The organism is Streptomyces sp. NPDC005878 (assembly GCF_040629815.1).
GTDB lineage: Bacteria > Actinomycetota > Actinomycetes > Streptomycetales > Streptomycetaceae > Streptomyces.
Genome location: NZ_JBEXWK010000001.1, coordinates 334307 through 561984 on the forward strand (window position 1 = coordinate 334307; position 227678 = coordinate 561984).

The 227678-nt window shown below is 72.8% G+C and carries 207 protein-coding genes and 3 pseudogenes (2 of these 210 running past the window's edge); 95 read left to right on the forward strand and 115 right to left on the reverse strand.

Annotation, left to right across the window (positions count from 1 at the left end):
- The 4 genes from ABZ404_RS01590 to ABZ404_RS01605 form a co-directional block, all read right to left on the reverse strand.
- Positions 1-317: the 5' portion of a hypothetical protein gene (locus ABZ404_RS01590; protein ID WP_358835599.1), read on the reverse strand. The gene continues 412 nt to the left of window position 1, outside the view; the window shows 317 of its 729 coding nt (coding positions 1-317); the start codon lies at positions 315-317; its stop codon lies beyond the left edge, outside the window.
- A 152-nt stretch (positions 318-469) separates the two neighbouring features.
- Positions 470-955: a luciferase family protein gene (locus ABZ404_RS01595; RefSeq protein WP_358835600.1), complete on the reverse strand. Its 486-nt coding sequence runs from the start codon at positions 953-955 to the stop codon at positions 470-472.
- A 99-nt stretch (positions 956-1054) separates the two neighbouring features.
- Positions 1055-2290: an SPFH domain-containing protein gene (locus tag ABZ404_RS01600; protein WP_358835601.1), complete on the reverse strand. Its 1236-nt coding sequence runs from the start codon at positions 2288-2290 to the stop codon at positions 1055-1057.
- A 61-nt stretch (positions 2291-2351) separates the two neighbouring features.
- Positions 2352-2594, reverse strand: a complete 243-nt coding sequence (locus tag ABZ404_RS01605; RefSeq protein ID WP_358835602.1) for a hypothetical protein — start codon at positions 2592-2594, stop codon at positions 2352-2354.
- 509 nt (positions 2595-3103) lie between these two features.
- Here ABZ404_RS01605 and ABZ404_RS01610 point away from each other — a divergent pair.
- The gene (locus ABZ404_RS01610; RefSeq protein WP_358835603.1) at positions 3104-4558 is read left to right on the forward strand and encodes a multicopper oxidase family protein; all 1455 of its coding nucleotides are present in this window, start codon (positions 3104-3106) and stop codon (positions 4556-4558) included.
- Positions 4559-4829: 271 nt separating this feature from the next.
- On the opposite strand, the gene ABZ404_RS01615 is transcribed toward ABZ404_RS01610, so the two are convergent.
- Both ABZ404_RS01615 and ABZ404_RS01620 read right to left on the reverse strand, forming a co-directional pair.
- Positions 4830-5891 carry a hypothetical protein gene (locus tag ABZ404_RS01615; RefSeq protein WP_358837227.1) on the reverse strand — a complete coding sequence of 354 codons (1062 nt, stop codon included), beginning with the start codon at positions 5889-5891 and terminating at the stop codon, positions 4830-4832.
- Positions 5892-5933: 42 nt separating this feature from the next.
- Positions 5934-7892, reverse strand: a complete 1959-nt coding sequence (locus ABZ404_RS01620; protein WP_358837228.1) for an adenosine deaminase — start codon at positions 7890-7892, stop codon at positions 5934-5936.
- A gap of 261 nt (positions 7893-8153) precedes the next feature.
- On the opposite strand from ABZ404_RS01620, the gene dhaK reads away from it, so the two are divergent.
- From dhaK to ABZ404_RS01650, 6 genes are all read left to right on the forward strand, one after another.
- Positions 8154-9146 carry a dihydroxyacetone kinase subunit DhaK gene (dhaK, locus tag ABZ404_RS01625; RefSeq protein ID WP_358837229.1) on the forward strand — a complete coding sequence of 331 codons (993 nt, stop codon included), beginning with the start codon at positions 8154-8156 and terminating at the stop codon, positions 9144-9146.
- Between the two features lie 55 nt (positions 9147-9201).
- Positions 9202-9798 carry a dihydroxyacetone kinase subunit DhaL gene (gene dhaL, locus ABZ404_RS01630; RefSeq protein WP_358837230.1) on the forward strand — a complete coding sequence of 199 codons (597 nt, stop codon included), beginning with the start codon at positions 9202-9204 and terminating at the stop codon, positions 9796-9798.
- Between the two features lie 80 nt (positions 9799-9878).
- Positions 9879-10262 carry a PTS fructose transporter subunit IIA gene (locus tag ABZ404_RS01635; RefSeq protein ID WP_358837231.1) on the forward strand — a complete coding sequence of 128 codons (384 nt, stop codon included), beginning with the start codon at positions 9879-9881 and terminating at the stop codon, positions 10260-10262.
- Between the two features lie 170 nt (positions 10263-10432).
- Positions 10433-12454 (forward strand): NADPH-dependent 2,4-dienoyl-CoA reductase, encoded by a 2022-nt coding sequence (locus ABZ404_RS01640; protein ID WP_358836436.1) that lies wholly within the window; start codon positions 10433-10435, stop codon positions 12452-12454.
- A 46-nt stretch (positions 12455-12500) separates the two neighbouring features.
- Positions 12501-13037, forward strand: a complete 537-nt coding sequence (locus tag ABZ404_RS01645) for a PadR family transcriptional regulator (RefSeq protein ID WP_358836437.1) — start codon at positions 12501-12503, stop codon at positions 13035-13037.
- Positions 13038-13258: 221 nt separating this feature from the next.
- Positions 13259-13693: a MarR family transcriptional regulator gene (locus tag ABZ404_RS01650; protein ID WP_358836438.1), complete on the forward strand. Its 435-nt coding sequence runs from the start codon at positions 13259-13261 to the stop codon at positions 13691-13693.
- 10 nt (positions 13694-13703) lie between these two features.
- On the opposite strand, the gene ABZ404_RS01655 is transcribed toward ABZ404_RS01650, so the two are convergent.
- Complete coding sequence (locus ABZ404_RS01655; protein WP_358836439.1) at positions 13704-14372, reverse strand: response regulator transcription factor; 669 nt, start codon at positions 14370-14372, stop codon at positions 13704-13706.
- 36 nt (positions 14373-14408) lie between these two features.
- A complete protein-coding gene (locus ABZ404_RS01660; RefSeq protein WP_358836440.1) occupies positions 14409-15542 on the reverse strand; it encodes a sensor histidine kinase in 1134 nt (377 codons plus the stop codon).
- 146 nt (positions 15543-15688) lie between these two features.
- Here ABZ404_RS01660 and ABZ404_RS01665 point away from each other — a divergent pair, with 146 nt between their 5' ends.
- Positions 15689-16465: a GNAT family N-acetyltransferase gene (locus ABZ404_RS01665; RefSeq protein ID WP_358836441.1), complete on the forward strand. Its 777-nt coding sequence runs from the start codon at positions 15689-15691 to the stop codon at positions 16463-16465.
- 47 nt (positions 16466-16512) lie between these two features.
- Positions 16513-16992 carry an NUDIX domain-containing protein gene (locus ABZ404_RS01670; RefSeq protein WP_358836442.1) on the forward strand — a complete coding sequence of 160 codons (480 nt, stop codon included), beginning with the start codon at positions 16513-16515 and terminating at the stop codon, positions 16990-16992.
- 5 nt (positions 16993-16997) lie between these two features.
- Here ABZ404_RS01670 and ABZ404_RS01675 read toward each other — a convergent pair whose 3' ends face one another.
- The 4 genes from ABZ404_RS01675 to ABZ404_RS01690 are packed head-to-tail and all read right to left on the reverse strand — an operon-like array spanning position 16998 to position 21586.
- A complete protein-coding gene (locus ABZ404_RS01675) occupies positions 16998-18362 on the reverse strand; it encodes a GH1 family beta-glucosidase (RefSeq protein ID WP_358836443.1) in 1365 nt (454 codons plus the stop codon).
- Between the two features lie 35 nt (positions 18363-18397).
- Positions 18398-19255, reverse strand: coding sequence for a carbohydrate ABC transporter permease (locus ABZ404_RS01680; RefSeq protein ID WP_358836444.1), 858 nt, complete (start codon positions 19253-19255; stop codon positions 18398-18400).
- Positions 19242-20264, reverse strand: coding sequence for a sugar ABC transporter permease (locus tag ABZ404_RS01685; RefSeq protein ID WP_358990000.1), 1023 nt, complete (start codon positions 20262-20264; stop codon positions 19242-19244). Before ABZ404_RS01685 ends, ABZ404_RS01680 begins: the two co-directional genes overlap by 14 nt.
- Positions 20265-20272: 8 nt before the next feature.
- On the reverse strand, positions 20273-21586 hold the full coding sequence (locus ABZ404_RS01690) for a sugar ABC transporter substrate-binding protein (RefSeq protein WP_358837068.1): 1314 nt from the start codon (positions 21584-21586) through the stop codon (positions 20273-20275).
- A gap of 150 nt (positions 21587-21736) precedes the next feature.
- Between ABZ404_RS01690 and ABZ404_RS01695 the strand changes: the two genes are divergently transcribed.
- Positions 21737-23098, forward strand: a complete 1362-nt coding sequence (locus ABZ404_RS01695; protein WP_358837067.1) for an ROK family transcriptional regulator — start codon at positions 21737-21739, stop codon at positions 23096-23098.
- A gap of 45 nt (positions 23099-23143) precedes the next feature.
- Here ABZ404_RS01695 and ABZ404_RS01700 read toward each other — a convergent pair whose 3' ends face one another.
- Positions 23144-24208 carry a LacI family DNA-binding transcriptional regulator gene (locus ABZ404_RS01700; protein WP_358837066.1) on the reverse strand — a complete coding sequence of 355 codons (1065 nt, stop codon included), beginning with the start codon at positions 24206-24208 and terminating at the stop codon, positions 23144-23146.
- 252 nt (positions 24209-24460) lie between these two features.
- Here ABZ404_RS01700 and ABZ404_RS01705 point away from each other — a divergent pair, with 252 nt between their 5' ends.
- Positions 24461-26638, forward strand: a complete 2178-nt coding sequence (locus ABZ404_RS01705; RefSeq protein WP_358837065.1) for a discoidin domain-containing protein — start codon at positions 24461-24463, stop codon at positions 26636-26638.
- Positions 26639-26729: 91 nt separating this feature from the next.
- Here ABZ404_RS01705 and ABZ404_RS01710 read toward each other — a convergent pair whose 3' ends face one another.
- Positions 26730-27365: an LAETG motif-containing sortase-dependent surface protein gene (locus ABZ404_RS01710; protein ID WP_358990003.1), complete on the reverse strand. Its 636-nt coding sequence runs from the start codon at positions 27363-27365 to the stop codon at positions 26730-26732.
- A gap of 474 nt (positions 27366-27839) precedes the next feature.
- Between ABZ404_RS01710 and ABZ404_RS01715 the strand changes: the two genes are divergently transcribed.
- Entirely contained in the window at positions 27840-29213 is a 1374-nt protein-coding gene (locus tag ABZ404_RS01715; RefSeq protein WP_358837125.1) for a family 2B encapsulin nanocompartment shell protein, read from the forward strand.
- Positions 29200-30516, forward strand: a complete 1317-nt coding sequence (locus ABZ404_RS01720; RefSeq protein WP_358837123.1) for a cysteine desulfurase — start codon at positions 29200-29202, stop codon at positions 30514-30516. The genes ABZ404_RS01715 and ABZ404_RS01720 overlap by 14 nt, the downstream gene beginning before the upstream one ends.
- 125 nt (positions 30517-30641) lie before the next feature.
- Here the strand turns inward: ABZ404_RS01720 and ABZ404_RS01725 are convergent, their stop codons facing one another.
- Positions 30642-31169: a response regulator gene (locus tag ABZ404_RS01725; protein ID WP_358837122.1), complete on the reverse strand. Its 528-nt coding sequence runs from the start codon at positions 31167-31169 to the stop codon at positions 30642-30644.
- Positions 31170-31466: 297 nt separating this feature from the next.
- Between ABZ404_RS01725 and ABZ404_RS01730 the strand changes: the two genes are divergently transcribed.
- The 5 genes from ABZ404_RS01730 to ABZ404_RS01750 all read left to right on the forward strand — a co-directional run bounded on the left by ABZ404_RS01730 (position 31467) and on the right by ABZ404_RS01750 (position 34524).
- Positions 31467-32267 carry a uracil-DNA glycosylase gene (locus tag ABZ404_RS01730; RefSeq protein WP_358837121.1) on the forward strand — a complete coding sequence of 267 codons (801 nt, stop codon included), beginning with the start codon at positions 31467-31469 and terminating at the stop codon, positions 32265-32267.
- 185 nt (positions 32268-32452) lie between these two features.
- Positions 32453-32941, forward strand: coding sequence for a hypothetical protein (locus ABZ404_RS01735; RefSeq protein WP_358837120.1), 489 nt, complete (start codon positions 32453-32455; stop codon positions 32939-32941).
- Positions 32942-33046: 105 nt separating this feature from the next.
- Positions 33047-33247 (forward strand): hypothetical protein, encoded by a 201-nt coding sequence (locus ABZ404_RS01740; protein WP_358990006.1) that lies wholly within the window; start codon positions 33047-33049, stop codon positions 33245-33247.
- The gene (locus tag ABZ404_RS01745) at positions 33244-33969 is read left to right on the forward strand and encodes a GNAT family N-acetyltransferase (RefSeq protein ID WP_358833602.1); all 726 of its coding nucleotides are present in this window, start codon (positions 33244-33246) and stop codon (positions 33967-33969) included. Before ABZ404_RS01740 ends, ABZ404_RS01745 begins: the two co-directional genes overlap by 4 nt.
- Before the next feature lie 117 nt (positions 33970-34086).
- Entirely contained in the window at positions 34087-34524 is a 438-nt protein-coding gene (locus tag ABZ404_RS01750) for an STAS domain-containing protein (protein ID WP_358833598.1), read from the forward strand.
- On the opposite strand, the gene ABZ404_RS01755 is transcribed toward ABZ404_RS01750, so the two are convergent.
- From ABZ404_RS01755 to ABZ404_RS01780, 6 genes are all read right to left on the reverse strand, one after another.
- A complete protein-coding gene (locus ABZ404_RS01755) occupies positions 34487-37534 on the reverse strand; it encodes a glycoside hydrolase family 38 C-terminal domain-containing protein (RefSeq protein WP_358833597.1) in 3048 nt (1015 codons plus the stop codon). The two genes, ABZ404_RS01750 and ABZ404_RS01755, sit on opposite strands and share 38 nt — an antisense overlap.
- A gap of 60 nt (positions 37535-37594) precedes the next feature.
- Positions 37595-39673 (reverse strand): endo-beta-N-acetylglucosaminidase, encoded by a 2079-nt coding sequence (locus ABZ404_RS01760; protein ID WP_358833596.1) that lies wholly within the window; start codon positions 39671-39673, stop codon positions 37595-37597.
- A gap of 123 nt (positions 39674-39796) precedes the next feature.
- Positions 39797-41068 (reverse strand): glycosyl hydrolase, encoded by a 1272-nt coding sequence (locus ABZ404_RS01765; protein WP_358833595.1) that lies wholly within the window; start codon positions 41066-41068, stop codon positions 39797-39799.
- Between the two features lie 51 nt (positions 41069-41119).
- A complete protein-coding gene (locus tag ABZ404_RS01770) occupies positions 41120-41965 on the reverse strand; it encodes a carbohydrate ABC transporter permease (protein WP_358833601.1) in 846 nt (281 codons plus the stop codon).
- Positions 41966-42027: 62 nt separating this feature from the next.
- Positions 42028-42999 carry a sugar ABC transporter permease gene (locus ABZ404_RS01775; RefSeq protein ID WP_358833594.1) on the reverse strand — a complete coding sequence of 324 codons (972 nt, stop codon included), beginning with the start codon at positions 42997-42999 and terminating at the stop codon, positions 42028-42030.
- 8 nt (positions 43000-43007) lie between these two features.
- Positions 43008-44300: a sugar ABC transporter substrate-binding protein gene (locus ABZ404_RS01780; protein WP_358833593.1), complete on the reverse strand. Its 1293-nt coding sequence runs from the start codon at positions 44298-44300 to the stop codon at positions 43008-43010.
- Between the two features lie 371 nt (positions 44301-44671).
- On the opposite strand from ABZ404_RS01780, the gene ABZ404_RS01785 reads away from it, so the two are divergent.
- Complete coding sequence (locus tag ABZ404_RS01785; RefSeq protein ID WP_358833600.1) at positions 44672-45685, forward strand: LacI family DNA-binding transcriptional regulator; 1014 nt, start codon at positions 44672-44674, stop codon at positions 45683-45685.
- On the opposite strand, the gene ABZ404_RS01790 is transcribed toward ABZ404_RS01785, so the two are convergent.
- On the reverse strand, positions 45672-47792 hold the full coding sequence (locus ABZ404_RS01790; protein ID WP_358833592.1) for a SpoIIE family protein phosphatase: 2121 nt from the start codon (positions 47790-47792) through the stop codon (positions 45672-45674). The two genes, ABZ404_RS01785 and ABZ404_RS01790, sit on opposite strands and share 14 nt — an antisense overlap.
- A 431-nt stretch (positions 47793-48223) precedes the next feature.
- Between ABZ404_RS01790 and ABZ404_RS01795 the strand changes: the two genes are divergently transcribed.
- Complete coding sequence (locus ABZ404_RS01795) at positions 48224-49831, forward strand: phosphodiester glycosidase family protein (RefSeq protein WP_358833591.1); 1608 nt, start codon at positions 48224-48226, stop codon at positions 49829-49831.
- 124 nt (positions 49832-49955) lie between these two features.
- On the opposite strand, the gene ABZ404_RS01800 is transcribed toward ABZ404_RS01795, so the two are convergent.
- Both ABZ404_RS01800 and ABZ404_RS01805 read right to left on the reverse strand, forming a co-directional pair.
- A complete protein-coding gene (locus tag ABZ404_RS01800; RefSeq protein ID WP_358833599.1) occupies positions 49956-52010 on the reverse strand; it encodes a SpoIIE family protein phosphatase in 2055 nt (684 codons plus the stop codon).
- 140 nt (positions 52011-52150) lie between these two features.
- Entirely contained in the window at positions 52151-53056 is a 906-nt protein-coding gene (locus tag ABZ404_RS01805; protein WP_358833590.1) for a phosphatidylinositol-specific phospholipase C, read from the reverse strand.
- 185 nt (positions 53057-53241) lie between these two features.
- Here ABZ404_RS01805 and ABZ404_RS01810 point away from each other — a divergent pair, with 185 nt between their 5' ends.
- Positions 53242-53775 (forward strand): GNAT family N-acetyltransferase, encoded by a 534-nt coding sequence (locus ABZ404_RS01810; protein ID WP_358833589.1) that lies wholly within the window; start codon positions 53242-53244, stop codon positions 53773-53775.
- Positions 53776-53828: 53 nt separating this feature from the next.
- On the opposite strand, the gene ABZ404_RS01815 is transcribed toward ABZ404_RS01810, so the two are convergent.
- Genes ABZ404_RS01815 through ABZ404_RS01825 form a run of 3 tightly spaced genes read right to left on the reverse strand, consistent with a single transcriptional unit; the run spans position 53829 to position 57161 of the window.
- Positions 53829-55028, reverse strand: a complete 1200-nt coding sequence (locus ABZ404_RS01815; protein ID WP_358833588.1) for a histidine kinase — start codon at positions 55026-55028, stop codon at positions 53829-53831.
- Positions 55025-56770, reverse strand: a complete 1746-nt coding sequence (locus tag ABZ404_RS01820) for a cation acetate symporter (protein ID WP_358833587.1) — start codon at positions 56768-56770, stop codon at positions 55025-55027. Before ABZ404_RS01820 ends, ABZ404_RS01815 begins: the two co-directional genes overlap by 4 nt.
- Positions 56771-56804: 34 nt before the next feature.
- Positions 56805-57161 (reverse strand): hypothetical protein, encoded by a 357-nt coding sequence (locus ABZ404_RS01825; RefSeq protein ID WP_358833586.1) that lies wholly within the window; start codon positions 57159-57161, stop codon positions 56805-56807.
- Positions 57162-57383: 222 nt separating this feature from the next.
- On the opposite strand from ABZ404_RS01825, the gene ABZ404_RS01830 reads away from it, so the two are divergent.
- The 3 genes from ABZ404_RS01830 (at position 57384) to ABZ404_RS01840 (ending at position 61371) form a co-directional block, all read left to right on the forward strand.
- On the forward strand, positions 57384-57977 hold the full coding sequence (locus ABZ404_RS01830; RefSeq protein WP_358833585.1) for a WHG domain-containing protein: 594 nt from the start codon (positions 57384-57386) through the stop codon (positions 57975-57977).
- On the forward strand, positions 57970-58827 hold the full coding sequence (locus ABZ404_RS01835; protein ID WP_358833584.1) for an alpha/beta hydrolase: 858 nt from the start codon (positions 57970-57972) through the stop codon (positions 58825-58827). The genes ABZ404_RS01830 and ABZ404_RS01835 overlap by 8 nt, the downstream gene beginning before the upstream one ends.
- Positions 58828-59058: 231 nt before the next feature.
- Positions 59059-61371: a glycosyl hydrolase family 18 protein gene (locus tag ABZ404_RS01840; RefSeq protein ID WP_358833583.1), complete on the forward strand. Its 2313-nt coding sequence runs from the start codon at positions 59059-59061 to the stop codon at positions 61369-61371.
- Between the two features lie 28 nt (positions 61372-61399).
- On the opposite strand, the gene ABZ404_RS01845 is transcribed toward ABZ404_RS01840, so the two are convergent.
- The 4 genes from ABZ404_RS01845 to ABZ404_RS01860 form a co-directional block, all read right to left on the reverse strand.
- Positions 61400-62923, reverse strand: coding sequence for a beta-ketoacyl-[acyl-carrier-protein] synthase family protein (locus ABZ404_RS01845; RefSeq protein ID WP_358990009.1), 1524 nt, complete (start codon positions 62921-62923; stop codon positions 61400-61402).
- Between the two features lie 151 nt (positions 62924-63074).
- Positions 63075-64124, reverse strand: a complete 1050-nt coding sequence (locus ABZ404_RS01850; RefSeq protein WP_358990012.1) for a glutathione S-transferase C-terminal domain-containing protein — start codon at positions 64122-64124, stop codon at positions 63075-63077.
- Positions 64125-64267: 143 nt separating this feature from the next.
- The gene (locus ABZ404_RS01855) at positions 64268-65464 is read right to left on the reverse strand and encodes a glycoside hydrolase family 64 protein (protein WP_358836833.1); all 1197 of its coding nucleotides are present in this window, start codon (positions 65462-65464) and stop codon (positions 64268-64270) included.
- A 229-nt stretch (positions 65465-65693) separates the two neighbouring features.
- Entirely contained in the window at positions 65694-67244 is a 1551-nt protein-coding gene (locus ABZ404_RS01860; protein ID WP_358836832.1) for an FG-GAP-like repeat-containing protein, read from the reverse strand.
- Positions 67245-67529: 285 nt separating this feature from the next.
- On the opposite strand from ABZ404_RS01860, the gene ABZ404_RS01865 reads away from it, so the two are divergent.
- Positions 67530-68039: an Asp23/Gls24 family envelope stress response protein gene (locus ABZ404_RS01865; RefSeq protein WP_358836831.1), complete on the forward strand. Its 510-nt coding sequence runs from the start codon at positions 67530-67532 to the stop codon at positions 68037-68039.
- Between the two features lie 281 nt (positions 68040-68320).
- Here the strand turns inward: ABZ404_RS01865 and ABZ404_RS01870 are convergent, their stop codons facing one another.
- The 7 genes from ABZ404_RS01870 to ABZ404_RS01900 all read right to left on the reverse strand — a co-directional run bounded on the left by ABZ404_RS01870 (position 68321) and on the right by ABZ404_RS01900 (position 74533).
- A complete protein-coding gene (locus tag ABZ404_RS01870; protein WP_358836830.1) occupies positions 68321-69550 on the reverse strand; it encodes a cytochrome P450 in 1230 nt (409 codons plus the stop codon).
- Positions 69547-70794 carry a cytochrome P450 gene (locus ABZ404_RS01875; protein ID WP_358836829.1) on the reverse strand — a complete coding sequence of 416 codons (1248 nt, stop codon included), beginning with the start codon at positions 70792-70794 and terminating at the stop codon, positions 69547-69549. The genes ABZ404_RS01870 and ABZ404_RS01875 overlap by 4 nt, the downstream gene beginning before the upstream one ends.
- Entirely contained in the window at positions 70791-71423 is a 633-nt protein-coding gene (locus ABZ404_RS01880) for an ATP/GTP-binding protein (protein WP_358836828.1), read from the reverse strand. The genes ABZ404_RS01875 and ABZ404_RS01880 overlap by 4 nt, the downstream gene beginning before the upstream one ends.
- On the reverse strand, positions 71398-71757 hold the full coding sequence (locus ABZ404_RS01885; protein ID WP_358990015.1) for a DUF742 domain-containing protein: 360 nt from the start codon (positions 71755-71757) through the stop codon (positions 71398-71400). The genes ABZ404_RS01880 and ABZ404_RS01885 overlap by 26 nt, the downstream gene beginning before the upstream one ends.
- Positions 71754-72176, reverse strand: coding sequence for a roadblock/LC7 domain-containing protein (locus ABZ404_RS01890; protein ID WP_358990018.1), 423 nt, complete (start codon positions 72174-72176; stop codon positions 71754-71756). Before ABZ404_RS01890 ends, ABZ404_RS01885 begins: the two co-directional genes overlap by 4 nt.
- A complete protein-coding gene (locus ABZ404_RS01895; RefSeq protein WP_358990021.1) occupies positions 72173-73558 on the reverse strand; it encodes an ATP-binding protein in 1386 nt (461 codons plus the stop codon). Before ABZ404_RS01895 ends, ABZ404_RS01890 begins: the two co-directional genes overlap by 4 nt.
- A 180-nt stretch (positions 73559-73738) precedes the next feature.
- A complete protein-coding gene (locus tag ABZ404_RS01900) occupies positions 73739-74533 on the reverse strand; it encodes an MgtC/SapB family protein (RefSeq protein WP_358837435.1) in 795 nt (264 codons plus the stop codon).
- A gap of 139 nt (positions 74534-74672) precedes the next feature.
- On the opposite strand from ABZ404_RS01900, the gene ABZ404_RS01905 reads away from it, so the two are divergent.
- Positions 74673-74978 (forward strand): MazG-like family protein, encoded by a 306-nt coding sequence (locus ABZ404_RS01905; protein ID WP_358837434.1) that lies wholly within the window; start codon positions 74673-74675, stop codon positions 74976-74978.
- 16 nt (positions 74979-74994) lie between these two features.
- Here ABZ404_RS01905 and ABZ404_RS01910 read toward each other — a convergent pair whose 3' ends face one another.
- The 3 genes and pseudogenes from ABZ404_RS01910 to ABZ404_RS01920 form a co-directional block, all read right to left on the reverse strand.
- Positions 74995-76854 (reverse strand): cellulase family glycosylhydrolase, encoded by a 1860-nt coding sequence (locus tag ABZ404_RS01910; protein ID WP_358837433.1) that lies wholly within the window; start codon positions 76852-76854, stop codon positions 74995-74997.
- Between the two features lie 116 nt (positions 76855-76970).
- Positions 76971-82325, reverse strand: a complete 5355-nt coding sequence (pulA, locus tag ABZ404_RS01915; protein ID WP_358990097.1) for a pullulanase-type alpha-1,6-glucosidase — start codon at positions 82323-82325, stop codon at positions 76971-76973.
- A 155-nt stretch (positions 82326-82480) separates the two neighbouring features.
- Positions 82481-83893, reverse strand: a pseudogene (locus ABZ404_RS01920) (alpha-amylase family protein); the annotation flags it as partial.
- A 396-nt stretch (positions 83894-84289) separates the two neighbouring features.
- Between ABZ404_RS01920 and ABZ404_RS01925 the strand changes: the two are divergent.
- Positions 84290-85561 carry an ROK family transcriptional regulator gene (locus ABZ404_RS01925; RefSeq protein ID WP_358836139.1) on the forward strand — a complete coding sequence of 424 codons (1272 nt, stop codon included), beginning with the start codon at positions 84290-84292 and terminating at the stop codon, positions 85559-85561.
- 97 nt (positions 85562-85658) lie between these two features.
- Here the strand turns inward: ABZ404_RS01925 and xylA are convergent, their stop codons facing one another.
- Positions 85659-86828 (reverse strand): xylose isomerase, encoded by a 1170-nt coding sequence (gene xylA / locus ABZ404_RS01930; RefSeq protein ID WP_358836140.1) that lies wholly within the window; start codon positions 86826-86828, stop codon positions 85659-85661.
- Between the two features lie 182 nt (positions 86829-87010).
- Between xylA and xylB the strand changes: the two genes are divergently transcribed.
- A complete protein-coding gene (gene xylB / locus ABZ404_RS01935) occupies positions 87011-88483 on the forward strand; it encodes a xylulokinase (RefSeq protein WP_358990024.1) in 1473 nt (490 codons plus the stop codon).
- A 26-nt stretch (positions 88484-88509) separates the two neighbouring features.
- On the opposite strand, the gene ABZ404_RS01940 is transcribed toward xylB, so the two are convergent.
- On the reverse strand, positions 88510-88926 hold the full coding sequence (locus tag ABZ404_RS01940; RefSeq protein ID WP_358990027.1) for an SsgA family sporulation/cell division regulator: 417 nt from the start codon (positions 88924-88926) through the stop codon (positions 88510-88512).
- Positions 88927-89156: 230 nt separating this feature from the next.
- On the opposite strand from ABZ404_RS01940, the gene ABZ404_RS01945 reads away from it, so the two are divergent.
- Positions 89157-90695: a carotenoid oxygenase family protein gene (locus ABZ404_RS01945; protein ID WP_358990030.1), complete on the forward strand. Its 1539-nt coding sequence runs from the start codon at positions 89157-89159 to the stop codon at positions 90693-90695.
- A gap of 19 nt (positions 90696-90714) precedes the next feature.
- Here ABZ404_RS01945 and ABZ404_RS01950 read toward each other — a convergent pair whose 3' ends face one another.
- The 3 genes from ABZ404_RS01950 to ABZ404_RS01960 form a co-directional block, all read right to left on the reverse strand.
- Positions 90715-90903 (reverse strand): hypothetical protein, encoded by a 189-nt coding sequence (locus ABZ404_RS01950; RefSeq protein WP_358836732.1) that lies wholly within the window; start codon positions 90901-90903, stop codon positions 90715-90717.
- 166 nt (positions 90904-91069) lie between these two features.
- Positions 91070-91783 (reverse strand): class I SAM-dependent methyltransferase, encoded by a 714-nt coding sequence (locus ABZ404_RS01955; RefSeq protein WP_358836733.1) that lies wholly within the window; start codon positions 91781-91783, stop codon positions 91070-91072.
- 73 nt (positions 91784-91856) lie between these two features.
- The gene (locus ABZ404_RS01960; protein WP_358836734.1) at positions 91857-92180 is read right to left on the reverse strand and encodes a putative quinol monooxygenase; all 324 of its coding nucleotides are present in this window, start codon (positions 92178-92180) and stop codon (positions 91857-91859) included.
- Between the two features lie 128 nt (positions 92181-92308).
- Between ABZ404_RS01960 and ABZ404_RS01965 the strand changes: the two genes are divergently transcribed.
- Entirely contained in the window at positions 92309-93112 is an 804-nt protein-coding gene (locus tag ABZ404_RS01965) for a putative protein N(5)-glutamine methyltransferase (RefSeq protein WP_358836741.1), read from the forward strand.
- A gap of 17 nt (positions 93113-93129) precedes the next feature.
- On the opposite strand, the gene ABZ404_RS01970 is transcribed toward ABZ404_RS01965, so the two are convergent.
- A complete protein-coding gene (locus ABZ404_RS01970) occupies positions 93130-93801 on the reverse strand; it encodes a DUF6445 family protein (protein WP_358836735.1) in 672 nt (223 codons plus the stop codon).
- 178 nt (positions 93802-93979) lie between these two features.
- Positions 93980-94807, reverse strand: coding sequence for an SAM-dependent methyltransferase (locus tag ABZ404_RS01975; protein ID WP_358836736.1), 828 nt, complete (start codon positions 94805-94807; stop codon positions 93980-93982).
- 224 nt (positions 94808-95031) lie between these two features.
- Between ABZ404_RS01975 and ABZ404_RS01980 the strand changes: the two genes are divergently transcribed.
- The 3 genes from ABZ404_RS01980 to ABZ404_RS01990 are packed head-to-tail and all read left to right on the forward strand — an operon-like array spanning position 95032 to position 97488.
- Entirely contained in the window at positions 95032-95862 is an 831-nt protein-coding gene (locus ABZ404_RS01980; RefSeq protein ID WP_358836737.1) for a transporter substrate-binding domain-containing protein, read from the forward strand.
- Positions 95859-96659: an amino acid ABC transporter permease gene (locus tag ABZ404_RS01985; RefSeq protein WP_358836738.1), complete on the forward strand. Its 801-nt coding sequence runs from the start codon at positions 95859-95861 to the stop codon at positions 96657-96659. The genes ABZ404_RS01980 and ABZ404_RS01985 overlap by 4 nt, the downstream gene beginning before the upstream one ends.
- Positions 96660-96696: 37 nt before the next feature.
- Positions 96697-97488 (forward strand): amino acid ABC transporter ATP-binding protein, encoded by a 792-nt coding sequence (locus tag ABZ404_RS01990; protein WP_358836739.1) that lies wholly within the window; start codon positions 96697-96699, stop codon positions 97486-97488.
- Positions 97489-97539: 51 nt separating this feature from the next.
- Here the strand turns inward: ABZ404_RS01990 and ABZ404_RS01995 are convergent, their stop codons facing one another.
- Positions 97540-98922 carry a vanadium-dependent haloperoxidase gene (locus tag ABZ404_RS01995; RefSeq protein WP_358836233.1) on the reverse strand — a complete coding sequence of 461 codons (1383 nt, stop codon included), beginning with the start codon at positions 98920-98922 and terminating at the stop codon, positions 97540-97542.
- Positions 98923-99222: 300 nt separating this feature from the next.
- Between ABZ404_RS01995 and ABZ404_RS02000 the strand changes: the two genes are divergently transcribed.
- From ABZ404_RS02000 to ABZ404_RS02010, 3 genes are read left to right on the forward strand one after another with little or no spacing between them, the layout of a single operon-like run.
- Positions 99223-101574: an FHA domain-containing protein gene (locus tag ABZ404_RS02000; RefSeq protein WP_358836232.1), complete on the forward strand. Its 2352-nt coding sequence runs from the start codon at positions 99223-99225 to the stop codon at positions 101572-101574.
- A 9-nt stretch (positions 101575-101583) separates the two neighbouring features.
- Positions 101584-102222 carry a hypothetical protein gene (locus ABZ404_RS02005; protein ID WP_358836231.1) on the forward strand — a complete coding sequence of 213 codons (639 nt, stop codon included), beginning with the start codon at positions 101584-101586 and terminating at the stop codon, positions 102220-102222.
- Positions 102222-103220 carry a serine/threonine-protein kinase gene (locus tag ABZ404_RS02010; protein ID WP_358836230.1) on the forward strand — a complete coding sequence of 333 codons (999 nt, stop codon included), beginning with the start codon at positions 102222-102224 and terminating at the stop codon, positions 103218-103220. The genes ABZ404_RS02005 and ABZ404_RS02010 overlap by 1 nt, the downstream gene beginning before the upstream one ends.
- 3 nt (positions 103221-103223) lie before the next feature.
- Here the strand turns inward: ABZ404_RS02010 and ABZ404_RS02015 are convergent, their stop codons facing one another.
- Positions 103224-104444 (reverse strand): streptophobe family protein, encoded by a 1221-nt coding sequence (locus tag ABZ404_RS02015; RefSeq protein WP_358836234.1) that lies wholly within the window; start codon positions 104442-104444, stop codon positions 103224-103226.
- Positions 104445-104821: 377 nt separating this feature from the next.
- Between ABZ404_RS02015 and ABZ404_RS02020 the strand changes: the two genes are divergently transcribed.
- Entirely contained in the window at positions 104822-106165 is a 1344-nt protein-coding gene (locus ABZ404_RS02020; protein WP_358990033.1) for a DUF6777 domain-containing protein, read from the forward strand.
- Positions 106166-106390: 225 nt separating this feature from the next.
- Entirely contained in the window at positions 106391-108274 is a 1884-nt protein-coding gene (locus ABZ404_RS02025) for an ATP-binding cassette domain-containing protein (protein ID WP_358836228.1), read from the forward strand.
- Positions 108275-108565: 291 nt separating this feature from the next.
- On the opposite strand, the gene ABZ404_RS02030 is transcribed toward ABZ404_RS02025, so the two are convergent.
- The gene (locus ABZ404_RS02030) at positions 108566-108901 is read right to left on the reverse strand and encodes a hypothetical protein (RefSeq protein ID WP_358837437.1); all 336 of its coding nucleotides are present in this window, start codon (positions 108899-108901) and stop codon (positions 108566-108568) included.
- 93 nt (positions 108902-108994) lie between these two features.
- On the opposite strand from ABZ404_RS02030, the gene ABZ404_RS02035 reads away from it, so the two are divergent.
- The 3 genes from ABZ404_RS02035 to ABZ404_RS02045 all read left to right on the forward strand — a co-directional run bounded on the left by ABZ404_RS02035 (position 108995) and on the right by ABZ404_RS02045 (position 112717).
- On the forward strand, positions 108995-110635 hold the full coding sequence (locus tag ABZ404_RS02035) for a restriction endonuclease fold toxin-2 domain-containing protein (protein WP_358837438.1): 1641 nt from the start codon (positions 108995-108997) through the stop codon (positions 110633-110635).
- Positions 110636-110650: 15 nt separating this feature from the next.
- Positions 110651-111118 carry a hypothetical protein gene (locus tag ABZ404_RS02040; protein WP_358837439.1) on the forward strand — a complete coding sequence of 156 codons (468 nt, stop codon included), beginning with the start codon at positions 110651-110653 and terminating at the stop codon, positions 111116-111118.
- 231 nt (positions 111119-111349) lie between these two features.
- The gene (locus ABZ404_RS02045; RefSeq protein ID WP_358837440.1) at positions 111350-112717 is read left to right on the forward strand and encodes an MFS transporter; all 1368 of its coding nucleotides are present in this window, start codon (positions 111350-111352) and stop codon (positions 112715-112717) included.
- Here the strand turns inward: ABZ404_RS02045 and ABZ404_RS02050 are convergent.
- The 4 genes from ABZ404_RS02050 to lnt form a co-directional block, all read right to left on the reverse strand.
- Entirely contained in the window at positions 112707-114623 is a 1917-nt protein-coding gene (locus tag ABZ404_RS02050) for a GAF domain-containing protein (protein ID WP_358990036.1), read from the reverse strand. The two genes, ABZ404_RS02045 and ABZ404_RS02050, sit on opposite strands and share 11 nt — an antisense overlap.
- A gap of 130 nt (positions 114624-114753) precedes the next feature.
- The gene (locus ABZ404_RS02055) at positions 114754-115557 is read right to left on the reverse strand and encodes a 3-hydroxybutyrate dehydrogenase (protein WP_358837379.1); all 804 of its coding nucleotides are present in this window, start codon (positions 115555-115557) and stop codon (positions 114754-114756) included.
- Positions 115558-115612: 55 nt separating this feature from the next.
- Entirely contained in the window at positions 115613-116092 is a 480-nt protein-coding gene (locus ABZ404_RS02060; protein WP_358837378.1) for an NUDIX domain-containing protein, read from the reverse strand.
- Between the two features lie 10 nt (positions 116093-116102).
- Positions 116103-117737, reverse strand: coding sequence for an apolipoprotein N-acyltransferase (gene lnt / locus ABZ404_RS02065; protein WP_358837377.1), 1635 nt, complete (start codon positions 117735-117737; stop codon positions 116103-116105).
- 222 nt (positions 117738-117959) lie between these two features.
- Between lnt and ABZ404_RS02070 the strand changes: the two genes are divergently transcribed.
- The gene (locus ABZ404_RS02070; RefSeq protein WP_358990039.1) at positions 117960-119021 is read left to right on the forward strand and encodes an O-antigen ligase family protein; all 1062 of its coding nucleotides are present in this window, start codon (positions 117960-117962) and stop codon (positions 119019-119021) included.
- 256 nt (positions 119022-119277) lie between these two features.
- Here the strand turns inward: ABZ404_RS02070 and ABZ404_RS02075 are convergent, their stop codons facing one another.
- On the reverse strand, positions 119278-119856 hold the full coding sequence (locus ABZ404_RS02075) for a hypothetical protein (protein WP_358832444.1): 579 nt from the start codon (positions 119854-119856) through the stop codon (positions 119278-119280).
- A gap of 66 nt (positions 119857-119922) precedes the next feature.
- Positions 119923-120708, reverse strand: coding sequence for an aspartate/glutamate racemase family protein (locus tag ABZ404_RS02080; protein ID WP_358832443.1), 786 nt, complete (start codon positions 120706-120708; stop codon positions 119923-119925).
- A gap of 58 nt (positions 120709-120766) precedes the next feature.
- Here ABZ404_RS02080 and ABZ404_RS02085 point away from each other — a divergent pair, with 58 nt between their 5' ends.
- On the forward strand, positions 120767-121942 hold the full coding sequence (locus tag ABZ404_RS02085; protein WP_358832442.1) for a glycosyltransferase: 1176 nt from the start codon (positions 120767-120769) through the stop codon (positions 121940-121942).
- A 78-nt stretch (positions 121943-122020) separates the two neighbouring features.
- On the opposite strand, the gene ABZ404_RS02090 is transcribed toward ABZ404_RS02085, so the two are convergent.
- Complete coding sequence (locus tag ABZ404_RS02090; protein ID WP_358832441.1) at positions 122021-123358, reverse strand: TerD family protein; 1338 nt, start codon at positions 123356-123358, stop codon at positions 122021-122023.
- Positions 123359-123601: 243 nt separating this feature from the next.
- Between ABZ404_RS02090 and ABZ404_RS02095 the strand changes: the two genes are divergently transcribed.
- The 4 genes from ABZ404_RS02095 (at position 123602) to ABZ404_RS02110 (ending at position 128212) form a co-directional block, all read left to right on the forward strand.
- Entirely contained in the window at positions 123602-124054 is a 453-nt protein-coding gene (locus tag ABZ404_RS02095; RefSeq protein ID WP_358832440.1) for a DUF6643 family protein, read from the forward strand.
- A gap of 79 nt (positions 124055-124133) precedes the next feature.
- Positions 124134-124967: an MOSC N-terminal beta barrel domain-containing protein gene (locus tag ABZ404_RS02100; protein ID WP_358832439.1), complete on the forward strand. Its 834-nt coding sequence runs from the start codon at positions 124134-124136 to the stop codon at positions 124965-124967.
- A 142-nt stretch (positions 124968-125109) separates the two neighbouring features.
- Positions 125110-125715: a hypothetical protein gene (locus ABZ404_RS02105; RefSeq protein WP_358832438.1), complete on the forward strand. Its 606-nt coding sequence runs from the start codon at positions 125110-125112 to the stop codon at positions 125713-125715.
- 91 nt (positions 125716-125806) lie between these two features.
- Positions 125807-128212, forward strand: a complete 2406-nt coding sequence (locus ABZ404_RS02110; protein ID WP_358832437.1) for a right-handed parallel beta-helix repeat-containing protein — start codon at positions 125807-125809, stop codon at positions 128210-128212.
- Positions 128213-128234: 22 nt separating this feature from the next.
- Here ABZ404_RS02110 and ABZ404_RS02115 read toward each other — a convergent pair whose 3' ends face one another.
- On the reverse strand, positions 128235-130511 hold the full coding sequence (locus ABZ404_RS02115) for a hypothetical protein (protein ID WP_358832436.1): 2277 nt from the start codon (positions 130509-130511) through the stop codon (positions 128235-128237).
- A 248-nt stretch (positions 130512-130759) separates the two neighbouring features.
- On the opposite strand from ABZ404_RS02115, the gene ABZ404_RS02120 reads away from it, so the two are divergent.
- Together ABZ404_RS02120 and ABZ404_RS02125 are read left to right on the forward strand one after the other, a co-directional pair.
- Positions 130760-131620, forward strand: coding sequence for a DeoR/GlpR family DNA-binding transcription regulator (locus ABZ404_RS02120; RefSeq protein WP_358832435.1), 861 nt, complete (start codon positions 130760-130762; stop codon positions 131618-131620).
- A gap of 72 nt (positions 131621-131692) precedes the next feature.
- A complete protein-coding gene (locus ABZ404_RS02125; RefSeq protein ID WP_358832434.1) occupies positions 131693-132187 on the forward strand; it encodes an SRPBCC family protein in 495 nt (164 codons plus the stop codon).
- A 113-nt stretch (positions 132188-132300) separates the two neighbouring features.
- Here ABZ404_RS02125 and ABZ404_RS02130 read toward each other — a convergent pair whose 3' ends face one another.
- Positions 132301-133398, reverse strand: coding sequence for a PLP-dependent cysteine synthase family protein (locus tag ABZ404_RS02130; protein WP_358832433.1), 1098 nt, complete (start codon positions 133396-133398; stop codon positions 132301-132303).
- Between the two features lie 288 nt (positions 133399-133686).
- On the opposite strand from ABZ404_RS02130, the gene ABZ404_RS02135 reads away from it, so the two are divergent.
- Positions 133687-134013 (forward strand): hypothetical protein, encoded by a 327-nt coding sequence (locus tag ABZ404_RS02135; RefSeq protein WP_358832432.1) that lies wholly within the window; start codon positions 133687-133689, stop codon positions 134011-134013.
- A 145-nt stretch (positions 134014-134158) separates the two neighbouring features.
- Positions 134159-134695, forward strand: coding sequence for an ATP-binding protein (locus tag ABZ404_RS02140; RefSeq protein ID WP_358832431.1), 537 nt, complete (start codon positions 134159-134161; stop codon positions 134693-134695).
- A 92-nt stretch (positions 134696-134787) separates the two neighbouring features.
- Here the strand turns inward: ABZ404_RS02140 and ABZ404_RS02145 are convergent, their stop codons facing one another.
- Entirely contained in the window at positions 134788-135093 is a 306-nt protein-coding gene (locus tag ABZ404_RS02145) for an SHOCT domain-containing protein (protein ID WP_358837261.1), read from the reverse strand.
- Between the two features lie 218 nt (positions 135094-135311).
- Between ABZ404_RS02145 and ABZ404_RS02150 the strand changes: the two genes are divergently transcribed.
- From ABZ404_RS02150 to ABZ404_RS02165, 4 genes are read left to right on the forward strand one after another with little or no spacing between them, the layout of a single operon-like run.
- A complete protein-coding gene (locus ABZ404_RS02150) occupies positions 135312-135890 on the forward strand; it encodes a TetR/AcrR family transcriptional regulator (RefSeq protein WP_358837262.1) in 579 nt (192 codons plus the stop codon).
- A gap of 34 nt (positions 135891-135924) precedes the next feature.
- Positions 135925-136350, forward strand: a complete 426-nt coding sequence (locus ABZ404_RS02155) for a cupin domain-containing protein (RefSeq protein ID WP_358837263.1) — start codon at positions 135925-135927, stop codon at positions 136348-136350.
- 10 nt (positions 136351-136360) lie between these two features.
- A complete protein-coding gene (locus ABZ404_RS02160; RefSeq protein WP_358837264.1) occupies positions 136361-136930 on the forward strand; it encodes a DUF4865 family protein in 570 nt (189 codons plus the stop codon).
- Positions 136927-137823, forward strand: a complete 897-nt coding sequence (locus ABZ404_RS02165) for a phosphotriesterase (protein WP_358837265.1) — start codon at positions 136927-136929, stop codon at positions 137821-137823. The genes ABZ404_RS02160 and ABZ404_RS02165 overlap by 4 nt, the downstream gene beginning before the upstream one ends.
- 31 nt (positions 137824-137854) lie before the next feature.
- On the opposite strand, the gene ABZ404_RS02170 is transcribed toward ABZ404_RS02165, so the two are convergent.
- Positions 137855-139069, reverse strand: a complete 1215-nt coding sequence (locus tag ABZ404_RS02170) for an ROK family protein (protein ID WP_358837266.1) — start codon at positions 139067-139069, stop codon at positions 137855-137857.
- A gap of 149 nt (positions 139070-139218) precedes the next feature.
- Between ABZ404_RS02170 and ABZ404_RS02175 the strand changes: the two genes are divergently transcribed.
- Together ABZ404_RS02175 and ABZ404_RS02180 are read left to right on the forward strand one after the other, a co-directional pair.
- On the forward strand, positions 139219-140424 hold the full coding sequence (locus ABZ404_RS02175) for an MFS transporter (RefSeq protein WP_358990042.1): 1206 nt from the start codon (positions 139219-139221) through the stop codon (positions 140422-140424).
- A 177-nt stretch (positions 140425-140601) separates the two neighbouring features.
- Positions 140602-141351 carry a maleylpyruvate isomerase family mycothiol-dependent enzyme gene (locus tag ABZ404_RS02180; protein ID WP_358834826.1) on the forward strand — a complete coding sequence of 250 codons (750 nt, stop codon included), beginning with the start codon at positions 140602-140604 and terminating at the stop codon, positions 141349-141351.
- Between the two features lie 59 nt (positions 141352-141410).
- On the opposite strand, the gene ABZ404_RS02185 is transcribed toward ABZ404_RS02180, so the two are convergent.
- Positions 141411-141812, reverse strand: coding sequence for a MarR family transcriptional regulator (locus tag ABZ404_RS02185; RefSeq protein WP_358834825.1), 402 nt, complete (start codon positions 141810-141812; stop codon positions 141411-141413).
- 87 nt (positions 141813-141899) lie between these two features.
- On the opposite strand from ABZ404_RS02185, the gene ABZ404_RS02190 reads away from it, so the two are divergent.
- Positions 141900-143387 (forward strand): MFS transporter, encoded by a 1488-nt coding sequence (locus ABZ404_RS02190; RefSeq protein WP_358834824.1) that lies wholly within the window; start codon positions 141900-141902, stop codon positions 143385-143387.
- A 72-nt stretch (positions 143388-143459) separates the two neighbouring features.
- Positions 143460-143747 (forward strand): DUF6332 family protein, encoded by a 288-nt coding sequence (locus ABZ404_RS02195; protein ID WP_358834823.1) that lies wholly within the window; start codon positions 143460-143462, stop codon positions 143745-143747.
- Here ABZ404_RS02195 and ABZ404_RS02200 read toward each other — a convergent pair.
- Genes ABZ404_RS02200 through ABZ404_RS02210 form a run of 3 tightly spaced genes read right to left on the reverse strand, consistent with a single transcriptional unit; the run spans position 143708 to position 146429 of the window.
- Complete coding sequence (locus ABZ404_RS02200; RefSeq protein ID WP_358834822.1) at positions 143708-144373, reverse strand: response regulator transcription factor; 666 nt, start codon at positions 144371-144373, stop codon at positions 143708-143710. The genes ABZ404_RS02195 and ABZ404_RS02200 overlap by 40 nt on opposite strands.
- Positions 144370-145668, reverse strand: a complete 1299-nt coding sequence (locus ABZ404_RS02205; RefSeq protein WP_358834821.1) for a sensor histidine kinase — start codon at positions 145666-145668, stop codon at positions 144370-144372. The genes ABZ404_RS02200 and ABZ404_RS02205 overlap by 4 nt, the downstream gene beginning before the upstream one ends.
- Before the next feature lie 59 nt (positions 145669-145727).
- The gene (locus ABZ404_RS02210) at positions 145728-146429 is read right to left on the reverse strand and encodes a TetR/AcrR family transcriptional regulator (RefSeq protein WP_358834820.1); all 702 of its coding nucleotides are present in this window, start codon (positions 146427-146429) and stop codon (positions 145728-145730) included.
- A gap of 258 nt (positions 146430-146687) precedes the next feature.
- Between ABZ404_RS02210 and ABZ404_RS02215 the strand changes: the two genes are divergently transcribed.
- Entirely contained in the window at positions 146688-147143 is a 456-nt protein-coding gene (locus ABZ404_RS02215; protein WP_358834828.1) for a nitroreductase family deazaflavin-dependent oxidoreductase, read from the forward strand.
- Positions 147144-147285: 142 nt separating this feature from the next.
- On the opposite strand, the gene ABZ404_RS02220 is transcribed toward ABZ404_RS02215, so the two are convergent.
- Positions 147286-148593 carry a geranylgeranyl reductase family protein gene (locus ABZ404_RS02220; RefSeq protein ID WP_358834819.1) on the reverse strand — a complete coding sequence of 436 codons (1308 nt, stop codon included), beginning with the start codon at positions 148591-148593 and terminating at the stop codon, positions 147286-147288.
- Positions 148594-148757: 164 nt separating this feature from the next.
- Here ABZ404_RS02220 and ABZ404_RS02225 point away from each other — a divergent pair, with 164 nt between their 5' ends.
- Both ABZ404_RS02225 and ABZ404_RS02230 read left to right on the forward strand, forming a co-directional pair.
- Positions 148758-150122 carry a dipeptidase gene (locus tag ABZ404_RS02225; protein ID WP_358834818.1) on the forward strand — a complete coding sequence of 455 codons (1365 nt, stop codon included), beginning with the start codon at positions 148758-148760 and terminating at the stop codon, positions 150120-150122.
- Positions 150123-150228: 106 nt separating this feature from the next.
- Positions 150229-150915, forward strand: a complete 687-nt coding sequence (locus ABZ404_RS02230) for an MBL fold metallo-hydrolase (RefSeq protein WP_358834817.1) — start codon at positions 150229-150231, stop codon at positions 150913-150915.
- Positions 150916-150939: 24 nt separating this feature from the next.
- Here ABZ404_RS02230 and ABZ404_RS02235 read toward each other — a convergent pair whose 3' ends face one another.
- Entirely contained in the window at positions 150940-151977 is a 1038-nt protein-coding gene (locus ABZ404_RS02235) for an NUDIX domain-containing protein (RefSeq protein WP_358834827.1), read from the reverse strand.
- A gap of 243 nt (positions 151978-152220) precedes the next feature.
- Here ABZ404_RS02235 and ABZ404_RS02240 point away from each other — a divergent pair, with 243 nt between their 5' ends.
- Positions 152221-152397: a hypothetical protein gene (locus tag ABZ404_RS02240; RefSeq protein ID WP_358834816.1), complete on the forward strand. Its 177-nt coding sequence runs from the start codon at positions 152221-152223 to the stop codon at positions 152395-152397.
- Positions 152398-152416: 19 nt separating this feature from the next.
- Here the strand turns inward: ABZ404_RS02240 and ABZ404_RS02245 are convergent, their stop codons facing one another.
- From ABZ404_RS02245 to ABZ404_RS02265, 5 genes are all read right to left on the reverse strand, one after another.
- A complete protein-coding gene (locus ABZ404_RS02245) occupies positions 152417-152917 on the reverse strand; it encodes a DUF3761 domain-containing protein (protein ID WP_358834815.1) in 501 nt (166 codons plus the stop codon).
- Positions 152918-153049: 132 nt separating this feature from the next.
- A complete protein-coding gene (locus tag ABZ404_RS02250) occupies positions 153050-153973 on the reverse strand; it encodes a carbohydrate ABC transporter permease (RefSeq protein WP_358834814.1) in 924 nt (307 codons plus the stop codon).
- Positions 153970-154884, reverse strand: coding sequence for a sugar ABC transporter permease (locus tag ABZ404_RS02255; protein WP_358834813.1), 915 nt, complete (start codon positions 154882-154884; stop codon positions 153970-153972). Before ABZ404_RS02255 ends, ABZ404_RS02250 begins: the two co-directional genes overlap by 4 nt.
- A gap of 86 nt (positions 154885-154970) precedes the next feature.
- Positions 154971-156263, reverse strand: coding sequence for an ABC transporter substrate-binding protein (locus tag ABZ404_RS02260; RefSeq protein WP_358834812.1), 1293 nt, complete (start codon positions 156261-156263; stop codon positions 154971-154973).
- A gap of 284 nt (positions 156264-156547) precedes the next feature.
- The gene (locus ABZ404_RS02265) at positions 156548-157531 is read right to left on the reverse strand and encodes an ROK family protein (RefSeq protein WP_358834811.1); all 984 of its coding nucleotides are present in this window, start codon (positions 157529-157531) and stop codon (positions 156548-156550) included.
- 183 nt (positions 157532-157714) lie between these two features.
- Between ABZ404_RS02265 and ABZ404_RS02270 the strand changes: the two genes are divergently transcribed.
- A complete protein-coding gene (locus ABZ404_RS02270; protein ID WP_358834810.1) occupies positions 157715-158752 on the forward strand; it encodes a LacI family DNA-binding transcriptional regulator in 1038 nt (345 codons plus the stop codon).
- A 7-nt stretch (positions 158753-158759) separates the two neighbouring features.
- Here ABZ404_RS02270 and ABZ404_RS02275 read toward each other — a convergent pair whose 3' ends face one another.
- From ABZ404_RS02275 to ABZ404_RS02300, 6 genes are all read right to left on the reverse strand, one after another.
- The gene (locus ABZ404_RS02275) at positions 158760-160463 is read right to left on the reverse strand and encodes a serine/threonine-protein kinase (protein WP_358990045.1); all 1704 of its coding nucleotides are present in this window, start codon (positions 160461-160463) and stop codon (positions 158760-158762) included.
- Positions 160464-160531: 68 nt separating this feature from the next.
- Positions 160532-161830, reverse strand: a complete 1299-nt coding sequence (locus tag ABZ404_RS02280; protein ID WP_358832553.1) for an aldolase/citrate lyase family protein — start codon at positions 161828-161830, stop codon at positions 160532-160534.
- 161 nt (positions 161831-161991) lie between these two features.
- Complete coding sequence (locus ABZ404_RS02285) at positions 161992-162954, reverse strand: electron transfer flavoprotein subunit alpha/FixB family protein (protein ID WP_358832554.1); 963 nt, start codon at positions 162952-162954, stop codon at positions 161992-161994.
- A gap of 57 nt (positions 162955-163011) precedes the next feature.
- On the reverse strand, positions 163012-163797 hold the full coding sequence (locus ABZ404_RS02290) for an electron transfer flavoprotein subunit beta/FixA family protein (protein ID WP_358832555.1): 786 nt from the start codon (positions 163795-163797) through the stop codon (positions 163012-163014).
- Between the two features lie 200 nt (positions 163798-163997).
- Entirely contained in the window at positions 163998-164507 is a 510-nt protein-coding gene (locus ABZ404_RS02295) for a flavin reductase family protein (RefSeq protein ID WP_358832556.1), read from the reverse strand.
- Between the two features lie 243 nt (positions 164508-164750).
- Entirely contained in the window at positions 164751-165071 is a 321-nt protein-coding gene (locus tag ABZ404_RS02300; RefSeq protein WP_358832557.1) for a thioredoxin family protein, read from the reverse strand.
- A gap of 234 nt (positions 165072-165305) precedes the next feature.
- Between ABZ404_RS02300 and ABZ404_RS02305 the strand changes: the two genes are divergently transcribed.
- Positions 165306-166037 (forward strand): lysophospholipid acyltransferase family protein, encoded by a 732-nt coding sequence (locus ABZ404_RS02305; protein WP_358832558.1) that lies wholly within the window; start codon positions 165306-165308, stop codon positions 166035-166037.
- A 21-nt stretch (positions 166038-166058) separates the two neighbouring features.
- Here the strand turns inward: ABZ404_RS02305 and ABZ404_RS02310 are convergent, their stop codons facing one another.
- From ABZ404_RS02310 to ABZ404_RS02330, 5 genes are all read right to left on the reverse strand, one after another.
- A complete protein-coding gene (locus ABZ404_RS02310; RefSeq protein WP_358832559.1) occupies positions 166059-166757 on the reverse strand; it encodes a phenylalanine--tRNA ligase beta subunit-related protein in 699 nt (232 codons plus the stop codon).
- A 13-nt stretch (positions 166758-166770) separates the two neighbouring features.
- Positions 166771-167370, reverse strand: coding sequence for a transglutaminase family protein (locus ABZ404_RS02315; protein WP_358832560.1), 600 nt, complete (start codon positions 167368-167370; stop codon positions 166771-166773).
- Between the two features lie 100 nt (positions 167371-167470).
- On the reverse strand, positions 167471-168532 hold the full coding sequence (locus tag ABZ404_RS02320; protein WP_358832589.1) for a low specificity L-threonine aldolase: 1062 nt from the start codon (positions 168530-168532) through the stop codon (positions 167471-167473).
- Positions 168529-169290, reverse strand: a complete 762-nt coding sequence (locus tag ABZ404_RS02325) for an SDR family oxidoreductase (protein ID WP_358832590.1) — start codon at positions 169288-169290, stop codon at positions 168529-168531. The genes ABZ404_RS02320 and ABZ404_RS02325 overlap by 4 nt, the downstream gene beginning before the upstream one ends.
- 23 nt (positions 169291-169313) lie before the next feature.
- The gene (locus ABZ404_RS02330; protein ID WP_358832561.1) at positions 169314-170711 is read right to left on the reverse strand and encodes a DUF6421 family protein; all 1398 of its coding nucleotides are present in this window, start codon (positions 170709-170711) and stop codon (positions 169314-169316) included.
- A gap of 372 nt (positions 170712-171083) precedes the next feature.
- Here ABZ404_RS02330 and ABZ404_RS02335 point away from each other — a divergent pair, with 372 nt between their 5' ends.
- Entirely contained in the window at positions 171084-171767 is a 684-nt protein-coding gene (locus ABZ404_RS02335; protein WP_358832562.1) for a glycerophosphodiester phosphodiesterase family protein, read from the forward strand.
- A 49-nt stretch (positions 171768-171816) separates the two neighbouring features.
- On the opposite strand, the gene ABZ404_RS02340 is transcribed toward ABZ404_RS02335, so the two are convergent.
- Positions 171817-172362, reverse strand: coding sequence for a GNAT family N-acetyltransferase (locus ABZ404_RS02340; protein WP_358832563.1), 546 nt, complete (start codon positions 172360-172362; stop codon positions 171817-171819).
- 88 nt (positions 172363-172450) lie between these two features.
- Between ABZ404_RS02340 and ABZ404_RS02345 the strand changes: the two genes are divergently transcribed.
- The 6 genes from ABZ404_RS02345 (at position 172451) to ABZ404_RS02370 (ending at position 177874) form a co-directional block, all read left to right on the forward strand.
- Positions 172451-172837 carry a VOC family protein gene (locus ABZ404_RS02345; RefSeq protein WP_358832564.1) on the forward strand — a complete coding sequence of 129 codons (387 nt, stop codon included), beginning with the start codon at positions 172451-172453 and terminating at the stop codon, positions 172835-172837.
- Between the two features lie 159 nt (positions 172838-172996).
- On the forward strand, positions 172997-173569 hold the full coding sequence (locus tag ABZ404_RS02350) for a DUF5134 domain-containing protein (protein WP_358832565.1): 573 nt from the start codon (positions 172997-172999) through the stop codon (positions 173567-173569).
- A gap of 118 nt (positions 173570-173687) precedes the next feature.
- The gene (locus ABZ404_RS02355; protein ID WP_358832566.1) at positions 173688-174623 is read left to right on the forward strand and encodes a M56 family metallopeptidase; all 936 of its coding nucleotides are present in this window, start codon (positions 173688-173690) and stop codon (positions 174621-174623) included.
- Between the two features lie 106 nt (positions 174624-174729).
- Positions 174730-175422: a phosphatase PAP2 family protein gene (locus tag ABZ404_RS02360; protein ID WP_358832567.1), complete on the forward strand. Its 693-nt coding sequence runs from the start codon at positions 174730-174732 to the stop codon at positions 175420-175422.
- A gap of 398 nt (positions 175423-175820) precedes the next feature.
- Positions 175821-176438: a helix-turn-helix domain-containing protein gene (locus tag ABZ404_RS02365; RefSeq protein ID WP_358832568.1), complete on the forward strand. Its 618-nt coding sequence runs from the start codon at positions 175821-175823 to the stop codon at positions 176436-176438.
- 68 nt (positions 176439-176506) lie between these two features.
- A complete protein-coding gene (locus ABZ404_RS02370) occupies positions 176507-177874 on the forward strand; it encodes an FAD-dependent oxidoreductase (RefSeq protein ID WP_358832569.1) in 1368 nt (455 codons plus the stop codon).
- Between the two features lie 39 nt (positions 177875-177913).
- Here the strand turns inward: ABZ404_RS02370 and ABZ404_RS02375 are convergent, their stop codons facing one another.
- The gene (locus tag ABZ404_RS02375) at positions 177914-178261 is read right to left on the reverse strand and encodes a helix-turn-helix domain-containing protein (protein ID WP_358832570.1); all 348 of its coding nucleotides are present in this window, start codon (positions 178259-178261) and stop codon (positions 177914-177916) included.
- Between the two features lie 105 nt (positions 178262-178366).
- Here ABZ404_RS02375 and ABZ404_RS02380 point away from each other — a divergent pair, with 105 nt between their 5' ends.
- A complete protein-coding gene (locus tag ABZ404_RS02380; protein WP_358832571.1) occupies positions 178367-179470 on the forward strand; it encodes an NADH:flavin oxidoreductase/NADH oxidase in 1104 nt (367 codons plus the stop codon).
- A gap of 18 nt (positions 179471-179488) precedes the next feature.
- On the opposite strand, the gene ABZ404_RS02385 is transcribed toward ABZ404_RS02380, so the two are convergent.
- Positions 179489-181408 (reverse strand): neutral/alkaline non-lysosomal ceramidase N-terminal domain-containing protein, encoded by a 1920-nt coding sequence (locus tag ABZ404_RS02385; RefSeq protein WP_358832572.1) that lies wholly within the window; start codon positions 181406-181408, stop codon positions 179489-179491.
- A gap of 166 nt (positions 181409-181574) precedes the next feature.
- Here ABZ404_RS02385 and ABZ404_RS02390 point away from each other — a divergent pair.
- From ABZ404_RS02390 to ABZ404_RS02405, 4 genes and pseudogenes are all read left to right on the forward strand, one after another.
- Positions 181575-182662, forward strand: a pseudogene (locus tag ABZ404_RS02390) (exo-alpha-sialidase).
- A gap of 10 nt (positions 182663-182672) precedes the next feature.
- On the forward strand, positions 182673-183350 hold the full coding sequence (locus ABZ404_RS02395; RefSeq protein ID WP_358832573.1) for a uracil-DNA glycosylase: 678 nt from the start codon (positions 182673-182675) through the stop codon (positions 183348-183350).
- Positions 183347-184444 (forward strand): BadF/BadG/BcrA/BcrD ATPase family protein, encoded by a 1098-nt coding sequence (locus ABZ404_RS02400; protein ID WP_358832574.1) that lies wholly within the window; start codon positions 183347-183349, stop codon positions 184442-184444. Before ABZ404_RS02395 ends, ABZ404_RS02400 begins: the two co-directional genes overlap by 4 nt.
- A gap of 95 nt (positions 184445-184539) precedes the next feature.
- A complete protein-coding gene (locus tag ABZ404_RS02405) occupies positions 184540-185469 on the forward strand; it encodes a hypothetical protein (RefSeq protein WP_358832575.1) in 930 nt (309 codons plus the stop codon).
- Between the two features lie 67 nt (positions 185470-185536).
- On the opposite strand, the gene ABZ404_RS02410 is transcribed toward ABZ404_RS02405, so the two are convergent.
- From ABZ404_RS02410 to ABZ404_RS02420, 3 genes are all read right to left on the reverse strand, one after another.
- Entirely contained in the window at positions 185537-186580 is a 1044-nt protein-coding gene (locus ABZ404_RS02410; RefSeq protein ID WP_358832576.1) for a lactonase family protein, read from the reverse strand.
- 129 nt (positions 186581-186709) lie between these two features.
- Complete coding sequence (locus tag ABZ404_RS02415; protein ID WP_358832577.1) at positions 186710-188224, reverse strand: FUSC family protein; 1515 nt, start codon at positions 188222-188224, stop codon at positions 186710-186712.
- A gap of 182 nt (positions 188225-188406) precedes the next feature.
- Positions 188407-188778, reverse strand: coding sequence for a VOC family protein (locus tag ABZ404_RS02420; RefSeq protein ID WP_358832578.1), 372 nt, complete (start codon positions 188776-188778; stop codon positions 188407-188409).
- 158 nt (positions 188779-188936) lie between these two features.
- Here ABZ404_RS02420 and ABZ404_RS02425 point away from each other — a divergent pair, with 158 nt between their 5' ends.
- Together ABZ404_RS02425 and ABZ404_RS02430 are read left to right on the forward strand one after the other, a co-directional pair.
- Positions 188937-189416 carry an Lrp/AsnC family transcriptional regulator gene (locus ABZ404_RS02425; RefSeq protein ID WP_358832579.1) on the forward strand — a complete coding sequence of 160 codons (480 nt, stop codon included), beginning with the start codon at positions 188937-188939 and terminating at the stop codon, positions 189414-189416.
- Between the two features lie 205 nt (positions 189417-189621).
- A complete protein-coding gene (locus ABZ404_RS02430) occupies positions 189622-189945 on the forward strand; it encodes a cupin (protein WP_358832580.1) in 324 nt (107 codons plus the stop codon).
- Here ABZ404_RS02430 and ABZ404_RS02435 read toward each other — a convergent pair.
- Positions 189929-190933: a tellurite resistance/C4-dicarboxylate transporter family protein gene (locus ABZ404_RS02435; RefSeq protein WP_358832581.1), complete on the reverse strand. Its 1005-nt coding sequence runs from the start codon at positions 190931-190933 to the stop codon at positions 189929-189931. The two genes, ABZ404_RS02430 and ABZ404_RS02435, sit on opposite strands and share 17 nt — an antisense overlap.
- Before the next feature lie 195 nt (positions 190934-191128).
- On the opposite strand from ABZ404_RS02435, the gene ABZ404_RS02440 reads away from it, so the two are divergent.
- From ABZ404_RS02440 to ABZ404_RS02460, 5 genes are all read left to right on the forward strand, one after another.
- The gene (locus ABZ404_RS02440; protein WP_358832582.1) at positions 191129-192181 is read left to right on the forward strand and encodes a chitinase; all 1053 of its coding nucleotides are present in this window, start codon (positions 191129-191131) and stop codon (positions 192179-192181) included.
- A gap of 382 nt (positions 192182-192563) precedes the next feature.
- Positions 192564-192791 (forward strand): type A2 lantipeptide, encoded by a 228-nt coding sequence (locus ABZ404_RS02445; RefSeq protein ID WP_358832583.1) that lies wholly within the window; start codon positions 192564-192566, stop codon positions 192789-192791.
- A gap of 76 nt (positions 192792-192867) precedes the next feature.
- Positions 192868-193674, forward strand: a complete 807-nt coding sequence (locus tag ABZ404_RS02450; protein ID WP_358832584.1) for an HlyD family efflux transporter periplasmic adaptor subunit — start codon at positions 192868-192870, stop codon at positions 193672-193674.
- Entirely contained in the window at positions 193671-195944 is a 2274-nt protein-coding gene (locus tag ABZ404_RS02455) for an NHLP family bacteriocin export ABC transporter peptidase/permease/ATPase subunit (RefSeq protein ID WP_358832585.1), read from the forward strand. The genes ABZ404_RS02450 and ABZ404_RS02455 overlap by 4 nt, the downstream gene beginning before the upstream one ends.
- A gap of 1 nt (position 195945) precedes the next feature.
- On the forward strand, positions 195946-198795 hold the full coding sequence (locus ABZ404_RS02460) for an NHLP bacteriocin export ABC transporter permease/ATPase subunit (RefSeq protein ID WP_358832586.1): 2850 nt from the start codon (positions 195946-195948) through the stop codon (positions 198793-198795).
- Positions 198796-198813: 18 nt separating this feature from the next.
- Here the strand turns inward: ABZ404_RS02460 and ABZ404_RS02465 are convergent, their stop codons facing one another.
- The 7 genes from ABZ404_RS02465 to ABZ404_RS02495 form a co-directional block, all read right to left on the reverse strand.
- Positions 198814-199290 carry a DUF3574 domain-containing protein gene (locus ABZ404_RS02465; RefSeq protein WP_358832587.1) on the reverse strand — a complete coding sequence of 159 codons (477 nt, stop codon included), beginning with the start codon at positions 199288-199290 and terminating at the stop codon, positions 198814-198816.
- Positions 199291-199376: 86 nt separating this feature from the next.
- On the reverse strand, positions 199377-200399 hold the full coding sequence (locus tag ABZ404_RS02470) for a DNA-binding protein (protein ID WP_358990048.1): 1023 nt from the start codon (positions 200397-200399) through the stop codon (positions 199377-199379).
- Positions 200396-201610 (reverse strand): MAB_1171c family putative transporter, encoded by a 1215-nt coding sequence (locus ABZ404_RS02475; protein WP_358835280.1) that lies wholly within the window; start codon positions 201608-201610, stop codon positions 200396-200398. Before ABZ404_RS02475 ends, ABZ404_RS02470 begins: the two co-directional genes overlap by 4 nt.
- A gap of 38 nt (positions 201611-201648) precedes the next feature.
- Positions 201649-202221, reverse strand: coding sequence for a toxin (locus tag ABZ404_RS02480; RefSeq protein WP_358835279.1), 573 nt, complete (start codon positions 202219-202221; stop codon positions 201649-201651).
- 229 nt (positions 202222-202450) lie between these two features.
- Positions 202451-204592, reverse strand: a complete 2142-nt coding sequence (locus ABZ404_RS02485) for a xanthine dehydrogenase family protein molybdopterin-binding subunit (RefSeq protein ID WP_358835278.1) — start codon at positions 204590-204592, stop codon at positions 202451-202453.
- Positions 204589-205581 (reverse strand): xanthine dehydrogenase family protein subunit M, encoded by a 993-nt coding sequence (locus ABZ404_RS02490; protein WP_358835277.1) that lies wholly within the window; start codon positions 205579-205581, stop codon positions 204589-204591. The genes ABZ404_RS02485 and ABZ404_RS02490 overlap by 4 nt, the downstream gene beginning before the upstream one ends.
- On the reverse strand, positions 205578-206141 hold the full coding sequence (locus ABZ404_RS02495) for a 2Fe-2S iron-sulfur cluster-binding protein (protein WP_358835276.1): 564 nt from the start codon (positions 206139-206141) through the stop codon (positions 205578-205580). The genes ABZ404_RS02490 and ABZ404_RS02495 overlap by 4 nt, the downstream gene beginning before the upstream one ends.
- 250 nt (positions 206142-206391) lie before the next feature.
- Here ABZ404_RS02495 and ABZ404_RS02500 point away from each other — a divergent pair, with 250 nt between their 5' ends.
- On the forward strand, positions 206392-206997 hold the full coding sequence (locus tag ABZ404_RS02500) for a TetR/AcrR family transcriptional regulator (RefSeq protein ID WP_358835275.1): 606 nt from the start codon (positions 206392-206394) through the stop codon (positions 206995-206997).
- On the opposite strand, the gene ABZ404_RS02505 is transcribed toward ABZ404_RS02500, so the two are convergent.
- Positions 206994-207413, reverse strand: coding sequence for a YjbQ family protein (locus ABZ404_RS02505; protein ID WP_358835274.1), 420 nt, complete (start codon positions 207411-207413; stop codon positions 206994-206996). The genes ABZ404_RS02500 and ABZ404_RS02505 overlap by 4 nt on opposite strands.
- Before the next feature lie 98 nt (positions 207414-207511).
- Between ABZ404_RS02505 and ABZ404_RS02510 the strand changes: the two genes are divergently transcribed.
- Positions 207512-208594 (forward strand): NAD(P)-binding domain-containing protein, encoded by a 1083-nt coding sequence (locus tag ABZ404_RS02510; protein WP_358835273.1) that lies wholly within the window; start codon positions 207512-207514, stop codon positions 208592-208594.
- Positions 208595-208761: 167 nt separating this feature from the next.
- Here ABZ404_RS02510 and mltG read toward each other — a convergent pair whose 3' ends face one another.
- Together mltG and ABZ404_RS02520 are read right to left on the reverse strand one after the other, a co-directional pair.
- Positions 208762-209592, reverse strand: coding sequence for an endolytic transglycosylase MltG (gene mltG / locus ABZ404_RS02515; protein ID WP_358835272.1), 831 nt, complete (start codon positions 209590-209592; stop codon positions 208762-208764).
- A 36-nt stretch (positions 209593-209628) separates the two neighbouring features.
- Positions 209629-211434 (reverse strand): ABC transporter ATP-binding protein, encoded by a 1806-nt coding sequence (locus ABZ404_RS02520; RefSeq protein WP_358835271.1) that lies wholly within the window; start codon positions 211432-211434, stop codon positions 209629-209631.
- A 154-nt stretch (positions 211435-211588) separates the two neighbouring features.
- On the opposite strand from ABZ404_RS02520, the gene ABZ404_RS02525 reads away from it, so the two are divergent.
- Positions 211589-212032 (forward strand): MarR family transcriptional regulator, encoded by a 444-nt coding sequence (locus ABZ404_RS02525; protein WP_358835270.1) that lies wholly within the window; start codon positions 211589-211591, stop codon positions 212030-212032.
- A gap of 251 nt (positions 212033-212283) precedes the next feature.
- A complete protein-coding gene (locus ABZ404_RS02530; protein ID WP_358835269.1) occupies positions 212284-213717 on the forward strand; it encodes a Gfo/Idh/MocA family oxidoreductase in 1434 nt (477 codons plus the stop codon).
- Between the two features lie 51 nt (positions 213718-213768).
- Here the strand turns inward: ABZ404_RS02530 and ABZ404_RS02535 are convergent, their stop codons facing one another.
- Complete coding sequence (locus tag ABZ404_RS02535) at positions 213769-215379, reverse strand: peptide-N4-asparagine amidase (RefSeq protein WP_358835268.1); 1611 nt, start codon at positions 215377-215379, stop codon at positions 213769-213771.
- Between the two features lie 158 nt (positions 215380-215537).
- Here ABZ404_RS02535 and ABZ404_RS02540 point away from each other — a divergent pair.
- Positions 215538-215825, forward strand: a pseudogene (locus ABZ404_RS02540) (ABC transporter ATP-binding protein); the annotation flags it as partial.
- A gap of 147 nt (positions 215826-215972) precedes the next feature.
- Here ABZ404_RS02540 and ABZ404_RS02545 read toward each other — a convergent pair.
- Positions 215973-216194: a DUF397 domain-containing protein gene (locus ABZ404_RS02545; RefSeq protein ID WP_358829523.1), complete on the reverse strand. Its 222-nt coding sequence runs from the start codon at positions 216192-216194 to the stop codon at positions 215973-215975.
- Positions 216175-216993, reverse strand: a complete 819-nt coding sequence (locus ABZ404_RS02550) for a helix-turn-helix transcriptional regulator (RefSeq protein ID WP_358829522.1) — start codon at positions 216991-216993, stop codon at positions 216175-216177. The genes ABZ404_RS02545 and ABZ404_RS02550 overlap by 20 nt, the downstream gene beginning before the upstream one ends.
- Before the next feature lie 142 nt (positions 216994-217135).
- Here ABZ404_RS02550 and ABZ404_RS02555 point away from each other — a divergent pair, with 142 nt between their 5' ends.
- The 6 genes from ABZ404_RS02555 (at position 217136) to ABZ404_RS02580 (ending at position 220964) form a co-directional block, all read left to right on the forward strand.
- Positions 217136-217372, forward strand: coding sequence for a hypothetical protein (locus ABZ404_RS02555; protein WP_358829521.1), 237 nt, complete (start codon positions 217136-217138; stop codon positions 217370-217372).
- A complete protein-coding gene (locus ABZ404_RS02560) occupies positions 217369-217584 on the forward strand; it encodes a hypothetical protein (protein WP_358829520.1) in 216 nt (71 codons plus the stop codon). The genes ABZ404_RS02555 and ABZ404_RS02560 overlap by 4 nt, the downstream gene beginning before the upstream one ends.
- 314 nt (positions 217585-217898) lie before the next feature.
- Entirely contained in the window at positions 217899-218048 is a 150-nt protein-coding gene (locus ABZ404_RS02565; protein WP_358829519.1) for a hypothetical protein, read from the forward strand.
- 15 nt (positions 218049-218063) lie between these two features.
- Positions 218064-219251 (forward strand): cupin domain-containing protein, encoded by a 1188-nt coding sequence (locus ABZ404_RS02570; RefSeq protein ID WP_358831769.1) that lies wholly within the window; start codon positions 218064-218066, stop codon positions 219249-219251.
- Positions 219251-220159 (forward strand): aldo/keto reductase, encoded by a 909-nt coding sequence (locus ABZ404_RS02575; protein ID WP_358831770.1) that lies wholly within the window; start codon positions 219251-219253, stop codon positions 220157-220159. The genes ABZ404_RS02570 and ABZ404_RS02575 overlap by 1 nt, the downstream gene beginning before the upstream one ends.
- A 115-nt stretch (positions 220160-220274) precedes the next feature.
- Positions 220275-220964, forward strand: coding sequence for a phosphotransferase (locus tag ABZ404_RS02580; RefSeq protein ID WP_358829516.1), 690 nt, complete (start codon positions 220275-220277; stop codon positions 220962-220964).
- Positions 220965-221017: 53 nt separating this feature from the next.
- Here the strand turns inward: ABZ404_RS02580 and ABZ404_RS02585 are convergent, their stop codons facing one another.
- The 11 genes from ABZ404_RS02585 to nrdJ all read right to left on the reverse strand — a co-directional run.
- Entirely contained in the window at positions 221018-221461 is a 444-nt protein-coding gene (locus ABZ404_RS02585) for a hypothetical protein (protein ID WP_358829515.1), read from the reverse strand.
- A gap of 67 nt (positions 221462-221528) precedes the next feature.
- Positions 221529-221945: a deaminase gene (locus ABZ404_RS02590; RefSeq protein WP_358831771.1), complete on the reverse strand. Its 417-nt coding sequence runs from the start codon at positions 221943-221945 to the stop codon at positions 221529-221531.
- On the reverse strand, positions 221942-222109 hold the full coding sequence (locus tag ABZ404_RS02595; protein ID WP_358990050.1) for a hypothetical protein: 168 nt from the start codon (positions 222107-222109) through the stop codon (positions 221942-221944). The genes ABZ404_RS02590 and ABZ404_RS02595 overlap by 4 nt, the downstream gene beginning before the upstream one ends.
- 17 nt (positions 222110-222126) lie before the next feature.
- The gene (locus tag ABZ404_RS02600; protein WP_358829512.1) at positions 222127-222372 is read right to left on the reverse strand and encodes a hypothetical protein; all 246 of its coding nucleotides are present in this window, start codon (positions 222370-222372) and stop codon (positions 222127-222129) included.
- Entirely contained in the window at positions 222369-224192 is a 1824-nt protein-coding gene (locus tag ABZ404_RS02605; RefSeq protein WP_358831772.1) for a DNA polymerase, read from the reverse strand. The genes ABZ404_RS02600 and ABZ404_RS02605 overlap by 4 nt, the downstream gene beginning before the upstream one ends.
- Before the next feature lie 38 nt (positions 224193-224230).
- Positions 224231-224464: a hypothetical protein gene (locus tag ABZ404_RS02610; RefSeq protein WP_358829510.1), complete on the reverse strand. Its 234-nt coding sequence runs from the start codon at positions 224462-224464 to the stop codon at positions 224231-224233.
- A complete protein-coding gene (locus ABZ404_RS02615) occupies positions 224457-224813 on the reverse strand; it encodes a hypothetical protein (protein WP_358829509.1) in 357 nt (118 codons plus the stop codon). Before ABZ404_RS02615 ends, ABZ404_RS02610 begins: the two co-directional genes overlap by 8 nt.
- Positions 224814-224929: 116 nt before the next feature.
- Positions 224930-225394 (reverse strand): hypothetical protein, encoded by a 465-nt coding sequence (locus ABZ404_RS02620; protein ID WP_358829508.1) that lies wholly within the window; start codon positions 225392-225394, stop codon positions 224930-224932.
- Positions 225395-225473: 79 nt separating this feature from the next.
- A complete protein-coding gene (thyX, locus tag ABZ404_RS02625; RefSeq protein WP_358829507.1) occupies positions 225474-226169 on the reverse strand; it encodes an FAD-dependent thymidylate synthase in 696 nt (231 codons plus the stop codon).
- A 231-nt stretch (positions 226170-226400) separates the two neighbouring features.
- Positions 226401-226949 carry a hypothetical protein gene (locus tag ABZ404_RS02630; protein ID WP_358831773.1) on the reverse strand — a complete coding sequence of 183 codons (549 nt, stop codon included), beginning with the start codon at positions 226947-226949 and terminating at the stop codon, positions 226401-226403.
- 59 nt (positions 226950-227008) lie between these two features.
- A protein-coding gene (nrdJ, locus tag ABZ404_RS02635) for a ribonucleoside-triphosphate reductase, adenosylcobalamin-dependent (protein ID WP_358831774.1) crosses the window boundary here: on the reverse strand, positions 227009-227678 show its 3' end. Its footprint extends 1337 nt past the window's final position; only the last 670 of its 2007 coding nucleotides appear in the window; its start codon lies off the right edge, out of view; the stop codon is at positions 227009-227011.

Sequence of the window (227678 nt, forward strand, 5' to 3'; positions counted from 1 at the left end):
GGCATCCCGGACACCCGCATCCCGGGCATCCGTGCGTCCATGGGCGGTGCGGCGGGGCGCACGGTGTTCTGGGCCCACGAGAACAGCTCGTGCAGCACCACCTGCGCGCCGACGGCGACCGCCACCACGGAGGCGAAGCCGCGCTCGCGTCCGGCCAGGGCCCACGCCGTGGCGCCGGTGGCGGCGAAGCCGCACCCCAGGGCCCACCAGGGCACCGGCGTTCGCGACATGAGGGCGTGTCCGAGCGCGGTGAGCAGCACGCAGAGGGCCGCGAACATCGCGGCCCGCACGGCGCGGCAGGCGTCGGTGGCAGTCATGGCGGGCTCATCCTCGCATCCGGCCCGGTCGTCCCACCGGCGGGTTCGCACAATGATCCACCGATTCCGCCCCTGGGGCGGGCGTGATCCGGGCCACGCCGAAACGCCGGAACCAGGCGCCCCCTCGCTCCGACTACTGGGGCGCCGGGGCGTCAGCCCGGCCGGTGGGCGTGCGGGATGAAACGGCCCATCGCCCGCCGGGCGGCGGGCATCAGACCCTGCGGAGCGGGAGTGGGAGCGGCGACCGCCACCGCCTCGACCGCGGCGCGCGGCGAGACCACGGGCGGCCCGTACCACTCGCAGGGCGCGCCCGGGTGGCGCTGGCGGACGTCGCCGTGCGCCTTCAGCGCCACACTGATCAGGCTGAGCAGCAGTTCGACGTCCGCGTCGCAGTCCAGGAGCACGGTCAGCCAGGCGGATCCGGGCATCACCCGGATCGCGCTGCTGCGCCGCAGCTCCGGCAGCAGCCGCTCGATCGCGGGGTGGGTGAGGTGCAGATCGGCGGCGTGATCGGAGTGGAAGTGCACCACCTCGTACTCCGTCGTGCTGAAAGCCTGCCCAACGGCGCACCGGGGCGCGCCACTTACCAGATTCGGCCATGTCTCCAACTGAGCCATGGCGCGATGGGCCGCGGTCATGGCCCCATCCTCGCGCACCATTCACCCGGAGGACACCCCTCTGTCACGCTGATCGCGAGCCCCCCGGGCGATCCGTGCCCGAGGGGCCCGGGAGCCGGATCAGTCCAGGGTGACCGGGCCTTCGCCGGTCCTGGGCCGCGGGGCGCGCTCCCCGGCCGACGCGTCCTCGGCCGGCTTTCCGGAGTTGCCGGGATAGCTCGGCAGCTCGGGCAGCGCGCTCTTCGCGGAACCCTCGCGCCGGTCCTGGCCCTGGCCGGATCCGCTCAGGTTCTGGCGTACCGAGTCGAGGATCGTCAGGCCCTGGCCGACCAGACCCGCGGCGATCTCGCCCAGTCCGTCCGCCCCGTTGAGCACGTTGACGTTGGCGCCCGCGAGGCCGCCCGCCGCCTCCTTGACGATCTGCGGCAGCTGGTCGATCAGCATCCGGTCGAGGGCGACCCGGTCGTACGAGGCCGCCGCCTCGGCCTGGATCTTCATCCGCTCGGCGTCGGCCACGGCCAGCACCCGGATGCGCTCGGCCTCGGCCTCGGCGGGCTTGACGATCTCGGCGACGAGCTGCTGCTGGCGCAGCTCGGCCTGGCGCAGCGCCAGTTCGGTCTGGGCCGCCAGGACCTCCTGCTGGGCGTGGGCCTGGGCGAGCGGCCCGGCCTGGGCGGCCTGGGCCTGGGCGCGGTCGACCTCGGCCGAGTACTCGGCCTTGACGACGGCGGTCTGGCGGGCGTACTCGGCCTGGTTGCGCGCGGCCACCTGCTCGGCCTCCACCGACGCCTGGGTGGCCTGCGCCTGGGCGATCTGGGCCTGGCGCTGGATGGCCGCCTTGTGCGGCGCCGACATCGCCTCGATGTAGCCGGTGTCGCCGTCGTCGATCGACTGGATCTGGAGCGAGTCGACGATCAGGCCGATCTTCGCCATCTCCGACTTGGAGGTGTCCAGGACCTCGGCGGCCAGTTTCTGGCGCTCGGTGACGATCTCCTCGACGGTCATCGAGCCGATGATGGCCCGCAGATGACCGGCGAAGATCCGGCCGGTGAGTACCGACATCTGGTCCTGGTCGGAGAGGAAGCGCTGGCCGGCGTTGACGATGGACTCGGTGTCGTTGCCCACCTTGAAGGCGATGACCGCCCGTACGCTGAGCGCGATGCCCTGCTTGGTCACACAGGTCTCGGTGACCTCGGACTCGCACATGGCGAGGGTGAGGAAGCGGGTCTTGCGGAAGATGGGAAGCACGAACTTGCCGTGCCCGGTCACCACCCGGAACGGCGCCCCTCCCAGGCCTCGTCTGCCGCCCGAGATGAGCATCGCCTCGTCGGGGGCGGGCACGCGGTAACCGAACATCGGGGTCTCCCTTTGACTGCTGCTTGGTGTGCTGCTGAGCGGACCCGAGGACCGGGCGGTGTCAGCCGGTGCCGAGGCCCAGCTCGTCCAGCGGGTCGGACCACTCGATGACGTCGACCTGACGGGTGCCGCGCGACTCCACGACGAGGACCCGCGCCCCGCGCGGCAGGGGCTCGTCGGACCAGGCGAGGAAGGTCTCCGAGCCACCGCGGACCCGTACCAGGACCTCACCGGGGCCGCCGGGGCCACGGGTGCCGATCAGTACCTCACCGGTACAGCCGATCACGGCCTCGTCCTGCTCCATCGCCCGACCGCCCCCCTCGTCGACGCGGAACCGGCCCTTCACGGACGGGGCCGCCCCCACTTTCCGGACGCGCGACCGATCCGGACTTCCGACGATAGCTCGCCGCCTCCGCGCGGCCCATCCTCGGGTGCCTGACGGAGTCTGACGTTCGGGTGCCAGAGCCCCTACACAACGGGCAAGTAATCTGCGAAATCTGACACAACCCTGAAACCAGAGTGTCTTGTTCGGCCAGAGCACCCCCACGAGACTGTGGGGACAAGATCTGCCGCGTCACGCCGGGCCCCACCCCGGAAGGGCGCCGGAGCACCATGTGACACCCCGAGGCCGAGCTTCATGAACCAGGTGGGGCTGTTCCCCGGGACTGCCGGTCGGGCGGCGGCGAGCCGATGCGCTCGCCGGACCGCCTGACGGGCCGGCGGCGTCAGCGGGAGTGCCCGTACGCCGCCCGCACGATCACTGCCAGGACGCCGCGGGGGCGTCCTCAGCATGTCTCGCTGGGAGAGTTCTTGATGATCACACGCAGGAATGCGATGAAGGCCGGTGTCGCGCTGACCGGCGCCGTGGGGGGCGCGGGTCTGCTGCTTCCGGCCCTGGGCGGCGAGGCGCAGGCGCGGACGACGACGGACATCGACCCCACCACCATCCCCAAGTTCGCCCAGGAGATGACGGTTCCGCAGGTCCTGCGTCCGGACCGGATATCGGGCACCACCTCGTACTACAGCTTTGAGATGCAGGAGGTGCAGACGGAGATCATCCCGGGCAAGCAGACGACCGTCCGCACCTTCGACGGCCACTGGCCGGGACCGTGGATCAAGGCGTGCTCGGGCCACCGCGTGGTGGTCACGCAGAAGAACAACCTGCCCACGCCGACCTCGATCCATCTGCACGGCGGCCACGTCCCGGAGTCCAGCGACGGCACCCCGATGGACCTCATCCAGCCGGGCGGCGAGAAGACGTACACGTACCCCAACAGCCAGCCCAACGCGAACCTCTGGTTCCACGACCACGCGCACCACATCGAGTCGGAGAACGTCTTCCGGGGTCTGACCGGCATCTACACGCTGATGGACCTGCCGGAGAAGGCCCTGGGCCTTCCGTCGGGCGCCTACGACGTGCCGATCTCCATCCGGGACGCCCGCTTCGACGAGAACGGCCAGTTCATCTACCAGATGAACGACTTCCGGGGCCGCAACGTCATCCTCGCCAACGGCAAGGCGTGGCCGTACTTCGAGGTGGCGGCGCGCAAGTACCGCTTCCGGCTGTACAACACGGCCAACATGCGGTTCTTCACGCTGAAGCTCTCCGACGGCTCGACCGTCCAGCAGATCGGCACCGACGGCGGTCTGCTGGAGGCGCCGGTGACCACCGACACCATCTCGCTGACGTCCGGCGAGCGCGCCGACGTCGTCATCGACTTCTCCAAGTACCCGGTGGGCACCACCCTCCAGATCGTCAACACGGAGAACGTGCCGGCGGGTGTCCCGCCGACGCCGGTCCTGCAGTTCCGGGTGACCCGCAAGGCCGCGGACTACAGCCGGGTGCCGGCCAAGCTGCGCACCCTGCCCGCGCTGGCGGTGCCGACCGTCAACCGCGACATCGTGCTGCGCGTGGACGAGAACATCGCGGACGGCATGGGCTACATCGACGACAAGGTGTACGACCACAACCGCGTCGACACCACCATCAAGTACGGCGACACCGAGGTCTGGACCGTCTCCAACGTCAACCAGCGCGTGCCGCACAACTTCCACATCCACCTGGTGCAGTTCCGGGTGCTGGAGCGCAACGGCGTACCGGTGACGTCCGGGCCCGAGGCCGGGCTCAAGGACACGGTCCGGCTGATGCCCGGCGAGAAGGTGAAGGTGCAGGCCACCTTCACCGGCTACCGAGGCAAGTATGTCTACCACTGCCACATGTTCGACCACGCGTCGATGGGCATGATGGCGACGATGGAAGTCGTCTGAGGCCCGTGCCGCAGGGGCGCGGGCGCTCCGGGAATCCTCCCGGGGCGCCCGCGCCCACCCCCGGTACGGCCGTGTCGTGATCCCGCCCCCTGCTGGCTCCTGCGCCCCCGCCAGGCAGCCCGGAGGGTACCCATGGCAGCGGGCCGCGGTGCGGTCAGGGCGGCGGGTGGACCCGGTGTACCGGTTCCACCCGCCGTCCGCCCAACTCCCGCAACGCCCGACGCCCGCAGCGCCAGACTCCCGCTCGCCCGACGCCCGTTCGCCCGGCGGGTCAGCGGTACGAGCGGTACGCGCCGTAGTGCGGGTGGCGCCCGCTGCGGGCGTCGGCGTAGAGCCGGAAGAAGCGGTCGCCGTAGACCGGGCTGTAGGTGATTCGGTGGTAGCGCGGGTCGGACTCCGGCACGTCCATGCCGCCGCCGTTGTAGCCGCCGACGTTCCCGATGATCTCGCCGGTCCCGTCGTCCCAGTCGACGTCGGAGAACCACGGTCCGCCCGAGACCCCGCCCCACATCCCGGCGCACTCGACCCGCATCTGCCGGAAGCCGGCCAGCCGCCCCGACCGCGCCGAGCAGCGCACCGGGGTGTCCGCCGGATTGCGGCCCACCCGGGGATAGCCGAGCATCGTCACGTCATGGCGGTAGCCGGTCGCCCGGACCACCCGGTTGGCGCCCACCACGTCCTCGGCGTCCTTGCCCGCGGGCGAGGGGGCGAGCCCGCCGAAGGAGTAGTCCAGGTCGGAGACGGCCTCCTTGCTGTTGCGGACATAACTGTCGTCCACGTACCAGTCGGTGACCCGGTAGAAGCCGTACGGCTGGTCGCCGAGGCCGGTGCGCGGCCGGTATCCCGGGACGAACACGGCCCGCCGCCCGGCGCAGTGACCCGCCGTCAGGACGAGACTGCGCCCCGCGCTCTCCACCACACTCGCCGAGCACCTGTGCGCGCGCAGCTCGCCGGTCGTCGGGTCGGAGCCCGCGGAGGTGAACAGGACGCCGACGGAGGCGATCCCGGGGAAGTGCTCGGCGCTCGGCATCCCGGGCACGGCGGCCGGGGGTCCGGGCGTCCCGGCGGGGCCGCCGTCCGGGCGGGGGCGCCCGGGGTCGGTGGCGGAGGCGATGCGCCCCGGGGTCCAGAAGCCGAGGGCGTCGGCGTCCGACCACCGCTCGGCGTCGAGGACCGCCTCCTCCCCCGTACGGTCCGTGCCGGGCGCGTGCGCCGCGTCGGCGGGCGCCCCGCCGGTCAGCAGGAGCGCCCCCGAAGCGGCGGCGGCGAGTCCCAGCCGCAGCACCGGCCGGCACGCGGTTCGCCGCGGCGGTCGCCGATCGAAGAGAGTCATGGGTGGCATTCTGCCCGAATCATCCCAGTATTCCGGCGAGGCTCAACGGCGGGCGCCGCGGCGCTCGAACGCCCGCCAGTCCGTCTCCAGCCGCCACTGGAGCGCGGCCTTGGGGCTGGCGGCCAGGAACGCGCGGCAGCCGGAGCCGGGCGGGCGGTCCGGGTCGGGGGTGTCGTGGCGGCAGGGCGTGGCGAAGGTGTCGTACCGGTCCTGCTCCCTCCACAGGTTCGCCCCCTCGACGAAGGCGTGGTCCAGCGAGGCGCGTGCGGAGGTGCGCAACTCCCCCATGTCCAGGCCCTGGTCGGTGACGCCGAGCCGGTACACGTCGGTGAGGCCGCTGCCGCTGACACCCGGGTCGTCGGTGGCCAGGGCGAGGGGCACACCGGCGTCGAGATAGGTGTGCAGGGGGTGGCGGTCGCCGGTGACCCGCAGGATCTGGGCATGGCTGATGAGCGGGGCCTCGACGAGGACGTGCCGCCGGCGCATCCGGGCGGCCAGGGCCCGGTGGCCGCGCTCGTGGAGGAGGTCGACACCGTGCCCGACCCGTTCGGCGCCCGCCAGGTCGACCGCCTGGGCGATGTGGAAGGCGAGGTCGCGGTCGCGCACGCCGTCCAGGCCCGCGACCAGCTCGCCCGCGTGCAGGCTGACGTGGACGGACGGGGAGCGGGACTTCAGGAAGCCGGTCATCCTCATGTGCAGGGTGTAGTCCCGCAGGGCGACGGGGTCGTCCTCGGGCTGGACCAGGTTGACGCCGACCACCCGGCCGAGCCGGCGCTGGGCGAGGGCGAAGCCGAGGATCTCCTGGGCGAACACCTGGCGGGCGGGCTGGGCGCGGCCGACCTGGTAGTCGAAGCGGACGACGACGGCGCAGGCGGACGGCGCGGGCGTCCGGCCGCAGCCGAGGAGGCGGCGGTAGCGGGTGAAGGCCCGGTCGTACGCGGCCCCGGCCTGCCGGACGATCTCCTCGAAGCGGGGGTCGCGGGTGAGGACGCGATGGAACCCGGCGAGCCCGGAGGGGCCGGGGTCCGCCGGGTGCACCCGGTCGACCAGGCGGCGCAGCGGCTCGGCTGCCACCGTCACCAGCGTCTCCACGTACGTGGTCCGCTCGCGTGCGGCGGCCCGGGCCACCTCCGCCAGCATGTCCGCGTCGTGGCCCGCCTCGGCCTCGGCGAACTTGCCGAAGGTGGCGAAGAAGTGGTCGTGGCCGGGCCGCGGGTCGCCGTCGGGCGGCAGGACGAAACCGCGCATCGACCAGGCCCGGACGACCTCGCCGCGAAACGGCCCGGGGCGGGCGGCGTCCCGTGCGGGCCGCTGGCCGGGGACGCACGGTTCGCGCCTCGGGACCACGACGTACGTGGTGGTGTCGACGCACTTGCGGTCCCGGGCGGCGTAGGCGATGAGCGACTCCGGGGGGACGGCTCCACCGAGGTGATGATGGAGGTCGCCCCCCTTGGGCAGTTCACGGAGGAGGAGGCCGAGGTCACCGGGACGGCGAACGGCACGCGCCAACCGGCTCTCGGCGGCGTGCTGTTCGCGTACGCCCGCGATGCCTTCGGCAGCACGCTGTTCGGCCACGCCCAGGATCCCCTCGGCAGCACGCTGTTCGGCCACGCCCGGGGTGTCCTCGGCAGCGCGCTCTCCGTCCCCGCCAGGGATCTCATCGACCGCGGGAGGTACGTCCCTGCCGGGGATCTCCCTGGGCGCATGCTGTACGTCCCCGCTGGGGAACGCCCCGGCCGCGCCCAATCCGTCCCCGACAGGGAACGCCCCGGCAGAGCGGCCGGGCTCCGCGCGGCCGGCGGCGGCCTCCCGGGGCATCCCGACCGCACCGGCGGCGACCGACGGGGGCGAACCGAACGTGCCGATGGCTGCCACCGCGGGCGACCCGAGCGCGCCGGCGGCGGCCACCCGGGGCGACCCGAGCGCGCATACGGCCAGGCCCAGTGCGGCCGTCGAGGCCGCCGCCCTCCACCGCCGCCGCGTACCGCGTCTCCTCGTCATGCCCTGTCCCTCTCCTGGCTCCGCCCCCCATACTCACGGGCACGGCACCACAACCGTCCGACCCGCGCGCGACCGGCCCCCCGAGTGGCCGACACGCGGGGGTCGTCCGGGGCCGGGGGGCCCGGCAGTGACTACCGTGATCCGCAGCCGCGGGCCCGCCGAACGCCCGGAGGGAGTACGCCCGTACACGCGACCCGTCCGGTTCCGGACGGCTCCGGCCGCACCCTCCCCGAACCCATCCACGCCCACCCGGAGGCACCCATGAAGATGCTGATCAACGTGGCCGAGACGGTCGTGGCGGACGCGCTGCGCGGGATGGCGGCCGCGCATCCCGAGCTGACCGTCGACGTGGAGAACCGCGTGATCGTGCGGCGCGACGCGCCGTTCGCCGGGAAGGTGGGGCTGGTGTCCGGGGGCGGGTCGGGGCACGAGCCGCTGCACGGCGGGTTCGTGGGGCGCGGGATGCTCTCCGCCGCGTGTCCCGGCGAGGTGTTCACCTCGCCGGTGCCGGACCAGATGGTGCGGGCCGCGGCCGCCGTGGACAGCGGGGCCGGGGTGCTGTTCGTCGTCAAGAACTACACCGGTGACGTGCTCAACTTCGACATGGCCGTGGAGCTCGCCGAGGACGAGGGCGTCACGATCGCCAGGGTGCTCGTCGACGACGACGTCGCCGTGACCGACAGCCTGTACACCGCCGGGCGGCGCGGCACCGGCGCCACCCTCTTCGTGGAGAAGATCGCGGGCGCCGCCGCCGACGAGGGCGCCCCGCTGGAGCGGGTCGAGGCGATCGCCCGCCGGGTGAACGCGAGTTCGCGCAGCTTCGGCGTCGCGCTCAGCGCCTGCACCACCCCCGCCAAGGGCGGCCCGACGTTCGACCTGCCGCCCGGCGAGCTGGAGCTCGGCGTCGGCATCCACGGCGAGCCGGGGCGTGAGCGGCGGCCCATGATGACCTCCGGGGAGATCGCGGACTTCGCCGTGGACGCGGTCCTGGAGGACCTGAAACCGTCGAGTCCCGTCCTGCTGCTCGTCAACGGCATGGGGGCGACACCGCTCCTGGAGCTGTACGGGTTCACCGCCGAGGTGCACCGGGTACTGGCCGAGCGGCGCGTCCCGGTGGCGCGCACGCTCGTGGGCGACTACGTCACCTCGCTCGACATGGCGGGCGCCTCGGTGACGCTGTGCCAGGCCGACGAGGAGCTGCTGCGGCTGTGGGACGCGCCCGTGAACACGCCTGCGCTGCGGTGGGGCTGCTGAACGCACCGCTCGCCGTCCCCCGTCCGCACCTTCCCGCACCTTCGAGGAGTCGCTCGTGCTCGACGCCGCTTTCTTCCGCCGCTGGATGACCGTGACGGCCTCGGCCGTGGACCGGGAGGCGCCCCGGCTGACCGAACTGGACTCGGCCATCGGCGACGCCGACCACGGCGCCAACCTCCAGCGCGGGTTCACCGCCGTGGCCGCCGCCCTGGACAAGGAGGCCCCGGACACCCCCGGGGCCGTACTCGCCCTCGCCGGGCGGCAGTTGATCTCGACCGTGGGCGGCGCCTCCGGACCGCTGTACGGGACGCTGCTGCGCCGCACGGGCAAGGCGCTCGGCGACCGGGCGGAGGTGAGCCGGGAGGAGTTCGCGGCGGCGCTGGACGAGGGGGTCGCGGCCGTCGCCGCGCTGGGCGGGGCCGCGGCCGGGGACAAGACGATGCTGGACGCGCTGCTCCCGGCCGTCGAGGCGCTCGGGGAGTCCTTCGCGGCGGCGGGGGCGGCGGCGCGGGACGGGGCGCTGGCGACCGTACCGCTCCGGGCCCGCAAGGGCAGGGCCAGTTATCTGGGTGAGCGGTCCATCGGGCATCAGGACCCCGGCGCGACCTCGGCCGCGCTGCTGGTCGGGGCGCTTGAGGAGGCCGCCGCGTGAGCGCGGGCGGAGCGGGCGGGGAGGGCAGCCGGGACGGCGGGCAGGACGACCGGGGCGGCGGGGCCGCGGGGCTCGTCGGGGTGGTGCTCGTCTCGCACAGCGCGGAGGTCGCCGCGGCCGTCGCGGCACTGGCGACCGGGCTCGCGGGCGGCGGTACGACCGCTCCCGTCGCGGCGGCGGGCGGCACCCCCGACGGGGGCCTCGGCACCAGCTCGGAGCTGATCGCCGGGGCGGCGGCGGCCGTCGACGGGGGTGCGGGCGTGGCGGTCCTGGTGGACCTGGGCAGCGCGGTGCTCACGGTGAAGGCACTGCTGGCCGAGGACGAGCTGCCGCCCGGGACGCGGCTGATCGACGCGCCCTTCGTCGAGGGCGCGGTGGCGGCCGTCGTGAGCGCCTCGGCGGGGGCGCCGCTGGACGCGGTGGAGGCGGCGGCCTCGGAGGCGTACGGCTACCGGAAGGTGTGAGCCGCGCCACGTGGGCGAGGGTCCGGCGGGAGTCTCCCGCCGGACCCTCGCCCGTCGGGCGCCCGGTCCGGCCGGCGGCCGCACAGAACCTTTATGCAACTTGTTGCACAACACGCTCCCCGTGCTCTACAACTGGAGGCGACGACACCGCCGTATCTGGAGGCGCCCCGATGAGCGACTACCCCCACCTGCTGAGCCCCCTCGACCTGGGCTTCACCACCCTCCCCAACCGGGTGCTGATGGGGTCCATGCACATCGGGCTCGAAGAGGCCGAGAACGGCTTCGAGCGGATGGCGGCGTTCTACGCCGAGCGGGCGCGCGGCGGGGTCGGCCTCATGGTCACCGGCGGCATCTCCCCCAACGACGCGGGCCGCCCCTACGAGGGCGGCGCCAAGCTCACCACCGAGGCGGAGGCCGCCCAGCACCGCACGGTCACCGACGCGGTGCACGCGGCGGGCGGGCGGATCGCGATGCAGATCCTGCACTTCGGCCGGTACGCCTACCACCAGGACCTGGTGGCGCCGAGCGCGCTCCAGGCCCCCATCAGCCCGTTCGTGCCGCACGCCCTCACCGACGAGGAGGTCGAGCGGACCGTCGAGGACTTCGTGCGGGCGGCCGAGCTGGCGAAGTCCGCCGGGTACGACGGCGTCGAGATCATGGGCTCCGAGGGCTATCTGATCAACGAGTTCGTCGCGGGCGCCGTGAACCGGCGCACCGACCGCTGGGGCGGCTCGTACGAGAACCGGATGCGCTTCCCCGTGGAGATCGTCCGCCGCACCCGCGAGCGCGTCGGCACGGACTTCATCATCGTCTACCGGCTCTCCATGCTGGACCTGGTGCCGGGCGGCTCCACCCTGGAGGAGGTCGTCACGCTGGCGCGGGCCATCGAGGCGGCCGGGGCGACCCTGATCAACACCGGCATCGGCTGGCACGAGGCCCGTATCCCGACCATCGCCACCTCGGTGCCGCGCGGCGCGTACACCTGGGTGACCAAGAAGCTGATGGGATCCGTCTCCATCCCGCTGATCACCAGCAACCGCATCAACACCCCCGAGGTGGCCGAGCGGCTGCTCGCCGAGGGCCGGGCGGACATGGTGTCGATGGCGCGGCCGTTCCTCGCCGACCCCGAGTTCGTCGCCAAGGCCGCCGCGGGGGTCCCGGAGACCATCAACACCTGCATCGGCTGCAATCAGGCCTGCCTGGACCACACCTTCAGCGGGAAGATCACCTCCTGTCTGGTCAACCCGCGCGCCTGCCACGAGACCGAGCTGGTCCTCTCCCCCACCCGGCGCCGCAAGAGCATCGCCGTGGTCGGCGCGGGCCCGGCCGGGCTTGCCTGCGCGGTCTCGGCGGCCGAGCGCGGCCACGCGGTCACGCTCTTCGACTCCGCGGCGGAGATCGGCGGCCAGCTGAACATCGCCAAGCGCGTCCCCGGCAAGGAGGAGTTCCACGAGACGCTGCGCTACTACCGCACGCAGCTCGAACTGCGCGGCGTGGACGTCCGGTTGAACACCACCGCGACCGTGGCGGAGCTCACCGCGGGCGGCTACGACGAGGTCGTCGTCGCCACCGGCGTGACGCCCCGCACCCCGGAGATCCCCGGCTCCGACCACCCCAGCGTGGTCACCTACCTCGACGTGCTGCGCGACGGCGCGCCGGTCGGCGAGCGGGTGGCGATCGTCGGCGCGGGCGGCATCGGCTTCGACGTCGCCGAGTACCTCACCGACGGCGGCGACGCGGCGAGCCTGGACCCCGAGACGTACTTCCGGCAGTGGGGCGTCGACACCTCGTACGGCGAGCGCGGCGGACTGCGCGCGCCCGAGCGTCCCAAGCCCCCGCGCGCGGTGCACCTGCTCCAGCGCAAGACCTCCAAGGTCGGCGCGGGGCTCGGCAAGACCACGGGGTGGATCCACCGCACCGAGCTCAAGCACCGGGGCGTGACGATGGTGCCGGGCGTCGGCTACGACCGGATCGACGACGCCGGGCTGCACATCACCGTCGACGGCGCCTCCACCGTGCTGCCGGTGGACACCGTGGTCCTGTGCGCGGGGCAGGAGCCGCGCCGCGATCTGTACGAGGAGCTGACGGCGGCGGGCGCCACCGCGCACCTGATCGGCGGCGCGGACGTGGCCGCCGAGCTGGACGCCAAGCGCGCCATCGACCAGGGCACCAGGCTGGCGGCGGCCCTGTGAGGACCGCGGTCGGCGCGGCCGGTCCCGGGGAACCTACGATGCGCTCATGTCCCTCCCGCACGCGATCCTGACCGCCCTGCTCGAAAAGACCTCGTCGGGGCTTGAGCTGACCCGCCGGTTCGACAAGTCGTTCGGCTTCTTCTGGTCCGCGACGCACCAGCAGATCTACCGCGAGCTGGGCAAGCTGGAGCAGTCCGGGTTCATCCGCGCGCTGCCGTCCGAGACCCCGGCGCGCGGCCAGAAGAAGGAGTACGAGGTGCTGCCGGCGGGCCGCGCGGAACTCGCCGCGTGGGCCGCCGCCGGGCAGGACCCGCGCGCCATGCGGGACCCGCTGCTGCTGCGGGTGCGGGCGGCGGCGGTGGTCGGCACGGCGGGTCTGCCCGCCGAGCTGCGCCGCCATCTCGGCCTGCACGAGCGGCAGTTGGAGCTGTACGAGTCGATCGAGCGGCGGGACTTCCCGCCGGAGCGCGACAGCGAGCAGGACCGGCTGCGCCACCTCGTGCTGCGCGGCGGCATCGAGCTGGAGACGTTCTGGATCCGCTGGCTGACGCAGGCGCTGGAGACGGTGGACGAGGAGGAGTGAGGGCGTTCTCCTCACGCGGGCGCGGGCGCGGGCAGGACCGCCCGACGGCTGCCGGATCCGGCCAGTTCCACCACGCGGGCGCGCGGGCGCGGGGAGGACGGCTCATCCGGCTCGCCTCCGCGGCCGTGGTGCCACCCGGGCGCGGGGAGGACGCGGCCGTGTGACGCGGGGCATCACCCGCTGGCGTTGTATTATGCAACTAGCCAGTGAGAGGACCAGCCGTGCCCAGCCGAGACCAGTCGGTCACCACCATCCAGCGGGAGCTGACCGCGTTCGCCCGCCGTGCGCGGGCCGCCGCCGCGCGGATGCACCCGGAGCTGTCGCTGGTCTCCTTCACGCTGCTGTCCCATCTGGAGGACCAGCAGGGGTGCCGCGCGACCGACCTCGCCGCGTACTACATGCTCGACAAGTCGACGATCAGTCGGCAGATCGCGGCCCTGGAGAAGCTGGGGTTCATCGAGCGCCGCAGCGACCCCGCCGACCACCGCATCCAGCTGCTGCATCTGACCGCCGCGGGCACCGAGAAGCTCGCCGAGGCGGCGGTGCTGCGCCGGCACGCCTTCCACGAACGCCTCGCCGACTGGGACGAGGCCGACCTCGACAGGTTCGCCGCCTACCTCCTGCGCTACAACGGCACGGCGCCGGACGGCAGTTGACGGCCCCGGGCTAACGGGCGCCGCCGCCCGGGGTGACGAGCCCCGACTCGTACGCCAGCACCACCGCCTGCGCCCGGCTGGCCAGGTCCAGTTTGCTCATGGCCCGGTTCAGATGGGTTTTCACCGTCGCCTCGCTGATGAAGAGGTGACCGGAGATCTCCTGGTTCGACAGCCCGCGCGCGGTGAGGGTGAGGACCTCGGTCTCCCGGGCGGTGAGCGCCGCCAGGTCCGCCGAGAGCCGCGGGGCCCGTTCGGCGGGCCGCGCGAAGGCCTCCACCAGGCGCCGGGTGACGGTCGGCGCGAAGAGCATGTCGCCGCCGCCGACCACCGCGACCGCGTTGAGCAGCCGCTCCGGTCCCGCGTCCTTGAGCAGGAACCCCGAGGCACCGGCCCGCAGCGCGGAGTACACGTACTCGTCGAGGTCGAAGGTGGTGAGGATCAGGATGCGCGGCGCCGGGTCCTCGGCGTCCGCGAGGATCCGCTCGGTGGCGGTGATGCCGTTCGTCCCCGGCATCCGGATGTCCATCAGGATCACGTCCGGGCGCGTCCGCGCCGCCTGGGCGACCGCCTCCTCGCCGTCGCACGCCTCGCCGACGACGTCGATGCCCGCCGCCCGCAGCAGCGCGACCAGGCCGGCCCGTACGAGGAACTGGTCGTCGACCACGAGTGCCCTGGTCATGGAGTCGCGTCTTCCCCCTGTGTCGTACGGCCCCGGTCAGACGGTCGGCCGGGCCGAGGTCGGCAGCAGCAGCCGGACCTCGAAGCCCCCCTCGCGCCCCGGGCCGGTGGTGATCGTGCCGCCGTAGAGCTTGGCCCGTTCCCGCATTCCGATCAACCCGTGTCCCGCGCCCGACCGGTTTCCGGCCGGATCCGCTTCCGTACCGTCGTTCACGACGGCGAGGGCGACATGGTTCCGTTCATAGGAGACTTCCACGGTCGTGGCGGCGCCCGGCGCGTGTTTCAGGACGTTCGTCAGCGCTTCCTGCGCCACCCGGTACGCGCACAGGTCGACGCCGGGCGCGAGCGTCCGCTCCGGCCCCCGCACCCGCAGCTCGACGGGCAGACCCCCGGCCCGCAGCCGCTCCACCATGTCCGGCAGCCGCGCGAGACCGGGCATCGGGGCCGACGGCTCGTCGTCGAGGTCCTCGGCGCGCAGCACGTGCAGCATGCGCCGCAGCTCCTCCAGCGCCTCCTGGCTGGTGGCCGAGATGGTGCCCAGCGCGCCCTGCGCGGTGGCCGGGTCGGAGGTGAAGACGAACCGCGCCAGGCCCGACTGGACCGAGATCACCGACATGTGGTGGGCGATGATGTCGTGCAACTCCCGGGCCATGCGGCCGCGTTCCTCCGCGACCTCGCGTCTGGCCCGGGCCTCCTGCTCCCGGGCTAGCTGTTCGGCGAGCCGGGACGAGCGGCGCGCGACCCGGCCGAACCGCCGGATCACGGCCGGTACGGCGATCGCCTGGACGGCGACGGAGGGCAGCGAGCCGCCGCCGACGCGGAACCCGGCGAACAGCCAGACGGCGCCGAGGAGCGCGGCGCAGCCCGCGGAGATCCGGGCGGGACGGGTGGCGGCCACCGTGTAGCAGGCGATCATGCCGCCGTAGCTGCCCACGACGGGCCAGTTCCCCAGGGCGATGTAGAGCGTCCAGGTGGCGATGACGAAGAGGCAGACCCCCATGGGCGCCTTGGAACGGAAGGCGCACGCCATGTTGATGACGATGGCGAGCCCGTATCCGGCCAGGTCGAGCGGGGGCTGCCCCTGGCTGGAGGCCTCGCGTCCCAGCAGCACGGCGACACAGGTCTGTGCCAGCGCGACGAGCACGTCGGCGGCACCGGGGCGGATCCGCATGACCGCAGCCTAGGCACAGGTCAGACGCGTGGCGTCAACCGTTCGTGGTGCGGGCCACTACCGCGGGAGTTGTACACGGACCCGCTCCCTCCGCGAGGGTCCACAAGTCGTTTGCCACCGGACTGCGGTGATGTTGGAGTGAGCGCATGGACAACGAAGCGGTACTGGCCCTGTTCGACCGGCAGATGCGCGAGAACCCCCCGGCCGAGGGCCCCGGAGCCGAGGTGGAACGCGTGGGCCGGGTGGTGCGTCACGTGGGGCCGGATCCCGCCTGGAACGGGATCCTCTGGTCCGGCCTCGACGAGGAGTGCGCGGAGCGCGAGATCGCCGCGCAGGTGGAGCACTTCGCCTCGCTGGGCCGCGAGTTCGAGTGGAAGCTGTACTCCCATGACACCCCGGGCGACCTCGGTGGACGCCTCCTCGCCGCCGGGTTCACGGCCGAGCCCGCCGAGGCCCTGATGGTGGCCGAGGCCGCGGACCAGCTCCACGACGTGGCCCTGCCCGAGGGGGTGGAGCTGGTGCCGGTGACCGACGCGGCCGGGGTCGCGATGATGAGCGCGGTGCACGAGCAGGCGTTCGGAGGGGATGCCTCCAGGCTCGCCCGGCGCCTGGAACTCCAGCTCGCCGAGGCGCCCGAAACGCTGGTCGCGGTGGTGGCGGTGGCGGACGGGGTGCCGGTGTGCGCGGCCCGGATGGAGCTGGTCCCGGGGACAAAGTTCGCGGGGCTGTGGGGCGGCGGCACCGCCGAGGCGTGGCGCGGCAGGGGCATCTACCGGGCGCTGGTCGCCCACCGCGCCCGCGTCGCCGTCGAGCGCGGCTACCGCTTCCTCCAGGTCGACGCCTCCGACCGGAGCGAGCCGATCCTGCGCCGGCTGGGCTTCACCCGGCTGAGCACCACCACCCCGTACGTCCGCCGGCCGTAGGGCGCGCCCTCTCGCCGCGGGCCCGGCCGCCGAGCACACTGGTGGCCATGGCCGTGAAACGCAGCGCGGGGCTCCTTCTGTACCGGACCGGACCGGGCGGCGTCGAAGTGCTGATCGGGCACATGGGCGGCCCGTTCTGGGCGGGCCGGGACGAGGCCGCGTGGTCGATTCCCAAGGGCGAGTACGGCCCCGAGGAGCTGCCGCAGGCGGCGGCCCGGCGCGAGTTCGCGGAGGAGCTGGGCCTGCCCGCCCCCGAGGGCACCCCGGTGCCGCTCGGAGAGGCGCGGCAGGCAAACGGCAAGGTGGTGACGGTCTGGGCGGTCGAGGGCGACCTCGACCCGGCGGGCGCCGTGCCCGGGACCTTCACCATGGAGTGGCCCCGGGGCTCGGGCGTCCAGCGGGAGTTCCCCGAGATGGACCGGTTCGCCTGGCTCGCGCCCGAGGAGGCGTCCGCCCGGCTGGTGGCGGGACAGCGGGTCTTCCTCGACCGGCTGGCCGCGCACCTGGACGGGGCCGGGCGGAGCTGACGGGGTCAGGCGGCGCGCGGGGCGCGGCCCCGGTGGTCCGCGATGATCTGCGCGTAGTGGCGTCCGCTGCCCTTGATGGTGCGCTGCTGCGTCGCGTAGTCGACGTGCACCAGGCCGAACCGCTTGTCGTAGCCGTACGCCCACTCGAAGTTGTCCAGGAGCGACCAGGCGTAGTACCCGGCGAGCGGGGCGCCCCTGCGGGCGGCGCGGGCGCACGCGGCCAGGTGCTCGCGCAGGTACCGCACGCGCTCGGGGTCGTGGACGGTGCCGTCGGGCAGGACCGCGTCGGGGAAGGCCGAGCCGTTCTCGGTGACGTGCAGGCGGCGGGCCCCGTAGTCGTCGGTCAGCCGCATCAGCAGGGCCTCGATGCCGCTCGCGTCGATCTCCCAGCCCATGCCGGTGCGCGGCAGGCGCGGGCGCGGGACCTGACGGGCGAAGGGGAAGGGGCCGTGCGGGTCGTCGGCGACACGCACCCCGAAGTAGTAGTTCAGGCCCAGCCAGTCGAGCGGCTCGGCGATGGTGTCGAGGTCGCCGGGGCGCTCGGGCAGGTCGACGCCGTACACCTCCCTCATGTCGGCGGGGAAGCCCCGGCCGTGCACCGGGTCCAGCCACCAGCGGTTGACGTGGCCGTCCATGCGGCGGGCCGCGGCGAGGTCGGCCTCGGATGCGGAGTCGGGTTCGACGGTGGAGAGGTTGTTGACGATGCCGACCTGGGCGCCGGGGGCGGCGGCGCGCAGCGCCCGGGTGGCCAGGCCGTGGCCGAGCAGCAGGTGGTAGGAGGCGTGGACGGCGGCCTTGATGTCGGTCAGGCCCGGTGCCATGCGCCCTTCGAGGTGGCCGATCCAGGCCGAGCACAGCGGTTCGTTGAGGGTGGACCACAGCGGGACGCGGTCGCCGAGCTCACGGGCCGCGACGGACGCGTACGCGGCGAAGTGCTCGGCGGTCTCCCGGGCGGGCCAGCCGCCGCGGTCCTGGAGTGCCTGGGGCAGGTCCCAGTGGTAGAGCGTGGCGTTGGGGGTGATCCCGGCCTCCAGGAGCGCGTCGACCAGGCGGGAGTAGAAGTCCAGCCCCGCCCGGTTGACCGGTCCGTCGCCGCCGGGGAGGATGCGCGGCCAGGCGAGCGAGAAGCGGTACGAGGTGACGCCGAGCTCCTTCATCAGCGCGATGTCCTCCCGCCACCGGTGGTAGTGGTCGCAGGCGGTGTCGCCGTGGTCGCCGCCGTCGGTCTTCCCGGGGGTGTGGGAGAAGGTGTCCCAGATCGAGGGGCCCCGGCCGTCCTCGGCCACCGCCCCCTCGATCTGGTACGCGGAGGTGGCCACGCCCCAGGCGAAGTCCTCCGGGAGGGCGGCGAGGTCGATGGGCTCGGTCACGAAGGGCCTTTCGGTCAGGTGGGGTCGGCGGTTCGTCACTTCACGGCTCCGGCGGTGAGCCCGGCCACGAGATAGCGCTGGAGCAGCAGGAACCCGGCGACCACCGGCACGCTGACGACCAGCGAGGCGGCCATGACCTGGTTCCAGTACACGTCGTTCTGGGTGGCGTAGCCCTGGAGGCCCACGGCGAGGGTCCGGGTGGTGTCGTTCGTCATCACGGAGGCGAACAGGACCTCGCCCCACGCCGTCATGAACGCGTACACCGCGACCGCCACGATGCCGGGGACCGCCGCCGGGACCACCACCCGCAGCAGCGCGCCCAACGGCCCGCAGCCGTCGACCATCGCCGCCTCGTCGAGGTCGCGCGGGACCGAGTCGAGGTAGCCGATGAGCATCCAGATGGAGAAGGGCAGGGAGAAGGTGAGATAGGTGAGGATCAGTCCGCCGCGCGAGCCGTAGAGGGCGACGCCGGTGGTGTTGCCGACGTTGACGAAGATCAGGAACAGCGGCAGCAGGAAGAGGATGCCGGGGAACATCTGGGTGGACAGCACGGTCACGGTGAACACCCGCTTGCCGCGGAAGCGGTAGCGGCTCACCGCGTACGCCGCGAGGACCGCGACGGCCACGGACAGGACGGTCGCCGCGCCCGCCACGATCAGGGAGTTCACGAAGTACTTCGCCAGCGGGACGGTCTTCCAGATGTCGAGGTAGGGGCGGACGGTGAGTCCGCTGGGCAGCCAGCGGAACCGTCCCGACACGTCCTTCAGCGGCTTGAGGGAGCTGCTGGCCATCACGTAGACGGGCAGCAGCACGAAGCCGGTGAGCAGGGTGAGGAAGACCCGGCGGGCCAGGACGAAGGAGCGGGGCGGGGCGGTGGGGCTAGCGCCGGCCATCTGCGGTCTTCCTTCCCCGGGAGGTCAGCAGGAGGTAGAGGGCCGTCACCACGAGCAGGAAGAGCAGCAGCAGGACCGACATGGCGGCGCCGGTGCCGAAGTTCCAGGTGACGAACGAGGACTGGTAGATGTGGATGGAGATGAGGTCGGCGGCCTTCGGCGCCGAGCGCCCGAACAGCACGTACGGCGTGTTGAAGTCGTTGAACGTCCACAGGAACAGCACCAGGACGAGGACCTGGTTGACGGGGCGCAGCGAGGGCAGGGTGATGCGGCGGATCCGCTGCCACGTCCCGGCGCCGTCGATGGCGGCGGCCTCGTACAGCTCCCGTGGGATGTTCTGGAGTCCGGCCGTGACGATGAGGAAGGCGAACGGCCAGCCCTTCCAGACCGAGACGGTCAGCAGGGCGACGAAGCTGTTGTCGCCGATCAGCCAGAAGGAGCGCTCGCCGCCGAGTCCGAGCTGGTCGTACAGGACGTGGTTGACCAGCCCGTTGTCCCGTTGGAACATGAACGCCCAGGTGATGACGGCCGCGTAGACCGGCAGCGCGTACGGGACGAGGAAGAGCGCGCGCAGCAGGCCCCGGCCGCGGAAGCCGTCCTGCGTGAAGACGGCGGCGGCCGTGCCGAGCAGCCAGCACAGCGCCACCGAGGCCACCGTGAACAGGCAGGTGGTGACGAAGGAGTCGAGCAGGTCCCGGCCGACGGGCGCGGAGAAGTCGACCGAGATCCGGTAGTTGTCGAATCCGGTCCAGGGCGCGGTGGACCAGTCGCGGATGTAGAACTGGGTGAGCGTCTTGAAGCTCATCACCGCGCCGATGACCATCGGTACCAGATGGACGAGGAGTTCGAGGGCGAGGGCCGGGAGCAGCAGCAGATACGGCAGGCTCGCCCGGCGGACGCGGCCGGGGGCGCGGGAGCCGCGGCGGCCCCGGGAGGGCGCCGGCCGTTCGCCGCGCTCCGGCCGCGCCCGCGTGTCGACGGCGAGGGGCGCGGGGGTGGGCGGGGTCACGGGGGCGCTCACTTCGGCATCTGCTGCTGGGCCTTGGCCAGGGCCGCCTTCACGGACTCGGTGGTGACGGCGCGGCCGGCCGCCGCGTCGGCCCACAGGCCCTTGACGGCGGTGCCCACGGCCGTCTCGAACTGGGACTCCTCGGGGACCTGCGGCAGCGGGGCGGCGCTCTTGAGCAGGGTGTCCTTGAGGACCGAGGTGTCGGGGGCGCCGAAGGCGGGGTCCTGCTGGGCGGCCTTGACCGGCGGGATCGAGCCGTACGTCTTGTTGAGGATCCTCTGTTCCTCGTCGCTGGTCATGAACTTCACGAACTTCAGGGCGCCGTCGCGGTTGCGGGTGTTCTTGAAGACCGAGATGTTGATGCCCGCGACCATCGAGTTGATGTTCCTGGCGCTGTCCGGGGTCCCGGCCGGGACCGGCACCGGCGCCACGCCCCACTCCTCGGGCTTCATGCCCTGGGCGGCGAAGGTGGAGGCGGCGGCCTGCCACAGCACCATGGCGGTCCTGCCGGTGGAGAAGTCGCGCAGCGACTGGTTCTGGGCGTACTCCGCGTTGCCCGGCGCGACGATCCTGTCCTTGGCCATGAAGTCGACGTACTGCTTGACCGCGGCGACCGCGCCGTCCGAGGTGAAGGTGGGCCTGCCGGCCGCGTCGAAGAAGTCGGCGCCGTGCTGCTTGCCCAGGACGAACACCTGGTGGATGTTGTTGGCGAGGTTGGCGCCCTCGGCGCCCAGGCCCCAGGTGCCGTTCCTGGAGAGCCGCTTGCCGTCCGCGACGAGTTCGTCCCAGGTCGCGGGCGGCTTGGCTATGCCCGCGTCGGCGAACATCTTCTTGTTGTAGTAGAGCGCGTACGACAGCGAGTACAGCGGGACGGCCGCCGGGTCCTTGCCCGGGGCCCCGGCCGCGGCGACCGCGGAGTCCGCGAACCGGGCCCGGCCTCCGATCGCGTCGAACGCGGCCCGGTCCCACGGCAGGAGGGCGCCGGTGGCCTGGAGGGAGGCGGACCAGGTGTTGCCGATGTTGAGCACATCGGGGCCCTGGCCGGAGGTGGTGGCGGCGAGGATGCGGTTGAGCAGGTCGGACCAGGGGACGACCTCCAGCTTGACCTTGATCCCGCTCTGCTGCTCGAACTTCTTCAGCTCGGCGGTCAGGAGCTTCTTGTCGGCCTCGATGTTCGGCCCCTGGTTGGACGCCCAGTACGTCAGGGACTTCGGGGAGTCGTTGCCGCCCCCTCCCGTGGCGGAACCGCCACCGCATCCACTCGCGGTGGCGGCGAGAGCGGTGACGGTCGCGAAGGCAGCCGCGGCTCGGAGTCTGCGCATGACGGGATCGCCCCTTTCCGGGGTTCCAGAGGTGGCCGGGTTCAGGTCCTGAACGGACTCACGCCTTAATTTAGGACGTGAGTTAAGACCCGAGAGAAGGTCGCGTCAAGGCCCCGCGCGACGGTATGTTGCACGCAGGGAGGGAGCCATATGGCCATGCCGAACAGACGAACCGTCCGTGACCTGCGGCGCGACAACCGGACCGCGGTATTGCAACGGTTGTATTTCGACGGCCCCACGAGCCGTCAAGCACTCGGCCCCGCCACGGGGTTGAGTTCAGGCTCCATCAGCAACGTGGTCACCGAGCTCGCAGCCGAGGGGCTCCTGGAGGACGCGGGCGTCGTCGACTCCGACGGCGGCCGCCCGCGCACCCTGCTCCGCGTCACCCCCGACAGCGGCCACCTCATCGGCGTCGACGTCGGCGAGACCCGGGTCCGCATCGAGCTCTTCGACCTGGTGATGAGCGAACTGGCGCGCGCGGAGCTGACCTTGGCGCCGGGCGGCTACGACGTGGACCACATCGTCGGGCTCATCCGCGACGGGGTGGCCGCCGTGCTGCGGGAAGCGGCCCTCGCGCCGGAGCGGCTGCTCGGCATCGGCGTCGGAGTCCCGGGCATCGTCGACCGCAGCGGCGCCGAAGGAGCGGTGGTGCACGGGCAGACCGTCGGCTGGGACGCGGTCCCACTGGAGGCCTTGCTGCGTACCGCGCTCGCGGACGAACTCCCGGCCGGTTTCCGGCTCTTCGTGGAGAACGGCGCCAAGACGCTCGGCCAGGCCGAGATGTGGTTCGGCGGCGGACGCGGCGCGAGGGACGCGGTGATCGTGCTGTTCGGCTCGGGCGTGGGCGCGTGCATCGTCTCCGACGGGCAGATCTACGGAGGCGCGCACAGCAGCGCCGCCGAGTGGGGCCACACCACCGTCCACGTCCGGGGAAGGCGCTGCCGGTGCGGGGCTCCGGGGTGCCTGGAGGCGTACGCGGGCGCGGAGGCGCTGGTCGCCCGCTGGCGCGAGGCGGGCGCCGCCCTGCCGGACGGCATCGAGGAGGAGGCCGCGGTGTCGGCGCTGGTGGCGGCGGCCTACCCGGAGGGCGCCGGGACGGACGCGAACCCCGGCGGGGAGCCCGCGAACGGCGCCCGCCACTCCCCCGACCCCGTGGCGCGGGCGGTCCTGGACGAGACCGCCGAGTACCTCGGCGCCGGGCTCTCCGACCTCATCAACCTCTACAACCCCGAGCGCATCCTCGTCGGCGGCTGGGCGGGCCTCCAGCTCGGCCCGTACATCCTGGAGTCGGTGCGCGCGCACGCCACCGCGTACGCCCTGCGCCACCCCGCCGAGCGCGTCACCATCGAGCTGGGGCGGCTCGGTCCGGACGCGGTCACCGTGGGGGCCGCCACCCTGCCCCTGGCCGACTTCTTCGCGCGCGGCGGCCACCGCGCGCCGGGCGAGGAGGCGCCGGCCCTCTCCCCGCAGCCCGGCTGGCGGGCCTCGGTCGAGGAGCGTGCCGTACGCTGACCCCGCATCGGCCGGGGCCCTCGGAGACCGGCTTCGCACAGCCGCTCAGGCGGACTCCCGCACCACCAGCTCCGGCGCGAAGACGACGGAGGTCACCGGGCGCCCGGGGGTGTCGATGTGCTCCTGGAGCAGCCTCGCCATCTCCGCCGCCATGTCCTCCACCGGCTGGCGCACGGTGGTGAGGCCGAGCCGCCCGGAGGTCGCCGCCGCGCTGTCGTCGAAGCCGACCACGGCCACGTCGTGGGGGATCCTCCTGCCGTGCTCCCCCAGCACCTGGCAGGCGCCCCGCGCCATCACGTCGTTGCCCACGAACACCCCGTCCAGGTCCGGGTGTTCGGCCAGCAGCCGCGCCATCGCCTCCTCGCCGCTGCGCTGGGTGAACAGCCCCTCGACGATCGGTACGTACGGCTGGCCCCGCAGCGCCATCGCGTCCCGGAACCCGGTCAGCCGGTCCTGGCCCGCCGGTACGTCCAGCGGCCCCGTGATCGTGGCGACCCGCCGGCAGCCCCGGGCCAGCAGATGCTCGGCGGCCAGCCGGCCCCCGTCCACGTGATCGAGGTCTACGTAGGTGAGCGGCACCGGCCGGGCCGGGCGCGCGAAGAGCACGGCGGGCAGCCCCGCGGCGGCGATCAGCGCGGGCAGCGGGTCCTCGCCGTGCGCCGACACGACCAGGGCGCCGTCGGCGCTGCCCTGGCGCAGATACCCCACGATCTGCTCCCGGTCGGCGGGCGTCTCGGCGAACATCAGCACCGGGTGCGTGGAGCGCGGCCGCAGGAAGCCGACGACCCCGGCGACCACCCGGCCGAAGAACGGGTCGGCGAAGACCCGGGCGGCGAACGCGTCCGGCCCGTCGTGCGCGTCGGCCCCGCCGTCCACACCCGACACCACCAGGGCGATCGTCCCGGCCCGCCGGGTGACGAGCGAGCGGGCGGCGCGGTTGGGCGCGTACCCGGTGGCGGCGACCGCCCTGCGCACGGCCTCCTGGATGCCGGGGTCGACGTTGCGGACGCCGTTGACGACACGGGACACCGTCGCCCGCGACACCCCGGCGACCCGCGCCACGTCCTCCAGGGTGGGCGCCCCGGCGTACTCCCGCAGATCTCCGCTCATGACGGAACTGTACGGGGAGAGCGCTCCACGGGCACGGGCGGAGAACCCGACGCACGAAACCGTGAACGGACCTGTGGGCGACCCCGTGGGTGAACGCTCGGGCAACCCCCCACGCAACCCTGTGAAAGCTCCCAACAACCGTTCTGCGTACAACTCTTGACGTGTCCGCATCGCCGGAGAACCATCTGGGGGCAACCGGAGAGCGCTCTCCCGTATCCCCTTGTTCACCCCCACGACCTGGATCGAGGCTCGATGCACGCTCCCCCCGCCGGTTCGCCGGTGTCCCCCGGACCCGGCGCGCCGCCCCGCCGGCTCGCCGCCGCCGTGGCCGCCGCCCTGGTGGCCGCGCTGCTCCTGTTCGTCCCCGCGCCCGCCGCCCACGCCGACCCGCCACCGCTCTCCCAGGGCCGGCCCGTCACCGCCTCCAGCCAGGAGAACGGCTCCACGCCGGCCGCCGCGGCCGTCGACGGGGACGCGGGAACGCGCTGGTCGAGCGCGTTCTTTGATCCGCAGTGGATCCAGGTCGACCTCGGCGCCCCGGCCGCGCTCGGCACGGTGGTCCTGAAGTGGGAGGCGGCGTACGCCAAGGCGTACCGCGTCGAGCTCTCCACCGACGGCACCACCTGGACCACGGCGTACTCCACGGCCAACGGCACCGGCGGCACCGAGACCCTGCCGGTCTCCGGCACCGCCCGCTACGTACGGGTGTACGGGACGGCCCGCGCCACCGGATACGGGTACTCCCTCTGGGAGTTCCAGGTGTTCGGCACCGGCGGGGGCACCCTGCCCGGCGGCGGGGACCTCGGGCCCAACGTGCTGGTCTTCGACCCCTCCACCCCCGACATCCAGGGGAAGCTCGACCAGGTGTTCCGCCAGCAGGAGTCGGCGCAGTTCGGCACCGGCCGCTACGCCCTTCTGTTCAAGCCCGGAACGTACAACGGCCTCAACGCCAACCTCGGTTTCTACACCTCGATCGCGGGTCTCGGGCGCAACCCCGACGACACGACCATCAATGGGGACGTGACCGTGGACGCGGGCTGGTTCAACGGCAACGCCACCCAGAACTTCTGGCGCTCCGCCGAGAACCTGGCGCTCAGCCCCGTCAGCGGCACCGACCGCTGGGCGGTCGCCCAGGCGGCGCCCTTCCGGCGGATGCACGTCAAGGGCGGCCTCAACCTGGCGCCCAACGGCTACGGCTGGGCCAGCGGTGGCTACATCGCGGACAGCAGGATCGACGGCACGGTCGGGCCGTACTCCCAGCAGCAGTGGTACACCCGGGACAGCTCGGTGGGCGGCTGGACCAACGGGGTGTGGAACATGACCTTCTCCGGGGTCCGGGGCGCGCCCGCGCAGAGCTTCCCCAACCCGCCGTACACCACGCTCGACACCACTCCGGTCTCCCGTGAGAAGCCGTTCCTCTACCTCGACGGCAACGACTACAAGGTGTTCGTCCCGGCGAAGCGCACCGACGCGCGCGACGTCTCCTGGGCGTCGGGCAGCACACCGGGCAGTTCGCTCCCGCTCGACCGGTTCTACGTGGTGAAGCCCGGCGCGAGCGCGGCGACGATCAACCAGGCGCTCGCCCAGGGCCTCAACCTGCTCTTCACGCCCGGGATCTACCACGTCGACCGGCCCATCGAGGTGACCCGGCCCGACACGGTGGTCCTCGGTCTGGGGCTGGCCACGATCGTGCCGGACAACGGTGTCACCGCGCTGCGGGTCGCCGACGTCGACGGTGTGCGGCTGGCCGGGTTCCTCATCGACGCGGGTCCGGTCAACTCCCCGGTCCTGCTCCAGGTCGGGCCGCCCGGGGCGAGCGCGAACCACGCGGCCGACCCGACGACCGTGCAGGACGTGTTCGTGCGGATCGGCGGGGCCGGCGCGGGCCGGGCGACCTCCAGCATGGAGATCAACAGCAACCACACCATCGTGGACCACACCTGGCTGTGGCGCGCCGACCATGGCACCGGCGTCGGCTGGGACACCAACCGGGCCGACTACGGCCTGACGGTCAACGGCAACGACGTGCTGGCCACCGGCCTGTTCGTCGAGCACTTCAACAAGTACGACGTGCGGTGGAACGGCGAGCGCGGCCGGACGGTCTTCTTCCAGAACGAGAAGTCGTACGACGCGCCCAACCAGGCCGCCGTGCAGAACGGCGGCGTGCGCGGGTTCGCCGCGTACAAGGTGGCCGATTCCGTCACCACCCACGAGGGCTGGGGACTGGGCAGCTACTGCTACTACAACGTGGATCCGACGATCGTCCAGGACCACGGCTTCGAGGTGCCGGACCGGCCGGGCGTGCGGCTGCACGACCTGCTGGTGGTCTCCCTCGGCGGGCAGGGGCAGTACGCGCACGTCGTCAACAGCACCGGGGCGCCGACCTCGGGCACCTCGACGACGCCGTCGACGGTGGTCTCGTATCCCTGACGCCGCTGATGCCGCACGGGAGTGAGATGTGACGCGCGACTGCGCCGGTGGCCCCGGGGGTCACCGGCGCAGTCGCCACGGGGTGAGCGGGTCAGTGCCGGGCCGGGCGCCGGCGGCGCGCGGCCCAGACGATCCCGCCGCCCGCGACGAGCACGGCGCCGCCCATGCCGGCGACGAGCGGGGTCGAGCTCGACGAGCCGGTCTCGGCGAGGTTGGGGCTCGGCTGCGGCGCGGGAGCCGCCGGCGCGGACGTGCTCGGCGCCGGTGCGGGCTTGCCCGGCTTGCTGGGCTCGGCCGACGGGGTCGGGGTCGGCTTCGACGGCTTGGACGGCTTGCCCGACGGGGTGGGTTTGGTCGGGGGCACCGTGTCGCAGACGGGAGACGTCTTCGTCTCGTCGCGCGAGTACTGGTCGCCGTCGCCCGCCTTCACGATGAGCCGGAGGGTGAGCTCCTTGTCGTGGGCGGGGAGCTTGAGGTCCTTGTGGAACGCGCCCTTGAACTCCTCGGTCGGGAGCAGGTCCTTGCCGTCCGAGGTCTTGATGGTCACCGTGTTGGTGGCCGAGCGGGAGTAGCTGGTCAGATCGACCGTCACGGCCGAGCAGGTCACCTTCCAGACGGGGGTGTGCGCCTGTGCGGGCAGCGCGCTCAGGCCGACGCCGAGGAGCCCCGCGGCGGCTGCCCCTATCAGCGCTCCACGACGACGCCCCGTTCCTCTGTTTACGGTCACAGAATCCTCCACTGTTCCGTACCGCCCCATTGGCGGTGCGCGCACAGTACCGCTCCCGCCCCACGGCCGAGCACCGGTCCCCCTCTTCACTCCTCTCACCTGTCCGGTTCCCGATGGAGCCGCTGGCGCATCCGGCCGGGATAAGGGGGGCTTTCAGGAGCTCAAAGCGTCTCCATCGGGTCATATCCCGCCTTTTCCGAGGGAGTTGACTATATTTCAACGAATCCGGAAAAGGCCCTCCGTTTCGCCCCCGGCCGGAGCCACCAGGAAACCCCCCGGGGGAATCCGCTCTTCCTTTTCCGCCATTCGTTGACCAGGTGAACCGTTTCCGGCCGGGGCGCTCTTCGCGCCCTCGCGTGACGCCTTGTCGGCCCGCCCGCGGCGAGCGGACGATCGGTGCCCGTTCCCGTGCGGCGGCCCCTCCCGGCCGTCGCCGCACCTGTCTTCGAGGAGGCTCCCGTGGTCGACGACCGGATGGCCCTCAGCACCGACGCGGCACGGCAACTCGCGACCGCCACCAAGACCGTGCCGCAGATGCGCGGCATCACCCCGCGCTATCTGCTGCGCGCGCTGCCCTGGGTGGACGTCGAGTCCGGGGTCTACCGCGTCAACCGCCGCCGCACCTTCGTCCTGGGCGACGACCGGATCACCACCTACGCGGACGACGACGGCGCCCACCGGGTCGTCCCCGGCGATCTGCGCGAGGTGGCGTACTTACGCGACGCCGACGAGGCACTGCTGACCGAGCTGGCCGGTGCGTTCACCGAGGTCTCCTTCGAGGCCGGCCAGGTCCTGGTGCAGAGCGGCGACCCGGCCGACCGGCTGTGGGTGATCGTGCGCGGCCGCGCCGAGAAGCGGATGACGGGCCGGTACGGGGAGGAGGCGCTCCTGGAGGTCATCGGCGACGGCCAGTTCTTCGACCTCGGCAGCTGGACCCGGTCGGAGCCGATGCCGTACCGCGTGCAGGCGCTCACCCCCGGCGTGGCGCTGGTCGCGGAGCGCGGCGCGCTCGCGGCCCTGACCGACCGGGACGCGGGGGTCCGGTCCGCGCTGGACGACTACTGCGCCGGGAACCATCTGGTGCCGGGCGCCGAGGTGCCGGTGGACCTGTCCTCGGGCCATGTGGGCGAGCCCGATCTGCCGGGCACGTACGTCGACTACGAGGACTCGCCGCGCGAGTACCACATGACGCTCGCGCAGACCGTGCTGCGCGTCCACACCCGCGTCGCGGACCTCTACAACGGGCCCATCGACCAGACCCGGGCGCAGTCCAACCTCACCGTCCAGGCGCTGCGCGAGCGGCAGGAGGCGGCGCTGCTCAACCACCCGGAGTTCGGGCTCTTCCACAACGTCCCGGCGGGCCAGCGCGTCCAGTCCCGCACCGGCTCGCCCACTCCGGACGACCTCGACGAGCTGCTCGCCAAGGTGTGGAAGCAGCCGGGGTACTTCCTGGCGCACCCGCGGGCGATCGCCGCGTTCGGCCGTGAGTGCACCCGGCGGGGCGTGCCGCCGGTCACCGACACCCGGTTCGGCAGCCCGCTGCTCACCTGGCGCGGGGTGCCCCTGCTCCCCTCCGACAAGGTGCGCTTCCACGGCGGGACCGGTTCCGGGACGACCGAGATCCTGCTGATGCGGATGGGCGAGGCGGAGCAGGGCGTGGTCGGGCTGCGCCCCTCCCACGTCCAGGACGAGATCGAACCGGGGCTGGGCATGCGGAACATGGGCACCGATCAGAAGGGCATCACCTCGTACCTGATGACCGCCTACTTCAACACGGCCGTGCTGGTGGAGGACGCCATCGCCGTGCTCCGAAACGTCGAGGTGTCCAACTACCATGACTATTCCTGACCTCACCCGGCATCTGCCGGACGTGCCGGACCCGGGCCTGTCGGCGCTGCCCCGGCAGCCGCCCACCCCGCCCCGGCCGCGCGGTGCCTACGCCGCCGAGACCGCCCGCCAGGACATCCCCGTCCTGCACCGCACGGTCAACGGCCACCCCCTGGTCTGGCTGGACAACGGGGCGACGACGCAGAAGCCCCGCCAGGTCATCGAGGCGCTCGCCGCCTACTACGGCGCCGCCAACTCCAACATCCACCGCGGCGCCCACACCATGGCCCGCGAGGCCACCGAGGCGTACGAGGCGGGGCGGGCGGCGGTCGCCCGGTTCCTGGGGGCGCCGGACCCCGAGAGCATCGTGTTCGTGCGCGGCACCACGGAGGCGGTCAACCTGGTCGCGCAGAGCTGGGGCCGCGACAACCTCGGGCCCGGCGACGACATCCTCGTACCGGTCCTGGAACACCACTCCAACATCGTCCCCTGGCAGATGGTCGCCAAGGAGACACGGGCCCGGGTGGTGCCGGTCCCGCTGACGCCCGAGGGGGAGATCGACCAATTCGCCTACGAGGACCTGCTCTCCTCGCGGACCCGGCTGGTGGCGCTCAGCCACGCCTCCAACGTCCTGGGGACCGTCCCGCCGGTGCGCGAGATGACCGCGCTCGCCCATCGGTACGACGCGAAGGTGCTGGTGGACGGGGCCCAGGCGGTGGCCCATTTCCCGGTCGACGTGACGGAGCTGGACGCGGACTTCTACGCCTTCTCCGGTCACAAGCTGTTCGCCCCGACCGGTATCGGCGCCCTCTACGCCAAACCGGAGGTACTGGCGGACATGCGGCCGTGGCAGGGCGGCGGCAACATGATCGACTCGGTGGACTTCGGCCTCACCACCTTCGCCCCCGTCCCGCACCGCATGGAGGCGGGCACCGGGAACATCGGCGGGGTGATGGGGCTGCTGGCCGCGCTGGACTGGCTCGGATCCTTCGACCGCGACGCCGTCACGGCGTACGAGGAGGGGCTGATGGCCCACGCCCAGCAGGCCATGGCCACCGTGCCCGGTCTGGAGCCGGTGGGCGCCGCGTCCGAGCGGATCGCGGTGCTGACGTTCACGCTGGCGGGCCACGATCCGGCGGACGTCGCCGAGTGGCTGGACCGTGAGGGCATCGCGATCCGCGCGGGCCACCACTGTGCCCAGCCGGCGCTCGCCCACTACGGGCTGGAGTCGGCGGCCCGTGCCTCGTTGGCGCTCTACAACACGCCGGAGGAGGTGGACCAGCTGGTGGCGTCGCTGCACCGGCTCCAACAGGCGTCCGGCTGACGCCTTTCGGAGACGGGCTCCGGTCGGGCGGCAGCCTGCCGCCCGGCCACCGGGCGACGGCGGGCAGCGGGCGGTGGCGGGCGACGAGCAGCGGGCGGCAGCCAGTGGGCGACGGGCGGCCGACGTCAACACCTGTCGTCCGTCACGCCTTTGATGCCGTCGCCCCGCAGCCGCACCGCCCGCCACGGCGGCCGGTGCTGCGGCGGCACGGTCGGCAGCGGTGGCGCCGGTGCGCCCAGCGTGTCGAGGCGGCGCCGCAGCAGCTGGTTCTCCACGTACAGGTCGGCCAGGACACGGACCTTGGAGCGCACCGCCCACGGCTCCACCGGCTTGACCAGGAAGTCCGCGACCCCGAGGTGGTAGGCGCGGGCCGCGAGGTCGTCGTCGCGGCCGATACCGGTGACCAGGATGACCGGCAGGCTCCGGGTGTGGTCCAGGCGTTTGAGGTACTCGACGACTTCGAGGCCGTCCATCCGCGGCATCAGCACATCGAGCAGGATCACCGCTATGCCGCCGCGCAGCACGGTCTTCAGTGCCTCGTCCCCGCTGCGGGCGCACACTATCGGGCGACCCACGGGACGCAGCACACTCTCCATGGCGAAGAGGTTGTCCTCACGGTCGTCCACCACGAGGATCTTCCACGAACCGTCCACGTCCCAACCACACTCCCCTGCAGCCGGACCTTCACAGTAGTGCGCGCCGGGGCCGGGCGCAGGAGGCCCCCGGTACCTGCCAACGGCATCTGCGCCCGTGCCCGGGGACCCCGGGGCGGGGGCCGCGGACGTCTACGGGCGTCCGCCAGCGCAAACGGAATCCGGGCCCGTGCCCCCGCGCGTACGGGAGTTCACCGCGGGCGAAAAAGTCGGCCGGTTGTGGCTCCTTCGTCCGGCGGACGCGGGTCGCCGCCCGGCGGATCGGCGGCTGGTGGCCGGGTCCCCTAGCGTGGAGTCATGGACAAGACGCGCGGGACGACGGGGCCGGGTGGGGCGAGGGCGGCGGCGGTGGGACCGGACGATCCGGCGTTCCCCGCGTACCGGGCACCGCGCAGCCGCAGTCTCGACGCGCTGGACGCCCAGGTGATCCGCTGCCGGGCCTGTCCCCGGCTGGTCGCCTGGCGCGAGGAGGTCGCCGCGACCCGGCGGGCGGCGTTCCGGGAGTGGGAGTACTGGGGGCGGCCGGTGCCCGGCTTCGGGCCGCCCGACGCGGCGATCGCCGTCGTGGGGCTCGCCCCGGCCGCGCACGGCGGCAACCGGACCGGCCGGATGTTCACGGGCGACGCCTCCGGCGACTACCTCTTCGCCGCGCTGCACGAGGTGGGCCTGGCCTCCCGGGCCGAGGCCACCCACGCCGGGGACGGCCTCGAACTGCGCGGTGTACGGCTGGCCGCGCCCGTGCACTGCGCGCCGCCGGACAACAAGCCGACGCCCCAGGAGCGCGACAACTGCCGCCCCTGGCTGGCGGCCGAACTGGAGCTGCTGGGCCCGGGGCTGCGTACGGTCGTGGTGCTCGGCGCGTTCGGCTGGCAGGCGCTGCTGCCGGTGCTGGACGCGGCGGGCTGGCAAGTGCCGCGCCCCCGGCCCCGGTTCGGGCACGGCGTCCAGGTGGTGCTGGAGGCCGCCGAGGAGGGGCGGTCGCCGCTGCGGCTGCTCGGCTGCTACCACCCGAGCCAACGCAACACCTCCACCGGACGGCTCACCCTTCCCATGCTGGTCGACGTGTTCCGCGAGGCGGCGCGTCTGTCGGGCCTCTGAGAACGGTGCCCCGGACAACGGTCCCGTACGGTCTCCTACGTACGCGCAAAGGTTGAACGTTGACCCGAAAATGCGGGTCGCAGCGGCCTTTCAGGGCTCCCACCTGCCCCTATCGCGTCCCTGGCGACCGGGGTGTGTCATGGAAGAGTTGGTCACGAGGGGCGGGAGCGACGAAAGGAGCCGGTATGCACACCGGACGGATACGTCGAGCGGCCGCCGCGACCCTGCTGTCCTGCGGTCTCGCCATGGGCGGCTTCGCCGCCGCCGCGGCGGCGGCCCCGGCCCATGACCCGGGCGACGGCCACGACCGCGGGCAGGGCAACGGCTGGTCGTGGGACACCCGCATCAGCGGCTGGATCCGTGAGGACCGCGGCGGCGGATGGCGCTGGGACGACCACGGTGACGACCACCACGGCGACCACCACGGGGACCACCACGACGGCGGCCGCGTCTGGGGCACGGTCACCTCGCGCATCGAGTTGAACGTCCGCGACAACCCGAGCCTGAAGGCCGGCGTCGTCGTCGCCCTCAGCCCGGGCAGCAAGGACCGCATCGAGTGCAGGACCCACGGCTCGACCGTCGAGGGGACCTCCACCTGGTACTGGCTGAGCCACGCCCACGGCTGGGCGAGCGCGGCCTACGTACGGGCCGGCGGTGACGTGCCGTCCTGCTAGTGGTGCCCGCGCTCCCCGCGCCGGCGACGGGAACCGCGCGCGGCTCCCGGGAATAGCGGCACCGGGAGCGGCCTTGGAGCTGCTGAGAGATCGAGGAGTCAGCAGATGTCCAAGGCGTACGCGTCCACCCGCCCCGGCGGCCCCGGGGCGGAGGCGTTCATCGAGCGGGACCGGCGGCGCCCGGACCCCGGCCGGGTACTGGCCGGGGCCCGGGCGGCCGGCGTGGACGCGGTCGGCCGGAAGCCGGGCGGCGCACCGCGCCGCACCGCGTCCCGCGGGGCGGCCGTGGTCGGGGTGACGGCGTGAGCGCACCGCATCCCCTCGACAACCCCGCCCGCTCCTCCCTCACCGGACCGCACGCCCACTTCGCCGAGCGGCGGGGACGGGTGCTGCGGTATCCGCCCGAGGTGACGCCGTGGCTGGCGCTCCCGGACGATCCCGGGCCCGAGGACTGGGCCGATGTCGCCGCGCTCGCCGGTCCGGACGGCGAGGTGCCGCTGCTCGGGACGAGCCATCTGCCGCCCCGGGGCTGGGAGCTGACGTTCGACGCCGAGGGTGTGCAGCTCGTGGACGACGGGGTGGCCGGGATGCCGTTCCCCGAAGCGGTCACGCTGACCGCCGCCGACGTGCCCGAGATGATGGACCTGGTGGAGCGGACCCGGCCGGGTCCGTTCCTGCCGCGCACCATCGAGCTGGGCACCTATCTGGGCGTGCGCAGGAACGGCGCCCTGGTGGCGATGGCGGGCGAGCGGCTGCGTCCGCCCGGCTGGACGGAGATCAGCGCGGTCTGCACCGACGACGCCTTCCGCGGCCAGGGCCTGGGCACCCGGCTGATCCTGGCGGTCGCGGCGGCCGCCGGGGAGCGCGGCGAGCGGCCCTTCCTGCACACCGGCGCGCGCAACACCGGCGCCATCCGCCTCTACGAGGCCCTGGGCTTCCGGCTGCGCCGCACCACCCGGTTCATGTCCGCCCGGGTCCCGGACGGCCAACTGGCAAGCGCGAACACCCCACTTCACTCGATCGAGTGATGAAACGGTCGTGTGAATTGTTTCTGCACTTCCGCCGCTCCGGCTAGCGTCTAACGTTCCCCCCGGCGGCCCCAGCCCCCGGTCGTCACGCCCACCGCTGCCTTGGGGGGAGGGACAGTGCGCCACACCGAAGACGTCGACGAGAGCCCGCGAGAACTGGTGCCGGCCTCCCGCCACCACCACGAGCGACCGCTGCTCCGGGTCCGTACCGAAGCCGGGGTGACCATCGCCGAACTGCACGGCGAGATCGACATCCACGCCGTCCAGGCGCTGCGGCCGCGCCTGGACACCCTCACCGGGGACGGGGTGGGCGCGCTGGCCGTGGATCTGCGCCCCATCGGGTTCCTGGACTGCTCCGGCCTCGCCCTGCTGGTCCGCGCCCACCGCCGGGTGACCGAGCGGGGCGGCTCCTGGGCGCTGGTCTGCGACCACCCGCTGACCCTGCGGATCCTGCGGATCACCGCCCTCGCCCCCGTCCTGGGGCCCGCTCCCACGCTGGAGCAGGCCCTGGAATCCGTCAGGCTTCCGGACGGCTCCGGCTCAGCCGAAGAGTGACCAGCTCGAAGGGGCGCAGCTCCAGCCGCACCGCCCCGTCGGCCAGTTCAGGGCGGTGCCCCTCGGCCGACGGGCGCTCCAGCAGGTCCGTCGCCACCACCGCGTCCGCCGCGAACCCCGGGGTGAGCCGGGCCCTCGCCCGGCCACCCCGCGACTCGTAGAGCCGTACGACCACGTCGCCGCTCCCGTCGTCCGCCAGCTTCACGGCGCTCACCACCACCGCGTCCTCGTCGACCGACACCAGCGGCGCCACCTCCGCGCCGCCCGCGACCCGCCGCTCCGGCAGATTGACGCGGTAGCCCTCGCGCACCGCGTCGCCGATTCCGGCCCCCGGCACCAGCGCGTGCCGGAAGCGGTGCAGCCCTTGGTCGGTCTCGGGGTCGGGGAAGCGCGGGGCGCGCAGCAGCGAGACCCGGACCGTGGTGGTCGTGCCCGGGCCCTCGGCGGCGTCGCGCACGGTCCGGGTCACGTCGTGCCCGTACGTGGAGTCGTTGACGAGGGCGACGCCCCAGCCGGGCTCCTCCAGGTGGACGAAACGGTGGTTGCACGCCTCGAACTTCGCCGCCTCCCAGCTGGTGTTGGTGTGGGTCGGGCGGTGGACGTGGCCGAACTGGGTCTCCGAGGCGTACCGCTCGGCGTGGATGTCCAGGGGGAAGGCGGCCTTGAGGAACTTCTCGGTCTCGTGCCAGTCGACCTCGGTGTCGATGTCCAGGCGCTTGGCGCCGGGGGCGAGGCTGAGGAGCTGGGTGACCCGGGAGGCGCCGAAGGTACGGACGACCCTGACGGTGGCCGTGTCGGCGTCCTCGACCGCCACCAGCTCGTCGAGGTCCGTCAGGTCCGTCACCGTGTTGCGGTAGAACGCGTCCACGTCCCACGCGTCCCACATGTTCGGGAAGTCGGGATGGATCTGCAGGAGGTTGGCCGCACTGCCGGGGGCGATCGCCTCGCGCCCGGCGCCGATGTCGTACGCGGACACCACGAGCCCTCGGGCGTCGATCTCCACCGACAGCAGCCCGTTGTCCAGGACGAAGCCGCCGCCCTCGCGCGCGGCGACGCGGCCCGCGCCGGTGCGCGCCGCGGGCGCGGCGGCGCCCGCGGCGACACCGTTACGCGCGTGCGGCGCGGAGTTGAAGACCAGCGTGGTGCCCGGGGCGCCGTCACCGGCGAGTGCCCGCTGCGCGCCCTCGATGATCCCGTTCAGCTCCTCCGCGACCGCCGCGTAGGTCCTCTCCGCCTCCCGGTGCACCCAGGCGATGGAGGAGCCGGGCAGGATGTCGTGGAACTGGTGCAGCAGGACGGTCTTCCAGACGCGGTCCAACTGCTCGTACGGGTAAGGGAACCCGCACCGCACGGCAGCCGTCGCGGCCCACAGCTCGGCCTCGCGCAGCAGGTGCTCGCTGCGCCGGTTGCCCTGCTTGGTCTTCGCCTGGCTGGTCAGGGTGGCGCGGTGCAGCTCCAGATAGAGCTCGCCCACCCATACCGGCGCGTTCGGGTACTCCGCCTGCGCCTTGGTGAAGAACTCCGCCGGGCTCTCCCACTCGACGATCGCCGAGCCCTCCAGGCTCCGCAGCCGGGCCGCCTTGGCGACCATCTCCCGGGTGGTGCCGCCGCCGCCGTCGCCCCAGCCGGTGGGGGCCAGCGAGTGCCTCGCCGCGCCCTTGTCCTTGAAGTTGCGGGCGGCGTGGGCGATCTCGCTGCCCTTCATCGAGCAGTTGTAGGTGTCGACGGGCGGGAAGTGGGTGAAGATCCGGGTGCCGTCGATCCCCTCCCACTGGAAGGTGTGGTGGGGGAACGTATTCGTTTGGCTCCAGGAGATCTTCTGGGTGAGCAGCCACTTGGCGCCCGCCGCCTTGATGATCTGCGGCAGCCCGGCGGCGAAGCCGAAGGTGTCCGGCAGCCACGCCTCGTCGTTCTCGACGCCGAACTCCTCCAGGAAGAACCGCTTGCCGTGCACGAACTGACGGGCCATCGCCTCCGACCCCGGCATGTTGGTGTCCGACTCCACCCACATGCCGCCCGCGGGCACGAACCGGCCGTCGGACACGGCCTTCTTCACGCGCGCGTAGACCTCCGGCCGGTGCTCCTTGATCCAGGCGAACTGCTGGGCCTGGGACATGGTGAAGACGAAGTCCGGCTCGTCCTCCAGGAGCGCCGTCATGTTGGACGTCGTCCTGGCCACCTTGCGCACGGTCTCGCGCAGCGGCCACAGCCACGCCGAGTCGATGTGCGCGTGCCCCACGGCGCTGATGCGGTGGGCGGTCGGCCCGGCGGGCACGGCGAGGACGTCCGCCAACTCGGCGCGGGCGGCGGCGGCGCTGCCGCCCACGTCCTGGAGGTCCACGACGTCCAGCGCGCGCCCGACGGCCCGCAGGATGTCCCAGCGCCGGGCGCCCTCCACGGGCAGCTCGTGCATCAGCTCGCCCAGCACCTCCAGGTCGAGGACCAGCTCCCACACGGTCTCGTCGAAGACGGCGAGGTCCATCCGGGCCAGCCGGTACTGCGGTTCGGTGCCCGCCGTCTCCTTGGCGCCGAGGGCGGTGGGCACGAAGGGGTGGTAGTCGAGGATGACCGGGTTGGAGGCGGCCTCGACGTGCAGCCGCACCTCCTCGCCGCCCGCGACGGGCGCGCCGATCCGCACCCACTGGTTGCGGGGGTTGAGGCCCTTCACCGGGGTGCCGTCGGGGCGGTAGACCAGGCCCTCGCACTGGAAGCCCGGCATGTTCTCGTCGAAGCCGAGGTCGAGGAGCGCCTCGACGGTCTTCCCGCCCCACGCGGCCGGTACGGTCCCGGTCACCCGGAACCAGCTGGTGCCCCAGGGAGCGCCCCAGGCGTCCCCCACCGCGATCGGCTCGGGGTCCCGGGCGAGCCCCTCGGCGACCGGGACGGGCTCGCCCGGCGCATGCCACACCGCCACTTCCAGCGGGACGGATTCGGGGTACACGGCGGGGCGGATGCGCTCGTCGAGGACGCGCCTGAGGCGGGCCTCGATCAGGCTGCGGTCGTCATGCATGAGGGTCTGCTCCGTGGGTCGGGGTCGAGCGGGACGCGGGCGAGGCGGGTGGTGCGGGTGTCACCAGGAGTGGACGGTGGTGGCCGGGGCGGAGGCGGTGTAGAGCTCGTCGACGGCGCGGATCTCGAACCGTGCCGACCGCTCGCCTCCTTCCGGCCTCAGTGCGGGAACGAAGAAGGCATTCCCGCACGTTCCCCCGAGGAAGCGGCGGCTTCCTCCCGGGAGCACCCGGTGCAGCTCGTAGTGGCGCACCGTGCCCGGCGCCCGGCGCCACATGAAGCGCAGCGAGGTGCCTTCGGCGCCGGTCGCCGAGCCGGTGACGCGCAGCCGGGCCGGGGCGGGCACGGGCGGGGCGGCCCGGTCGCGTACCGCCAGCGCTCCCAGGCGCCAGGTGGCGCGGCCGTGCGCGGTGAGCCGGACGCCGAGGTGACGGAGGGTGCCGGGGCGGCCGTCCGGTCCCGGGGCGTGCGGGTGCCGGGGGTTCAGGTGCGGGACGCCCAGGCGCAGGGTCGTGGTGGTCCAGCCGGCCCCGCCCGCCGTCAGCCGCCCCGCCGGGATGTAGGTGTACGGGACCGGCTCGCCCGGTCCGGCGGGCTCGCGCAGGGCGACCGCGAGCTCGACGGTCACCGTGCCCGCGTCGGCCCGGTGGGTGAGCTCGACGACCGTGGAGCGGGACAGCGGCAGCCGGGTCGCGTGGAGTCCGACGGTGGCGGGGGCGTCGAAGTCGCCGTCCACCAGCAGGCTGGAGCCGCCCCGCCAGGCGTCGTCGAAGTCGAGCGCGACGGCCGGCCGGCGTCCGGCCGAGCGGACCGCCCAGCGGCGGCCCGGCAGCCGGTCCTGGAGGCCGAGGTGGTTCCACTCGGCGGCCGAGACCACCTCGCCGTCCTCGTACCAGCGCAGCCCGTGCCCGGTGTTGAAGGAGGTCGCAAACGGCAGCCGGTCGACCGTCGAGCGGTCCGCGACGACCGTCGCCGGGGCGCGCCAGCCGTCCGTGTCGGGCCGGGAGGGGTCGAGCGAACGGCCGGTCCAGAAGCGGTCGTCGGCCGCGTGGAACTGCCCGGGCGTGCGGTCCGGGGGCAGGTGGTGGCGGGTCCACTCGGGCCGGTAGAGGCCGTAGGAGACGACATGGGCCCGGTCCCGGGGGACGATGGCATCCCAGTCCACCGGGGAGTTCCAGCCGCGGGCCTCGACGTCGACGCCCGCCCACAGTTCGTAGCGGTCGCGGCCGAGGCGCCGCGCCAGCCCGGCCGAGTCCGCGAGGCTCCGCGGCGACCAGCGGAAGTCGACGAACATCGCGTCGGCGTCGCGGAAGAAGTCCTGGTTGCGGCCGTCGAGCGCGCCCTGCCAGCCCACCGAGCCGTCGACGGTCATCGCGTCGTACCAGGTGATCCGCAGCCCCGCGGCCTCACTGCGCCGCTTCAGGTCGCCGACGAAGGCGAGCATCGCGGCGCCGAGTGCCGCATCGCCGCCGTCGGTCTCGGCGTTGACGAACCAGCCGTCGAAGCCGTACGCGGTGGCGACCTCCACCAGCTTCGCGGCCAGCGGGAAGCGGCCCAGCGCGTCGCGGCGCACCAGATCGCGGGTCCACCTCAGATCGCCGCCCCAGGCGGTCGGGGGCAGGAAGACGGTGCCGAGCACGGGCACGCCGTTGCGGTGGGCCGCGTCCACGATCGGCGCGTTGGGCGCCAGGATCAGCCCCTCCCCCGCCGAGCCGCCCCAGAAGACCAGCTCGTCGAGGTAGGCCCAGTGGGTCGGCGCGTAGTAGTCGGCCGTGGGCGCGCCCTGGGAGGGGTTGCCCGCGGTGTGGTCGAAGGAGACGAGCGCCTGGATACGGGCCTGTCCGGCGCGGGCGGTCCGGTTCACCGGCACCGGGGTGAACCGCGCGGCGAGCGGCACGGAGGCGGTGTTGAAGGCGAGGTCCTCGTCGTCCTCGGCCCGCCAGTCCTTCAGGCTCCGCCAGGTGATCCCGGGCCCGGGCGTACCGGAGGGGAGGGAGTCGGGGTACCAGTAGGAGGCGTGGGGCTGGAGGTCGCGGCCCGCACTCTGCGCGGCGCGGGCGGCGACGGACGGGAGGGCGAGGGCGGCGGCGGTTCCGACGCCGGTGAGGACGACGGAGCGACGGGTGGGAGGCTGACGCATGGGTGATCTCCGTTTCAGGTCGAGGGAAAAGGGGAGGGGCACGCCGGTCGGCCCGAGGGGGCGCGGGGGACTCCGCGACCGTCACCTGACCGGCCCGCGGCCGGACGACCGCGCACGCCGCCCCTACCGAACCGCGTCAGGCCACACCACCTCCTTGATCCCCCGCTGCGCCAGGTGCTCCTCGTCCTCCGCGCGCCCGGCCAGCACGGCGGCCGGCCGCACCCCGTCCGCGACGAGCCGGGCGTACGCCTCGAAGACCGGTCCCCGGGGCGCGCACACGGAACGGCTCGGTGCCAGGACCTCGTCCCCCACGTCCACGACGAGCGCCGTGGTGCGGGGCGCGGGCGCGTGTACCCGGTCCCGCCGCTCCTGGGCGAGCAGGGCCACCATGGAGCCCGCCGGTTTGACGCGCCCGTCACTGGTCAACAGGCCCAGGCTGTACTCCAGTTCGGGGAAGTCCGCCAGCGACCGGTCCACGTCGTGGGAGCACCACCAGGTGATCCCCCACAGATCCGCGCAGTCCAGCGCGTTCTCCACGGTCGCCTCGGTGAACGCGGCCGCGTGCGCGGCGGGGATCAGCGGGGCGGGCGCCCCGACCTCCTGGAGCCACACCGGCCGGTGCGGGTCGTCGGCCCAGGCCTTCGACAGCTCGACCAGGTACGCGGCGTGGTGCTCGGTGGCCGTGCCGGTGCGCCCGTGCGCCTGGGCCGTGCCGTTGAACACCCAGGAGTGCACGGCGGTCATGGCGCCGAGCCGGGCGGCGTGCGCGGGCGTGAAGGGCTGGTCGTCCTGGTACCAGGACGCGTCGTACTCGGCGTGCACATGGGGCTTGCCGGGGGCGCCCTCCTCGCACGCGGCGAGCATCCGCCCCAGCCACGCCCCGGCCTGCGCGGGGGTGACGCGGTCGGGATCGGGGTGCGGCCGGGCCGCGAACTGGTTGATCTCGTTGCCGACCGTCATCCCGATGAAGTTGGGCCGGTCCGCGAGCGCCCCGGCGAGGGTGCGCAGCAGCGCCGCCTGCCCGTCGAGCACGTCGGGGTCGGTGAAGAGGTTGCGCCGGTGCCAGGTCTGCGTCCAGGCGGGCAGGAAGTCGAAGCTCGACAGATGGCCCTGGAGGCCGTCGACGTTGACGTCGAGGCCGCGTTCGCCCGCCGCGTCGGCGAGCTGGACCAGCTGCTCGACCGCGCGCGGCCGTATCAGGGTGCGGTTGGGCTGGAAGTAGGGCCACACCGGGAAGACCCGGATGTGGTCGAGGCCGAGCGCCGCGATCGCGTCGAGGTCGGCGCGTACGGCGTCGAGGTCGAAGTCGAGCCAGTGGTGGAACCACCCCTGGCCGGGCGTGTAGTTGGCGCCGAAGCGTACGGCAGCGTGCGTACGGGCCTGTGCTGAGGGCATGCGGGTCCGTTCTGTGGGCGTACCGCGGGTGGGGGGACCGGGGGCCGGGGCTCAGCCCTTGACGGCTCCCTCGCCGACGCCGCGGAAGAAGTAGCGCTGCAGACAGGCGAAGAGCACGATGAGCGGGGCGACGGCGATGACCGTGCCCGCGGCGACGAGCCGTTCGTCGTTGGCGAAGGTGCCGTGCAGATAGTTCAGGCCGATGGTGAGGGTGAAGCGGTCCGGGTCGCTGAGGACGATCAGCGGCCACAGGAAGTCGTCCCAGGCGCCCATGAAGGCGAAGATGGCGACCACGGCGAGGGTGCCCTTGACGGCCGGCAGGGCGATCCGCAGATAGCGCTGCCAGGCGCTGGCCCCGTCGACGTACGCCGCCTCCTCGATCTCGTACGGGAGGTTGAGGAAGGCGTTGCGCATCAGCAGGACGTTCATCGCGCCGATGGAGCCGGGCAGCAGCACCGCGACGAGGGTGTTGTTGAGGCCGAGGTCCCGCATGGTGGTGAACTGGGCGATGATGATGCCCTCGACGGGGACCAGCATGGCGAGGATGAACGCGAGGGTGGCGGCCCGGCGGCCCGAAAAGCGCATCCGGGCCAGCGCGTACCCGGCGAGCGAGGCGCCGACGCAGTTGGTGACGACGTTGGCGGCGGCGACCTTCAGCGAGTTCAGGGCGTAGTCCCAGACGGGGATGGTGTCGGCCACGCGCGTGTAGTTGCCGAGGGTCGGCTCCGCGGGCAGGAACGTGGGCGGGGAGCTGAAGATGTCCTCGTGCGGGCCCTTGAGCGAGGTGGAGAGCTGCCACAGGAATGGGCCGATGGTGAGCGCCAGCACCGCCAGGAGCAGGGTGTAGCGCAGCAGGAGCTGCCAGAGGGGGACGCGCCGCCCCTCCGCGTCGGTGATCCCGCGCGCGCGGCGCGCGGCGGGCGCCTTCCGGGTCCGGGGCTCGGCCGGGGTCTCGGTGCTCACGCGTCCTCCTTCCGGTCCGCCCGCAGGACGAGCAGCATCAGGGCGACGGTGACGACGAAGACCACGACGGAGATCGCCGAGGCGTAGCCGACGCGTCCGGTCAGGCCGGTGCCGACGCGCTGGACGAGCATCACCAGCGTGGTGTCCTCGCCCGCGGGGCCGCCGCCCGGGCCCGCCATGAGGTAGACCTCGGAGAAGACCTTGAAGGCGGAGACCGAGGAGAGCGCGGCGACCAGGACCATGGTGGAGCGCAGGGCGGGCACGGTGACGGTGAAGAAGCGGCGCACCGCGCCGGCCCCGTCGACCGCGGCGGCCTCGTGGAGTTCGCGCGGCACGTCGGCCAGCGCCGCCAAATAAATGATCATGTAGTAGCCGAGGCCCTTCCAGACCGTGACGGCCATCGCACTGCCCAGCAGCAGCCACTGGTCGCTGAGGAAGCCGACCTTGCCCGCGCCCACCGCCTCCAGCACCGAGTTGACCAGCCCCCGGTCGTCGAGCATCCACACCCAGATGAGGCCGACCACGACGACGGAGGCGACCACGGGGGTGTAGAACGCCGCCCGGAAGAAGGCGATGCCGGGGATGTGCCGCTGGACGAGCATCGCCAGGAGCAGCGGCAGGACGACGAGGGCGGGGACGACGCCGAGGACGTACACGGTGCTGTTGCGCAGCCCGGTCCAGAACATGTCGTCGTGCCACAGTTCGCGGAAGTTGGCGAGGCCGACGTAGTGGCCGGGCACCAGGGTGCGGCGGTCGGTGAAGGAGTTCAGCACGGTGCTGAGGAACGGGTACAGGCTGAACACGCCGACGACGAGCAGTCCGGGCGCGGCGAACAGCCAGGGGCTGGTGGGCAGCTGGCGCCGGATGCGGCGGCCGGCCCGCGGCGGCCCGGAGCGGGGGCTCGGGGCCGCCGGGGTGGCGGCGAGGGTGGTGGGCGGGTGTGCCGGGGAGGTGGCGGGGGCGTCCATCGGACGGCTCAGCTCTGCTTCAGCAGCTGGTCACAGGCCTTGACAGCGTTGTCAAGCGCTTCCTTGGGGCTCTCCTTGCCCTGGAGCGCCTTAGCCACCTCGTTGCGCAGCGCGACCTTCATCTGCTCGCTGAAGAGCACCGGCGTGTAGTTGACGGCCGTCTTCAGGGACTTCGCGGCGGCGACCCGCACCCGGGTCTCGTCGGTGCCGTCCTCCTTGGTGAAGTACGGGTCGTCGAGGGAGCCGGCGGTGCTGGGGAAGATGGCGACCTTCTTGGCGAACTCCATCTGGCGGGTGGCGTCGGTGACGAAGTGCGCGAAGGCGACGGCCGCGGGCTTCTGCTTGCTCCTGGAGTTGACCATGACGCCCATGACGTACATGTTCGCCTTGCCGGTGCTGCTGATCTGGTCGGTGATCCCGATGTTCCGGTAGAGCGTCGGGGCCTGCTTCTTGAAGGTGGCGAGGTCGAGGGCGCTGCCCGGGTTCATGGCCACCGACTCGGTGAGGAACTTGTGGCCGGTGGACTCGGGGGTGGCGGTCAGCGCCTGCGGATCGAGCGCCTTGGCGTCGTACAACTCCTTGTACTTCGTGAGCAGTTCGACCCCCTTGGCGTCGTTGAAGGCGAAGCCGTCGCCGTTCTTGTTCATCTGCCCGACGCCGTAGCGGCCGAAGTCCTCGATGGTGGGGATGTTCCCGAAGGTGGCGATCTTCCCGTTGCTCTGCCTCGCCATCCGCAGCCCGGCCGCGAAGAGCTCGTCGTATGTCTTCGGCGGCTTGAGCGGGTCGAGGCCGGCGTCGGTGAACAGCCGCTTGTTGTAGAAGAGCGGGCCGGTGTTGAGGTACCAGGGGAAGGCGTACGTGCCCGTCGTGCCCGGTATCCGGTGGCTCTCCCAGGCGCCCGGCAGGTACTCCGCGCGGTAGTCGGCGGCCGCCTTGTCGAGGTCCAGCGCGAGTCCCGCCTTGGCGAGCGGGGCGACCAGGTCCGGCGAGACGTTGACGACGTCGGGGAGGGTGCCGCCGGCCGCGTCGGCGCTGATCTTGTCGGCGTAGCCCTCGGCGGGGCGGTCGACCCACTTCACCTCGGTGCCGGGGTACTTCTTCCGGAAGTCCGCGATCACTCCGTTGAAGTAGTCCTTGAAGTTGGCCTGGAGGTTCCAGGTCTGGAAGGTGATCTTCCCTTCGACCTTGCCGGAGGCGTCGGAGGAGCCCGAGCCCGAGTCGGAGTCGCCGGAGCAGGCGCTCAGCGGCAGGACGGTGGCGAGGACGGCGGCAGCGGCGAGTGCCCTGCGGGAGATGCGCACGGTGTACGGCTCCTTTGCTCGGACCAGACGTGCGGACGGCGGAACCCGGCCGCTCGGGGGGCCCGGAGGCCGCCCCGGGAAGGACGCGGTGCCGGGCGCTCACTTCGGCAGACTGTGCGGTGCGATTCTTCAAAAAGTCAATAGGCGGCCCCAGTTGGATGACGTAGGCGCAGGTCACCGGTGTGTGCACGGCAGTTGCGGTGATCTACTAATGCGCTTTAGAGTCATGGAGCTCAAGCGCATTAGTACGCTGGGGCATTCACCGGCCGCGACCGGCCGGAACCAGCGGGAAAGGGGCAGGGGTGACGGACAGCCCGCCGTCCGGCAGGGACACGCGGCCGGCCCGGCGCACACCGGCGCGCCGCCCGACGATGAAGGACATCGCCCAGCGGGCCGGGGTGTCGGAGAGCGCGGTGTCGTTCGCGCTCAACGACCGCCCCGGCGTCTCCGAGGTCACCCGGGACCGGGTCCGCCGGGTCGCCGAGCAGCTGGGCTGGCGGCCGAGCACGGCGGCCCGGGCGCTCTCCGGCGAGGGCGCGGCCACCGTCGGCCTGGTGGTGGCGCGTCCGGCCGCGACCCTGGGCGTGGACTCGTTCTTCCTCCAGCTGATCTCCGGCATCCAGGAGGTCCTGGCGGAGCGTCAGCTCGGGCTGCTCTTCCAGGTGGTGGAGGACGTGGACGCCGAGTGCGCGGTCTACCGGCGGTGGTGGGCCGAGCACCGGGTGGACGGCGTCCTGGTGGTGGACCCGCGCACCGACGACCCCCGCCCGGAGCTGCTCGACGAGCTGGGGCTGCCGGGTGTCGTCATCGGCGGGCTCGCGGGCAGTCATTCCAACCTGTCGCAGGTGCGGGCCGACGACGCCGCGGCGATGGCCGCGGTCGTCGGCAGGCTCCACGAGCTGGGCCACCGCGGCATCGTGCACATCGCGGGCCTCGGCGCGCTCGCCCACACCGACCGCCGTATCCGCTCCCTGCGCGCCGAGGCCGGGCGGCGGGGACTGGCCGGGGTGCGCTCGGTGACCACGGACTACTCCGACACCGAGGGCGCGGCGGTGACCCGCCGGGTCCTCACCGGCCAGGCGCCGCCGACCGCGCTGGTCTACGACAACGACGTGATGGCGGCGGCCGGCGCGGCCGTGGTGGCCGGGCTCGGCCTCTCCGTACCGGGGGACGTCTCGATCGTGTCGTGGGAGGACTCGGTGCTGTGCCGGATGGTCCACCCGTGGCTCACCGCGCTCTCCCGGGACACCCTCGCGTTCGGGCGGCTCGCCGCGCGCGAGCTGACGGCGCTGCTCGACGGCGCCGCCGCCCGCTCGGTCCCGATGCCGCTGCCCCGGCTGATCGAGCGCGAGAGCACCGCTCCCCCGCCGCTCACCGGGGCCTGAGCAGCAGGAGCGCCACGTCGTCGCTGCGCCCCTGGGTCTCCTGCACATGGCGTACGAGGGCGTCGGCGACCTCCTCCAGGGGGCGCCCGCCCACCTCGGCGAGCCGGTCGGCGACGGCCCCCACCGACTCGTCGAGGTCCACGCCCGAGACCTCGACCAGGCCGTCGGTGTACAGGGCGAGGACCGACCCGGGCGGCAGCGGCACCTCCGTGGTCGGGTAGACCGCCTCGGCCTCGATGCCGAGGAGCGGGCCGCCCGCCAGGTCCAGCGTGCGCACCCGGCCGTCCGGGTCCCTCAGCAGCGGCTGGGGGTGTCCCGCGCGGGCCAGCAGCGCACGGCCGCGCGCGGTGTCCAGGTGCAGGTAGATGCAGCTGGCGAAGCGTTCGGCGGCGAGGTCGACCAGGAGCCGGTTGGTGGACTCCATGACCCGGCCCGGGGTCTGCCCGACCGCGGTGTAGGCACGTACGGCCGTGCGGACCTGGCCCATCAGGCCCGCCGCGGTGACGTTGTGGCCCTGGACGTCCCCGATGACGGCGGCGGCCGCGGTCCCGACCGGCAGCAGGTCGTAGAAGTCGCCGCCGATGTCCATGCCCTGGGTGGCCGGCAGATAGCGGGCGGCCACCTCCAGTCCGGGCAGGTCCGGCAGGGTGCGCGGCAGCAGGGCCTCCTGGAGGCCGTGGGCGAGGCGGTGCTTGGCGTCGTAGAGGCTCGCCCGTTCCAGGGCCTGGGCGATCAGACCGCCCACGCTGGTCAGCACCGCGCGCTCCTCGGCCGTGAACGGGCGCTCCTCGGCGTAGCCGAGCACACAGGTGCCCACGGCCCGGCCGGAGGCGATCAGGGGCAGATAGGCCCAGGCGGCCATGCCGTCGGGGGTCGCGTTCCGTAGCGGATAGAGCCGCTCCAGTTGCGCGCGCGACTCGTAGAACCCCGGTACACCGGTGAGCAGGGCGCGCACGCCCGGCGTGTGCGCGGTGAGCGGCATCCCGTCGAAGCGGTCCACCAGCGAGGGATCCTCGTACCCGCGCTGGCCCAGGACGTTGAGCCGCCCGCCGGAGGCGCCGAGCATGACCAGCGTCCGGCTGCCCACCGCCGGCATGATCTCGTCGGCCACCAGGTCGACCACGTCCCGTACGCCCACGGCCTCGGTCAGCGCGCTGGCCAGGCTCAGCACGTGCGAGATGGTCACCAGCCGCCCGGGCCCCTCCCCGTCGTCGCGCTGCGGGCGGCCTCCCCGGGGCGTGGCCCGGGCCCGCGTGATGCGCACGCTGAGGCCGGTGGTGCTCGGGTAGAGCCGGAAGGAGAGCCAGTCGCCGGGCGGGCGCAGCGCCACAAACGAGGTGATCTGCTGGCTGAGCAGCGCCGCCCGGTAGCGGTCCTCGTACATCGGGTCGTTCAGCCACGGCAGGGTCACCCACGGCGGGGTGCCGAGCAGGCGCTCCACGGGGACGCCGAGCAGGTCGGCCGCGGCCTGGTTGGCGTACTCGACCCGGCCGTCGAGGTCGAGCGCGCACAGCCCGTACGGCAGACGGGCGGCCATCCGGGCGGCCTCGGCCGCGCCGGTGTCCCCCGACGGCTGCTCCACCGGGCGCACGCCCGACTCGGGCAGCACCGGTCTGCCCTGGCGGGCGGCCCACTCCATGTACTCGGCGAGCCGGTCGCAGGCCGCGGTGAGGAGCCGGCGCTCGGTGCGGGAGAGGTCCGCCGGGTGGGAGCCGGGCCAGGTCGTGTAGACGGCTCCGTAGACGGTGTCGGCGGTGGCGACGGGGAGCGCGGCCAGGGCGAAGGGGTAGGGCAGCACGACCGCGATCCGGGGGTAGCGGCCCGCCATCTCCTCCTCGCCGCCGACCCAGACCAGGCGCCGCTCGCGGGCCGCGTCGGCGACCGGGATGGGGGCGGCAAGCCCGACCCGCTCCCAGGGCGCGGCGAAGACCCGGGGCAGCCCGGCGATGGCCGCCATGACCAGGACGTTCTCCTCGGGGTCGAGCACGTAGACGGCACCGGAGTGCGCCTGGACGTCGTCCAGCAGCCCGGTCAGCACCCGGGACAGCACCGCCCGGTGCGGGGGCGTCCGGTCGGGCGGAGGGCCGGGCGCATCCCGGTCGGGCACGGCGGACCACCTCCTCCCAGCCGCGCGGGGACACCTCTGGAAGATCCAGGCTGCCCGCCCGCGGCCGTTCCCGCACGGCGAGGGGGCCCGGGCGGTGGGGGGCGCGGCGGGAGCCGACCGGGGGACAGCGCGCGCGGGCGTCGGCGATTCGCGTGGAAGATCCGTTCGCCTCCGTTATAAATCGGACGAAATATCTGACGGATCATCAACTGGGGGGAGGACGCCGAGTGGGACACATGCCCCGGTGGGGGGCGCGGCAGCCGTTGTCCGAACGGCGGTTGAAGTTCGGCCGGGCCAACTACTTCCGGCCGCCTGCCTCGTTCACTCATCAGTGAGAGTCACTTCATGTGGGCAGCGTGTCACGTATCAGCGCAAGTCATGTCCACACCATCTACTTTTCGACGCACCTTCCCACCCACGAAGGAAGCCTCATGCGCCGAACCACCCTCGCCACCGCGCTGTCAGCCGCCGTCGCCCTGACCGCCGCGGTCGTCGTCCCGACCGCCGAGGCCGCCCCCCACGGTGCCCTCCGGCCCTCCCTCGCCTCGTCCGCCAGACCGTTCCGGCCGCCCCTGCCGACCACCGCGCCGACGGTGACCCGGGTCCTGAGCCCCGGCGTCACCCTCACGACGTACACCCTCGGCAAGAAGAACGCGGACGACTTCTGGACCGCACACGTGTTCCTGCCGGCCACCCCCGGCGGCCGGCTCAGCCGGGCCACCACCGAGCTCGGCCCGAAGGACACGGCGGACCGGGTCGCCGAGGCCCTGCGCGAGCAGGGCTTCACGCCGCGGGTCGAAGAGGTCCGCTCGCCCGCGTACGCCGACCTCCCGGCCGGCACGCTGGGCTGGACCGTCCGGGTGGGCGCCTTCGCCGAGCGCTCCGGGGCGAGCGCGGAGCTGGCCCGGGTGAAGGCCGCCGGGTTCAGCGGCGACACCCGCTACACCGCGCAGGACGGCACCGACCCCGGGGCCCCGCAGAAGGTCAACGTCATCCGGGTCGACTTCCGCGAGTTCCGGGGCAAGGTCGACACGGAGTTCGGGCCCACCCTGTACGGCACCGAACCGGCCACCGACCTGGTCGCCCGGGCGCACGCGGTCGCGGGCATCAACGGCCAGTGGTTCTACAACGACGCCCCCGGGGGGTTCTACGTCAAGGACGGCAAGGTGCTCGCCTCGGCGACCCAGGGCCGGGGCGCGATCCTGATCACCAAGGGCGGCCGCAACGTCCGCGTCGACACCATCAGGGCGCACATCTCGCTGCGCACGCCGGACGGCGCCACCCAGGAGATCGACGGGGTCAACCGCTTCCCCGGCGACGTCTGGAACTGCGGCGGGGTCGGCGGCGACACCCCCACCGAGAAGCCGCAGCACGACTTCGAGTGCACCGACCCCAGTGAGCTGGTCCGGTTCACCCCCGAGTGGGGCACCCCGCCGTCCGGCGCGGGCGCCGAGGCGGTCCTGGACGCCGACGACCGGGTGGTCGAGGTGAACTCCTCGCGCGGGGCCGCCGTCCCGGCCGGGGGCTCCACCCTCCAGGCCATCGGGGACAGCGCCCAGTGGCTGCTCGGCCATGTGCGCGAGGGCGACCGGCTCGGCATCCGCACCCGCGTCACCGACGGCTACGGCCGCCCGGTCCCGCTCACCCGGGACACCACGATCATGCAGGTCGGCCCGACCCTGGTGCGCCACGGCCAGGTGTCGGTGAACGCGCTGGGGGACGGCATCATCCGCGCCGGCTCCGACCAGTCCTTCACGTACGACTGGACCAACCGCGCCAACCCCCGCTCGATGATGGGCGTGGACGGCGACGGCCGGCTGATGCTGGCCGTCGTCGACGGCCGCCAGGCGGGTTACAGCGAGGGGCTGAGCATCGCGTGGACCGCGGAGCTGATGCGCCGGCTCGGCGCCCGTGAGGCGCTCAACCTCGACGGCGGCGGCTCCAGCGTGATGGCCACGGCGGCCGACGGCGTCATCAACCACCCGTCGGACTCCTCGGGCGAGCGCTCGCTCGGCGACGCCTGGGTCATCAAGCCCTGAGAGCCTGTCTTTGAACGCCGCTGCGCCCGCCCTCCGGGCGGAGGACGGGGGTTCAACGACAGGCTCTGAGCCCGTCCGTCGTGTACCGGCGCGGGTGACCGGTCCGTGCTGCGGGGCGGGCCGGTCAGTCCTCCGGGGGCTCCTCCGGCGGCACCACCGGCCGCCCGGCCGGCAGATCCGCGGCCGCGCCCCCGGCGCCCTCCGGCACGAACTCGCACCACACCGCCTTGCCGTCGCCCCGGGGCTCCACACCCCAGCGGGCCGACACCGCCTCGATGAGCAGCAGCCCGCGCCCGGAGGTGGCCGCCTCCCCCGGCGTCCTGCGGCGCGGGCGGACGCTGGAGCGGTCCTTGACCCACAGCCGGACGCGCCGCACCGGCTCCGGCAGCACCTCCAGGGTGAGGACGGCGCCGCCCTCGGTGTGCAGCAGGACGTTGCCGAGGAGCTCGCCCGCGGCCAGCTCCACGTCGTCCACGAGCTCCGCGAAGCCCCAGTCCTCCAGGGCCCGGCGCAGGGCCACCCGGGACTCCGCCAGGCCCTCGGGATCGGCCTGGTGGATGTACTGGTGGATGCGCGGGGCCTGCGGGGTGCCCGGGTCGGGGGCGCGGCGCAGCACCAGCAGGGCCACGTCGTCACCGGTGCCCCAGCGCTCCCAGAGGCTGGCGGAGAGGTGGTCGGCGAGCGCGTCCGCCCCCTCGGGGCCGGTCCGTACGGCCGCCGCGAGGGAGTCCATCCCGGCGGTGATGTCCAGGCCCGGCTCCTCCACCAGGCCGTCGGTGCACATCACCATCGTCTCGCCGGGCACCAGGTCGAGGCGGGTCTCGGGGAAGTCCTCGTCGTCGAACTCGCTGGCCAGCCCGAGCGGCAGGCCACCGCGCAGGTTGGGGCGGCCCACCCGGCCGTCGGTGTGCCGGATGAACGGCCCCAGATGGCCCGCGCGCACGGCCCGGACACCACCGGAGACCAGGTCCACCTGGGCGTACGTACAGGTGGCGAAGCGCTCGGTGTCGAGCTCGGCCAGGAAGCGGGAGGCGCGGGCGAGGACCGTAGCGGGCGCGTGGCCCTCGCCCGCGTAGGCCCGGATCGCGATCCTGAGCTGCCCCATGATCGCGGCGGCGTGCGTGTCGTGGCCCTGGACGTCACCGACCACGACGCCGACCCGGCCGCGCGGCAGCGGGATCACGTCGTACCAGTCGCCGCCGACCTCCCGGCCGCCCCAGGCGGCGTGGTAGCGCACGGCGATCTCGGCGCCGGTGACCTCCGGCACGTGCCGGGGCAGCATCGACGCCTGGAGGCCGGTCGCGAACTCGCGCTCCTGGTCGAAGAGGATGGCCCGCTGGAGCGACTGGGCGACGATGCCCGCGAGGCCCAGGCAGAGGTTGCGGTCCTCGGCGGAGAAGTCGCTGCGGCCCCGGAAGAAGAGCGCGAGGCCGCCGACCGGCCGGGCCTGGGCGATCAGCGGCAGGAAGGCCGCCGCGTCCAGTTCCAGGCGCTGGATGTACGGGGCGAGCCGGGGGAAGGTGTGGCCCAGTTCGCCGAGCGAGGTGACGAACCGGGGCCGGCCGGTCAGCACGGCCTCGGCCAGCGGCAGCGAGTCGTCCAGGCGGTGCAGCTTCAGCTCGTCGAGCGCCTCCATCGAGTCGCCGGACATGGCGATGACCTTGAGCGCGCCGGCCTCGACGAGCCCGAGCAGCAGCCCGTCGGCGCCGAACCGCTCGCGGCCGCCGCTGCCGGTGAGGACCTCGGCGACGTCGTCGACGGTCACCGCCTTGGAGAGGGCCTCGGTGGTGCCCTGCACCATGCCGGTGATCCGCCGCCGGCCCGCCTCCAGCGGGCTGATCACGGTGAACTCGGTGAGCTCGGTGGAGGCGTTGCGGACGATCCCGAGGACGCGGTAGGCGTTGCCCCGGTCGTCGCGCAGGATGCGCCCGCGCACATGGGTCCACTGCCGGTGCCCGTTGCGCCGCCTCACCTGGAAGTAGGCGCCGTAGGAGGAGCGGCCGGTCTGCATGGCCTCGGCGACGACGCCGTCGACCCGGGCGCCCTCCTCGGGCGGCACCCGGGAGGCCAGCGAGTCGGGGTTCCCGTCGTACTCGCCGGGTCTCAGGTCGAAGACGGCGAGACCGGCGTCATCGAACGCGAGGGTGTTGTTCTCCAGGTCCCAGTCGAAGCTGCCCATGCGGTTGAGGGCCAGCCTCTCGCCCGGCCCGATCCGCCGTCGGTCGCGTCCAGCCACTGCGTCAGCTTAACTTCGGGGGTTTTTCCTCCGCATCAGCAGACCGCGCCCGCTGGGCCCCTCGTGGCACATCGGGCCCTCGGTCACCCGTTCGGCCGCGCGGGGATGGCGGCGGGGGCGGGATTGTGCCGCAGTACCGCGTCGACGAGTCCCGAGGTCGCTTCGGGGAAGTCCAGGGGGACGATCCCGAGCCCGGTCCGGCCCGCCAGGGCGGAGCCGTTCAGGAACGAGCGCACCCGCGGGTTGAGCCGGGCGGCGTTCCACTCGGGCGGCAGCCCGGCCGCCGTGCTCACATAGTTGACGTAGAGCTTGCCGGGCTGGTCGGCGGCCTTGCGGAACTGGGCCTCGATCTTGGGGTACTTGCCGAAGGGCTCGGCGTTGTAGTCGTCCTGGATGTCGAAGAGCGCCGGGTCGCCGTAGCGGACGCCGGGCAGACCGCCGTTGTCGGCGAGCAGGACCACCCTGCCCCGGGCCTCGCCCAGCGCGGGCAGCGTGGCGTCGAGGCGGAACAGCGGGCGCCAGCCCTTCTGGTCGAGGTAGAGGTCGAAGATCCGGCGGAACTCGGCGTCGCTCACCGCCGAGTACTCCTGCTTCACCCGCATCAGCACCGTCTCGCCCGGGTGGGCGGCGAGGAAGTCCCGGCAGGCGATCAGCACGTCGCCGAACATCAGGTTCTGGTAGAAGGCGGCGTGGTGGATGGCGAAGGCGTCGCCGGTGGCCCGGCAGCGTACGTCCAGGAAGCGGACGCCGGCGTTCAGCTGCGCGGCGACGACGGCGTTCTGGCACTCGACCCACGGGCCGCCGAAGCGGGCGCCGGTGTCGTGGGTGCCGGGGATCGTCAGCTGCCGCAGGTCGGTCGGGCCGCCCAGGCCCGCCATCCAGTCGGCGGTGCCCAGGGTGCGGGCCGCGGCGGGCGCCGCGCCCGTGTACGCCAGGAGTCCGGCGGCCGGAAGCACGGCCGCGCCTCTGAGAAATCCCCGCCGGTCCATACCCACGCTCCCCCTGCCGCTCGGCGGCCCCGACGGGCCCCACGTCGTCGCTGTGGCATGGAAGCACAGCGGACCGCGGGAGAACAGGCGTCGGACACCACCGATGACCGTCCGGCGGTTCCCGGGCGGCGTCCGCGCGCGGGCGCTGATTACCGGTTCGGCCCCGTATTCGACAGGATGGGCGCATGACCGAGATCCACACCCCCCGTCTGCTCCTGCGCCGCTGGGACGAGGACGACCTGCCCGCCCTGGCCGACATCAACGCCGATCCGGACGTCATGCGCTGGACCGGGGACGGCTCGGTCCTCGATCTGGAGCGGACGGCCGACGACATCGAGCGCTGGGAGGAGGAGTGGGACGAGGAGGGCTTCGGCCTCTTCGCCGTCGAGCTCCTCGGCTCCGGCGAGCTGGCCGGGTTCACCGGACTGACCGTGCCCGAGTACCTGCCCGAGGTACTGCCCGCGGTGGCGGTCGAGTGGCGTCTGGGACGGCAGTTCTGGGGCCAGGGGTACGCCTCGGAGGCCGCGCAGGCGTCGCTGGAGTTCGCCCTCCAGGACCGCGGCCTCGACCGGGTCCTCGCCATCGCGCGCGTGGGCGACAGCGCGTCCGAGAACATCATCCGCAAGCTGGGCATGATCCCCGAGAAGGTCACGACCGACCCCCGCACCGGCAACCAGCTGGCGGTGCACTCCATCGACCTCACCGAGTACGCCGGATAGGGCGGGGCGCGGCAGGCCCCGGCCTGCCCGGAGACGGCCTTCCGCGACACGCTTCAGGGCCGCTCCGGCGTCGTGTGGACGCCCGGCTGGTACTTGGGCAGCCGGACCGTGATCTTCATTCCGGCGCCGGCCGCCGTCTCGATGACCAGGCCGTGCCCGTCCCCGTACACCTGGCGCAGCCGGTCGTCCACGTTGGACAGGCCGATGCCGGTGGACGGGCCGGCCTCGCCCGCCAGGATGCGGCGCAGCCGGTCGGGCTCCATGCCGACGCCGTTGTCCTCGATGACCACCAGCGCCTCCGACCCGGCGTCGCGCGCGGTGATGCTGATGTGGCTCTTGTCGGTCTTGCCCTCAAGGCCGTGTTTGACGGCGTTCTCCACGAGCGGTTGCAGGCACAGGAACGGCAGGGCCACCGGCAGCACCTCCGGGGCTATCTGGAGGGTCACCGAGAGCCGTTCCCCGAAGCGGGCGCGGACCAGGGCCAGGTACTGGTCGATGGCGTGCAGTTCGTCGGCCAGGGTGGTGAAGTCGCCGTGCCGGCGGAAGGAGTAACGGGTGAAGTCCGCGAACTCCAGGAGCAGTTCGCGGGCCCGGTCGGGGTCGGTGCGGACGAACGAGGCGATGACGGCGAGGGAGTTGAAGACGAAGTGCGGGGAGATCTGCGCCCGCAGCGCCTTGATCTCGGCCTCGATGAGCCGGGTACGGGAGCGGTCGAGGTCGGCGAGCTCCAACTGCACCGAGACCCAGCGGGCGACCTCGCCCGCCGCCCGCACCAGCACCGCCGACTCGCGCGGCGCGCAGGTGACCAGGGCGCCGTGCACCCGGTCGTCGACGGTGAGCGGGGCCACGACCGCCCAGCGCAGGGCGCAGCCGTCGTCGTCGCACCGGATGCGGAACGCCTCGCCCCGGCCGGTCTCGCGGATGCGGCCGAGCCGTTCCAGGATCTCCGCGGCGTGGTGCTCGCCCGCCCCGTCCCAGGTCAGCACCGATGACCCGTCGGTCAGGCACAGGGCGTCGGTGCCGAGCAGGGTGCGCAGGCCCCGGGCGGCGCGGCGCGCGGTGTCGGGGGTGAGCCCGGCCCGCAGCGGGGGCGCGGCGAGGGAGGCGGTGTGCAGGGTCTGGAACGTGGCGTGCTCGACGGGCGTGCCCAGATCGCCCAGGCCCTGCGGGCGCGCGGTGCGCCGCCCGGCCCAGAAGCCGGCCGCGACCAGGGGCAGGGCGGCCGCGAACATCCCGGCGAGGAACCCGTTCACGCCCGCTCCTGACGGGCCGCGGGGTGGGCCGGTCCGCCGCGCCGACCGGTGTACAGCGCCTCCGGGAGGTGGAAGCGGGCCAGGGTGGCGGCCGTGCCCTCGGGGACGCGGGCGGGGGTCGCCAGGGACACCAGGATCATCGTCAGGAAGCCGAGCGGCACCGACCACAGGGCGGGCCAGGCGAGCAGCGCGTGCAGCGGGCCGCCGCCGGGCAGCCCCGCCATGGTGGCGGTGACCGCGAGCAGCGCCGAGCCGCCGCCCGCCACCATCCCGGCGACCGCGCCCGGCGGGGTGAGCCCGCGCCACCAGATGCCGAGCACCAGCAGCGGGCAGAACGAGGAGGCGGAGACCGCGAAGGCCAGGCCCACCGCGTCGGCCACCGGCAGCCCGCCCACCAGGGCGCTGGCCGCCAGCGGCACGGCGACCGCGAGCAGGGTGGCGAGGCGGAAGTGCCGCACGCCCCGGGTGGGCAGCACGTCCTGGGTGAGGACGCCCGCGACCGCCAGGGTCAGCCCCGACGCCGTGGACAGGAACGCCGCGAACGCGCCGCCCGCGAGCAGCGCCCCCAGCAGGTTCCCGCCGACGCCGCCGATGACCAGGTGCGGCAGGACGAGCACGGCCGCGTCGGCCTGTCCGGTGAGGGCGAGTTCGGGCGCGTACAACCTGCCCAGCGCCCCGTAGACGGGCGGCAGCAGATAGAAGGCGCCGATCAGGCCGAGGACGACGACCGTGGTGCGGCGGGCGGCGACGCCGTGCGGGGAGGTGTAGAAGCGCACCACGACGTGCGGCAGGCCCATGGTGCCGAGGAAGGTGGCGACGATCAGCCCGTACGTGGCGTACAGCGGGCGCTCCTTGCGGGCGTGGGCGAGCGGGGTGGACATGCCCGCGCTGCCCGCGTCGCTGCCGGGCACCCGGCCGCCGGGGGCGAAGACGAGCCGGGTGCCGCGTTCGACGCGGTGGGTGCCGCCGGTCAGGAGCAGGCGTTCGTCCTGGTGGCGGGTGCCGTCGACGGTGCCGGTCGCGGTGACGGTGAGCGGGGCGGCGAGGGTGAGGTCGAGGGTGTCGTCGACGCGTACCGACCGCTGCTCGCGGAAGGCGGCGGGCTCGTCGAAGGCGACGCGCGGGGCGCCGTCGCCGTGCCAGGCGAGGACCAGGAACAGGGCGGGCACCAGGAGGGCGGTGAGTTTCAGCCAGTACTGGAAGGCCTGGACGAAGGTGATGCTGCGCATGCCGCCCGCGGCGACGGTGGCGACGACGACCACCGCGACCAGCACGCCCCCGAACCAGCGCGGCGCCCCGGTCAGCACGTTCAGGGTGAGCCCGGCGCCCTGGAGCTGCGGCAGCAGGTAGAGCCAGCCCACGCCGACGACCAGGGCGGCGGCGAACCGGCGCACCGAGCGCGATTCGAGGCGGGCCTCGGCGAAGTCGGGCAGGGTGTAGGCGCCGGAGCGGCGCAGCGGGGCCGCGACGAACACCAGCAGGACCAGGTAGCCCGCGGTGTAGCCCACCGGGTACCAGAGCATGTCGGGGCCCTGGACGAGGACGAGGCCCGCGATGCCAAGGAAGGAGGCGGCGGAGAGGTACTCGCCGCTGATCGCGGCGGCGTTGAGCCGGGGGCCGACGGTGCGCGAGGCCACGTAGAAGTCGGAGGTGGTCCGGGATATGCGCAGGCCGAGCGCGCCGACGAGGACCGTGGCGAGGACCACGAGGGCCACCGCCAGTACGGCGTAGTTCTGGTTCACGTGTCCACGTTCCTGGGCGGCGCCGGGCGGGCGCTCAGCGGTCCTCGACGAGGCGGGCGAAGTCCTGTTCGTTGCGCTCGGCCCGCCTCACGTACCAGCGGGCGAGCAGCACGAGCGGCGGGTAGACGCCGAAGCCGAGCACGCCCCAGACGAGCCCGGGGTTCTGCGGTCGCACCGCGAACACCAGCGGCAGCGGCCCGACCAGCAGCACGAGCACGGCGAACACGGTCAGTCCGGCGAGCAGTTGGCTGCGCATGAGGGAGCGCACATAGGTGTGGCCGAGCGTGGTCTGCTCGTCGATCTCGGTCCGGGGCCGGTATCCGGCGGGCCCGCGGGTGCGCCGGGGCACCCCGGTGACGACGACACGGCGTTCCGTCGGATCCTGCGGCACGGCTGCCTCCCCAAGGCTGTGTGTCGCCAGAGACTAGTCCCGGTGGCGCGGCGGGAGCAGGGCCGTGTCGCCGGGGAGCGGTTCCGCCGGTGTGGCGCGGCCCCCGCACGCCGTCCGGGTGGCCGCCGGAAGCTAAACCTATGTATCCTAGGTTTCAGGCTAGGGAGCCTAGGTTCGAACAGGTCCGGGGTGTCGGGCACCGATGACGGAGGTACGGGGCGCATGGCGCGTGCGGGACTGACAGCGGACCGGATCACGGCCGCCGCCGCCGAGCTGGCGGACGAGGTGGGCTTCGACCACGTCACCCTCTCGGCGCTGGCCCGGCACTTCGGGGTCAAGGACGCGAGCCTGTACTCGCACGTCAAGAACGTGCGGGACCTGCGCACCCGGGTCGCGCTGCTGGCCGGCGGGGAGCTGATCGACCGCATCGCCGTCGCGGTGGCGGGCCGCTCGGGGCGGGAGGCCCTGATGGCGTACGCCGACGCCTACCGGGCGTACGCGCGGGCCCACCCCGGCCGGTACGCCGCGACCCAGATCAGCGTCGACCCGGCGCTCGTCGCCGACGCGCCCGCGATGCGCCGGACCGTGGAGATCACCTACGGGATGCTGCGCGGCTACGGGCTCGCCGAGCCGGACCTGACCGACGCGGTACGGCTGCTGCGCGCCACCTTCCACGGCTACCTCAGCCTCGAAGCCCAGGGCGGCTTCAACCACGTACGCGACGTGGACACCTCGTGGCGGCGGGCCGTGGCGGCCCTGCACGTCGCCCTCACCCACTGGCCGGCCCCGACCCCGGAGGAAGCGACCCATGCCTGAACTGCCCGTACCCGGCGCGACCCTGTACTACGAGAAGTACGGCACCGGCCCGGTGCTGCTGATGATCCCGGGCGGGGGCGGGGACGCCGCCTCCTTCGACCTGGTGGGAGCGGACCTGGCCGACCGGTTCACCGTCGTCGCCGTCGACCCGCGCGGCAAGTCCCGCAGCGCGGCCGGTGAGCGCGGCCGCGACCAGGGGGTGCGGACGCACAGCGACGACATGCGGCACCTGCTCGACGAGGTCTCGCCGGACGCGCCCGCGTTCGTCTTCGGCAGCAGTTCGGGCGCGATCATCGCGCTCGACCTGCTCGCCCGCCATCCGGAGCGGTTGCGCCTGGTGGTGGCCCACGAGCCGCCGACGCTGGGCCTGCTGCCCGACGCGGACCGGTGCCGGGCGGCCTTCGCGGGCGTCGTCGAGGCGTACGGACGCGGCGGCCTGGAGGCGGCGATGGCCGCGCTGGGCGCGGCGGCGGGCCAGGAGGGCACCGACGAGCCGGACGACGAGCGGCAGTTGGGCGCCGGACCGGCCGCCATCCCGGACGACACCGAGCGCTTGCGGCGGATGCGAGAGAACATGCCGCAGTTCCTGGAGCGCGAACTGCGGCAGTTCAGCGGCCATGTGCCGGACCTGGACGCGCTGGCGGCGAACGGCGGACGGCTGGTCCCGGCGTGCGGGCGCGCCTCGCGGGGGCTGCTGCTCGCCCGTCCGGCGGCGGTGCTGGCCGAACGGTTCGGCACCGGCCTTGTCGAGTTCCCGGGCGGCCACGTGGGTCTGAGCACCCATCCGGTGCGGTTCGCGGCGGTGCTGCGGCGGACGCTGGTGGCGGCCCTGGCCGGGGAGACGGTGTAGCGGGGCGGCCGGGGGTGCGGTGAGCCACCGGGGTGCGGTCGAAACGCGCGGACGGGGCGTCGCCGAGGTGCGTGGCATCGCCCGGAAGGGGCCGCGAGGGTGCGGTCAGGTCGCCCGGACGACGGCGGGCGAAAAAGGTCTGGACCAGACGGTTGACCGATTGGTCCAGACCTTCTACGTTGCCCAGCGATCCGCCCTGTCCCATCCCCCACGGCACCACAGGGAGGAACGATGCCGTCCTCGCCGTCCACGCCCTCAGCGGGCCCCTCACCGCACCGGAGACTGCTCGCCCTGCTCGGCGCGCTGCTGCTCCCCGTCGCCCTCCTCACCGGCCTCGCCGCCACGCCCGCGCACGCGGCCAGCGGTCTGACCGCCTCCTTCGCCGGCCAGGACAACGGCTCCTGGTGGAAGGGGACGTACGTCATCCGCAACACCACCTCCTCCCCGGTCACCGGCTGGACCCTGGAGTTCGACCTCCCGCCCGGCGTCTCGCTCAGCGGCCACTACAACGGCGAGGCCACCGTCAGCGGGCGCCATGTGACGGTGCGGAACGCCTACTACAACGCGACCGTCAAGGCCGGCTCCACCACCGAGCCGTACAGCTACTGGTTCGTGGCGAGTGGCCCGGTCGGTACGCCCGGCGCGTGCACGGTCAACGGCGACAAGTGCGACGGCACCCCGGACGTCCCGCCCTCCGCGCCCGGCGCCCCCTCGGTCACCTCGGTCACCGCGCACACCGTCTCACTCGCCTGGGCGGCGGCGAACGGGGGCGATCACCCGGTGGCCTCGTACGACGTGCTGAGCGGCGGCACGGTCGTGGCCACCGCGACCGCCCCCTCCGCCACGGTCACCGGTCTCACCCCGGCCACCGCCTACAGCTTCGCGGTCCGGGCCCGGGACACCCGGGGCAACGCCGGTCCGCAGAGCGCGGCGGTCACGGCGACGACCACCGACCCGGCCTCCGACCCGGACCCGCCCACCGCGCCCACCGCACTGCGCCCCACCGGCCGGACGTCGACGGGCGTGAGCCTGGCCTGGAACGCGTCGAACGACAACGTCGGCGTGGCCGCGTACGACGTGTACCGCGACGGGGAGCTCTCCCAGACGCTTCCCGCCACCGCGCTCACCGCGACTGTCGCCGGGCTGACCCCGGCCACCACGTACACGTTCACGGTCCGGGCGCGCGACGCGGCCGACAACGCCTCGCCCGCCTCCGCGGCGCTGGCCGTCACCACGGACGACCAGGCGGGGGCCGGCAAGTACCTGAAGGTGGGCTACTTCGCCCAGTGGGGCATCTACGGCCGCCAGTACTTCGTCAAGAACCTCGACACCTCCGGCTCGGCGGCCCGCCTCGACGTCGTCAACTACGCCTTCGAGAACATCGATCCCGTCAACCTGACGTGTCTGGCCGGTGTCACCAAGGGCGTGGGCGGCAACCCCCAGGACCCCGACCAGGGCACCGGCGCGGGTGACGCGGACGCCGACTACGCCAGGCCGTTCGCCGCGGCCCAGTCCGTCGACGGCGTCGCCGACGACGGCTACGCCAAGCTCCGCGGCAACTTCAACCAGATCAAGAAGCTCAAGGCCAAGTACCCCCACCTGAAGGCCGTCGTCTCGCTCGGCGGCTGGACGTACTCGAAGTTCTTCACGGACGCCGCCGCCACCGACGCCTCGCGCAAGAAGTTCGTCTCCTCCTGCGTCGACGTGTGGATCAAGGGCAATCTTCCCGCCTACAACGGCGCGGGCGGTCCGGGCACCGGCGCCGGGGTCTTCGACGGCATCGACCTGGACTGGGAGTGGCCCGGCTCGCCCGACGGCCACGCGGGCAACCACCACTCCGCGGCCGACAGGGCCAACCTGACGCTGCTGCTGGCCGAGTTCCGCAAGCAGCTCGACGCGCTGAGCGGTCCGCACCGGCTGCTCACCGCGTTCACACCCGCCGACCCGGCCAAGATCCAGCAGGGCTGGGACCTGAGCCGCATCTTCTCCTCCCTCGACTTCGCCAATGTGCAGGGGTACGACTTCCACGGCGCGGGCAGCGACAACTCCTGGGAGCCCGATCGCACCGGCCACCAGGCGAACCTGTACACCGACGCCCAGGATCCCTACGCCACCCACTTCAGCGTCGAGGCGGCCGTCCAGGCCTATCTGGACGCCGGGGTGAACCCGCGCAAGCTCACCGTCGGCTTCCCGTTCTACGGGCGGGGCTGGCAGAGCGTCACGGACGGCGGTGCGCACGGCGAGTGGCAGGCGGCCAAGGGGGCGGCGCCCGGCCAGTTCCCGGAGGAGGCAGGGGTGCGCGGCTACGGCAACATGATCGCCGGAGTGCCGGGGCTGACCGTCTTCCACGACGAGCAGTCGGTCTCCACGTACGGCTACACGGGCGCCGACGGGCAGTGGTGGAGCTTCGACGACGCCTGGTCGATCGGCAGGAAGACGGCCTACCTCAAGACGAAGGGTCTGCTCGGCGCGATGATCTGGGAGATGTCCGGCGACACGCCGGGCGGCACGCTGATGAGCGCGCTGGCCGGCGGGCTCGGCTGAGCCGTGCTTCTCCGGCGGGCCGGGCGGACTAGCCGGTGCTCCGGAAGGCGAGCACCGCGTTGTGCCCGCCGAAGCCGAACGAGTCGCTGAGCGCGATGTCCCCGTCCAGCGGCAGGGAGCGCGGGCTGCCGTGTACGACGTCGAGGTCGATCCCGTCCTCGACGTCGTCGCACCCGGCGGTCGGCGGGATCAGCCCGTCCCGCAGGGTCAGGACGGCGGCGATGGCCTCGACGCCTCCGGCGCCGCCCTGGAGGTGGCCGAGCGCGCCCTTGTTGGCGGTGACGGGGACGTCCGGGGTGTGGGCGCCCAGGACCCGGCCGAGGGCCCGCGCCTCGGCCCGGTCGCCCTCCAGGGTGGCGGTGGCGTGGGCGTTGACGTGCACCACGTCCGCCGCGCCGGCGCCCGCGTCCGCGAGGGCCGCCCGCAGCGCGGCCTCGATACCGCGCCCGCCGGGTTCGGGGGCCGCCATGTGGAAGCCGTCGGCGGAAAGCCCCCAGCCGGCGGCCTCGCAGTAGACGCGCGCTCCGCGGGCCCGGGCGTGCTCCTCGGCCTCCAGGACGAGGACGCCCGCGCCCTCGCCGAGGACGAACCCGTCCCGCTTCGCGTCGAACGGGCGGCAGGCGGAGGCCGGTTCGTCGTTGCGGGTGGAAACGGCCCGCATCGCGGCGAAGGCGGCCAGGACGGCCGGGATGATCACGGCTTCGGTGCCGCCCGCCACCACCAGGTCGGCATGGCCGTCGCGGATGCGGTCCACGGCACGCCCGATGGCCTCGGTGCCGGAGGCGCAGGCCGACACCAGGGTGCTCGCCTCGCCCAGGATCCCGAGGTCGATGGAGATCTGGGCGGCGGCCGAGGACGGCACCAGCATCGGCGCGGTGTGCGGCGAGACCGCGCGCGGGCCGCGCTCCTCCAGCCGCCGCTGGGCGTCGACGAGCACCGGCGCGCCGCCGAGGATCGAGCCCATCGACACCCCGGCACGGGTGGGCAGCAGCCCGCTGGGACGGGCGCCCTCCGGGTCCAGGCCCGCGTCCCGCCAGGCCTCCCGGGCGGCGAGCACGGCCAGTTGCGCGGAGCGGTTCATCCGCCGCGCCTGGGGCCTGGGCAGCAGCTCGGCCGGGTCCACCGCGGCCCGCGCGGCGAGCCGTACCGGGAGCGCGGCGAACTCCTCGCCGTCGAGCAGGCCGACCGCCGAGCGCCCCGAGAGCAGCCCCTGCCAGAGTCCGGGCACATCGGGGCCGAGCGGGGTGAGCGCGCCGAGCCCGGTCACCACGACCCGCCGACGGCCCGTCCCCGTACTCTCGGGGCGTCCGGCGTCGGCGGGGTCGACGCGGCTCACCCGCACCACCTGGCGCTCGCGCCGGTCGAGCAGGCGCTCGTGGTCGGGGCCGCCGCCCAGCGGGCGCAGCACGAGCCGGGTCCGCGCCTCGCTGGCGGGGGCGGTGCGCAGGACGACGTGCCAGCTGTCCACGCCGGTCGCGACGACGTCGCCCGGCATCAGCTCTCCGGTGGTCAGGAGCCGGCACTGCCCACCCATGACCGACTCTTCGCTCATCGCCGCTTCCCAGTTCGCACAGGTGAACGACTTCAGGGCCTCGGAGTGAACCCCATAAAGTCGATAAAGCGATCTGGGAACATCTTGCCCGTGCCTCGGGTCCACGGCCACGCGAGCCGGTTCCGGCACCCTGCGCGGCGCGCGGGAAAGGTCAGGGGCGGCCCGCCTCGGGGATCGCCTCCCCGCGCCGCACCGGCTCGGGCGGGGTGCCGTCCCCGAACGGGCGGCCGCCCAGCTCCTCCCGGTGGTGCGGGGTCAGCCAGCCGGACAGATCGGGGCCGGCGGGCACGATGCCGGTCGGGTTGATGCCGGAGTGCACGAGGTAGTAGTGGCGTTTGATGTGGTCGAAGTCGACCGTGTCGCCGAAGCCCGGGGTCTGGAAGAGGTCCCGGGCGTAGGCCCAGAGCACCGGGTCCTCGGTCAGCTTGTTCCGGTTGCACTTGAAGTGTCCGTGGTAGACGGCGTCGAAGCGCACCAGCGTGGTGAACAGCCGGATGTCCGCCTCGGTGATGGTGTCCCCGACCAGGTAGCGGCGGTCCGCGAGGCGCCCGGAGAGCAGGTCGAGCCGGCGGAACACATCGCGGTGGGCCGCCTCGTACTCCCCCTGGTCGGTGGCGAAGCCGGCCCGGTAGACCCCGTTGTTGAGGTCGCGGTAGACCCCGTCCATGACCGCGTCGATCTCGTCGCGCGACTGCTCGGGGTAGAGGTCGGGCGCCCCCGGCCGGTGCAGCTCGCGCCACTCGGTGGCGAGGTCGAGGGTGATCTGCTGGAAGTCGTTGGTGACCAGCTTCCCGCTGGGTACGTCCACGATCGCCGGGACGCTGACGCCGCCCGAGTAACCGCGCTCGCGCGCCTCGTAGGCCTCACCGAGGTAGCGGATGCCGAGCACGGGGTCGCGGCCGTCGGGCTGGAGGGTGAAGCGCCAGCTGCGGTCGTCCTGGATCGGGTCGGCCACCGCGAGCGAGAGCGCGTCGTCGAGGCCGAGGAGGCGCCGGGAGACCAGGGCGCGGCTCGCCCAGGGGCAGGCCCGGCTGACGACCAGCCGGTAGCGGCCGTACTCGACGGGCCAGCCGTCGCGCCCGTCGCGGGTGACGCGGTCCACGAAGTGGCTGCGCGAGCGCTTGAAGGGCTTGCTCCCGTACCCCGCGTTGCCCCCGCTGCCCTCCATTCCCGCCGTGTCGCTCTGCTCGGAGCGGCTCATCCCGGTCTCCTTCCGGCTGGACTCGCGTGACTGGCGTGCTGCCTGCGAGCCTTCCCCCGGAGCGGGAGGTCTCCCACGGGATGAGCCGCCCGGTCGAACGTCCGTCCCCCGTCGGGGGCGGGCGGGGGCCTCGTCGGACGGGCCTAGCTCAACGGGTCCAGGGTCAGGTACGCCTGCCGGGGGTCGCCGTCGTTCACCAGTGACTCATGGTGGCCGACGTCGTCGAAGGCGAAGGCGTACGCCCGCCCGTCGGCCATCCGGGCGTGGAGCTCACGCGCGTACTGGTTGGTCACCGCGTCCTGGTAGAAGGCGGCGGACCCGGTGTCCGGCTGGTTGGGGTTGACCAGCAGCGTGGAGCGGTTGTACCCGGCGCACAGCGTGCGCGAGATCGGGCCGCGCACCAGGTCGTTCGGGGCGTCGAGCAGCTTGTAGCAGCCGAACACGCTGTCCGCGTCGGGCTTCTGGAAGCGGGTGACGACCGTGCCCGCGCTGTTGGTGAAGTCCATGGTGGAGCTGGAGACCCGGCCGTAGTACCTGGTGTCGGGCTGGTCCGCAAAGGGGGTGACGGTCAGCGTGGAGGTGCTGTACTTCTGCCACACCCGGTTGATGTAGTCGTCGAGCACGGTCCTGGGCAGCGCCCCGGTCTCGATGCCGTGGCCGGGGGCGAGCGCCCGCAGAATCGATCCGTCTGGGCGGGTCTGGACGAGGCCCGCCCAGCCGCCCGGCTTGCCCCTCAGCGCGCTGAAGAAGCCGTTGTAGCCGCCCGGCTTCAGGTGCCCGGTCGACCGGACGGTGCCGTCGGCGGCCTTGACGCCGACCGCGTACGGGGCCGAGACCATGTCCACCTGGGTGCTGTTGAGCCACAGCCCGGAGTCGTTGAGCGTGTACTCGGACCAGTTGAAGAGGATGTTCCGGTTGGGGTCGCTCGGGTTCTGCACCGCGGGCTGCACCAGACCGCCGGTGGTGAGCTTGAAGACGAGCTTCTGACCGTACGAGAAGTAGACACGTCCGGAGAACTTGGGTATCCGGATGGTCTTCGACTGCCCGTTCGCCGGACCCGGGATCGAGGCGTCGGGCGCCGGGGTGGGCGGGTTGCCTCCGGCCGGCCAGGGGTGGAAGGTGCCGTCGGCGTCGGCCCAGCCCTGCCGGCCGGTCGAGAGCAGCGTTCCGAGGTTGTAGAGGTAGAGGGGTTCGGCGCGGCCGGAGTTGTTGGTCACGGTGAACGGAAGGGTCGAGGGCACGGCGGCGGTGGCGGGGGTGGCCGCGCCGGTGGCGGTGAGCCCCGTTGCCAGCAGCAACGCGGCGACCAGGGGCGCCAGCAGCTTTCGTTGGACGGACAACTTTCCTTGGACGGACAACGCTCCAACTCCTCATCGGATTCGGCGGTTCACGTGGGGGGCGCCGCGAGGGGGAATCGTTCCTTCCTCCTCGTGAGAGCGCTCTCAGAATCGTGGTCCGGACCAGAGGTGTCAATGCGTCGCGCGTCGAATTCCTGGACAGGAAAAGGGAGTTGGCGGGCCCACACCGTTCACTTGGTGTGGGCCCGCCGGAGTGTGCGGACCGGCGCGGTCACGGCTTCGGCGCCGCCGAGACCACCGGCCCCCGGTCGGTCCAGCCGCCGTGGCCGTCCCCGCCCGCCCACACGCGTACGGACGCCTCCGTGGCGGAGGGGCCGGCCAGGATGTAGTCCGCGTTGCCGTCGCCGCTGAAGTCGGCCAGCGAGACGCGGTCCGCGTCGGGGGTGGAGCCGGTCGTGGTGGTGCCCAGGTCGACCCAGCCGCCCCGGGCGTCGCCGCCCCGGTTGAGGAAGCTGCGGACCGCGCCGTCCTGCCCCAGCACGCTGTAGTCGGGGCGGCCGTCGTCGTCGAGGTCGGCGAACCGCACCCGGCTCGCGTCGGCGGTCACGCCGGTGGCGACCCGGCCCCGGTCGCTCCAGCCGCCGTTGCCGTCGCCGCCCCGGTTGAGCCGGACCCGTACCTCACCGGTGGAGCCGAGGGTGACGTAGTCGGTGCGGCCGTCGCCGTCGAAGTCCGCGAACAGCACCTGGCCCGCATCCGCCGTGGTTCCGTCGGTGACGCGCTCCGGCGGCAGCCAGCCGCCGTGGCCCTCGCCGCCCCGGTGCAGCCGTACGGAGACGGCGCCCTCGGCGTCCAGGGTGAGGCAGTCGGCGCGGCCGTCGCCGTCGAAGTCCGCGAAGCGCACCCGGGCCGGGTCGTCGGGCAGACCGTCGAGGACCCGGCCGAGCGGCCGCCAGCCGCCGCGCCCGTCACCGCCCCGGTTGAGCCGGACGAGGACGCCTCCGTTCCCGTCGAGCGTGAAGTGGTCCATGCGGCGGTCGCCGTCGAGGTCGGCCCAGCGCACCGGGTTCGCGCCGCCCGCCTCGGTGCCGGCGCCCAGCGCGGGGCCGCCGGACTCCCAGCCCCGGCGCCACACCTCCTCCAGGGGCTTGAAGAAGGACCAGGCCATCCGCCGGAACCCGGCGTCGTTGGGGTGGAGCTGGTCCAGGAACTCGCCCGAGGTCAGCGCGGGCGGCTCCACATAGCGGAACTTCCGCCCGGCCGCGCGCTCGGTGTCCTCCAGCTCCCTGGCCCGTACGTTGAACTCCTCGGCGGGCTTCTCCAGACCGCTCGTCGTGGGGATGAGCCCCATCACGAGGACCGTGACGTCCGGCTTGTCCGCGTAGACGCGGTCGACGAGGGCGGCGAGGCGGTCGGGGGCGTGCGGCAGGTCGATGCCCCGGGCGATGTCGTTGATCCCGATGTGCAGCAGCACGACGTCGGGGCGGGCCCCGGCCATCCAGCCGTCGATGCCGGCGGTGAGCTGGTCGATGACGTAGCCGCTGTGGCCCTCGTTGGAGAAGTCGGCGAAGCTGCCGGAGGCCTTGGAGCCCACGAACCGTACGGTGTACCGCCTTTCCAGCCGCATGAGCTGCCACAGCGGGCGGCGGTAGGAGGAGAGGGTGGGGCTGCCGCCGCCCCAGGTGATCGAGTCGCCCAGCGGCATCACCCGCAGGACCGGGGTGCCCCGGTGGTTGGCGGCCGAGGGGGTCGCGGGCAGGGTCGCCAGAGAGAGCGCGCCCGTGAGAGCGAGGAGACAGCGGGTCAACCGGATACGTCTCATGATCTTCCTCCAGCCGAAAAGGCGCCGGTGACGCCTTGTCTTGACGGGGCATCAGTTGCCACGGCAGTCATGGGATCACTCCCGACCACCGTCTCGCGCGTTCTTGTACAGCAGGAGAACCCGGCCGGAGCAGCGGACGGCGCCCGTGTTGACGCGCGCCGGACAAATAACGAGGGGCGGGAAACGCCCCCTTGCCCGCATGACGCGCCGCGCGCACGGTACTCGCAGAACGAGAGCGCGCGGACCCCGCGCACCCGACTACCGACCCCCAGGAGGTGGCTTCGGATGACGGAGCCGATCAGCCCGGCCGTGGAGAAGCCCGAGAGCCCCGACATCGACGAATACCGCAGCGGCACTTCGGGCACCACCCTGCAGACCGCGCGCAGCGGCGCGGGTCAGCCACCCGCGACCCGGGGCCGCACGACGATCGCCGGGGGCGTGGTGGAGAAGATCGCCGGTCTCGCCGCGCGCGAGGTGCCGGGCATCCACGCGCTGGGCGGCGGGTTCGCCCGTACCATCGGCGCGATGCGCGACCGGGTGCCGCGGGCGCGCGGCGCGTCGGTGAGCCGCGGTGTGAAGGTCGAGGTCGGTGAGCGGCAGACCGCGATCGACCTGGACGTGGTGGTGGAGTACGGCGTGAGCATCACGGCGGTCGCGGCCGAGGTGCGCGAGAACGTCATCGCGGCGGTGGAGCGGATGACGGGCCTGGAGGTGGTGGAGGTCAACATCTCCGTCGACGACGTCCATCTGCCGGACGAGGGGGGCTCGGAGGGATCCGAGGTCCGCGTGCAGTAGTCGGCTGGGCCGCCGGGGCGGTGCCGCTTCGTTCGGCCGCCGGGGCACGGTGCTGCTGCGTTCGGGGCCGCCCACGCTGCCCGGCGGCCCCGTCCTGGGCTGCCGGGCAGCACTCCCCCCTCGCCCGGCGCCGAGTTCCCCGGCCCCGGCGCGGGCACCGGCGAGGCGGGGCGTGCACCCGGCGGCGTGCCCGCTCGGATCGTCCGAAACGCAGCGGTACGTCGCCGCCGGCCGACCCCGAAGGGGCCACCGGCCCGGCCGGGTTCGGCCGTCTGCCCGGTTCAGCCCAGGCGGACCGGGATCTCCTGGTAGCCGAAGGCGATGAACGACGGCACCTGGCTCAGCTCGTCCGGCTTCGCGGCGAGGCTCAGGTCGGGGAAGCGGTCGAAGAGGGCGGGCAGCGCGGTGAGCGCCTCCATCCGGGCCAGGGGCGCGCCGATGCAGCGGTGGACGCCGATGCCGAAGGCCAGGTGGTCGTCGGCTGCGCGGGTGGCGTCGAAGGAGCCGGCGTCCTCGCCGTAGTGGGCCGGGTCGTGGCCGGCCGCGGCGTAGGTGGTGACGATGGCGTCGCCCGCCGGGATGGTCACCCCGTCGACGGTGATGTCGCTGACGGCGAACCGCAGGGGCAGGGTGGCGATGGACGGGTGGACGCGCAGCACCTCGTCGATCACGTTGTCCCAGCCGATCTCGCCGGAGCGGACCGCGGCGAGCTGGTCGGGGTGGTGGAGCAGGTCAACGACGGCGTTGCCGATGAGGTTGACGGTCGTCTCGAAGCCGGCGCCTATGACGAGCAGCAGGGTGTAGACGAGCTCCTCGTTGCTGAGCCGGTCGCCGTCCTCGTCACGGACCTTGATCAGCTCGGTGGTCATGTCGTCGCCGGGCACCTCGCTCTTGAACGCGATGAGCGCGGGCAGCACATAGGCGATCTGCTTCTGGACGGACTCGGCGTGCTCGGGGCTCGGGTCCGAGGTGTCCATGATGGCCGCGATCAGCCGGGCCATGTCCTTGACCAAGTAGTCGGGGACACCGAAGAGTTCGCAGATCAGCCGCATCGGCAGGGGGTGCGCGTAGGCGGCCTTCAGATCGGCCGTCTCACCGGAGGCGCCCGCCTCGGCGAGCGAGTCGAGCAGCTCGGCCGTGATCTGCTCCACCCGGGCGCGCATCGCCTCGGTGCGCCGGGCGGTGAAGCTGGGGGCGACCAGCCTGCGCAGCCGGGTGTGGTCGGCCCCGTAGGTGGAGAGCATGTTGATCACGCCGACCCAGCCCAGGATCCAGCCCCAGTCGGGGTGCTCCCCCAGCTCCGGCCACAGCCTCCAGTGCTGTCGCGGGTCCTTGCTGACCCGGGGGTCCAGGATGAGGGACTTGAGGGTGTCGTAACGGGTGGGCGCCCAGGCGGGGATTCCCCCCGGCAGCTCGACGGGCACCACCGCGCCGAGCGCGCGCAGCCTGGCGCTCTCGGCGGGGATGTCGGCGCCGAACGGGTCGAGGGGCACTCGCGTGGACGAGGTCATGCTCGTTCTCCTGGCTGGTCGGGGGTGCGGGGGGTGAAGCGGACGGGCAGCGACGTGAGCGAACGGTGGAACGGGCCGGGGCGCCAGGTCAGGCGCCCGCGCTCGGTGGTGGGGGTGAGGTCGGGCAGCCACTGGGTGAGCCGCTCGATGGCCTCGGTGGCGATGAGCAGGGTGTGCTGCTTGACGGGGCAGCCGTGGTCGCCCGCCGACCAGGAGAGGTGGGAGGCGTCGTGCGGGTGGTGCGACCCGGCGTGGTCGTGCTCCGCGAAGTGGCCGATGGCGCCGTAGGAGACGACGACCGGCACGGCGGCCTGGATCCACACGCCGTGGAAGCTCAGCGACCGGCGGGCGAAGTGGATGCCGTAGTTGGACAGCGGTGTCTCGTACCGCAGCACCTCGGCCACCGCGTCCGCGACCGGGCGCGAGCCGCTGGTCAGGGTGGAGTAGTAGGCGGGGTTGCCGAGGATGCGCGACAGCGCGTTGGAGACGAGGTTGGCGGTGGGCTCGTGGCCCGCGCCGAGGGTGAGGAACACCTGCCAGGTGACCTCCTCGGGGGTGAGTCCCGCCGGGTGGTCCAGGAGGCGGCTGGTGAGGTCGTCGCCGCGCCGCTCGCTCTTGGCGGCGATGAGTTCCAGGACGTAGCGGCCGTACTCGGCCTCGCCCCGCGCTGCCTGCTCGCCGCCCTCCATCATTTGGCCCAGGGCGTCGTTGAGGCGGCCGCTCTCGCTGTCGGGCAGGCCGAAGAGGTTGTTGAAGACCAGCGCCATCAGGGGCCGGGCGAACTCGGTCACGAGGTCGGCCCGCCCGGCCGGCCCGAACCGGCCCACCAGGATGTCCACCGCCCGGTGCACCCGCTCGCGCAGGTCGTGCGGCTCGACCAGGTCGAAGGCGTCGAGGAGGGTGCGGCGGTAGCGGATGTGGGCGTCGCCGTCGGCGAAGAGGGCGTTGGGCCGCCACCGCATCATGCCGAGGATCGGCGAGTCCGCGGCGACCGTGGCCTCCCAGGGCCTCGGGTCGTGGGACCAGGTGTCGCTGTCGTGCAGCAGGTCCAGCGCGGCCCGCCGGTCGGTGACGACGTACGCGGGGACGCCCGGGGCGAGTTCGGCCCAGCCGACGGGGCCCTGGGCGCGCAGCGCCGCGTAGTAGGCGTGCGGGTCGGCGGCGAAGCCGTCCTCCCACAGCCGCACCGGCGCGGAGAGCGAGAAGGCGGCTGCGGGGGCGGGATAGGCGGGGTGGGCGTTCACCGGGTCTCCGGGCGGTTGCGGGCGATCAGGTGCTGGACGAGCGCGAGGAGGGCGTCGATGGAGGAGTTGGTGTCGCGGGCGTCGCACGTCACCATCGGGGTGCCGGCCTCCAGGTCGAGGGCGCGGCGCAGCTGCTCCTCGGTGTACGGGCGGGAGTCGGGGAAGGTGTTGAGCGCGACCGCGTACGGCAGTCCGGTCTCCTCCACCAGGCCGAGCACGTCGAAGGAGTCGTCGATGCGGCGGGTGTCCACCAGGACGAGCGCGCCGAGCGCCCCGTAGGCGATGTCGGCCCACAGCGAGCGGAAACGTTCCTGTCCGGGGGTGCCGAAGAGGTAGAGCACCACTCCCCCGCCCAGGCTGATCCGCCCGAAGTCGATGGCGACCGTGGTGGTGGTCTTGTCCCGGACGCCGGCGAGGTCGTCCACCGTGGCGGACGCCTCGCTCAGGTGCTCCTCGGTGTGCAGCGGGCGGATCTCCGAGACCGAGTCGATCAGGGTGGTCTTGCCCACCCCGAACGGCCCCGCGACCAGGATCTTCACCAGCTCGCGCGCGGTGTCGGGCAGATGGATCCCCCGGGCCCCGGCGGCGCCGGTGGAGCCGGGGCTACTGCTTGAGGGCGCGGAGGCCATCGGCCACTCTCTTCAACAGATCGGGTGCGGGCAGGGTGGCGACGGGAATCGGCGGGCGGGCGCTCACCAGCCCCTGGTCGACGAGGGCGGCGGCGAGCACCCGCACGGCCGAGACCGGCAGTTCGAGCAGCGCGGCCGTCTCGACGACGGTGAGCGAGCCGCCGTCCAGCACGTCCAGCAGGGCGTGCTGGGCGGCGGGCAGTCCGGCGGGCTCCGGGCCGCCCCCTCCGGTCAGCACCGACAGCCGCTCCAGGCTGTTGCGGCTGGGCCGGGCGACCCCGCCGGTGGACAGATAGGCGGGGACCAGCGGGCGGCCGCCGCGGCGGCCCGTCATACGTGGGTGGCGCCGTCGGCCGTGCGCGGCGCCGCCGCCATGGTCTTCTCACCGAGCCGGGCCACCTGGGAGTGGACGCGGTGGGCGAGCAGGTCGAGCCGGACCTCCGGGTCGCCGAAGGCGGCCACACAGGTGCCGTGGGCGGTCGGCGCGACCAGGATGTACCCGTGGTCGGACTCGATGACCACCTGGCGGATCCGGGCGTCCTCCTGGTCCGCGAAGGCCGCCGCCGCGGTGCGGCAGGCGCCCTGCACGGTGCTCATGATGGCGGCCGTGCGCTCGGCGGACGCCTGGGACAGGGCCTGGGTGTAGCCGGAGACGAGACCGTCCCGGGTGAGCAGGACGGCGGCCTGGACGTGCGGGATCTCCAGGATCGCGTCCAGTACCCACGCCGTCTCGCCGGTGGTGCCGCTGGTCATCGCGGTTCGTTCCCTTCGGTGGGGGCGGCGGAGCGGGCCGCGGCGGTGCCGGACTGCAGTGCGCCGAGCGCGGCGGCCGACTCCTCGGGGGTACGGGCGGGCGCCGCGGCCGTCTCGGCGGGCAGCGCGGCCCGGGTGCGGCGGCGCCGCTGGGGCAGCGCGTCGCCGTCGGGCGCGGGTTCGGAGGCGGGCGCTCCGGGGACGTACACGGCGGCGGGCCGGGGCACAGGGGGCACGGCGGGCGCGGCGGGCTCAAGGGCGTGTTCCGGCACCGGCCGCACCTCGGGGGTGCGGGTGGAGCGGGGGGCCGCCGCGGCGGGCGGCCGCCGCGCGGGGTCGATCCGGCTCAGCAGGTGGTTCTTGACCAGGAGTACCGCGCGGACGCCACCGTAGGGCGACGGCGAGGACAGGTCCACCGAGAGGTCGAACTGCCGGGTCAGCTGGCCGATCGCGGCCAGGCCCATCCGGGGCGGGTCGCCGAGTTCGGAGAGCAGGATCGCCTCGGTTCCGGCCACCATCCGCTGCGCGTAGGCGCGTTCGTCGCGGCTCATGCCGACCCCGGCGTCGTCGATGGTGACCGAGACGCCGTGGTGGGCGCGTTCGAGGTTGACCACGACCTCGGTGTCCGGGGCGGAGTGGCGCAGCGCGTTGTCGAGCAGCTCGGCCACGATGATCGCGACGGGCTCGACGGCGTGCGAGACGAGCGCGGTGCCCGGCTCCAGATGGTTGTGGATGCGCACCCGGTGGTAGCCCACCAGCCGGGACTGACCACCCGTCACCGCGTCCACCAGGTGCGACTCCTCGCGGGCCAGGCCGACCCAGGCGCCGCAGACCACGGCGGTGACCTGGGCGCGCCGCAGCGACTGCTCGTTCTCGTGGTCGAGGGCGAAGAGCGTCTGGGCGAGCTCCGGGTCGTCGTAGCGCTGCTGGAGTCCGCGCAGGTGGTCCTGGAGGCGGTAGAGCCCGGCCTGGATCTCCCGGGTGGCGCCGCGCATGCCCGCGCGGGCGGCGGCGTCGACCCGCTTGCGCTCCTGCGCCACGGCGGTCGCGACGCCTTCGAGGACGCCGTCCAGGCCCGCGCCGAGCTCGGTGCCGGCGAGGTCCGGGTGGAGCGGGCCGGGCACCTGCACGTGCGGATGCGCGGTCCGGGTCGCCTCGGCCGGGACTCGGCGCTGGGCGAGGTGGGCGACCTCCGCGGCGTACGCCCGGGAGAGGCGGGCCGCTTCGGCGCGGGCGCCCTCCCCCTGGGAGCGCAGCTCGGCGATCTCCTCCCGCTGCCGGGCCGTCCGGCGCCGGGAGCGCAGCAGCCCGCCCCCCAGCACGAACGCGGACAGGGTCCCGGCCGCCAGGCCTCCGGCGGCCAGGTCCGGTATCTCAATCATCTGATGGGCCTTCGGGGGAGATCGGGAGAAGGGCATGTGGACGACCGCCCCGGAAGGCGAACGTGGCCAGTACACACTGTCATTGACCGGTCCCGCACTGTTTTACACGAAGATCCTTTCGAACCTGAACGCGGGAGTCCGAAACTTGACGAAACGTCGGGTGCCGACGGGGGCGCGTCCTCACGGGTTGTTGAAGAAATCACGGACCCGGTAGCGGCGGCGCCGCCCGCGCCCGCCGTACTCGTCGTCGTCCTCGTCGTCGTCCGGATGGTGCAGCACCGTCCAGCTCACCGCCGAGACGGCCGGCTCCAACGACAGCCTGCTCACCGCCTCTTCGAGGAGGCTGTCGTCGCGGCGCTCGGTGGTGAGCTCGGCGGTCACCGTCACCCTGCCGGGGGCGTCGGCGTCCTGGCTGTGCACCGAACGCAGCCGGAACCCCGGCCCGGTCAGGGCCTGGACGGAGAGGATGCGCACATGCGCCTCCTCCGGCTCGGCGCACACCACCTCGAACAGGTAGTCGGTACCGACCTCGACACCTCCGTGCGGCTCGCGGTCCAGGCGCCGCCCCAGCGGCCGCAGCAGCAGATTGGCGCCGACCACCCCGGCGGTGCCGAGCGCGGCCACCGCGTAGAGCCCGGCCCCGGCGAGGGCCCCGACCGCCGCCGAACACCACAGGGTGGCGGCCGTGTTCAGCCCCCGTACGCTCAGACCGTCCCGCATGATGACACCGGCGCCCAGGAAGCCGATGCCCGAGACGATCTGCGCGGCCACCCGGGAGCCGTCGTAGCCGCTGGTGCTGGTGGCGTCGACGAAGCCGTACGTCGAGAGCAGCACGAACAGCGCGGAGCCGGCCGCCACCAGCGCGTTGGTCCGCAGCCCCGCCATCCGGGCCCGCCACTGGCGCTCCAGGCCGATGATCCCGCCATAGCCCAGGCCCGCCCCGATGTTGGCGGCCGTGTGCCACTCATTGAGCATGTTCCGTACTCCTCGCCGTCCGTCCGTCCCCCTCCTATCGGCCACCGGAGCCCCGGTGTTGAACCGGATCGGCGGGCGGGGCCCGTTCGGCACTCGTTAGGCTGGGTGGACACCGCCGCACGCACCGCTCGGAGGAGTCGTGGACATCCGGACCGCACAGGAGCAGGCCTGGGCGAACAAGATCGAGAAGGGGTTCAACGTCACCGACGTGCCGCTGGAGTTCGGTCTGCTCAGCGCCGAGGTGGGCGAGGCGTTCACGGCCTGGCGCAAGCGGCTTCCGGATTTCGGCGAGGAGCTGGCCGACGTCTTCCTCTATCTGGTGGCGCTGGCCGAGATGAACGGCGTGGACCTGGACGAGGAGGTCGCCCGCAAACTGGAGAAGAACCGCCGCCGCGCCTACGCGCGCGACGAGCACGGCGTTCTGGTGCGGGTCACCGAGGGCTGAGTGCCCCGGCGCGGTGTCACGTGTGGGTCGCCGCCCAGGCCGTGAGTTCGGCGCGGGCCGTGTTCAGCAGGTCGGCGGACGGGTCGGTGGCGCCGTCGGTGACCAGCGCGAAGTGGACACCGCCCCGGTCGGGTGCGGTGAGCAGCAGCCGGCGGCTGCCGGTGCCGCCGGGCTCGGGCGCCACGGCGACGGGGGTCTGCGGCGTGTAGAGGGGCGGCCGGTGGACCGCGCCGAGGTCGGAGACGACCGTGGTGGCGGCGAAGGAGGCCGGCAGGTGCAGCTCGGTGGGCGCGGCCAGGCCGCCCGAGCGCCACAGGAGCAGACCGTAGCGGCCGGTGCCGACGAGCCGGGCCACCTGCGGCAGCGATGCCGGGACGGGGTTCCACGTCTGGGTGGTGGAGCCGTCGCGGGAACGGTCCTCGTAGGTGAAGGCGAGCACGCGGCCGGCCGTGGCCGAGGGGTAGAGCCGGTCGAGGAGGCGGGCGTCCTGGCGCAGGACGGGGGCGCCCGAGTCGTCGCGGCGCACGGCCGAGAGGTCCTCGTCGTTCCAGGCGTCACCGGCCGTCAGGACCTTGCCGGGGTTGCCGTTCATCAGCTCGTGGTGGCGTCCGCTGTACAGGTCCCACTGCCACTGGGTGCCCGACAGGACGGGGCCGGACGCCGACGGGTCCGACCACCAGGCGGCTCCCGCGAGGCGGGAGTCCAGCCCCTGGTACATCGCCTTGAGGACACTGGGCGCCTTGTCGGCGACGGTCCCGGAGAGCGGATGGCCGAACTCGCCGACGACCGCGGCCGTGCTCGCGGCGGCGGCCCGGTCGCGCACGGCGCCGAGGTCGCGCGCGTACTGGCCGTCGCCCGCCTTGCCCCACATGAAGACGCCGGAGATCGCCTTCTGGTCGTAGAAGTGGGTGTTGAACACATAGCGCGGCCCGAGGGCGCCCGCGTCGAGCAGACCGCCCTCCTGGCGCTGGAAGTCGATGTTGGCGTTCCAGAAGAGGTTGGGCTCCACATAGGCGGGTTTGGCCTGCCAGCCCGCCGCGTCCATCGCGGTCCGGAAGCGGGTGTAGAAGGGCCAGAGCACCTCACGCTCCCAGGCGCGGCTGGTCTGCCCGCTGTCGTAGCTGCCCGCGTGCGGTTCGTTGTACGGGTCAAAACCGGCGACGGCCGCGAACTCCTCCGCGGTGAGGTGCTGGGCCAGATACCCCAGGGTGGTCCGGGCGGTATTGAGGAAGGCGTCCTGGATGCCGCGCGCGTTGTGCCAGAAGTCGTGGGTGGCGCGCTTGACGGCCTCGTTCTGGGTGATGTTCTGGCCCCAGAACAGGCAGATCCCGCAGGACTCGCGCGGATAACCGGCGTCCGCGACGGCCCAGGCGGGGGCCCCGTCGCCGGTGTACCAGCTGCCCGCGTCGAAGAGGTGGCGGGAGAACAGGTCCTGGTGGAAGTCGGGCAGCACCCGGACCCCGGCGTCCAGGAAGGCCCGCATCTGCTCGGTGACGGCCGCGAGGTACCCCTGGTCCACCTGGCCGCGTACGGGCTCCGCGGACGCCCAGGAGAGCAGGAACCGGACGGTGTTGGCGCCGCCCAGGGCGCGTACGGCGGTCGCGGCGGCGCGGGCGTCGGCGACCGAGGCGAACGGCAGTCCCCCGTGCTCGGCCAGCTTGGTCTCACCGGAGACGTTGTAGCCGCGCAGCACCACCTCGCGGCCGAGCCCGTCGACCAGCCGCCCGTCCTCGACGGTGAGCGCGGAGGCGGTGGCGCCGTCGAACCACTGGGCGTCGGGGAGTCCCTCCGCCCCGGAGGCCGGGGTGCCCCCGGCCCCGAGGAGCGCGGCGAGCAGGACGAGGACCCCGAACGGACGCGCCCACGACTTTGGCATGCCCATCACCATCGCGGCGGCCCGGAGCACAGTCAACACTCCGGGCCGCCGCGCCCGACGGGCGCCGCGCCGTGACCTGGCGGCTTCGCCACCGGCCGCGGCGGACCCGCGGCCCGCTAGCGGCCGGTGAACACGGCGACCGTCCGGCCGGGGACGCCGAACGTACCCGAACCCGCTTCGTACGAGGCCGACTTGACCGTTGCGTCGCCGCCCCTCGCCTGCGCCGGGTGCAGCGCGTATGCGTGGCCCGCGAGGTCCGCGACGCGCTGCGTCCGCCGGTCCGGCGTCGCGTTGAACACCACGACCAGGGAGCCGAGCCGCATGGTGATCACACCCGGCGTCTCGTCCTTGCCGGAGAGCGGGAAGGAGAGTGCCGACTGCACCTGGGCCGCGGTGCTCAGCCGGAAGGCCGGATCGGTCGAACGGATCTTCAGGAGGTCACGGTAGGCCGCCGAGGCGCCGGTGATCTCCGCGCATCCCGGGGTGAGCGAGTCGGCCGCCAACAGGGGCTTGGCGTACGGCCACTTGGGCTGGTTGTCGGCCGCCGGCGGCAGCCCGCGCCCGAATCCGTTGCCGTCCCGGCAGTCCCAGTGGATCGCGTTGAACCAGTCACCGCTGTCGTAGGAGTTGCGGTCCAGCGACTTGGAGCGCAGCAGGTCCGTACCGGCCTGGGAGAGCGCCGGGCCCTGCGACAGCGCGGCCGTCGCCAGCGCGAGCACCTGCATCCTCGCCCGGTCGGCGGCCGGCGTGGAGCGCGGCAGCTTGAAGGCGAGCGCGTCGTAGAGCGACTCGTTGTCGTGCGCGTCGGTGTACGCGAGCGCGTCACCGGGAGCCCGCGCGTACCCGGCCGGGGCGCCGTTGTAGTCGACGTCGGCGCCCGTGACCGTACGGCCGGAGGTGTCGGTGAAGGTGTACGCGGCGAGGTTGCCGGAGAGGCCGACCTTGATCAGGTCCTGGTAGTGCAGCAGCCGGGCCCGCTGCTGGGCCGGGGTGCCGTTGGCGGCCGAGGAGTTGGGGTCGGTGTACAGGCCCGAGGCGAAGCCCTGCACGCCCGGGTCCTCGTCGAAGGGCCCGCCGCCGCGCACCGCGTCGCGCGCCCGGTCCGAGAAGGTCGCGACGCCGGTGCCCGCCATGTTCTTCTGGGTCGCCTGGACGAACCGGGCGTCGTCGGCGACCTCGCCGAAGTTCCAGCCCTCCCCGTACAGGACGATCTTCTTCCCGTCGACGCCGTCCCTGGCGGGCGTCAGCGCGTCGAGCGCCCTGCGGACCGCGAGGATGTTGGCCTTGGGGTGGTGGCCCATGAGGTCGAAGCGGAAGCCGTCGACCTTGTACTGCCGGGCCCAGGTGACCACCGAGTCCACCACGAGCTTGCCCATCATGGCGTTCTCGGGCGCGGTGTTGGCGCAGCAGGTGGAGGTGGCCACCGTGCCGTCGTCGAGGAGGCGCTGGTAGTAGCCGGGCACGATGCGGTCGAGGACCGACGTGCCGGCCTGGCCGCTCGCCACGGTGTGGTTGTAGACCACGTCCATCACCGTGCGCAGGCCCGCCCCGTTGAGGCCCTGGACCATCTGCCGGAACTCGACCGTGCGCCGGGTCCCCTCCGGGTCACTGGCGTAGGAGCCCTCGGGCACGGTGTAGTGCAGCGGGTCGTACCCCCAGTTGTAGGCGTCCTTGGCGGCGGTCTTCGCCACGCACGCCTGCTGCTCGGACGAGTCGGGCGCGTACACCTTGAGGTCGCAGCCCGGGACGGCCCGGTCGGACTTCTTCTCCGGGATGGTGCCGATGTCGAAGGCGGGGAGGAGGTGGACGTAGGAGGTCCCGGAGCGGGCGAGTTCGCTCAGGTGCTTCATGCCGTCCGAGGCGGTGTCCGTGAACGCCAGGTACTGGCCGGGGTGGCGGGAGGTGGGGTCGGCGACCGAGAAGTCGCGGACGTGCAGCTCCTGGATCTGCGCGGCGCGCAGCGGTACGGCGGCGGGCTTGCGCAGCGACGACCAGCCCCTGGGCGCGAGCTTCGGGTCGGCGAGGTCGACGACGAGGCTGCGGGCCGAGTCGGTGGTCAGGGCGGTGGAGTACGGGTCGGTGACCAGGTTGGTGACGATTTTCTGGACGCCGGGCGCCCACACCGTCACGGCGTACCGGTACGGCTTGCCCGACCAGTCGCGGGGGCCCGTCACCGACCAGACGCCGGTGGCGTCGTCGCGGCGCATGGCGACGGTGCGGCCGTCGAGTTCGAGGGCGACCCGCCGGGCGGTGGGTGCCCAGAGCGACAGGGTGGGGCGACCTCCGGAGAAGACCGGGCCGAGCGCCGCCCGGCCGGCGCGGGCGGCGTACAGGTCGTCGAGGACGCCCTGGGTCTGGACTCCGGTGGCGGCGAGCAGGGCGCCGTTGGCGAGCCGCTGGGTGGCGACGACCTGTCCGGTGAGGGCCCGGCCGATCCGGTCGCGGTCGCGCGGATCGACGGTGAACGCCGCGTACTTCGCGAGGTGCGGGAAGCGGGCCTTCTGCGCGTCGGTGAGACCGCCGGGCACGGGGGTGAGCCGCAGCCAGTGGCCCTCGCCGGTGAGGACGCCGTCCTTGACGGCGAGGCCGCCCTCCGGCGCGTACACCAACTGCCGGCTCGCGGCCGTACCGCCCGACTCCCAGGCGACGGTGTACCGGTCGATCCACTGCGCCCGCGACTTCGTCAGGTCGAGGTCGGCGGCGGAGCCCGACCCCATGGGCAGCAGGTACTTCTCCACCCCGCCCAGGAGCCACACCTCGTGCCCGTACGCGGTGAGGTCCAGCGAGCGGTCGGAGCCGAACTCTTTGGTATCGCCCTTGTGCAGGATGTAGCTCAGGCTGGACGCGCCCTCCTTCAGCGGCACCTCGAAGACCGCCCCGAAGGCGTCGGTGCGCACCGGCGGAAGCGGCGTGGACCAGTCGGTCGGCGTCGCGGCGCCCGTCCAGGTGTGGATGCCCCAGCCGCTGTAGTCGCCGTCGGCGCGCTGGTAGTGGATGACGGCCTTGGTGGTGTCCTGCGGCGGATAGGCGCCGGGGGGCGGCGAGGTGAGGAGCGCGTCCTTGCCCTGCTCGACCCAGACCTCCCCGGTGCGGCCCACGTCGATGGTGCGGTCGGCGGTGACGTCCTTGGTGCCGTCCTTGTCGATGACGAGGAACCCGACACCGGAGGCGCCCGGCTTCAGCTTGACGTACGCGAACGCGCCGTAGGCGTCGCGGCCGGTGAAGGCGTGGCCGGCGGGCCAGGTGGTGGACTCGCCGTCGGCGAGGTCGCCCCAGGCGTAGAGCCGCCAGTCGGTGTAGTCACCGGCGGGGCGCTTGTAGTGGACCACGGCGTAGTCGCGCCGGGAGGCGGTGGGCGCCGGTTCGGCGGCGGGCGTGCCGCTCGTGGTCCGGGCGGTCGCGCTCGCGGTGTGCCCGGCCGAGTCGACGACGACGGCCTTGTACCGCAGGGGCGTTCCGGCCGCGAGGGTCGCGGGCAGGTGCTGGACGACCTTGTACGGGGCGTGGTCGGCGGAGCCGAGGACCTGCCAGGAGCCGGTGCCGGTCTGGGCGGCGAACACCACCCGGTTCAGCTGACCGCCGTCGGCGTCGGCCGTGATCTCGACGTCGCCGGTGGCGCCCGCGGCCGGGGCCGTCAGGGTGAGCGAGGGCCGTGCGGCGGGGGTGCCCAGCGGCTCCGCCGCCCTGTATACGACGGCGGAGAGGGCGGGTACCCGGACCGTGACGCGGCGGTCGGCGCCGCTGGTGAGCGTGCCGGTGGCGCCGTAGATGCCGGTGAACGCGGTGTTCGCGGAGCCGGTCGCGAACTCGGCGGTCCGCTCCTCGGTCGCGTTGTTGACCGCGACGACGTACTCGGTGCCGGTCCTGGCGTCGGTGCGGGAGAAGGCGTAGACGCCCTTGCCCCGCGCCGCGTACCGCTCGGTCTGCACACCGTCGGCGAGCGCCGGATGCCGCTTGCGCAGCGTGGAGAGAGCGGCGATCGCCTTGTAGAGCGGGTGCTCCGGATCGAAAGCACTGCTCGCGTGCGTACGGGTGGTACCGATCTGGGGGTCGTCGAGATAGTCGGCGACCTTCGACGGGAACATCGTCTGCCGGGCGTCCTTGTCGCCGCCCGCGCCCGTGAAGCCCTGCTCGTCGCCGTAGTAGACGACGGGGTTGCCCCGGCTGAGGAACATCAGCTCATGGGCGAGCCGGTCGCGCCGCAGCAGTTCGGCGGCGTCGGCCTTCGGGTTGTCCTGGACCAGGAAGCTCCCGATCCGGCCCATGTCGTGGTTGCCGAGGAAGGTCACCTGCTCGTAGGCGTTGGCCTTGTCGGTGGTGTAGCGGTAGTCCTGGCCGAGGGCCGCGCCCAGGTCCGCCGCCGGGCCGCCCTGCGAGACGTAGCCGCGCATCGCCTGCTGGTAGGGGAAGTCCAGGGTCGCGTCCAGCCGGCCCCGCCTCACGTACGGGGAGGTCACCGACGGGTCGGCCGAGTACACCTCGCCGTAGATGAAGAAGTCGGGGCGCCCGCGTTTGGCCGCGTAGGCGTCGAGGGCGGTCGCCCACTGGGTCCAGAAGTCCAGGTCGACGTGTTTGACCGTGTCGACGCGGAAGCCGTCCACGTCGAAGTCCTCCACCCACTTCTCGTAGATCTTCTCCATGCCCCGCACGACCTCGGGCCGCTCGGTCCACAGGTCGTCGAGGCCGGAGAAGTCGCCGTACTCCGCGCTCTCCCCGGCGAAGGTCGAATCGCCCCGGTTGTGGTAGAGCGAGGGGTCGTTGAGCCAGGCCGGGACCTTGGCGGCCTTCTCGGCGGCGGGCACGACCGGGGTGTACGGGAAGGAGCCGGGGCCGACGGCGGGGAAGCCCTTGCCGCCGGCCGCGTAGGCGCTGTCGTCGAACGGCACGCCGTCCTTCGTCAGATACGGGAACGCGCCCTTGGACAGATACGCCGAGCTCTGCTCGCGGTGGCCTATGACGTCCGCGGTGTGGTTGGTGATGACGTCGAAGAAGACCTTCATGCCCTTGGCGTGGGCCTTGTCGATCAGCCGGGCCAGGTCGGCGTTGGTGCCGAAGTGCGGGTCGACCTGGGTGAAGTCGGTGATCCAGTAACCGTGGTACCCGGCGCTCTGGTCGGCGCCGGTGCCCTGGACCGGCTTGTTCTTGAAGATCGGTGCCAGCCAGATCGCGGTGCTGCCGAGCCCCTTGATGTAGTCCAGCTTCCCGGTCAGGCCCTTGAGGTCGCCGCCCTGGTAGAAGCCCTTGTCGGCCGGGTCGTAGCCGGTCACCGAGCGGCCGCCGGTCAGACCGCCCCGGTTGTTGCCGCTGTCGCCGTCCGCGAACCGGTCCGGCAGCACGAAGTAGGGCTGCTCCCGGGTGAGTTCGTGCCGGGCGGGCTCGGCGGCGAGCCGGGCGTCGGACGGGGGCGCCGGGGGCGCGGTGGGCGCCGGATGCGCCGCGGGCGCGGCCGACGCCAGCAGCGCGAGGGCCACGGCGGCGGTGACGGCGGTTCGGCGCGGAGAGCCGATCACGGACCTACTCCTTCTTCGGGGGACTACGGGCTTCGGGGGACTACGGGTACGGGCGTGGGCACGGAGGGAGCGTCGGACCGGCCGGCCGGTCGCGCCAGGGGGCGTTCAGGTCAGTTGCCGCCGCACGTACGGGCGCCGGTGTGCAGGGCGAGGGCGGTGTCGGCGCCCAGGGTCGCGGTGAACCGCCCGGAGCCGTCGACCGTGACCGCCCTGCCGCTCTGCACGTCGCAGTAGCCGCCCGCCGGCAGCGAGGTCTGGAAGGTGCGGGTGAGCGGCGAGCCCTCGTGGTTGACGGCCACGAACGCCTTGGTGCCGCGTCCGAAGGCGATGGCGTTGCCGCCGTTGTCCCACCAGTCGGTGACCGGCGCCGTGCCGGCCGTGGCGCGGAACTTCACCATCGAGCGGATCTCCGGCCAGGCGTGCTGGCACTTCCATCCGTCGCTGTAACAGGCGTTCACCCGGCCACCGTTGGGCGCTCCCGCGTCCTTGTCGCTGAACACGTAGCCGGAGTGGACGTCCGGGGAGCCGTAGGGCCAGGCCAGCATGAAGACATGGGCCAGGGTGTAGCGGGCTCCGTCGTTGTACGTGAGCGTCTGCCCGCCGCGCTCGGTGTCGTGGTTGTCGACGAAGACCGAGGCCTTGCCGCCGCTCAGGTAGCCCCAGCCCTCCCCGAAGTTCTTCAGGTACGCGAGCTTCTCGTTGGTGAACACCCGCTTGAGGTCCCAGGCGTAGCGGAACTCCTGGACGTCACCGGTATTGAGGTACTCGGTGGGCTGTACGGCCTCGCCCGCGCCATAGATCGTCTCCTGCTTCCAGTAGACACCGGGGTTGCTCAGCCGGGACTTGATGGCGGCGAGGTCGTCCTCGGGGATGTGCTTGGCGGCGTCGATCCGGAAGCCGTCGACGCCGAGCGAGAGCAGGTCGTTCAGGTATCCGGCGATGGTCCGGCGGACGTACTCCTCGCCGGTGTCGAGGTCGGCCAGGCCGACGAGCTCGCAGTGCTGGACGTTCCAGCGGTCCTGGTAGTTGCCGATCTCGGCCCTGCAGTCGTCCAGGTCGGCGGCGGAGTAGGTGCCGGGGTAGTCGTACTTGCCATAGGCCGAGCCCGCGGAGCCGGTGCCCGAGCCGCTGGTCATGTGGTTGACCACCGCGTCGGCGACGACCTTGACGCCCGCCGCGTGGCAGGTGTCCACCATGGAGCGGAAGGCGGCGCGGTCGCCGAGCCGGCTGCCGATCCGGTAGCTGACGGGCTGGTAGGCGGTCCACCAGGCATCGCCCTGTACGCGTTCCTGGGGCGGGGAGACCTGGACGTAGCCATAGCCGTCGGGGCCGAGTTCGCCGGTGCAGGCCCTGGCCACCGACGCGAAGTCCCACTCGAACAGCACGGCGGTCACGTCCTTGGGCCCCGGCGCGGCGGCCCCCGCCTGCGGGGCGCCGAGGACGGCGCTGCTCGCGGCCCCGGCGACGAGCGCGAGGGCGGCGGCCAGGGTTCTGCGCGTACGGCGGGTGCGGGGGGTGCTGGTGTCCATGGGGGGGGACCTCCGTGGCGGGAAAGAGGGGACGCGGCGGCCTCGCGGAGCGGCGCGGCCTGCCGCTCCGAAGGGCTCTGAATGTTCTTGCTGAAATAACCGGAAAGCTATTGCGGTCGAGACCGTAGGCGGCCTGGACCAGCCGGTCAACCCTTTGGACACACCCGCGCCACACCGCGGAAATCTCCGGGTTCTCTCCCCGCATTTCCTCCGCAAGGCCTTCCGCAAGGGATTGCAGCGGTGTTACGTTCAACCACGCCCGGCCCGGGGTATGGCGTGAACTCGCCCCTGAGCGCCGAAGCCTCCGCATCCGTGTCGCCGGGCCGCGCGTCCCGTCCGAGCGGCGCCGGCCGGGCAACCGCGGCGCCCCGGGCATCGCATAGGCTCGGCCACGACATGAAGAGCAACCTCGCCCCGCTGGCCCCCAAGGCCGACAAGGACACCGTGCGCCGGCACAACCTCAGCCTGGTGCTGCGGGCGGTCCACGACGAGGGCGAGACCACCCGGGCGGCCGTCGCGGCACGCGTGGGACTGACCAGGGCGGCCGTGTCCTCACTGGTGGAGCAGTTGCTGGAGGGCGGGTTCCTCACCGAGTCCGGCAAGACCTTCAGCGGGCAGGCGGGGCGGCCCGGCACCGTCCTCAAGCCGGCCAGGACCGGTGCCGCCGGGGTGGGCGTCGAGATCAACGTCGACTACACGTCCGTGTGCGTGGTGGACCTGGCGGGAACCGACCGGGTCCGGCTCACCGAGCACCTGGACAACCGGGGCGGGCCGCCCGCCGAGGTGCTGGCCCGGGCCGCGCGGCTCACCGCGCGGGCACTGGACTCCGCCCGGCGGCAGGAGCTGCGGCCCGCCGGGGTGACGCTCGCCCTGCCGGGCCTGGTCGCCGGCGGCACCGTCCGCCAGGCGCCGAACCTGGGCTGGAACGGCGTACCGGCCGACGACCTGTTCGCGCGGGCCCTCGCCCAGTGCCCCGACGCCCCGGCCCTCGCGGTGCGTTCGGAGAACGAGGCCAACCTCGCGGCGCTGGCCGAGCTGTGGTTCGGCGGACCGGACGAGGCCCGCACGTTCCTCTACCTCTCCGGTGAGATCGGCGTGGGCGGCGCCCTCGTCCTCGACGGTGAACTCCTGCGCGGCGCGCACGGTTTCGCCGGGGAGATCGGCCACGTCCCGGTGGACCCGTCCGGCCCCGAGTGCCGCTGCGGGGCCCGGGGCTGCCTGGAGCAGTACGCGGGCCAGTGGGCGCTGCTGCGCGGCGCGGGCATCGAGGAGGGCGCCGGAGCGGCGGGCGTGGCCGAGCTGGAGCGCCGGGCCCGGGCGGGCGAGGAGCGGGCGCTGGCGGCCCTGGACACGGCAGGGCAAATGCTGGGCCGGGTACTGGCGGGCGCGGTGAACCTGCTGGACCCGCAGAGCGTGGTCCTCGGCGGCGTCTACCGCACGCTGTCCCCGTGGCTCGCTCCCCCGGCCGGGGCCGAGCTGGCCGCCCGGGTGGTCTCGGGCCTGTGGCCCCGCGACAGCGGCCGCCTACGGGCCTCGTCCCTGGCGGGCGACGCGGCCCGGGGCGCGGCGGCGCTGGTGGTGGAGGCGGTGCTGGACGACCCGGGGGAGTGGGCGGCGGGCTGGAGGCAAGCCGAGCGGGACGCCGGGCCGAGCAGGGCCCCGGGCTGAGCAGAGCCGGGCTGAGCAGAGCCCCCGGCCAACGAGGGCCCGGGTCGAGCGGGACGCCGGGGCGTCCCGCCCTTCGGACGTGGCGGACGCCCGCCCCTCAGCGCACCCCCATCAGATGCTCCAGTGCCAGCTGGTCCAGCCGCTCGAAGGCCATCCCCCTCACGCCCGCCGCCTCCGCGTCGAAGTCCTCGAAGGCCGCGCGGTCCCCGAGCAGTCCGGTCAGGCCGTCGTCCGCGGTCGGCCGGGCGAGGTCGTCCAGGCGGGACGCCCGCAGCGCCTCGCGTACCGCCGGGTCGGCGCGGAACGCCGCCGCGCGCTCGCGCAGGATCAGATAGGTGCGCATGTTCCCGGCGGCCGAGGCCCACACCCCGTCGGCGTCCTCCGTGCGCGGCGGCTTGAAGTCGAAGTGGCGCGGGCCCTCGTAGCCCGCCGACTCCAACAGGTCGACCAGCCAGAACGCGTCCCGCAGGTTCCCCGAGCCGAACCGCAGGTCCTGGTCGTACTTGATGCCGGACTGGCCGTTGAGGTCGATGTGGAAGAGCTTCCCGGCCCACAGCGCCTGCGCGACGCCGTGGGTGAAGTTGAGCCCGGCCATCTGCTCGTGCCCCGTCTCCGGGTTGACGCCGACCAGCTCCGGGTGCTCCAGCCGCTCGATGAACGCCAGCGCGTGCCCGACGGTGGGCAGCAGGATGTCCCCGCGCGGCTCGTTCGGCTTGGGCTCGACGGCGAACCGCAGGTCGTAGCCCTGGCTCACGACGTACTCGCCCAGCAGGTCGAAGGCCTCCTTCAGCCGGTCGAGCGCCACCCGGACGTCCTTGGCGGCGCCCGACTCCGCGCCCTCGCGCCCGCCCCACGCCACGTACACCCGGGCGCCGAGCTCCACGGCGAGGTCGATGTTGCGGATCGTCTTGCGCAGCGCGTACCGGCGGATGTCCCGGTCGTTGGCGGTGAAGGCGCCGTCCTTGAAGACGGGGTGGGTGAAGAGGTTGGTGGTGGCCATGGGGACCGCGAGGCCGGTGGCGTCCAGGGCCGCGCGGAAGCGCTTGACGTGGGCGTCGCGGTCGGCGTCGGACGCGCCGAACGGGATCAGGTCGTCGTCGTGGAAGGTCACCCCGTACGCCCCGAGCTCGGCGAGCCGGTGGACGGTCGCGACCGGGTCGAGGGCGGGCCGGGTCGCGTCGCCGAACGGGTCGCGCCCCTGCCAGCCCACGGTCCACAGACCGAAGGTGAACTTGTCCTCGGGGGTGGGTGTGAAGCGTTCCGTCATCGTCGTGTCCACCTCGGTGCGGGGCGCCCGGAGGGCCCCATGCTATTTGTTTACTGACCTGACGAATATGACATGATCGCCACGCCTTCCGAAACCCTGGGCCGTCACCTAATTTGTTTCGCATACGCGCAAATCAATCCGGCGCGTCCGTACGCGCGAGTTCCGCAGGAGAGGGGTGCCGCATGCCGCAGGCCCCGGTCGTCATCGGGGTGGACAGCTCCACCCAGTCCACCAAGGCCCTGCTCGCCGACGCCGAGACCGGGCGGACGCTCGCCGTGGGCCGCGCCCCGCACCGCGTCGACGGCTCCGGCGGGGCGCGCGAGAGCGACCCCGAGCAGTGGTGGCGGGCGCTGGGCGAGGCGGTCGCGGCCGGACTGAACGGGGCGGGGGTGCCCGCCTCCGCCGTCACCGGCATCGCGGTCGCCGGGCAGCAGCACGGACTGGTCGTCCTGGACAGCGCCGGGCGGCCGCTGCGCCCGGCACTGCTCTGGAACGACACCCGCTCCGCCCCGCAGGCCGCCGCCCTCACCGAGGCGCTCGGCGGCCCGGACGCGTGGACCGCGCGCACCGGCTCGGTGCCCGTCGCCGCCGTGACCGCCGCCAAGTGGCGCTGGCTGTACGAGAACGAGCCCGCGCACGCCTCGGCCGCCGCCCGGGTCCGCCTCCCCCACGACTTCCTCACCGAGCGCCTCGCCGGAACCGCCGCGACCGACCCCGGGGACGCCTCCGGCACCGGCTGGTACGCGACGGCGACCGGCGCCTACGACCCCGTGCTGCTCGACCTCCTCGGCCTGGACGCCTCCCTGCTGCCCGAGGTCGCCGCCACCGGCGCCACCCGGGTGGGATCCCTGACCGCGCGGGCCGCCGAGGCGCTCGGGCTGCCCGCGGGGACCGCGGTCGCCGCTGGGACCGGGGACAACATGGCCGCAGCCGTGGGGCTGGGGCTCGGCGGCGCGGGCCTGCTCGACCACCCCGTCCTCAGCCTGGGGACCTCGGGCACCGTCTTCGCCGCCACCCGCACCCGGCCCGCCTCCCGCGAGCTGTCCGGGTTCGCCGCGACCGACGGCACCTTCCTGCCGCTCGCCTGCACCCTCAACTGCACGCTCGCCGTGGACCGGATCGCCTCCCTGCTCGGCCTCGGCCGCGACGACGCGGAACCCGGCGGCGAGGCGGTCCTCCTGCCCTATCTCGACGGCGAGCGCACCCCCGACCTGCCGGCCGCGGCCGGGCTGCTCACAGGGCTGCGCCACGCCACGACGGGCCCCCAACTGCTGGGCGCGGCCTACGAAGGCGCGGTCTTCACCGCCCTGCGCGCCCTGGACGACCTGCTGCGCGCGTGCGGGCTCGACCCGGCGGACCCGGGCACCGCCGGCCGGCCGCTGCGGCTGATCGGCGGGGGCGCCCGGGGCCGCACCTGGGTCGAGACCGTACGAAGGCTGTCGGGCCGGCCGCTCCTCGTGCCCCGGGCGACGGAACTGGTCGCGCTGGGCGCCGCGGCCCTCGCCGCGGCGGCCGTCTCCGGGGCGGACCCGGTGGCGACCGCGGCCTCCTGGGGCACCGGCGAGGGGGCCGCGCTGGAGCCGGTCGCCCGTGACACGGCCACCTGGGAGCGCGTCGGCGCCGTCCTCGACCGGGCGGCGCCGGTGCTCGGCTGACGCTCGGCCTCAGCGGGGCCGGGCGCTCACCGGCTCTCGCGCAGCAGCGCGGCGAGGGCGCCGTCCATGTCGAGGTCCTGGTTCTCGGCCTCGGCGGAGACCTCCGCGTAGGTGAGGACGAGGAAGCGGCGCAGCGCCGCCGTGCCGAATTCGAGGAGCGCCAGACCGTCCGGGGAGCGCAGCTCCACCAGTGTCCGGGCCGGATCGAGCGGCCGTACGCGCACATCGCCGTCGCCGGCCGGGGCGCGCAGTCCCCGGTCGATGAGGTTGCGGGCGAAGACCCAGGTCACGCCGGTGTCGTCCAGGGAGACCTGGGCGGGGAACAGCATCCGGACGGCCAGCGGGTCGGCGCCGTCGTAGGTGAGGGTGACGGGGACGGGGACGCCGTGGGGTGCGTCGGTGACGAGGCGGGCCAGGACGGACTGTTCGACGGTGGTGGACATCGACTCGCTCCTTGCTGCCACTCCCGATCTGTGACCCGCATCACATCATCTCATTAGTCGCACATTCAACACCTTGCCTGGGATTTCGTGCGAAAACCCCGAAAGGGCCTCGCGGACCGGGGGCCTGGCACCACCCCCGTGCGGGGCCCAGCCCTCCTGACCGCCGCCCCCTGCGCGGTGGACGATCGGGGTCCACGGATCGTACGGACAGGACAGCGGGGGGCTCGGACATGAATGACCGGACACGGCGGAACGTACTGCGCGGCGCGGCGGGCATGGCGGCCGGAGGAGTGCTGGCGGCACACGGCGGGACGGCCGCGTCCGCCGCCCCGCAGGGGACGCGGGGTACGCGGGGCACGCGGCGGGCGGCGGCGCCCCCGGCCGCGGGCCAACCGTTCCTGCACGGGGCCTTCGCGCCCGTCACCGAGGAGCTCACCGCCTTCGACCTGCCCGTCACCGGCCGCATCCCCCGTTCGCTGAACGGGCGTTATCTGCGCACCGGCCCCAACGTCCTCGGCCTGGAGGACCCGCGCGCCCACCACTGGATGCTCGGGGACGGCATGGTCCACGGGGTGCGGCTGCGCGACGGGCGGGCGGAGTGGTACCGCAACCGCTGGGTGCGCTCGGCCGCCGTCAGCCGCAAGCTCGGCGAGCCGTACCCCGGCCCCGTCCCCGAGGACGACTTCGCCTGCAACACGCACGTCATCCCGTACAAGGGCCGCATCCTCGCCCTCCAGGAGAGCGGGCCGCTGCCGTACGAACTGGACGGCGAGCTCAACACCCTGCGCCCCTACGACTTCCGCTCCTCGCTGAGCGGCGCGTTCACCGCGCACACCAAGTACGACGTCCAGGCGGACGAGCTGCACGCCATCACCTACTACCCGACCTGGGACCACGTCCGCCACCTGGTCGTCGACCGGACCGGGCGGGTGGCTCGCACGACCCGGATCCCGGTGGCGGACAGCCCGATGATGCACGACTTCGCGCTCACCGAGCGCCATGTGGTCCTCTTCGACATCCCCGTCACCTTCGACGCGGCGGCGGCCGGGGCGGGCGTGCCCGTGCCGTACGGGTGGAACGACCGGCACCCGGCGCGGGTGGGCGTGATGCCGCGCGCCGGAGGGAGCGTGCGCTGGTTCGAGATCGACCCCGTCTTCGTCTCGCACACGCTCAACGCCTACGACGAAGGGGCCTCGGTGGTCGTCGAACTCACCACCTTCCCGGCGCCCTTCCAGGTCGCGGGGCGCGGCAGCGACGGCCCCACAGCCCTGGGAACGCCCGCGCTCGACCGCTGGACCATCGACCTGGCGCACGGCCGGGTGCGCACCCGGCGGCTCGACGACCGGCCGCAGGAGTTCCCCCGGGTCAACGAGTCACTGGTCTCCCGGCGCCACCGGTACGGGTACACCGCCGCCTGCGCCGAGATGTCCACCGCGTATCTGACCGCCGACGGCGTGCCGCCGGACGGCACCTTCGGCAACGCCCTGATCAAGCACGACTTCCTGCGCGGCACCTCGCAGTCGCACCGGCTGCCCCGGGGCGCGGCGGTGGGCGAGGCGGTGTTCGTGCCCGCGCACGGACCGGACCCGGCCCCGGGGGCGGCGGAGGACGACGGGTACGCGCTGGCGTACGTCCATGACCCGCGGCGGGGCGCCGCCGACCTGCTGATCCTGGCGGCGCAGGACTTCACCGGGCGTCCGCTGGCCCGCGTCCATCTGCCCGGACGGGTTCCGCTGGGATTCCACGGCAGCTGGGTCGCGGACGCCTGATCCGGCGCGGGGGGCGTGCTCAGCCGGCGAGCTGGCCGAGCATGCCCATCACCGAGTTGACCGCGCTGTGCAGCGAGGGGGCCGCCGCGGTGTCGGCGAAGTAGAAGCCGAAGCCTGCGCAGGTCAGCGCGTGGGACAGCTTGGTGCCGCCCTTGCGCCAGAGGAAGAACGAAGCCGCGGCGAGCGCGAGCATCAGAGGAAAGTGCACGGAGGGCAAGGTCCTCACCTCGTGACCCCGAGAGTGTCGGATACCGTCCGGCCGCCCGGGGGCGGCGTTCCGGTGGAAACCACCTCCGCCACCGTACGACTCCCGCTCACCCCACGCCACACGAGCATCACAGGGTGTTATGCCCGCAGGTGAGCGGGAACGAGGTTCAGCGGGCGGTGGCGACCACCAGACGGCAGCGGGGGCTCCCGTCCGGGCGCCGGCCCAGCTCCTCCAGCGCGTAGTGGTCCACGTGGAAACCGGCCCCGGCGAGTTCCGCGCGGAGGCCGGCGAGCCGGAAGTCCCGGTAGTACATGACGAACGGGGGCCGCCACAGCGCGTTGCGCAGCCGCATCGCCGCGTCGAAGCCGAGCAGGGCCCAGTACCCCGCCGTGCCGGGGCGGGCGGGGGCCGCGACCGGGAACGCGAACCGGCCGCCGGGCGCGAGCACCGAGCGGACCTGGGCGAAGAGGCCGGGCCGCTCAGCGGGCAGGAAGTGCCCGAACGCCCCGAAGCTCACCACCAGGTCGAAGGCGTCCCGGAACGGCAGCGCGCGGGCGTCGGCGCGGATCCAGTCGGCGTCCCCGGCGCCCCGCGCCCGGCCCACCGCGAGCATCCCGGCGCTGAAGTCGACCCCGGTGATCCGCTCCCGGCACACCGCGCGCAGGACGTCCAGCCCCGCGCCCGTGCCGCAGCACAGGTCGAGGCCGCGGCCGAAGGGGCCGAGGGCGGTGAGGACGCCTGTGACGGCCTGGAGGACCGCATCCGCAGTGCGGTACGGCGTGAGGTCGAACTTCGGGGCGAGCAGGTCGTATCCGCGCTCGACCGACGACAGCGCCTGGACGGCGAGTTCACGGACGGTGGGGCCCTGGGGAGCGAACATCGCCCTCAGCATAGGGGCACAAGCGCCGCCCGCCGGTCCGTCGACTCCCAACCGCCAAGTGCCGACTTGCCGACTAGTCGACCTTCAGCTCGCCCATGGCGCTCCAGCCCGTCGCGCCCTCGATCGTCGTGCTGACGATCTCGGGAGTGCGGCGCAGGAGCGGGCGCATCGTCTCCATGGCGGCCCGGAAGTGGTCGGAGTCGACGTGCGCCCCGCCCGCGCCGTCCTCGAAGGCCTCGACCAGCACATAGGTGTTCGGGTCCTCCAGGCTGCGGGACCACTCGAACCAGAGGTTCCCCGGCTCGGCCCGGGTGGCGCCGGTGAAGTCCGCGACGCGCTGGGGCCACTCCTCGGCGTGCTCGGGCTTCACGGGGAACTTGACGACAATGAAGATCATTCGGTCATTCTATGCACGGTATGCGCGGATACATCACCTCGGCTTCCGACACGCCCGGGGTAGGGTGACCGCGCCCCGCAGGCTTCCGGACCCGGACGGGTTCCGGCCCCACACCCCAGGTGAGACCCATTACCGTGCTGTCCCGCTCCGCCGTCGTGACCCGGCTCCGCGCCGCCGGCTGTGTCTTCGCCGAGGACGAGGCGGAGTTGCTGCTCTCCACCGCCCGCACCCCCGCCGAGCTCGGCGCCATGGTGGCGCGCCGCGCCGAGGGCCTGCCGCTCGAACACGTCCTGGGCTGGGCCGAGTTCGCCGGGGTACGGGTCGCGGTGGACCCGGGCGTCTTCGTACCGCGGCGCCGTACGGAGTTCCTGGTGGAGCGGGCCGCGGCGCTCGCGCCGGCGGGCGCGGTCGTGGTGGACCTCTGCTGCGGCTCGGGGGCGTTGGGCGTGGCGCTCGTCGAGGGGCTCGCCGGTGCCGAGCTGCACGCCGCCGACATCGACCCGGCGGCCGTGGAGTGCGCCCGGCGCAATGTCACCGCCGCCGGAGGCCGGGTGCACCGGGGCGATCTGTTCGCCGCGCTCCCGGCCGGGCTGCGCGGCCGGGTGGACGTCCTGCTCGCCAATGTGCCGTACGTACCGAGCGAGGAGATCGAGCTGCTCCCCTCGGAGGCGCGCGTCCACGAGGCGCGGGTGGCGCTCGACGGCGGCGCCGACGGCCTGGACGTGCTGCGCCGGGTGACGTCCGAGGCGGCGCTGTGGCTGGCGCCCGGCGGGCGGCTGCTCTTCGAGACCAGTGAGCGCCAGGTGCCGGCGGCGCTCGCGGCGGTCACCGGGGGCGGTCTCGTGCCGGAGGTGGCGACCTGCGAGGAGCGGTACGCCACCGTCGTCGTCGCCACCCGGGCCGCCCCGGCCGCAACCCCGCCCGCGCCCTGACGCTCGGGCCGTCCGGCTCAGGCCATCCAGAAGAAGACGGCCGTCATCCGGCTGTCCTCCAGGGTGCTGCCCCAGTAGCCGGTGGCCGTGTGGATCATGTTGGCGTTGTAGAGGAGCAGCCGGTTGTAGCGGTGGGCGACGCGGACGTCCTCGGTGAAGGAGCCGGGCGGCACGAACCGGGTGCCGAGCGCCTCGACGAGGTTGGTGTGCGGGGCCGCGACCAGATTGCCGCCGAGGACACCGCCGGGCAGGCTCTGGCGGTAGAAGCTGGTGCCGCAGTCCTTGGGCACGCCCGGGTTGAGGTAGAGCACGGCCGCGTACCGGCACAGCGCGCGCGAGTCGGTGTGCGGGCGCGGCTCGCCCTCGTCCCTGCCGACGACCTGGACGCAGTTGTGGTTGAGCGTGGCGCCGCCGGGGGCCTTCTCCAGCCACAGCTCGCGGGCCCCGGTCGCCTTCCTGACCAGCCGCTCCACCCGGGCGAGTTCGGCGGGTTCCAGGCCCGGCATGGTGCGCAGCCCCGGCCAGGTCTCGGGCTTGCGGGGGTATCCCTCGACCCAGTCGTCCGTGGCGAGGCAGCGCGCGCGGACCTCGTCGGCGTTGGGCAGGACGTCGTCGAGGACCCAGTAGTCCCGGCCGGGCGTGGGTTTCCGGTAGGGCAGGACCGGGAGGGCGGAAGGGGTGGGGGCCATGCGGCCGAACCTACGTCCGCAACCTTCCGCATCCAGCGTTGCGTTGGTCAACCTTGCCTCAAGGTGCGGTGAAGCCGCCCCGGTGACGAAGGGCGCATTGCGGGGACATCCCGGCGGGAGGTCCCCGCAATGGCAAAGGCGGAGCCATGGTCGTCCCAGGAGACGGCTCCGGGGCGGGTCAGGCCTTGCGGCCCACGCCGCCGAACATGGCCACCTCGGCCGGCTCCCCGTCCCCGGCGTGCTCGGGCCGCCAGCGCGAGCACGAGACCACACCGGGTTCCAGGAGCTCCAGGCCGTCGAAGAAGCGGGCGGTCTGCTCGGGGGTGCGCTGGGTGAGCTTGGGGGTGCCGTGCTCGTTCCAGAACGCCACCGCCTGGTCGACGTCCGGCATCCCGGGGTGGGTCACCGTGTGCGACAGGACGAGGAAGCTGCCGGGGGCCAGCCGCTCCATGAGGTCGCGCACCAGGCCGTACGCCTGGTCGTCGTCCCCGATGAAGATGACCACGCCCAGCAGCATCAGCGCGACGGGCCGGCTCAAGTCCAGGGCCTTCGAGGCGTGTTCCAGGATGCTGTCCACGTCGCGCAGATCCGCGTCGAGGTAGTCGGTCCGGCCCTCGGGCGTGCTGGTCAGCAGGGCCCGGGCGTGGGCGAGCACCAGCGGGTCGTTGTCGACGTAGACGATCCGGGACTCGGGGGCGATGCTCTGCGCCACCTCGTGGGTGTTGTCGGCGGTGGGCAGGCCGGTGCCGATGTCGAGGAACTGCCGGATGCCCCGGTCGGCCACCAGGTGGCGCACGGCGCGGCCGAGGAAGAGCCGGTCGGCGCGGGCGTAGTCGCCGATGCCGGGGTGGAGCTCGCGGATCTGGTCGCCGACCGCGCGGTCGACCTCGTAGTTGTCCTTGCCGCCGAGCCAGTAGTTCCAGATCCGCGCCGTGTGCGGCTGGGAGGTGTTGATTCTGCTCCGAACGTGCTCGGGAGCGTCGAGGGGGGCGGGGTTCTCGGTCACGGGCGTCGTCTCCTGGGGCCTGGTGGAACAGTCAATGATCAGCCTAGATGGCCAAGTTGACCCGCGTCCCGGAACCCCGTCGGCCGGTGCCCCGGCAGGCGGGTGTCCCGGACGACGTCATCGGCGCGCCTGCCGCGTTCGGGGGCGAAGTCACCCCCAGTCTCATACGATCATGGCTGAACGGTTCCGCTCCTCAGCCACCCCCGTACCGATGGAGGTCAACCGTGACCAGGACGGCTCACCGTATCCGCAATCTGTCCACCGCCGCAGCCACCGCGGCAGGACTGCTGCTCGCCGCCACCGGCTGCTCCTCGGGCGGGGACGGCGCCGGGGAGGCCGCCGGCGGGGTGCCGGTGGTCAACAAGGGCAAGCTGACCACCTGCACCCATCTGCCCTATCCGCCGTTCCAGTCGGAGCGGAACGGCAAGGTCGTGGGCTTCGACGTGTCCCTGATCGACCTCGTCGCCAAGAACCTCAAGGTCGAACAGAAGATCCTCGACACCCCGTTCGAGAACTTCAAGACCGGTGCCTTCCTCAACTCCGGCGAGTGCGACCTCGCGGCCGCCGGTATGACCATCACCGACGAGCGCAAGAAGAACGTGGACTTCTCCGTCCCCTACTTCGACGCCACCCAGGCGCTCCTCGCCACCAAGAAGAGCGGGATCACCTCGCTCGCCGACCTCAAGGCCAGGGGCAGGAAGCTCGGCGCGCAGGCGGAGACCACCGGCGAGAGCTACGCCACGGGCAAGGGCTTCAACCCGGTCGCCTTCGAGAGCTCCGACGCCGTGCTCAACGGTCTGCGCACCGGCCAGGTCGACGCCGTGGTGATCGACTACCCGGTGGTCCAGGGCTGGCTCAAGGACAAGGCCAACGCCGACCGCTTCGCCCTGGTGGAGAACATCGCGACCGGCGAGCGGTACGGCTTCTCGGTCAAGAAGGGCAACAGCAAGCTGCTCGCCGCCATCGACAAGGCGATCACGGACGCCAAGGCGAACGGCACGTACAAGAAGATCTACGAGGAGTGGATCGGCCCGCTGCCCAAGGTCCAGCCGTGACCTCCCGCCTGACGAGGCGTCAACGAAGGCGCGTCTCGCAGGGCATCCAGTACGCGGTCTTCGTGGCGGTGCTGGTCACCATCGGCGTCCTCGCCGACTGGGACCGCCTGCAGAACCAGTTCGCCCAGAAGGACCTCGTCAGCAAGCTCTTCCCGGAGATCATCACCATCGCCCTGCGCAACACGGTGGTGTACACGCTCTCCGGCTTCGCCTTCGGCCTGGTACTCGGTCTGGTCGTCGCGCTGATGCGGCTCTCGTCCGTGGCGCCCTACCGCTGGGTGGCGGGCATCTACATCGAGCTGTTCCGCGGGCTGCCCGCCCTGCTGATCTTCATCTTCGTGGGCGTGGCGGTCCCGCTCGCCTTCCCCGGTACGGAGATCCCCGGCGGTACGTACGGCAAGGTCGCCCTCGGGCTCGGCCTGGTCGCCGCGGCCTACATGGCCGAGACGATCAGGGCGGGCATCCAGGCGGTGCCCAAGGGCCAGATGGAGGCGGCCCGCTCGCTGGGGTTCTCGCACGCCCGGGCCATGGTGTCGGTGATCATCCCGCAGGCGTTCCGGATCGTCATCCCGCCGCTGACCAACGAACTGGTGCTGCTCTTCAAGGACTCCTCGCTCGTGCTCTTCCTCGGGGTGACCCTGGAGGAGCGGGAGCTGACCAAGTACGGCAGGGACCTGGCCAGCCAGAGCGCCAACTCCACCCCGATCCTGGTCGCCGGGCTCTGCTACCTGATGGTGACCGTGCCCCTGAGCTTCGTGGTGCGCCGCCTGGAGGCCCGTGCCGACCGGGCGAGGTGAGGAAGCGATGCCACAGAACGAGGTGTCAGGGAACGAGATGTCACGGAACGAGATCGAGATCCGCGGGCTGCGAAAGTCGTTCGGGGACAACGAGGTGCTGCGCGGGATCGACCTGGAGGTCGCCCGCGGTGAGGTGGTGTGCGTCATCGGCCCCTCGGGGTCGGGCAAGTCCACCCTGCTGCGCTGTGTGAACCTGCTGGAGGAGCCGAGCGCGGGCCAGGTGTTCGTCGGCGGCACCGAGGTCACCGACCTGGACGTCGACATCGACGCGGTGCGCCGCCGCATCGGCATGGTCTTCCAGCAGTTCAACCTCTTCCCGCACATCACGGTGACGGAGAACCTGATCCTGCCGCAGCGCCGGGTGCTGCGCCGGGACAGGGACAAGGCCGCCGCCGTGGCCCGCGAGAACCTGGAGCGGGTGGGGCTCGCCGAGAAGGCCGGTGCCTATCCGGCGCAGCTCTCCGGCGGCCAGCAGCAGCGCGTCGCCATCGCCCGGGCGCTCGCCATGGGCCCCGAGGTGATGCTCTTCGACGAGCCGACCTCGGCGCTCGACCCGGAGCTGGTGGGGGACGTCCTCGCGGTGATGCGGATGCTCGCGGGCGAGGGCATGACGATGATGGTGGTCACGCACGAGATGAGCTTCGCCCGGGAGGTCGCGGACCGGGTGGTGTTCATGGACGACGGCGTCATCGTCGAACAGGGCCCGGCCGCGCAGGTCGTGGGCGCCCCGCGCGAGGAGCGGACCAGGAACTTCCTCAACCGCATCCTCGACCCGGCGGCGGAGGCTCCCCCGGCCTCGCACCTGCCGCCCGGGGACGGGCCCGGCTGAGGCGGTGGCCGCCCCCGGCGTCCCGGGGGCGGCCACCGCGTCCTCAGTGCGTCACGAGCCCGCCGCCTTCATCTTGTGGGTGAAGACCCAGGTGGCGATGGAGTCGCCGAGGGTGAGCCCGTCGCTCGCGTCCCACGGGTAGTGGACGCCCAGCCAGACCCTGCTGTCCGCGTCCTCGCGCGCGGCCTGGCTGAAGCTGGTGAACGTACGGTTCTTCACCGGCGCCTTGGGGTCGTCGGTCGAGGCGGTGAAGGTGATGTCGTCGCTCTTGAAGTACTGCCGCATGATGCCCGCCCACGCCGCGGCGAACGCGGAGTGGCCGGAGGCCCACGCCGGGAAGCACGGGGTGTTCCCCGACAGCGGCTTCCAGGTGCTGTCCTTCAGCCCCTCGCGGATCGCGGAGACGGGCCGCCAGAGGTCGATCGGCGTCTGGTACTTCACGTCCCACTCGGCGATGGCGGCGTCCGCCATCGCCACCGAGACCAGCGCGAAGAGCCGGGCGTTCTGATACGGCGTCAGCCCGCGGTCCCGCGCCACCCGCGCGGTGATGTCGAGCAGCTGCCCGGGCGGCTTGTAGGTGCCGTTGGCGTCGTTGGCCCAGAACCAGGCCGCCGCGGTCTGGTCGGTCGTACGGGCGGTGGAGTTCGCGGCCCCCAGCGTGCGCACCTGCTGGACCTGCGCGGCGTAGTCGGGACTGGCGAGCAGGCTCTCGTACGAGGCGTAGCGGCCCGGAGTCGAGGGCCGGAACTGGGAGCCGGAGGTCAGCGCCCACGGCTTGACCTTCCCCCACTCGGGGTTGGCCGCCTGGCCGCCCTGCGCGCAGCTCGGGTCGGGCAGGTCCGGGTAGCTGGTGGGCCGCCAGGCGCCGGGCTTGCCGTCCGGGGTGTAGACGCTCTGGTCGGCGGAGCCGTCCGCGGTGCGGAAGTTCACCATGTTGGTGACCATCGTGTTGACGACGGTCACGTCGAGGAGGTCGAAGTCGGTGGGCTTGGTGCCGAACCGCTCGGTGAACTTGTTGTCGAGGTACGTCGTCTGGTCGGGGAAGAGCTTCAGCAGGATGTTGTAGGCGGTGCGCCCGATCACCCGCTCCTCCTCGCCCGGACCCTCCGACCAGCCGGCGTAGTTGACCGCCTGGAGGTACGGGTCGGAGGTCATGGTGTGCCAGCGGAGCTGGTAGGAGCTCTCGGCGTCGTAGATCGCCGCGTTCATCTCGGCGGCGGCCCGTGAGAGCGGCCCGGGCGGGCCACCGGCCGTTCTGATCGCGCCGAGCAGCACGGTGTTCCAGTACTGCACGGGGTCGCCGGAGTAGGTGGGCGCGGCGGAGGCCGTCTGGGGGCTGAGCGCGAGGGCGCCGGCGGCCGTGGCGAGCACGGCCGCGAGGGACACGGCCTTGGCGCGTATGCCGCCGCGTCTCCCCCGTTTGCTGTGGAACATAGCGGTACAGGTCCTCTCTGCCGGTCCGTCGTGCGAGGGGGCGAGCCGGGCGGCTCGCCGGTGCGGTGGTGCAGCGGTGCGGAGGTGCAGAGGTGCGGAAGCGCTTCGGTGCGGAGGTGCTGGGCGTTCCGCGCCGGAATCTAGGGGCCGGACGCCCGGATCCGCGTCCCGCAGGCGTATGAGGGGGGCCGTCATCCCTGGGGCGTAGATCGAGCCGACGGTAAACCCTGGCGGTATACCGCCGGTAAGCCCTCACCCATCACCAGGCACACCCACGGACCAATAGGTAGAATTCCACCCATGGGAGAGCGGTCTGCCGCGCCGACAGCGCCCGAACTCGTCCTGGAGACCGACACCGGCTCCACGGTGATGAGTCCGAGCCGGGACTACCACGTCGGGCGCGACCCCCTCAGCGAGATCGTCATCGACGACGCCCGCGTCTCCTGGCACCACGCGGTGCTGCGGGCGGCGGGCGACCACTGGACGGTCGAGGACGAGGGCAGCACCAACGGAACGTACGCCGACGGACGGCGCGTGCACGAGTGGGGTGTGGGCCCCGGCAGCGTCATCCGCTTCGGCAGCCCCGCGGACGGCCCCCGCGCCGTGCTGGTGGGGCGCGCCCCGCCGCCGGTGCGCGCGCCCGAGCGGCTGTCCGCCGTGTCCATGCCCTCGGCGACCGGCTCGTTCCGGCAGCCCACCTCGGTACGGCCGCTGCCCGCCAGGACGGTACGGATCGGCCGCGCCCCCGACAACGACCTGGTCGTCGACGATCTGGTGGTCTCGCGCCGGCACGCCGAACTGCGGACCCGCCCCGACGGCGGCTACGAGATCGTCGACCTCGGCAGCCACAACGGCACCTTCCTCAACGGCCAGCCCGTCACCCGCGCCCCGGTCTCCACCGGGGACATCGTGGGCGTCGGCCACTCGGCGTTCTGCCTGGTCGGGGACGAACTCCAGGAGTTCGTCGACACCGGCGAGGTCTCGCTCGACGTCCAGGACCTGACGGTCGCCGTCGACCGGGGCCGCAAGACCCTCCTCGACCAGGTCTCCTTCCCGGTCGGTGAGAAGTGCCTGCTCGCCGTGGTCGGGCCGAGCGGCGCCGGAAAGTCCACCCTGCTCAACGCCCTGACCGGGCTGCGCCCTGCCGACCGGGGCACGGTCCTCTACGACGGCCGCGACCTCTACCGCGACTACGCCGAGCTGCGCCAGCGCATCGGACTCGTCCCCCAGGACGACATCCTGCACGCCCAGCTCACCGTGCGCCGGGCCCTCGGCTACGCCGCCGAGCTGCGCTTCCCGCAGGACACCGCCAAGTCGGAGCGCCGCGCCCGGGTCGACGAGGTGATCGGCGAACTCGGCCTCGAACAGCGCGCCGACCAGCCCATCCACAGCCTCTCCGGCGGCCAGCGCAAGCGGGTGAGCGTCGCCTTGGAGCTGCTCACCAAGCCGTCACTGCTCTTCCTCGACGAGCCCACCTCCGGCCTGGACCCGGGCATGGACCGCTCGGTGATGCACATGCTGCGCGGCCTCGCGGACGACGGCCGCACCGTCATCGTGGTCACCCACAGCGTCCTCAGTCTCGACGTCTGCGACCGCGTCCTCGTCCTGGCCCCCGGCGGGCATATCGCGTACTACGGGCCGCCCCGCGAGACCCTGGACTTCTTCGGCTTCGAGGAGTGGCCGGAGGCCTTCGAGGCGTTCGAGCGGGACCGCGAACGGGACTGGGCGGGCGACTACGCCCGCTCGCGCTTCCACCAGCGGTACGTGGTCGCCTCCAGCGCCCAGCCGCACCTCGGCCAGGCCGCCGCCGCCCGGGTGGTGGGCAAGCCGCCCAAGGCGCAGAGCTGGGGCGCCCAGCTGAGCACCCTGGTGCGCCGGTACGCGGCCGCGCTCGGCGCCGACCGGACCTTCCTCGCCATCATGATCGCGCTGCCCTTCGTCATGGGCGCCATGGCGCGGGCCCTCGCGGGCAGCAGGCTGACCCAGGAGACGGCGATGAACGCGCTGCTCATCCTGTGTGTCGGCGGTGTGCTCACGGGTGCGGCCAACGCCGTACGGGAGCTGGTCAAGGAGCGCGTGATCTACCAGCGCGAACGGGCCGTGGGGCTCTCCAGATCGGCGTATCTGATGTCCAAGGTGGTGGTCCTGGGGACGATCACGGTCCTCCAGGCCGTCGTCCTCACCCTGGTGGCGCTCTTCGGCGTCAAGCTCAACGCCCCCGGCGGCAAGGGAGTCATCCTGCCTCCCCTGGTGGAGATCACGGTGGCGGTGGCCCTGCTCGCCTTCACCGCGATGATGCTCGGCCTGCTCGTCTCGGCGCTGGTGCGCAAGGAGGAGGTGACGATGCCGCTGCTGGTGCTGCTCGCCATCGTCCAAGTGGTCTTCTGCGGAGCCCTGCTGAAGCTGCACGGCGTCCCGGGCATCGAGCAGCTGGCCTGGCTGGTGCCCTCCCGGTGGGCGCTCGGCGGGATGGCGGGCACGATCGGGCTGTCCAGGATCGTGCCCGGCGAGCTGACCGGCGATCCGCTCTTCAAGCACGACACGGCCGTGTGGCTGCTCAACATGGGCATGCTGGTGGCCCTGTCCGTGCTCTTCGGCTTCGCGGTCGCCCGGCTGCTGCGGCGGCACGAACCCGCCGTGATGCGGAAGTAGGCGGCCGCGATGAGCACACCCGTGGACTTCCGTCCCACCCATGTCGTCCCTCCCGGTGGACTCGCCGCCTGGGAGAGCCCGGACACCACGCGCCCCACGGTGCCGCTGGACGCGCTGCTGCCGGTCCAGCTCGTCGACCGGCGGGGCGACTGGGCCCGCATCCTGTGCGCCAACTCCTGGTCGGCCTGGGTCGACGGCCGCCTCCTGGTCACCGTCCCGCAGGGGCCGCCGGTGGCGGGCGCGCCCCTGGCCCGTACGGCCGACCCGCGCCCGCTCCTCGCCCGCGTCCAGGACATGCTGAACCGCTACCGGGGGGCGGCGGAGGACCTGGCCGCCGGGCGTCTGGACGGCGAGACGTTCCGCCGGCGCACCCACGGGCTGCGGGCCGGGATCGTCGTCGACGGCGAGGCGGTGTGGCTGTACGACGCGGAGCACGAGAGGTGGGTGTACTGCGACGGGACGCGGCTGAGTACCTTCGCGGCGTCCGCGCCGCCGTCCGGGGCGCGCCCGAGCGCTGGCTCCCCCGCCGAGGCGCCCGGTCCCGCCGACGCGACCCGTGTGGTCGGCCCCAACGGCGACGGGGCGTACCCCGACGGCGGGTATCCCGACGGCGTGGACGGCGCCCGCGCCTGGCCCGGTGACACCTGATGGCACCCGAGCGGGAGCTCGACCCAGGGCGCCCCTCCGACCTCGTCGGACGGCAGATCGCCGGGTACCGCATCGAGCGGGAGGTCGGGCGCGGCGGCATGGCCGTGGTGTACCGGGCCCGCGACCTGCGCCTGGAGCGGACGGTCGCGCTGAAGCTGCTCGCCCCCGAACTCGCCCGCAACGACACGTTCCGCCGGCGCTTCACCCATGAGTCGCGAGTGGCCGCCGCGATCGACCACCCGCACATCGTGCCCGTCTTCGAGGCCGGGGAGACCGACGGCGTCCTGTACATCGCGATGCGGTACGTCGCCGGGCGCGATCTGCGGGCGCTGCTCGACCAGGAGGGCCCGCTGCCGGTCGCGACGGCGGCCAGGATCGCCGCCCAGGTGGCGTCCGCGCTGGACGCCGCCCATGAGCACGACCTCGTCCACCGCGATGTGAAGCCGGGCAACATCCTGGTGGCGCCCGGCACCGACAGCGACCATCCCGAGCACGTCTACCTCACCGACTTCGGCCTGACGAAGAAGTCCCTGTCGCTGACCGGGTTCACCACGGTCGGCCAGTTCGTCGGCACTCTGGACTATGTGGCGCCCGAGCAGATCTCGGGCCGCCCGGTGGACGGCCGCTGCGACGTCTACAGCCTCGCGTGCGTGGTCTACGAGACGATGGCGGGCACCCCGCCGTTCCAGCGCGACGACGACATGGCGCTGCTGTGGGCGCACCAGTACGACCAGCCGCCCGCGCTGACCGAGCGGCGTCCCGACATCGCCGCCGGGGTCGACGGCGTGATGGCGAAGGCCCTCGCGAAGATCCCGGACGACAGGTACGACTCGTGCCTGGCGTTCGTGGCGGCGCTGCGCGCGGCGGCCAGGGGCGTGGGGCCGGGAGGGCATCCGCCGACCCGGGTGGATCTGCGGGTGGTCGGCGCGCCGGACGCGCCGGGGCCCCCGCCCCGGCCGCCCGAGTGGGCACGGCCGGTGTTCCCCGAAGCGGGGTAGGCGTCAGCCGGAGGGCTCCTCGGGACGACCGGCCGGGGGGCGCCGCTGCGGCTCCACCTCCCCGCGCCGCCGGACCCGCCGGGCGAGCAGACTGCCCAGGAAGCCCGCGAGCAGCCCCCACAGCACGGCGAAGCCCAGCCCCGTCCACAGCCGGGGCTTCAGCGACACCTGGCCCGACAGACCGCCGCCGAGGTCCCCGATGCCGAGCAGCGACAGACCGTAGCGCGCGGAGATCCGGGAGAGCAGGCAGACGGCGAGCACGGTGAGGGCGAGCGCCAGGGCCATGTGCAGCGCGTGCTGCCACGCCCGGATCCGGGCGGGCGAACGCGCCGCCATCAGGAATCCGGCGGCCAGGACCAGTACGGCGGCGACGACGAGCAGCCACCAGGCCCGCCCGTCGTAGTCCGCGAGGGTGCGCAGGTTCAGGGTGGACAGGTCGGGCGTACGCAGCACCTGGTCCAGTACGTGCGGCACGGGCAGCCCGAACGGGCCGTCCACCCGGCCCTCCCAGGAGGTGCCGAGCCCGAGGGTGAAGGCGAGCCAGACGAGGTTGGGCAGGCCCAGCAGGATGACCGCGAAGGTCGCCGCCGTATGCCCGCGCACCACCGCGATCACCAGGCCCGCCACGATGCCCAGCGCCACGTACGCGAGCAGCAGCGCGACCATCGCGAACGCGGCCGGGCGCACCGACTCCTGGAAGCGCAGCAGCCGGGCGGGCAGCGGGGCCCTGCGCGAGACCACCAGGGCGAGGAAGAGCAGCCCCGCGAGCCAGAGCAGCCCGAAGAACAGGGTCAGCGGCACATCGGTCGTGAACCCGATCCTGGGCGTGGCGCCCAGCAGGTCCCCGATCTCGCCGAGGTCACCGTTCCCCAGGCCGATGGTGAAGCGCTTGCGGGCGAGGAGGGAGAGGCCGAGGAGCGCCAGGAGCCACAGCACGGCCACCCGGGCGGCCCACAGGGCCAGTTCGCGGGTGCTCGCCACGGCCCGGTGCCGCAGGGGGCGCAGGAATCCGGCGGCGACGAGCAGCGCGCCGACGAGCGTGACGGAGAGCGGCAGCACGGTCAGCGCGGCGTCGGTGTCGCCGATCACTCCGGCGTCGCCCTCGATGCCGACGGAGCCGCCGACCGCCAGGACGACCACGGCGGCGACGACTTGCGGGAAGGCGTGGTCGGGCAGGTCCGAGGCCCCGGCCGCGAGCAGCCCGAGGGCGGCTACGGCGGCCATGGCGACCAGACCGGTCAGCACCGCCACGAGGGCCTCGGCCCAGCCGTGGCGCGCGCGCCTCTTCCCCGATGACGAATCGGGCGGTTTGTCCTGACTCACGCCTGTCACGCTAAGCAGCGCCGGGGCGGTCCGCCCGTCGTGGGGGGCCGACCGCGTCAGCTTGCGGGTCCGCCGGGACCCGAGCACACAATGGGCGGGTCGGGACATACCGGACTCGTCACGCGGACAGCGCGGGGCCGAGCCGGACCGCTCGGCCGGGCGCCGCCGCCCCCTTGCGTGGAGCGACGGCAGCCGGTCCCGCGGAGGGTGCCCCGGCCGAGGCCCCGCACCGAACGTCCCGCATCCGCGCGGGACCCCAACGCCGGGAAGAAGAGCTCGTGAGCGTCGAACCTCCCCCGTCCGGCCGTCCCACCGGCCCCCCGTCCGGCCCCCTTTCGGGCCCCTCCCGCCCCGGCCCGCCGACGGGCCCGCCGAGCGGCGGCGACCGGGAGGGTACGGGCGGCGGCAGCGAGGGCGGCGGCCGGAGCGGCGGCCACGACGAGACGATCGCGGTCGGCACGGGCGCGGGCGGTGGGCCGTCGGGCCCCGGGCGCCCCGGCGGCGGAGGCGGCTCGGGCGGAGGCGACGGCCCGGCCGGTGGAGGTGGCCCCTTGGGACCTTCCGGACCGGGCGGTCCCGGCGACGGCGCCACCCCGGCCGGCAAGGGCGGCCCCGGCCGCCCCTGGTGGCGATCGGCCCCCCGGGTCGCGCTCACGACCGGCGCGATCGTGGCCGCCGTGGCACTGATCCTCGTCCTCACCCGCCCCGACGGCTCGTCCGGCAAGAAGGACGCCGGCGGCGAGGTGTTCCTCCAGGCGGCGGGCAAGGACGGCCCCCGCCCCTTCACCCCGTCGAGCGCGCGCGACAGCTCCCCTCCCCCGTCCCCGCCGTCCCTGCCCAGCGCGTCGGCCCCGGCGTCCGCCAACGTGACGCGGGGCGTGGACGGTTCGGCCCCCGGCCTCTACGGCGGCACACGGAACAGGGCGAGCTGCGACGTGGAGAAGCAGATCGGCGCGCTGGCCGCGGAACCGGCGAAGAACAAGGCGTTCGCGTCCGTCCTGGGGATCGCGCCCGACGCCGTGCCCTCGTATCTGCGCGCCCTCACCCCCGTACAGCTCCGTGTCGACACCCGGGTGACCAACCACGGCTACGAGAACGGCGCCGCCACCGCCTACCAGGCCGTCCTCCAGGCCGGTACGGCCGTGCTGGTGGACGACCGCGGCGTGCCGAGGGTGCGCTGCGCCTGCGGGAACCCGCTGATGCCGCCGGTCGCCCAGCGCGGCACGCCCAAGCCGACGGGCGACGCCTGGCCCGCCTACCGGCCGTCGAACGTGGCCGTCGTCGCCCCCGCCACCCACCCGGTCCACACGTTCGTCATGTACGACCCGGATCACGGCGAGTGGTTCTCGCGCCCCCAGGGCGACACCGGCGAGGGCGACAGGAAGACCGCGGCGCCCACCACCTCGACGCCGTACGGCTCCGCGCCCCCGAACTGCCCCTCCCCGTACGCCGGTGCACCCACTCCGGCGTCCTGCGCCCCCGCGGCCTCCAGTGCGTCCGAGTCCGCGCGGCAGCAGGCCCCCGCCTCTCGGCTCCCGACCACCTCGGCACCCGCGCCGGGCAACTCGACCCCGTACGCCCCGGTGACGAGCACCGCGCCCTCGGCGCCGGGCGGTTACTGAGCACGGATTCGAACGACGGCGCGCGGGCGGCGCGCGACGGCGCCCAAACGTTCCTTCTCGCCAGTCGAACGATTTCTCGACGACTCGGCCGTTACGCCGCGCTGATCAGCGGCGTTGTGCTTACGTCAGGTCCGTAGGCACCGTCCGAGGAGTCGCCGTGGATGCCCGTGGTCATGCCGTAGACGTTCATCCGGTGTTCGATCAGACACGGACGGGGAGGCGGGCATGAGCGGCGACGCCGCGCCCTCGGCGCCCCCGGTCCCGCCGCCCCCGCCCGCCGAGATCACCTTCGCGGGGCCCTACGGCAAGAACCCGCTGGGCGGGGCCTCGTTCCGGCGGATGTGCGGGCGGCTGCCGTCCGTGCTGGGGCAGACCTGCCGGATGGCGTGGCGGATCGACCGCACCTCCGTCCTGCTGCTGCTCGGCTGCCAGCTGGTGACCGGGGTCGCGGCGGCGGTGCTGCTGGGCGCCACGGCCCGCGCCATGGCGCCGATCCTGGGCGAGGGCCGGGCGGCCGACCGGATCGACGCGGCGTTGCCGGCGCTGGTGGTGATCGCCGTCGCGGCCTGCGTCGCGCGCGTGACGGCCGCGCTCGCGTCGTACGCGGAGGGCAGGATCACCCCGCCGCTGACGACGGCGGCCGACGCCGACCTGGTCGAGGCGGTGTGCCGGGTGGAGGCCGCCGCGTACGGCGAGGAGGGGTTCGCGGACCGCCAGGAGGCCGCCGAAATGGGCGTGATGCGCACGCACTTGATGGTGCGCGACGCCGAGCAGTTCATGGCCGCGGTGATCCGTATGATCGCGGCGGCGGGCGTCCTCGCGGTGCTGCACCCGCTGATGCTCGCCCTGCTCGTGCTCGCGGTGCTGCCCGCCGGGACGGGCGCCGTGATGGCGGCGCGCGTCGACTACGAGACGCACTACGCCAATGTGGGCGACCGCAATGTGCGCGGGATGATGCGCTGGTGGGTGACCACGCCGAAGCTCGCGGACGAGGTGCGGGCCAACGGAATGACCGCGTACCTGATGTTCTGGTACCGCTCCCTGTCCGAGCGCATCGACCGGCGCACACTGGCGACGGCGCCCCGGCTGCTGCGGATCGCCCTGGTCACCTCGGCGCTCGGCGGCGTCTTCCTCCTCGCCACCTGGGCCGCCCTTGCGTGGCTCGCCGTCACCGGCCGGGTCGAGCTGGGGGTTGCGGCGACGGCGGTGGTCGCGGTGCGCAGTTCGCTGGGCGCCCTGTCGCAGGTGGTCGCCAACGGGGCGGCGATGTTCCACACCAGTCTGTACCTGGCCGACATGCGCGCGTTCCTCGACTTCGCCGCCGAACGCGCCCCGAAGCGGGGCGCGTTGACCGCCCCGGAGCAGCCCGACGAGATCCGCCTCGACGAGGTCGTCTACCAGTACCCCAACAAGGAGGCCCCGGCCGTGGACCGGGTCTCGCTCACCCTGCGCCGGGGCGAGGTCGTCGCGGTGGTCGGCGAGAACGGCTCGGGAAAGTCCACCCTCACCCGGCTGCTCACCGGCCTCTACCTGCCCGACAAGGGCCGGGTGCTGTGGGACGGCGTCGACGTGGCGGCGGCCGACCCGGAGACGGTGTGGCGGCGCACCGGCCTGGTCCCGCAGTTCTTCGGCCAGTGGCCGCTGGCCGTACGGGAGAACGTCACCCTGGGCCAGCCGCGTACCCACCACGACGCCCCGGTGTGGGACGCGGTGGACGCGGTGGGGATGCGCTCGGCGGTGGAGGAGCTGCCGCACGGCCTGGACACGTTGCTGGCCCGGGAGCTGTGGGGCGGCAGCGAGCTCTCCGGCGGGCAGTGGCAGCGCCTGGCCTGCTCCCGCGCGCTCTACCGCCGGCCGCCGGTGCTGATCCTGGACGAGCCGACGTCCGAGATGGACGCGCGCGGCGAGCACCGGATGTTCACGGCCCTCAAGGGCATGGCCCACGACCGCATCACGATCGTCGTCACCCACCGCATCGAGAACACCCGCATGGCGGACCGGATCGTGGTGATGGAACGGGGCCGCGTCACCGAACAGGGCACCTACGAGGACCTCCTGCACGCCGGGGGCCTGTTCAGCGAGCTGCACGCGCTGTCGCAGGACCGCTAGGAAACCGGGTGGGGGCCCGCCCCGCAGGACCGGCGGGCCCGGCGGGAGGTGTGGCTTCGCGGGAGGTGTGGCGTCCCGGGAGGTGTGGCGTCGCGGCCCTCACCGGGCTCCGCACGACCGTACGCTCCAGCGGGGCTCCCCCGGCCGACTCACGGGCGCGGCCGGTGGGCCGCCGGTCCGGCCGACTCGTGGGCGCGACCGGTGGGCCGCCGGGCAGCGGGCGGCCGGCGCCGGGCCGCTGGGCCGCTGGGCCGCCGGGCCGCCGGGCGCCGGCTTCCCTCCCTCATCCGCTCACGGGCACCGCGGCGGCAGCCAGAACGACCGCACCGCGCGGACCGCCGCGAGCCGGTCGCGCGCCATGCTGATCGCGGCGCCCGCCGTGCTGATGTTCAGGTTCTTCGCCCGGGTGAAGATCTCGACGAGCCGTTCCGGGATCAGCTCCGCGCGCGTCCTGACCCGGTCCATGTCATGCCCCGAGGGGTGCAGTTCGTCGATGACCTGGATCAGTCCGAGCGCGTTGATCACGAAGTCCGGCGCGTAGAGGATGCCGCGCGCCGCGAGCCGGTCGGCGACCGCCGGTGCGGCGAGCTCGATGTGCAGGGTGGTGCCGATCTGCTTGTTCGTCATCCCCTGGCTGGTGCGCACCCCACGCCGCCTGTGTCGCTGGAGCCCATCCGTTAGGTTGATCGCTCGCGCGTTCAACGGGAAGGGAGCGGCCGAGTGAGCGGACTTGCGCCGGAGTTGCGCGTCATCGCCGGCGGGATGATCCGGGGTGCAATGGGCCTCGTCGATTCCATGGGGACCGCCCGCGACACCGCCATCGCCCTCCGGTACGAGCTGGACCGGCAGCACGGGATGGCGGGTGACGACTATGCGGGCCATCATTTCGCCAACGTGTACCGACGGGCCGCGGCGACGACTCTCGACCAACTCGGTTTCAGCGCCTATGCCCTCGGGGCGACCGGCCGCGGCCTGCTCCGCAACGCACGGGAGTTCATGGCGACCGACCACGCGGTGGCCGAGCTGCTGGGCCGACAGGCGGACCTCACCGATGGCTTCGGGGACCCGGGCGCCGAGTGCTCCGAGAACTTCCTCGGTCTCGGGCAGCACCTCCCCGACGTCGTCGGGAAGACCGCCTGGTACGACAAGTACGCACCGGGGGGTCGGAGTGAGCGATTCCGTGGCTCGCCGGAGCAGCTGCGGGATGTCGCCATATCCTGGCGCCACGCTGGGCAACTCGTCCTGCGCCTCCTGGAGGACGCCCAGGCGTACGCGTCCACTGCGGGAAAGGCGCACTCAGGTCTGGCTGCCGAGTCCTTCCGGACCTACTTCAAGAATGCGGTGGGCCTGACCTGTCCACCGGAGCGTGCCCAGGAGAACGAACCGCTGGTCACGAACCTCGTGGCGGCCTGTAACCAGCTGGCCAAGGCGTGCGACCGCTACGCGGACCATGTGGTGGACGCGAAGCGAAAGATCCAGCAGCATCAGGCGGACCCCTTCACTTTCGACATGCCGTGGGACCAGCCGATGTTCGGCGGCAACGGCTACGACGGCGGCCTCAAGGACGCGGTACTCGACGACCCGTACATCCACCAGCTCGGCGACGTGGCGCACGCGCTCGATTCCTCCAAGGCGCGCGTCCGGCTGCCGCAGGGCGCCGGTGATCGGCCGATGCCGTGGCAGCCGATCCCGCCCCTCGTCCCAGGTCCGGTCCCGGCCCCCTTCGCGCTGGCCTCATACTCGGGAGGGTTCCCTGCCCTGTTGCCCATGGGTAATGCGGTCGATCCGGCTGTCCCATGGGCCGATCCCATCCCACCAGTCCCCGGCACCACGCGGCTGCTCAGCCCGGCCGAGCAGCAGAGCTTCCGGACCTGGATGAATTCGCTGGCCCCGGGAGGGTTCGCCGGCGGTGGCGACACGAACAATGCCGACAACGCCTACCAGTTGCGGATTGCCGGATACCCCGAGCGGGAGGCCCCGCTGGCAGGCCTCAAGACCGGCCTCATGGTCGACGGGATACGGCCTGCGGACGGCTACCTGGTCGAGGCCAAACACGTCCGCGATCCCGACTGCAAGAAGAAGAGCTTCCGCTCTCTCGGGAGAGTCGAGGAAACGCTGGCCAAGCCCGTCAAGACGACGAGGGTGAACGGCGAGGAGAAGATCCAGTGGGACCCGGTCGTCGACTCCATGTATGCCGGTGACGAGGCCGAGCTCGCCCGCTACAAGAAAGCCATGGCCAACCCCGCCAACAGCGAGATCCGAGGCCTGGAGGTCGTCACGAACGGCAAGGACAACGCCGCATACTGGCAGTCCATGATGACCATGACCGGAACCCCGGGCTCCACCCGATACGTACCCTGACCCTCAAGGACCAGCGTGACTGCGGCACGGAACATCCGAACCAATTTCTCCTTCTACCCGTCCCCCGGCACAGAGCCTGCCTGGCGCGGCAGCCTGGAGAACCTGGAGCGGGCACTGCGTGAGGCATTCCCCGATCCTTACCTCGAATACCGGACGTCCGCAGTCCACAGCATGATTGTCCTGGACTTCGAAGTGGCGCTCGCACCGGACGTGTTCGTGAGCGGAACCGCGGCGATGCAGGATGCGGACTACGCGTTCATCACCCTGGTCGGCGTAACGGCCGACGAAGCCGGCACGTTCGCCCTGTGGCTGCGCGACCACTTCACCCCGGCCCCGCATACAGTGCATTTCGCCAGCAGTCTGGCCATGTCCAACGGGGTGGAATCCCCCACGCCGCTGACCCCTGACGGCGATGCCTCGGAGGTCACCCGGCAGCTGCACGAACACCTCGCCGCCATCGACGCAGAGCCTCCCCTCCAGTAGACAGCCCGACGCGGCAGGTTGACCGACAGACGGGTCCGTCCCCGGGCCACCGTCAGCATTCCGCCGCCCAAAAAAATGGCCCGCGGACCCGCGCCGACGCTCGTCTCGTAGCGGCGCCGCGCATACCCGACCCGAAAACTATGGTGCCCCACCACATACGCCCCTGACCTGCACATTCCTACGGTATGGCGACACGCAACCGTCCCCGCAGACCGTCAGGAAGTGGTGCTGATGTCCTCCCCCGCGACCGCTCCCCCAGCCCCCTCCCACCTCCCCCGCATCGTCGCCGCCAGCCTCATCGGGACGACCATCGAGTGGTACGACTTCTTCCTCTACGGGTCGGCTGCCGCGCTCGTCTTCAACAAGCTGTTCTTTCCCGGTTCCGACCCGCTCGTCGGCACGCTGCTCTCCTTCCTGACGTACGCCGTCGGGTTCGCCGCCCGGCCGCTGGGGGCCCTGGTCTTCGGGCACTTCGGGGACCGGGTCGGGCGGAAGAAGCTGCTCGTGCTGAGTCTGCTCATGATGGGCGGGGCGACCTTCGCGATCGGTCTGCTGCCGACGCACGCCACCGTCGGCTCCGCCGCTCCCGTGCTGCTGACCGCCCTGCGGCTGGTGCAGGGGTTCGCGCTCGGCGGGGAGTGGGGCGGGGCCGTCCTGCTGGTGTCGGAGCACGGGGACGCGCGGCGGCGCGGGTTCTGGGCCTCCTGGCCGCAGACCGGGGCGCCCGCCGGGCAGTTGCTCGCCACCGGGGTGCTCTCCGCGCTCACCGCGCTCCTCTCCGACGACGCCTTCCTCTCCTGGGGGTGGCGGGTGCCGTTCCTGCTGTCCGGGGTGCTGGTGCTCGTCGGTTTGTGGATACGGCTCTCCGTCGATGAATCCCCGCTGTTCAAGGCCGCGTTGGAGCGCGCCGAGGCACGGCGGACCGCCGAGCCGGACGGTGTGGCGGAGAAGCTGCCGCTCGTCGCCGTGCTGCGCGACCACTGGCGCGACGTGCTGGTCGCGATGGGCGCGCGTATGGCGGAGAACATCAGCTACTACGTGATCACCGCGTTCATCCTCGTATACGCGACGACCTCGGCGGGGATGGCCAAACAGACCGCGCTGAACGCCGTACTGATCGCCTCCGCCGTCCACTTCGCGGTGATCCCCGCCTGGGGCGCGCTCTCCGACCGGGTCGGGCGCCGGCCCGTCTATCTGATCGGCGCGGTGGGTGTCGGTGCCTGGATGTTCCCCTTCTTCTCGCTGATCGACACGGGCGACTTCGGCAACCTCGTCCTCGCCGTCACCGTCGGGCTCTTCTTCCACGGGGCCATGTACGCGCCCCAGGCCGCTTTCTTCACCGAGATGTTCGCGACCCAGATGCGCTACTCGGGGGCCTCGATCGGCGCCCAGTTCGCCTCGGTCGCGGCCGGTGCGCCCGCTCCACTGATCGCCACCGCCCTCCTGAAGGACTACGACAGCTCCACCCCCATCGCGCTCTATGTGATCGCGGCGGCCCTCCTCACCGTGATCGCGCTGATCTGCGCGCAGGAGACGCGCCACCGCGACCTGGCGGACGACGCCGCAGAGACGCCCGCGGGGGACTCCGTCAGCGTCTGACGGCCGACGCCATCAGATGGAGCCGCAGCGCCAGCTGGATCTCCAGCGCTCGGGCCGGACACTGCCAGTCCGGCCCGAGCAGCCTGCCTATCCGCTCCAGCCGCTGGGCCACCGTGTTCACATGGACGTGCAGGTCGTCCTTGGTGCGCGCCGGACTCATCCCGCTCGCGAAGTACGCGTCGAGGGTGCGCACCAGGTCGGTGCCGCGCCGCGCGTCGTACGCCACGACCGCGCCGAGCGTCCGGTCGACGAAGCCCTCGATGTCCCGGGTGTCCGCGAGGAGCAGGCCGAGGAAGCCGAGGTCCTGGGCGGCCGCGCCCTCGCCCGGGCGGCCGAGCAGCCGCAGCGCCTCCAGACAGCGGCGCGCCTCCGCGTACGCCTCGGCTGTCTCACCGGGGCGGGCCGCCGGGGCCTCGACGGGGGCCGACGCGCCGACGGTGACCCGCTCGTGCAGCGCGCCGCCGAGTTGCCTGGCCACCTGCCGGGCGACCTCGGCCGGGGTGGCGGCCGGGCCGAGCGGGAGCAGCAGCACGGTCCCGCCGTCGCGGGTCGCGGCCAGGCCGTGCCGGGTGGCGGCCAGATGCGCGGCGGCCGACCCCATGCGCTGGCGGTCGGCGGTGCGCCGCTCGGCCGTGCCGTCCTCGGGGCTCTCGATCCGGGCGGCGAGGACGACATGCGGCGCGTCCAGGTCGGCGCGCAGCCGGGCGGCCCGGTCGCGCAGCAGCCGGGGGTCGCGACCGGGCGCGTCCAGGAGGTCGTCCAGGAGCTCGCCGCGCACCCGTTGTTCGGCCTCGCCCGCCGAGCGCCGGGCGAGCAGCAGCAGTGAGGTGACCATCGCGGCCCGCTCCAGGGTGCGCCGGTCCACCGGGTCGAGCCCGGGGTGGCCGCGCAGCACCAGTGCGCCCAGCACCTCGCCGCCCGCCGCGACCGTGGCCACCCAGTCCCTTCCGTTCCGTACCGCGTGGCCGTCCGTGCCGGTCAGCTCCAGGGCGGCGAAGGCGGGCGAGTCGGCGTCGGCGAACTCGACCGTGCCGTCGAGGACTTCGGAGACCGCGCTCGCCACGTCGTGCACCCCGCCGCCGCGCAGTACCAGTTCGGTGAGCCGGTCGTGGACCTCCGAGGCGCGCTCCAGGACCGCGCTGTGGTCGCGGATGATCTCGTTGGCGCGCTCCAGTTCGGCCAGCGCCGAGCGGGTCTCGGCGAGCAGGTTGGCGGTGTCGATGGCGACGGCGGCGTGCGCGGCGAAGGAGCCGAGCAGGGCGATCTCCTCGCGCGCGAAGACGCGGCTGTGCCGGTCGGCGGCGAAGAGCACGCCGATCACGCTGCTGCCGAGCGTCAGCGGCACGCCGAGGATCGCGACCAGGCCCTCGTCGCGCACGCCGGTGTCGATGGTGCGGGTGTGCCGGAAGCGCTCGTCGTCGAAGTAGCTCGATGTCACATACGGCCGGGCCGTCTGGGCGACGAGGCCGCCGAGGCCCTCGCCCATGCCGAGCCGCAGCTGCTGGAAGCGGGCGGCCACCGACCCCTCGGTGACGCGCATGTACGTGTCTCCGGCCACCGGGTCGTTGAGGCTCAGGTAGGCGACCTCCGTGCCCAGCAGGGACCGCGCGCGCTGCACGATCGCGCGCAGCACCGCGTCCAGATCGCGCAGGCCCGCGAGGTCGTGGGCGGTCTCGAAGAGCGCGGAGAGCTCGGCCTCCCTGCGCCGTCTGCCCTCCAGGTCGGCGCGGACCCGCAGGGCGAGCTGCCGGGCGGACTCCAGGGCGGCCAGCGCCTGGGGTCCCGCGCCGTCGGCGCGGGCCAGCAGCGCGGGCCGGTCATACGCCTCGGCCGCCGCGCCGCGCGCCAGAAGCTCCAGGTAGGGAGCTTCCGCGTGCTCGGTGGACTGCGGGTGATCGTGGGACATGTTCACAGGGATACCTGCCGTACGGGCGGCCGCGCCAGCCCTGTGGACAACTGTTGGCAGGCGCCGGACAAGGAGGGAAGGTGCGGTGGTGGCGCGGCGGCGGACGGTGCCGGAGGGCGCCGGGGAGGCCTCAGTGCGCGGTCCAGCCGCCGTCCAGGGCGAGCGAGGCGCCGGTGATGAAGGAGGCCTGCGGGGTGCAGAGGTAGGCGACGGCCTCGGCGACCTCGGACGGCTCGACCAGCCGTTTGAGCGCCGAGTCCTTGAGCAGCACCTCGGCCAGGACGCGCTCCTCGGGGATGCCGTGCGCGGCCGCCTGGTCGCTGATCTGCCGCTCGACGAGCGGGGTGCGGACATAGCCGGGGCTGACGCAGTTGGAGGTGACGCCGTGCGCGGCGCCCTCCAGGGCGGCGGTCTTGGAGAGGCCTTCGAGGCCGTGTTTGGCCGCGACGTAGGCCGACTTGTAGGCGGAGGCCCGCAGCCCGTGCACCGAGGAGATGTTGACGATCCGGCCCCAGCCCTGCCCGTACATGTGCGGCAGCGACCCTCTGATCAGCCGGAACGGCGCTTCCAGCATCACCGTGAGCACGGTGTGGAACACCTCGGGCGGGAACTGCTCGATGGGGCGCACCAGTTGCAGTCCCGCGTTGTTCACCAGGATGTCGGTGCCGGTGGCGGCCTGTTCGGTGGCTTCGAGGTCGGTCAGGTCCAGGGCCAGCGGCTCCAGCGACCCGGCGAGGCCCGCGCCCTGCGCGGCCAGGGCGTCGAGGCCGTCGGCGTCCCGGTCGACGGCGCGCACCTTGGCGCCGGCGGCCGCCAGGCGCAGCGCGCAGGCCCGGCCGATGCCGCCGGCGGCCCCGGTGACCAGGGCGGTGCGGCCGCCCAGGTCGAGCTCGATGGACGCGGGGACGGGACCAGGTGTGGTGGGCGTGGTCATGCTGTCGACCCTAGGCAGGGTCACTGCCCGCACCCATGTGGGCCCGGCCCATACTTCAGCGCTCAGTCGTAGGCGCGAACCATGTGGGGTCATCGGTCATCGCCTGCTTGATCCGGAAGAGCGAGAACTCCTCCAGCTCCGGCAGCGCGTCGACCGGGAACCAGCCGACCTCCAGGGACTCGTCGTCGTTGACGCGCGCCTCGCCGCCGACCGCCCGGCCCCTGAAGCAGGTGTCCATGAACTGGCAGCGGTCGCCGTTGGGGTAGGTGACCGGGGGCAGCGCGTCCACCAGGACGACCTTCTCCACCACGCACCGCACGGCGGCCTCTTCGTACACCTCGCGCACGGCCGTCTCGGCGGGCTGTTCGCCCGGTTCCGGTATGCCGCCGATGATGGACCACCCACCGGTGTCGACGCGCCGGCCGAGCAGCACCCGGCCCTCGTCGTCGAAGACGACCACGCTGACCCCGGGCAGGAACAGCAGTTGGTGGCCGGCCGAGGCCCGGATCTCGCGGATGAAGTCTGGTGTCGCCATGCCTTCGACCCTAACGAGCCCCGCCGACATCGGTCCCCGCGGCGCGGCGCGCGCGGACGGTACGGCCGACCGCCCACCCCAGGCCTGCCGCGGCGAGCGCCACCAGGGTCCACTCGGGGGCCGTGCCGAGCCGGGTCGCCGGGGTCTTTGACGATCGCAGCGGCACCGTGGCCACCAGCGAGTCCGGGGTGAACATCTTCGTCTTCTGGACGACTTCGCCGTCCGGCATGATCACCGCGCTGACCCCGCTGGTGACCGGGACGGTGACGGTCCGGCTGTGCTCGACCGCCCGCACCCGCGACATGGCGAGCTGCTGATAGGTCATCTCGCTGCGGTCGAAGGTGGCGTTGTTGCTCGGTACGGAGATGATCCGCGCGCCGTGCGTGACGGTGTCGCGCACGGCCCAGTCGAAGGCCGCCTCGTAGCAGGTGGCGATGCCGACCTCGGTGCCCGCCATGTCGAACACCCCCGCCCTGGTGCCGCGGCTGAAGTCCTGGCGGACCATGGAGACATAGCCCGGACTGAACTGCTTGATGAGGCCGCGCAGCGGGATGTACTCGCCGAAGGGCTGGATCTGCCGCTTGTCGTAGGTGGCTCCGGGGCCGGTCCTCGGGTCCCACAGCACCTGCTCGTTGAAGAGCCGTCCGTCGGGCCGCTCCACGACCGCGCCCACCGACACGGGCGCCCCGATCGCCCGGACGGCCCGGTCGATGTCGGTGTACGCCTGGGCGTCGGTGTACGGGTCGACGTCCGAGGAGTTCTCCGGCCAGAGCACGAAGTCGGGCTTGGCGGCCTTGCCCGCCTTCACCCGGTCCGCGAGGCGCAGGGTCTCGCGGATGTGGTAGTCGAGGACCGCGCGGCGCTGTTCGTTGAAGTCCAGGCCCAGGCGCGGCACATTGCCCTGGATCACGGCGACCGTGGCGGTGCCGTTCTCGGCCGCGTCGCTGACCAGCCCGGTCGCGGCGAGCGCGGCGGCGACCGGGGCGAGCAGGGCGGCCAGGGCGGCGGCCGCGGCTCCCCTGCGCAGGGTGCCGGTGGCGCGCAGGCGCAGCCCCTGGCGCACGCACGCGTACAGCCCGAAGCCGCAGAGGACGACGGCGAAGCCGAGGACGGGCGTGCCGCCCAGGGCGGCGAGCGGCAGGAACACCCCGTCCGCCTGGCCGAAGGCGAGTTTGCCCCAGGGGAAGCCGCCGAACGGCACGCGCGCGCGTGCCGCCTCGGAGGCGATCCATACGGCGGCGGCCCACACCGGCGCCGCGGGCAGCCGCGAGACGACCGCCATGCCGGCACCCGCGGCGGCGACCCCGAGCGCCTCGATGGCCGCGAGCGCCAGCCAGGGGCCGGGGCCGACCTCCACGCCCGTCCAGACGAGCAGCGGCAGCAGGAAGCCGAGACCGAAGAGGTAGCCGAGACCGAATCCGGCCTTCCAGGCGCGCCCGTGCAGACAGGCGGCGAGGAGGGCGAAGGCGGGCACCGCCAGCCACCACAGGGGCCGGGGCGGGAAGCTCAGGTACAGGAGCACACCGGACAGCGCGGCCGTGGCGGGCCGGACGAGCCGGTGCAGCAGCCGACGGCCGCGCGAGGCGGGGGCGGGCTGCGGTTCGAGCTGCTCTGGCTCGGCTGTGGGGGTGGTGGTCGTGCTCACCCGGCGGAGTCTACGGCCGCGGGCTGTGCCTGTGTCGGACCGGTTCGTACAGTAACCGTCCCCATGCGCACGATGACCGGCGACGGGTGTGCGATCGGTACGTACGCGCGCGTAGGGGCTTCGGACCGCGCCCCGGACCGGAACGTTTCCGCACGATCTGTACCCGGATCGCGCCTCGCACCACTACGGTGTGCGCAGTCCGTAGACGGCCGGGGGGCGGGGATGAGCGCGAGAACAGGCGGATCCGCCGCACCCGGGCGCCGGGCCGCGCCGGATCTCGTCGGCGTCCTGGTGCTCGGCGCCTGCGCCGGCTGGTCGCTGGTCACGGCGGCGGGGCGGGAGGCCCGTCCGGAGGGCGTGCTGCTCGCGGTGCTCGCGGTCGCCGCCGGGTACGCGCTGGGCCGGATCAGCGGCAGCCTGGTGCCGGTGGCGACGGCGGCCTGCGCCGCGACCGCGGGCCTGCTCCTCGCCTACGCCTCCCGGGACGGCGTTCCCGGCGCCACGGTCGATCCGCTCCCCGGCCACATCGGCGTCTCCGCGGCGCTCCCCGCCCTGGCAGCGGGCGCGGCCTGCTGCGGCGCCTGGGCGGCCCGGACGGCGGCGGCCCGCCTCGTCCTGCGGCTGCTCGCCGCCGGATGCGCGGGCACGGCCCTCGCGCTCGGCTCGGCGGCGGGCTGCGTGGCCGCCCTCGGCATCCTGCTGTGCTCGCTGGCGGCGGCCCGGATGCGGCACCGGACGGTGGGACTCGCGGGGCTCGCGGCGGTCGCCGCCCTGGTGGCGGGAGGATCGGTCGCCGTGGCCGAGGACGTGCTGCCCGCCGGACTCACCGTCTCCCTGGAGGGCCAGCTCACCCCGGAGCGCGTGCTGCTGTGGCGGGACGCGATGGACCTGGCCGAGGAGCACCCGCTGCGGGGCACGGGCCCCGACCGGTTCGGCGGGCTGAGCCCGGTGGCACTGCAGTCGCCCGTCGCCGCCGGCAAGCCGCACTCCGCCCTGCTCCAGCAGACGTCCGAGCAGGGCGTGCTGGGCACCGGCCTGCTCGCGGCCACCTACGGCTGGCTCCTCTACGCGCTGTGGCGCTCGCCCCGCACCACCCCGGTCGTCCTCACGGCGGGCGCGGCGCTCACCGCGCTGGCCGCCTTCGCCTGCGTCGGCAACGCGCTGAGCTTCTCCCCGGTGACGATGGGCGCGGGCCTGCTGGCGGGCCTGGCCACCGCACGGCCGCACGGGGACGGGCAACCGGAGGCGGAGCGGGATGCCGAGGTCGTGCACGCGGGCGGGTGAAGGGCGTACGCGGGAAGCGGTGCGAGCGCTGTCGTGAACGTACGAGTCGGGCCCGGTCGCGCACGCGCGCGTAGGGGCGGTCTCGGGTACGTCGTGCGTACGGATACGCGTGCGTGTTACGGGTGCGTCGGCCGTAGCGCGTACGGATACGAGCGCGCGCGTGGTGCGGAGAGGATTCGGGTGCGTAGTCCGTACGGGTGGAGCGGCGCCGTACGTACGGACAGAGACGTACCGGAACGCGCGGCCCGGCGGGGCGTCAGGCCCCGGCGTGCTTCGTGGTGGCGAGCAGGCGCAGACGGGCGCGGATGACGCGGACCGCGGCCTCGGCGTCGTCCACCGTCACCGTGAAGACGCGGCCGTCCCCGAGGCGCAGCACCAGGCCCTCGCCTCGGCGTACGACGACGGCGGTGCCCTTCTCCGGGCGCCAGCGGTAGCCCCAGCCGCCCCACTGGCGCGGGGTGACGCGGGGCGCGAAGTCCGCGTCCACCACCTCGGCGAGCGAGATGCGGCGGCGCGGGAGGCCGATGTGGCCGCAGCGCACTTCCAGGCAGTCGTCGTCCACCTTCACGGCCACATGGACGAAGGCGAGCGTTCCGTAGATGACCAGGAGCCCGGCGGCGACACAGCCGATCACGGACATGAGGAGCGGGGCGATGCCGGACGTCCAGGTGGAGTCGACGGCCAGCTCCACGCCCAGCGCCACACAGGCGGCGCCGGCGGCGGCGAGCAGCCACTGGACCCGGTTGGTCGCCCGACCGGTCCAGATCGCCGGCTGCGATGAGAGCGCCGGCGCGCCGCGGTCGTGCGCCGGAGGCTCGGGGGGGAGGTCCCTCATGCCTAGCAGAGTACTCAGATTCCCCGGAACCGGCAGTGACGCCACTCTCAGTGAGCGGGGCCACGGTCAGCCGGAGACGGTGACCTTCTGAAGGAGGCGGCCCTCCGGATAGCCGAGGGCGGTGTCCGAGAGGGCGCCCGGGCGGCCGTTGAGCAACACGGTCAGGTCTCCGGTGGGCGCGGCGCCCGGCAGGGCCTCGATTCCGGCCCGGCGCAGCGCCTGGGCGGCGACGGCCGGGGCACTGGCGTACAGGCCGGGTGCGGCGAGGCCGGGGCGACGGACGGCCTCACGGACCCGCTCGGCGACCAGCTCGTAATGGGTGCAGCCCAGGACGACGTCCCTTACGTCCTCGGGGGTCCGTTCGGCCGCGGCGGCGATGGCCAGCTCGATGGCGGCCTCGTCGCCGTGCTCGATCGCGTCCGCGAGTCCGGGGCAGGGGACCTCGGTGACCTCGACGCCGTCGGCGAACTCACGGATGAGCCCGCGCTGGTAGGGGCTGCCGGTGGTGGCCGGGGTGGCCCAGATGGCGACGGGTCCGCCGTGGGCCGCGGCCGGCTTGATCGCCGGTACGGTCCCGATCACCGGGATGCGCGGTTCGAGCGCGGCGCGCAGGGCCGGAAGGGCGTGCACCGAGGCGGTGTTGCAGGCCACGATCAGGACGTCCGGCCGCAGCTCGGCGGCGGCGCGTGCCACGCCGAGCGCGCGGGCGGTGACGTCCTCGGGCGTGCGCGGGCCCCACGGCATGCTGTCGGGGGCGGAGGAGAGGACGAGGTCGGCGTCCGGCCGCAGCCGGCGCACGGCGGCGGCCGCCGCCAGCAGGCCGATTCCGGAGTCCATGAGCGCGATCTTCACCCGGTCACCATAGTCGACCGCCCCCGCGCACCGGCCCGGGTGGTGCAGACTGCGGCGGATGAGCGCCCTCGTATGGATCGCCGCGGTGTCCTTGGTCTGCTGGCTCTGGCTGCTGCTCGGCCAGGGGTTCTTCTGGCGCACCGACCAGCGGCTGCCCGCCCGGTCCGCCCCGCCGGACTGGCCTTATGTCGCCGTCGTCGTCCCGGCCAGGGACGAGGCCGGGGTGCTGCCGCACAGCCTGCCCACGCTGCTCGCGCAGGACTATCCGGGCGAGGCGGAGGTCTTCCTGGTCGACGACGGGAGTTCGGACGGCACGGGTGAGCTGGCGCGGGCGCTCGCCGCGCGGGAGGAGTGCGCGCTGCCGCTGACCGTGGTCGAGCCGGGCGAGCCGGGCCCCGGCTGGACGGGGAAGCTGTGGGCGCTGCGTCAGGGCATCGCGCTGGCCCGCGCGCGCGAGCCGGAGTACCTGCTGCTCACCGACGCCGACATCGCCCATGAGCCGGACAGCCTGCGGGAGTTGGTGGCCGCGGCCCGCTCGGGCGGCTTCGACCTGGTGTCGCAGATGGCGCGGCTGCGGGTGGCGAGCGGCTGGGAGCGGCTGGTGGTGCCGGCCTTCGTCTACTTCTTCGCGCAGCTCTACCCCTTCCGCTGGGTCAACAGCCCCGGGGCGCGCACGGCGGCGGCGGCCGGGGGCTGTGTCCTTCTCCGTACGGACGCGACGGAGCGGGCCGGCATCCCGGACTCGGTACGCCAGGCGGTCATCGACGACGTGTCGGTGGCGCGCGCGGTGAGCCGTTCGGGCGGCCGGATCTGGCTGGGGCTCGCGGAGCGCGTCGACAGCGTGCGCGCCTATCCGCGCCTCTCCGACCTGTGGCGGATGATCTCGCGCAGCGCCTACACCCAGCTGCGGCACAGTCCGCCGCTGCTGCTCGGGACCGTCGCGGGGCTCGCGCTGGTCTACCTCGTGCCCCCGGTCGCGCTCTTCGCCGGGCTGATCCTGGGCGACGCCGTGGCGGCGTGGGCGGGCGGCCTGGCGTGGCTGGTGATGGCCGGGACGTACGTACCGATGCTGCGCTACTACCGCCAGCCGCCCGCCCTGGCGCCACTGCTGCCGTTCACCGCGTTCCTGTACCTGCTGATGACGGTGGATTCCGCCGTCCAGCACTACCGGGGGCGCGGGGCCGCCTGGAAGGGGCGCACGTATACGCGCCCGGAGGCCGCACCGGACCAGTGAGCCGGTACGGCCGGGCTCCCGCCCCACGGCGTACGGCCGCCACGCGCGCGGGGACCCGGCGCCCCGGCCTCGCGCGCGTCACTTGCGGCCGGGCGTCCAGTTCATGCCCCACCCGTACGCCTGGTCGACGGTGCGCTGCGGGCTGACACCGCGCGCGGGCACCAGATAGCGGGCCTCGCGCTGGACGACGAGGTCGCCGCCCTCGTTGGTGAGCAGCGCGAGGGCGCAGACCGTGGAGGGCACGGTGCACTCGTCGAGCGAGAAGTCGATCGCGGCGCCGTGCTGCGGCTGGAGGGTGACGGTGGCGTGCAGGTCGGCGAAGCTGCGCGCGCCCGCGTAGATCGTCACGAAGATCAGGACGCGGCGGAGCCGGTCCTTGTGGTCGAGGTTGACCGTGAGGTTCTCGCCGGAGGTGCGCGCGCCGGTGCGGTCGTCGCCGTCGAGGTGGATGTACGGCGGCCGGCCGAGCGAGCCGAAGGCGTTGCCGAGCGCCTGGACGACGCCCTTGCGGCCGTCCGTGAGCTCGTAGAGCGCGCACAGGTCCAGGTCGAGGTCGGCGTGGTTGGCGACGGCTCTGCCGAGCTTGGCGCCCCAGCCGCTGAACTGCTTGCGCGTCTGCCAGTTGAGATTGACCCGCAGCGCCCCCGAACTGCCGCCCTGCTTGGCGAGCGAGACGGTGGGGGCCGCCTTGGTCAGGGTCACTTTGGACAGCCGTACGGGGGCGGCGGCGGGGGGCGCGGGCGGAGGCGGCGGAGTCGCGGCCGGGAAGGCGGGGGCGGGCGCCGCGGACGCGGGAGCGGCCGGTGCGGGGCTGCTGGGCGGGGCGGGGGCGGGCGAGGCAGGAGCCGGAGCGGCCGGGGCGGGGCCGGGCGGGGCCGCCGCCCGGGGGCGGTCGACCGTGATCCCGAAGTCCGTTGCCAGCCCTTCGAGTCCGGAGTCGTACCCCTGGCCCACCGCCCGGAACTTCCACGCGCCCTGGCGCCGGTAGAGCTCCCCCAGGATGAACGCCGTCTCCACGGACGCGTCCGCGCTGTCGAAGCGGGCGAGCTCCGCACCGCTCCCCGCGTCCAGGACGCGGACGCAGAGCCCCGGGACGCGGCCAAACGTTCCTCCGTCGGCGGACGCGGCCAGTACCACACGCTCCACCTCGTCCTCCACGCGCGCGAGGTCGACGAGGAGCGTGTCCGTGACCCCCTCGGTCGAACTCCGCTTGCCCTCGTGCCGTACCGCGCCCGAGGCGTGCGCGGGCTGGTTGTAGAAGACGAAGTCGGCGTCGGAGCGGACCTTCCCGGTGCCCGCCGCGATCAGCAGGGCCGAGGCGTCGGCGTCCGGCACCCCGGGGCCGGAGCGCCAGGCCAGCTCGACGCGTACGACCGGCGCCGGAACCGGAACGTTGGACCCTTTAAGCATGGACATGCTCGCCCCCATCGCGAGTCGGGGTGCCGAAGATTCTCCGCACCGTCAACCTAAACCCCGGCGGACGTTCCGGCACCCGCCGGTAACCCCTTCCGAGCTTGGCCTTTACAGGATTGATGGCCTCCCGGGCGACCGATTTTCCCACGTTCGCTCGCATTGGGGCCGTGCGGTCACTCCGAACCCGTAAAACAACCCCCTTATCGGGCTCCCCAACGACCACATCGTGGGCTTAACTTATGTGCCATGACCTCCCCCCGCTCCACCTATGGCGGCGGTTACTACTCCGCGCCGTCCTTCCCGGACACCCCCATCTACGACTCCCTCGTCGCAGAACGCGGCACGCCCCAGATCGCCCCGATCCGCGTGCCCGCCCTGTACGACACCGGCAGCAGCTATCTGCCGGCCCTCCCGGCCGCGCTTCCCGCCCTGCCCGCCGGTCCCTCCCAGCAGCCTGCCTACGCCTCGTCGTACGGCTACCAGCAGGCACCGCAGCCCATGCCGTTGCAGAGCGCGCCCGCGCCCTACATCCCGCAGCAGACCGCTGCCCCGCGCGCCTATCCGGGCCCGCAGGTCCAGCAGCAGCGGATGGCCCCGACCGGGTACGAGGCGATGCGCCCCGCGGCCCCGCGGCCCGCGCCCGCCCCGGCGCCCTACTACGACGGCTACCAGCAGCCGTACCAGAACACGGGGTACTGAGCGGGAGGCACCGCGCGGGGCGGGACCCCGCTCCGCCGGCGGCCGACCGGATGTCCGAGGCGGCTGGCAGGATTGACTCATGGAGAGTCCGGTTCAGCCCGTCGTGCGCGACATCAACGTCTACCCCGTCAAGTCGGTCGGGGGGTACCGACTCGACGAGGTGCCGGTCGAGCCCTGGGGGCCGGTCGGCGACCGCCGCTGGATGGTCGTCGACGCCTCCGGTAAGGCCGTGACCCAACGCGAGCGCGCGCGGCTCGCGTTGGCGGCCGCCCGGGCGCTGCCGGACGGCTCCGTCCGGGTGTCCGCGCCCGGCAGGGAGGATCTGACCGTCGCCGTGCCCGAGCCGATCGGGCCGGTCACGGTGACGCTCTTCGGCAAGAAGGTCGAGGCGATAGCGGCGGACGAGACCGCGCACGCCTGGTTCAGCGACCACCTGGAGGCAGAGGTCCGGCTGGTCCACCTCGACGACCCCGCGACCCGGCGTCCGATCGACCCGGACTTCGCGCTGCCGGGCGAGACGGTGAGCTTCGCCGACGGCTTCCCGCTCCTGATCACCACCACGGCCTCGCTGGACGCGCTGAACTCCCTCATCGCCCAGGGCACTCACCCGCACGAGGGCCCGCTGCCGATGAACCGTTTCCGGCCCAATGTGGTGATCGACGGCACCGAGGCCTGGGCCGAGGACCACTGGACGCGGATCGCGCTCGGCGACGTGGTCTTCCGGGTCGCCAAGCCCTGCGGCCGCTGTGTCGTCACCACCACGGACCAGGCGAGCGCCGAGCGCGGCCGCGAGCCGCTGCGCACCCTGGGCCGCCACCGCCGCTTCGGCACCAAGCTGGTATTCGGCCAGAACCTGGTCCCCGAGGGCCCCGGCGTCATTCGCACCGGTGATCCCCTGCGCGTTCTCGCGTAAGCCGCCCCTGCGCGGGAACTCGTGGGAACAGCGGACGCGTTGTGCGTGCGGGGCCCCGGGTGATGTTGCTCTCTTCCGGGCCCGCCCGTGCGTACGGAGTGCCGCGCGGGGCCAGGACGCAAGCGGAAGGGGGTGCGATCCCGTGCGATCCGCAGTCGGGGTGTGGCGGTGGCGGCGGAACCCCTTGTGCCGCCGTACGGATCTGGTCGAGGCATGGGTGGCGCTGGTCGCCCTGGTGCTGATGCTGGTGGCCGCGCCGGTGCTGGGCGGCCTGTGCGGGGCGGTCAGCGACCACGCCCTCCAGCGCACGGCGGCCAGGGAGCAGCGCCAGCGCCATGCGACGACGGCCGTGGTGGTCGGCGCGGCCCACGATCGCGGCGCGCGCGCCGACGCGGAGGGCGTGGGCGGCCGGGAGGGCCGCGTCCGGGTCGTGGCCAACTGGACGGCGCACGACGGCACCGCGCACACCGGCACGGTCGCCGCCCCCAGGCGGGCCGCCCCCGTGGGCTCCACCTTCCGCATGTGGACGGACGACCGCGGCATACGGACGGGCCGCCCCCTGGACTCCACGACCGCGCACGCGCACGCGGTGTTCGCCGGTCTCGGCGCGGCAGCGGCGGCGGCCGGTCTCGTGGAGGCCGTGCGACGGCTGGTCGTATGGCGGCTGATGCGACGGCGGTACGCCCGTCTGGAGCGCGCCTGGGCCGGATACGGTCCGGACTGGGGCCGCGCGGGAGCAGGCAGCTGAGCGGTCAACCCCGCGGCCCCGCGCGCGCTACGGTGGACCATCAGTCGCACGTACAGCGTTCGCACGCACGAGGTGGGGGCACAGCAGCGCCATGGCTCAGGGCACGGTCCAGGTAACCCACACCGGCACTTCGAGGTGGCGGCGCCGTACCGGCGAATACGCCTCGCTCGCCGCTGCCCTGGAGGCCGCCGCGGACGGCGACGTCCTCACCATCGCGCCCGGCACCTACCGCGAGAACCTGGTCCTCAAGCGGGCCGTGACCCTGCGCGGCCCCGAGGGGGCGGCCGGTTCGGTGCGGATCGCCCCGGTCGACGGCGTGCCGCTGACCGTGCGCGCCTCCGCCACGGTCCAGGACCTCCAGCTGGAGGGGCAGGACGCGGCGGCGCCCGCGCTGCTGATCGAGGACGGCGCGCCCGAGCTGTGCGACCTGCGGGTGGTGACCCGCTCGGCGGTGGGCATCGAGGTGCGCGGCGCGGCCCGCCCCACCGTGCGCCGGTGCACGGTGGACAATCCGGGCGGCGTCGGCATCGGCGTACTGGACGGCGCGGGCGGCCTGTTCGAGGAGTGCGAGGTCGTCGCGGCCGGCCAGTCGGGCGTCTCGGTCCGCGCGGGCGCCCACCCCCGCCTCGAGCGCTGCCGGGTGCACCACGCCTCGGGCGCGGGCCTGTCGGTCACCGGCGACGGCACCGGCCTGGAGGCGCTGGGCTGCGAGGTGTACGAGATCAAGGGCGCCGGGGTGCAGATCGCCGCGCGCGCCACCGCGCACCTCACCGACTGCACGGTGCACCGCACCTCGGCGGACGGGGTCACCCTCGACACGGACGCGGTGCTCACGCTCGCGGACTGCGACATCCACGACATCCCCGAGAACGCGGTGGACCTGCGCTCCCGGTCGGTCCTCACCCTCACCCGCACGGCGGTGCGCGGCTTCGGCCGCAACGGCCTGTCGGTGTGGGACCCGGGGACCAGGGTGGACGCCAACCAGTGCGAGATCCACGACAGTACGGGCGACTACCCGGCGGTGTGGGTCAGCGACGGCGCCACCGCGGTGCTGGAGTCCTGCCGGGTCCACGACGTGCCGGACGCGCTGTTCGTGCTGGACCGCGGCTCGCGCGCCGACGTCGTCGACAGCGACATCTCGCAGGTGCGCAACACGGCGGTGTCGGTGAGCGACGGCGCCACCGCGCAGCTCGACGACTGCCGGATCCGGGAGGTCTCCACGGGCGCCTGGTTCCGCGACCACGGCAGCGGCGGCACCCTCGCCAACTGCACCATCGACGCGGCGCAGACCGGCGTGATCGTCACCAAGGGCGCCGACCCCCGGATCGAGCGCTGCACGGTCACCGCGCCCGCCGAGGCGGGTTTCTACGTCTCGGCCGAGGGCCGGGGCACCTTCCACGGCTGCCGGGTGACCGGCAGCGGGGGCTACGGCTTCCATGTCGTGGACGGCTGCCGTACGACGCTGACCCGCTGCCGTACGGAGCGCTGCGCGCGCGGGGGGTACGAGTTCGGCGAGGACGGGCCGGTGTCGCAGGACTGCACGAGCGACGAGAGCGGTGTGCTCACCGGGTCGGCGCAGCCGCCCGCCGCGCTGACCGCGACCCAGACCGCGGGCCTGCTCACCGCGGTCCCCGGGCAGCGCCCCACCGGGACCGCGGCGGCCCCGGAGCCCGCCGCCGCACCGGCGCGCTCCTCGCAGGACGTGCTGGGGGAACTCGACGCGCTGGTGGGTCTGGAGAGCGTCAAGCGCGAGGTGCGGGCGCTCACCGACATGATCGAGGTGGGCCGCAAGCGGCAGCGGGCCGGCCTCAAGGCCGCGTCCGTCCGGCGCCATCTGGTCTTCACCGGCTCCCCCGGCACCGGCAAGACCACGGTCGCCCGGCTCTACGGCGAGATCCTGGCCTCGCTCGGGGTGCTGGAGCGCGGCCATCTGGTCGAGGTGTCCCGCGTGGACCTGGTGGGTGAGCACATCGGGTCGACGGCGATCCGCACCCAGGAGGCGTTCGACCGGGCGCGCGGCGGAGTGCTGTTCATCGACGAGGCGTACGCGCTGTCGCCCGAGGACTCCGGCCGTGACTTCGGGCGTGAGGCCATCGACACCCTGGTGAAGCTGATGGAGGACCACCGCGAGGCCGTGGTGGTGATCGTCGCGGGGTACACGGCGGAGATGGAACGCTTCCTCAGCGTCAACCCCGGGGTGGCGTCCCGTTTCTCACGGACCATCACCTTCAGCGACTACGACCCGGACGAGCTGCTGCGGATCGTGGAGCAGCAGGCCGAGGAGCACGAGTACCGGCTGGGGAGCGGCACGGCCGAGGCACTGCTCAAGTACTTCACGGTGCTGCCCAAGGGCCCGGCGTTCGGCAACGGCCGCACCGCGCGCCAGACGTTCGAGTCGATGGTGGAGCGGCACGCGGGCCGGGTCGCCCAGTTCGCGGACGCCAGCCCCGACGATCTGAGCCTCCTCTACCCGGACGACCTGCCCGAACTCCCCTGACGGTCAGGGTAATCGGAGCTCGTCAGCGCTGGTGCGGGAGCGTCGGTGAGAGTGCGTCGAGGAGGCCGGTGCGCTCCTCGGCGAAGACCGGGTCGGCCTGGTAGTCGGAGTGGGCCAGGATCGGGGCGGGCAGCGGCTGCCGTCGCGTACGCCCGAAGGCGAGCGGGTCCAGGAGCGGGCCCCGGTCCACGGTCGTGCCGGGCAGCACCGGGCCGCCGATCGGGTCGGTGGCCCGCCACAGGTTGCGCCAGCAGTGCAGTTCCCGATGGAGGGCGGCCAGCTCCGGGCGGCCGAAGTAGGCGGGGAACCAGCGTCCGTACAGCCGCTCCAGGGGCGAGCCGTAGGTGAGCAGTGCGACGCTGCGGCGGGTGCGGGCGGGGAGCTGCCACACGGCTGCGGCGGCCAGCACGCTGCCCTGGGAGTGGCCGGAGATGACCAGACGGCCGCCGGTGCGCCCGGTCCAGGTGTTCATCCGCCAGGCGAGGTCGGGTACGGCACGCTCGGCGTAGCAGGGCGGGGCGAACGGGTGGGCGGCGCGCGGCCAGAAGGTGCCCACGTCCCAGAGGATGCCGATGGTGCGCCGGGCCGCCGCGTCCTTGTAGGCGCGCCGCCCCCAGGTGACGAAGAGCAGGAAGCCGAGGCCGGTGAACCAGGAGCCGAGCGCCTGGACGGTGTCGGCGGCCGAGGAGATGACGCCGGGCGCGTCGTCCGCCGCCCGCCCGGGGACCTGCCCGGTGGCCCAGGAGCCGGCGAGCGCGCCCGCGCCGAGCAGCAGGGTGGCGGCGGCGACGATCCCGACGAAGACGGGCGCGCGGTCGGTGAGGTGGGCCCGTGCGCGGACGGTGGCGATCCGCCGGGAGCGGGCCGCGTCCCAGATCTCCCCCGGGTAGTCCGCGAGCAGCCCCGGCTCCTCGGCGCGCGCGGCGCGCCAGACGCGTAACGCGAAGTACACGACGGCCGGGACGAGGAGCACGAGCAGGGCGGGGATCACCGAGGCCTGCCAGGTGAGCAGCGGCGGCGGGCCCGCGAAGCCGTCCCGGGGCGCGCCCGGCGTGCCCCCGCCGTCCAGCCAGTCGGCCACCCGCTGGGCGACGCCGCCCGTCATCACCCCGCCGAGCGCGCACGCCAGGAGCGCCACGGCGGGGCCGCCGAGGCCGGACAGGGCGGTGCGGGAGTCGTGGGCGCGGCGGCGCAGCAGGAGCGCGACCCCGGCGAGCAGGACGACCAGGACGCCCTGGCCCAGCGCGATGATCCCGAAGGTGCGGTCGCCGGGGAGCGCGTCGTGCGAGACCCAGCCGGGGCGCTCCCACGAGGCGTACACCATCGACAGGACGAGCAGGCCGAGGGCGATGGTGGGCAGGAAGGTGACGATGGCCCGGTCCAGGTGTTCGTCCAGGCGTGACTCGCTGCGGCCGCGGCCGCACACCACCCCCACCACGACGGCCGCGCCCGCCAGCAGAGCCGCCATCAGGAGCCGGCCCAGCGTGTCGAGCGCGGTGTTCGAGGCGGCCCGGTCGTGGCGGGCGGCGGCCGTGGTGACGGCGGCGGCGACGGTGAGGAACCCGGCGGCGGTGTGCGCGGCGCGCAGCCGGGCGACCAGCCGCCGCCCGTACCAGAAGCCGGGGCGGCTGAGCGCGGGCGCGTCCGGCTCGTCCTCGTCCCCGGCGGCGCCGAGCGGCTGCTGGGACTCGTAGGCGCTCCAGGTGCGGTTGGAGAGGTACCAGAGCAGCCCGGTCAGCGCGGCGGGGACCGGCGCGGCCAGCGCCAGGCGGCGGCCGGGCGCGCTCCACCAGCCGTGCCGCCCGGGCGCCAGGAACCCCAGCCAGGACTTGCCCTCGGCGCAGCCGGCCGTGCCCGCGCACTGCCAGGCGGCCAGGTCCAGCGCGACCTCGCAGGCGGTGGCGGTGAGCAGCACGGTCAGGCTGAGCGCGACGAGCCGCACCAGCACCCCGTAGAGCCGCACCGCGCGGCCCGAGTCGCGGGCGGGCGGGCGCATCCAGTGGGCGAGGTTGACCACCATGAACGGCAGGAGCAGCAGCCACAGGGCGCGGGCGCCGTTGCCGGAGGTGAGGTTGGCCCAGCAGTACGCCTCGGCGACCGGCCCCTCGCGGTGGCGCTCGGGGTGGTCCTCGGCGTCGGCGTCCTCGGTGCGGCGGTACACGGCCGCGGTCTCGTCCCCGGTGACCCGGACCGTACGGGGGTCGTCGAGCATGGACTGCGGGGTGGCGCCGCCGACGCCGTGGACGAGGAGTTCGAGCGCGGGCCCGCCGTCGTCGGCGGCCGGTGTGGCACGGGACACTTCTGTGACTCGCTCTCGGGGTGGGAGGATCGGCGGCGGGACGCGGCGGGGGCATCGTGCGGATCGCGGATCGTGCGGGTCCGGCGTCGTGCGGGGGCCGTCATACCTCGGCGCGCGGCCGTGGCGTGCGGGTTCTCAGGATCTCGGATCCGGGGACGCGGTGCGGTGTTCTCACGGAATCTCCCCGTGACAGGATTCGACAGATACGGCGACCAGATGTACGGCCACGCGGAAGGACCGACCCGGCAGTGAGCGACAACCAGAACCTGCTCGCGGAGCAGCGTCGCGCCCTGATCCTCGACGAGGTCAGACGGCGCGGCGGGGTGCGGGTCAACGAGCTCACCCGGAAGCTCGGCGTCTCGGACATGACGGTGCGCCGGGACCTGGACGCGCTGGCCCGCCAGGGCGTGATCGAGAAGGTGCACGGCGGGGCGGTGCCGGTGGTCGAGGCCTCCACGCACGAGCCCGGTTTCGAGGCCAAGTCGGGCCTGGAGCTGAACGCCAAGGAGGACATCGCGCGCGCGGCGGCGGCGATGGCCGTGCCGGGCAGCGCCATCGCGCTCTCGGGCGGTACGACGACGTACGCCCTGGCCCACCGGCTCCTGGACGTCCCGGATCTGACGGTGGTGACCAACTCGGTGCGGGTCGCGGACGTCTTCCACGCGGCCCAGCGGGCCGCGGGCTCCTCGGGCAGCCGGCCGGGGGCGGCGACCGTGGTGCTGACCGGCGGGGTGCGCACCCCGTCGGACTCGCTGGTGGGGCCGGTCGCGGACCAGGCGATCCGCTCGCTCCACTTCGACGTGCTCTTCCTCGGGGTGCACGGCATCTCGGTGGAGGCGGGGCTGTCCACGCCGAACCTGGCGGAGGCGGAGACCAACCGCCGGTTCGTGCGGTCCGCGCGGCGGGTCGTGGTGGTCGCCGACCACACCAAGTGGGGCACGGTGGGCCTGAGTTCGTTCGCCTCGCTGGACGAGGTGCACACGCTGGTGACGGACGCGGGGCTCACGGACGCGGCGCGCGAGGAGATGGCCGAGCATCTGCCGGGGCTGCTCGTGGCGGGCGAGGACGACGGGGCGGAGGCGGAGGGGGCTCCCGCCGAAGACATCTGACGGACCGTCAGTTAAGGTGTGCGGGCCCGTTCGCCCGTGCCCGTCCCCACCGACCGCTGGAGGTGCGGCCCGATGGCTCGCCGACTCCGTCCCGTGGAGCTCGACTTCGTCGAGACCGCTCCGCTGCGCCTGGTCTTCACCGCCGACGCGGCCGCCCCGGCGGACGCCTTGTACCGCGCGCTCGCCGAGGAGACGGCGGCCTGGCCCCAGTGGTTCGCGGCCGTGACCCACGCGCGGGCCACCGAGGGAGGCCGGGAGGTCCGGCTGCGCGGCGGCACCCGGTTCCTGGAGACGGTGATGGCCGCCGAGCCCGGCGCCCGCTACGCCTACCGGGTCGACGTCACCAACGCGCCGGGGCCGCACGCCCTGCTGGAGGAGTGGCGCCTCACCCCGACCGCCGGCGGCACGCGGGTGCGGTGGACCTTCGCGGCCGACGGCGGGGCGCCGCTGAGGTTCGCGCTGCGTCTGGGCCAGCCGGGCTTCGACCGGGCGTTCCGCGACGCCGTACGGGCCCTCGACCGCCGGCTCGCGACGTCCGACGGCGGTTCGGCGGCAGCGGCCTCCTAGGGCGTGTTGCGTCGCGGGGCAGGCGGGACTTTCGCAACACGCCCCGGGACTCAGCGGGCGCGACCGGCCCGGTTCCGGCCCGCTCGCACCGGTTGGGACTTCGCCCGGCCGTCCTACCGCGGCCACGCCCCGGTCGCCAGGAACGTGTCGATCGCCGCCGCGTACGGCGCGATGTCCAGGCCCTGTTCGGCCAGCCAGGCGTCCGAGTAGTACTTGTCGAGGTAGCGGTCGCCCGGGTCGCAGAGCAGGGTGACGACGCTGCCGGTGCGCCCGGCCGCCACCATCTCGGAGACGATCTTCAGGGCGGACCACAGGCCGGTGCCGGTGGAGCCGCCCGCCTTGCGGCCGATGGCCGCTTCGAGGGCGCGTACGGCCGCGATGCTCGCCGCGTCCGGGACCTTCATCATCCGGTCGATGGCGCCGGGCAGGAAGCTCGGCTCCATCCGGGGCCGTCCGATGCCCTCGATGCGCGAGCCGCAGTCGCTGGTCGCGTACGCGTCGCCGCGGGTCCAGCCGTCGAAGAAACAGGAGTTCTCCGGGTCCGGCACACAGATACGGGTGTCGAACTGCATGTAGTGCACATAGCGCGCGATGGTGGCCGAGGTGCCGCCGGTCCCCGCGGTGGCGACGATCCAGGCGGGCTCGGGATAGCGCTCCAGCTTCAGCTGCTGGTAGATCGACTCGGCGATGTTGTTGTTGCCGCGCCAGTCGGTGGCCCGCTCCGCGTACGTGAACTGGTCCATGTAGTGGCCGCCGGTCTCCAGGGCGAGGGCCGCGGCCTCCTCGTACATCTTGCGCGAGTCGTCCACGAAGTGGCACTGGCCGCCGTGGAACTCGATCAGCCGGCACTTCTCGGCGCTGGTGGTGCGCGGCATGACGGCGATGAACGGCACGCCCACGAGCCCCGCGAAGTACGCCTCGGAGACGGCGGTCGAGCCGCTGGAGGCCTCGATGACGGGCTTTCCGGGCCGGATCCAGCCGTTGCACAGCCCGTACAGGAAGAGGGAGCGGGCGAGGCGGTGCTTGAGGCTGCCGGTGGGGTGGGTGGACTCGTCCTTGAGGTACAGGTCGATCCCCCACCGCTCGGGCAGCGGGAAGCGCAGGAGATGGGTGTCGGCGGAGCGGTTGGCGTCGGCCTGGACCTTGCGCACGGCGTCCTTCAGCCACGCCCGGTAGGCCGCGTCGCTGCGGTCCACGTCGATGGTCTCCATGCCACTCCTCCATGTGTCGGCGCCCCGGGGGGCGGGGGCGCGCCCGGGCTGGAAATATCGTGAAGCGGGTCGCGGAAGTCGGCTGGAAAGGCGCGGCTCCGTCACTTGACAATACCGCCCTCACCTGCACAAACCTTCCCTTTGAGGATCCATAGGAGTGGCTTGTGGGACGCCCGGGAGGGGGCGTACGGGCGGCGGGCTACGGCCGATCCTCCGTGCGCCCTGGTGCGCGGGGCCATCGTTGTGCAGACTGCCCAGCAGGAACGGTACGAAGGGGGCACAGCGGCCATGACCGAGCCGGAGTTCAGCGCCAGGGGTGTGCGGATCGAACGGTGGACGCGTTCACTCACGAGGGCCGGGCAGGTCCTGATCAAGGACGGGCGGCTCGCCCTGCTCACCAGCAACGGGCGGGAGATCGACAGCGCACCGCTGCGCGCGGTCAGCGCGGGCAAGCCCCTGCTGCCGTGGACCGCCAAGGCCGATCGCACCGTGGCCAAGCTCAACGGCCACCGCTACCGGCTGACCATGGGCCAGCAGAGCGGCAGGCCGCGCGGCGCGGAGCTCGCGCAGCGTTTTCTGCAGGCGGTGCGCCCGGCGAGCGGGTCGCACGGCTGAGCGGGCCGGCGGGGCGCGAGTTGCGGAGGGTCCACCCCTGAGCCACCCTGGTCTCACATCACAGAGGGTTTACCGGCGGTCACGCTGTGATCCAGCCCGCCGGACAGACAAGCTTCTTCCGGACCTCAATCGGGGAGTCGCAGCCGTGATCAGCCAGTCGAGCAGGCATTGCACGGTGGAGCTCCAAGCCCTGCCGTCGCGGATCGGACAGGTCCGCAGAATCGTTTCAGCACAGTTGCGTTACTGGCATCTCGATCCTCTGATAGACGAGGCGGCGCTGGGCGTCACCGAGTTGCTGACCAACGTGCACCGGCACGCCCAGCCGGACAAGCTCTGCACCGTGGAGATCGAGCTGTTGCGCGACCGGCTCACGGTGTCCGTCCACGACCACGACCCGCGGATGCCCACCGTCCGCAGCACCGACCCCTTCGCCACCCACGGCCGCGGACTCGCGATGATCGCGGCGGTCAGTGAGAGCTGGGGCGTGCGCCCGCTGGGCGCCGCCGGCAAGACCGTGTGGTTCACGCTTCCCGCGCCGCCGGCCCCGGTGGCGCTGCCGCCCCGCCCGGCGTACGGGACGAAGACGGCCGGGCCGTGCCTGCACAAGCGTCCCGCCCTGGTGCGCGCCGAAGGCCGCGGCGGCCATCCGCGCACTCCCGCCCGGCTGCCCGCGGCGGGCTGACCGGACGGGCGGGCCGGACCGCACGGTGGCGGCCGGCCCGCTTCTCGCTGTTCCGCGACCGCCCGGCCGGGCGACGGGTTCGCGGCGCGGCGTCAGGCCGCACCGCTCTTGCGGCGGCCGAACTCCTCGTCCAGGACGGAGAGCCGGCGCCAGTACTCCTCCTCGTCGATCTCACCGGCGGCGAAGCGGCGGCCGAGCACGGCGAGCGGTGAACGCTCATCCAGCGGAGTCCGCTCGACGTAGCCGCGGGGGCCGCCGAAGGGCGGACGCCAGGGGCCGTGCCCGCCGCGCCGGACCGTGCGCCGCAGCAGGGTCACGACCGTGAGGGCCACCGCCGCCCAGACCACCGGGAAGAAGAGGATCCAGGGTCCGGGTCCGTCAAAGGCCAGGGTGTTCATCGTGATCGCTCCTCGGTAGGGAATGGGGCCGTGCTGCTTCCGAGCCTCCCGCCGAGAGCCGTCGCGCGCGTCGTACGGCCGGCGGCACCTGGCGTACCCCCCGGGGAGTAGACGGGGCCCGGACCGCTGCTCCACCGGACCGGCAGCCCCTTCACCCGCCCGGCCGCCACTCCACCCGTCCGGCCCAGGACCCGTCCCTGGATTCTGTACCTACTGGTATGTACAGTACGGTCATGAGCACCCCAGAGCGTCTGATCGAGGCCACCCGGGAGCTGCTGTGGGAGCGGGGCTATGTCGGCACCAGCCCCAAGGCGATCCAGCAGCAGGCGGGCGCGGGCCAGGGCAGCATGTACCACCACTTCACGGGCAAGCCCGACCTCGCGCTCGCCGCCATCCGGCGCACCGCCGAGGAACTGCGCGCGAGCGCCGAGGCCTCTTTCGGGGGCGAGGGCACCGCGTACGAGCGCGTCCGCGGCTATCTGCTGCGCGAGCGGGACGTCCTGCGGGGCTGTCCGGTGGGGCGGCTGACCATGGACCCGGACGTCCTGGCGAGCGAGGAGCTGCGCGCGCCCGTCACCGAGACGATCGAGTGGCTGCGCGGGAGGCTCGCCGCGATCGTCCAGGAGGGCCTGGACGCGGGCGAGTTCGCCGCTCCCCTGGTGCCCGAGGAGATCGCGGCGACGGTGGTCGCCACCGTCCAGGGCGGTTATGTCCTGGCCCGCGCGTCCGGTTCGCCCGCCGCCTTCGACGCGGGCGTGCGCGGACTGCTCGCCCTGCTCGCGCCCCGTACCGCCTGACGCCCGACCGCCCGTACCCCGCCGAGGAGCACCCATGCAGGTCACCCGTCAGCGTCCCGCCACCGTGCGCGGCCCGGCCGAGCACTTCACCGGCACGGTCCGGCTGGACGAGATCGCCGCGCCGCCGTCCCCGTCACGGCTGCCGATGTTCAGCGTCCACTTCGCCCCGGGCGCCCGCACCGCCTGGCACCGCCATCCGCACGGCCAGGTCCTCCACATCACCGAGGGCGAGGGCCTGGTGCGGCGCCGGGGCGGCCCCGTCGAGCCGGTCCGGGCGGGCGACACCGTCTGGATCGAGCCGGACGAGTGGCACTGGCACGGTGCCGCGCCGCACACGTTCATGACCCATCTCGCGGTCGTCGAGGCGGCGCCGGACGGCACCACCGTGGACTGGGACCGCCATGTCGCCGCCGACGCCTACCCGTCGACCCGTTCCTGCGTCCTGAGTCCTGAGTCCTGAGGAGGACGCCGTGCACGCGCTCCAGTACGAGATCACCCTGCCCGCCGACTACGACATGGACGTCATCCGCACCCGGGTCGCCACCCGGGGCCATCTCCTCGACGCCTTCCCCGGCCTGGGCCTGAAGGCATATCTGATCCGCGAACGCGGCGCCGGCTCCCCGGTGAACGCCTACGCGCCCTTCTACCTCTGGAACACCCCCGAGGGCATGAACTCCTTCCTCTGGGGCCCCGGCTTCCAGGGCGTCGTCGACGACTTCGGCCGCCCGGAGGTCCAGCACTGGATGGGCCTGTCGTACGAGGAGGGGACGGCGGCGGGGGCCGTGCCCCGCTCCGCGACGCGCGAGCGCCTCGCGATGCCGGAGGGCGTACGCCCCGCCGACTTCGTGGCCGGGCAGCTGGAACGGGCGGCCGGGGAGGGGACGGTGGCGAGCGCGGTGGCGGTCGACCCGCGCCGCTGGGAGCTGCTGCGCCTCACCCTCTGGGAGCAGGAGGCTCCGCGGGCGCCGGGCGACCGGTTCGAGGTGCTGCACCTGTCGGCGCCGGAGCGCGCCGGGCTGACCCGGGGACGGCACTGGTGAGCGGCGAAGTCCGTACCGTGCTCGGCGATGTGCCGGCCGGCCGGCTCGGTGTGGTGGACGCGCACGACCACCTGTTCATCCGCAGCCCGCTGCTGCCCGGCCAGGAGCTCGATGACCCCGAGGACGCGGCGGCCCGCCTCGCCGCCTTCCGCGACCTCGGCGGCGGCACGGTGGTGCAGTGGACGCCGTACGGAATGGGCCGCCGGGCGGACCGGCTCGCGGAGCTCTCCCGGCGGTCGGGGGTCCACGTCGTGGCCGCCACCGGGCTGCACCAGGCGGTCCACTACGCACCCGAGCTGCTCGACTCCGTACGCGACTCGCTCGCCGAGCTGTTCGTGCGCGAGATCACCGAGGGGGTGGCGGGCACGGACGGCGTGCGGGCGGGGCTGATCAAGGTGGCGGGCGGGTTCCACGGACTGGACGCGCACGCCCGGCTGACCCTGCGCGCCGCCGCCGAGGCCCAGCACCGCACGGGCGCGGCCGTCGCCGTGCACCTGGAGCTCGGCACGGGCGCCCTGGACGTACTCGACCTGCTCTGCGGGGAGTTCGGGGTCGCGCCGGACCGGGTGGTCCTCGGTCACCTCAACCGCTCCCCCGACTTCGCCGTCCACCGGCAGGCCGCCGCGGCGGGCGCCTACCTGGGCTTCGACGGGCCGTCGCGGGCCAACCACGCCACGGACTGGCGGATGCCCGAGGCGCTGGAGGCGCTCGCCGACGCGGGGTTCGCGGACCGGCTGCTGCTCGGCGGGGACACGGTGACCCCGGACACGCCGGGCATGGCGTATCTGCTGCGCCGGGTGCGTCCCCGGCTCGAACTCGCCCTGGGCGGGGAGCTGGTGGAGCGGGTGCTGGTGGAGAACCCGGCGAGGGCGTTCGCGCTGCGGACCCCGTAGGGGCGCGACCACGGACGGCGGCGGGGCGGTGTCAGCCCAGCGCCCGCAGCGGATCGTCCAGCACCGGCTGCCATGCCAACTCCGCCGCGCCCACCAGGCTGTTGTGGTCCAGCGAGCACGCCAGGATCGGCACGCCGCCGCTGCGGCCCCACAGGCTGCGGTCGGCGACGACCGCCCGCAGCCGGTCCGGGTCCGCCTCCAGCAGGGCCTTGTGCAGCCCGCCGAGGATGATCCGGTCGGGGTTGAGGATGTTGACGAGCCCGGCGAGGCCGAGGCCCAGGCGGTCGACGAGCTCCTCGGCGGCCCCGCGTACGGACACGTCCTCGTACTCCGTGCGCAGCAGCTCGCGGGACTGCGCCAGGAGCGAGACCTCGGGGCCGGGATCGCGGCCGGCCGCCGTCAGGAACGCGAGCGGGTCGGTCTCCACGTCGAGGCAGCCGCGCCCGCCGCAGTAGCAGGGGCGGCCCTCGGGGTTGACGGTGAGGTGGCCGACCTCCAGGGCCAGGCCCGAACTCCCGGTGTGCAGACGGCCGTCGAGGACGAGCGCGCCGCCGACGCCGCGGTGGCCGGTGGCCACGCACAGCAGGTGCTGGGCGCCGCGTCCGGCGCCGTGGCGGTGTTCGGCGAGGGCCGCGAGATTGACGTCGTTGCCGGTGAACGCGGGCCCCTCGATGCCCGCCGCCCGTACCTGCTCGGCGAAGATCTCGCGCACCGGCGACCCGGCCGGCCAGGCCAGGTGCAGCGGATTGAGCGCGGTGCCGTCGGGCTCGGCGACGGCCGAGGGCACGGCCAGGCCCGCCCCGACGCAGCGCAGCCCGCTGCCGCGCAGGAGTTCCGCGCCCGCCTCGACGACCTCGCCCAGCACCTGCGCCGGGTCGGCGGAGACGGTGACGCAGCCGGGGGCCGTGGCGACCGTCCGCCCGCCCAGGCCGACGAGCGCGGCGCGGAATCCGTCGGCGTGCACCTGGGCGGCGAGGGCCACCGGGCCCGCGTCGTTGACGGTGAGACGGTGCGAGGGGCGCCCCTGGGAACCGGCGGCGGCGCCGGGGCGGGAGTCGACCTGAATGAGGCCAAGGGCTTCGAGTTCGGCGGCGACCGCCCCGGCGGTGGCCCGGGTGACGCCCAGCTCGGCGGTGAGGACGGCGCGGGTGGGCGCGCGGCCGGTATGGACCAGTTCGAGCGCGGGTCCGAGTGCCCCGCGGCCCCGGTCCAGTCTCGTCCTGGTGTGCGTCGCCTTGCCGTTCATGGGGGCGAGTCTCCCATGATCCAGCACGGAGTCCTTCCCTCCGGCACCGGCTCCCGTTCACCCTCCGCTCACCCGCCGGCCGCCCCGGGGGCGGGGGCGGAGGGGGAAACGGGTTGTCCGCAAGGACCGTCGCCCCCTATCCTGAGTTTGTGCCGCTACTAAACAAAGTGCGGACGGCCCTCCCGGCAGGACCCGGCGCGCACACCCCCGCGCCCTCCCTGCCCCGCCTCCGCACCGCCCTGACCGTGTTCTTCGCCCTCGACGGATTCCTCTTCGCCGGCTGGGTGGTCCGTATCCCGGCCATCAAGCAGCAGACCGGCGCCTCGGCCGGTGACCTCGGCCTGGCCCTGCTCGGCGTCTCGGCGGGCGCCGTGGTGACGATGGTGCTCACCGGCCGGCTCTGCCGCCGCTTCGGCAGCCACCCCGTGACCGTGGCCTGCGCCGCGCTGATGGCCCTCGCCATCGCCCTTCCGGCACAGACGCACTCCGCGCTCTCGCTGGGCGCGGTCCTGCTGGTCTTCGGCGCCGCGTACGGCGGGATCAACGTCGCCATGAACAGTGCGGCCGTCGACCTGGTCGCCGCCCTGCGGCGCCCGGTGATGCCCAGCTTCCACGCCGCGTTCAGCCTCGGCGGGATGCTGGGCGCGGGCATCGGCGCGCTCGTCGCGGGCGGCCTCTCCCCCACCGCCCACCTGCTCGCCCTGACCGGCTTCGGCCTTCTGGTCACCGCCCTCGCGGGACCGGTCCTGCTCCACCACCCGGCCCCCGCGCACACCGCGACCCCGCACGCGCGGGGCCGTCGGCCCGACGGCCGGGCCCGCCGCCTGGTGCTCCTGTTCGGCGTGATCGCGCTGTGCACGGCGTACGGGGAGGGGGCGATGGCCGACTGGGGCACGCTCCACCTGGAGCAGGACCTCGACGCGGCCCCCGGCGTCGCCGCCCTCGGCTACTCCCTGTTCGCCCTGGCCATGACGGCGGGCCGGCTCAGCGGCACCTTCCTGCTCGAACGCCTCGGCCAGACCCGCGCGCTGGTCGCGGGGGGCATCACGGCCACGGCCGGGATGCTGCTCGGCGCGCTCGCGCCGACGGTGTGGCTCGCGCTCGCCGGGTTCGCGGTGATGGGCCTGGGCCTGGCCAACATCTTCCCGGTCGCGGTGGCGCGCGCGGGCGCGCTGGCCGGACCCGGCGGGGTCGCCGCCGCGTCCACCCTCGGCTACGGCGGCATGCTGCTGGGCCCGCCCGCGATCGGCTTCCTGGCCCAGTGGTCCTCACTGCCCGTGGCCCTGACGACGGTGGCCGCGCTGTCGGCGGCGGCGGCCCTGATCGCATACGGCTCACGCCACGCGACCGCGTGAGGGTGAGGGCCCGCGGCGCGGGGCTTCGCCGTGGGCGGCCGACGGCGGTAGCGGGACGGAGGGCGGCAGGACCCCGCCCCGAGGCTCCGGCGTCCGGCGGTCAACTCCCCCTCACCGGCGCCCCGGACCAAAAGAAATGATCAGCTCATCCGACCGCTTCCCTGGCAGAATTCCGCCATGGACACCCCTGACTTCATCGACACCCTCGACCGCGAGGGCCGGCTGCTGGCCCTGGCCGCCGGGGCGGCGGGCACCGGCGCGCCCGTGCCGACCTGCCCCGACTGGCAGGTGCGGGATCTGCTGCGGCACACCGGGACGGTGCACCGCTGGGCGACCGCGTACATCACCGAGGGCCACACCGACTTCCACCCCAGCGGCGCGGAGCCCGATCTCGACGGCCGGGAACTGCTCGACTGGTTCACCGAGGGCCACCGTTCCCTCGTCGACGCGCTGAGCGCGGCGCCCAAGGACCTGGAGTGCTGGCAGTTCATGCCCGCCCCGTCCCCGCTGGCGTTCTGGGCCCGCCGCCAGGCGCACGAGACGGCCGTCCACCGGGCGGACGCGGAGTCGGCCCGGGGCGGTGACCTCACCACGCCCGAGCCGGAGTTCGCCGTGGACGGCATCGACGAGCTCCTGCTCGCCTTCCACGGCCGGGAGAGGAGCCAGGTGCGCACCTCCACGCCCCGCACCCTGCGCATACGGGCGTCGGACGCGGACGCGGATGCCGTGTGGACGGTGCACCTGTCGGACGGGGTGCCGCGTACGGTCCGGGGCGCCGAAGGCCCCGCCGACTGCGAACTCAGCGGCTCCGCCTACGACCTGTATCTGACCCTGTGGAACCGGCTGCCGCTCTCCGCCGTCACCGTGACGGGCGACGCGTCGCTCGCCGGACTGTGGCGGGAGAAGTCCGCCATCACCTGGGGCTAGCTTGGGGGTTCGGGGTCACGGCGACGTCGGCCGTGACCCCGCCGCCGCACCCCCGGGTGTTACGCGAGCCGGTCCGCCAGCATCTTGGCGAGCACCGCGCGCTGGAGCGGCCGTACGTCGGTGTGCCGCGCCCGGCCCTTGTCCGTGATCATGACCCGGACGCCCCGCCGGTCCTCGCTGCACATCCCGCGCGTGACCAGGCCCTCCTTCTCCAGCCTGCCGATCAGGCGGGACAGGGCGCTCTGGCTCAGATGGACGCGCGAGGCGAGGTCCTGGACGCGGAACGCCGTACCGCCGTCCTCCGTACACCCCTCCACGAGCACGTCGAGCACCTCGAAGTCGCTCGCTCCGATCCCGTACGGATGCAGCTCGCGATCGAGCTCGCACGTCGTCCGCGCGTGCACCGCGAGGATGCCGCGCCACTCGTCCACGAGCCTGCGGTCGGACTTCTTGGCGGCCATGACCGCACGTTAGCAGAGATGACGCTCTTTGTTGCACCGGAATTAAATGCACTTGCATCCGATGCATGCGCATGTAGTCTGCTCCGCATGACCTCTCCGCTCAACGTCCAGTCCACTCAAGAGCGTTGGAGCCCGCGGCTGTGGGGCACCCTGCTGGTGCTCTGCGCCGCGATGTTCCTGGACGCGCTCGATGTCTCCATGGTCGGCGTCGCCCTGCCCTCGATCGCGTCCGACCTGGATCTCACCACCTCGACGCTCCAGTGGATCGTCAGCGGCTACATCCTCGGCTACGGCGGCCTGCTGCTCCTCGGCGGCCGGGCGGCCGACCTCCTCGGCCGCCGCCAGGTGTTCCTCATCGCGCTCGGCGTCTTCGCACTGGCCTCCCTGCTCGGCGGGCTCGTCGATTCGGGACCGCTGCTCATCGCCAGCCGCTTCATCAAGGGCCTCAGCGCGGCCTTCACCGCACCGGCCGGCCTGTCGATCATCACCACGACGTTCAAGGAGGGCCCGCAGCGCAACCGCGCGCTCTCCATCTACACCACCTGCGCCGCCACCGGCTTCTCGATGGGCCTGGTCCTGTCCGGTCTGCTCACCCAGCTGAGCTGGCGCTGGACCATGCTGCTCCCGGCGCCGGTCGCCGTGATCGCCCTGGTCGCTGGCCTCAAGCTCATCCCCCGCAGCCCCGGCGGCCAGGGCAAGCGCCACTACGACGTCCCCGGCGCCATCACCGGCACCGGCTCGATGCTGCTGCTCGTCTACACCGTCGTCCAGGCGCCCGAGGCCGGCTGGGCCTCCGCCCGTACGCTGCTGTCCTTCCTCGCCGTCGCCGTGCTGCTCACCGCGTTCGTACGGATCGAGCAGCGCACCGCGAGCCCGCTGATCCGGCTCGGCGTCCTGCGCTCCGGCACCCAGGTCCGCACCCAGCTGGGCGCCGCCGCCTTCTTCGGCTCCTACGTCGGCTTCCAGTTCATGGTGACCCAGTACATGCAGTCGGTGCTCCAGTGGACCGCGCTCCAGACCGCGCTGGCGTTCCTGCCCGCCGGTGTGCTGGTCGCCCTCTCCTCGACGAAGATCGGGTCGATCGTCGACCGCTTCGGCACCCCGCGCATCATCGCCATCGGCTTCGCGGCGCTGGTCCTGGCGTACGCCCTGTTCCTGCGCATCAGCCTCCACCCGCAGTACGCGGTGATCATCCTGCCGTCGATGCTGCTGCTCGGCGCGGCCTGCGCGCTCGTCTTCCCCTCGCTCAACATCCAGGCCACCACCGGCGTGGACGACAGCGAGCAGGGCATGGTCTCGGGTCTGCTCAACACCTCCATCCAGGTGGGCGGCGCGATCTTCCTGGCCGTGGTGACGGCCGTGATCACCGCGGGCGACCGGGGCGACTCGCCGCAGGACCTGCTCGACAGTTTCCGGCCGGGTCTGATGGTGGTGACGGGCATCGCGCTCGCCGGCCTCCTCATCACCCTGACCGGACTGCGCGCCAAGCCCGACCGGCAGACGCTGGTCGTGGCGGGATCGGCCCAGGAGCCGGCCGCCGCCCAGGAGCCCGCGAAGGTCGCCGTAGGCGACTGACGCCGCCACGGGGGAGGTGCGGCCGACGGGTGCTTCTTGCCCGTCGGCCGCATCTGTGCGAAGACTGCTCCCATGAACAACCGCAGCCAGGGCGAACGCGATGCCATCACTGTCGAGATCATGTATGCCGTGGTGACCGCCTCCGTGGTCGCGCTGCTCGCGTTCGGCGTGGTCGCCGGACCCGTCTTCCTCCTCGACCTGGGCCATCCGGCACGCGGATTGCTGCTGCTGGGCGGGGCGGCCGCCGCCGTGCTCGGCTTCGTCGCCAGGACCGCGCACGTCCTGTGGCACTTCTCGTACGCGGGCGACAGCATCCGCCGTCAGCCGAGCCAGCCCGGCCGGACCAGGCCCGACTCATAGGCCAGCACCACCAGTTGCGCCCGGTCGCGGGCGCCCAGTTTGACCATGGTGCGGCTGACGTGGGTCTTGGCGGTGAGCGGGCTCACGACCAGGCGGCGCGCGATCTCCTCGTTGGAGAGCCCGATCCCGACCAGGGCCATCACCTCCCGCTCCCGCTCGGTCAGGTCGCCCAGGCGCGCGGCCGTGGCCGGTTCCTTGGAGCGCGCGGCGAACTCGGCGATGAGCCGCCGCGTCACGCCCGGTGAGAGCAGCGCGTCCCCGTCCACCACCGCCCGCACCGCCCGCAGCAGTTCCTCCGGCTCGGTGTCCTTGACCAGGAAGCCGGAGGCTCCGGCGCGGATCGCCTCGAAGACGTACTCGTCGAGCTCGAACGTCGTCAGCATCACCACCCTCACCCCCTTCAGGCCGGCGTCGCCGGTGATCCGGCGGGTGGCGGCGAGCCCGTCGAGCAAGGGCATGCGGATGTCCATCAGGACGACGTCCGGCCGCACCTCGCGCACCAGGCGCACCGCCTCCTCGCCGTCGGCGGCCTCACCCGCGACCTCGATGTCCGGCTGGGCGGCGAGCAGCGCCCGGAACCCGGCCCGGACCAGGGACTGGTCGTCGGCGAGCAGTACGCGGATCACGGGGACTCCCTCGGTGCGGCGGGTGAGGTGGGTGCGGCGGTGGGGGTCAGCGGGAGGCGGGCGACCACCCGGAAGCCGCCGTCGGGGCGCGGGCCCGCCTCGATGGTGCCGCCGAGCGCGGCGGCCCGCTCCCGCATGCCGATCAGCCCGTTCCCGCTGCCGCCCGCGTCGCCGGAACCGGCCGGTCCGTCGTCGTCCACCCGCAGTTCGAGCACGTCCGGCGCGTATCCGAGCACCACGCGCGCGGTGCGGGAGCCGGAGTGGCGCACCACGTTGGTGAGCGCCTCCTGGACGATACGGAAAGCGGCGAGATCGGCCCCCGGCGGCAGGGTCCGGGGCGCGCCGGTGGTGGCGGTCGCGACGGCGAGCCCGGCCGCCGCCGCCTGTTCGACGAGCTCGGGCAGCCGGTCGAGGCCCGGCGCGGGCGAGCGGGGGGCCTCGCCCGGGGCGCGCAGGGTGTCGAGGACCTGGCGCACCTCGCCCAGCGCCTCCTTGCTGGCGGACTTGATGGTGGTCAGCGCGGTACGGGCCTGCTCCGGGTCGGAGTCGAGCAGCGCCAGGCCGACGCCCGCCTGGACGTTGATGACGGAGATGCTGTGCGCCAGCACGTCGTGCAGCTCGCGCGCGATCCGCAGCCGCTCCTCATCCGCGCGCCGCCGGTCGGCGGCGGCCCGCTCGGCTCCCGCCCTGGCCCACTGCTCCCGGCGTACGCGGGTGAGCTCGGCGATCGCCACGACGGCCAGGACCCAGGCGGCGGCGGCCAGTTCCTGCTCCCAGGGCGCGGGGCGGTCCCCGCTCGGGGGGAGCCATCGGTAGAGCCAGTGCGCGACCAGGACGTGGCCGAGCCAGAGCATGGCGACCGCCGACCAGGCGGCCCGGCGGTGCCCGGCCACGATCGCCGCGAAGCAGCCGACGGCCACCGCGAGGAAGACCGGCCCATACGGGTAGCCGGCGCCGAGGTAGACCAGGGCCCCGCCCGCCGCGCCGAACACGGCGGCCACGGGGTGGCGGCGGCGCGGGAGCAGCGCCGCGCAACTCGCCACGAGCAGCAGCCGGGCGAAGACGTCGAGGGAGGCGTGCCCGCTCTGATTGCGCGCGGCGACGGTGGACCCGCCCAGCACGACGGCGGTAAGGAGCAGGGTGGACGGCCAGGGCAGCCGTGAACGCCCCCGGGGGCCCGCTTCGCCGCCCTGCGCCAGGGCCCACTTCCGCGCCCAGGGCGGGAGCGGCGGCCCGTGCCCCGCCCAGGGGCGGTCGCCCGGCCCGGCCGGGCGCGGCGGCTGCTGCTCTTCCATACCGGCCACGCTAGCCCCGGGCACGCCGCCCGGGCGTCAGCCCGGCGGGGTGGTCGCGGCTACTCCCCGGGGAGTACCAGCCCCACCGAGGAGGCGAGCCCGGCGGCCGCGTGCGCGAAGAACGCGTCCCGTTCCTCGACGACGCGGTGGAACTGGCCGAACACCTCGAACGAGATCAGCCCGAAGAGCTGCGCCCACGCGGCGACCAGCGCGGGGCCTACCGCCGGGGGCAGCCCGGGCGCGAAGTCGGCCACCATCCGCTCGCCCTCGGCACGCAGTCCGGGCGCGGGCCGGGGGACGGCGATGCCCCGCCCCCGGTGGGCGTCGCGGACGATCCCGATGAGCACGAGCGCCACGCGCGAGGCGGGTCCGACGGTGGCCTGGGGCGCGGTGTAGCCGGGCACGGGCGAGCCGTAGATGAGCGCGTACTCGTGCGGGTGCGCCAGCGCCCACGCCCGTACGGCACGGCAGACGGCGACCCAGCGCTCGGCGGGGGCGTCGGTGGGCGCGGCCTGGGCGAACGCCCGCTCGGCGGCCTCGCCCACGGCGTCGTAGGCGTCGACGATCAACGCGGTGAGCAGGTCGTCGCGGCTCGGGAAGTAGCGGTAGAGGGCGGAGGAGACCATGCCCAGCTCGCGGGCGACGGCGCGCAGGGACAGCTTGGCGGCGCCCTCGGCGGCGAGCTGCTTTCTGGCCTCGTCCTTGATGGCGGCGGTGATCTCGGTACGCGCGCGGGCTCGGGCGCCCTGGACGGTGCTCATGGGGGTCATTCTGCCATGGGCGAGAGCGGTGCACCGGAATGAGAGCGGTGATCTGGCCGGGGTGCGGCGCACACATTCGAGAGCAGTGCTCTTGCTTTGGAGCGGTGCTTGCGTGCACACTGCTCTCAAGCGAGAGCAGTGCTCTCGAATCGGCACCCACACCCATATCCACGTCCCACCCGCACCCCACCCGCAGTCGCAGTCGCCGCCCCACCACACCCCCGAGGCCCACCACCCCAAGGAGTCCCGATGTCGTCGATGTCCAGCCCGCAGCCGTACTACCTGAAGGCCGGTCGCTTCGCCACGCGGCTGAACAGCGCCATCGGCTGGCTGGCCCGCCACGGGATGAGCCTCGCCGGAACCGCCGAGCTGTCGGTTCGCGGCCGCAAGAGCGGGCAGATGCAGCGCGTACCGGTCAACCCGCACACGTACGGGGGCGAGCGGTACCTCATCTCGGCGCGCGGGCACTCGCAGTGGGTCCGCAACATGCGGGCGGCCGGTGGGGGTGAACTGCGGGTGGGCCGCAAGGTCCGCGCCTTCACGGCCGTGGAGATCCAGGACGGCGAGAAGACGGCCGTTCTGCGCACCTATCTGGAGCGCTGGGGGTGGGAGGTGAACCAGTACTTCCAGGGCGTGACCGCGAAGTCGAGCGACGACGAGCTGCTCGCCGCCGCGCCCGACCACCCGGTCTTCCGCATCACCGTCGAGGCCTGAACGGGCCGCCCCGGCCCATCGGAACCGGTCAGGCGCCCCGGGTGCGACCTTTCGCGCCCCCGGCCCGGCCGCCTCGCGGACCGGACCCGGCCCACCGGCCGGGCCCGCCCCAGGGGCTCGCCACGTACGAGGCGGACTCGCCCTAGACCTTGTCCTCGGACGTGACGGCCTTCTCCTCCGGCTCGGCGACGGACTCCCGGGACGCCGCTCCCGCCCGGCCCTGGGCGCGGCGGTCCACCGCGTCCAGGAGGCGCCGCGCCATCGGGTGCGTACGCACCAGGCCCGCCAGCGTCGTCGTGCCCCGGGTGATGTCCGCGAACGCGCGCCAGGCCGGGCGGAAGCCGGTGATCGCGGCGTGGAACGCCGTCGGGCGCTTCTCGAAGAGCGCCAGCATCCGCCGGCCCACGCCCATCTCGACGCCGAGACCCGCCTTGATGGCGAAGGCGTAGTTCAGCGCCTGGCGGCGGGCGTCCACCGCGTCCTGCGCCTCCGCGATCCGCACCGCCCACTCCCCCGCGAGGCGACCCGAGCGCAGCGCGAACGAGATGCCCTCGCGGGTCCACGGCTCCAGCAGTCCCGCCGCGTCCCCGCACACCAGCACCCGCCCGCGCGACAGCGGCGAGTCGTCGCTGCGGCAGCGCGTCAGGTGCCCCGAGGAGATCGCGGGCTCGAAGCCGGCCAGGCCGAGGCGGCCGATGAAGTCCTCCAGGTACCGCTTGGTCCCGGCGCCCTCGCCCCGGGCCGAGATCACGCCGACCGTGAGGGTGTCGCCCTTGGGGAACACCCAGCCGTAACTCCCGGGCATCGGGCCCCAGTCGATGAGCACCCGGCCCGCCCAGTCCTCGGCGACCGTCGCCGGCACCGGGATCTCCGCCTCCAGGCCGAGGTCGACCTGGTCGAGCTTGACGCCGACGTGGGCTCCTATGCGGCTCGCGCTGCCGTCGGCCCCGACGACCGCGTGCGCCAGGACGGTCTCGCCGCCGGCCAGGACGACCGCCACGATGCGCCGGTCCGGCACGGCCGGGCCGTGCTGCTCGACGCGCTGGACGGTCACCCCCGTGCGCAGCTCGGCGCCCGCCTTCTGGGCGGACTCGACCAGCGCGGCGTCGAACTCCGGCCGGTTGATCAGGCCGAAGAGCATCTGCCGGGAGCGGCGGGTGCGCGTCAGCCGGCCGCCCAGGGAGAAGGTGACCGCGTGCACCCGCTCCTTCAGGGGCAGTTCGAAACCGGGCGGCAGGGCGTCCCGCGACGGTCCGATGATGCCGCCGCCGCATGTCTTGTAGCGGGGCAGCTCGGCCTTCTCCAGGAGGAGCACCCGCCGTCCCGCGACCGCCGCCGCGTAGGCCGCCGAGGCACCCGCCGGTCCGGCGCCGACCACGACGACATCCCACACGGACGACTCCTGCGGCTCCTCCGGCTGTGTCCCGGCATCTGCGTTCTCGCTGCTCACGATGGGCTTCTGCTCCTGATCCGACCCGTGGTCAAGCTGACGACGGCATCCTACGGCGCGGTAGGGCCTGTCCACCCTGTGGGAGGATCGGCTCTACCTTCGTCATACATTCACGTGCACTTGCGTACACGTACTCCAACGTCGCACCCACGAGGAGCGTGCCCATGACCGCGAATCCGATCGCCGAGACCGTCGCCTCACTGATGCCCCGCGCGCAGGCGGAGCTCACGGAACTGGTGGCGTTCCAGTCGGTGGCGGACGAGGCGGTGGCACCCAGGAGCGAGTGCGAGGCGGCCGCGGCGTGGGTGGCCGGGGCACTGCGCGACGAGGGCTTCCAGGACGTGGCCCTGCTCGACACCCCGGACGGCTCCCAGTCGGTCTACGGCTTCCTGCCCGGCCCCGCGGGCGCGCCCACCGTCCTTCTGTACGCGCACTACGACGTCCAGCCGATGCTGGACGAGTCCGCCTGGCTGAGCCCGCCGTTCGAGCTGACCGAGCGCGACGGCCGCTGGTACGGGCGCGGGGCCGCCGACTGCAAGGGCGGCTTCATCATGCATCTGCTGGCGCTGCGCGCCCTGAAGGCGAACGGCGGCGTCCCGGTCTCCGTGAAGGTGATCGTCGAGGGCTCCGAGGAGCAGGGCAGCGGCGGTCTGGAGCGGTACGCCGAGGCGCACCCCGCGCTGCTTGCGGCCGACGCGATCGTCATCGGCGACACGGGCAACTTCCGGGTCGGTCTGCCGACGGTCACCGCGACGCTGCGCGGGATGACGATGATCCGGGTGCGGATCGACACGCTCGAAGGCAACCTGCACTCGGGGCAGTTCGGCGGCGCGGCCCCCGACGCGCTGGCCGCGCTCATCCGCGTACTGGACTCGCTGCGGGACGAGAACGGGCAGACGGTCGTCGAGGGGCTGTCGTCCGGCGCCGCGTGGGAGGGGCTGCAGTACCCGGAGGAGGAGTTCCGCAAGGACGCCAAGGTCCTGGACGGGGTGGGGCTGCCCGGCACGGGCACGGTGGCGGACCGCATCTGGGCGCGTCCGGCCGTCACGGTGATCGGGATCGACTGCCACCCGGTGGCGGGCGCGACCCCGTCGATCCCGGCGAGCGCGCGGGCGCAGATCAGCCTGCGGGTGCCGCCGGGCGTGGACGCCGCGGAGGCGACCCAGCTGCTGTTCGCCCACATCGAGAAGCACACGCCGTGGAACGCGCGTGTCTCCTTCGAGCAGGTCGGCCAGGGCCAGCCGTTCCGCGCGGACATCACCAGCCCGGCGTACACCTCGATGGCCGACGCGATGCGGATCGCGTACCCGGGCGAGGAGATGCAGTCCTCGGGCATGGGCGGCTCGATCCCGCTCTGCAACACCCTGGCCGCGCTCTACCCCAAGGCGGAGATCCTGCTGATCGGGCTGAGCGAGCCGGAGGCGCAGATCCACGCCGTGAACGAGAGCGTCTCCCCGCGGGAGCTGGAGCGGCTCTCGGTGGCGGAGGCGCACTTCCTGCTCAACTACGCCCGCGCCCAGCAGTCCTGACGGTCCGTGGCGTCACGCCCCCGGCCGGGGGGTGTGACGCTCTGGGCGGAATCGCGCAGAGCGTAGATCCGCCCGGCGGGCGCCCGCGCCGCCGTACGGTCGCGGCATGGATCTCGTACGGGTCACTCCCGAACTGCACATGTTCCGCTTCCCCATCGGCCAGGCCTACCTGTGGTCCGACGGGGACGGGCTGACGCTGGTGGACGCGGGCGACATCAACGCCGCGGCCCCCATGGAGAAGGCGATACGCGGCCTCGGCCTCGATCCGGCGGCGCTCCGCCGGATCGTGGTCACCCACGGCCACCGGGACCACTACGGCGCGGCCGAGGAGCTGGCCGTCCGGTACGGGGCCGAGGTGATCGCGCACCGGCTGGACGCGCCGGTGATCCGGGGCGAGGTCCCGGTGCCCGAGCCCGATCTGCTCGACTGGGAACTCCCCCTGTACGAGCACGGGCTGACGGTTCCCGAGGCGCCGCCGACGCGGGTCGACCGCGAGGTCGAGGACGGTGAGGTGCTCGACTTCGGCGGCGGCGCGGTGGTGGTCCACTCCCCCGGTCACACCGACGGTTCGATCGGTGTCCATCTGCCGCGCCACGGCGTGCTGTTCACGGGTGACTGCGTGGCCGGGGTCGGCCAGGTGATGCTCGGCGTCTTCAACGTGGACCGGGCCCGCGCCCGGGACTCCTTCCGCCGTCTCGCCTCGCTCGCCCCGTCGGTGGCGTGCTTCGGGCACGGGGACCCGCTGACGCGGGACGCGGCGAGGGTGCTGCGCGAGACGGCGGACCAGGACTGACGGGCGCGGCCCGGACCCGGGCGCTCAGCCCACCGGCACCCCCGCCTCCAGGTTGAGCACGGTGGACTTCTCCCGGGCCCGCAGCGCCCAGCGCAGCCGTTCGTAGCGGGCGGGCGGCAGCAGCCGGGACGCCTCCTCCTCGCCGACGAAGCGCCAGTCCCGCAGTTCGGAGCCCGGCAGCAGGACCTGTCCGGCCCCGGCGCTGTCGAGCCGGCCGCCGTCGAAGAGCAGCCGCAGCCCTCCGTAGCCCGGCGGGGCGGGCGGCTCCCAGTCGACGACCAGGAGGCGGGGCACCCGGTCGAGCCGTATCCCTATCTCCTCCTCGACCTCGCGCATGCCCGCCCGCGCGGGTGCCTCACCGCGTTCCACGACGCCGCCGGGGAACTCCCAGCCCGGCTTGTACGTCGGGTCCACCAGGAGCACCCGGTCGCTCTCGTCGAAGAGCAGCACCCCGGCGGCGAGCGTCTCGGCGGTCGGCTCGGGGGTCTGGACGATCTCGCTGACGGGCGCGGCGTCCGTGCGGACGGCCTCGGCGACGCGCTCGGCGGTCTCGCGCGGGGTGAGGGCGCCGTTGTCGACGGCGTGGGCGTCCCGGGTGAGCCAGCCGAGGGCCGTCCGGTAGGGCTCGATGTGTTCGTACGCCCACTGGCGGCAGCGCTCGCTCGCCTCGGGGTCGTCGGGGACGTCGACCCGGGCGGCGATCCGGCCGCGCAGGATCGTTTCCTCGGGTGTCAGGAGCACATGCCGCACCGGTATGCGACGGGAGGCGAGGCCACCGAAGATCTCATCGCGGTACTCCTGCCGCAGCAGTGTCATGGGCACCACGAGCACCCCGCCGACCTCGGCGAGCAGCGCGGCCGCGCCGTCCACCACCAGCCGCCGCCAGCTGGGCAGGTCCTGGTAGTCACCGACCTCCGCGAGGCGCTTCTGCGGGAGCAGGTGCTTCAGGACGGCGCCGATCACCTCGGGGTCGTACAACGTGCTGTTCGGGATCAGGTCGACCAGTTCGCGCGCGGTGCTGGTCTTGCCCGCGCCGAACGCACCGTTGATCCAGACGATCACGGTTTCCCCCTCTTCCATAGCACCCAGTGGATTGCCCGCAACAGGGTGCCACGGAATCGCCGGGGCGGAACCGGGCGACCTGATCTTGTACACAACTGTGGCGCCCTTGTTGCAGATCCACCCGGGCCTTTCCGGCCGCCCACCGCGTCCTTGTCCCCGGGCACCGGCCACGGGGGGCCGTAACGCATCCGAGAAGAACCTCGTTGTGCGAGTGCCGGAAGAGAGTGAGGGGGTGCGGCGGACATGCGTCGTACGGTGCTGGAGCGCTTTCCCGCGGGCGGCCCGCGCGGCAGCTGGCCCGCCGAGGAGTTCGCGCGCGACCGCCGCGACGAGGGCGTGCCGGCGGAGGTCGTGATGGACCTGGAGACGGACACGTTCCTGGTGGTCGTCCGCCAGTACACCCCGGAGCCCGCCCACTGACCTCCGCCCGCCCGGGCGGCTACCGGTAGAAGACCGCGACGCCCCGGTGGTGGGAGCAGGCTCCCCGGTGGTGGGCCGCGAACGAGTACGTACCGTCGTTGCAGAGAGCGGTGGCACCGCCGTGGTCGTCACCGCCCCCGCCGCTGTCCCCGTCACCGCCGGAATCGTCGGAGCCGTCCGACCCGCCGGAGCTGCCGGACGTGCCGGACCCGCCGGACGGATCGGAGCCGGTCCCGACGCCGGAGCCGTCGGACACGCTCCCTCCCTCCGTTCCGTCACTGCCCGGTGTCACATCCGGCGACAGCGGCGGGGCCGGCTCGGAGGGGGTGGGCGTCGGAGTAGGGGTGGGCGTCGGGCTCTCGGTGGTGGCGCTGGGGATCGGGGACTGCGACGACTGGCTGGGAACGACCGTCCGACCGGCCTTGCCGTCCCCGGAGTCACCCCCTCCGCAGCCGGTCAGCGCGAGCGCGGCGGCCGCGACCCATGCGGCCGCGAGGGTGGAGGTACGTGCGTGCTTCATGTGGCCCCCCTGGGCGGTGAGAGGGCCATCTCATCGCCACGGAGAGTCGCGGGTGAGGGGAGTTGCGTATTCGTTACCGCATGGTTTCGGCCGCTTGCCCGACACTTGTTCGCTTCTGTGGGGACCCGTCGGCTACCCCTTGCTGGATCCCAGCGTCAGGCCCGCGATGAAGTGCCTCTGGAGCAGCAGGAACACCAGCAGGGTCGGCAGGGCCACGATGACCGAGCCCGCCGCCAGCAGGTTGTAGTCCGTGAAGAACTGGCCGCGCAGGTTGTTCAGGGCCGAGGTGACCGGGAGTTTGTCGCCGTCGGACATGAACACCAGGGCCCACAGGAAGTCGTTGTACATCCAGGTGAACTGGAGCGTGGCCAGGGCCGCCAGGGCCGGGCGGCACAGGGGCAGGGTGATCCGCCAGTACTGGGTCCACACGCCGGCGCCGTCGACGATCGCCGCCTCCAGGATCTCCTGCGGGAGCGTGCGCATGAAGTTGGCCAGGACGAAGACGCAGAAGCCGATCTGGAAGCCGATGTGAACGAGGATGACGGCCCAGTACGAGTCGAACATCGTCATCGAGTCGGACATCCGGTACGGCAGCGGGACGCGGTTGAACAGGACGTACAGCGGGGTGACGATCACCTGTTGGGGCAGCAGGTTGCCCGCCGTGAACAGCATCAGGAGCAGGATGCCGCCGCGCAGCTTGAGGCGGGAGACGGCGAAGGCCACGAACGAGGCCAGGAACAGCGTCACCAGCACCCCGGGCACCGCGATGATCAGCGTGTTGACGAAGTACTTCGTCATCCCGGAGTCGCTGAAGGCCTGGGTGTAGTAGGCGAAGGAGAGGTGCTTGGGGAGGGAGAAGTAGCCGTACTCCGACGTCTCCTCGTAGGGGCGCAGAGAGGCGTAGACCGCGAGCAGCAGCGGGGCGAGGAACGCCAGCGAGACGGTCATCAGGAAGGCGTGCACGCCCAGGCGGCCGGGCCGGACGCGGCGGCGCCGGGGCGGGGGCGGCGCGGGCGGGGCGGTGGCGGGGGCGAGGGGCGCGGTGTCCACGGTCATCGGGTCTTCTCCCCTCGGATCTCCTGCACCAGGTACGTCACGACGAACCCGAGGGAGACGGTCAGCAGCACGACGGCGATGGCGGAGCCGAAGCCGATGCGCGCGGCCTCGCCGATGATGTTGTCGGTGACGAGCACGGAGAGCACTTCGAGTCCGTTACGGCCGTGGTTGACCGCGTACACGATGTCGAAGGCGCGCAGCGACTCGATGACGGTGATCACGCCGACGATCACGTTGACCGGGCGCAGGGTCGGCAGCACGACCCGGAAGAACGTCTGGGCCTCGCCGGCCCCGTCGATCGCCGCGGCCTCCTTGAGCGTGGGGTCGACGGCCTTGAGGCCCGCCAGGTAGAGGATCATGACGTAACCGGTGTGCCGCCAGGCCGCCGCCAGCAGGATCATCCAGATGTTGAGGTCCGGGTCGCCCAGCCAGTCGGTCGGGTTCTGCCGGTCGCCGACGAGCGCGTTGAGCGCACCCTGGTCGCGGGAGAAGACCAGTTGGGCGATGAAGCCGACGACGGCGAGCGAGAGCACCACCGGCATGTAGAGCGTCGACTGGTAGAAGCGGCTGAAGCGGACGCCCCGGTCGATCAGCACCGCGAGCAGCAGCCCGAACGGCACGGCGACGAAGCCGAGGAAGGCCAGCCACATCAGGTTGTGGCGGACGGCGGGCCAGAACGGCGGGTAGTTGGTGAAGACGTCGGTGTAGTTGTCCGTACCGACCCATCTGATGTCGCCGATCCCGTCCCAGCTGGTGAAGGAGAGGACGACGGAGGCGAGGGTCGGGCCCCACACGATGGCGAGGTCGAGCAGGACGGGTATGCCCAGCAGCACGCCGAGGACGGCGAGGTCGCGTGCGGTGAACCGCCGCGGTCCTCGTCGTCCGGCGCGCCGTGCGGAGGTGAGCGACACGGCTGAGTACTCCAAGTCGGTGCGGAGGCGGTCCGGTTGGCGGGCGGGGGGGCCGGACGGGCGGGCCGGACGGCCGGGGGCCCGCGTCAGTCCGCGGCGAAGATCGACTTCCGCTGCCGCTCGATGTCGTTGACCAGCCCGTCCACGTCGTTCGGATTGCCGATGAACCGCTGGAGCGCCGGGATCATCACGGTGGAGGAGAAGTCCGGCCGGGTGTCGCGGTCCATGAACTGCGAGATCTGCTTGGCGCCGGAGATGAGCTCGACCGACTTCTTCTGGAGCGCGCTGTACTGGGAGGTGTCGGCCCCGCTGTTGACCGCGATGTTGTTGGGGTCACTGGCGAGGTAGATGTTCTCCGCCGCGGGGGTCGCCAGCCACTTCAGGAGGTCCTTGGCACTCTCCATGTTCTTGGCGTTCTTGAGACTCTTGGCGTTCTTGGCGAGCAGGAACCCGTCGATGGGCGCCTCGACCGCGTCCAGACCGTGCTCGGGGTTGATGACCGGGAAGGGGAAGAAGTCGAGGTCGCCCTGTTCGGAGACCGGGAACTGCTGTCCCGCGTGGGGCAGCCCGAACACCGCCATCCCCGCCTGCTTCTTCTGGAGGCTCTGCGCGGCCTCCTGCCAGGTGCGACCGTTGGCACCCTTCTGGCAGTACGGCAGGATCCGGCGCCAGGTGTCGAAGACCTCCTTGACGCGCTTGTCCGTCCACGCCTCCTTGCCGGCCATCAGATCGCGGTGGAAGTCGTACCCGTTGGTGCGCATGTTGAGGTAGTCGAAGGTGCCCATCACGGGCCAGCCGTCCTTGTCGCAGAACGCGATCGGTACGAGCTTGTCCTTCCGCATCTGCCGGGCGAGCGCGACGTACTCGTCGAGGGTCCGGGGCGCCTGGTAGCCGTGCTGCTGGAACACGCTCTTACGGTGGAAGACGGCCCACGGATAGTAGTAGTACGGCGTGAGGTACTGCTTGCCGTCCTCGCCCGTCGACTGCGCCTTCAGCGCGGGCGAGAAGCCCTGGAATCCCTGCCACAGGTCGCTGATGTCGTGCAGCAGCCCCTTCTTCGCGAAGAACTGCATGCGGTTGCCTGCGAACCACATGAACACGTCGTCGGGCTTGCCCTGGAGATAGCGGTTGATGTTCTCCTGGAAGCTGTTGTGGTCGACGGTGTTGACCTTGACCTTGCGGCCTTCCCCGGACTGCTTCGCATACGCCGCGAAGGCCTCCCCGAAGGCCTTCTTCGGCACCGCGTCCGAGGAGTTGGAGCCCAGCCGGATCGTCTTGGCGTCGCCCCCGGGCCCGCTGTCGCAGGCGGACAGCAGCGAGGGGAGGGTGACCGCCCCGGCGCCGAACGCGGCGCTGCGGAGAAGACTCCGCCGGGACATCCGATGTCCCGCCACGCTCCCGGGCACCGCAGGACCTCTGAACGATGACTGTGCCATGTCCCCCTCCTCCGGGGTGTAACCCAACACAACCGAACGCGTGGCTTGGATCACACCCCCAACCGAAGGGGACGTCAAGGGTTCTGACGGGATTTCGAACAACCGTTACGCGTTCTGTTCCAACAGACTCCAACAAGCTCTACCGCAAATGCGCGCGTCAGCAGAAGCGAGGAACGGGGCGGCGAATCGGTTCATCCGTCCTGGAAGCGGAGGAAGGTGATGAGGAGTCACCTTCCAGCCCGCACCGCCCGGCGAGCAGTCGTCGGAGCGCTGGTCGCCGGAGCCCCGGCAGCCGCGGCCGCGGCCGCAGCGCCGACCAGACCGGCGTCCGTGCCCATCAGGGCGGGGGCGACCTTCAGGCCCTGGACGAAGGAGAGGGTGGCGTAGTCGTGCAGGGCGCGGCGCAGCGGGTCGAAGAGGACGTCGCCCGCCCCGGCCACTCCCCCGCCGATCACGGCGATCTCGATCTCCGTCAGGGTGGCGGTCGCCGCGATGCCGGCCGCGAGCGCCTGGGCGGCCCGCTCGAACGAGGCGAGCGCGACCGGGTGCCCGGCGCGCGCCGCGGCGGCCACGGCGGCGGCCGAGGCGTCGCCGTCCGGTCCCGGCGTCCAGCCGTTCTCCCGGGCCCGGCGGGCGATGTTGGGGCCGCTGGCGATGCGCTCCACACAGCCGCGCGCCCCGCACGGGCAGGGGTCGCCGTCGAGCTCGACGCTGATGTGACCGATGTGACCGGCGTTACCGGTGCGGCCCGCGTGGAGCCGGCCGCCGAGGACCAGACCGCCGCCCACCCCGGTGGAGACGACCATGCACAGGGCGTTGTCGTAGCCGCGGGCCGCGCCCAGCCAGTGTTCGGCCGCGGTCATCGCCACCCCGTCGCCGACGAGCTCGACGGGCAGCCCGCCGGTCGCCGCCCGCACCCGCTCCACCAGCGGGAACCCCCGCCAGCCGGGGATGTTGACCGGGCTGACCGTCCCCGTGGACGCGTCGACCGGGCCCGCGCTGCCGACCCCCAGCACCCCCACCCGTCCCCACAGTGCGGATCCGGCCAGCTCCGCGAGGACCTCGTCCACGGCCCGCGCCACCGTCTCGCCGTCCTCCCGCGCGGGGGTCGCCCGCCGGGTCCGTACGACCAGTCGGCCTTCGGCGTCCACCAGCGCTCCGGCGATCTTGGTGCCGCCGATGTCGAGCGCGGCGACGAGGTCGGTCTGCATCGGTGTCGGATCTCCTGGTGGGCGAGGGTGTCGAGCCGGTCGGATGAACAGTCTCCATTCACCTGACAACGTTGTCCAGGGCCTATGCTCGACGCCACACCGCGATCCGCCCGGATCCGCCCCCGGACACCCGCCCCCGCGCCCCGGGCCCGCTGAGCCCCCGACGACGACAGGACACCGCACGTGGCCGAGACCGCACGCCACCATGAGCCCCGCTACGGCATCCGGCCCACCATGAAGGATGTCGCCGCCCGCGCCGGTGTCGGGCTGAAGACGGTCTCCCGGGTGGTCAACGGCGAGGCCGGGGTCACCCCGGACACCGAGCGCCGGGTGACGGAGGCGATCGACGCTCTCGGGTTCCGCCGCAACGACAGCGCGCGCGTGCTGCGCAAGGGGCGGACCGCCTCCATCGGGCTGGTCCTGGAGGATCTGGCCGACCCGTTCTACGGGCCGCTCAGCCGCGCGATCGAGGAGGTGGCCCGGGCACACGGGGCGCTGCTCATCAACGGCTCCAGCGCCGAGGACGCCGACCGCGAGCAGGAGCTGGTGCTGGCCTTCTGCGCCCGCCGCGTCGACGGGCTGATCGTGATCCCGGCCGGGGGCGACCACCGCTATCTGGAGCCTGAGATAAAGGCCGGGGTGGCGACCGTGTTCGTGGACCGCCCGGCCGGGCGGATCGACGCCGACGCGGTGCTCTCCGACAGCTTCGGCGGCGCCCGCGAAGGCGTCGCCCACCTGGTGGCGCACGGCCACCGCAGGATCGGCTTCATCGGCGACCAGCCGCGCATCCACACCGCCACCGAGCGCCTGCGCGGCTACCGCGCGGCCATGGAGGAGGCGGGGCTCGCGGTGGCGGACGGATGGGTCGCGCTCGGCTCCACCGAACCGGAGCGGGTGCGCCGGGCCACCGAGGCGATGCTGAGCGGCCCCGAGCCGGTCACCGCCGTCTTCACGGGCAACAACCGGGTGACGGTGACGGTGGTCCGTGTCCTGGCGGGCCGGGAGCACCCGGTCGCCCTGGTCGGCTTCGACGACATCGAGCTGGCCGACCTGCTCGGCATCACCGTCGTCTCGCAGGACTCCGCCACCCTCGGCCGCACCGCGGCCGAACGCCTCTTCCGCCGCCTCGACGGCGTCGACGAGGCCCCCGCGCGCGTGGTGCTGCCCACCACGCTCATCGCGCGGGGGTCGGGCGAGATCCGCCCGCCCGCCGCCGGCTAGCCGCGGGTCAGCACACCGGCAGCCCCGGGACCGGGGCGTTGTTGGCGCCGCCCTTGAGGTAGACCACGCTGACGTAGACGTTGGTGTTGCCGCTGTCGTCGTCGGTGCGCGCCCAGTAGGTGTTGGTCCACTTCCCGTACGTCTCCCGGCGGCCCAGGTCGGTCTGGCAGTAGAAATAGTTGGTGCCCGCGTTGAGCACGCCCGCTTCGCCGCCGTCCTGGCGGTAGCTCTTGGCGGTGCGCCACACCTGGCAGTCGGACTTGCCCGCGCCCGCGGGGTGGCAGGACGGGGCGGGCGTGGAGCCGGTGCCGCCGCCGGACGTTCCCCCGGCGCCGCCCGGGGTGGCGCTCGCGTGGCCGCCGGCGGGCGTCCTGCCCGGGGTGGCGCCGCCCTTCTCGCCGGGTCGCTTCCCGTCCTTGCCGTCCTTGGCGTCCTTGGCGGGGCGGGTGCCGGGTGAGGCGGAGGCGCGGCCGTGGCCGCCGGCCGGGCCGGGACTCGCGGCGCCGGGCCCGCCACCGTCCCACACGCCGCCCGTGCCGTCCTGGGCGCCGGACGCCGACGGGCTCGCACCGGACGCCGAGCCGACGGCCTGCTGCCGGGTGCCGTCGTCGTCCCCGGTGCCGACCAGGGCGTACGTGACACCGGCGCCCGCGAGGACGACGGCCGCGACACCCGCCGCCACCAGACCGCGTGCCCGCCCGCGGCGCGGGGAGGGCTCGGGCGCGGGCTGCTGGGTGACCAGCGGCCCGAAACCGCGCGGCCGGTGCGGCAGCACGTCCCGTACGGTCGCCTCGCGCGGCGGCGCCACCGGCTGCGGGGCCGGTGCGGGCGCCTGGGCCGACGGGGCGTCCATCGCGTGCGTGGGGGCCGCGTCGCGGCCCTCGGCCACCGCCGCCAGCATCCGGGCCGCCGTGTCCGCGTCCGGGCGGCGGGCCGGGTCCTTGTGCATCAGTTCGCGCAGGACGGCCGCGAGCGGCCCCGCCCTGCCCGGCTCGGGCAGCGGCTCCGACACGATCGCGGAGAGCGTGGACCAGGTGGAGGTGCGGCGGAACGGCGAGGCGCCCTCCACCGCCGCGTACAGCGTGGCGCCGAGCGCCCAGACGTCGGAGGCGGGGCCGGGGTCCTGGCCCTGGGCGCGCTCGGGCGCCAGGTAGTCCAGGGAGCCGACCAGCTCGCCGCTGCGGGTCAGATGCGTGGCCGCGCCGTCGCCCGGGTCCTCCATGGCGGCGATGCCGAAGTCGGTGAGCACCACCCGGCCGCCCCGCTCCAGCAGGATGTTGCCGGGCTTGACGTCGCGGTGCAGCACGCCCGCGCGGTGGGCGGCGGCGAGCGCCTCAAGGACCCGGGCGCCGATCGCGGCCGCCTCGCGCGGGTCGAGCGCGCCGCGCTCGGTCAGCACCCCGTCGAGCGAGGGACCCTCGACGAGCTCCATCACGATGACCGGGCGGCCGTCGTGCTCGGTGACGTCGTGGACGGCGACCACCCCGGGGTGGCGCACGCGCGCGGCGGCGCGCGCCTCGCGCTGCATGCGCAGCCGCAGATCGCCCAGTTCGGGCCCGGACATGTCCGTGTACGTCCGCAGTTCCTTGACCGCGACCTCGCGGCCGAGGACCTCGTCGACGGCGCGCCAGACGACGCCCATGCCGCCCCGGCCCAGCTGCTCGACCAGCCGGTAGCGGCCCGCAAGCCGGTCGTTCTCCCCCGAAGACACCGCTGCCCCGTTCCCTGTGGTGGATGTGGTCGCGTCCAGGGTAAGGGGCGCGGGTGACAGTTCCGTGACTACGGAGCCGTGACGGTGAGGGCGGCCCGGCGCGGCGAGGAGAAGCCGTCGAGGTCGGCGCGGGTCAGGCCGGTCAGGCGGGTGACCTCCTCGGTGTCGAGGGCGCCGCAGTCCAGGCCGCGCAGCAGGAAGCCGCTGAGCGCCTTGGCGGTGGCGGGCTCGTCCATGACGTCGCCGCCGGCCTTGGCGACATAGGCCGCCAGCCGTGCCGCGGCGGCCTCCAGGCCCTCGCGGTAGAAGGCGTACACCGCCGCGTACCGGGTCGGCAGGTGGCCCGGGTGCATGTCCCAGCCCTGGTAGTAGGCGCGGGCCAGGGCGCGGCGGGTGAGGCCGTAGTGGAGCCGCCAGGCCTCGTGGACGTGGGCGGTGGGGCCCACGGGCAGGACGTTGGTGGAGCCGTCGGAGACCCGTACTCCTGTGCCGGCGGCGGCGACCTGCATCACGGCCTTGGCGTGGTCGGCGGCCGGGTGGTCGCTGGCCTGGTAGGCGGCGGAGACGCCCACGCAGGCGCTGTAGTCGAAGGTGCCGTAGTGCAGGCCGGTCGCGCGGCCCTGGGCGGCGTCGATCATCCGCGCCACGGCGGCGGTGCCGTCGGCGGCCAGGATCGCCTGGCTGGTCTCGATCTGGATCTCGAAGCCGAGCCGCCCGGCGGCCAGGCCGTGGGCCTTCTCGAAGGCCTCCAGGAGCCGTACGAAGGCGGAGACCTGCTCGGGGTAGGTCACCTTCGGCAGCGTCAGGACGAGTCCGTCCGGCAGGCCGCCGTGCTCCATCAGGCCGGTGAGGAAGACGTCGGTGGTGCGGATGCCGCGGTCGCGGACCGCCGCCTCCATGCACTTCATACGGATGCCCATGTACGGGGCGGCCGTGCCGTTCGCGTACGCCTCGGTGACCAGCCGGGCCGCGCGCGCGGCGGCGGCGTCCTCCTCCGCGTCCGGGCGCGGGCCGTAGCCGTCCTCGAAGTCGACGCGCAGGTCCTCCACCGGCTCCCGCTCCAGCTTGGCGCGTACCCGCTCGTACACGGGCCCGGCGAGTGCGTCGGCGATGCCGAGGACGCGCGCGAAGGAGGCGGCGTCGGGGGCGTGCTCGTCGAGGGCGGCCAGCGCCCGGTCACCCCAGGAGCGCAGGGTGTCCGCCGCGAAGAGGTCGCCGGGGATGTAGACGGTGTGCACGGGCTGGCGGGTGCCGGGGTCGCCCGGGTAGCGGCGGGCGAGCTCCTCGTCCACGGCGACGAGCGAGGCGCTGATCTCCTCGCTGACCGTGCCCGCGAGGCTCGTCGCCACCTTCTCCTGCTGACCCATCCTGCACCCTCCGCACCTTTGGTTTTCCACTGAACGGAATCGTCGATCCGCATAGCAGAATTTAATGAGGGGTACCCGTCGCGTCAATGGTTGCCCGAAACGACCGGGGGCCGCGCGGTGAAGATCACCACGCGGCCCCCGGGGCACTACGGACGAGCGGCTCAGCCCTTGCGCGCCCGAACCGCCTCGGTCAGCTGCGGAACGACGTCGAACAGGTCGCCCACCACGCCGTAGTCGACCAGGTCGAAGATCGGCGCCTCGGCGTCCTTGTTGATCGCGACGATCGTCTTCGAGGTCTGCATGCCGGCGCGGTGCTGGATGGCGCCGGAGATGCCGGAAGCGATGTAGAGCTGCGGCGAGACCGACTTGCCGGTCTGGCCGACCTGGTTGGAGTGCGGGTACCAGCCGGCGTCGACGGCGGCGCGGGAGGCGCCGACGGCGGCACCGAGCGAGTCGGCCAGCGCCTCGATGATCGCGAAGTTCTCGGCGCCGTTGACGCCGCGGCCGCCGGAGACCACGATCGCGGCCTCGGTCAGCTCGGGGCGGCCGGTCGACTCGCGCGGGGTGCGGGAGACGACCTTGGTGCCGGTGGCCTGCGCGGAGAAGGTGACCGACAGGGCCTCGACGGCGCCCGCGGCCGGGGCGGCCTCCACGGCGGCCGAGTTCGGCTTGACCGTGATGACCGGGGTGCCCTTGGAGACACGGGACTTGGTGGTGTAGGAGGCGGCGAAGGCCGACTGGGTGGCCACCGGGCCGTTGTCGCCGGCCTCCAGGTCGACGGCGTCGGTGATGATGCCGGAGCCGATGCGGACCGCGAGACGGGCCGCGATCTCCTTGCCCTCGGCGGAGGACGGGACGAGCACGGCGGCCGGGGACACGGCCTCGTACGCGGCCTGGAGGGCGTCCACCTTCGGTACGACGAGGTAGTCGGCGAACTCGGGGGCGTCGGCGGTCAGGACACGGGTGGCACCGTGCTCGGCCAGCGCGGACGCGGTGGCCTCGGCGCCGGCGCCGAGGGCGACCGCGACCGGCTCGCCGATGCGGCGGGCCAGCGTCAGCAGCTCCAGAGTGGGCTTGCGGACGGCGCCGTCGACGTGGTCGACGTAGACGAGAACTTCAGCCATGGGACTCAATCTCCTGCGAGTGCGAAGAATCTGGGGGCAGTCGGGGCTCTGCGAGCCTTAGATGAACTTCTGGCCCGCGAGGAACTCGGCCAGCTGCTTGCCGCCCTCGCCCTCGTCCTTGACGATCGTGCCGGCGGTACGGGCCGGACGCTCGGCGGCGGAGTCGACCGCGGTCCAGGCGCCCGCGAGGCCGACCTCGTCGGCGTCGAGGTCGAGGTCACCCAGGTCCAGCGACTCCACCGGCTTCTTCTTGGCGGCCATGATGCCCTTGAAGGACGGGTAGCGGGCCTCGCCCGACTGGTCCGTCACGGACACGACGGCCGGCAGGGACGCCTCCAGCTGCTCCGAGGCGGTGTCGCCGTCACGGCGGCCCTTGACCGCGCCGTCCTCGACCGAGACCTCGGAGAGCAGCGTGACCTGCGGAACGTTCAGGCGCTCGGCGAGCAGCGCCGGCAGCACGCCCATGGTGCCGTCGGTCGAGGCCATGCCGCAGACGACCAGGTCGTAACCGGTCTTCTCGATCGCCTTGGCGAGCACCAGCGAGGTGCCGACGACGTCGGTGCCGTGCAGGTCGTCGTCCTCGACGTGGACGGCCTTGTCGGCGCCCATGGAGAGCGCCTTGCGCAGCGCGTCCTTGGCGTCCTCGGGGCCGACGGTCAGCACGGTGATCTCCGCGTCGTCCGCCTCGTCGGCGATCTGCAGTGCCTGCTCGACCGCGTACTCGTCGAGCTCCGAAAGGAGGCCGTCGACGTCGTCGCGGTCGACGGTCAGGTCATCGGCGAAGTGCCGGTCGCCGGTGGCGTCGGGCACGTACTTCACACAGACAACGATCCTCAAGCTCACGCCGGCTCTCCTACTGCATCGTCATTTCTGGGCTGCCTTGTTGCACGCAGCATAGGCGCCTGATGGGGCGGTTTCCGGTCGGGGCGACCGACGCTCCGATCGAAATATTACTCGTCAGTACACCCACTGTGTTCCCCGTAAGCAAGCGCTTTGCACTGTGACGTTGCCAACGCTGAGTAACCGGCGAGTACGGAGACGATTCAGTCGCGCAACGCGTTGAAGCGGCCCTGGTGGTAGAGGAGCGGGCGGCCCGGGCCCGCGGGCTGGCCGAAGACCGCCTCGGCCACCACGATGCGGTGGTCGCCGGCCGGGACGCGCGCGACCACCCGGCCCACCAGCCAGGCCAGGACGCCGTCGAGGACGGGCACGCCCTCGGGTCCCGGCTGCCAGCGGGTGGCGCCGCCGAAGCGGTCGGCGCCGCTGCGGGCGAAAATCGCGGCGAGGTCTTCCTGGTGCTCGCCGAGTATGTGGACGCCTATGTGCTCGGCCTCGGAGATCACCGGCCAGCTGGAGGAGCCGGTGCCGATGCCGAAGGAGAGCAGCGGGGGCTCGGCGGCCACGGAGCTGAGGGAGGTGGCGGTGAAGCCGACGGGGCGGCCGTCACGCTGTGCGGTGACCACCGCCACACCGGCGGCGTGCTGACGGAAGACCGCGCGGAACAGCTGGGAGGAGGCGGCGCGTGCGGTGCCGAGTTCGGGCGAAGCCGTCATGGAGTTGTCCTTCTGCGGTCGGTGCGGGGGAGCTGGGGACTGCTCAGCAGCCCGGACAGCGCGCACGTGCGGTGCGGGCGGCGTCCGCGGGGACCCGCCCGGAGAGCCCCGGGAGGCCCGGGAGCCCGGAGAGCCCGGAGAGAAGGAGTCTGTTCGGCACGTCGTCAGATTGACGATTGCGGGTACACGCAGTCAAGTGCCTTCTACGATGTGGGAGATCCATCACGGCCCCCTCCGCCCCGCTCACACCGCCTGCCCCAGCGCCGCGATCACGTCGGCCCGGCGGGGCTGTCCCGTCGCGCGCCGTACGATCCGGCCGGCGCGGTCCAGCACCAGGACGGTGGGCGTGACCCGGATCTCCAGCGCCCGCACCAGCGCCAGGTGCTCCTCGGCGTCGATCTCCACGTGCGCGACCCCGTCGACCATGGCGGCAACCTCCGCCAGGGTCCGCCGTGTTGCCCGGCAGGGCTGGCAGAACGCGCTGGAGAACTGCACCAGCGTCGCCCGCTCGCCCAGCTCCGTGCCCAACTGGGCTGCGGCCAGCCTCGGCCCGTCCTCGCGCACCGTGCTCCCTCTCCTCGGTCCCGCCGTCGTGCCTCGTCAGCGCCGCGGACCGCCCGAAAGATTCCCACCCGCCCCCGACCTGCGCGTACGTGACGAGAATCTCCCCGTCCGAAGGCCGCAGGACTGGCCACCACGGCGCGTATCGGGCACGATCTGCCCAACGCCGAAAACCTACGGCTGCGTAACTTCCTCCGGAAGCACCCTCCCCCGGGAAAACAGAAGGGTCTCCCCCAGATGGCAGAACTCGTCTATCGGCCGGTCGTCGGCGCCGCTCTCACGATGTTCAAGGCGCTCGACCTGAAGATCGACACCCAGGGTTCGGAGAACATCCCGCGCTCCGGCGGGGCGGTGCTGGTCAGCAACCACATCAGCTATCTGGACTTCATCTTCACCGGACTCGCCGCCCTGCCGCAGAAGCGCCTGGTGCGCTTCATGGCCAAGGAGTCGGTCTTCCGGCACCGGATCTCGGGACCGCTGATGCGCGGGATGAAGCACATCCCGGTCGACCGCAAGCAGGGGGAGAACGCGTACGCGCACGCGCTGGAGTCGCTGCGCTCGGGAGAGATCGTCGGGGTCTTCCCCGAGGCGACCATCTCGCAGTCGTTCACGCTGAAGAGCTTCAAGTCGGGCGCCGCCCGGCTCGCCCAGGAGGCCGGGGTCCCGCTGATCCCGATGGCGCTGTGGGGCACCCAGCGGGTGTGGACCAAGGGCCGGCCGCGCAACTTCAAGCGCAGCCACATCCCCGTCACCATCCGTGTCGGCGAGCCCGTCGAGGCGCCCGCCGACCAGTTCGCGGGCGCCATCACCCGGCGGCTGCGCGAGCGCTGCCAGGAGCTCCTGGAAGCCGCCCAGCGCGCCTATCCCGTACGCCCCAAGGACGCCGCGGACACCTGGTGGATCCCGGCGCACCTGGGCGGCACCGCGCCCACGCCCGAAGAGGTGCGTGAGCGCGAGGCCAGCCACTGAGGCCGCGCCACCGCCGAAACGTCACGTCCCGGCGGCGACCGGGGCGTGCACGGTGACCCGCGCCCCGGGGCTCATCTTCTCCAAGAGTTCGGCGAGCTCCGCCGCGGCCTCTTCCGGGCGGCCGTGCGGAGCCATCCCCTCCAGCAGGAAGAGCGCGTTGACGCTCTCCTCGGTGAGCCGGGTGCGCACGCCCTGCCGCCAGTTCCAGCGCCGGCAGGTGACGCCCTCGTCGTCGCACCACACCACCTCGCCCGCCTCCGGGTGCTCGGTCGCCGGCTCGCCGCCCGCGACGGTGGAGAACGGCTCCCGGCCGGTGGCCCGGACCAGCCGCAGGGATCCCGCGATGCGGTCGGTGTCCTCGCCGCCGACCGGGACGAGACGGGCCACGCTGACCGCGTTGTAGACGTCGACGAGCCGATTGATCCGGGGCAGCCCGCCGTCGGCGAGCGCGCGCCTGGCGAGCGCCTCGGCCGAGTTGCGGGTGCGCGAGGGCTTGGCGCCGAACGCGGTGTACGCCTCCCGCCAGGCGGCCATGTGCGGGTCCTCGTGCGGGGCGAGGGAGCCGAGCCGAGCCCGCAGCCGCTCGGCGGCCTCGTCGAGCAGGGCCGAAGTCGCCTCGTCGCTGGGGCCGTTGACGAGCCCGCGGGCCTCCACGGCGACATGGGTGAAAGCGGGCGCGAGCGCGCGCACCTCGTCGGACACGGTCACGGTGAGCGTCATGGTGGGTCGTGCCTCACAGTTCGGTCGGGAGCGTCCGCCAGAGGTGCGAACGGTCGGGAGCGGCCCGCAGCGTGGCCAGCACCGCCGGGTGCGGTACATCGTAGAGTACCGGATAGTCCATCTCGCTGAACTCCTGGCGTACCGTCCAGGCCAGCCGCTCCGGCCCGAGGGAGAAGCGCGCGTCGACGCCGGGCTTGTTGCCGCGTACGTCCTGGCGCGCCCACGCGCTCTCTCCGGGCAGCTTCAGGGCGACCAGTCCGTGGATCACCGGGTTCGTGCCGTCGTCGTCCGCGAGGCGCTGATAGCAGAGGGCGGCCGGTATCCCCTCGGCGCGCAGCAGGGCGGCGTAGGCGTGGGACTTGGCGTAACAGATGCCGGTGCGCTGCTCCAGGACGTCGGAGGCGCGCCAGGTGACGCGCTCGTCGCCCGCGTCCTGGGAGTGCGCGACGGTGTCGCGGACATGCTCATAGGCAAGCTCGGCGTATGTATATGCGTCGGGCGCGCGAGACGCCAGCTTCGTCGCCAGTTCGCGCACTACCGGATGACCGTGGTCGATGACCTCGTCGGCCGCGAGATAGGCGGAGAGGTCGGGGTTGCGCTGATGGAGTCGCATGGCACGCGAGCGTACGGAAGCGGCCGACCGCGAGTCAATGACTTTACGGTCGGCCGCATATATATTCAGACGGTGAGACAGTGGGTGGGCGGGAACGCCGTCAGCGGGCCAGTTCTTCCTTCAGCGCCGCAAGGAAGCCGTCCACGTCCTCCTCGGTGGTGTCGTACGAGCACATCCAGCGCACGTCACCGGCCGCCTCGTCCCAGAAGTAGAACCGGTAGCGCTTCTGGAGCCGCTCGCTCACGTCGTGGGGCAGCCGGGCGAAGACCGCGTTGGCCTGGACCGGGTAGAGGATCTCGACCCCGTCGACCGAGCGGACGCCCTCGGCGAGCCGGTGCGCCATCGCGTTGGCGTGGCGCGCGTTGCGCAGCCACAGGTCCTTGGCGAGGAGCGCCTCCAACTGCACCGAGACGAAGCGCATCTTGGAGGCGAGCTGCATCGACATCTTGCGGATGTGCTTCATCCGGCGCACCGCGTCCGGGTTGAGCACCACGACGGCCTCACCGAAGAGCATGCCGTTCTTGGTGCCGCCGTACGAGATGACGTCGACGCCGGCGGCGTTGGTGAACGCGCGCATGGGCACGTTCAGGGACGCGGCCGCGTTGGCTATGCGGGCACCGTCGAGATGCACCTTCATCCCGTGCTGGTGCGCGTGGTCGCAGATCGCGCGGACCTCGTCGGGCGTGTAGACCGTGCCGAGCTCGGTGTTCTGGGTGATCGAGACGACCTGCGGCATCGCGCGGTGCTCGTCCTCCCAGCCCCAGGCCTGCCGGTCGATGAGCTCGGGGGTGAGCTTGCCGTCCGGCGTCGGCACGGTGAGCAGCTTCAGGCCCGCCATGCGCTCCGGCGCACCGCCCTCGTCCACGTTGATGTGCGCGGACTCGGCGCAGATCACCGCACCCCAGCGGTCGGTCAGCGCCTGGAGGGCGACGACGTTGGCGCCCGTCCCGTTGAAGACCGGGAACGCCTCGGCGCTCGCGCCGAAGTGGCTGTGGATGACGCGCTGGAGGTGGTCGGTGTAGTCGTCCTCGCCGTACGCGACCTGGTGTCCGCCGTTGGCGAGGGCGATGGCGGCGAGGATCTCGGGGTGCGCGCCCGCGTAGTTGTCGCTGGCGAAGCCGCGCACCTCGGGGTCGTGGTGCCGGCGCGCGTCCGTCCTCACGGCTTGGGGGTCAGCCACAGGCGCTGTCCGTTCACTTCCTCGGCGGGGCGGTCCCAGACTCCGGTGATGGCCTCGGCCAGCTCCTTGACGTCGGTGAAGCCCGCGAACTTGGCGTTCGGCCGCTCGGCGCGCATGGCGTCGTGCACCAGTGCCTTGATCACCAGGATGGCCGCGGCGGCGCCCGGACCGTCCTCGCCCCCCGCCTTGCGGAAGGCGTCGGCGAGCGCCAGGGTCCAGGCCTCGGCCGCGGCCTTGCCCGCGTTGTACGCGGCGTTGTTCGCGGTGGGCTTGTGCGCCCCGGACTGGCTGACCAGCACGAAGCGGCCCCGGTCGCTGCGCAGCAGCCCGTCGTGGAAGGCGAGCGAGGTGTGCTGCACGGTCTTGACCAGCAGCTTCTCCAGAAGCTCCCAGTCGGCGAGGTCGGTCTCGGGGAAGGAGGCACTGCCGCGCCAGCCGCCCACGAGGTGGACCAGGCCGTCGATCCGGCCGAACTCCTTCTCGGTCCTGGCCGCCCACTCGCGGGTGGCGTCCAGGTCGAGCAGGTCGACGGTGTCGCCGACGACGGTCGCGCCGCCATGGGCGTAGCGCGCCGCGTCCACGGCCTCCGCCAGGCGTGCCGGGTCCGCGTCGGACGCCACCACGGTGGCACCCGCCTCGGCGAGCCTGAGCAGGGCGGCGCGCCCCGCCGGACCCGCCGCACCGGCCACCGCGACCACGGCGCCGCTCAGCGGCCCGCCGCCATTGCTGTTGACGTTCATGTTCGTCTCCTCCGCACCCGTGCTCACGCGGCAGCTCCCTGGGGGCTCGCCGCGGTGATCCCCTTGGTGGAGGCAATCACGTCCTTGAGCTTCTTGGCGAGCGCCTCATAGAACATGCTCAGGGGAAACTCGTCCGCCAGCACGTCGTCGACGAGCTTGCGCGGCGGCAGCGAGAGGTCCAGGGCGTCGGGACCCTTGGCCCAGCGCGATCCCGGGTGCGGCGCGAGGTAGGTGGAGACCAGGTCGTACGCGGCGAACCAGTGCACCAGCTTCGGGCGGTCGATGCCGTCCCGGTAGAGCTTCTCGATCTCGGCGCAGAGCTCGTTGGTGACCCGGGGGGCCTGCTCCCAGTCGATGTGCAGCTTGTTGTCGGTCCAGCGCACCACGTCGTGCTTGTGCAGGTACGCGAAGAGCAGCTGGCCGCCGAGGCCGTCGTAGTTGCGGTTGCGGTCGCCGGAGACCGGGAAGCGGAACATCCGGTCGAAGAGCACCGCGTACTGCACGTCGCGGCCGTGCTGGTTGCCCTCGGCCTCCAGCTTCACGGCCTCCTTGAAGGCGGTGAGGTCGCAGCGCAGCTCCTCCAGGCCGTACATCCAGAACGGCTGGCGCTGCTTGATCATGAACGGGTCGAACGGCAGGTCGCCGTGGCTGTGGGTGCGGTCGTGGACCATGTCCCAGAGCACGAAGGCCTTCTCGCAGCGCTCCTGGTCGCCCACCATCTCGCGGATGTCCGCGGGCAGTTCGACGCCGAGGATGTCGACGGCCGCCTCGGTGACGCGGCGGAAGCGGGCGGCCTCGCGGTCGCAGAAGATGCCGCCCCAGGTGAACCGCTCGGGCGCCTCGCGCACGGCGATGGTCTCCGGGAAGAGGACGGCCGAGTGGGTGTCGTACCCGGCGGTGAAGTCCTCGAAGGCGATGCCGCAGAAGAGCGGGTTGTCGTAGCGGGTGGCCTCCAGCTCGGCCAGCCAGTCGGGCCACACCATGCGCAGGACGACCGCCTCCAGGTTGCGGTCCGGGTTGCCGTTCTGCGTGTACATGGGGAAGACGACCAGGCGCTGGAGCCCGTCGGCGCGGTCCGCGGCCGGGTGGAAGGCGAGCAGCGAGTCCAGGAAGTCCGGCACGTCGAAGGCGCTGTCGGCCCATTTGCGCAGGTCGGCGACGAGGGCGCGGTGGTAGGCGGCGTCGTGCGGCAGCAGCGGGGAGAGCTCCTCGACCGCGCCCACGACGCGCTCGACCGCGGCCTCGACGGTGGCGCGGGCCGGGGCGCCCTCGGCGTCGAAGTCGATGGAGCCGTCCTTGGACTGCCAGGGCCGGATCTCCTCGACGGAACTCTTGAGCACGGTCCAGGCAGGGTGCTCGACCACCGGCCGGGCGGTGGCAACGCCCCCGACAGCCACGTCCTGCACAAGAATTTCCGTCATGTCACTTCCTCCACAGGAGAACCTCGCGTCAAGACACCGTATCCGTGTTCGGTTACCCCGCTCAAGGGGGATCTCCGGAAATTATCCTGTGCGTCGTCACACACGCCGCTGTTCTTCCTGCGAAGCTCCATCGGCGCGCACGGTTCTGCCACGGCGCGGACGTAGTGCCCGCTCGTGTCAAGGGAGCGGCAACTCGCCCACCCGCGAGTGATCCCGCAGGCCCGCGCATGCCCCGTGGCGACCGGGCGGACACCTCCAATGCCCCGCGCGAGCCGGGGTCCATCGCACGCCGAGGCCGTTAGGCTGCGGCACTGCCGCGCGGGCACGGGATGGCCGGCGCGGAAACCGCCGTCGACGGAAGCGAGGCCTGTCTTGACGTTCCTCACCATCGGTCATCGCGGGGTCATGGGTGTCGAGCCGGAGAACACCCTGCGTTCCTTCGTCCGCGCCGAACGCTCGGGCATGGACGTCATCGAGCTGGATCTGCACCTCAGCAAGGACGGCGCGCTCGTCGTGCTGCACGACGCGGACGTGGACCGCACCACGGACGGGAAGGGCCCGGTGGCCGACAAGACGGTCGCCGAGCTGAGGGAGCTGGACGCCGGCCAGGGCGAGCGGATCCCGCTGTTCGAGGAGGTCCTGGACGCGGTCGGGTCACCGCTCCAGGCCGAGATCAAGGACGTCAGGGCCGCCGACGAGCTCGCGCGCGTCATCCACGCGCGCGATGTCGTGGGCCGGGTGACGGTCTCCTCGTTCCACGAGGAGGCGCTGGAACGGACGGCCTCGCTGGTGCCGGGGGTACGGACGGTCCTGGTCGCGAGCCGCTGGGACGCCGACATCGTGGACCGGGCCGCGGCGGTGGGCGCGCACGCCCTCTCGCTCGACATCCGCCGTCTGACGCTGGCGGACGTCGAACGGGCGCACGCCGCGTCCGTGCAGGTCATCGGCTGGGTGGTGAACACCCAGGACCATCTGCGGCTGGTGCGCGCACTGGGCCTGGACGGCGCGACGACCGACTACCCGGAGATCCGCCGCACCGGCCGCTTCACGGCCTGAGAGGTCCCTCGGCGGTCGGCGCGGCCGGCACGGTCAGGGGTCGGCACGGTCAGGGAGTCAGCTCCTTCACCAGCAGCTCGAAGGCCAGATCCGCGCGCTGGGGTATGCCGAAGCGCTCGTCGCCGTACGGGAAGGGCGTCATCCTTCCCGTACGGCGGTAGCCGCGCCGCTCGTACCAGGCGATCAGCTCGTCCCGTACCGAGATCACGGTCATGTGCATCTCGGTGACGCCCCACGTCTCGCGCGCGGTGCGCTCCGCCGCGGCGATGATCTCCTTGCCGAGGCCGCTGCCCTGGAGTTCGGGGCGGACCGCGAACATGCCGAAGTAGGCGGCGTGGCCGCGGTGTTCGAGCTGGCAGCAGGCGACGATCCGGCCGTCCCGCTCCACCGTGAGCAGCCGGCTGCCGGGCGTCGTGATGACCTGGCGCACGCCCTCGGGGTCGGTGCGCTGTCCCTGGAGGATGTCCGCCTCGGTGGTCCAGCCCGCCCGGCTGGCGTCCCCGCGGTACGCCGACTCGATGAGCGGGACCAGCTCCTCGACATCGGCCTCGGTGGCGTCCCGGTAGCTCAGCTCTCCGGCGCGGGTGGTGTCCATGGCGAACGAATCTCCCAACTGCATCATGACGTGGCGGGCGCACCCCGAGCCTAACCCCGCCCCGGCGGGCGTCTTCTAACCTGCTCCCATGGTGCATGTGCTGAGCAGCAGGACCCTTCTGCGCCCCACCGACCCGGACCGCTCCCGCGCCTTCTACGGAGGGCAGTTGGGCCTCCCGGTCCACCGCGAGTTCGGCACGGGGCCGGAGCGCGGCACGGTCTACTTCCTCGGCGGCGGCTTCCTGGAGGTCTCCGGGCGTGCCGAGGCGCCCCTCTCCCCCGGTCTGCGGCTGTGGCTCCAGGTGGCGGACGCGGCGGAGGCGTACGAGGAGCTGACCGGGCGCGGGGTGGAGATCGCGCGGCCCCCGGTGCGCGAGCCGTGGGGCCTGGTGGAGATGTGGCTCCAGGACCCGGACGGGGTGCGCATCGTGATCGTCGAGGTGCCCGCCGACCACCCGTTGCGCTTCCGCCCCTGACCCCGGCGGCCCGGCCGCACCGGACCCGGCGGGAAAGCCGTCCCGCGTCCCGCGTGCCCCTCGCGCGCCCCCTTGTGTGTCCTTGCGCCCGCGTGCGCGACCGATTGCCCGGGCATCGACCCCTGGGCGGGGGCGACGGGTCGAGCGGGGAGGTGGGCCGTGCACGGAACCGCGCTGTCCGGCTGGCTGCTGGTGGCGGTGTGCGTGGCCACCGGCGCGTACTGCGTCCTGCGGCTGCGCAGCGACTGCCCCCGCGCGCGCAGCTCGGCCGGGGGCGAGGCGCTGATGGGCTTCGGCATGGCCGCGATGGCGGTCCCGGCGGCGTTCGCCACCCCGCCGCCCTGGATCTTCGCCGGGTACGCGGCGGTCTTCGGGGCCGCGGCGCTGCGGGCGGGCTGGCTCGTCCACGCGCGCGGGGCGGGCGGCGGCCACCATCTGCACCACGCGGTCGGCTCGCTCGCCATGGTCTACATGGCGCTGGCGATGAGCGCCCCGGGCGGCCACACGGCCCACGAGGGCCACGCCGGGGCCGCGGGCGGCGTCCCCCTCCTCACCGGCGTCCTGCTCGTCTACTACGTGGGCTACGTCCTCACGACGGGGATACGGCTGCTGCCCGCCGCGGCCCCGCCCGGCGACGGCGCCGCGCCCGGCTGGGGCGCGCGGCCCGAACTGACGCTGGCCTGCCGGTTGTCGATGGGGATCGGCATGCTCGCGATGCTGCTGGCCCTCTGACCCGCACCGGCGGCGGCCCGGCCGCGAAGGCCCTCGGGGGCGTGGTCAAAACGTGGCGTGCGTCACTTGGCGCGCGAGGTCATACCTATGGGGACGGCCCCGCTCATAGGCTGAGGCCATGATGGTCTCCCTCGCGCTGCTCGCGCTCGGCGTCGTGTCCGCCGTGGTGGCCCCGCGTCTGTTCGCGCGCGCCCACTGGGCCGAGCGCGAGCCAGTGGTGGCGCTGTGGGTGTGGCAGTGCGTGGTGGGCGCGGTGCTGCTGTGCTTCGCGCTGGCGATGGTCTTCAGCGCGGCGGCGGCCTGGCAGACCGTACGGGGCCAGGTGTTCGCGACCGCCCCGCGCGCGGTGATCGACGCGTACGCGCTGGGTCCGTACGGCCCGTGGTCGGCGGCGCTCGCGGTCCTGCTCTTCTGCGGCGGCGCCTGGACGGCCGCGATGCTCACCCGGGAGATCCGCGGCGCCCGGGCGCGGCGCCGGGCGAGCCGTTCGGAGCTGCTGGTACGCGCCCCGCTGCTGCCGGGCGAGGAGCCCGGCGGGGCGCCGCTGGTGGTCCTGGAGGGGCCGCGTCCGGACGCCTGGTGGCTGCCCGGCCCCAGCCCCCAACTCGTCATCACCACCGCGGCACTCCGCCGCCTGAAGGGCCGCCAGCTCGACGCCGTGCTCGCCCATGAGCAGGGCCACGCGCGCGCCCGCCACCACTGGCTCCTGAACTGCTCGGCCGCGCTGGCGAACGGGTTTCCCCGGATTCCGGTGTTCGCCGCCTTCCGGGACGAGATGCACCGGCTGGTCGAGCTGGCCGCGGACGACGTCGCCTCGCGGCGCTACGGCCGGCTGACGATCGCGCTCGCGCTGGTCGAACTCAACGAGGACCGGGGCCTGTTCGGGCCCTGCCCGACTCCGCACGGCGAGGTCCCGCGGCGCGTCAACCGCCTGCTGGCCGCCTCACCCCGGCTCACCGCGGGCCACCGGCTCCGACTGACGGCGTCGGCGGCCCTGGTCCCGGTCGTCCCGCTGCTGGTGGCCTTCGTCCCGGGGCTGCGCGCCCTCGGCTAGGGTCCGTCACCACCGTCCCGCCATCCCGCCGCCCCCTGGCGCCCGCCCCACCCCGCCCCGCACCCCCGCGCGCACGGCCCGCGCGCGTCTCAGCGAGGATCGAGTCATGCCCGTCGCACCCCCGCCGGCCCACGCCCCCGCCCCCGTAGTCGGCCCGGCCCGTGCCGGCGCGGCCCTGGCGGCCCTCTCCGGCCTCCTGCTGGTCCTTGTGGCGGCCTCGTGGGGGCCGCTGGTGTCCCTGGACCGTACGGTCGCCGACAGGCTCCACAGGACGGCCGTCGCCGAGCGGGGGTTCACCCACGCCAACCGGGTGCTCACCGACTGGGTCTGGGACACCTGGACGATGCGCGCGCTGCTGGCCGCGGTGGTCGTCGCCGTCTTCGTACGCGGCGGCCGGCGCATGGCTCTGTGGGCCGCGGCGACGAGCGCGCTGGGCACGTTGGTCCAGCAGACCATGAAGGCGGCGCTCGGGCGGGAGCGCCCCAGATGGCCCGATCCCGTCGATTCCGCCTCGTACGCGGCCTTCCCGTCCGGCCACGCGCTCACCGTGACGGTGACATTCGGCCTCCTGCTGTGGCTGGCCGCGGCCCGGGGCGCGCGCCCGGCCGTGCGGCGGGCGGTGGCCGCGGCCGGCGCCGTCTCGGTGCTCGGGGTGGGCTTCACCCGCGTCTACCTCGGCGTCCACTGGCTCTCGGACGTGGTCGGCGGCTGGCTGATCGGGGCGGCGCTGGTGTGCCTGTCGGTGGCGGCGTACGGGCGGTGGGGCGCGAACCGGCCGCGCGGGGCCGACGGGGCTTGAACCGGCCAGGTGCCGCCCGCGAGGATCGCCGCCGTGGCGATCAGGGGTGTGCCGGCCGGCTCCTCCCGCGACGCCGTGCCGTACCGGGCCCCGGGCGGCGGGCCGGGGGCTCGCGGGAGAGAGTGACATCGGCGGATCCGCGGTTGCACACCGCGCTCCGGCGAACGGCGAGGCACTGAGGAGGATGTACGCGTCAGGGAACGCCCCGCCGGGCGGCGGCCCGCCCTGGACCTCGTCGGTCGGACAGAGCGGGGCAGAAGAGGGCCGCCCCTCCTGGGTGATCCCCCGCGTCACCCAGAAAGGACAGCCGGTCCGCAGGCCAGAACCCCCGGCAGGGGTTCCCGCACACGGTCACCTGAGTATATTGGCTCAGAGCCAGTCAACGCAGGAGTTACAGCATGTCCCCGCGCAGCGCATCGGTCAATGAAGAGTTGCGCCGGCGTTCCCGTGAGCGGCTGCTCCAGGCGACAGTCGAGCTGGTGGCGGAGCGCGGCTACGAGGCGACCACCCTCGGCGACATCGCCGACCGGGCCGGCTCGGCCCGCGGCCTGGTCTCGTACTACTTCCCGGGCAAGCGCCAGCTCCTCCAGTCGGCCGTCCACCGGGTCATGCACCTGGCCCTGGAGGCGGGCCTGGAGCAGGAGCCGCGGACCGAGGACGGACGGGAGCGGCTGGCCCGCGCCATCGACGCGATCCTGGGCCTCACCGCGGTCCACCCGGTGCTGATGCGCGCCCACATGGCCGGGATCCTCCAGGCCGAGGGGTTCGTGCAGTGCCCGGAGCAGCAGCGCCTGTCGTGGCTGCTGAAGGACACGATGGAGCGGTACGGCACGGCGGACGTGGACGGCGAGTACCCGATCCTGCGGGCGCTCCTGATGGGGGCCGTCTTCGCGGCGCTGCTGCCCGGCGCCCCCATGGAGGTGCCCCGGCTGCGGGCCGAGCTGTTCCAGCGCTTCGGGCTCGACTGGGAGCTCGGCAACCCGCCGCCGCAGGGGAAACCGCTCGCCGTCCCCTGACGCCGCGCGCCCCCCGGTGCGATGCTGGAGTCCCTGGTGGGATCCGCCTGCGGGAAGGGAGACCCTTCGTGCTGCGCATAGCCGTCATCGGTTCCGGGCCGAGCGGGGTCTACACCGCTCAGTCCCTGGTCACCCAGAGCACGGTCTGGGGGCTGCGGGTCGACGTCCTGGACCGGCTGCCCTGTCCGTACGGCCTGGTGCGGTACGGAGTGGCGCCCGACCACGAGAAGATCAAGTCCCTCCAGACCAATCTCCGCACGGTCCTGGAGGACGAGCGGATCAATTTCCTCGGCAACGTCGAGATCGGGCCCGGTGGCCTCTCCCCGGAGCGGCTGCTGCGGCTCTATCACGCGGTGGTGTACTGCGTGGGCGCCTCCGCCGACCGCCGGCTCGGCATTCCCGGCGAGGACCTGCCGGGAAGCTGCTCGGCCACCGACTTCGTCGCCTGGTACAGCGCCCACCCGGACGCCTCGGCGAACGGCTTCCGCCTCGAATGGCTCAGCGCCCGCTCGGCGGTCGTCATCGGCGCGGGCAACGTGGCGGTGGACGTGGCCCGCATCCTCTCGCGCGGCGCCGACGAGCTGCGCCCCACCGACGTGCCGCACAGGGCGCTGGACGCGCTGGCGGCGAGCCGGGTGCGCGAGGTGCACATGGTCGCCCGGCGCGGCCCCTCGCAGGCGAAGTTCACCACCAAGGAGCTGCGTGAGCTCGGCGCGCTGCCGGGGGCCGAGGCCGTCGTGGACGCCGCCGAGCTGGCCCTGGACCCGGCCTGCTCGGACCCCTCGGCGCTGCCCGCGGCCGTCCGCCGCAACATCGAGGTGCTGCGCGGCTGGGCGGCCCCGGACCGCGCGCCGCGCGGCGCGGAGCGCGCACTGCGGCTGCGGTTCTTCCTGCGCCCGGTGGAGATCCTGGAGCGGGACGGACGGGTGGGCGGCGTCCGCTTCGAGCACACCGTCCCGGACGGGGCCGGGGGCGTGCGCGGCACCGGCACGTATGAGGAGATCGAGGCGCAGCTGGTGCTGCGGGCGGTCGGCTATCTGGGCGTGCCCCTGGCGGGCCTGCCGTTCGACCCGGCGACGGGGACGGTCCCGCACGCGGCCGGACGCGTGCTGCGCGACGGCGTCCCCTCGCCCGGGGAGTACGTGGCGGGGTGGATCAAGCGCGGCCCGACCGGCGTCATCGGCACCAACCGCCCGTGCGCGAAGGAGACGGTGACCTCGCTCCTGGAGGACGCCGAGGCCCTGGCGCGGCGGCCCGTGGAGGGCGAACCCGTGGACGCCATGCGGGAGTCGGGGCTGCGGCCGGTGCGGTGGCGGGGCTGGCAGGACATCGAGCTGGCGGAGGCGGCACTCGGCCGCTCGCTGGGCCGGGGCTCGGTGAAGATCGCCGACTGGGAGGGGCTGCTGGCGGCCGCGCTGGGCACGCGCGAGGACTGAACGGCCCGGCACCGGGCCGGTCCTTCGGGCGCGGGGCGCTCAGTGGTCGAGCCGCGCCCCCTGGAGCGCCGCCGCTTGCAGGATCCGGTCGAACAGGCCGGGGAAGAGCTCGTCCAGGTCGGCGCGGCGCAGCCCGTTCATCTTGGCGGTGCCCCGGTAGGTCTGCTGGATGACGCCGCTCTCGCGCAGCACCCGGAAGTGGTGCGTGGTCGTGGACTTGGTGACGGGCAGGTCGAAGTACGAGCAGGACAGCTCGCCGTCGGCGGCCGCGAGCTCGCCGACCACCCGCAGCCGGACGGGGTCGGAGAGCGCGTGCAGCACCGCCTCCAGACGGATCTCGTGACGCGCCGGGTGGTCGAGTTCGCGCTTGCTCGTTGCAGGGGACACAGACGCATTGTACGAGAGTCATCGTAGTTTGACATCTGCCGTACTACGATGCGTATCGTACGAAGCGGATCCGGCGCCGACCCCGTGGCGCCGCGGCCGTCCTGAATGGAGTCTGCCGTGCCTGCTGCGAGTGCCCTGTTCGAGCCCCGTACCCTGCGGTCGCTGACGATCCCCAACCGGATCTGGATGGCGCCGATGTGCCAGTACAGCGCCGAGGCGTTCGGCCCGGACGCGGGTGTCGCGAACGACTGGCACTTCGCCCACTACGCGGCCCGCGCGGCCGGCGGCACGGGGCTGATCCTCGTGGAGGCCACGGCCGTCAGCGCCGAGGGCCGGATCTCCCCCGGAGACCTCGGCATCTGGAACGGCACCCAGGTCGAGGGGCTGCGCCGGATCGTGCGCTTCCTCAAGGCGCGGGGCACGGTGCCCGGCATCCAGATAGCCCACGCCGGACGGAAGGCCTCCACCGAACGCCCCTGGCGCGGCGGTGTGCCGATCGCTCCGGACGCCGAGGAGGGCTGGCAGCCGGTCGGACCGAGCCCGGTGCCCTTCGGCCCCGGCCACACCGTCCCCACCGAGCTGACCACCGATCGGATCACGGAGATCGTCGGGCAGTTCGCGGACGCGGCCCGGCGCGCGCGGGACGCCGGGTTCGAGGTCGTCGAGATCCACGGCGCCCACGGCTATCTGATCGGCGAGTTCCTCTCCCCGCACTCCAACCGGCGCACCGACGCGTACGGCGGCTCGTTCGAGAACCGCGCACGCCTCGCGCTGGAGGTCACCGAGGCCGTGCGGGCGGTGTGGCCCGAGGAGCTGCCGCTGTTCTTCCGGATCTCGGCCACCGACTGGCTGGAGGAGGACGGCTGGACCGCCGACGAGACCGTCCGCCTGGCCGTGCTGCTCAAGGAGCGCGGTGTGGACCTCCTCGACGTGTCGACCGGCGGGAACGCCGCCGGGGTGCGCATCCCCGTGGGGCCCGGCTACCAGGTGCCGTTCGCGGCCCGGGTGCGCCGCGAGAGCGCGCTGCCCGTCGCCGCCGTCGGCCTGATCACCGAGCCCGCCCAGGCCGAGAAGATCCTCGCCCACGGGGAGGCGGACGCGGTCCTGCTCGGCCGGGAGCTGCTGCGCGACCCGTCCTGGGCCCTTCATGCGGCCCGTGAGCTGGGCGGTGAGGTGCAGGTGCCGGATCAGTACGGCTGGGCGATCTGACCCGGGCCCCGCAGGCACTCAGGCGATCTCGAAGGGCTCGGTCACCCCGGTGAACGGGCCCTGCGCCGTGTCCCCGTGGTACGCGAGCCGGTAGCGGCCCGCCGGGGTGCCGGGCGGTATGTTCCACAGGACGGTGGCCACCGAGGTCGAGCCGCCCGAGCGGGCCCAGCGGAAGAGCGTCGACCAGTCGCCGTCGTCCGCGACCCGCGTCCACGCCCCGCCCGTCCACCGCTGGACCGACAGATAACTCCCGCCCCGGCGCAGGTCGTTGCCCGGATGCGCGCCCACGAAGGACGCCACGGCCCGGCGCCCGACGAGCGCGAAGGACAGCACCGCTCCGAACGCGTACCCCGGGTGGGGCGCGTCGGTGCCCCGGCGGCGGTGCCGGCGGCGTACGGGCACGGGAGGCTCCGGGACGCCCCGGGGGACGGGCACGCCGTCGCGCAGGGCGGTGGCCAGGCGCGCCACGGTCTGGCAGAGCGCGGGCAGCTCCCAGCGCCCGAAGAGCGTGCTGCCGCCCTCGTACTCCTGGGCGTCGTACTCCTCGGGCGTCGTCACGTAGTGGAGGTATCCGTTGCTGTACCCGGCGACCAGCACCTCCTCAAGCCGTACGCCCAGGATCGCGGCGGCCGTGCGGCGCAGCCGCAGCCCGGCGACGATCGTCACCTCGCCGGGTATCCCGATCAGGTACAGCGGCCCTATCCGCAGCAGTTGGACGGGGGCGCGCTCCTGGACCATCGGCAGGACGCGGTTGACGGGCCCGGCGGGCAGGGCGAGCGCCTTCGGGTACTGGGCGTCGCGCAGGGCGGGCGCGAAGGGGTAGACCAGCCGCCGGGAGAGCGCGTCCCACAGGGGGTTGGCTCCCGGCCGGAAGCCCTTGAAGCCGGGTCCGTCGGCCCAGGCCCCGGCGAAGGCCGCCGCGCCGCCCACGGGGGGCGAGGTCCGGTGCGTACGGCCGTCCCCGGTGTGTTCCGGGCCCACCTCCACGGCCGACAGGTACACATACGTGGTACGGGAGTCGACGGCGCCGGAGATCTCCTCACCCTCCAGCGCCGCCGCGGCCTCGTACTGGCGGGTGCCGATGATCCGGGTGTTCTCGAACTGGTCGCCGGTCGGGCCCGTGCCGGGTGCCAGGCCCAGGTTGGGCGACATGTCACCGGCGTTGGTCTGGGCGAACGCGGCCACCAGCGCGGGAGGGGTGGGAGACAGGTGGTCGACGCCCGCGAGGCGCTCCCAGTGGTGGGCGGCGTAGCCCTTGTTGTCGGCGCTTATCAGCCGGTTGCGGTTGGTCATGCTGGTGTTGTGGGTGGCGAACCAGTTGACCGCGCCCACCGGAACGCCGTCCCGCTCCAGGGTGAGGAGGGTGGTCTGCGGGTCGACGGCCCCGGGGAAGTGTGCCCGGTCGGCGGCCGGGTTGCGGTCGAAGGCCCGCCGGGAGCGGTTGACGCTGGCGTCGGTCAGCTCGCCGTGCGCGAGGCGCAGCACGGTCGGTGCCAGGTCCGCGACGGCTGCCAGGGCCGCCTCGGTGATGCCGTCGGTGATCGCCCGGAAGGTCCGCTCCCGGAACCCGCCGGTGTTGCTGTTGTAGAGCGCGTGGTGGAAGTAGCCGCCGGGGCCGCAGTGGGTGTGGGTGGCGGTGAGCATGACGTTGCTCGCGTCGTACCCCGGGGGCAGGCGCCGCAGTACCTCCCGCACGACGCTGTCGGCCATAAGCGGCAGCTCGCACACCACCAGGAGCGCCCGGCCGTGCCCCGCCCGGTCGGCGAAGGCGAAGGCACGGGCGCGCTGGCGGGTGTGGATGCCCGCGCTGAGCTGGTCGGCCTTGCCGTAGCCGAGCATGCCGCACTCGGCGGCCTCCCCGGTGATGTCCGCGATGCCCCGGCCGGCGAGGAATCCGCCATCGGGCCCGTTCGGGAGTCCGGGGGTGCGCTCGGTCATGATCGCTCCGTTCTCGTCCGGGTGAATCGGCGGCCGCTCCCCGTCCCGCCCCCCATCGCCCTCCCACGCCCGGTGACCTGCGCGGACTCCTGCTGCGGGGGCCACTGTCAGTGGTCGGGTGCAGACTGGCGGATATCCGGGACAACGGCGTTTTGGAGGGGTAGCGATGACCGACGTACTGCTCACCGTGGGCACGCGCAAGGGACTGTTCATCGGCCGCAGACAGGGAGGCGCGTGGCGGTTCGACGGACCGCACTTCAACGCCCAGGCGGTCTATTCGATCGGCATCGACACCCGGCGCCCGGTTCCCCGGCTGCTCGTCGGCGGCGACAGCGCGCACTGGGGACCCTCCGTCTTCCGCTCGGACGACCTGGGCGCGACCTGGGTGGAGCCACCTCAACCAGCCGTGAAGTTCCCCGAGTTCACCGGGAGATCGCTGGAGCGAGTATGGCAGCTGCACCCCGCGGGCCCCGAGGCGCCCGACGTGGTCTACGCGGGCACGGAGCCGGCCGCGCTCTTCCGCTCCGAGGACGGCGGCGAGAGCTTCACGCTGGTGCGCCCGCTGTGGGAGCACCCGACGCGCTCGCGGTGGGTGCCGGGCGGCGGCGGTGAGGGGCTGCACACCATCCTCACCGATCCCCGCGACGCCCGTGCGGTGACCGTCGCGGTGTCCACGGCCGGGGTCTTCCGCACCCGGGACGGCGGCGAGAGCTGGGCGCCGGCCAACCACGGCGTCTCGGCGGTCTTCCTGCCCGACCAGCACCCCGAGTTCGGCCAGTGCGTCCACAAGATCGCACAGGACGCGGCCGACCCGGACCGGCTCTCCTCCAGAACCACTGGGGGGTCTACCGCAGCGACGACGGCGGCGAGCGCTGGCAGGACATCGGCGAGGGCCTGCCGTCCACCTTCGGGTTCGCCGCCGCCACCCACCCCCACCGCCCGGACACCGCCTACGTGTTCCCGATCACGGCCGACTCCGACCGGGTCCCGGCCGGGAACAGGTGCCGGGTCTTCCGCACCTCGGACGGCGGCCGCACCTGGGAGCCGCTGTCGGCCGGACTGCCCTCGCAGGCGCACTACGGGACGGTGCTGCGCGACGCCCTGTGCACCGACGACGCCGACCCGGCCGGCGTGTACTTCGGCAACCGCAACGGCGAGGTGTACGCGAGCGCGGACGACGGGGACACCTGGAGCCTGCTCGCCTCGCATCTGCCCGATGTGCTGTGCGTACGGGCGGCGGTGATCCGCCAGTAGAGTGACGGCCGTGGCAGCACGACCGTTGAAAGAGATCGTCGAGCCCGGCTGGGCGGACGCTCTGGAACCCGTGGCCGGAAGGGTCGCCTCCATGGGCGACTTCCTCCGTCAGGAGATCTCCCAGGGGCGCACCTACCTCCCGGCCGGACAGCATGTGCTGCGGGCCTTCCAGCAGCCGTTCCAGGACGTACGGGTCCTGATCGTGGGCCAGGACCCGTATCCGACACCGGGGCACGCCGTGGGCCTCTCCTTCTCGGTCGCCCCCGAGGTGCGCCCGCTGCCGGGCAGCCTGGAGAACATCTTCCGCGAGATGCACACCGACCTGGGGCTGCCCCGGCCCTCCAGCGGCGATCTGACGCCCTGGACCCGGCAGGGCGTCCTGCTCCTGAACAGGGCGCTGACCACCGCGCCCCGCAAGCCCGCCGCGCATCGCGGCAAGGGCTGGGAGGAGGTGACCGAGCAGGCCATCCGCGCGCTGGTCGCGCGCGGGACCCCGCTGGTCTCGGTGCTGTGGGGACGCGACGCGCGCAATCTGCGCCCGCTGCTCGGCGAGCTGCCGGCGATCGAGTCCGCGCACCCCTCGCCGATGTCGGCGGACCGGGGCTTCTTCGGGTCGCGGCCGTTCAGCCGGGTCAACGAGCTCCTGGTCCGCCAGGGCGCGCAGCCGGTCGACTGGCGCCTGCCGTGACCCTCGGCGGCGGGAGCGGCGACGCCTGGGTGCTGGGGGTCGACTCCGGCGGGTCCGGCGTGCGGTTCGCGCTCGGCCGCGCCGAAGGAGGGGGCCCGGCGGAGGTGTCGGTCTCCGGTGAGCCGGTGCGTACGGGCCGCGCCGGGATCGACGCGGAGCACCTGCTCGCCCAACTGGTGCCCGCCGCCCGTGAGTTGCTGGACCGGGCCGGCGCGGACGGGGTGGCGGCGGTGGCCGTGGGCGCCGCCGGGATGGCCTCGCTCGGCGACGACCTGCGCGCCCGGGTGCCCGCGGCGCTCGCCCGCGCGCTCGGGGTGCGGCGCCTGGCACTGGCCGCCGACGCGGTGACCGCGTACGCGGGAGCGCTCGGCCAGCGGCCCGGCGCGGTGGTCGCCGCGGGCACCGGGATGATCGCGGTCGGCACGGATCTGACGCGGTGGCGGCGGGCCGACGGCTGGGGCCATCTGCTCGGTGACCGCGGCGGCGGCGCCTGGATCGGCCGCGCGGGCCTGGAGGCGGCACTGCGCGCCCACGACGGCCGTCGCGGCGGCTCGGCGGCCCTCCTCAAGCGCGCCGAGGCGCTGTTCGGGCCCGTGGCGGAGCTGCCCGGGCTGCTGTATCCGCGCACCGACCGGCCCGCCGTGCTGGCGTCGTTCGCACCGGAGGTGGCGCGCTGCGCCGCGTCCGACCCGGTCGCCGCGGCGGTCCTGCGCGAGGCGGGCCGCGCCATCGCCGAGTCGGCGGCGGCGGTCTGCCCGGACGTGCCGTTCGGCGGCGGCCGGGGCCGTGCCGCAGGGTCAGCGTCCGGTCCGGCCGGTGCGACGGTCGCGCGCGGAACGGCCGGTGACGGGGCGGCCGGAAGCGTGAGCGAATGCGAAGTGGCGCTCACCGGCGGCCTGTTCCGCATGGGCGACCCGCTGCTCGTCCCCGTACGGGAGGAACTCGACGCCCTGCTGCCGTCCGTACGCACGGTGCCCGCGGCGGGAGATCCGCTCGCCGGAGCCCTGCTGATCGCCTCGGCGCTGGCCCGCGACGAGCTGCTACTGCCGCACCATCCGCGCATGTTGCGGGTGACGACAGAGCGGGACACTTGAGGGCAATGTCACTCACGGGATAAATACGGACAGATACCGCTCACCTGACCCCTACCCGAACAGCCGCGCCCGCAAAGCCAGTAGCATGCGGCGCCATGAGCTCCCCCACTGGGCCCGCATCCGGCCTGCCTGTACGAATGCCGCGACCCCGCCAGCCAGGGCGGCACCGCCGCCCGGAGCCGGTGGTCGCTCCCGAGGGCGCGCCCGCGCTCGTCCTCGCCGTTCCCGGTACCCCCTCCCCCGCCGTGCGCGCCCTGGCGGAGGAAGTCGTCAGCATCGCGCGCTCGGAGCTGCCCGGCCTGGACGCCCGGATCGGCTACCTGGACGCGGCCGAGGACGCCGCCGTGGAGTTCCCCCCGCTGGACGCCGTGCTCGCGCACACCGCCGCCGAGCGCACCGCCCGCTATGAGCGGGCCCGTGCCGCCGGTCAGGACGTCGCCGCGCCCGACGGCCCCGTCGCCGTCGTCGTGCCGCTGCTCGCGGGCCCCGACAGCGCCCTGATCCGCCGGGTGCGCCAGGCCGTGATGGACAGCCGTGCCGCCGCCGAGCTGACCGACGTCCTCGGCCCGCACCCGCTGCTCGCCGAGGCCCTGCACGTACGCCTCTCCGAGGCCGGTCTGGCCCGCGCCGACCGTGCCCGGCTGTTCACGGTGGCGACCGCCGCCGACGGCATCATCCTGGCGACGGTCGGCGGCGAGGAGGCCGTGCAGGCCGCCGGGATCACCGGCATGCTGCTGGCCGCCCGTCTGGCCGTGCCCGTGATGGCCGCCGCGCTCGACCAGGAGGGCTCGATCGCCGCCATGGCCGAGCAGCTGCGCGGCTCCGGCTCGGTGCAGCTCGCGGTCGCCCCCTACCTGATCGGCCCCGAGGTCGCGGACGGGCTGCTGGACGCCGCCGCGAAGGAGGCCGACTGCCTGGCCGCCGAGCCGCTGGGCGCCTACCCGGCGATCGGCAAGCTCGTGCTGTCGCAGTACGCCGCCGCGCTGGGCCTCACGCCGCAGCCGCAGGGCTCCCCGGTGCACTGACGTACGGATGCCCGAAGGGCCCGCACCCTGGCCGGGGCGCGGGCCCTTCGGCGTACGGCAGCCGGGTTCAGCCGAAGACGACGCACGAGGCCGCGGGGGCGGGCGTCGAGCCCGCCAGGCGCGGGATGCCGCTCTCCTCGTAGAGGTCGAACCAGCTCACGTCCCCGGAGCGTTCGTTCGCCGCGTACAGGCGCCTGCCCGAGGGGTCGAGGGTGAGATGGCGCGGCCAGCGCCCGCCGCAGTCCACGGTGGCCACCAGGACGGCGTGCTCGCCGTCCGGATCGAGGGCGAGGGTCGCGATCGAGTCATGGCCCCGGTTGGCGACCCAGAGGAACCGCCCGTCGCGGGCCACGACGACCTCGGAGGGGTACGTCCGCGTCGTCACGCCGTCGTGGATCACCCGGGTCTCCCCCAGCGGCTCCAGGGCGCCCTCGGCGGCGTCCCAGCGGCAGACGACGAGGGTGGGCTCCAGCTCGTTCAGGACGTAGGCGTGGCGTCCGTCGGGGTGGAAGGCCAGATGGCGCGGGCCGGTGCCGGGGCGCAGCGCGGTCGAGCCGTGCGGGCGCAGGACGCCGCCGGACCGGTCGAGGGCGCAGACCTCCACGGAGTCGGTGCCGAGGTCGACGCTCAGCAGCCAGCGCCCGCTGGGGTCGGGCAGCACCTGGTGGGCGTGCGGGCCGGTCTGGCGCTCGGGGTGGGGTCCGGAGCCGTGGTGCTCCAGGACGTACGCGGCGGGCCCCGGGCGGCCGTCGGGGCGGACCGGGAGGGTGGTGACGCTGCCCGAGGTGTAGTTGGCGGTGACCAGGTGCCCGGCGGCGAGGGCGAGGTGGGTCGGGCCGGCGCCCTCCACCGGTACCGGCTCGCCGAGCAGGACCGGGCGGTCGCCCCGTACGTCGAAGGCGGCGGCGGTGCCGTGCTCGCTCTCGCCCACCGCGTACAGGACGGTGGCGTCGGCCGACAGGGCCAGGAACGAGGGGTCGGGGACGGTGTCCGTGGCGCCCAGGGGGGTGAGCGCGCCCGTCAGCGCGTCCACAGCGGCGACGGTCACGCCCTGTCCGCCCGCCGTGGTGAACGACCCGATGAATGCCCGCCCGGCGCTGCTCTCGGCCACCGTGCCACCCCTCTCGCGCGACTGCGCGCCGGGGCTGGGCCCGGCGCCGACTGCGGCGACCGTAGCAGGCGGTCTAGACCAACCGGCGGGCGACGCCCCGGTGCCCCGGCAGCCGGTGCGGGCCGCGGGTCAGGCGTCGACCAGCGGTGACCCGGGGGCGGCCTGCAGGGGCCTGCCGAGGCTCACCAGGACCCGCTCCAGTTCGTGCAGGTGGGCCAGGGCAGGGTGCTCCGCGGCGGCGGCCTTGTGCTCGACGGCCGGCGGACGGGCCGAGGGCGCCTCGGTGGCCGGGGTGGCGACCAGCGCCGCCACGGCGGCCTCCACGCGCTCGCAGGCGGCGGCGAGCCGCTGGTCGTGGGAGGCCTCGGCGTCGGCCGCCACCAGGGCCAGGTTGCGGGCCTCGCGGGCGCAGTCGTCGAGGTAGCCCAGGATCTGCCGGGCCCTGGCCTTCCGGGCACGGCGGGGGTTGAGCGGGTGGACCAGCGGCGCCAGCGACAGCCGGACCCGGGCGAGGGTGTGCTCCAGCTCGGTGATGTGCGGCGTCGGGTCGGCGTCCTCACCGGCGAGGCGGGCGGCGGCGGCCGCGGCGGAGGCACGCACGCTGTGCAGGGCGTGCCGCACCCAGGAGTCCGTCGTGGTGTGCGTGGTGACCGGCAGGACGAGCAGGACGGCCAGGGCGGACCCGGCCAGGCCCACGCCCGTCTCGAAGAGCCGCAGGGCGAGCAGGTCGGTGTTCAGGACGCCCAGCAGCCCGTAGAGCAGGCTGGCCATGACGGTGACGGCGAGCATCATCCAGGTGTACGACACGGCGGCCGTGTAGAAGATCCCGAACACGCACAGCGCGATCAGCACCGCCGAGGGCACCGGGGCGCCGTGCAGCGGGATCGCGACCGCCACCCCGCAGACGATGCCGATGACGGTGCCCAGGACCCGCCGGAAGCCGCGCACCAGCGTCTCGCCGCGGGACGTCGTGTTCACGAAGATCCACCAGGTGGCTCCGACCGCCCAGTACCAGCGCTCCTGCGAGAGCAGTTGCCCGATCGCCAGCGCGAACGCGGCTCCGGTCATGGCCTGTACCGCCTGCCGCGTGGTCGCCCGGCGCAGGCCCCGGCCCGGGGCGGGCGCCGAGACCAGGGGCGGCGGCGGCAGGCGCCGCTCGTAGCACCACGCGCCGAACCGGACGGCCGCCGCCGTCAGGACGGACAGGAGCACGGCCGCGTACAGCTCGGGCAGCTGCCCGGGGACCGTGTGCAGGAACTGCGTGATGAAGAACGCCATGAAGGCGAACACGCCCAGGGAGTGGCCGCGCGGACCCCAGCGCCGGGCGTAGACCCCGGCGCCCACGATCGCGAGGAAGGCCAGGTCCCGGGCCAGGGGGTGGGCGTGCAGCTCGGCGGCCAGGGCGAAGACCGGCAGACCGACCGCGGGCAGCAGGGCGGTGGTGACCGCCTGGCCGCGCACCGTCGGGTCGGTGACCGTGAAGAGAGCCAGCAGGGCCGCGAGACCACCGGTGATGGCCGCGACGAGCGAGTGGCCGGTCAGGCCGCACACCGCGACCGCCAGACCGATGCCCACGACGGCCCGGGTCGCGTTGCGCAGCCGCATCCGCCCCGGGTCCGGAGCCACGAACACCCTCTTCAACACGGACCTGCTGCTCCTCTCCCGGGACGACATGAGAAAGGCGCTGCGGAGACCCGCAGCGCCATCGACCCGTCCATGAGATCACTCCCGGACCCAATGGCTCAAGTGGTCCTCACCCGACTGAGCCATTGGTACGCCTCGTCACCCTTTTCCGCGTCCAGGCAGGTCCATCGGTCCAGCCTTCCTCAGTGTTCGCAGAGGCAGAACGGATGGCCCGCCGGGTCCGCGTAGACACGCCAGTTGGCCTCCTGGACCTGGTCCGTGCGCTCCAGCACGGTCGCGCCCAGGGCCAGCGCTCGCTTCTCCTCCCCCTCCAGGTCGTCCACGTCGAAGTCCAGATGGATCTGCTGCGGGTGCTCCTGGCCGGGCCACTGGGGCGCCCGGTAGCCGTCCACCCGCTGGAAGGCCAGCTTGGTGCCCTCGAAGCCGTGCACCTCGATCCAGTCGGAGTCGTCCGGGTCCGCGACCACCCGGCCGCCGAGCAACTCCGCGTAGAACTCTGCCAGCCGTACCGGATCGGCACAGTCCAGCGCGACCGCCTGCAGCTTTCGAATCACGTCCGACACCCCTCGCTCTCAGATCACTTCCGTCACAGTCGTACAGCGTCGTACCCGCCGGGGCGCCCCCCATGCGCGGCGGCGCGCCGTCCGGTTCGCACTGAGCCATTGGTACGGTTGAAACGCGTACGGCAGCACCAGGAAGGGACCGACGGACCATGGCGGTGGACGCGCTCGACACCCGGATCCTGCGGCTCCTCATCGAGCGGCCGCGCACCAGCGTCCGCGAGTACGCCCGGATCCTCGGCATCGCGCGCGGCACGCTCCAGGCGCGGCTCGACCGGCTGGAGCGGGACGGCGTCATCACCGGAACGGGGCCTTCCCTCTCCCCCGCGGCGCTCGGCCACCCCGTGCTCGCCTTCGTCCACGTCGAGGTCACCCAGGGCCATCTCGACGAGGTGGGGGACGCGCTCGCGGCCGTGCCCGAGATCGTCGAGGCGTTCTCCATCACCGGCGGCGGCGATCTGCTGACGCGGGTCGTGGCCCGCGACGCCGGTCATCTCGAAGACGTCATCCAGCGCCTGATCCAGCTCCCCGGGGTGGTGCGCACCCGCACCGAGGTGGCGCTGCGCGAGCGGGTGCCGCACCGGCTGCTGCCGCTGGTGGAGTCGGTGGGGCGGGCCGCCGGAGCCCCGTAGAACGGGGGCGCGCCCCCGCCGTCCCGCCCGCGCTACCGGGGTATGGCCGCGCGCCGAACGGCGAGGTGATCCCAAAAGACGGCCACCCGGTCCCGGCGGCCCGTCCGCCTCCCGAGTTGCGTGCCGCCGGGGAGGCGGAAGGCTGGAGGGCGACGCCCGTACCCGATCGGAGCACGGCCATCCGGCCGAGGAAGGGGACCGGCCCATGCAGGATCTCGTAGCGCTCACCGAGGAGCATCTGGATCTGGCACGTGTCGCCTCGCACGGCCGCAGCGCCCAGCTCGTCGTGCACGACGGCCCGCTGCGGCAGAGTGTGATCGCGCTGGCGTCGGACTCCGAGCTCGACGAGCACAACGCGCCGCTCGCGGCCAGTCTCCAGGTGCTGCACGGCCGTGTGCGGGTCACCTCCAACAGCGGCAACAAGGAGCTCCGCACGGGCCAGTTCTGCGAGCTGCCCAAGGAGCGCCACGGCCTGCTCGCCCTGGAGGACTCGGCGGTGCTGCTGACGGCCGTCACCGCCGTGGAGTAGGCCCCTCGCCGGTGACGCGGTCCGGGGCCGGCCGCCGCGCCGGACCGGTTCGCGCGCGCCCCGTCGCCTGGGTCACCAGGAAGGCGGCCAGCGTCAGCGCCCACGCCGCCACCGCGACCCACAGCAGCACCTCGCCGAGCGTGCGCAGCCCCCGGACGTGCGCGGAGGTGCCGGTGGAGAGGGTGGCCACGGCCGCCATGCCCAGCGGGAAGACGGTCGCCCAGCGCCGTAGGTCGTAGTGCGGCCGGGGCCGGACCAGCTCGGCGGTCAGCAGGATGGCGTACCAGGCGAGAGCGAGGCCGAGCAGGACCAGGGTGGTGTCCCGCAGGGCGTGGTGGGCGCCGCCGGTCCACAGCGGGGACGCGGTCAGTTTCGCGCAGGCCAGCGCCGAGATCGCCAGGGCGCCGCCCGCGATCCACTGGTCGCCCGCCCCGGTCCAGACCTGGCGGAAGTCGAACCGCACGAGCGCCTCTCCGTAGAGCAGCACCCCGAGGCAGAAGAGGACGAGGGCGGCCCGGGCCGCCCAGTCGCCCTCGCCCGCCGCCGCGAGCGTCGCCGCCAGGACCGCCAGGCCCTGGGTCGCGACACAGACGAGGAACGCGCCGCCGGGCATCCGGCGCCCGCGGTGGCGCAGGACGGAGGAGAGCAGGAAGGGCCAGAGCGCGGCTGCCAGGGCGAGCAGGGCGAGGGCGAGGTTCTGCCGGCCCAGCACCGAGAGCCGGGTGCCGAGCACGGCCGTGGCGGCGACGGCCGTCAGGGCGGCCGGGGTGTCGGCCTCGGCGCGCCAGCGCGGGCGGTCGCGCAGGAAGCAGACGGAGAAGTCGACGGCGAGCACCAGCCACACCGCTCCGGCCGACGCCAGCGCGGCGAGCGAGAGCGTCTCGTGGCCGACGAGGTGCAGACCGACGGAGAGGATGCCGGTCGCCATGACGGCGGCGCCGGCCACCGGGGGGAGTTCGGCCCACCACGGGCCGGGAGGACGGGTCACCGTGCCATCGGTACGCGGCACCCGCACCGTCCGCCACCCGGATGCGCCGACGGGGCCAGTGGAAGCACCCGTTCCTTCTTGGTCCAGACCTATTGACGGAAGGTCTGGACCACTTTACGGTGTGGCGCAGCCGGACCCCGTGCCGCAACCGGACCCGTACGTCTCCAGGTTCCCCACAGCCCAGGAGGTACCCCCATGCTCGGTCGGATGTTACGTCTCGCGGGAGCGGGCCTGGCGCTGGCGCTCGCCGCGCAACTGCCCGCCGCCGCCGCGCCCGCCGCACCCCTCGGCGACACCTGCGCGGTCAAGTCCAAGCCCGCGGGCAAGGTGCTCCAGGGCTACTGGGAGAACTGGGACGGCTCCTCCAACGGCGTCCATCCGCCGTTCGGCTGGACCCCGGTCACCGACTCCCGTATCGCCGCGCACGGTTACAACGTGCTCAACGCCGCCTTCCCCGTCATCCGTTCCGACGGCACGGCGCTGTGGGAGGACGGGATGGACGCGACCGTGAAGGTCGCGACGCCGGCGGAGATGTGCGCGGCCAAGGCGGCCGGGCAGACCGTCCTGCTGTCCATCGGCGGGGCGGCGGCCGGGATCGACCTCAGCTCCAGCGCGGTCGCGGACCGGTTCGTCGCGACGATCGTGCCCATCCTCAAGACGTACAACTTCGACGGCATCGACATCGACATCGAGACCGGTCTGGTGGGCAGCGGCAACATCGGCCAACTCTCGGCCTCCCAGGCGAACCTCATCCGCATCATCGACGGGGTCCTCGCGCGGATGCCGTCGAACTTCGGACTCACGATGGCGCCGGAGACGGCGTATGTGACGGGCGGCAGTGTCACGTACGGGTCGATCTGGGGCGCGTATCTGCCGATCGTGAAGAAGTACGCGGACAACGGCCGGCTGTGGTGGCTGAACATGCAGTACTACAACGGCAACATGTACGGCTGCTCCGGCGACTCGTACGCGGCCGGCACCGTGCAGGGCTTCACCGCCCAGACCGACTGCCTCGACAAGGGCCTCACGGTCCAGGGCACCACCATCAAGGTCCCCTACGACAAACAGGTCCCGGGCCTGCCCGCGCAGCCGGGCGCCGGGGGCGGCTACCTGGCGCCGAGCCTGGTGGCCCAGGCGTGGAACCGCTACGGCGGCGCGCTCAAGGGCCTGATGACCTGGTCGGTCAACTGGGACGGCTCCAAGAACTGGACCTTCGGCAACAACGTGAAGGCGCTGCAAGGGCGCTGATTGTGTTACTCCACCGCGGAACCTCACCTTCCGAAAACCTGCACACCGCATGCCCGAACCGGTCACGCCCGGCCGTCGGGGGCCGATCCGCCCCCGACGGCCCGGCGGCCGAAAAGGCCGGAGTGTCCCACTTGCGAGAAAGGCAGCCCGGCCGAACGGCATTCATGAAGTGAAGCTCGTGAAGAAGCTGCCACCGATTCCTCGACGGATATGCACGAGAAGGCCGTTCACGACAGGACAAGACCTGGTCAGGCCCGGTGGGATTGGCTGGGGGGCGCGTCGGCGTGCTTTGATCCAGGCCCATGCGGAGCGGCCCCCCGAGGGCCCCTGCCGCAGGGATTCCCCCCACACCATTCCCCCCCGTACGAAGGGCAGTTACTCCATGAACAACACCCCGCAGGTCGAGACCCGCGAGATCTCCGACGCCGACCTCGACAACGTGTCCGGCGGCCTCGTCGGCACCGTGCTCGGCAACGTGACCGGCACCGCCGACTCGGTCCTGCCGGTCTCGGGCATCGTGGGCTCGGTCACGGGTCTCGTCCACGCGACCACCGGTGTGAACACCGCTCCGGTCACCGGCCTGGCCTCCGGCCTCGTCGCCGGTCTCTGAGACGGCACGGGGAGCCCCGGAACCCGCTCGGTTCCGGGGCTCCCCGCATCCGTCCCGCAGGCAGGGGCAGCGTTCCGTGCAATTCCGTCAACAGGCCCTCAGCAAGCTCCAGTCACCGGAGGAACTCGACCTGCCGGTGCGTTTCGCGCGCCCGCAGGGGCGGCTCGTCCTCGCCGTCACCGTGGCCGTCATGGCCGCCGCCTGCTTCTGGGCGGTGACCGGGACCGTCTCCACCACCCTGAGCGCGCCCGGCATCCTCACCCACGCCCGGGGCGGTTACGTCCTCCAGAGCCCCGTGGCCGGACAGGTCACCGGCGTGCTCGCCGAGGAGGGCCGGCAACTCGCCGCCGGGGCACCGCTGCTCAAGGTCCGCACCGAGCACGGCGACCGGACCGTCCGCGCCGTCGAGGCGGGCCGGCTCACCACGCTCCGGACCGCCGTCGGCGCGGTCGTCACCACCGGCGCGGACCTGGCGAGCGTCGAGCGGACCGGCGGCCCCGGTGATCCGCTGATGGCGATGCTGTACGTGCCGGGCGCCTCGGGCGCCTCGGTCCGGGTCGGCGCGGCGGTCGACCTCACCGTCGAGTCCGTGCCCAGCGGCCGGTTCGGTGTGCTGCGGGGCAGGGTGGCGGCCGTCGGCCGCGGCGCCCAGACCCCCGAGCGGATCGCCGCCTTCCTCGGCGACGCCCAGCTCGGCGAGCAGTTCTCGCGGCAGGGCAGGCCGGTCGCGGTCCTGGTCGCCCTCGACCGGTCGGCGGCCACGAAGTCGGGCTACCGCTGGTCCTCGGCCCAGGGCCCGCCCTACCCGGTCGACTCCATGACCTTGGCCACCGGCTCCGTCCACCTCGCCGACCGGCATCCCCTCGATTGGCTCCTCCCGTGACCGCACCACCCTCCTCCCCCGCGCCCCCGCGGCTCCCGCCCCCCGGCCGCGGCCGCCACCGCCCCGAGAGCGCCCCGGCGGGCAGGCGCCGGGCCCGCCCGGCGCCGAGGGCGAGGCGGGCGAGGACCGTGCGAACCCCCACCGTCCTGCAGATGGAGGCCCTGGAGTGCGGCGCCGCCTCCCTGGCGATGGTGCTCGCCCATCACGGCCGCCATGTGCCGCTGGAGGAGCTGCGCATCGCCTGCGGTGTCTCGCGCGACGGCTCGCGGGCCAGCAACGTCCTGAAGGCCGCCCGGAGTTACGGACTCACGGCCAAGGGCATGCAGATGGAGCCCGCCGCGCTGGCGGAGGTGCCGGCCCCGGCCATCCTGTTCTGGGAGTTCAACCACTACGTCGTCTACGACGGCATGGGCCGGCGCCTCGGGCGGCGCGGTGTGTACATCAACGACCCCGACAAGGGCCGCCGGTTCGTGCCCGCGGAGGACTTCGACACCAGCTTCACCGGCGTGGTCCTCGTCCTCGAACCCGGCGACGGGTTCCGCCGCGGCGGCCGCAGGCCCGGGGCGCTGCGCGCGCTGCCGACGCGGCTGCGCGGGACCACCGGCACGATGCTGGTCGCCCTGCTCGCCAGTCTGCTGCTGGTGGCGGTCGGCGCGACCCTGCCCGCGCTGAGCCGTACGTACATCGACACCTTCCTGATCGGTGAGCAGACCTCGCTGCTCGGCACGCTGTTCGCCGCCATGGGCGCGGCGGTGGCGCTCACCGCCGCGCTGACCTGGCTCCAGCAGGCCAATCTGCTGCGCGGGCGGATGATCTCCGCCACGCTCGGCGGCGCCCGCTTCTTCCGGCACCTGCTGCGGCTGCCGGTCACCTTCTTCGCCCAGCGCAGCCCCGCCGACCTCGTCCAGCGGCTCCAGTCCAACGACGCGGTCGCCGAGACCCTGGCCCGCGACCTCACCGCGGCCGCCGTCGACGGTGTGGTGGTGCTGCTCTACGCCGTCCTGCTGTGGACCTACGACCCGCAGCTCACCGTCATCGGCGTGGGCATCGCCCTGCTCAACGTGGTCGCGATGCGCGTGGTGGTACGCCTGCGCGCCACCCGTACGCAGAAGCTGCGGGCCGACAGCGCCCGGCTGACCAACACCTCGTACACCGGCCTTCAGCTGATCGAGACGATGAAGGCGACCGGCGGCGAGGACGGCTACTTCCGCCGCTGGGCGGGGCAGCACGCGACCACCCTGGAGGAGCAGCAGCGCCTCGGGGTGCCCAGTGCCTGGCTGGGGGTCGTCGCCCCGCTGCTCGCCACGCTCAACAGCGCGCTCATCCTGTGGATCGGCGGGCTGCGGGCGGTCGAGGGCCAGCTGTCGGTGGGGCTGCTGGTGGCGTTCCAGGCGCTGGTGACGCGCTTCACCGCGCCGGTCACCCGGCTGAACTCGGTCGCGGGCCGCGTCCAGGACTTCGCGGCCGACGTCGCCCGGCTCAAGGACGTGGAGAACTTCCCGGTGGACGCGCTGTACACGCGCGAGGAGCGGCCGGACCGCACCCGCAGGCTCCGGGGCCATGTGACGCTCGACGGCATCACGTTCGGCTACAGCCCGCTGGACGCGCCGCTGCTCTCCGGCTTCTCGCTGTCGGTGGGGCCGGGGCAGCAGGTCGCGCTCGTCGGCGGCTCCGGCAGCGGCAAGTCCACGGTGTCCAGGCTCGTCTCCGGGCTGTACACCCCCTGGGAGGGCACGATCCGGATCGACGGGCAGCGCCTGGAGGACATCCCCCGCGGCGCGCTCGCCGCCTCGGTGTCCTTCGTCGACCAGGACGTCTTCCTCTTCGAGGGCACCGTGCGGGACAACGTGGCGCTGTGGGACCCCTCGATCCCGGACGAGGCGGTCGTCGCCGCCCTGCGGGACGCGGCGCTCCACGAGGTCGTCGCCCGCCGGCCCGGCGGCATCCACGCCCGGGTCGAGCAGGACGGCCGCAACTTCTCCGGCGGGCAGCGCCAGCGTCTGGAGATCGCCCGCGCCCTGGTGCGCAGCCCCAGCGTCCTGGTGCTGGACGAGGTGACCAGCGCCCTGGACGCCGAGACCGAGCAGATCATCATCGACAACCTGCGCCGCCGCGGCTGCGCCTGCGTGGTGATCGCCCACCGGCTGAGCACGGTCCGCGACAGCGACGAGATCGTGGTCCTGGACCACGGGACGGTCGTGGAGCGCGGACGCCACGAGGAGCTGCTCGCGGCGGGCGGCCCGTACGCCGAGCTGGTCAAGGAGCACTGAGGTGACCTCCGTGAACGACCTCGCCGGCCCCCCGCACGACCCCGTCCTCGCGGCGCTCGGCGGCCTCGGCCGGGACATCGACTGCACCGGGCTGCGCGGCTTCTCCCTGGAGGGTCCGCAGGTGCTGTGGCTCGTGGTGGACGGCGCCCTCGACCTGTTCGCGGTGGACGCGGCGGCGCAGGGCCACTGGCACTTCCTCGGCCGCCTGGAGCCCGGCACGCTGCTGCTGGGCCCGGTCGAGGGCCCCCAGCACACCCTGGTGGGCAGGCCGCTGCGCGCGTGCGTGCTGCGCCGGATCCCGCTGCGGGAGCTGTACCGGAGCGCGTCGGCGGACGCGCTGGCGTACGAGAGCGGGTACGGCAGCAGTTACGACACCGGGGACACCGCCCTCAGCCTCCTGGAGCACGCCTTCTCGCTCGGCGTCGGGCGCGGTCAGCGTGTGCTGTTCGAGGCCCCGCTGGACGGCCGGACGACTCCGGAGGAGCCGGCCGCCGACGACGACGTCCTGTGGCTGCCGGTCTCCCCCGGCAGCGTCCAGTACGGCGCCGCGTTCAGCGCCGAGGCGGCCGGGGACCTGCTGGTCGACGGGGCGTTGTGGCAGGGCATGGTCAACCGGCAGCACCGGCTGCTGTCCGCCCTCGACCGCTGGATCGAGCGTGTGGAGCGCGCCCACGAGGACCGCACGGCGGCGGGCATCAAGGCGGGCGAGGCCGTCCGCGAGGAGGCCGACCGGGCCCTGCTCACCTCGATCGGCCGCCCCGGCAGGACGCCGTCGCGCACGGCCGGGGCGGGGGACGACGCCACGTACGCGGTGTGCGCCCTCGTCGCCCGCGCGGCCGGGATCACCCTCACCGAGCCGTCCCTGGCCGGCGCGGTGAGCGAGCGGATCGACCCCGTCGAGCAGGTGGCGGTCGCCTCCCGGGTCCGCAGCCGCCCCGTCCGGCTGGACGGAAGCTGGTGGCGCCAGGACGCGGGCCCCCTGGTGGGCCGCAGGGCGGCGAGCGGAACGCCGGTCGCCCTGCTGTGGCGGCGCGGCGGATACGAGGCGGTGAACCCGGCGACGGGCCGGCGCACCCGGGTCGGCGCGGCCAACGCCGGGGAGTTCGAGGCGCGGGCCGTCATGTTCTACCGGCCGCTGCCCGAGACACCGCTGAGCCTGTGGGGGCTGCTGCGGTTCGGGTTGCGCGGCACCCGCGCGGACCTGCGCAACCTGGTCCTGGCCGGACTGGTCACGGTGGGCCTCGGCGCCCTGGTGCCGCTGGCCACCGGTCAGGTGCTCGGCGTGTACGTACCGCAGGCGCGGACCTCGCTGATCGCCCAGGTCTCGTCGGCGATCATCGTCGGCGGGGTGGTCGCGGCGGCCTTCTCCCTCATGCAGAACCTGACCCTGCTGCGGATGGAGGGGCGGATCGAGAGCACCCTGCAACCCGCCGTCTGGGACCGGCTGCTGAGGCTGCCCACGCGCTTCTTCACCGAGCGCTCCACCGGTGAGCTGGCGAGCGCGGCGATGGGGGTGAGCGCCATCCGCCGGGTGCTGTCGGGGCTGACCCCGGTGGTGGTCCAGGCGGGCACGGTCGGGGCGGTGAACCTGGCGCTGCTGCTCTGCTTCAGCGTTCCGCTCGCCCTGACCGCGCTCGGGATGCTCGCCGTGATCGCGGCGGTCTTCCTCGCCCTCGGCATGCGGGAGCTGCGCTGGCAGCGCCGGCTGGTCGAGCTGGGCAACAAGCTCAACAACCAGGCGTTCCAGACCCTGCGCGGACTGCCCAAGCTGCGGGTCGCGGCGGCCGAGAGCTTCGCGTACGGGGCGTGGGCGCGGGAGTTCGCCCGCAGCCGGGAGCTCCAGCAGCGCGCCGACCGCGTCAAGAACCTCACGACGGTGCTCAACGCCGTCTATCTGCCGCTCTGTTCGCTGGTGATGTTCGTCCTGCTCGCGGGCCCGGCGCGGGGGTCGCTGTCGGCGGGCGCCTTCCTGGCGTTCACCACCTCCGTGACCATGGTGCTGACCTCGGTCACCCAGCTCACCGGGGCGTTCCTGTCGGCCGCCGCCGTACTGCCGATGTTCGAGCAGATCAAGCCGGTGCTCGACGAGGCGCCCGAGGCCCGCGGCGCCGGCACGCAGCCCGGCGCCCTGTCGGGGGAGATCGAGGCCCGGGGGCTGTCCTTCCGCTACACCGACGACGGGCCGCTGGTCCTGGACGACGTGTCCCTGAAGGTGCGGCCCGGCGAGTTCGTGGCGATCGTCGGCCCCAGCGGCTGCGGCAAGTCAACCCTGCTGCGGCTGCTGATCGGCTTCGACCGGCCGGTGGCGGGCAGCGTCCTGTACGACGGGCAGGACCTCGCCGCGCTCGACCGGGCGGCCGTGCGGCGCCAGTGCGGGGTGGTCCTGCAGAACGCCCAGCCGCTCAGCGGGTCGATCCTGGAGTGCGTGAGCGGCGCGGAGGCGTTCACCCTGGAGGAGGTGGCGGAGGCCGTCGCCATGGCGGGGCTCGCCGAGGACATCGAGCGGATGCCGATGGGCCTGCACACGATGATCGCCGACGGCGGCGCGGTCTCCGGCGGACAGCGCCAACGCCTGATGATCGCCCAGGCGCTGGTGCGGCGGCCCCGCATCCTCTTCTTCGACGAGGCGACCAGCGCGCTCGACAACGAGACCCAGCGGGTGGTCATCGAGAGCACCCGCGCCCTGGACGCCACCCGGGTGGTGATCGCCCACCGGCTCTCCACGGTCCTGGACGCGGACCGCGTGATCGTGATGTCCGAGGGGCGCGTCGTCCAGGAGGGGCCGCCCGCCGAGCTCCTGGCGGACACGGGCGGACGGCTCCACGAGCTGGTGCGACGGCAGTTGCGCTAGTCCCGGGGCGAGGACCCCTCAGAAGCTCACCTGGGCGCGGACGTCGGCGCGGCCGACGGACTCCAGCTCGTACGTCGCGCAGTACAGCCGGCGGATGTACTCGATGTCGCGGTCACGGGCGCGGGCCTGCGCGACGGGATACAGCACCGTCAGCTCGTAACTGCGCTCGCGGTTGATGTCGCCGTCCTTGTCCCGCCACTGGCCACGGCCCTCCTGGAGGGTGAGGCCGGCGGGGAAGCGCGGGGTGATGACGTCCGCGACGAACTTCATGAACTCCGCCTCCGTGATGGGCGGTTTGCCCTGGTGGCGGCCGGTGCCGAAGTAGAGGTGCGTGGCGATGTGGGGACTGCCCTGCCCTTCGGTGCCGGGCGCTGCCGCGGTGGCGGACGGGGCCGTCCCGTAGGCGACCTCGGACACCGGTCCCCCGGTGGCGAAGAGGAGGGCGATCGCCACCAGGGCGGCGGCCGCGGGCGTGGAGATCCGAAGGTGCAGCATGCGGGTCCTGTCTGTCGACGGATGGTGGGGCCGTGCTCGGAACGTGTGGTTCGCGGAACAGGGCGGTACTCGGAACGGGGCCGTCCTCAGACGGGGTGGTTCCGGGGGGTCGGGGCGTCCGGGCCGCAGGCCCGGCCGGGCAGCGACTCCCGCAGGAAGGCCGCCGCGTCCCGCAGGTTCGGCGGGGCGCCCGGGCTCGCCAGCAGCCGGTCGGCCGTGGCCGCGAGGGTCTCGGTGGTGCGTACGGAGCCGATCCCGGCGGCCCGGGGGGCGAGCTCCGCGATCAGCGCCTCCGCCTCGCGCCAGGCCCGCGCCCCGGCCAGCGCCGCCAGGAGCTCCGCGGTGAAGAGGTGGCGGTAGGAGGGTCCTGGCGCGGTCGTCGCCTCGTACAGCAGAGGGACGGCCCGGCGCCAGGCGCCCAGCCGGGAGTGCACCCAGCCCTCGTGGCCGAGGAGTTCGGTCCGGTCGATCCACCACGCCCAGGGCGGGTCGTTCGGGGAAGCGCCGTCGAGGAACCGGTCGCGGGCGCGGGAGACGAGGGCCGCGGCCTCCCGGTCGCCGCTCAGCAGGGCGGTCGCGTGAGCCCGGCGGACCAGGACGAGGCTGTCCACCAGGGCGGGCAGCGGGCGGGGCCCGGCGACCCGGGAGGCCGTCTCCAGCGCGGCTTTCGGACGGCCGGTGTGGGTCTGGAGCATGCTGTGGTTGAGGAGCGTCAGGCGGGCCGTGCCCCGGTCGCCGCAGAGCTCCGCGAGGGCGAGGGCGCGCGCGTTCATCCGGCGGGCCCGGCGGTAGCGGCCCGCGTCGAAGAGGATCCAGCCGATCACCTCGCTCAGCTCGGCGAGCGCGGCGAGCAGGTCCCGGTCGCGGACGCCGGTCCTGGCGGGGTGGACCGACAGCTGCGGGACGCGGCGCAGCACCTCCCGCACGGCCGGCACGGCGGCCGTGGCGCCGCGTGAGGCGTCCAGGGCGACCAGCTCCGCGATCGCGCCGAGGGCCACGGGGACCAGGGCGGCCGGGTCGTCGTGGGTCTCTCCCAGGCGGCGGACTTCCGCGTCCCCCGCGCACGCCCGTGCACGGGCCGAGGAGGCCCGGGCCGTCCGCCCGCTCATGAGGTGACCCGGGCCTCGGAGCGCCGGGGGCGGCGCTGGGCGAGGGCGGTGAAGGAGGAGGCGACCTCCGTCAGCCACTCCACCTCGTCGCGGAAGTCCTCGTACGGCGGCCGGGCGGGGATGTCGGAGGCGTCGGCCTGCTCGGCCCGCTCCTCGGGCGGACGGTTCAGCACGGCCCGTACCTGGAGCGCCTCGCCCAGCGGGGAGGTGGGGTCCTCGGGCAGGTCGAGCGAGCGCGCCTCGCGGGCGAACTCGGCGAGGGAGAGCGAGGTGCGCAGGGTCAGCTGGCCGTCGCGGATCTCGATGACGCGGCGGTAGAGGCTGTAGTGGAGGTCGCGGGGCGGGATGAGGTCGCGCGGCCAGCAGCGCGGCGGGTCGAGCGCGATGTCCGGCGAGGCCTGGTACAGCGCCCACCACAGCGGCCGCAGCCGCAGATACGAGCGGTAGCTGCGCAGCCAGCCGAGCGCACGGGTGATGTGGATGCCCCAGGAGGGGATGGTCCAGCCGGTGATCTGGAGGAGGGCGCCGACGCTGCCGCACGACCACTGCACGGGGTCGAGGGCGGAGCCGTCGAAGTGGAACCGGGTGCCGGCGATCTGGATGCCCCGGGTGACGCAGTAGACCAGGATCAGGCTCGCGCCGACGGTCACCGTGCGCATACCGACCTTGAGCCACTGGCGGTTGGCCATCGTGGTGAACCGCAGGGAGAGCCGGACGGTCTCGAACTGCCCGATGGCGCACAGCACCAGGTAGAACGACATGTACAGCGCGTATTCGCCGTGCTGGATGCTGAGCAGGATCGTCGAAGTGGCCGTCGTGGACTTCGTCACGGGGCCGACGGCGATGGACGCGGCCACCAGCACCCCGAGCGCGACGCCGAAGAAGAGCACCCTGCGCCGGGCCCTGAGCCGGGCCTCCTCGGGCGGGCACGACCAGTACACGAGGACGACCTGCTGCGCCGCGGTGAGCACGACGACCGCCACCTGCACGATGAGCGAGGTGACGTTGGGGCGTCCGAAGAGGGCGGAGATGTGCACCCGCAGGGCGTCCAGGTCGACCAGGAAGCTGATCCCGGAACAGAGGAAGTAGGTGCACAGCGCCCACAGGGCCGTGTCGTGCCTTCTGCGCAGCAGATCCGGCAGCCGGTAGGCGAACGCCGCGAGGCCGCCGATGGCGCAGGTCCACGCCAGCAATCCGTAGACAGTGTTCATCCGTTGTCAGTCATCCGTTGCCCGTCATCCGTCGCACGTCATCCGTTGTCCGGCTTTCCCACGCCGCTCTCGATCCGGGCGACGACCTCGGCGGCCTCGTCCGGGACGCCCCAGGCGGGTTCGAGCCATCGCTTGGTGGCCCGGGCGAGGATCAGCGAGGCCATCGTCTCGGCCTCCTGCTCCTCGTCGTCGCTGTAGCGCGAGCGCATCAGCATGCTCTGGACCACTCCCGGCTCCACGTCCCCGAACAGCCGCCCCGCGTCGGTCCGGTCGAAATTCACCGACCCCCGGTGCTGGAAGGCGATATGCGCCAGCTCATGGGCGATGATGTGTTCTTTGTGTGACTGCGATGCGGCCTTCTCATAAGCGATGACATCGAAGTCATCCATTTTCAGCCAAAGACCGAAGAGATGACGCTCGGGGAACGGCATCGGAATGAGATGGATCGGCCGCCGGTTCTGCGCACTGAGATAGCGGTGCAGTTCCTCGATGCCGCACCCGTGCTCCATGCCCCACTGCGCGAGCAGCGCCTCACAGGTATGACGGACCTCTTTGAGACGGCGCCTGCGCCGACGGCCCTCCGCTGACGGTAACGCTGAGTCAGGAAGCACGGAATTGACCCTCACTGATTCCATGAGCCCGTGATTCAGGGCCCCTGATCCCCGCGGACAATGCGGCCATGATGCCATACGCCCAACACGGATAAGATTGCCGTGAGTTCACTTCGGACGGGTGGGGCGGAAATGTGCCGGTGCCCCTTTCGTCCGGGTCATGGTGAAAGGGCGCGGGCGATCCCGTAAGAGGACTCCGGTCCCGCCCGCCGCCCCGCCCGGTCCCGCGTCAGGCTCCCCTGTTCCCGTCCGGCCCGGTCCCGGCCGCGAGGATCCGGGCCGGGCGGATGGGCAGCGCGCGGTGGCGGACGCCGGTCGCGTGCCAGACCGCGTTGGCGACCGCCGCCGCGGCCCCCACGATCCCGATCTCCCCGATGCCCTTGATCCCCACCGGGTCGTCCGCGTCCGGGTCGTCCACCCAGTCCGCCTCGATCCTGGGGACGTCGGCGTGCGCCGCGAAGTGGTAGCCCGCGAGGTCCGGCCCGACATGGGCGCCCGAGGCGCGGTCGCGGACCGCCTCCTCGTGCAGCGCCATGGAGATGCCCCACACCATCCCCCCGGTCAACTGCCCGCGGGCGGTGAGCGGGTTGACGATCCGGCCCGCCGCGAAGATCCCGAGCATCCGCCGGACCCGGACCTCGCCGGTGGCGGGGTCCACGGCGACCTCGGCGAACTGCGCCCCGAAGGAGTGCCGTTCCTTCTCGGGCAGCGCGGCGATCGCGGCGGAGGTGTCCGAGCGGACCGTGACGCCCTCGGGCGGGAGGTCGCCGCCGAGCGCCAGCCGCTCGCGGAGTCCGGCCGCGGCGGCCATGATCGCCCAGGCCCAGGAGCGGGTGCCCGCCGAGCCGCCGGCCACCATCGCCGGCCCGAAGTCGCTGTCACCGATCCGGACCCGGACGCGGCCCGGCTCGACCTCCAGCGCGTCCGCCGCGATCAGCGCCAGCGCGGTGCGCGCGCCCGTGCCGATGTCGGCCGCGCTGATCCGTACGGTGAAGGTGCCGTCCGCCTCGGCCGTCACGGCCGCGGTGGAGGGGCGGGCGCCCGCCGGGAAGGTGGCCGCCGCGGTGCCGGTGCCGAGGAGCCAGCGCCCCTCGCGCCGCACTCCCGGGCGCGGGTCGCGCCGCGCCCAGCCGAACCGGCGGGCGCCCTCCTCGAAGCAGGCGAGCAGACCGCGGCCGGCGAACGGCAGACCGGAGACGGGCCCGACAGCGGGTTCGTTGCGGGCCCGCAGCGCGATCGGGTCGATGCCCAGCCGCTCGGCGAGTTCGTCGAGCGCGGACTCCACCGCGAACGAGCCGGGCGCCTCGCCGGGCGCGCGCATCCAGGTCGGGGTCGGCACATCGAGCCGGACGAGCCGGTTGGCGGTGCGGTGCGCGTCGGCGTCGTACATCACCCGGCCGAACGAGGCGCTCGACTCGACGAACTCATGGACGGTCGAGGTGGCGTTCCGCGCCTCGTGCCCGAAGGCGCGCAGCCGTCCGTCGGCGTCGGCTCCCAGCCGGACGCGGTGGGCGGTGGGGCTGCGGTAGCCGATCAGCGAGAACATCTGACGTCGGGTCAGGACGACGCGGACCGGGCGCCGGAGCACGGTCGCCGCCATCACGGCGGCCACCTGGTGGGGGCGTACGCCCTTGGAGCCGAAGCCGCCGCCGACGTGCTCGGACAGCACCCGTACGGAGGCGGGGTCGAGCGAGAACAGCTTGGCCAGCTCGCCGGCCACCCAGGTGCTGCCCTGGTTGGAGTCGTACACCTCCAGCCGGCCGCCGTCCCAGCGGGCGGTGGCCGCGTGCGGCTCCATCGGGTGGTGGTGCTCCTCCGGCGTGGTGTAGCGCGCGTCCACGACGACGGCGGACGCGGCGAGTTCACGCTCCAGGTCCCCCTTGTCCGTCTCGTTGGTCCCGCGCGGCTCGGGGGTGTAGGCGCCGGGCCCGTCGGGGACGAAGGCGACGTCGTGCGGCTCCGTCCCGTACCGGACGACCAGCGCCTCGGCGGCCTCCCTGGCCTGTTCGGAGGTCTCGGCGACGACCAGTGCCACCGGCCAGCCGGCGCAGGGCACCCGGTCGCTCTGGAAGAGGCCGACGATCGGGTCGGGCCGGCCCAGCAGGCCCACGTAGTCGGCGTCGACGCGCGGCGCGTTGCCGTGGTGCAGCACGGCCAGGACGCCCGGCAGGGCGAGGACCGGGCCGCTCTCCACGGAACGGACACGGCCGCGCGCGACGGTGGACACCACCAGCCAGCCGTGGGCGAGGCCGGGGAAGGGGATCTCGCCCGCGTAGCGGGCGGCGCCGGTGACCTTGGCGCGGCCTTCCAGACGGGTGTGGGGGGTGCCGACGGCGCCGGTGACCCGGCCGGTTCCGGTGGTCGTGGTCATCGGGCGGCCTCCTCGGCGAGTTCGGTGAGCGCGGCCACGATCAGATTGCGTGTCAGCGTCACCTTGTATCCGTTGTGGGGCAGCGCCCGCGCCGCCGTGAGCTCCGCGTCGGCCGCCGAGGCGAAGGCGTCGGCGTCCGCGGGCCCACCGGTCAGCGCCCGCTCGGCGGTACGGGCCCGCCACGGCCGGGACGCCACGGCCCCCAGCGCGAGGCGCACGTCGTGGACCGCGCCGTCGCGTACGTCGAGGGCGGCGGCGACGGAGCCGATCGCGAAGGCGTACGAGGCGCGTTCGCGCACCTTGCGGTAGCGCGAGAGGGCGGCGACGGGCGCCGGGGGCAGCGTCACCGCCGTGATCAGCGCGCCCGGCGGCAGCGCGGTCTCCCGGTGCGGGGTGTCGCCGACCGGCAGGTAGAACGCCTCCAGCGGCACCGTGCCGGGACCGTCCCCCGCCTCGTAGGAGACGACCGCGTCGAAGGCGGCGAGCGCCACCCCCAGGTCCGAGGGGTGGACGGCCACGCAGTGCGCGGAGGCGCCGAGGATCGCGTGGTTGTGGTGCTCGCCCTCGACGGCGGAGCAGCCGCTGCCGGGGGCGCGTTTGTTGCAGGGGGCGGCGAGGTCGGTGAAGTAGCCGCAGCGGGTGCGCTGGAGGAGGTTGCCGCCGACGGTGGCCATGTTGCGCAGCTGGCCAGAGGCGCCGGCGAGGACCGCCTGCGCCAGCGCCGGGTAGCGGCGGCGCACCTCGGGGTGGGCGGCGAGGTCGCTGTTGGTGACGGTCGCGCCGATGCGCAGTCCGCGGTCCGGTGTGGTCTCGATCCGGTCGAGGGGCAGTTCGGTGACGTCGACGAGGAGGGCGGGCCGCTCCACACCGGACTTCATCAGGTCGACGAGGTTGGTGCCGCCGCCCAGGAAACGCGCCTCGGGGTCGGCGCCGAGCAGCGCCACCGCGCCGGGAACGTCAGCCGCGCGCCGGTAGGCGAACTCCCTCACGCCCCCTCCCCCGTCCCGGCCGGGCCGCCCTGCACGGCCCCGGCGGCCCGTGCCACCGCTTCCACGATCGGCACATAGGCGCCGCAGCGGCACAGGTTGCCGCTCATGCGCTCGCGGATCTCCTCGGCGGTCAGCTCCGGGATCCCGGCCTCGGGCCGGACGTCGGCGGTCACCGCGCTCGGCCAGCCCGCCGCGTGTTCCTCGATCACGGCGAGGGCCGAACAGATCTGCCCGGGGGTGCAGTAGCCGCACTGGTAGCCGTCGAGGTCGAGGAAGGCCTGCTGGACCGGATGGAGCCGGTCGCCGTCCGCCACGCCCTCGATGGTGGTGATGTCGCGCCCCTCGGCGGCGACCGCGAGCTGGAGGCAGGACAGGACGCGGCGCCCGTCGACCAGGACGGTGCACGCCCCGCACTGCCCCTGGTCGCACCCCTTCTTGGTGCCGGTCAGGTCGAGGCGCTCGCGCAGGGCGTCGAGCAGCGTGGTGCGGTGGTCGACGGGCAGCGGGTACTTCTCGCCGTTGACGCTCAAGGTGATGACGCTGGACGTCGATGGGGTCATGAGCAGCCTTCTCTCGCGTGGGTGATGCGAAGCGCCGTCCATCGGGAACCTGCGGGGCGCGGCGGCGAGAGGCCGGTCGGGCGTGCGCCGGCCGTCCACTCCGGCCGCGTCCGCCGCCAAGGTGGACCTAAACGGACAGGTGTCCGTTAACCTCCGAACCTAACGGACACCTCTCCGTTCAACAAGGGCACCATCCGCCGGGCCGCCGCTCCGCCCGGGGCACGCGTACGCGCACGCGGAAGGAGGACGGGTGCGACAGAAGAAGGAGACTCCGGTGGACCGGGAGACGCCGTTGCGCTCGGACGCGCAACGCAACCGCGAGCGCATCCTGGAGGTGGCGCTCGCCGAGCTGACCCGCTCGGCCGACGTCCCGCTGAGCGCGATCGCCAAGAAGGCCGGGGTCGGACAGGGCACGTTCTACCGCCACTTCCCCCACCGCGAGGCCCTGGTCCTGGAGGTCTACCGGTACGAGGTGCGGCAGGTCGCCGACACCGCGGCGCAGCTCCTCGCGACCCGCGCGCCGGACCGGGCCCTGCGCGAGTGGATGGACCGCCTCGCCCAGTACGCGATGGCCAAGGCGGGCCTGGCCGACGCGATGCGCAGGGCCACCGCGAGTGGCACCCCGGCCGGGCCCGGCCACGGGCCGATCACCGCGGCCGTCACGCTGCTCCTCGACGCGAACGAGGAGGCGGGCACCATCCGCCCGGGGGTGGGCCCCGACGACTTCCTGCTCGCCATCGCCGGCCTCTGGCAGCTCGACCCGCACGGCGACTGGCAGGCCCGCTCCCGCCGCCTCCTCGACCTCGTCATGGACGGACTGCGGGCGGGGGCGCCGGGTCCCGGCGGGCGCCGCTAACCGAGGAAGCTGAGCCGCACCTGCCGGTCGGGGTTGTCCTTGTTCGTGTCGACCAGGCACACCGACTGCCAGGTCCCCAGCTCCAGCCGCCCGGCGACGACCGGCAGCGTGGCGTGCGGGGGCACCAGCGCGGGCAGCACGTGGTCGCGGCCGTGGCCGGGGCTGCCGTGGCGGTGCTGCCAGCGGTCGTCCGCCGGAAGCAGGGTGTGCAGCGCGGCCAGCAGGTCGTCGTCGCTGCCCGCGCCGGTCTCGAGGACGGCGATCCCGGCCGTGGCGTGCGGCACGAAGACGTTCAGGAGGCCGTCGCCGCCGCCGGCGGCCTCGCGGAGGAAGTGCTCGCACTCCCGGGTCAGGTCGGTGACGGTCTCGGCGGTGCCGGTGGTGAGGCGCAGAACGCGCGTGGTGAAGACGGACATGGCCCCATCCTCGCGCTCCCGCGGCGAGAACGCCCCATCCGGCCGGACACGGCGTGGCCCCCGGGAAGATCCCCGCGCCTGCCGTGGTTGGCAGAGCCGTGAACGACTTCGAGGCACAGGACGTGGACGTGGTGGTCATCGGCGCCGGGCAGGCGGGCCTGTCCGGCGCCTACCACCTGCGCCGGGCCGGCCTTGAGCCGGACCGCGACTTCGTGGTCCTCGACCGCGCGCCCCGGCCGGGCGGCGCCTGGCAGTTCCGCTGGCCCTCGCTGACGTACGGCAAGGTGCACGGGATGCACGCGCTGCCCGGGATGGAGCTGACCGGAGCGGACCCGGACCGGCCCTCCTCGGAGGTGATCGCGCGGTACTTCGCCGACTACGAGGCCGCCTTCGGGCTGCGGGTGCACCGGCCGGTGGAGGTCAGCGCCGTGCGGGAGGGCGAGGGCGGCCGGCTGCGCGTCGAGACGTCCGAGGGCGTGTACGCCGCCCGCGCCCTGATCAACGCCACCGGCACCTGGGACCGGCCGTTCTGGCCGCGCTACCCGGGCCAGGAGACGTTCCGGGGCCGCCAGCTGCACACCGCGAACTATCCGGGGCCCGAGGAGTTCGCAGATCAGCGGGTGGTCGTGGTGGGCGGTGGCGCCTCCGGTACCCAGCATCTGATGGAGATCGCGGAGTACGCGGCCGCCACGACCTGGGTGACCCGGCGCCCGCCCGTCTTCCGGGAGGGCCCGTTCAGCGAGGAGTGGGGCCGGGCGGCGGTCGCGATGGTCGAGGAGCGCGTCCGGCAGGGGCTGGCGCCCCGGAGCGTGGTGTCGGTGACGGGGCTGCCGCTCAACGACGCGATCCGCGCGGCCCGCGCGAGCGGGGTGCTGGAGCGGCTGCCGATGTTCGACCGGATCACCCCGGGCGGGGTGGCGTGGGACGACGGGCGCGTCGTGGACGCGGATGTCATCCTTTGGGCCACCGGGTTCCGGCCGGTGATCGACCACTTGGCACCGCTGAGACTGCGTACGTTCGGGGGCGGCATACAGATCGAGGGCACCCGCGCCGTACGGGACGAGCGGGTGCATCTCGTGGGGTACGGGCCGTCCGCTTCCACGATCGGGGCGAACCGCGCCGGACGCGCGGCCGTCCGGGAGATCAGGAAGCTGCTGGACGCCCCGGTGGAAGTGGTGTGACGCGTCCCGGGGGGGGCCGCCGTGGAGCCGTCCGCGCGGGGTTCCCGCGCCGGGCAAGCGCTGCTGGGCCCAGGGCGGCCTTTGGCAAGGGCGACCGTGCTTGAGGCAGCCAGTGGCAAGGGCGATCGCGCCCGGGGCAGCCGGTGGCAAGGGCGGCCGGGCCCGGGTCAGCCGGGCGTCCTGGCCCGGGTCTTGTTGAACTCCTCCACGTTCCGCTGCTGTTCCGCGTAGTCCGCCGTGAAGCGGGTGTCCCCCGGGGCCACCGTGACGAAGTAGAGCCAGTCCCCCGGCGGGGGCGCGATCGCCGCCCTGAGGGCCTGTTGGCCGGGGTTGCCGATCGGGGTCGGCGGCAGACCACCGCGCGCGTACGTGTTGTACGGGCTGTCGGTGCGGGTGTCGGCGTGCGTGGTCGTCAGCGTCGAGCGGTCGAGGGCGTAGTTGAGCGTCGAGTCCATCTGTAGCGGCATGCCCTTGGCCAGCCGGTTGTGGACGACCCGGGAGACCTTGCCCATGTCGGCCGCGGTGTCGGCCTCGGCCTGCACGATGCTGGCGACGATCACGGCCTGATAGGTCGTCAACCGCATGCGCCGCGCGCCTTCCCCGATGCGGTCCTGGTCGAGGCGCCGGTTGGCGGTGTCGACCATATAGGCGAGCAGCCCGCCGGGAGTGGTCTTGTCGGTCACCGGATAGGTGGCCGGGAAGAGGTAGCCCTCGGGGTTGCCCCGGGCCTCGGCCGGAAGGGCGAGCCGTGCCTCGGAGGCCGCCCGGCGGGTGGTGCCCGCCGCCACGTCGAGACGCTGGTCGATCGCCGCGTAGACCTGTCCGGCGCGCCGGCCCTCCGGGACCACCAGGGGTTTCGCCTTCCCGCCGGTCTCCCGCAGCACCAGGACGAGCACCGCCGCTCCCGCCAGGAGCACCAGCGCGAGGGCGCCGAGGAGGATCCAGCCGCGCCGGGTGAGCCCGGTCCGGCGTCCGGACCCGCGTGAGGAATCCGTCATACCGGCACGTTAACCCCGTGGACCCCGTGAACCCCGTCAGGAGGCGACGGGCGCCAGCCGTGCGTCGCGGCGCACCAGTGCGGCGTACTTGCCGCCCTGGTCGAGCAGTTGCTCGTGGGTTCCGCGCTCGGCGATCCGGCCGCCGTCCAGGACGACGATCTGGTCGGCGTCCCGGACGGTGGAGAGGCGGTGCGCGATGGTGAGCGTGGTGCGGCCCGCCGAGAGCGCGTCGATGGCCTGCTGGACGGCGTGTTCCGTACGGGTGTCCAGCGCGCTGGTGGCCTCGTCGAGGATGAGGACGGGCGGGTCGCGCAGGATCGTCCGGGCGATGGCGAGGCGCTGCTTCTCGCCGCCGGAGAAGCGGTAGCCGCGCTCGCCGACCACCGTGTCGTAGCCGTCGGGCAGGGAGGCGATGTGGTCGTGGATCTGGGCCGTGCGGGCGGCGGCCTCCAGCTCCTCGTCGGTGGCGTCGGGCTTGGCGAAGCGGAGGTTGTCGGCGACGGAGGCGTGGAAGAGGTACGTCTCCTGGGAGACCACGCCGACCGCGCGCGCGAGGGTGTCGAAGTCCAGGTCGCGCACGTCGACTCCGTCGAGGGTGACCCGGCCGCCCGTCACGTCGTACAGCCGCGGCACCAGGTAGCTGAGCGTGGACTTGCCCGCGCCGGTGGGACCGACGACGGCGAGGCTGGTGCCGGCCGGGACGGTCACGTCGACGCCGCTGAGCGTGGGGCCGCTCTTCTCGTCGTACGCGAAGTCGACCGACTCGAAGCGGATCTCGCCGCGGACCTTGTCCAGGCGGACCGGGTTCTCGGACTCGGTGATGTCGACCGGGAGGTCGAGGTATTCGAAGATGCGCTGGAAGAGGGCGAGCGAGGTCTGCATCTGCACCCCGGTGGAGAGCAGGCTCACGGCGGGCCGGAACAGGCCCTGCTGGAGCGAGACGAAGGCGACGAGGGTGCCGAGGGAGATCGAGGGGCCACCCGCCTGGAGGGTGAGGCCCGCGGCCCAGTAGATGACGGCGGGCATCGCGGCCATGACGATGCCGATGGTCGACATCCGCCACCGGCCGGCCATGCTGGAGCGCACTTCGAGGTCGACCAGGCGCTCGGACTCGGCGGCGAAGGACCGGGTGAGCGAGTCGGCGCGGCCCATGGTGCGGCCGAGCAGGATGCCGCTGACCGACAGCGACTCGGTGACCTCGGCGGCCATCGCGGCCATCTGCTTCTGGCGCTGGGTGGTGATCTTCTTGCGCTCGCGGCCGACCTTGCGGCTGATCCAGACGAAGACCGGCAGCAGGAGCAGGGAGACGGCGGTCAGCCGCCAGTCGAGGGCCAGCATGGCGACCACGGTGGCCACCACGGCGGTGAGGTTGGAGACGAGCGAGGTGGCGGTGGAGGTGACGGTCGCCTGCATGCCGCCGATGTCGTTGGCGATGCGGGACTGGACCTCGCCGGTCCGGGTGCGGGTGAAGAAGGCGAGCGGCATCCGCTGGAGCTGTGCGTAGACCCCGGTGCGCAGGTCGTGCATCACGCGCTGGCCGACGGTGGTGGAGATCAGCGTCTGCAGGACGCCGAAGACGCCGGTGACGACGGCGGTCGCGAGCATGCCGAGGGCGAGCAGGCTGAGCAGCCCGGTGCGGCCCTGCGGGATGGCGACGTCCAGGATCTCGCGCAGCAGGAACGGCGAGGCGACCGAGACCAGTGAGGACGCGGCGACCAGCAGGCCGACGACCGCCAGCCGGCCGCGGTAGGGGCGGAAGAGCCGCAGGATGCGCCGCGTCTGCGCGGGCGGCTCCTCGCGGCCACGGGGCGGGGGCGTCCAGGAGGATTCCTCGGGGTGCATGGGCTCCTTCGCAGGGTGGGACGGCACGGGGACGGCGGCGGCGCCGTTCGCGGGTCCGTTGGGGCCCTCGGGGCGACGCCATCGACAAGACTTGTGGAGCATAGCTCACTGTTACCTATACTCACAATGCACATGGTCCTGATATTGTTCCCGCATGAGCACCACCGACGCCGACGGCGTGCTGGCCGAGCAGTTGCTCCGGCTCACTCGCAGACTCCACCGCATCCACAAGCAGTACCTGGAGCCGGTCGGCATCACCCCTGCCCAGTCCCGGCTGCTGCGGACGGTCGCGCACTACGACAGCCCGCCCCGCATGGCCGACCTCGCCGCCCGTCTCGAGGTGGTGCCGCGCGCCGTGACCACCCTGGTCGACGCCCTGGAGGAGAGCGGGAACGTGCGCCGGGTCCCCGACCCGACCAACCGCCGTGTGGTGCGCATCGAGCTCACCGACACGGGCCGGGCGACGCTGCGTTCGCTGCGCGGTGCCCGACGGGGCGCGGCGGAGGAGATCCTGGCGCCGTTGAGCGCGGACCAGCGCGAGGTGCTCGGCGGTCTGCTGTCCGCCCTGGTCGACGGAGTGCCCGAGCGCCGCTGCTGAGGGCCCGCCGCCTCCCGCGCGTCGAGGGGGTCCCGCCGCCTCGCGCGTGCTGCGGGTCGGCCGCCTCCCGCGCCTCCCACGAACCGGACGTGTCCGGACGTACCGTGACGTCGTGCACCGGTGCGCCTCCCCGGGGCGGCCCCGGGCGTCGGCAGGCCCCCTTGCGCGGCAGCAGCCCAACAACCATGTTCCTTAACGAGGTTCGTGTAACGCCGCGCAGGAATCAGCTCCCTCTCTTCCCAGGAGACTCGATGAACGACGCAGCTCCGCAGAACCACGACATCAGCAGACGCTCCGTCCTGTGGACGGCGGGGGCCGCGGGCGCGGGGGTCGGCATGGGCGCCCTGGGCACGGGCAGCGCCGCGGCCGAGGAGGCGGCGCGGACCGGGCAGCCCGTGCGGGCCGCCGCTCAGGAGGCGCCCGCGCCCCGGCGCCAGGGCCGGAGCATGATCGGGGTGCCGTTCCAGCGGCGCTCCACGGTCCGGGTGGGGCTGATCGGCCTCGGCAACCGCGGCGGCAGCATGATCGACCTCTATCTCGCCGTTCCCGGGGTGCGGGTCGTGGCACTCTGCGACCCGGTCAGGGACAAGGCGCGGCGCGCCGCCGCCAAGGTGACCGCGGCGGGTCAGCCCGCGCCGGCCGTCTACGTCAACGGCGACCACGACTACGAAGAGCTCCTGAAGCGGGGCGACATCGACTTCGTGCACATCGCCACGCCCTGGGACTCCCACTTCGAGATCACCAGGGCGGCCCTGCTGAACGGTGTGCACGCGGGCGTGGAGTGCCCGGCCTCGATGCACCTGGACCAGCTGTGGGAGCTGGTCGACCTCTCCGAACGCACCCGCCGCCACTGCATGCAGCTGGAGAACTGCTGCTACGGCAGGAACGAGATGCGGGTGCTGCGGATGGCGCACGCGGGCAAGTTCGGCGAGCTGCTGCACGGGGCGGGCGCCTACATCCACGATCTGCGCGGCCTGATGTTCGACCCGAAGTACTACGAGGGCCCCTGGCGGCGGCTGTGGCACACCCGGCTGCGCGGCGACCTCTACCCCACGCACGGCTTCGGCCCGGTCGCCAACTACATGGACGTCAACCGCGGGGACCGCGTGGTGTCCATCGTCAGCATGGGCACGCCCGCGCTGGGTCTCGCGGAGTACCGCGAGACCCATATGCCCCCGGGCGACCCGAGCTTCAAGGAGTCGTACGTCGAGAGCGACCGGACGATCTCCCTGGTGCAGACGGCCAGGGGCCGGGTGATCCGCCTGGAGCACGACGTGTCGACGCCGCACCCCTACAGCCGGATCAACAGCCTCGGCGGCACCAAGGGCCTTTTCGAGGACTACCCGGAGCGGATCTACCTGGAGCCGGACCAGCACGACGACAACTGGGGCGACTTCTCCCGGTACGCGGAGTGGGACCACTGGCTCTGGAAGGAGCACGCCAACCCGCCCGGCGGGCACGGCGGCATGGACTACATGCTGGTGTTCCGGCTGATGCAGTGCATGCGCCTGGGCCTGGTACCGGACTTCGACGTGTACGACGCGGCCACCTGGTCGGCGCCGGTGCCGCTGAGCCACCTCTCCCTCAAGGCGGGCGGCGCGCCCCAGCGGATCCCCGACTTCACCCGGGGCGAGTGGCACCGGCCCCGCCCCGGTATGGACTCCGAGAAGCCCGCGGAGGCCTGAGAGCCCCCGCGGGGCCCGTGCCCGGCGGCGGACACGGGCCCCGCGACCTCGTCAGCAGCGCCGCAGATCCTCGACGAGGGCGCCCTGGGCGGTCTTGATGCCGCGGTCGTAGCAGCCCTCGGAGCCGACCAGGCGGTAGCGCTCGGCCGAGGTGCCGGTCGCGTGCCGCTGCTCGCGCGGGACGTTCAGGGTCCAGGAGGCGTCACCCCGGTAGGTGTCGTCCAGGTGCGACCACGAGGCCGTCCGGCCGGCCCGCAGGACGGCGGTGTTGGCCAGGTCCCCGAGGGTGATCACGGTCCGCAGCCGGTTGTCCGCGCCGATGGTCGTGGTGCCGTCCATCGTGTACGTACGGTGCACGCGCGCGGTGACGGCCGGGCCGCGCCCGTCCGTGGTGACCGCGCTGTCGTCGGTCCACCTCCCCTTGAGGGCGTCGGTGTTCTCGCCCTCCGTCCAGCGGTGGACGCTGTCGGCGGTGACGCCGCGCTCGACCGTGGTGGTGACCCGGCCGTGCGAGGTGTCGAGGTAGCCGGCCGTGGTCAGCCGGTGGCCCGCCCGGGCGTCGAGGCGCGCCTCGGTGCCGGGCGTGTAGGCGGTGGAGGCCGTGGGGGCGCTCTCCTCGTGGCGGGTGAGGGCGCCGGTGACGACCTGGCTGCCGCGGTCCTGCCACACCAGCACGTTGACCGGCGTCGACCAGCCGGACTGCCCCTCGGGGACTCCGGCGACGGACACCTCCACCCGGTGCGCGCGGCCGTCGTTGAGCAGGGCCGCGTACGGCGTCAGGTCGTACTCCAGCGGCCGGACGTCGAAGGCGTGGGGCGCCGGGACGACGTACCAGAGGAAGGGGTTGGACCAGCCGCCGGTCCACACGTTCGGGAACGGCGAGGCCATTCCGGCGAGTTGGCCGTCGACCGTGATCCGCACCTCGCGGTTGGGGCCGGCGGGCGCCTTGCAGGAGTAGGGAGCGGGGTCCGGCACCGCCAGGTACCAGAACTCCTCGCAGCCGCCGCCCGAGCCCGTCGCGTACACCTCGGCGACGATCCGTTCGGAGTTGCGCGGGGTGGTCAGGGCGGTGCCGTCCAGCGGCAGCACCCGGTCCGGCGCGGCTGCGGGCCTCACCCCGCCCTCGGCGGCGTAGAACGTCAGCGTGACGCCGACGTCGATGACACCGGTGTAGGTCTCGTCGACAACGTTGCCGATGAGCATCTCAACGGGCTGCGGGGAGCGGAAGGTGTCGCTGTACCGGGTGACGTCCTTCTCCACGTTCCAGGCGATGCCGTCCGGTGAGGGTTCGGGCGTGGACGTCCGCAGCACCTCGACGCCGCCGACGTGGAGGTAGCCGAGCCGGTCGTACTGCCTGCCCTTCACCTTCCCGTCGAGCCGCAACACCACCTTGCTCCACTTCTCGCCGCATCCCTTGGGGGGCGCGTAACTCCCCTTGTAGGGCGTGAAGTCGCGGAACTGCGCCTGCGCCAGGGTGACGCGGCAGCTGCGGGTGTGCGGGACGGCGACCGGCGGCGCGGCGGTGACCGGGTCGTGCCAGTCGGTGCCGAACTCGGCCGGGGGGTCGGCCGCAGGGGCCGCCGCGACCGGGCCGCCTCCGAGCATCGCGCCCGCGGCGAGCACCGTGCCGCCGATCATGGACATGATCCTGAGTCGTCTCATGCGTCAGGAGTGAAGCGCGCACGGGCCCGCGGCGCCAGGGGCGGACCGCGGTCCTTGGCGCGTTCCGGTCACCCGGGCGCGAAAACCGATTGCCCCGGGGCCCCGCGGAAGGCGAACCTTGCACGGTTTGAACCACTCTTTCCGACCCTTGGGACGTCATGCAGATTCGCGATCTTCCGTATACGGATCCAGGCGAACCGGACGTCCGCTCGGGTCCCCGCTTCCTGCTGTGGCTGGGCCTCGGCCAGCTCTCCGGGCAGCTCAAGTCGCTGGCCTGGGGGCTGCTGCACCAGTGCGGCATCGCCGGGCTGCCGATCGGCGTCGGCGTCGCCGTCCAGGCCGTGATCGACCGCTCGGGGGCGCGGCTCGCGCTCGCGGGCGGCATCATCGCCGTGCTCGGCGTGGCCATCGCGGTGGGCGACACCATGCTGCACCGCACCGCGGTCGCGTAGTGGACGGTTTTACAACCGGACAGAGGCCACAGTACAACGCTCTGACCTGGGGCTTCCAGACCTGGACTCTCACACTCCAACTTGGAGCGCACTAACTAACCCCCGGCGCGGGGGACACCGGGGGCTAGCTGGTCGGGGATGCTACGCGCCGATCTCCCCGTTGTTCACTGCGCTGACGAACGACGCCCAAGCCTCCGGGCGGATCACCAGTGCCGGCCCCTTCGGGTCCTTACTGTCACGGACGGGCACACCCCCGGCGTACCCGTCGTTGACCTCGACGCAGCTCCCCTGCTGGGAGCCGCTGTACGAGGACTTACGCCAGCCGCTCAGAGTGGACGCGTCCTCAATTTGGTGCTGAGACATGGTTCCTGTATTCCTTCGTTACCGCCCTCAAGAGGGCGAGTGACTGTTGAAGCGGCAACGCCTCGCTCAAGGCAAGATCGTAGGCCCCCTGGATCTCCTCGACCATGGCCGGGCTGTCGTGGATCTTGCCCATGCGGATTCCCTCGGCGTAGGCGATCGGTGGCTGATCCTCGAACCACATCAGCGTCACCATGCCGTCAAGGAGCGGGTGAGGGACCGTTCCGAACGGCAGAACGTTGACCCTGATCCGCCCTGAATCGGCCAGTTCGATGATGTGATCAAGCTGCTCAGCCATGACCATGTGCCCCCCCGTGGGGCGGCGAATCACCGCCTCGTCTAACAGGGCCCATAGTGCCGGGGTCACCGGGTCTTCAAGGAGCTTTGAGCGCGACAGCCTTGTTACAACGGCTTTGTGTCGCTCGTCTTCACCCTCACGAGGGTAACCGGCGTCAATCACCGCCGTGGCGTACGCCTCGGTCTGGAGACTGCCGGGCACGTATGACAGGCCGAACTCGCGGATCATAGTGGCCTGCTGCTCGAACGCCTGAGCCTTCTCAAACCAGTTGGCAACGACGATGCTCGACGGTTCTTGCTGGTTGGGGCGGAACGTGGTCAGCACATCACCAGTACCAAGTGCCTGGTCGAGCCGTTTCGCGTCCACTTCGGACGGATACCTGCGCCCCGTTTCGATAGCAGCGATGAGCGAGCGTGAGAGGACCGCAGCGTCGGCCAGCTCCTGCTGACTCCAGCCCTTCGCCTCGCGCTGCTCCTTCAACCAATCACCGAATGTCTTGGCCAAGGCTTAACTCCCCTTTGTTACACGGCCGTTGTACCAGCCCACCTACTGGCGGAGCCTACCCAGCTCGCCGCAGTCTGTGACTCAGAACGAGGAGACGAGAACACAGAGCGAACCAGCCCCCCGCAGGAAGTGAGCCCCCCTCATGACCTCCACCATCTTGAGTGCCCAGGCGCCCCCGCAACAGACCCCCATCGCCGTAGAGGCGTTCCAGGTGTTGCAGACCGCGATGAAGAACGCGGGCTTCGACACCAGTGGCCTCCACCGCGACACGATCCGTCACCACGACGGCGCGGAGGAAGAGGTCATCCGCTACACGTGGGCGATCCCCTCCGCCTTCCGCGCCGCGAAGGTCTTCCAGGCTGCGAGGCGGTCGCGGTGAACTACCGCGTAGGTGAAGTCGTCATGGACGCTGCTCGATTGCTGGTGGGCAAGATCAGCGCCATCGAGGGTTCGGAAATCACCCTGACGCGCCCCTCTGGCACGGAATGGGTTCAGGAGGAGCGACTGTGCCGGCCTGCCAGCCCCCAGGAGAAGGCCGCGCTGACGCCGCAAGGCACGATCGACTTCATCGGCGAGTCGCACGCGTCATGACCTTCTTAACTGCGTTCGTTGTGGGCGTCTTCTGTGCTGCCCTGTACCTCCGGGGGGCGGCATGAGGCGCTTCAGGATCACCGCTGACGGAATGCTCGTGGGAGTGCTCCTCGCGGTGGCAGTAGTCGGAGGCAGTGTCGGTGTAGCGGTCGCCCTGTACCTCCGCGCGTGAAGCCGACAGTCCTCCCCCAAATCTCCTCGCCTGCTGGCTCCCCTATGTCTGCGGGCGGGGTGCACAACCCTCCGTACCACCGTTGAACCCGGCTGTACGGAGGAGGACACCATCCATCCATCCTCTAGAACTGGAGTAACACATGGACAGCCAAGTCCCCGCTGCCCCCAAGGCGGAGCAGACGCACAGCAGTGGCCTCGTGAAGGCTCGCCGTTCCATCCGGGCGGCCCGTGAGCGCGGCGTCGCTGCGTCCGACGGCGGCTCGACCGGTCGCACCGACGGCAACGACTAGTCCGGAGGAAGCACCTTGTCGCCACTGAACTTGGCGGCACACCTGGGCCAGGACACGTTCCTGGCCCAGGTGTTCCACCGCCAGCACCTCCATGTCACCGGGGCCATCAAGGACCCGGCCTCCCTCATTTCTTGGGACGACCTCAACAACATCATCGCGGCACAGCGGTTGGAGCCCCCTCGGCTCCGTCTGTCTGTGGAAGGGGAAATGCTGCCGCAGTACCGGTATGCGTCTCCGGTCTCTACGCGCCGCCATACCGTCTACAACCGGCTCATGCCGAGTGAGCTGCACGCCCGTCTCCGGGAGGGTGCCTCCCTCGTGATCGATGCGATCGATGAGATTCATCCGGCCGTTGGGGCTGCCGCCGCGGAGCTGGAGGGTTGGCTGCGGACCGGTGTGCAAACGAATCTGTATGCGTCATGGACTGCCAAGGAGGGCTTCGGCACTCATTGGGATGATCATGACGTTGTGGTCGTCCAGATCGATGGTGCGAAGCGTTGGCGTCTCTTCGGGCAAACCCGCATCGCTCCTATGTATAAGGACACAGAGGAGCCGGAAGAGCCCCCGCAGGAACCGATTGCGGAACTGGTACTGCGTCCGGGGGACATCCTCTACTTGCCGCGTGGCACCTGGCACGCGGTTTCGGCTTCCGAGGGCGAGCGTTCTCTTCATCTCACCTTCGGTATTCAGACCATGAGCGGTGCCCAGCTCCTGGCTTGGCTCGCGGATGATCTCCGGAGTGAGGAGCTGCTTCGTCTCGATCTTCCGGTCCACGCTCCCCCAGGCGATCGGCGTACCTACCTCGAAAAGGTACAGGCCCTGGTCTCGGCCGCGCTGGACGATCCCTCTGTGATCACTCGGTACGTCGCGTCTCGGAACGAGACCGACCTTCAACGTCTCCGTCCGAGCCTTCCGTACATCGACGGACTGCCGGCCGATGGCCTCTTGTCGGTTCGGCTGACCACGGGGCGGGCCTCGATGAGCCGCCAGAACGGCTCGGTGATCTTCCGTGCTACCGACAACGAATGGGAGTTGGCGGAGGAGGCCGCCCCACTTCTCTCGTACCTGATTGAGACGTTCCCTCATCCGGTGGCGCTTTATGAGCTGGCGGGTACGTCACACCTGTCCGTCCCTACCGTGGCTGCGTTCCTCTCGGAACTGGTGGACGGCCAGGCGCTCACGGTCGTGGGGCGGGACCGGTGATGGCGGCGGACCTCGGTTTGGGGACGTACCGCATCGACCCCAAGTCGATGTCGCTGGCAGTGGCCATGGCGAATATGGATGCGGACACGGCGTGGGTTGATACCGCTCCGAACTACTTGGGCGGCCTGGCCCAAGAACTTCTGGCTCCCATCCTCGTGCGCTTCCCGAAGGTTTCGGTCTCCTCGAAGGTTGGGTTCCTCAGCACCGACGCGGCGATTGCCGCGACGCATGAGGGCGTCCTGTCTTCTGATGAGGTGGACACCGAGTACTGCTTGCGGCCCCGCTACGTCGAGTGGCAGGGCCGTCGCAACTGTGCCGAGTTGCGCAAGAAGAAGCTGGATGTGCTGTTCGCGCACAATCCGGAACGCGTCGATGGTGACGTGTACACCGTTCTCAAGGGCGCGTTCGGGGCCATGGAAGCGTTGGTTTCCGAGGGGACGATCAAGTCGTACGGTGTGGCTACCTGGGACGGATTCCTTAAGGGGCGGTTGCGGGTCAAGGAGCTGGACAAGGTGGCGGCAGAAGCGGCCGGCACTCGTGACCACCACCTCAAGGCGATTCAGCTCCCTGTCTCGCTCGTCATGTCCGACGCTTTTGAGTCAGCCCTTGAAGGGAAGGGTCCGATTGCGGAGGCTGCGGAGTTGGGGTGGGACGTTTTCGCCTCGGCGCCGCTCTTTGGGGGGGAACTCCCCGAGCTGGCGCACAGAGACCTGACAGCCCTCATCGCCCCGGCCCTTACGGTTCCAGCCGCCTGCATCCTTGCAGTGGCGTCATGCCCTGGGGTGACACGGGTTCTACTGTCGGCCTCTACGCCGTCACACTGGCTAGAGGCATACGAAGCGACCATCAAGCCGACGGTCCCGGCCCCTGCTCTGCGGAAGGTGTTCGATGTACTGTCCTCCGACTGATCCCCAGGAGGAACGCTGGGTTCGTCATGCGTTCGAGAAGAGCTGCGACACGCTCGACGCTGAGCCCAGTGGCACCCCCGTCTGGGGATTTCAGGGGCGGACGCTCAGTGGGGCAGTGACCAGCCTTCCCTACGGCAAGTGCTGGCTGCGCGTCGTGCACGCTCCCGCGAAGAAGGCGGAGGGCAAGCACTGGGAGGGCAACACCCTTGCCTCTCTCCTCTTCGACGGCCGCGTTCAGAAACCGCGGTTGTACGAGACGATCGAGTTCTCCCATGGGACCTTGGTCTTCCAGGCGGAGCTCGGAGCATTCGTCGGGGAGCCGGTGTGCTCCACCGAGCCTGTTCTGCGTGAGCCCTTGGAACTGTCGGACTCGTGGTGGGATTCCCTTCGTGGCGACATCGCTACGGTGGCCGGCGTTGCTACCAAACGGGAGGCAGTACGGCAGGAATGGGTGGATCGCTGCGTCCCCCAGTTTCTGGGGATCGACCCTCCGCAGATCACGGAGTGGGAGACGGCGCACGGGGACCTACACCCAGCGAACCTGACTCGTGAAACGCCGTGGCTGCTCGACTGGGAGGGGTTCGGTCTGGCTCCTGTCGGGTACGACCCCGCGATGCTCCTGGCCTACTCGGGTCTTGTGCCCACGATGGCGGAACGGGTCCGTAAGGAGTTCCCGGTCCTGGACGCTCCATCTGGGCGGACGGCTCGGATCGTCGTGGCCACGGAGCTGTTGCAGTCCGTATCGCGTGGAGATCACCCCGAGTTGGAGCCATCGCTTCGCGCGCTGGCGCTGGGATCTGAGTAGCACTGGTAGAACACAGCAAGGCCCCCTCCGAAGAGGGGGCCTTGCTTGTGGGCTCACGCGCTGCCGTTGGCTTCCTCGTACTTCGCAAGGAACGCAGGGGTCGCCCTTTGCCGAACCATCTTGTCGAGGGCGTCACCATGGACGTTCCTCTCAAACGCCTCTTCCACCCAGGCGGGGATTCGACCAGCGGAACTGAGCGGCAACTTCGGCTTGGTCAGCTTGGCAGCCCACACACGAACCTCAGCCGAGTCCGGTCCGGAGGGGCCACTCCTCACGGCCTTGGCCGTGGTCCGGGGTGCAGCCTGTTGGGGCTCCTCGTACACGACCTCGATCTCGTGTTCGTTCAGCGTCGCCAGGAGCTTTTCATGAGCGGCCTTGAACGCCTTGTACTCCTTACGAATCTGATCGATGATCTTCGGGTCAGTCACCTCGCCCTGGTACTCGTCCTCACCCACGGTGAGGCGAATGACCTGCACAACCTCAAGTTCGTCCGACATGGCTCACTCCTAAGATTCGCGGCCGAAGCCGGCGCATCAGACACAAACTTCGGATCACGGTACCGCATCAGAACCGTATGCGATCGGTCGTTCCCCGATCGAGGTATACCACCTCGCGAATCCCGGACGACCTGATCAGTTTCGTACAGTCCTGACACGGGGATCGAGTTATGTAGATCGTCGCACCCTGGCAGGCCGGCCAGTCCGCGTAGAGGAGAGCATTGGCCTCGGCATGGGTTTCAATACAGTCTTGGTATGAGGACCCGGAGGGGACATCCGAGAGGCACCGCGGGCACTCTCCACCGCTGCACGACGGGCCTCCTGGAGGCGATCCGTTGTAGCCCGTAGCGCGGATTCGCCGGTCTGGGCCGACCACCACAGCTCCGACGCGGCTGCGGCAGCAATCACCTCGTACAGCGACAGCGCAGGCGATATTGAGGAAGTACCAGTCCCAATCAGGGCGCTCACCGTGGTTCTCTTTCACTTCGCCGGGTGTTCTCCGCGATTCTGGTGATCAAACTCGGCCGCTTCGATCAGCATTCCTAGGTCAACCTCGTTGTCGGCGCAGCAGTTACAGCCACCCTCGGCTACGGTTTCTCCTGACTCATCATGGATGAGGGCGACGTAACCGCACTCGTCGCCCTCCACTACGTAGTCCTTTGGATTCATTCGCCGGCCTCCGCGATGAGCTGGTCCGGGGCAACCATGATGAGTTGCCAGAAATCGGCTCCCATGGCTTCGGCCAAATCCTTGGGGACGCCCCATTCCTTGGCTTCCTTAATGATGATGCCGGTCAGCCGTGCGGCCCTGATTCCTAGGTCCGCGGCATTGCCGAGCACGCGGGCGTTCATCTCGTTCTGAAGGCTGTCCAACAGGTCGTTGAAGGCGTCAGGGCGTTGTTCGTCGTTCATTTTTCCTCCTGGTGGATGATGTCGCAGAGGTCGCAGTACTGGCCCTCGGCCATGTATCCGCATCCCCAGCTCTTTCCGTAGACCGACACGTCGGTATCGATGAGGACACCGCTCATGGTGTCTTTCATGATTTGAGCGGCTTTGGTGGTGGCCTTCAGGGCGTGCTCGGTAGGGAACTGGAAGATCACCTCGTCATGCACCGGGAGGAGCATCCAGGGTCCGTATCCGGCTTCGTGGAGACGAAGGATCGCCCGACCGGTCACGTCGCGGCTGGCGCTTTGGACCGCGTAATTCAAGGCGGCGTATGGGCGCCGCTTGTCCACCAGCAGTCGTCGGCCGGTGATGGTGGTGATGTATCCGTTCCGACGAGCTTCCTTTTGAAGCTCCTCGGAGTACTCCTTGACTCTTGGGAAGGCGGCGAAGAAGCCGTCGATCGCTCGACGTGCTGTCTCTTCGCTGACGCCGGCCTGTGAGGCCAGGGCCGCCCAGCCTCCGCCGTAGACGGTCAGGAACCCGGCCATCTTTCCGGTGCTCCTGTCCACCCCCGCAGAGTCAGCGGTGATCTGGTGAAGGTCGGCGCCCTCTCGGAAGGCCCGCTTCATGGCCTTGTCTCCCGACAGGGCTGCCAGGACTCGTAGTTCCTGTGCTTTGTAGTCAACGGCGCAGATGGTCATGCCTTCGTCGGCTATGAACCCGCGGCGTACGAGTGAGTCTCCCGAGGGGAATGTCTGTGCCGGGATGGCTCCGGAGATAGACATCCGGGCTGTCCTGGCGCCCATCGAATTTATTGCGGCGTGCAGCCTGTCATCCGAGTCCCGGTTGTTCAGCGCGTTGTCGAACCATGTGCTCTTGGCCTTCGCGGCTCGCTTGCCCTGGTAGATGGCCTCGCAGAGGGGGTCATCTATGTGGGCCTTGAGAAGGTGGTCATCAACCTTCGGCTGTCCGGTCGGCGTGCGTTCCGTGATGGTGATGCCACGGGCGACGATCGCTTCCCCGACCTGCTTCGGGCTGTTGATGTTCTCCAGGCCCAGGCGGGCGGCCACCTCCTTGAAGTGGACCTCCGTCCGGGCCAGCTCGTTCGCACGGTCCTGGACGTACGGCACGTCGGCCTTGATGCCCTTCCGCACCATGTAGGCGCAGACAGCGGCCAGCTCGTGTTCGTAGGGAAGGAGCTTGCGGGCCGTGGCCGGAATCTTGGGCTTGAGGAGCTTGGCCAGGCGGTACGCGAGGACGGGGTCCATCCCTGCGTAGAGGTTGAAGCCCTCATGCTCCAAGGGGATCACGGGCCACACTTCTGCCTTTTTGACCCGCAGCTCCTTGGCGATGGTGGTCATGGAGCCCTTCACCTCATCGGCCACTGCTGCTGAGAGGTAGTGGCGGGTGAGTTCTTCGAGCGAATGACCTACGCCGCCGTCTTTCCGGCCCCGGCTGTCCACGAGGTGGGCGATAATGCGGCTGTCCAAGAGGCGGGGGAAGACCGTTTCGGCCTTGATTCCCCACACCTTGTCCATGCAGAGGATGTCGTACGTCCCGTTCTGCATGATGAGCTTCCTGACCCACCCAACGGCCTTGATGGCGTCCTCTCGGAACTGGCCACCTCTCTCGGTGGGCAGGACGTAGCTCTCGTACTCGTTGCCGAATTGAGCGAGTCGAATACGGAAGCCGTCCTCCCACCAGGAGAGACCGTCAGTCTCGGTGTCGAATCCGAGAGCGTTGTGGTTGGCCTCGACAAAGCGGTGAAACTCCGGGAGATCAGATTCATCTTCTACAACGTTGATCCGCACCAGATCGGTTTTGATCTTGTAGTTGATGATCTTCAATTAACATCTCCCATGTCTCACACTCCAACTTGTGCCGCTCAGAAAGGCGGCTCTGTGCTCTGCTCGGACTCCCTCGGGAGTACGTAGCGGCGAGTCACGTCGAAACGCTCTCCGACGAGGAACACGCCGACATCAAGGTCAGCTCCGTACCGGGCGAAGAGGCCGCGGAGGATGTTCTTCAGGTGTTTCTCGTTCTGGGCGAATCGGAACTCGGAACCGTTGTTCGATCCCCATCGGGCCGAGTAGACGATGAACTCGGGAAAGTCAGGCATGGGGGTCCTCCTTGAGGATGCCTACCGTCACCCCGTCCTTGTAGTGGATGAAACCCTCGTATCCGACGATCCACTTCATCGGGGCACCGTTCTCGAAGTACTCATCTGCCGGCCTGCCATAGATCTCCGGGGCTGCGGTGCCGTCTTCGTCGTCCATGTAGTCCGACCACCGGTTGCCGCAACATGAGCAGTCGCGGTAGCCATCGAAATAGAGACCGATGTCCCCGGCGCGCGCTACGGCCTCCTTCGCGGAGTCCGCTTCCACAACGACGAAGTGGCTGATGCCGCTCTGTTCGTCGTAGTCGAAACCCCCGCCGGAATTGTTCTGGCCGAAGGTGAAGAACGGCATGTCAGTAAGTACCTTCCAGGGTTGCCGGGAATTCGGGTTCCTCGCTGTCCGGCCCGATTCGCCGCTCAATGGTCATGTTGTTGTGGGCGTAAACGTGAAGCGGGATTTCGTCCCAGTTATCGAACACCGGCCGCCTCCAGGTTCAGGCGGATCTCGGCAAGGCGGTCCTTGTAGGTCTGTGCCTGCCGGAAGTCCTTGCGCTCCTCGGCCCGCAGCATGGCGGCCTCGATGATGTTCTTTCGCTCGGTGAGGTGCTTGACGAGCTGCACGTACCGGTGACCGCTGCTCGCCTGGCCTTCCCACGACCGCGCCTGCCGCCGGTAGAGGCCGGCTTCCTCCTCGGCCTTGCTCAGCTTGGCCTGGAGACTGCGGACCGTCGCCCGCTCTCCGTCGAAGCACTGAGTCCAGTACTTCTTGGAGTCCTCGGCGTCTCGCAGCTTCTTAGCCAGGTCACCCAGGTCCTTCCGAAGGGATTCGACCAGCGCGGTGTTTTCGTCCTTGACTTCAACGGTGACCTTGTGAACCGGAACATTTCGAAGGTCCATCAGACGGTTCTCGCCGTATTCACGGGAGTAGTTCATTCAGTCCTCGTCTTCATCGTTGGTGCAGTGCCGGTTGCCGCAGAGAGGCAGTCGTCTATGTCTTCAAGCCAGGAGTTGATTAGGGGGTGACTCGCCCGTGCGCGTTGAACATCTCCATGGCGATAGGAGCAACCGTCTGGGCGTGTTCCTCGACCTTCATTGCGCCCTCCTGAATCTCGTACAGGGGGAAGGTAGGGAAGGCGGACTTCTCGTGGGCCCATCGCAGGCTCAGGAAGTTCATGGCGGACCGGAGGTTCACGGTCCAGAAGAAGGAGGTGTAGGTCGAGAGTGGAAGAACGTCTCGGGCGACCTCGCGGGCGATGCCGCCTTCGAGCATCGACGTGTACTCGTCCCAGGCCCAGCGCGCTATGCGCTCGTGTGCGGCCTTGACCTGAATTTTCTGCTCGTACGTGCCCTCCTCGAAGATGTATGCGCCGGGCTTCCCTATCTGCTGGAGAGGTCGGCCCCCGTGAGGGACGTAGAACTCGGGCTCCAACACCTTGTAGCGTCCCGAGGTTTCGTTGAATGAACTGACCCGGTGTCGGAACCATTCACGCGCTACAAAGATCGGGACATCGACTTTGAACTGAAGGATGACGCTCTCAAACGGGCTGCCGTGCCGGTCTCGGGCCAGCATGTTGAGGAGTCCCCGGTCCTTCTCTGGGCTGCCGGCCGCTCCAGAGGAGACGCGCGCGGCTCGTACGATGCTGTGGTCTCCGCCCATGTGGCCAACCAGCTCGACACCAATGTCAGAGCGGAAGCGGATCTCAGTCACAGTTGACCTCTTCGTATTGCGGGGCACATCCGTAGCAGGCCAGTTCTTCGCAGCCGTCAATGTCTACGGAAGTCAAATCTTCCGGGGCGCAGTCTGCGCCGCATTCGTAACAGGGCTCAAGGCTTTCTGCCCAGAGGTCATATTCCGTGGTGGGCACTGTTCTCCCTGTGCGCCGGGGGCCGGGAATGCGCCCGGCCCCCAAGTGTCACACTCCAACTTGAAGTGCTGAATTTACTTACCGTTGTACCACTCGATGAAGTCACAGCCGTCGTTGCTGCGGAAGTCGCGAACCTTCTCGGCGCACTTGAATGCGCGGTAGGGCTTGTCGAACTTGTTCTTGCCCCACTGGGTGTAAGCGGAGGGGGTGCCGCAGTGGCAGTTCGGACCGGGGCCCGGATCGCTGGACTGCTGAACCTTGCCACCAGAGAAGGTGTTCTTCGGGCCGCCAGAGTTACCCGAAGGCGCCTTGGCACCCTTCTCGCTACCGTTCAGTTCGGTATTGAACGCCTGGATCTTGGCCGCCCGCTTCATGAGCGAAGCGAGCTGCGGCCCCTCCTCCTCTAGCACCTTGTCCATCTCAGTGATGGTGCCGGCCCGGAGGACCAGGAGTGAGGCGTCATACCCGGTACCCCCCCTGAAGGAGAGGGTCACACCTTCCTGCGTATGGGCGGTGGTGGCGGTGGTGGCAGCAGTCACAGGCGACTCCTTGACGATTTCGGCAGTGGGGGTTTCCGCGGGCTCATCCCACGGAGAAGAGTTTCCGAAGGGGCTCTCGTTCATGTCTTTATCCTCTCACGAAGAGTGTCACACTCCAACTTCTGGAGCTGTGAATAGGGTCACTAGATCGGACAGGCCCCGGAGGCGCAAACCTCGTCATATCCCGTGTCGGTCGCGCTTTCACCAATAAACGCGATTGCGTCAAGGTAGGCCGCTTCGCTGAGTCGTTCGTAGGGGGCCTGGTCTCGGCTCAGCTCGGGAAAGATGGTGCTTCCCTTGAGGGCCGGCAGGAAGCTCTCCAGCACGTCATGGACATCCTGAAGGGTGTACTTCTCGGGATTGACCGACGCCGTATAAGACACCGCCTGGTCGGCCCAGAGGTCCTGATAGAGCTGCTGCACTGAGAGCATCTGCTCAAGGGTCAGTTCTCCTGCGTGCTCGAAGAACTCGGCCTTGTCCGGATGCTCTACGAGCAGAGGGTCAGTAGTGGGGATCTCGACCACGGTCGTGTTGGTTGCATAGATACATGGCTCGGTGTAGTAGCCCTTCCTCTGGTACTCCTCGATCTGTGCCGCCTCGGTGGGTTCGATGTTGGAGAAGCGGATTCGCCTCATGAAGTGGCCCGCGAAGGGAGCGTGGATGCCCTCGCCGGATGCGGAGGCGAGCTTGCTCGTGGTGCCAGTCGGGGCGATGACGCGCTTCTTGACGGGGGTGGGGATGCGCAGCTCGTTGGCGTACTCCGCGGCGGCCTGGTCCACGACCTCTGCGAGGTGCTTGAGGGCGAACCGAACC

Coding starts and splice junctions, on each gene's coding strand:
- ABZ404_RS01850 (WP_358990012.1), bottom strand. CDS start 64,124: ATGAGCCGCTCCGAGCAGAGCGACACGGCGGGAATGGAGGGCAGCGGG.
- ABZ404_RS01945 (WP_358990030.1), top strand. CDS start 89,157: ATGAATGACCGGACACGGCGGAACGTACTGCGCGGCGCGGCGGGCATG.
- ABZ404_RS02520 (WP_358835271.1), bottom strand. CDS start 211,434: ATGCACCCCGAGGAATCCTCCTGGACGCCCCCGCCCCGTGGCCGCGAG.
- ABZ404_RS02310 (WP_358832559.1), bottom strand. CDS start 166,757: ATGACGCTCACCGTGACCGTGTCCGACGAGGTGCGCGCGCTCGCGCCC.
- ABZ404_RS02610 (WP_358829510.1), bottom strand. CDS start 224,464: ATGCCTGACTTTCCCGAGTTCATCGTCTACTCGGCCCGATGGGGATCG.
- ABZ404_RS02150 (WP_358837262.1), top strand. CDS start 135,312: ATGTACAGTACGGTCATGAGCACCCCAGAGCGTCTGATCGAGGCCACC.
- ABZ404_RS02620 (WP_358829508.1), bottom strand. CDS start 225,394: ATGAACTACTCCCGTGAATACGGCGAGAACCGTCTGATGGACCTTCGA.
- ABZ404_RS02015 (WP_358836234.1), bottom strand. CDS start 104,444: ATGGCCGCCGTAGCCGCCCTCGGGCTGCTCGCGGCCGGGGCCTCGGAC.
- ABZ404_RS02250 (WP_358834814.1), bottom strand. CDS start 153,973: ATGACCGTGGACACCGCGCCCCTCGCCCCCGCCACCGCCCCGCCCGCG.
- ABZ404_RS01610 (WP_358835603.1), top strand. CDS start 3,104: ATGATCACACGCAGGAATGCGATGAAGGCCGGTGTCGCGCTGACCGGC.
- ABZ404_RS01925 (WP_358836139.1), top strand. CDS start 84,290: ATGAAGAGCAACCTCGCCCCGCTGGCCCCCAAGGCCGACAAGGACACC.
- ABZ404_RS02155 (WP_358837263.1), top strand. CDS start 135,925: ATGCAGGTCACCCGTCAGCGTCCCGCCACCGTGCGCGGCCCGGCCGAG.
- ABZ404_RS01760 (WP_358833596.1), bottom strand. CDS start 39,673: ATGCGTCAGCCTCCCACCCGTCGCTCCGTCGTCCTCACCGGCGTCGGA.
- ABZ404_RS02045 (WP_358837440.1), top strand. CDS start 111,350: ATGTCCTCCCCCGCGACCGCTCCCCCAGCCCCCTCCCACCTCCCCCGC.
- ABZ404_RS01665 (WP_358836441.1), top strand. CDS start 15,689: ATGGACAACGAAGCGGTACTGGCCCTGTTCGACCGGCAGATGCGCGAG.
- ABZ404_RS02430 (WP_358832580.1), top strand. CDS start 189,622: ATGCAGGATCTCGTAGCGCTCACCGAGGAGCATCTGGATCTGGCACGT.
- ABZ404_RS02095 (WP_358832440.1), top strand. CDS start 123,602: ATGACCTCCCCCCGCTCCACCTATGGCGGCGGTTACTACTCCGCGCCG.
- ABZ404_RS01690 (WP_358837068.1), bottom strand. CDS start 21,586: ATGCGCAGACTCCGAGCCGCGGCTGCCTTCGCGACCGTCACCGCTCTC.
- ABZ404_RS02070 (WP_358990039.1), top strand. CDS start 117,960: ATGAGCGCGAGAACAGGCGGATCCGCCGCACCCGGGCGCCGGGCCGCG.
- ABZ404_RS02380 (WP_358832571.1), top strand. CDS start 178,367: ATGGAGTCTGCCGTGCCTGCTGCGAGTGCCCTGTTCGAGCCCCGTACC.
- ABZ404_RS02135 (WP_358832432.1), top strand. CDS start 133,687: ATGACCGAGCCGGAGTTCAGCGCCAGGGGTGTGCGGATCGAACGGTGG.
- ABZ404_RS01700 (WP_358837066.1), bottom strand. CDS start 24,208: ATGAGCGGAGATCTGCGGGAGTACGCCGGGGCGCCCACCCTGGAGGAC.
- ABZ404_RS02385 (WP_358832572.1), bottom strand. CDS start 181,408: ATGACCGAGCGCACCCCCGGACTCCCGAACGGGCCCGATGGCGGATTC.
- mltG (WP_358835272.1), bottom strand. CDS start 209,592: ATGACGGATTCCTCACGCGGGTCCGGACGCCGGACCGGGCTCACCCGG.
- ABZ404_RS02305 (WP_358832558.1), top strand. CDS start 165,306: ATGGCAGAACTCGTCTATCGGCCGGTCGTCGGCGCCGCTCTCACGATG.
- ABZ404_RS01660 (WP_358836440.1), bottom strand. CDS start 15,542: ATGCGGATCCGCCCCGGTGCCGCCGACGTGCTCGTCGCGCTGGCACAG.
- ABZ404_RS01740 (WP_358990006.1), top strand. CDS start 33,047: ATGTCCAAGGCGTACGCGTCCACCCGCCCCGGCGGCCCCGGGGCGGAG.
- ABZ404_RS01795 (WP_358833591.1), top strand. CDS start 48,224: ATGCGCCGAACCACCCTCGCCACCGCGCTGTCAGCCGCCGTCGCCCTG.
- ABZ404_RS01655 (WP_358836439.1), bottom strand. CDS start 14,372: ATGACCAGGGCACTCGTGGTCGACGACCAGTTCCTCGTACGGGCCGGC.
- ABZ404_RS01640 (WP_358836436.1), top strand. CDS start 10,433: ATGAGCGACTACCCCCACCTGCTGAGCCCCCTCGACCTGGGCTTCACC.
- ABZ404_RS01595 (WP_358835600.1), bottom strand. CDS start 955: ATGACCGCGGCCCATCGCGCCATGGCTCAGTTGGAGACATGGCCGAAT.
- ABZ404_RS02230 (WP_358834817.1), top strand. CDS start 150,229: ATGGATCTCGTACGGGTCACTCCCGAACTGCACATGTTCCGCTTCCCC.
- ABZ404_RS01835 (WP_358833584.1), top strand. CDS start 57,970: ATGCCTGAACTGCCCGTACCCGGCGCGACCCTGTACTACGAGAAGTAC.
- ABZ404_RS02225 (WP_358834818.1), top strand. CDS start 148,758: ATGACCGCGAATCCGATCGCCGAGACCGTCGCCTCACTGATGCCCCGC.
- ABZ404_RS01885 (WP_358990015.1), bottom strand. CDS start 71,757: ATGACGGGCCGCCGCGGCGGCCGCCCGCTGGTCCCCGCCTATCTGTCC.
- ABZ404_RS02075 (WP_358832444.1), bottom strand. CDS start 119,856: ATGAGGGACCTCCCCCCCGAGCCTCCGGCGCACGACCGCGGCGCGCCG.
- ABZ404_RS02555 (WP_358829521.1), top strand. CDS start 217,136: ATGACCTCCACCATCTTGAGTGCCCAGGCGCCCCCGCAACAGACCCCC.
- ABZ404_RS02340 (WP_358832563.1), bottom strand. CDS start 172,362: ATGGACACCACCCGCGCCGGAGAGCTGAGCTACCGGGACGCCACCGAG.
- xylA (WP_358836140.1), bottom strand. CDS start 86,828: ATGACGGAACGCTTCACACCCACCCCCGAGGACAAGTTCACCTTCGGT.
- ABZ404_RS02280 (WP_358832553.1), bottom strand. CDS start 161,830: ATGGGTCAGCAGGAGAAGGTGGCGACGAGCCTCGCGGGCACGGTCAGC.
- ABZ404_RS02190 (WP_358834824.1), top strand. CDS start 141,900: ATGACCTCTCCGCTCAACGTCCAGTCCACTCAAGAGCGTTGGAGCCCG.
- ABZ404_RS02205 (WP_358834821.1), bottom strand. CDS start 145,668: ATGGAAGAGCAGCAGCCGCCGCGCCCGGCCGGGCCGGGCGACCGCCCC.
- ABZ404_RS01870 (WP_358836830.1), bottom strand. CDS start 69,550: ATGACCTCGTCCACGCGAGTGCCCCTCGACCCGTTCGGCGCCGACATC.
- ABZ404_RS02110 (WP_358832437.1), top strand. CDS start 125,807: ATGGCTCAGGGCACGGTCCAGGTAACCCACACCGGCACTTCGAGGTGG.
- ABZ404_RS02465 (WP_358832587.1), bottom strand. CDS start 199,290: ATGCTGCACCTTCGGATCTCCACGCCCGCGGCCGCCGCCCTGGTGGCG.
- ABZ404_RS01715 (WP_358837125.1), top strand. CDS start 27,840: ATGGCCCTCAGCACCGACGCGGCACGGCAACTCGCGACCGCCACCAAG.
- ABZ404_RS02485 (WP_358835278.1), bottom strand. CDS start 204,592: ATGACCACGACCACCGGAACCGGCCGGGTCACCGGCGCCGTCGGCACC.
- ABZ404_RS02405 (WP_358832575.1), top strand. CDS start 184,540: ATGAGCTCCCCCACTGGGCCCGCATCCGGCCTGCCTGTACGAATGCCG.
- ABZ404_RS02600 (WP_358829512.1), bottom strand. CDS start 222,372: ATGAACGACGAACAACGCCCTGACGCCTTCAACGACCTGTTGGACAGC.
- ABZ404_RS02535 (WP_358835268.1), bottom strand. CDS start 215,379: ATGAGACGACTCAGGATCATGTCCATGATCGGCGGCACGGTGCTCGCC.
- ABZ404_RS01670 (WP_358836442.1), top strand. CDS start 16,513: ATGGCCGTGAAACGCAGCGCGGGGCTCCTTCTGTACCGGACCGGACCG.
- ABZ404_RS01810 (WP_358833589.1), top strand. CDS start 53,242: ATGACCGAGATCCACACCCCCCGTCTGCTCCTGCGCCGCTGGGACGAG.
- ABZ404_RS01970 (WP_358836735.1), bottom strand. CDS start 93,801: ATGGCCCCCACCCCTTCCGCCCTCCCGGTCCTGCCCTACCGGAAACCC.
- ABZ404_RS02090 (WP_358832441.1), bottom strand. CDS start 123,358: ATGTCCATGCTTAAAGGGTCCAACGTTCCGGTTCCGGCGCCGGTCGTA.
- ABZ404_RS01840 (WP_358833583.1), top strand. CDS start 59,059: ATGCCGTCCTCGCCGTCCACGCCCTCAGCGGGCCCCTCACCGCACCGG.
- ABZ404_RS01695 (WP_358837067.1), top strand. CDS start 21,737: ATGGCCATGCCGAACAGACGAACCGTCCGTGACCTGCGGCGCGACAAC.
- ABZ404_RS02125 (WP_358832434.1), top strand. CDS start 131,693: ATGGCTCGCCGACTCCGTCCCGTGGAGCTCGACTTCGTCGAGACCGCT.
- ABZ404_RS01995 (WP_358836233.1), bottom strand. CDS start 98,922: ATGTTCCACAGCAAACGGGGGAGACGCGGCGGCATACGCGCCAAGGCC.
- ABZ404_RS02565 (WP_358829519.1), top strand. CDS start 217,899: ATGGACAGCCAAGTCCCCGCTGCCCCCAAGGCGGAGCAGACGCACAGC.
- ABZ404_RS02470 (WP_358990048.1), bottom strand. CDS start 200,399: ATGAGCGGGCGGACGGCCCGGGCCTCCTCGGCCCGTGCACGGGCGTGC.
- ABZ404_RS01735 (WP_358837120.1), top strand. CDS start 32,453: ATGCACACCGGACGGATACGTCGAGCGGCCGCCGCGACCCTGCTGTCC.
- ABZ404_RS02575 (WP_358831770.1), top strand. CDS start 219,251: ATGGCGGCGGACCTCGGTTTGGGGACGTACCGCATCGACCCCAAGTCG.
- ABZ404_RS01645 (WP_358836437.1), top strand. CDS start 12,501: ATGTCCCTCCCGCACGCGATCCTGACCGCCCTGCTCGAAAAGACCTCG.
- ABZ404_RS02100 (WP_358832439.1), top strand. CDS start 124,134: ATGGAGAGTCCGGTTCAGCCCGTCGTGCGCGACATCAACGTCTACCCC.
- ABZ404_RS01775 (WP_358833594.1), bottom strand. CDS start 42,999: ATGGACGCCCCCGCCACCTCCCCGGCACACCCGCCCACCACCCTCGCC.
- ABZ404_RS02215 (WP_358834828.1), top strand. CDS start 146,688: ATGTCCAGCCCGCAGCCGTACTACCTGAAGGCCGGTCGCTTCGCCACG.
- ABZ404_RS01800 (WP_358833599.1), bottom strand. CDS start 52,010: ATGGGCAGCTTCGACTGGGACCTGGAGAACAACACCCTCGCGTTCGAT.
- ABZ404_RS01600 (WP_358835601.1), bottom strand. CDS start 2,290: ATGTTCGGTTACCGCGTGCCCGCCCCCGACGAGGCGATGCTCATCTCG.
- ABZ404_RS01755 (WP_358833597.1), bottom strand. CDS start 37,534: ATGCATGACGACCGCAGCCTGATCGAGGCCCGCCTCAGGCGCGTCCTC.
- ABZ404_RS01990 (WP_358836739.1), top strand. CDS start 96,697: ATGTCACGGAACGAGATCGAGATCCGCGGGCTGCGAAAGTCGTTCGGG.
- ABZ404_RS01785 (WP_358833600.1), top strand. CDS start 44,672: ATGAAGGACATCGCCCAGCGGGCCGGGGTGTCGGAGAGCGCGGTGTCG.
- ABZ404_RS02185 (WP_358834825.1), bottom strand. CDS start 141,812: ATGGCCGCCAAGAAGTCCGACCGCAGGCTCGTGGACGAGTGGCGCGGC.
- ABZ404_RS02365 (WP_358832568.1), top strand. CDS start 175,821: ATGTCCCCGCGCAGCGCATCGGTCAATGAAGAGTTGCGCCGGCGTTCC.
- ABZ404_RS02345 (WP_358832564.1), top strand. CDS start 172,451: ATGGTGCATGTGCTGAGCAGCAGGACCCTTCTGCGCCCCACCGACCCG.
- ABZ404_RS02210 (WP_358834820.1), bottom strand. CDS start 146,429: ATGAGCACCGTCCAGGGCGCCCGAGCCCGCGCGCGTACCGAGATCACC.
- dhaK (WP_358837229.1), top strand. CDS start 8,154: ATGAAGATGCTGATCAACGTGGCCGAGACGGTCGTGGCGGACGCGCTG.
- ABZ404_RS02010 (WP_358836230.1), top strand. CDS start 102,222: ATGGCACCCGAGCGGGAGCTCGACCCAGGGCGCCCCTCCGACCTCGTC.
- ABZ404_RS02475 (WP_358835280.1), bottom strand. CDS start 201,610: ATGAACACTGTCTACGGATTGCTGGCGTGGACCTGCGCCATCGGCGGC.
- ABZ404_RS02170 (WP_358837266.1), bottom strand. CDS start 139,069: ATGAACGGCAAGGCGACGCACACCAGGACGAGACTGGACCGGGGCCGC.
- ABZ404_RS01680 (WP_358836444.1), bottom strand. CDS start 19,255: ATGGCCGGCGCTAGCCCCACCGCCCCGCCCCGCTCCTTCGTCCTGGCC.
- ABZ404_RS01720 (WP_358837123.1), top strand. CDS start 29,200: ATGACTATTCCTGACCTCACCCGGCATCTGCCGGACGTGCCGGACCCG.
- ABZ404_RS01615 (WP_358837227.1), bottom strand. CDS start 5,891: ATGACTCTCTTCGATCGGCGACCGCCGCGGCGAACCGCGTGCCGGCCG.
- ABZ404_RS02295 (WP_358832556.1), bottom strand. CDS start 164,507: ATGACGGCTTCGCCCGAACTCGGCACCGCACGCGCCGCCTCCTCCCAG.
- ABZ404_RS01900 (WP_358837435.1), bottom strand. CDS start 74,533: ATGCTCAATGAGTGGCACACGGCCGCCAACATCGGGGCGGGCCTGGGC.
- ABZ404_RS01910 (WP_358837433.1), bottom strand. CDS start 76,854: ATGCCAAAGTCGTGGGCGCGTCCGTTCGGGGTCCTCGTCCTGCTCGCC.
- ABZ404_RS02085 (WP_358832442.1), top strand. CDS start 120,767: ATGAGCGCCCTCGTATGGATCGCCGCGGTGTCCTTGGTCTGCTGGCTC.
- ABZ404_RS01960 (WP_358836734.1), bottom strand. CDS start 92,180: ATGATCTTCATTGTCGTCAAGTTCCCCGTGAAGCCCGAGCACGCCGAG.
- ABZ404_RS02265 (WP_358834811.1), bottom strand. CDS start 157,531: ATGCAGACCGACCTCGTCGCCGCGCTCGACATCGGCGGCACCAAGATC.
- ABZ404_RS02315 (WP_358832560.1), bottom strand. CDS start 167,370: ATGCGACTCCATCAGCGCAACCCCGACCTCTCCGCCTATCTCGCGGCC.
- ABZ404_RS01830 (WP_358833585.1), top strand. CDS start 57,384: ATGGCGCGTGCGGGACTGACAGCGGACCGGATCACGGCCGCCGCCGCC.
- ABZ404_RS02425 (WP_358832579.1), top strand. CDS start 188,937: ATGGCGGTGGACGCGCTCGACACCCGGATCCTGCGGCTCCTCATCGAG.
- ABZ404_RS02050 (WP_358990036.1), bottom strand. CDS start 114,623: ATGTCCCACGATCACCCGCAGTCCACCGAGCACGCGGAAGCTCCCTAC.
- ABZ404_RS01620 (WP_358837228.1), bottom strand. CDS start 7,892: ATGACGAGGAGACGCGGTACGCGGCGGCGGTGGAGGGCGGCGGCCTCG.
- ABZ404_RS02145 (WP_358837261.1), bottom strand. CDS start 135,093: ATGAACACCCTGGCCTTTGACGGACCCGGACCCTGGATCCTCTTCTTC.
- ABZ404_RS01765 (WP_358833595.1), bottom strand. CDS start 41,068: ATGCCCTCAGCACAGGCCCGTACGCACGCTGCCGTACGCTTCGGCGCC.
- ABZ404_RS01605 (WP_358835602.1), bottom strand. CDS start 2,594: ATGGAGCAGGACGAGGCCGTGATCGGCTGTACCGGTGAGGTACTGATC.
- ABZ404_RS02005 (WP_358836231.1), top strand. CDS start 101,584: ATGAGCACACCCGTGGACTTCCGTCCCACCCATGTCGTCCCTCCCGGT.
- ABZ404_RS02355 (WP_358832566.1), top strand. CDS start 173,688: ATGATGGTCTCCCTCGCGCTGCTCGCGCTCGGCGTCGTGTCCGCCGTG.
- ABZ404_RS02530 (WP_358835269.1), top strand. CDS start 212,284: ATGAACGACGCAGCTCCGCAGAACCACGACATCAGCAGACGCTCCGTC.
- ABZ404_RS01805 (WP_358833590.1), bottom strand. CDS start 53,056: ATGGACCGGCGGGGATTTCTCAGAGGCGCGGCCGTGCTTCCGGCCGCC.
- ABZ404_RS02525 (WP_358835270.1), top strand. CDS start 211,589: ATGAGCACCACCGACGCCGACGGCGTGCTGGCCGAGCAGTTGCTCCGG.
- ABZ404_RS02360 (WP_358832567.1), top strand. CDS start 174,730: ATGCCCGTCGCACCCCCGCCGGCCCACGCCCCCGCCCCCGTAGTCGGC.
- ABZ404_RS02615 (WP_358829509.1), bottom strand. CDS start 224,813: ATGCCGTTCTTCACCTTCGGCCAGAACAATTCCGGCGGGGGTTTCGAC.
- ABZ404_RS02055 (WP_358837379.1), bottom strand. CDS start 115,557: ATGACCACGCCCACCACACCTGGTCCCGTCCCCGCGTCCATCGAGCTC.
- ABZ404_RS01730 (WP_358837121.1), top strand. CDS start 31,467: ATGGACAAGACGCGCGGGACGACGGGGCCGGGTGGGGCGAGGGCGGCG.
- ABZ404_RS01940 (WP_358990027.1), bottom strand. CDS start 88,926: ATGTCCACCACCGTCGAACAGTCCGTCCTGGCCCGCCTCGTCACCGAC.
- ABZ404_RS01865 (WP_358836831.1), top strand. CDS start 67,530: ATGACGGAGCCGATCAGCCCGGCCGTGGAGAAGCCCGAGAGCCCCGAC.
- ABZ404_RS01890 (WP_358990018.1), bottom strand. CDS start 72,176: ATGACCAGCGGCACCACCGGCGAGACGGCGTGGGTACTGGACGCGATC.
- ABZ404_RS02245 (WP_358834815.1), bottom strand. CDS start 152,917: ATGAAGCACGCACGTACCTCCACCCTCGCGGCCGCATGGGTCGCGGCC.
- ABZ404_RS02585 (WP_358829515.1), bottom strand. CDS start 221,461: ATGTCGGACGAACTTGAGGTTGTGCAGGTCATTCGCCTCACCGTGGGT.
- ABZ404_RS01845 (WP_358990009.1), bottom strand. CDS start 62,923: ATGAGCGAAGAGTCGGTCATGGGTGGGCAGTGCCGGCTCCTGACCACC.
- ABZ404_RS02440 (WP_358832582.1), top strand. CDS start 191,129: ATGCTCGGTCGGATGTTACGTCTCGCGGGAGCGGGCCTGGCGCTGGCG.
- ABZ404_RS02325 (WP_358832590.1), bottom strand. CDS start 169,290: ATGAACGTCAACAGCAATGGCGGCGGGCCGCTGAGCGGCGCCGTGGTC.
- ABZ404_RS02630 (WP_358831773.1), bottom strand. CDS start 226,949: ATGAACGAGAGCCCCTTCGGAAACTCTTCTCCGTGGGATGAGCCCGCG.
- ABZ404_RS02260 (WP_358834812.1), bottom strand. CDS start 156,263: ATGTCCCGGCGGAGTCTTCTCCGCAGCGCCGCGTTCGGCGCCGGGGCG.
- ABZ404_RS01880 (WP_358836828.1), bottom strand. CDS start 71,423: ATGGCCTCCGCGCCCTCAAGCAGTAGCCCCGGCTCCACCGGCGCCGCC.
- ABZ404_RS01860 (WP_358836832.1), bottom strand. CDS start 67,244: ATGAGACGTATCCGGTTGACCCGCTGTCTCCTCGCTCTCACGGGCGCG.
- xylB (WP_358990024.1), top strand. CDS start 87,011: ATGCCGCAGGCCCCGGTCGTCATCGGGGTGGACAGCTCCACCCAGTCC.
- ABZ404_RS02330 (WP_358832561.1), bottom strand. CDS start 170,711: ATGACGGAAATTCTTGTGCAGGACGTGGCTGTCGGGGGCGTTGCCACC.
- ABZ404_RS02130 (WP_358832433.1), bottom strand. CDS start 133,398: ATGGAGACCATCGACGTGGACCGCAGCGACGCGGCCTACCGGGCGTGG.
- ABZ404_RS02025 (WP_358836228.1), top strand. CDS start 106,391: ATGAGCGGCGACGCCGCGCCCTCGGCGCCCCCGGTCCCGCCGCCCCCG.
- ABZ404_RS02060 (WP_358837378.1), bottom strand. CDS start 116,092: ATGGCGACACCAGACTTCATCCGCGAGATCCGGGCCTCGGCCGGCCAC.
- ABZ404_RS02195 (WP_358834823.1), top strand. CDS start 143,460: ATGAACAACCGCAGCCAGGGCGAACGCGATGCCATCACTGTCGAGATC.
- ABZ404_RS02030 (WP_358837437.1), bottom strand. CDS start 108,901: ATGACGAACAAGCAGATCGGCACCACCCTGCACATCGAGCTCGCCGCA.
- ABZ404_RS02240 (WP_358834816.1), top strand. CDS start 152,221: ATGCGTCGTACGGTGCTGGAGCGCTTTCCCGCGGGCGGCCCGCGCGGC.
- ABZ404_RS02505 (WP_358835274.1), bottom strand. CDS start 207,413: ATGTCCGTCTTCACCACGCGCGTTCTGCGCCTCACCACCGGCACCGCC.
- ABZ404_RS02445 (WP_358832583.1), top strand. CDS start 192,564: ATGAACAACACCCCGCAGGTCGAGACCCGCGAGATCTCCGACGCCGAC.
- ABZ404_RS01955 (WP_358836733.1), bottom strand. CDS start 91,783: ATGTTCGCTCCCCAGGGCCCCACCGTCCGTGAACTCGCCGTCCAGGCG.
- ABZ404_RS02495 (WP_358835276.1), bottom strand. CDS start 206,141: ATGACCCCATCGACGTCCAGCGTCATCACCTTGAGCGTCAACGGCGAG.
- ABZ404_RS02180 (WP_358834826.1), top strand. CDS start 140,602: ATGGACACCCCTGACTTCATCGACACCCTCGACCGCGAGGGCCGGCTG.
- ABZ404_RS01705 (WP_358837065.1), top strand. CDS start 24,461: ATGCACGCTCCCCCCGCCGGTTCGCCGGTGTCCCCCGGACCCGGCGCG.
- ABZ404_RS02545 (WP_358829523.1), bottom strand. CDS start 216,194: ATGTCTCAGCACCAAATTGAGGACGCGTCCACTCTGAGCGGCTGGCGT.
- ABZ404_RS01895 (WP_358990021.1), bottom strand. CDS start 73,558: ATGATTGAGATACCGGACCTGGCCGCCGGAGGCCTGGCGGCCGGGACC.
- ABZ404_RS02285 (WP_358832554.1), bottom strand. CDS start 162,954: ATGGCTGAAGTTCTCGTCTACGTCGACCACGTCGACGGCGCCGTCCGC.
- ABZ404_RS02000 (WP_358836232.1), top strand. CDS start 99,223: ATGGGAGAGCGGTCTGCCGCGCCGACAGCGCCCGAACTCGTCCTGGAG.